Source organism: Burkholderia sp. 10_S31, from assembly GCF_056930375.1.
Window position 1 is genome coordinate 1,030,858 of record NZ_JBXOWK010000002.1, and the last position, 169,687, is coordinate 1,200,544.

Genomic DNA, 169,687 nt, shown 5'->3' on the forward strand with positions numbered 1-169,687 from the left:
CGTGCTGCTGTGCTTCGGCGTCACGCAGCGCGCGGACGATCGCGCGTCGCTCGCGCGCGCGATCGACTACGTGAAGCGCACGCAGCAGCCCGACGGCAGCTGGTGGGGCCGCTGGGGCACGAACTACCTGTACGGCACGTGGAGCGTGCTGGCGGGGCTCGCGCTCGCGGGCGAGGATCCGTCGCAGCCGTACATCGCCCGCGCGCTCGCATGGCTGCGCGCACGCCAGCACGCGGACGGCGGCTGGGGCGAGACGAACGACAGCTACAGCGACCCGGCGCTCGCCGGCACCAATGCGGGCGAAAGCACGTCGAACTGCACCGCGTGGGCACTGCTCGCGCAAATGGCGTTCGGCGACGGCGAATCGGACTCGGTCAAGCGCGGCATCGCATATCTGCAATCCGTGCAGCAGGACGACGGCTTCTGGTGGCACCGGTCGCACAATGCGCCGGGCTTTCCGCGCATCTTCTACCTGAAGTATCACGGCTATACCGCGTACTTCCCGCTGTGGGCGCTCGCGCGCTATCGGCGTCTGGCCGGCGCGGCGGCGGCATCGGGCAATCGCATGCCGTCGGCCGAGACAACGCTTCCCGCAATCGCGTAAGCGGTCAGGCGTCGGGCAGCAGCCTGCGTTCGAACGCGCTGCCGCCCGATGCTTCTTCTCGTCACACGAATCCCGCGTCGATCAGCATGCAGCCGCCCGCCCCCTGATCGATCCGGCACCTCACCGCTCGATCGGCACCCGTTGCAGAATGGGAGCATCGCCGCATGCATGCGGTCACGCAAGTTGCGCGGCACTGCTGCCCTCGTCCTGGCGAGCTCGTGCCACCAGCTTCTTGCCACCCTCCGCGCGCGCTCAAAACTTGTGCGTGATGCCGACAATGGTCGCGACCTGCGAGCGCGTGCTTGCGCTGGGCCCCAGATCGCCGATCGTGCCGCCGGCGGCCACGGTCGCCAAACCGTCGTCGCTGAACGTCGTACCGCTCGCATGCGAGTAACCCGCTTCGGCGTACAGGCTCGTACGCTTGCTCAGCGAATAGGTAAAGTTCACGCCTGCGTTGTTGTAGGTGGCCGACGAGGCTCCGCTCGAACGGGTATACACATAGTTGATCGAGCCGCTCAAGGCAGGCGTGATCTGATACTGAAGCGCCGCGCCGCCGATGTTGTACGTCTCGGTACGGTTGAACGCGCCGTAGTTTGCATATGGCTTGTACTGAGCGTTGCTGTAGCGGAGATTGGCCGTAAGATCGCCGATCGCATACTGCACGGCCGCCTGGATAATCTGGCGCGAGCCGTACATCGAGATGTCGCCGGACAGCGGCACAACCGAGTTGTTCTGGTTCAGGTCGGCCGCGCCGTTGCCACTGGCGTCGTTTCTGGCAAACAGATACCCCGCGGCAACCGTCAGCCCGCCGTTATTGTACGAGGCCGCGGCGCCATACATTTGTCCGCCGGCAGTATTGCCCGCGATGCCCCCGAAACCGTACATCAGCTCATACTGAAAGCCGCCGTAGATCGGGCTCGTGTACTTGATCGAATTGTTGACCCAGAACGAGTTGTCGTTGTTGTCGACATCACCCGGGGTCGTGAACAGCGCGCCGGCCATCGCATCGCCGGTAATCGGCTGGATCAGATCGACGGTGGGATCGTACTGGCGGCCCGCCGTGAGCGTGCCGAATGCATTGCTGGACAGACCGACGAAGGCGTTATGTGAAAACAGGCGCCTGGAGTCCGAAAGCTGCCCGTTCGTGACGTCGAAGCTGCTTTCCAATGTAAAGATCGTTTTCAGTCCGCCACCGAGCTCCTCGGCCCCCTTCAACCCCCAGTATGACGATTCGTTGTCGCCGCTTTGCATGGCGAACAGCGAACGGCCACCGGTGTTGTTGTAGTGGGCAAGAGCTGCGTCGATCGAACCGTAAAGCGTGACACTGCTCTGCGCATGCGCGGTGCCGGACGCGGCGACCGCCAAGGCGATGCACATTCCGGCTTTGCCGATCTTGAAATTCTGCAATTTTTTAAACATCGCAAATAATTAATAGTGCGAATCAATGATAATTTTCATCGCCCCCCCGATAAGGCAATCGGAAACTGGCGTGCGACTCTCTGTCGAATAGTCGTGAACGACAATCGAACGCTCACGCCATGAGCAATGTTGAAACCGGGAGAAGTAGCGCGATGAGTACGACCGGGCGCGGCAACTTCCCGAGGCGGCAATTGCATAGCGCGTGCAGACGTAGCCGCCGCACGCGCCGCCCGACATTCGCTTTAGTGCAACGTCTTCAACGCGTTGTCGACGAACGTATTGGTATAGGTCTGATCGACCTTCACGCCGTGATATGCCGGATTGGCCGCTGTCAGCACCTGCCACTCCTTTGTAGCGCCGTCGTCAGACATCCTTCCGTCGTTGGCAAACATCGGAATCTCCTCCTTCAACACCTTCAGGTATGCCGTGCGATCCTTGCCCACGATCTCCGGAGGCATCACTTCCATGATCTGCTCCGGCGTATGCGTATTGATGTAACGCAGCGTGCGCACGAATGCATTCGCCAGCTGCTGTGCGATCTCCGGATGCGCCTTCACTCGCGCACTCATCATGTACACCGTGCTTGAAGGAAACAGCGTGCCCAGTGCCGCCTTCGTGCCTTGCGGCGTCGTCAGATCGGCAAAGACTGTCCCGGCATCCTGCGACTCGTAAAGATCGCCCTCCGGCGTCGGCGCCACGACCAAATCAGCCCCGCCGCTACGCAACGTGTCGACGTTCTTCGCGTACTTCGTCGGGAGTCGCGTGTAGTCGCCGATGCCGTTGCCTCCGGCCAGCACGAGCGCGTTCGCGACCGTGGTCTTCGAGGATCCGGCGCCGCCGGAGATGATGCGTGCGCCCTTCAGGTCCGTCACGCGACGGTACTTTTCACGCACCTGGTTCGCGACATATACCTTGGCGCCAGGCGTCACGCCCAACGTGACGACTGCTTCGGTATCGATACCGTGCGACCGGTTGACGACGTTATGGTGATAGTAGGCCATCACTGCGTCGACCCGGCCATCTTTGAGCAGATCGACGCTCGGCACGTCGTCGCGCGTGTTCATGACGGTGACGACTGTCTTCCCGTCGCTCAGGTATCCGAGACGTTCGGCAAGCACCACCGGGAAATTGCGAACCTGCTTGATCTCATCGACCAGCAGTACGATGCGCTGCGGTGACGTGTCGGTCGCTCCGACAGTCAGCGGCGACGCGGCGCCGCTCTCCGCTGCCGCTGCAAGACCGCTCACCATGCAGGTGGCGACGAAGGCAATTGCGAGCTTCTTCATGAAAGGTCCCGTGGAGTAAAAGTTATCGGCCGGCAACGACGGGATCGGCAACCACGACTTGCCCTTCGGCTCGCACACGTTGCTTGCTATCGCTGATGGCTTTCCATTCGGGATTCGACTTCAGGCGCTCACGCACCCTGCTCACGATGGCTTCGCGATCGCTCAATGCGGTCTCGCTCTTGTATTGCAGGATCGCGATCACATCCCACTCGCGTGCGGCCGGGAACTGGCTCATGTAGATCGAGTAACCGGCCAGCACGCCCTCGTCCATCCATCCCTTGAACTGAGGAATGACGTAGGCATCCGCATATTTTCGGTAGTCACTGGCAGACACCTCCGTCTTGTACGGAATCGCTACATACACGGAGCCCGGCGCGGCGTCCGACGCGGCAACGTTCGAACGCCGAAGATCGACCGGCGCCGTACGGATCGAGGTCGTCACCGCCAGCGCCTTCGCGGAAAGCGCGCCGGGGTGCGTTTCCTCGACCTTGCGCCAGCGGTACAGATCGTCAGGCGTGGCGAACGTGAGAACAGCCATCGCGTCCCAGTTGCCGGAATCCGCGTAGCGGTTGAACAGCAGGTTGTACCGTGTGAGACGACCGTCGTGCTTCCACTGCGCGAGTTCGCGCGCAGTCGACAGCGCGAGTTCGCGCTGCAGCAAGGGCCGGTTTGCGGGCGTCGTCTGGTACGTGACGATCAGCGAAAGACCCTGATCGTCGGCCGGCAGCGCGGCCGACGCGGCGGCGGCAGTCCCCGCGGCCTCCGTAGCGCTCGCGATTCCTGCGTGCAGCAGGCCGGTGAGCGCCATCGTTACGGCAACGGCGCGACCAATGTTCGTCATGGAAGAGGATTTCATGGAAGTTGTTCAGAAAAACGTTGAAAGGATTGAGGCGTGCGTTCAGAAGTCCACCTTCGCGACAAACTTCACGCTGCGGTCCATGCCGATGCCGAGCGTGCCGGTCTGCACGGAGTTCCAGTAGCGCTTGTTGAACAGGTTGTCGATGGCCAGCTTGAAGTTCACGTGCTTGCCGTCGATCTTCGTCGAGTACCCCGCCCCCAGCGACCAGATCGTGTAACCGGGGAGGTTGCCCTGGTCCTGGGGATTCAGCGGACGTTGCGAGATGAACGATGCACGCGTGTTCAGCGAGAGGCCCGGGACCCAGCGCGGACGGTACGTCAGTCCGACGTTGCCCACCCATTTCGGTGTGTTTTCCGGCGTCAGTCCGGCGATCAGCTGATCAAACTCGGGATTCTGGATCGCATGCAGATACTCGATGCCTTCGGACAGCGACCATTCACGCGTGATGTCCTGAGTAAGCGCACCTTCCACGCCCTGATACTTGATCGTGCCGTCGTTCGCGAAGACGTTCGTGATCGGATCAGTAACCGCGTTCGCGCGCGTGATCTGGAATACCGATGCCGTGAAGCGCATCCACGGGAAATATTGTTCGCGAACGCCGATCTCGAGTTGCCGCGATACCGCCGGTGCAAGAACCTGATATGCGTTCGAGGCACTTTCCGGCGCCACGCCGCCGTCCTCGAGGCCCTGCATATAGCTCGCGAACAACTGGGTCTCCGGCAAGAATTCGTAGATGATGCCGGCCGCCGGCGACGGTACCCAGGTCGACGACGAATCGCTTCCGAAAGTCGCCGTGGAGCGACTTTCCCGGAACCCGAGCAGCACCTTCAGCTTCGGTCCGAAGCCGACACTGTCATACGCGTACAACCCCGTGTCCTCGTCCATTTGCAGCGGCAGCGTCGAATTCGGCTGCGTGTACACGGGCGCAGGCAACGGAACCGGGTCGAAGATGTTGATCTTCTGCGAAATCGTGGCCTTGTTCATCCAAAGCGTTTCGTCGATCCGCTGGCTGTTTGCCACCCCGAGAGTCAGATTGTGCGAAACCGGCCCGGTGTCAAATTTTCCGTTGATCTCCGCGCTCTTGTACTTGTTGATATAGAGCACGCCGATATTGCTGACCGTCGCGACGCCTCCAGCACCGGTAAACACGTTATAGCCGCCGATCCGGGTAGTCTGGCGCGAGCGGGTGCCGTCCGATTGGCCGATTTCGATGTGTCCCGTCCAATTCGGCGAAAAATCGTAATCGACGCGCCCCTGATAATTCTGGGAATGCGCACTGAACTGCGCCCACTTGCCGGACAGCAGGTTCCTCGGGTCCGGCACACGCGGGAGCGGCACCACGCCGTGGACGGCCTTCGGCAGGCTGATGCCGGCCTGCTCGACCACCTGCTTCTCGTAATCCTCGACGTCGAACTGAAAGCGCAGCCGGTCCGTGACGTTCCAGTCGAGCCCTACGCTGGCAAACCAGCCGCGGCCGTCCGCGTCCTTCACACCGTTCGAAAGGTGCGTTTCAGATGCGTTCGCACGTATGCCGAACTGCTTTTCACGGCCGAAACGATGACTCACATCGGCCTGAATACCGAGTTGACCGAATGAATTTCCGAGAACCGCCAGCGACGCGACGTCGTGATCGTAAGGCGCCCGCTTGGTTATCATGTCGATAATGCCCGCCGGGCTCGCAACCCCGTACATCAGGGCGTTCGCCCCCTTCAGCGTTTCGATGCTCTGCTTGTCCTCCGACGGCACCGACATGACGTTTGCGGTAGCGAGGCCGCCGTTGAGGCGATAGTTCGCAAACAGGTTGACCTTGATGCCCCGAATCTGCGCCGCATCGGCGGGGCTGCCCGACGAGTTCGTCGGCGACACACCCGCCTGGTTCTTGACGGCATCGGTCACGCCAGCCTGTGCGTCCTGCAGCGCGCCGGAATTCAATACCTGTTTGCTCATCGGCAACGCATTGTTGGCATCGGCCGAATCTCCAACGGCCTGCGCCGCTTTCGTCGCCTTGCTCAACGCCTCCTTATCGTTCGACGCCAACTTCGCCGAAGCCTGCGCCTTGCTCGATACATCCGGAGTCGAATTCTGCGCGATGCCGGACGTAGTCGCAGCCTGCATCGCTGCAGCTCCCGCTTCCGAGGCAGCCTGCGCATGCTGTGCGATGGAAATTACAGCCATCGCAATTATCGTTCTCCTAAACAAGATCTCCTCCATTTTTGCGTTATACACACTTGCCTGTCCTGCCGAGCATCCCGCCGCTCAGATATCCAGCACCAGACACTCGCCTTTAGCCCGCGAACAGCACGGCGTGAAATACCCGTTTTCCCGCTGCACCTCTGTCAACACCGAATCCAGATGCTCGACTTCGCCGGAAACCACCCGCGTCACACATGTCCCGCAAATTCCCTGCTCGCACGACATCGGAATCTCGATGTCATGTCCGGCCAATGCCGTCGTAATGCTCATGTGTTCCGCAACACGGTACATTTTCCCCGTGCTCAACACCCGAACGTCGAAGGCATGCGTCATTGCAGGTTGCTTCGCCTGTGCCGCGAACCGCTCGCTATGCAACCGTTCCTCGGTCCACCCGTGTCGCCGCGCAGCATCCAGCACGGCATCCGTAAAACGCTCCGGACCGCATACGTAGAGATGCGTACCGGCGGGCTGCCGCTCGACTACATGGTCGATGTCGAGCCGCGTCCCCGAGCACTCGTCGCTGAAGTGATAGGTCACCCGCTGCGCGAATGACGAGCGGGCAAGCCGTTCCAGGAATGCAGCGCGCGAGCGCGAACGCGCGCAGTAATGCATTTCGAAATCGGCGCCACGTTGCGCGAGCCGCTCCGCCATTCCGAGGATCGGCGTAATGCCGATCCCACCCGCGAGCAGCAGCGAGCCCGGCGCTGATTCGTCCAGTGCGAAGTGGTTTCGCGGCACCCCAATCTCCAGCAGGTCGCCTACCTCGACGCGTTCGTGCATTGCCACCGAAGCGCCACGCGATTCCGGCGCGCACAGCACTGCTATCAGATAGCGTTGCCGGTCTCGCGGATCGCCGCACAGTGAGTACTGGCGCACGAACCCGCCTACATACACGTCAATATGCGAGCCTGCCGTGAACGATGGCAGTTTCTCTCCCTTTTGTCCGACCAGTTCGAACGCGCACACGCCATCGGCTTCGACCGTCTTGGCCGCAACACGCACCTCCAGCCGGGCGTCGCTCGGCACCGGCCCGCGGGTGCGGCGCACGAAATTGCGGATACCCGTGTAGCCGAGCACCGGTACCGTCAACGCGCCGAGAAGCAGCAGCAGTTGGGCGAGCACGCCGCCATATTGGCCCGTATGCCAGGACAGCATCCAGAAGTACAACCGAAAGCCGACGCTGCTCTGCTCGTACGGCACGAAGCGCAGCACCTTGCCTGTGTATGCGTCGATGAACAACATCGTGCGTGCGTTCGGATGCGGCGCATCGCGGGCGATCAGATACATTTCGATTGGCTCGCGTGGCTTGTCCGGAATATGCAGCAACGCATCCTGCGGATCGGGCACCCGTTCCTGTGCCGTACGCCAGAACGTTTCGAGCGACAGGCGAGCGGCGCCATTCGCCGGCACCAAAGACTTCGGCTTCTTCGGTCTCGGCGACCCCGTGACCGTGTAGATGCCGTGTGCATACCAATCGAATGCCCATGGCAGCCCAGTGAAGACCTGCGCGAGCAGCACCGCGCTCGCGCACACGCCTGCAACCCGATGCAAACGGAAAGCCGACACCCTTGCAGGCCTGCCTGCCCGGAGCGCGAACGCGTAGCGCCAGCCGCTGCCGGTACGTGGCCACCAGAGCACGAGGCCGCCGATGACGAGCACGAGGCCGAAAAATATCGTGCTTGTGCCCGTAATCAGGCTGCCGTGCTTCATGAAGCGGAAGCGATGAATTTGCTCGATCGTGCCGAGCACGCCGCCGTAACGCGCCCGCTGTCCGACCACCTCTCCCGTGCACGGATTGAGGTATACGAAAACCTCGTCCGTGAAACGAACCATCGCCGCCGGCATGCGCAGTTCGCCCGGCTCGCCGGCAACGATGCGGACATAGTCGAGTTTTGCAGTCGGCCTCACGGCCGCTGCGTTCGCGGCAAGCACATCGAGCGGCACACGCGTCATGCAGGCCGGAACGGTCAGCAAATCGTGGTTCACCACGGGCTCGAGCGCCGGGCGAAACACGATGGCAGCCCCGGTTATCCCCATGAGGCAGATCACCAGGCCGACGGTCAGTCCCGACCAGCGATGGATCTGCAGCAACAAGGGACGGAAAGCGAATTTCATGAGTCGATCTATTGGAAGGCTAATCGTGTTGCACATGATCGACGACGAGGCTAAATGTAATCTGAATTCCGGTGGATCTTTAGGGTAAGTCCCGACGGTCCGGTCGCCATCAAAACAGCACGGCGTTCGGCAGCCCCGGTTGCGGCGCATCCGAATCGATCGCGAGCGTCCGACAAGGACGCATCGCACACATCGCTCGCGACAATCGGGAAAACCCGAGCGAAGCCCGGGGAACCTTGTCACGTCGATCCGTGTGCGTTAGCCTCGGCCCATCCTCGAAGCGGCTACATCATGAAGATTCTCATCCTGGAAGATCAACCCAAACTCGGTCATTTTCTGAAGCAGGCACTGAGCGAACATGCATACACGGTGGCGTGGGCAAAGACCTGCGCCGAGGCGCAGGAAATGTTGTGCGAATCAGGCTACGACGCGATCCTGCTCGATTTGGGCCTACCCGACGGCGACGGACTCGACCTGCTGCGCCAATGGCGCCGTGCAGGCTTCAACGAACCGGTACTCATTTTGAGCGCACGCGACGCAGTCGAAGATCGTGTAACGGGGCTGGATGTCGGTGCCGACGACTACCTGCCCAAGCCGTTCAGCCTCGAGGAATTGCTCGCGCGCCTGCGCTCGCTGCTCCGGCGCCATTCGACCGTCAAGGAAACGGTTTTGGAGCACCGGGGCATCAAGCTCGACCTGCGGGGCCATACCGTTCATGTGCAAGAGAAACCCATTGATCTGACCGGTCGAGAATTTGCGCTACTCGAGTTCTTCCTGCAAAACCCGGGGCGGGTTCTACCCCGCACGCTGATCGCCGAAAAAATCTGGAACTCCCATTACGACGTCGATACCAATCTGCTCGACGTCTACATGAGCCGCCTGCGCAACAAATTCGAAGCATTGCTCGGCGAACAACTGTTCAAGACCGTGCGCGGCGTCGGCTACCAACTCGTATGAAATCCATCGGTGCGCGCCTCGCGATTTGCTACGTCCTCGCGTCGACCATCACGTTTGCGGCGCTATATCAGGCAGGTCGACATTTCGTCGAGCATCAGGCAATCCACTCGCTGGATCTGCTCAATCAGGTGGAGTTCCAGCAGATTCGGGCCGCCACCCTTGCTCGCAACGGAGAATTGACTGAAGCGATGGTACGCCAGGGCGTACAGACGATGATAACCAATGGGCAAGGACTGTTCTTCATCGAGGTCCGCGACCGCGACGGAAAAATCGTATCGCGCTCGCACGCGCTTCACGAGCGCGACATGACGCCGCCGCCTGGCGCCGATATCTACAACGTCGGCGCCTTGGGCACGGCCCAATTGCGAGCAGGTCGTTTCGCACTCGGGCCATACACGGTATTGATCGCGACGCCCAAAGAATCCGTCAGGATCACGATGATCGCGTACAGGCGCACTTTCTATGGACTGCTGGTTGCGGCGATTGTGATCAGCAGCGTCATCGGGCTCGGCTTCGGCCGCATGGCCATGCGGCCGCTGCGCACGATCCAGGACACGGCTGACCGCATTCGCTCGGACAACCTGAGCGAACGCATTCCCGTATCGGGGGCGCGTGACGAAATTTCGAATCTCGCGCGCCTTCTCAACCAGATGTTCGACCGGCTCGAAACATCGTTCAACCTGATTCGCCGCTTTACGGCCGAGGCGTCACACGAACTGAAGACACCGCTGACGCTCGTGCGCCTGCAAGCCGAGAAGCTCATCGTCGACGGTCAATTGACGCCCGATCAGGAGCGGGCCGTACAGACTCAGATCACCGAACTCGAACAACTACACCGGATCATCGAGGATCTTCTGTTCCTTTCGCGCGCCGATGCGCACGCCGTCAAACTCGATCTGCAATCGAAGAACCCGGAACCGTTTCTGCAGAGTTTTGCGCAAGACGCGCAGGTTCTCGCCGAACACCACGATCAGCATTTCGAGCTGACCCACTCGGGAAACGGACAGGTCGAAATGGAATCCAGATGGATACGGCAAGTATTGTTGAATCTGCTCAGCAACGCGCTCGCCGCTTCGCCGCCGGGTAGCCACGTCGCGCTGCGTTCCACGCTGACGAACGAGCGCTGGCAGGTGCGCGTCGAAGACGATGGGCCGGGCGTGCCGGCCGAGCAGCGCGAACGCATTTTCGAACGATTCTTCCGCGTTCACAGGGCAGGTAGTGAGCACAAGGGCAATGGCCTCGGTCTCGCGATCTGCCGCAGCATCGTGGAGCTTCATGGCGGTCGTATCTTTACCGAAACCGGCCCCGGGGGGCGCGGCTTGTCGATGATCTTCGAGATTCCAACGAACGCGACGCATGCCTAGTTCGACATACGGCCCGGTGAAGCTTCGCCAGCCTCACCGGGAACAGGTCATAGCGACGCTTTCGTTTCAAGCACCTCGACCGGCACGGCATCGTCTCGACGCTCGAACCGCCGCGCAAACCGGTCGAAGGCGAGATAGACGACCGGTGTCGTGAATAGCGTCAACAACTGGGAGAGAATCAAGCCGCCGACGATCGCGATCCCCAAAGGCACACGCAGCTCAGCCCCCGCTCCGTGCCCGAGCGCGAGCGGCAACGCGCCAAACAAGGCGGCCAGCGTGGTCATCATGATCGGCCTGAAACGCAGCACGCAAGCCTGTCGTATTGCCGCGGCCGGTTCGAGATTTTGCTCGCGCTCGGCAACCACCGCAAAGTCGATCATCATGATCGCGTTTTTCTTGACAATGCCGATCAGCAGGATGATGCCGATCATTCCCATGATGGAAAGATCCTGCCCGCAAAGCACGAGCGCCAGCAATGCACCGACTCCCGCCGACGGTAGCGTGGAGATGATCGTCAATGGGTGAATGGGATTTTCATATAGCATCCCGAGCACGAGATACACGACGATCAGCGCAGCCAGAATCAGATATGGCTCGCTCGCGAGGGAATCCTGGAACGCATGGGCAGTCCCCTGGAACGTACCGATCAGCGCGTCGGGCTTGCCGGCCGCCGCTTCCGCCGCATGGATAGCCGTCACCGCGTCGCCTAGCGCGTAGCCGGGCGCAAGATTGAAGGAGATCGTCACCGACGGAAACAATCCCTGATGGTTCACCGAAATCGGCGACACGTTGTTCTGGATGCTCACCAGTACGTTCATGGGCACAAGTTCGTTCGTGAGCGGCGAGCGCACATAGAGATGGGCCAGCGCGTCGGTCGTCAACTGAAATTTTGGATCGACTTCCTCGACCACGTGATACTGATTCAGCGACGTAAACAGCGTGGCGATCTGACGCTGACCGAATGCGTCGTACAAGGTATCGTCGATGGCCTGAGCGGTGATGCCGAAGCGTGAAGCGGTATTGCGGTCTATCACGAGTGTCGCGCTCGTCGCCGACGCCTGCTGGTCCGAGCTCACGTCGATCAACTGCGGCAGCGTCGATAACCGCGTTGCCAGGCGTCGTGCCCACGTGTTCAGTTCGCGCACATCCGCATCCTGAAGCGTGTACTGATATTGAGACGCGCTGATTCTGCCGCCGATCTGGATATCCTGCCGTACCTGCATCGACAACGAAATCCCCGTCACCTTGGCGACTTGCGTCCGCAGCCTTGCCACGACCTGGCTCGCACTCGCGGTACGCTCGCCGAACGGCTTCAGGTTGATCATCATCCGGCCCTGGCTGATCGTCGGGCTCGGTCCGATCCAGTAGTAGACGTTGTCCACCGCGGGATCGGCCTCGATAATGTGGCCGAGCTGCTGCATTTTTTCGGCCATCGATCGCGGCGAGATATCGGGTGCAGCCTGCGAAACGCCAAGGATCAGCCCGGAATCTGCCAGCGGGAAAAAGCCTTTGGGAATGGCGACGAACAGTGCGGCCGTCAGGGCCACCGTCGCTACCGTCACGCCAAGCATCACGCGGCGATGCGAAAGGGCCCAATCGAGACCACGCTCGTAACGCGTTTCGAGCGCAACGAAAGCGATCTCCAGCCAGCGCTCCAGCACACGCAATCGCCCCGAATCGGAGCCGGGCGCACGAATCACCCAACCGCACAGCATCGGCGTAACGGTGAGCGAAACGAAAGCCGACATGACGATTGCGACGCTGACCGTCACCGCAAATTCCCGGAACAGTCGCCCAACGATTCCCCCCATCATCAGGATTGGAATGAAGACGGCAATCAGCGAAACCGTCATCGATACGATCGTGAAGCGCACCTCGCGCGCACCGAGCAGTGCGGCCTGCATCCTCGGCATGCCCTGCTCGATGTGGCGCATCACGTTCTCGATCACGACGATCGCGTCGTCGACGACGAATCCCACCGCGATCGTGAGCCCCATCAACGAAAGATTGTCGAGGCTATAGCCGAGCAGATACATCGCGCCGAACGTCGCGACGAGCGACAGCGGAATCGTCAGACTCGGGATCACGGTCGCCCACACGTTGCGCAGGAACGAGAAGATCACCATCACGACGAGCGCGATCGTCAGCATCAACGTGAACTGTACGTCGTGTACCGAAGCGTCGATGGTCTGGGTGCGATCGCCTACCACTCGTACATGCACAGCCGCGGGCAGCGACGCCTCTAGCTGTGGCAAGCGCGACGTGATGTTGCGGATCGTCTGCACGACGTTATAGCCGGGTTGCTTGTGCACATCGAGAATGATTGCTCGATCGTGCTGCAACCACGCCGCCTGCTGCGTGTCCTCGGCCGCTTCGACCACGGTCCCGAGATCGTCCAGCCGGATCGGCGCGCCGTTCTTGTAGGCCACGACCAGATTGCGGTATCCGTCCGACGACGTGATCTGGTCAGTCGCATTGAACACGACCGAGCGATCGAGACCGTTGAGACTACCCTTCGGAGCATTGACGGTCTGCACGCCGACGATGGAGCGCACGTCCTCAAGCGTGAGGCCACGGGCCGCAAGCTTGTCGGGATCGATTCGAATACGCACCGATGGCCGCTGCTGCCCGTGAAAATCGACGAGCCCTACGCCGGGCATTGCCGATATTTGCTGAGCGAGAAAATTTTCCGCGTAGCTGTCGAGCTGCGTAAGCGTGAGCGAAGGTGACGTCAACGCAATCGACAGCACGGTGAAATCGGCCGGGTTGACTTTCTCGTAGGTTGGCGGATTCGGGAGGTTCTTCGGCAGCATGCCGCCGGCCGCATTGATCGCGGTCTGCACATCCTGCGCTGCGCTGTTGATGTCGCGCGACAGATCGAACTGAAGCACGATCGCCGTCGTGCCGAGCGAACTCGACGACGTCATCTGCGTAATGCCGGAAATGTTCGACAGCTGGCGTTCGAGCGGTGTCGCGACGGAGGTCGCCATCGTGTCCGCGCTCGCGCCGGGTAGCTTCGCAATCACCTGAATCGTCGGGAAATCGACCTGCGGCAATGGCGCGACCGGCAGCATGAAATACGCCACGATGCCGACGAGCAGCACCGCGATCGCGAGGAACGACGTCGCGATACGACGCCGAATGAGCAATTCGAGCAGACTCATGATGATGCATCCAGGCTTGCGGTCGGTGCGGAAGTCGCGGCTTCGTCGCGTGCCCCGACCAGTTTCGTCGCGACCGGCACGCCGGCATTGAGGCGACTCTGGCCTTCGAACACGACGAGATCGTCTATGGCGATACCTTCGCGAATCTCCGTCATGCCGTCGGCTGCGACACCCGTCTTCACCGGGCGCATATGCGCATGACCTGACACATCGACCGCATAGATCTGCGGACCGGCCTGAGTATTCACGATCGCGCGACTTGGCACGGCCAGACGTTGTCGGTCGGTTCTCAGCAGCACGCTCGTACTGACAAGCTCGCCCGGCCACAATTTCCGCTCGGCATTCGCGAATGCGCCTTTCAGCTTGATTTGCCCTGTAGCGGGGTCGACCCGGCTGTCGATGAAACTCAAGAATCCCGTCTCGATCGGCGCGCCTCCCGTACGTGCGGTGACCGTGACAGGTAGCGGCGCGGCGGCCTGACCCGCAAGAAGATCCGGCAATGCGTCCTGCGACACCGAGAACTGCACGTCGATCGGCTCCATCTGCGTGACGGTCACGACGCCCGTTGCATCGCCAGGATGCACAATCGCGCCAATATCGGCTTCACGCGCGCCGACCCGTCCGGCGAATGGCGCAATCAGTGTCGTGAAGCCCAGTTGCAGGCGGTCGCTTGCCACGATCGCGGCGTCGGCGGCAACGGTCGCCGTCAAGGCCTTGACCTGCGTGCGAGCAGTGTCGACGCTTTGCGTCGTTGCCCCGCCAATACCGACCAGCTTCGAATATCGCTCGAGATCAAGCTTCGCGTTCTCGAGGCTCGCCTGATCCTTGTTGCTCATGGCTATCGCCTGATCGAGCTGCGCCGCAAGCGGCCCCTGGTCGAGCCGGGCGAGTACCTGACCGGCTTTCACGTCCTGCCCGTCGACGAAGAACACGCGCTGCAACTGACCATCCACGCGTACCTTCATGTCGACGGTATTACGCGCCGCCACGGTGCCGACCGCGACAGCCCGCACCGGAAAATCACTCATGACGGGATGGCCGGCAACGACCGGCACCGAGGGCGCAACACTGCGCGCAGCCTGTTTCGGCCATTGCCACCACGCCACGAGTACGACGACGCCGAGGCCCGCCGCCAGCACGGGAAGAAGGCGACGACCACGCGGCGCGGAAGGCGGCAAGGACGGGGGATGAAAATCGACAGAGTGATTCATCGCTCTAAGAAAAAAGTAGCAACTCAAGATGCATTGGGAGCGCCGGCGGCCGGCGGCACGGACGAATGCTCCGTCACCCCGAATCCGCCACCGAGCGCGCGGAACAGGCCGACGGAAGCCTGGAGACGAGCAAGATGCGCCTGCTCGAGCGCATCCTCTGACTGGGAAAGTGCGCGTTCGGTATCGAGTACGGTCAGAAAATCGACGGTACCGCTGCGATACTGCGCGTCGGCCAACTGCGCGGCCTTGCGGGCCGCATCGGCAGCTTCCCGGTCGGCAAGCTCGACCTGCTGCTGCTGCGACGCGGCACTCAACATATCCTCGACGTCCTGGAGCGCGGTAACGACGGCCTGTTTGTAGTCCGCAACGCTTTTCGCGGATGCGGCCTCGCTTTCGCGCAGTTGCCCGCGCAAGGCCCCGCCATCGAAGACCGGCGCAACCAGCGCGGCCGCGATACTGGAAAATGGGCTCGCCAGGAAACGCGACAGCGAGCTGCTGTTCGAACCGCCCTGAGCGGTCAGCGTGAGATTGGGAAAGAATGCGGCACGCGCCGCACCGATGTCGTAATTGGCGGCTTGCAGCCGTGCTTCCGCGGCCCGAATATCGGGCCGCGCGTCGAGCAGACTGACAGGCAGGTACGGCTTCGGCTGGGGAACCGGCACACTGCCGAGCGCAACCGTCTCGATGTCGAAGCCCTCCGGAGCAGCGCCCACCAGTGTCGCCAGCAGATGAAGGTTCTGGTCGCGCTGCTCGCGCAGCGCCGGAATCGCGGCTTCGAACGTCGCAAGTGCATTGCGCTGCTGCTGTACCTGCAGTTCGGTCGCAACACCCGCGGCCTGTTGCGCCGTCAACAGATCGAGCGTTCTCGCCGCATCCGCGACGATCGATTCGGCCAGCGCGACGCGCCGCCGCAAGCTCTGCACCTGCAACCACGAATCGACGATCGACGCGGTCAGCGTCAATGCAACCGTATCGCGATCGAAGCCCGCCGCCTGCGCGAGCATGCTCGCCGAATTGGCGGTGGCCGCATTGCGCCCCCAGAAGTCGATCTCGTAGCTCGCCTCGGCGAACAGGCTCTGGCCGTTGCTCGAACTACCGGAGCCCGACGAACTGCCAACGCTGCGGCGATTGAACGTGCCGTTCAGCGCCAGCGACGGATAGAGCGGCGCGCCTGCCTTCATCGCACCGGCACGCGCGACTTCGATGCTGGCAAATGCCGAAGCGAGCGAATGATTGGCATGCAGCCCGCGCTCGACGAGCGCGTCGAGTCGAGCGTCGCCATACGCATGCCACCAGCCACTCGCAACAGGCACCGTCCCGGCGAGTGACGCCTGTGCCGGGTCGCTCCATGCGACAGGCGCAGGTATCGCGGGACGGTGATAGTGCGGCACGAACGAGCAACCGGCCAGCATTGCCACAACGAACGTGATGGCGACGAAGCCACCGCACGGCACATTCCGTCTCCGTTGCCCGTACCGCATACCGCTCGTCCGGAACATGAAACGACTCCTCGCAATCTCGATGCGGGGAGCATAGCGATGCGCGCCTGTCCGGTCTTTCGCCTGGAGATGAACTTAATTTAATGTCGGCGGGCCTTTGCTTTCACTCGCGCCCGTTACCGCTGTCGCGCAGCACGTATCCCGCTCCCACCACCGTGTGGATCAGCGATTGCGGAAAATCACGGTCGACCTTGTTGCGCAATCGATGGACATGCATGTCGATCACGTTGCCCCGCGGTTCGAACTGGTAATCCCATGCTGCTTCGAGCAGCATGCTGCGCGTGACGACGTGCCCGGCGTGACGCATCAGGCATTCGAGCAACAGGTACTCGCGGTGCTGAAGCTGCAGGTCGCGCCCGCTCCGGCTCGCGCGGCGCGTGCGCCGGTCGAGCGTGAGATCGGCTACCTTCAGCACATCGCGCAGCCCGGCTCGGTCCCCACGGCGGGCAAGCGCCTCGACACGCGCGAGCAATTCCGAAAATGCATAAGGCTTCGCCAGATAGTCGTCGCTTCCCGCACGGATGCCTTCGACGCGATCGTTCAGGCTCGCGATCGCGGAAAGCATCATCACTGGCGTCGAACGATCCTTGCAACGCAGGCGCCGCACCAGCTCGATTCCGTCCAGCACCGGCAGCCGGCGATCCGTCACGATGACATCGTAAATCCCCTCGAGCGCAAGGGTAAGCCCCAATGCGCCGTCGTTCGCGGCATCTACGACGTGACCGCTTTCGGTCAATCCCCGTACAATGAACTGCGCACCTCGTGCATCGTCTTCGACAATCAATATCCGCATGCTGAACGTGGCTGGATTAAATTTATTTCATGTTGGAGCGAACCGGATGTCGGGAAAGCCGATGCACACTCCATGCATGGCAGTTTAACTTCGTTCGCTGCCGCGGGCCCATGCTCTCCCCTGCTGGAATCTGAATGCCGAACATTCTGGTCGTCGAAGACGATCGTCAAACCCTCGATGAAATCGTCAACGCACTTACCGATTATGGCTGGGCAGTCGAGTCCGCCCAGACCGGTCGTGACGGCCTCGTTCTCGCCGTCGGGAAACGCTATGACGCGATCGTGCTGGACCGGATGCTGGCTGGCGAGATCGAAGGTCTCGGCATGCTAGCGGCAATCCGGAGCGCCGGCGTGACGACACCGGTGCTGATCCTGAGCGCACTCACCGCTGTCGACGAACGCGTGCGCGGCCTGCGCGCGGGCGGGGACGATTATCTGACCAAGCCGTTCGAATTCATCGAACTGACCGCCCGCCTGGATGCGCTGATGCGACGTCGCGAAGCACCGGAACAGCCGGTACAGGAATATCACGTGGGTCCGCTGTCGCTCAACCTGCTCACCCGCGAAGCTGTCTGTGCCGGACGTCCCGTCGCGCTGTTGCCGCGCGAATACCGTCTGCTTGAATTTCTGATGCGGCACGCGAACCAGACCGTCAGTCGTACGATGCTGTTCGAAGCCGTCTGGGGCTATCAGCTCAACGAGCGAACCAACGTCATCGACGTTCACGTCAGCCGCCTGCGTAAAAAGCTCGATCCGGACGGTAATCTCGCCCTTATTCATACCGTACGCGGTTCAGGATATTCGCTTCGTGCGCCTGACTGACCTGCATCGCACCACCAGTTTCCGGCTCGCGACGCTATTCCTCGCGATGTTCGGCATCGTCTCGCTGGTGCTGTTTACCTACCTCTACGTCGAGATCACCGGTTTCGAGCAGGAACGCATCAACGATTGGCTGGTACGCGAGCAAACCAACATCATGCGAGAAGACTCGGCCGGGCTGCTCGCCCACATCGTGCATCAGAGTCAGCGCGATCCGGACCGGCAGCGCCCGTTCGGGCTCTTCGACGCACAAGGCAGGCATCTTGCGGGAGGCTACATCGGGAATCGTCCGCCGATACCCGCGTACAACCGGCCATTCCGGCTGCGACTCGCCACCACCAACGGTCACCCTGTACCCGGCCTCTGTATTGCCGGGCAGTTGGCAGACAACCACACCGTACTCCTGTGCCAGAGCATGCTCGAACTGCACCATTTCGACGAAGAGCTGCTGCACGTCCTGCTCACAGCCGGATTGGTGATGCTACTGGCCGGCGTTGTCGGCGCCGCGATCGTCGGCGTCGGCGCCGTACGCCGACTGGACGACGTCACTCACTCGATCAGGGAGATCGTGTCCGGAAATCTCGGTCGCCGTCTGCCCATGCAGACGAAACATGATGACGTCGGGCGGCTCGTGATGGTCGTCAACGGCATGCTCGACGAAATCGAACGCCTGATGCACGAAGTCAAGGGTGTGTGCGATGCAATCGCGCACGATCTGCGCACGCCGCTCACCCGCCTTCTCGCCGGGCTGGAGCGCGTGCAACGCCGAGCGCAGACTGAAGCCGACTATCGCGAGGCGATCGACGCCACGATTGCCGAAACGGGCAACATTCTTCACACGTTTAATTCGCTGCTACGTATCTCCGAGATCGAATCGCACGTACGCCAGCAGAATTTCGTCGCCGTGGATCTTGCCGCCATTACCGACGACGTCGCCGAATACTACGAACCGACCGCGGAAAACAAGGGCGTCACGCTCGATTACCGGCGCGTGCCCGATGGCCTTCCCGAGTTCCGGGGCGACCGCGACTTGCTGTTCGAAGCCCTCGCCAACCTGGTCGACAACGCAATCAAGTTTGCGCCGATCAACGGCCACGTATCGATCCGGCTGTTTCGCGACTCGACGGGCTTCGGTGTCACCATTGCCGATGACGGCCCCGGCATTCCGCCCCGAGAAAGACAGGCGGTATTGAGACGGTTCTATCGCGCCGAAGCGAGTCGCCATACACCCGGCAATGGCCTTGGCTTGAGCCTCGCGTCCGCCATTGCGGCGATGCATGGCATGCTATTGCGATTCGACGACACTCAAACCGGCTGCAGCGTAACGCTGCTGGCTCCTGCCATGCCCGTGTCCGCCGCACGCCCCTCTTGCCGGTAATCCATCCCGGTGCGGCATCCTGAAGATGGGTTCATGATGCTTTCAGCTTTCGTTCAGTCAACGCCCCTATGATCCTGGAGCAGGGCAGCTTGCCCTCTCATCGGACAAACCCATCAGGGAAGAACAGAATGATCAAGCATCACTCGCTGATTTCCGCTACCGCCGCAGCCGTCGCCCTCGCCCTTTCTTCCTCGGCATTCGCCTTCGACGGTTGGCACCAGCAGAAAGCCACCGTCATCCCCGGCAAGGCGGCCGGATGGGACTACGTGTCGGTCGACCCGGAAAGGCACCATGTTTTCCTGGGCCATCGAGAGGAAGGTTTGCAGGTGTTCGACACCACGCTTGGCAAGGTAGTCAAGGTAATCGGCAATACGGCGGCCAACAGTTCCGACGGCGCGGTGCTCGTCCCCGAATTCGACGTCGGCATCTCCAACAACGAAGACGGCACCATTACGCCCTTCAAGCTCTCGACCCTGGAGGCGAAGCCTCCGATCAAGGTCGGTGACGATCTCGACACCAGCCACTACGATCCCGTCAGCAAGCGTCTCGTGCTCAACATGGGCGCGAAATCGGACGGCACCGAGATCGTCATGCTCGATATGCCTTCGCTGAAAGAGGCCACTCGCCTCAAGGTGCCGAGCAAGAAGGTCGAGGGAGCGGATAGCGACGGCAAGGCATTCTTCTTCCTCGCGGCACAGGACATCGACAAGGTCTACAAGATCGACTCCCGCGCCGGCAAGGTCGTCGCCACCTACGACACGGCATCCGCGTGCGGTCGCCCGACCGCGATCGCGGTGAACGGAGCCGACGAGCGCGTGTACGTCAGTTGCCGCGGCCGCGATGCCATCAAACCCTCGCTCGTCGTGCTCAATGGCGAAAACGGCAAGATCGTCTACCGTGCCGAGATCGGCGCGGGCAACGACAGCATCATCTACGACGCGAGCCTCAAACGCATTTTCACGGCCAACGGCGTAAGCGCGAACCTCAACATATTCGAAGTCGACGGTCCGGATAGCTACAAGCCGCTCGAAACGCTGGGCACGCGCGCCGGCATGCGCACGATGGCCATGGATTCGAAAACCCACGTAATCTACGGCGTCGCCGCGGAGGGCAGCGCCGACACCGCCAAGCACATCTCGACCGTCGTTTCGCCGTTCTACGCGAACACGTTCTTCCCCAATACCTATACCGTGATGGCCTTCGGCAAGCAACGTTGACTACGGGAACGGCGGCATGGTCGACCAACCTGGAATGTCGACCTTGCCGAACATGTCCTGGTTGTTCGGTCAAACGAAACCCTCTTCGACCCGCATGCAGCCGTGCGCGGTGATCCCGGCAATGATGGAAATACCCGACCATCACAGGTATTTCCGCGCGGGCAGGCGCGACGCAGGTTACGGCTTGCCGTTCAGCGACTCGACGATCCGGTACGCAACCTTCACGCGATCCTCGATCGGAAAGCTGCGGTTCGCGAGCATCACGATCGCGATCCGCTTCGCGGGGACGAACGCGACATAGGTGCTGAAGCCGTTGGTCGAGCCGGTCTTGTTGATCCACGTGTCCTGGCGCGGCGCGAGCGGCGGCTCGAGCCTGGTCGCGGGCGTCGCGTCGCGGAGCATCGCCGGCCCGTTCCCTTCGAGCAGCGTCGGCAACGCGACCGGATACGGATACTGTTCCCAGATCAGGTCCTGCGTGAACGGCCCCGCACGGAAATAGCCGGTGTGCGTGCGCTCGAGCGCGCGCTGCAGCCGCGGCGCCGTTTCGACGAGCCCCATGTTCGCCTGCACGAAGCGCAGCAGGTCGGCCGCGGTCGTCCTGACGCCGTACGCCGGCTGCCACAGCATGCCGCCCGTCATCCGGATCGGCCGGCCGTCCTGCGTATAGCCCTGCGCATAGTCGGCCTGGCGTGCGGCGGGCACGTTGATGTACGTATGTGTCATCCCGAGCGCGGGGAACAGCCGCTGTTCCATCAGCACCGCGAAGTCGCGGTTCATCGCCTTCGCGGCGAGCTGCCCGAACATCCCGATCGCGACGTTCGAGTACGTGCGGCGCGTGCCCGGCGCATATGCGGGCCGCCACGCGTCGAGATAGCGCATCAGGTCCGCGTCGTCGCGGATGCTGTCGGGCACCTGCAGCGGCATGCCGCCCGGCGTGTGCGTGCCGAGCTCGAGCAGCGTCACGCCGCCGAACGGCTTGCCCTGCAGCGCGGGCAGGTACTTGGCCGCAGGATCCGACAGCGACAGCTCGCCGCCCTCCTGCGCGTCGGACGCGAGCGTCGCGGTCAGCGTCTTGCTGACCGAGCCGATCTCGAACAGCGTGTCGCCGGTCACGGGCTTGCCGGTTTGCGTCGACATCACGCCGTAGTCGAACACGTAGGGCTTGCCGTCGGCGACGATGCCGATCGCCATGCCGGGAACGGCGAACTGCTTCATCAACGGCGCGACGTTGCGGGTCACGGTGTCGTGAATCTCGGCGGGCGTGGCGGCGGCCGCGCGGCCGGCCGTGGCAGCAGCGCACGCGGCGACGAACAGGGTCGCGGCGATGCGTATCGCGTTGAATCGCATGGTTGCGGTTCCTTCGATTTTCAGATGGTTGTGTGAGCAACAGATCCGGCCGCGCCGCGCGGAAGCTGCGGCAGCCGGCCTGTCGAAGCAGGACTATCCGCTGCCGGCCGCCCGTCAACAATCGATGATATGTTGCGTGAGCCTAAAGAAAATCTTATGCGCTGCGTGAACCGTCCATGCGGACGTCAGTCCGGCGACCGTTCGAGAAAGGCCCGCATCGCGGCATTGAAGCGCGCCGGCCGCTGCAACGGCGCGAAGTGGCTCACGCCGGGCAGGATCGTCAGCGTCGCGCCCGGAATCGTGCGCGCGAGACACGCCGCATGCTCGGGGCGGATGAACTCGTCGTGCTCGTCGTGCACGATCGCGACCGGCACCGCGATCGCCGCGAGGTCGGCCGCGCTGTAATCCGGTTGCGTGCGCATCATGTCTGCGCGGCGGAAGTGAGATCGAACTGCATCGTGTCGAACCGTAATGAGTGTGCGACTCGGGTCGGTTGAAAAGGGGAACACCTTGCAACAGGTTTACAGAATTCGTCGGACGAAACTTTCGCCTCTACCTTCCGCGCGGCGCCGATGCGGCCGCGCAGCCGGCGCCGCACGCCATGTCGTACGCGCCATGCCGATTGTCGCGAAGGGGCCAGAATGACCGGCCTCCCACGCTGGTAAAATCGTCGGCCGGCCTGCTGCCGCAGCCCCCCAGGCTGCTTCCGGCAAGGCCTCGCGAGCTACCCGTCTCGGCACCCGCCCGGTCGGGCGCGACCCGCGATGCCGTCCGGCGCCGTCGCTACGCGAGCTTCGCGCCCGCAGCGACACGGCGACGCGACAACGCGGCGACTTCGGCACGCACGCCCTTCATCACGCATTTCGAGGAATTCACGATGGCCCGCATCGGTGCCTTCTGCCTGACCACGTGGCTCGCCGCCGCGATTCTCTATTTCGGCCAGCATTCGGTCGCGATGATTGCGCTCAGCGGCGTGGTCGTGTTTGGCGGGTTCGATCTGCTGCGTCCGTAGCGACGACGCGTTCGGGCCGAGCCGGCTGTTCCGGCTCAGCCTCGCCGCACGTCAGCGCGGCAACGTCCGCAACGACGACGGCCCGCCCGACAGTGCGATGCGCTTGCCCGTATCGCGTAGCTTGCCGCCTTCCACCGCATACAGCGCGAGCTGCCGCTCGACGTTGAACTGCACGATCACGTGCCGGCTGTCCGCGGTAAATACGATGCCCTGCGCGGCTTCGCCGCCCGGCACTTCGCTCGTCTGTACCGCACGGCCGTTGCGGATCTCGAACAGCACGACCTTGCCGAGCTTGTGACGGCCCGGGTTGTCGGGCGTCAGGTTCGAGCCGTCCATCGCCTGCACGGCGATCCACTTCCCGTTCGGCGAGATCGCGACGCCTTCCGGCAGCGACGGCACCGTGAGGTACTGGGCAGTACGGAACGGCGTGCGCGACACGTCGATCAGCGCGACCGAATCGGCATCGCCCGCGAGCGTGCCGGCATAGCCCGGCAGCCCCGCGAGCCCGACGTTGCTGACGACGGCCCAGTGATTGTCGCTCGACACGTCGATCGTGTAGGGCGCAACGCCCGTGCTCAGCCGCGTGCCGCTGTCGGTCACCTTGCCGTCGTCGACGTTCAGCACCGCGACGCCCTGCTCGTCGCGCAGCGACACGAGTGCATGCTTGCCGTCGTGCGTGAAGCTGACCCCGGCGAGCCGCTTCTTGCCGATCTTCAGGTTGCCGTCGAGCGTCACCTGCGCGCCGTCGATCCGCAGAATCGACACGCTGCCGTCGACGTTCGCCACCAGCGCGAGCCGGCCGGACCGGTCGATCGCGACTCCCTGCGGGTGCGTGCCGAGTTCGATGCGCGTGATCGCCGGCGGCGAAGCATCGAGGGCCACGACCTGCAGGAACGTGTCGTACATGAGCTGCTTCGCGTTCGGGTCGTAACGCGTCGGCGCGCCGACCAGCGCAAGCTTTGCGTCCGGCGTGATCGCGACGGCCTGCGGCGGCCCCTGGATGCCGTTCTCGACGTCGACCTGAAGCGCGACCTTCGGCGGGAACACGCTCGCATCGAGCAGCGTCAGCGTGTCGGCCGGCGGCGTTGCGAGAAAGGTATCGCGCCCTTCGACGCGCTGGTACTTGCCGTCGTTGCCGGACACGATCCAGTCGGCCGCGTGCGCGGCGACGGCGGTCGTGGCGAGCGTGAGCGCGGCGAGCAGGCGGGCGCGACGAAGGCGGAAGGGATTCGAATGCATGGCGGTCGGTTCTCCGGATCGGTTGCAGATGCAAGGACTGGCACGACCCTGCTGCTCGACGGGTCGATGCAACCGCATGATGCATGAAAGCGCGCGAAGCCGGCGTCTCGCGCCCGCCGCTCAGGCCGTGCGCGGGCCCGCGCTGTCCCACCGGTCCACATCGTCGAGCGGATACACGGGCCGCGAGAGCCGTTCGTAGCCGAACAGCCCGTAGTCCGACCCGGTCACGCCGCGACTGTCGCACTCGACGAGCGCGGCCGCGATCGGCACGAACACCGGCCTGCAATACATGCGCGACTTCAGCAGCAGGAATCGTGCACGGCGCGGATCGATGCCGACGCTCTCGAATACGCCGAGATCCCAAGGCTCCTGCGTGCGCTCGGTGACGACCAGCGTCGCCACGCCGATATCGAGCACCGCCGCGCGGCCCATGTACGCGCGCTGGCCCGTATACGTCGGCCCCGTAATCACGTATTCGCCGTCGGTCATCGCGCGCACGATGCCTGTCGCGCGAAACGGCGTGCGCCGCGCGCCACCATGCGACGGCATCCGGTTGCCGACCGGCACCGTGACGGTCGCGCCCACGCCCGCGTCGATCAGCACGGCGACCGCCTCCGGGTCGCACAGCGGCCCGCTGACGATCCCGTCGAGCCCCTGCGCGAGCGCGGCCTCGAGCAGGTCCATCGTGTCGCACGGCCCGCCCGACATGCAGTTGTCGCCGTGATCGAGCATCAGCACCGGGCGGTCCGCGCCGCGTGCCAGTGCCGCGGCCTGCGCGACCGATTCCGCGAGCGGCGCGCTGCGATACACGAATGCGTCGCGCGCGTCCCAGATCTGCCGGGCGATGCGTTCGGCCACCGCGTCGGCCGCCGCGCGATCGCCGTCGGCAACCACGACGACGCTGATGCACGGCGCGGGAATATCAGCAAGCGAGAAGCCGGGCAGCACCGACACCGCGAGCATCCCGTCGGCCTCGGCCGCGCGCGCGGCTTCCACCGCGCGCCGCATCGCGCCTTCGGCGCTCGCGCTGCGCAGCGTCGACGTCATCAGCGGCGGCTGCCGCCACGCGAGCACGGGCCGCGCGCGGCCGTGCAGCCGGTCGAGCAGCACGCGCGCCGCGTGCTCGCCCGTCTCGTACATGTCGACGTGCGGATAGGTCTTGAAGCTGACGATCACGTCCGCATGGTCGATCATCTTCTGCGTGACGTTCGCATGCAGGTCGAGCGCGACCGCGATCGGCGCAGCGGGCAGTGCCGCGCGCACGCGCGCAAGCAGGTCGCCCTCGCCGTCCGCGCTCTGCTCGGCGACCATCGCGCCGTGCAGATCGAGCATCACCGCATCGCAGCCGGGCGCGGCCGCGACGATCGCATCGCAGATCGCCGCATACGCGTCGGCCGCGACCGGCCCGCTCGGATTCGCGGCCGCCGACACCGGCGTGACGATCGCCGCACCCTCGCGCGCCGCCGCATCGATGAACGCGGCCATCGCGGTGCGCATCCCGTGATTCGCGCGATACGCGTCGTCGCCCCAGTCGGGGCCGTTGCGGCCGAACGCGGCGAGCGGCGTCGGCACCGGCGAGAACGTATTCGTCTCGTGGTTCATCCGGGCGATCAGGATTTTCATCGCGTGCCGCCTTCCGCAATGCCCGCCGCGCCGAGCATCGCATGCAACAGCACGTTGCAGCCCGCTTCGAGGTGGGCGGGATCGGCGTCCTCGATTTCGTTATGGCTGATCCCGTCCTTGCACGGCACGAAGATCATCGCGGTGGGCGCAACGCGTGCGAGATACACCGCGTCGTGGCCCGCACCGCTGATCACGTTCATCGAAGAAAGCCCGAGTGCATTCGCGCCCGCGCGCACCTGCTCGACGAGTGCCACGTCGAACGGCTGAGGCGGGAAATACACGACCTGCTCGACGTCGATCGGCATGCCGGCAGCAGCACCCAGATCAGCGCATGCTGCGCGTAGTTCCGCATCCATCGCCACAAGCGTCGCATCGTCGGCCGCGCGCAAGTCGACGGTCAGCGTCACGCGGCCTGGAATCACGTTGCGCGAATTCGGGTGTACGTCGACCCAGCCGACCGTGCCGCGTCCGTGCGGTGGATGCGCGCACGCGATGCCGTTTACCGCGCGCACGAGATCGGCCGCAACCAGCAGCGCATCGCGCCGCAGCGCCATCGGCGTCGGGCCTGCGTGTGCCTCCATCCCGTGTACGGTGACGTCATACCAGCGCTGCCCGAGCGCGCCCTCGACCACGCCGATCGTCGTGGCGTGCGCCTCCAGTACCGGCCCCTGTTCGATATGCGCTTCGAAGTACGCGCCGACCGGATGCGCGTCGCACACCTCGCCCGCATAGCCGATCGCCGCCAGCGCATCGCTCACCGGTACGCCGTCGCGATCGCGTTGCGCGAGCGCATGGTCGAGCGTGAACGCCCCCGCGAAAACGCCGGAACCCATCATCACGGGCACGAAGCGCGAACCTTCCTCGTTGGTCCACACGGCGACCTCGAGCGGCGCACGCGTGCGCACACCCGCATCGTCGAGCGTGCGCAGCACTTCGAGGCCCGCGAGCACGCCGTAGTTGCCGTCGAACTTGCCGCCTGTCGGCTGCGTGTCGATATGGCTGCCCGTCGTCACGGGCGGCAGGTCGTCGCGTTCGCCTGCCCGTCGCGCGAAGATATTGCCGATCGCATCGATGCGTACCGTGCAGCCGATTTCTTTCGCCCATGCGGCGAACAGGTTGCGTGCGTCACGATCGCGTTCCGTGAGTGCGAGGCGGCACACGCCCCCCTTGTCGGTCGCGCCGATTCGCGCGAGACGCATCAGGCTGTCCCACAGCCGTGCGCCGTCGACGCGCAAGCCGGACGCCGCGACGCCCGGTGTCGAATCCTGAACTTGCATCGGTGGAATTCCTCGCAATGAAAGGGAACGGCGCTCACGCAACGCCGACACCCAGGTAACGGTCCTTCACCTCGTGATCGGCAGCGAACGCCGCGTTGCTGCCTTCGTAGACGATCACGCCCTGTTCGATCACGAAGTGGCGGTCCGCAAGCCGCGTGCACACTTCGAGGTTCTGCTCGACGAGCAGGATCGCGACGCCGGCCGCCTTGATCTGCTTCAGCTGCTCGACGATCTCCTCGACGATCACCGGTGCGAGCCCTTCGACAGGTTCGTCGAGCATCAGCAGCCGCGGGTGGTTCATCAGCGCGCGGCCGATCGCGAGCATCTGCTGCTCGCCGCCCGACAGCTGCGCGCCACCGTTGCGGCGGCGCTCCTTCAGGCGCGGAAAGATGCGGTAGATATCGTCGAGCTGCCACGGCGAATCGCGGCGCGCGCCGAGCCGCAGGTTTTCCTCGACCGACAGCAGCCGGAAAATCCCGCGATGCTCGGGCACGAAGCACAGGCCGCGCGCAGCGATCCGGTGCGCGGGCTGCCCGGACACCGGCCGGCCCGCGAACGTCACCGTGCCGCCGGTCGGCGCGACGACACCCGCGATCGTCTTGAGCGTCGTCGACTTGCCCGCGCCGTTGCGGCCGAGCAGCGTCACCGTCTCGCCTTCGTTCACGTTCAGTGAAATACCCTGCAGGACGTGGCTCTTGCCGTAGCAGGCGTGAACCTCCTTCACATCGAGCATCATGCGCGGCCTCCGGTGATCATGTTGCCGAGATACGCGCTGCGCACGCGCTCGTCGCCGCGAATCGCATCGGGCTTGCCTTCGACCAGCACGCGCCCCTGCTGCATCACCGTGATCGTGTCCGAGATGTCCATCACGATTCCCATGTTGTGTTCGATCAGCACGACCGTGTAGTCGTCGCGCAAGCCACGGATCAGCGTCTTCATGTCGTCGAGGTCGTCGATCCCCATGCCCGACGTGGGTTCGTCGAGGAAGATCGCGCGCGGTCGCGCCGCGAGCGCCATCCCGACTTCGAGCCTGCGCTGCTGGCCGTGCGACAGCACGCCGGCCGCCGTGTCGGCGAAGCGCTGCAGGCCGAGCCGCTCGAGCACGTCGTCGACGATGCCGTCGTGCGCGAGCGCGCCGCGCGGCGGCGTCCACGGATTCAACGCGCGCCGCGATTCGACACCTTGCGCGGCGACGCGCAGGTTCTCGCGCACGCTCAGGTTCGGAAACAGGCTCGTCACCTGGAACGAGCGTGCGATACCGCGCCGCACGCGCTTGTGATCGGGCTCGCGCGACACGTCGTGACCGTCGAACAGGATCGAGCCCGACGTGATCGGCAGTGTGCCCGTCAGCGTATGGAACAGCGTCGTCTTGCCCGCACCGTTCGGGCCGATCACCGAATGCACGGTGCGCGGCATGATCCGCAGATCGACGCCGCCCAGCGCCGTGAACTTGCCGTAGCGCTTGACGATGCCGCGCGCTTCGAGAATCGCTTCGCTCATTGCTGCTCCCTGGCCGCGGCCGCAGTACGATCGGTGCGCCGCAGCGATGCCGCGACGCGTTCGCCGAGTCCCCACAACCCCCGCTGCATGAACAGGCTGACCGCGATCAGCACGAGGCCGAGCAACAGCAGCCAGCGCGGCCACAGCGTCGACAGCCAGTCCGCAAACAGCACGTAGAACGCCGCGCCGAGAACCGACGCGAACAGGTTGCCCGTGCCGCCGATCACCGTCATCACGAGAATCATCTCGCTCGTGTGATAGTCGATGTTCGACAGCGGCGCGATGCCCGTCATCAATGCGTGCAGCGCACCCGCGAGACCCGTGACCGCACCCGAGATCACGAACGCCGCCAGCTTGAAGCGCTGCACGTCGTAGCCGGCCGCCGCCGCGCGCGCCTCGTTGTCGCGGATCGCGAGCAGCGTACGGCCGAATACCGAGCGCGACACGCGCAACAGCAGCCAGAACACGGCAACGAACAGCACGGCGACGAAACCGTAGTAGCGCCACGGCGAATCGAGTGAAACGAGCGGATGCCCGAACGCGGACAGCGCGGGACGCGGGATATCGAGCAGCCCATTGTCGCCGCCCGTGACATCCGGCGTCGTATACGCGAGGAAGTAGAACAGCTGCCCGAACGCGAGCGTCAGCATCACGAAGTAGGTGCCGCGCTGCCGGATCGAGAACCAGCCGACCAGCGCGGCCGCGACGGCGCCGAGCACGGCGGCCGCGGCGAGCGCGGCGGTCACCGATGCGACGCCGTGCGTCAGCACCAGCCCCGCCGCGTAGCTGCCGAGCCCGAAGAAGATGCCCTGCCCGAACGACAGCAGCCCCGTAAGCCCGAGCAGCAGGTTGCAGCCGAGCGCGGCGAGCGCGAACACCAGCACTTCGGTCGCGAGCGAGCCCGAGCTCAGCGCGACCGGCAGCGCGCACACGACGGCCACCGCGAGCCAGCCTTCCGGCCGCTGCAGCGCGCCGCGCCACGACCGCGCGAGCCGCGAGGCCGCCGCACCCGGCGGCAGCGATTTCGACGATTCGATCATGCAGCCCTCCCCAGCAAACCGTTCGGACGCAGCAGCAGCACGGCGGCCATCGCGACATAGATCATCAGTCGCGCGCCTTCCGGCCACAGCGTGCTCATCAGGCTTTGCACGATGCCGACCAGCAGCCCGCCGACCAGCGCCCCGAGAAAATTCCCCATTCCGCCGACGACGACCACGACGAACGCGACACCGAGCGCCTCGATCCCCATGAACGGATCGACGCCGCGAATCGGCGCGGCCAGCACGCCCGCGAGCGCGGCCGTCGCCGCGCCGAGCGCGAACACGAGGCTGAACACGCGCGTCACGTTGATGCCGAGCAGCGACACCATTTCCGACGATTCGCTGCCCGCACGCACCGTGCTGCCGAGCCGCGTGCCTTCGAGCACCCACCACAGCAGTGCGGCCAGCACGGCCGTGAAACCGATCACGAACAGCCGGTATTTCGGATAGACGAAACCGCCCCAGATCACGACGCCGCTCAGTGCATCGGGCGGCGGCACGTTGTCGCCGAGCGGGCCCCACGCGAGAATCGCGCACTCCTGCAGTACGAGTGCGAGACCGACCGTCGCGAGGATGTGGAACTCGTGCTGCTGTGCATAGACATGACGCAGCACGAGCTTTTCGACGATCCACGCGAACGCGCCGACGACGAACGGCACGATGGCGAGTGCGACCCAGAAATTCGCCGACCATTGCAGCGCCTGGTAGCACAGGTACGCGCCGAGCAGGTAAAACGCGCCGTGTGCGAAATTCACGAAGCGCAGCAGGCCGAACACGATCGACAGGCCGACGGCGAGAAGGAAGTACAGCATGCCCACGCCGATGCCGTTGACGATCTGCAGCAGATAGACGTTCATGGCTTCCGTATCGGAAAGGAGGGAAACGGACGTCCGCCGCGCATCGGCCGCGGACGCGCCCATCGCGTTACGCGAGCTTGCACCCCGTCTTCTCGACGGGCAGGAACGATTGCCCCGAGCTGACGATGTCCGCGTAGTCGTCCGCGTTCTTCATCCGACTTTTCGGCTTGCCCTTCAGCAGGTAGTAGTTCTTCAGCACCTGGTGGTCACCCTTGCGGATTTCCTCGGAGCCGGTGAGCCCGTCGTACTTCATCCCTTCCATCGCGGCAACGACCTTCTTCGGGTCCGCGGTGCCGGCCTTCACCATCGCATCCAGCAGGATCTTCGAGCAGATGTACGAACCCGCGAGGCTGTAGTTCGGGTTCGCCTTGAACGTGGCGTTCGCGCGCTTCACGAGGTCGCGGTTCAGCGGCGAATCGATGCCGTGCCAGTACTGCGCGCCGAAATACACGCCGTCGCAGATGTCGGGCCCGAGCGCCTCGAACTGTTCGAGGCCCGATGCCCACGCGAGCAGGATCGTGCAGTTGCGCTTCATCCCGAAGCTCACGGCCTGGCGCAGCGTGTCCGACGACTGCGAACCGAAGTTCAGGATCAGCAGCACGTCGGGCTGCGCGGCGACCGCATTGGTCAGATAGCCGCTGAATTCCTTCTCGGCGAGCGAGTGATAGCTGTTGCCGACGTGCTCGATGCCCTTTTCCTTGAAGATCGCCTTCGCGGCCGACAGCAGCCCGTCGCCGAACACGTACTGCGGCGTGATCGTGTACCAGCGCTTCGCCTTCGGCAGCATGCCGATCAGCGGCCGCACCGTCTGCTCGATCGCGCCGAAGGTCGGCACCGACCAGCGGAACGTCGCGTCGTTGCAGTCCTTGCCGGTGATCTCGTCGGCGCCGGCCGTCGTGATGAACACGCCGCCCGCCTTTTGCACTTCCTTGCCCATCGCGAGCGATTCGGACGACAAGATGCCGCCCGCGAAGAAACGCACGCCCTTCTGCTGCGCAATCTCCTGCACGCGCCGCACGGCCGTCGCGGGCTTGCCCTCGGTGTCGAGCGCCGTATACGCGAGCGGCGCGCCGAGCACCTTGCCGTATTGCTTGACGACGAGCTGCATGCCGAGATCGGCGTACTTGCCGTTGGCAGCGAACGGCCCGGACATCGGCACCGGGCACGCCAGCTGGATGGATGAACCCTGCGCGAACGCGGCACGGGACGACATGCTGCCGAGCGCGCCCGGCACGGCCGACAGCGCGGCCAGTTTCAACAGTTCTCGGCGATTCAAGTTGACGCTCCTGATAAAGGGGACACACGCGATGCGACCGACTGCCAAACCGTGCCCACGCCCTGCAGGATGCGCGCCGCCGGTTGATCCTATTTATCATGATAAATAGAATGAACCTGATGCTAGAGTTGATCAAAATTGGTGTCAATCAGGCAAAATTCCGTACCCTGCGCCGGAACGGATCGTCGACGATGACGGGGCGCGCAGTCAGACAAAGGAGTCTTCAAGATGGTCATGGACCGAGCCAGGGCGGGCGTCGCGGTCGAAATCAAGCAGCCGAAGCGGGCCGACCTCGTCGCCGAGGAGATCAAGCGGCTGATCACCGAGAAGGATCTGAAGCCGGGCGACCGCCTGCCGCGCGAAGCCGAGCTGCAGCAGCTCTATGCGGTGAGCAAGAGCACGATCCGCGAGGCGCTGAAGTCGCTCGAGGTGCAGGGGCTCATCAAGGTCACGACGGGGCCGTCGGGCGGCGGGATGGTGGTCGAGGTGCCGCTCGACCGCACGCTGCAGTTGCTGCAGAACTACCTGTTCTTCAAGGACGTGACGATCGACGACATCTATACGGTGCGCAAGCTCCTCGAACCCGAGCTGGCGGCGGGTGCCGTGCCGCACCTGACCGAGCGCGATTTCACCGCGCTCGAGGCGAACATTGCGTGCTGCGACGGCGCGTCGGGCGTGCACGATCGCGGCCACATGCTGCGCCAGCGGCAGGAAGACACGACGTTCCACGACATCCTCGCGGCCGCGAACCCGAACCCCTTCCTGCGATTCAGTTGCGAGTTGATCAACGAGATGATCCGGCAGTTGATCGAGTTCAGGAACGACACGCCGCTCGTCGAGCACAAGCGCTTCGGCGAAGCGAACGTATCGATCCACAAGGCGATCCTGCAAGCCGCACGCGAGCGCGATGCCGAGCGCGTACGTGCGCTGATGGTCGAGCACATGACCGAGGCGCCCAAGCACGTGAAACGGATGAAAGGCAAGCTGCGCGGGCGCTTGATCCTCGACTCCGAAATCCGCAGGCGCGCCGCGGCGCCCGTTGCGGGTGCGGACGCAGCCGCGGCGGATTCCGAAGAGGATTGAAAGTCGTCGCTCAAGCGTACCCCGTCGCGCCGTGCGTCTCCAGGTATTCGACGAGGCCGAACTCCGCATGCTCGCGCCCGTTGCCCGAACGCTTGTAGCCGCCGAACGGCACGCCCGGCTCAGGCGTCCAGCAGTTCGAAACGCAACCCGGCATGCCGCACGAGGCGCTCGACGAAGCGCGCGTCGAACATCGTCGCGGGCGTCCAGAAGCCGCCGCCGCGGCCGGTCTTCATGCCGTCGCGGGCGCAATCCAGCGCGAGGCCGAGCGCGGCTTGGCCGAGCATCTTGCCGGTCGAGCCGTAACCGGGATCGCGGTCGCCGGTGACTCTCACGCGCAGCGTCCGCCCGTCGTCGGCGCGCCCGAAGAAGCGCAGGTCGTAGCGGCCGGCCAGTTGCGCGGCGACGCTCGGCCCCTCGCCGGGCTTCGGCAGCAGGAAGCGCTCCATCAGGCTGCGCACCGGCGTGACGAGCACGCCCACCATGAACGCAGCGAGGCCGGCCACCATCGTCAGCGCGGCGACGCGGCCCTTGAGTCCCGTGCCCGTGATGACCGCTTCGTCATAGGCGAACCGGCTGCCATACGCGTCGTCCGCAAGCGCGTTGGAGCGATGCACGACGCGCTCGTTGACGGCCGCCATCACGAACGGCGCGATCCACGTGCCGCCGTCGCGATCGAATTCCGCCGACCGGACCGCGTGCTGCCGCACCGTGAAGCCGTGATCCTTCGGGCATAGCGCATACGGATCGAGCAGTTCGCGGCGCAACGCGGGATCGGCCGCGGCTTCGCGCACGACGTTGATCACGCTCGCGACCGTGCCGCCCGACGCGCCGCCCTTCAGCGTCTTCACGCGCATCTTCACCTGCGTGGCCGGCACGCCCCACTGCCGCCGTGCGTGCTGCTGCAGGAACAGCACACCGATGTCGGACGGCACCGAATCGAACCCGCAGCAATGCACGATGCGCGCGCCCGATTGCCGGGCCGCCGGCTCGTACCGTTCGATCATCCGCTTGATCCACTGCGTCTCGCCGGTGAGATCGCAGTAGTCCGTGCCGGTTTGCGCGCAGACCTTGACCAGCGGCTCGCCATAAAGCGCGTACGGGCCGACGGTCGACACGACGACGCGCGTGCGCGCGCACAACACCCGCAATTGCGCTTCGTCGGCCGCATCGGCCACGATGATCGGCAGCGCCTGCCCCGCGGCGCCCAGCGTATCCCTGACCTGCCGGAGCTTCGCTTCGGAGCGGCCGGCGATCGCCCAGCGCAGCACTTCACCGCTGCCCGACAGGTATTCGGACAGGTAGCGCGTCAGGATCTGCCCGACGAAGCTGGTGGCACCGAATACGACGAGATCGAGATCATGGGTCGGCTGGGTCATCGACGCTTCCTTTCAGACAGGTTGGCTCCGGACGCCCGGGTTTATCGAGCGGGCTCATCGAACACCTTCAACGGCGTCGGCAGATTCAGCACCAGCTGCGCATCCTTGACCACGTCGAACCGCACGAGCGTGGCGATGCCCAGCCCGTCGAGCAGCCGGCTCAGCGGACCGCCGTGCCGCACCAGCTCGACGCCGCGCGGCAGCACGCGCTGCGCGAACGACAGCGTATTGGTCTGCACCGCGCTCCGATGCCACACGCCGTCGACGAGATTGATCATGGTATTCGTGCCCATCCGCGACTGGGAAGGCACCTGGGTCAGTGCAGGCGACGGCGCGTTCAGCGTCAGGTCCGCTCGACCGTCCGGCCCGGCAATCCGCGCGCTGACGCGTGCGCCGATGGTCATGTCGATATTCGCAAGCCATTTCGGCAGCTGATAGCCGTGCACGCCGCGCACCCGCGCGATTTCCGTGGTGACGGGCAGCGCCAGCACATGCGCGAAGAAGCTCCGGCGCCGCATCGCATCGACGAGCTCGAGCGCATGCGAGCCGCGCGCGCCCGGCCGGCGAATCACCACCGCGACGGACACCTCGTCATACGGATCGTTGTCGCAGACCGAATACGAGAAGAAGGTCAGCGCGACCAGCCCGTATCGGGGAACCGCCCGCAGCGGCTCGAGCGGCACCGGCAGCATCGTGCGCAGGCGCTCGAGCGGCGCGAGAAACAGCAGCTGGATGCTGCTGGAACGATAGTAGAAGTTCGGCGTCCAGGTCGGCCCCACGCGCGACGCGACCTGACGTTTCGGAATCCGACGAAAAAAATCGATGTTCCCCGCGGCGGGATCGCGCGCGACCTCGTCGAGGTCCGGATTCATGCGAAACCGGTCGTAGTACCCGCCTTCGGGCACGTCGACCTTGTGCGGCCCGAATTCGACCTGTGTAAAGCGCCTGTCCATGTGCGTTGCCTCTCGTCGAAGATGAGTCGTGGCAGGCAACGTGCGCGGCCTGCCGATTCATGACCGTCAGCAGGCACTCTAAGGTTCAACTCAACTTCAAGGTCAAGGCCTCGACTAGAGGAACGGGTCGGAATGGGCGGCCGCCGCGCATCCGGCGGTCGAGCGGCGCCCGTTGCCGCGGATCGACACCATGCCGCGATCGCGCAGGCACGCCATCGCCCGGCACAGCCCGGATACGAAACGTCAGTGCGCCGGAATGCGTATGTCGCCGTCCACGCGCAACGTGCGCTTGCCGCGCGCGACATCGTATTCGACCGTCTGCGCCGGCGTCACCGAACCGTAGGACACGCCATTCACGTAGACGGTGCCGGCCTTCAGTTCGATCCGGTCCCCGTCGACCGTCGCGGTGCCATGTTCGCCCTGCAGGATCGCACCCGCGCATCCCGGGTTGGAAAAGCTGCGGACCGTCGAGCCGGACACGCCGGCGGTCTCGCCCTGCCCCGGCAACGCAAACGACGGGATCGCGGGCATCGGCGCGCTTTGTGCGGTCGCCGCACGACACGGCGCTGCGCCGTTGCCATCGGCGGCATAAGCGGATCCCGAGCCGATACCGCAGGCCGCCAGCCATGCGATCGTCATCGGCAACAGTGTGCGCATGATGCTCTCTCCCTGAACGAACCCGAAATACGAATGCATCGCCGTCGCCGATCCGCGCGATATGCGATGCGATCGGCCCGCCCGGCAACGCGGGCAAGCCGATGCGAGCCGATACACGCGTTTCGGCTTGCATGAATGTGGTTATAGTCGATCGCCGCGGGAAATCTCCATCCGACTACGACGCGCTGCTGCCGTTCGACTGGAAGCACGTGCTCGACCGGCTGGACGAACCGCTGCCGTCGGAACCAGCACGCGGCGCCTGACGCACGGCCACGGCGGCCCTATCGCCCCGCGTGCGCCGCATCCGGCAACACCGGCGCGAATGCCGCTTCGACAAACCGGATCACATCGTCGAGCGACGACGTGCACGTCGCGCCCGCGGCAAGCTCCCGAAATGCACCGTCCGGCCCGAGGCAGATGAGCGGCTTGCGCCAGCGCCGCGCAAGCGCGATCTCCTCGGCCGTCCCGTGCCCGCCGGGCAGCGCGACGATCAGGTCGCTGCTCAGCACGTTCACGTAGTTCCGGTTGATCGTGTGCGGATCGGCGCCCGGTTCGCGGCGCGGCAGCGGCGTGAGGATCGGGATCTCGACGAACGGATGCGGATAGCCGTCGAGCGGCACGAAGCCCGCGTGCGGATCGGCCTGCGTCGGCAGGATGCCGATCGATCGGCCGGCCCGCCCCGGCACACCGGCGAACGCGCGCGCGACCGCCAGCATCACGCCCTGGCCGCCGCCCGTCAGCAGGTTGAAGCCGGCCTGCGCGAGCCATGCGCCGAGCGGTTCCGAAAACGCGAGCCACGGCTCCTTGCCCGAGCCCATCACGCCGATCGTCCGGTTGTTGCGTTGCATCGTGAATTCCGGTGATGAATCGTTGAGTCGCGCTGCGGCATGACATCGGATTGCGGCACCCGGCCGCGTGCCGCGCATCGTCATTCGAGTTCGACGCCCTTGAGTTCGGGGATCAGGAACAGCGTCGCGACCATATCGAGCACATAGAGGCCAGCGAGCAGCGCGATCGCCGTCTGGAACGAGTAGCGCGCGGCCAGCGCGCCGACCGCCACCGGCCCGAAGCCGCCGACCGCGCGGCCGATATTCCACAGCACGTTCTGCGCGGTCGCGCGCGCGGCGGTCGGATAGCCCTCGGACATCAGCGTCCCGTAGCCGCCGACCATCCCGTTGACGAACATTCCCATCAGCGCGCCGGCCCACAGCATCGCCGTCGGGTCCGACAGCCGCGCATACGCGATGACCGTCACGACCGAGCCGAGCTGGTACAGCAGGAATGTCGGCTTGCGGCCGATGCGATCGGCGAGCTGCCCGAACGTCCAGACGCCGATCATCATCCCGACGACGGTGGCCGCCGTCCACAGTCCCGACTTCGTCAGCGAGAAGCCCATCTGTTTCGACAGGAAGGTCGGCAGCCAGATCATGATCCCGTAGTAGCCGAAGTTCTGGACCGAGCAGAGGATCGCGATGCCGAGACTCGTGCGCGCGGTGCGGGCGTCGGCGACGAGCATCCGGAACGCGTTGGCGCGCGGCTGCGTCGCGCGCTGCACGAAGACTTCCGGTTCGTGCAGCCGGTTGCGTAGCACCCACGCGAGCAGCGCCGGCAGCACGCCGACCACGAACATCCCGCGCCAGCCGATATGGAGCAGCAGCAGCGGCGTCAGCAGCGCGGCCAGCAGCACGCCGGCCTGCCAGCCGAGCGCGACGTAGCACGACACGCGCGCCCGCTTGCTCGCCGGCCAGGCTTCCGCCGCGAGCGCCATGCCGATCCCGAACTCGCCGCCGAGGCCGATGCCCGCGATGGTCCGGTACACGAGCAGATCGCGGAAGCCTTGCGCGAACGCGCACAGGCCGGTGAAGACCGCGAACAGCATGATCGTCCAGGTGAGCACGCGCACGCGGCCGTAGCGGTCGCTCAGCGCGCCGAACAGAATGCCGCCCGCGACGGCGCCGATCAGCGTCCACGTGACGAGCGCGCCGCCCTGCCCGGGCGTCAGCTGCAGCGCGGCCGTGATCGCGGGCAGCATGAAGCCGAGGATCAGCAGGTCGAAGCCGTCCATCGCGTAGCCGATCGCCGAGCCGGCCAGCGCCTTCCACGCGTACGGCCCGACCTGTTCGGTGCGCGGCGCCGCCGGATCGCCGAGCGCCGAAGATTTCATGTTTGCTGCCATGGTGTCCTGCCGGGAATATCCGGGCGACATTTTAAAGCCTGAAACCATGCACGACGGGCCGGCCCACATGCGCACGCAGAAAGTGCCGCGCGCCCGCTTCCGGGAACGGAAACGGGCAGCGGCGGGTAATGAATTTGAAAGATTTCGAAGGCGGGGCCTCGCGAGCAGGCGGGACACCGAAAGAAGGGGATGAAGCGAGTGTTGCGTGGCGGGCGCGGGTCGAATGGCGCCGGAGCGATGCCGTGCGGTGCGGCGTCAGCCCTGATCGTCCCCGGGCCACCAGGTCTTGGCCTCGCGGTCGACGAGCAGCGTGTCGAGATCCTTGCCTTCGAGCCATTTGGGCCGCGGGCCGCGACCCGACCATGAACGGCCGGTCGTCGGATCGTAATACTTCGCAGGCGCCTTGCGTTTTCGCTGGACGATGTAGCCGAGGGCGCTCAGCACTTCCTGCTGCGAGATGCCCAACAGCTCGACCTGCTCCCTGAATGCCGCGAGTGCGGCTTGCTTCTCCTTCTGCTTGGCTTCCGACAACTTGATGTTCAGGTCCCGAAGTTGTGCTTCGAGGTCCTGCAGAGCCTGGGTCATGTATTCATCCTCTTTGGGTATGTTTTTGTTCAAAAAACCTCCGATGGCAGAACCTATCACGAAGTTCCGCCAATCGGTGTTGCGATGTGTGAATCGTTTGCCTGGACCTGCGAGGCTTTAGCAGTGTGCCGCAGGCAACGCAATCGTCGAAAGCCGGATGGCATCGACACGCAACACGTAGCGCGCCGCACCCGAACGCGTGGCGAACCGTCGATGGCGACCGCCTCGCCATCGAGCGCCGCATCGTGGTCGGGCGCGGCATGGCGCGAATGATAGCAGCGCGCATCCATCGTGTTCGAGGACTTTTGTGATCCGGCGCACCTCCGGCGCCGCGCGGAGCCCGCGAGCATCGACGCCGGCGCGACGATTTACGCGCTGCAACGGCACCCGTCCCACGCGATCCGAGCGAACAGCGCGTGCAGCTTTGCGCCCCGTGCGGCGTTCAGCGCGCATGCATGGGCGACGCGTCCGGCCAGGTGTGCGCGGAAATCCGGGTGCGCGGCGCGATTCTGCGACGCCGGTCCGTGGCGGATGCAATTGGTCAGGATGGCCTTCAGGACATCGAACTCGTCGCGCGCCAGGTTCGGATGGCGATTGACGACCACGCCGGCCAGTTGCTGCCGCACGCCGCGCCGCATCACGCGCGTCTTGCGCAACTGCAGCGCGAAACCTTCGTCGAGCGCGATCGCGGCGACTCTCGCCTGCAGCCGCCCGGCCTCGCGCGCCAGCGTGGCGCCGCCCGAGAACGCGAGATCGTCCGCGTAGCGCGTATAGCTCGCGTCGAGCGAACGCGCGAGCGCGGCGAGCCGCATGTCGAGCCGGAACGCGCACAGGTTCGCCAGCGCCGGCGAGGTCGGCGCGCCCTGCGGCAAGTGGCGGTTGCGGTAGCGCTGGCGGCTTGCCCAGTCGAACCGGTCGCGCAGGTCGGGGGCGAGCAGCCGTGCCGACGGCACGCGGTTGGTGCACAGCGCGGTCAGCGTTCGCGCGACTTCCGCCGGATAGCCGAGCGTCGTGAACAACGCATGAACCCGCGCCGCGCGCACCGACACGAAGAAATCCGCGAGATCGAAGCGGACGACGACGTCGCGATCCGCATGCGGCGCGGCGAACGACACGATCCCGCGTCCCCGGCGAAAGCCGTGTGCCGCGTCGTGCGGCGCGATGCGATCGAGCAGGCCGTGCAGGATGCGGCGCTGCGCTTCGCGCAGCCGGCCCTTCGGGATCTCGATCAGGCGGCAGCCGCCGCGGCGCTTGTCGTAGCCCGCGTACGTGTAGTGATGCAGCGGCGAGCCGCTGCCGCGCGCGTCGACGCGCCAGCGGTCGGCCAGCCAGTCGAGCTCGGGCGCGCTCACGCCGAGCCAGCTTGCAAGGTCGCCGCACGTCGGCCATTGCGGCACGTCGACGCCCGCGAGCCGCGGCGGCAGCGGCCGCTGCACCGGCGGCCGGGGAATGATGCGCACCACGACCGGCCGATGATGGCCGTACCACGCGATCATGAACGCCGACGTATCGGCCAGCGCGCTTGCGAGCAGATCGGTATCGACGTCGGTCCAGTGCGTGCCGAAGTGCGTGATCGCGTGATCCACGAGCGCGTGCACCCACGACGGCGCGGCGCCGAGTACGGTTGCGATGCGCTCGAGCATGCCGCCGCGTTCGGGCGGGCCGGCCAGCATCGCATCGGCAATCAAGCGGGCTGTATCGAACCGGGATACGTGCATGGCGAAGAATGGGCGGGACGATGAGTCAACGTGACAGGTGCTGCGAGAGCAGTCGTTGCGCAACGCGCAACCTGCGCTCTTGCGACGCATCGGGGTGTCGGTTTCATCCACGGGGTAGCCCCGTAGTCTCGGAACATCGGCTGCCTGTTCCGGGGGTGTGCTTGACCCACCGCCCCGCGACGCGACTTTAATGGCCGGGCGCGCGGGGTGTCAAATGACGGGTCGCGCGACGCTCATGCCCGTCGCGCAAAAAGCGCGCTGAACGCGATCGGCGACACGCCGACGCCGGCCATGTTGTTCAGCATCGTCGCCCAGGTCGCGTTGGCAACGCTGACCGGAAACGATCGCACGCGGTTCGCAAGCAGCCAGTAGGTGCGCGTCATGCCGTCGCTCATCGCGACTTCGCAGCCGCTGCCGGTCGTCCAGTAGCCGACGCTCGGCAGCGTGACCGGCTCAAGGCGGCCGGCCCGGAATGCGGCGGGAGCCGTCGCATACTTGCTGTCGAGCGGCATCGCCGAACGCGGTACGCAGTCCTGCGCATCCGGTCGCGGAAAAGCCGGGCTCGTGCCGAGCCACAGCGCGTAGAACGTATCGGCATCGATATGGACGACGTAACGGTCCGCTTCGCCGGGCGACGCGGCCAGAAAGCAGTCGGCCTGACCGGGAACGGGCACGCGCCAGGTCGCGCGCCGTGTGCTCGGGTCGACCAGTTCGCACGCCCGCGCGCGCGGCCGGGTGGAAGACCGTTGCCCGGCATCGCGCCGGTCGCGCGCACGATCGAGCCCGATACGAAGACGTGTCGGCATGGGCTCTCTCTTGCTCTCGTGATTTGTTCGTATGCGTCACGGCATCGGCGAAGCGGACGCCCCGCCCCGCGGCCCCGACATTTCCCGGCAATCGGGAATGTTGCGCTGTGTTGCGTCTCGCGATGCACTAACGATGACCGCTGCCGCGCGTTGCGGCATCGCGGCGCGCGCCGTCCTTACGGCAGCGGCGGCGCGTCGCGCAACACGGCTTGCAGCCCGGCCGCGAACGGCGTCGCGTGATCGATCCCGAGTGCGCGCACGCTCGCCGCATCCAGATGGCAGTCGTACGGACGCGGCGTCGCATCGGCCGGCGTGTCGATCCGCGCGAGCGCCGCGTCGACGCCGAGCGCGGCCGCGATCCGCTGCGCGATGTCGTACTTCGTCATCGGTTCCTCGCCCGACCAATGCCGAATGCCGGTGACGGGCGAGCCCGCGAGATGGCGCAGCGTCAGGTCACGGATGACCGCCGCGACGTCGGGCGTCCAGGTCGGATAGCGGATCGCCCATGCGTCCATGCCGACCGCATCCGCGCCCGGTCGCGCGGACGCGACGATCGCCGGCACGAGGCTCGTGACGGCCGACTCGCGCCAGTCGACGATCGGGCCATAGAGCAACGGCAGGCGCAGCACGCACGCAAGCGGCGATGCGGCGAGCAACGCGGCCTCGCCTTCCAGCTTGGTCCGGCCGTAGATGTTCAGCGGGTTCGGCACGGCATCTTCGCGGTACGGCGCGGCCGTGCCGTCGAACACGTAGTCGGTGGAAATGCCGAGCGTCCACGCGCCATAGCGCGCGGCGAGTGCGCCGATACGGGCCGGTGCGTCGACGTTGATCGCACGCGCGGCCGCGGGATCGCGTTCGCAGACGTCCGGGCGGCGTTCGGCGGCGCAGACGATCACGGCAGCCGGCCGGCGGGTGTCGAACAGGTGTTCGAGCGCCGGCTGGTCGAGAACGTCGAGCCGGGCGACGTTTTCCGGCGGCAGCGCGAGGCGCCGTGCGCCCGCGGTGTCCGGGTTCCGGATGGTGGCGAGCAGCGTCAGCGACGATTCGTGGGACAGCGATGCGGCGACCGCACGGCCGAGCAGGCCGGACGCACCGATGAGGAGAATGGTCGGGGGCGACACGATAGCGAACCGTGAAAGGGGGTGAGGGCCCCCAATCTATACGAGAACCGGCAACCGATGTCGATTTCGGTCGCACGTCGACGACGTGCGACCAGTGGAAATGGAACAAGGCCCGGTGCGCGATTGCGCGCACTGGGCCCGTCGTGCAGCGCGACGTCTCGCGCTCGCGGGTTACTTCCGGTCGAACGAATACCGGCCCGGCCCCGTGACCGCGAGCAACAGCAGCCCGCCGATGATGCTGATGTTCTTGTAGAAGTTGATCATCGCGAGGTACTGGTCCATGCCCTGCAGCGCCCAGTAGCGGTGCCCGATCAACGCGGTCGCAAGCGTATAGACCGCGAACACCAGTGCGAGCGGACGCGTATAGAACCCGACCGCGATCAGCGCGCCGCCGACCAGCTCGACCGCCACCGCGATCACGGCAGACAGCTCGGGCGACGGCGCCCCCGTCGACGCCATGTACGCGACCGTGCCCGAGAAGCCGTTCAGCTTCTGCCAGCCGAACAGCACGAACAGGATCATCATCAGCACGCGAGCGGCCAGCAGCAGCTCGTCCTTCTTCGACTCCAGCGAAATGTAACGCATAGCGATCACCTTGAATTGACGGTTTGACGCATTCGGTGCCGACGTCCGCCGGACGGCGAACCACGGATCGACAACGAACCCTCCTCGCACGATCGAACCGCGGGCCGGTCAGCCCGCCGCCGAAGAATCCGTCCGGTCGCGCCGTCGTGGCACGCTGCGGAGCGGTTCTGGCGAAGCACGGGTGCCAGTCTACTGTCTCACCGTAAATCATCAATCCGTCAAAACAAGATTGGCTGTCTCCATCCAGTGGACAATTGTCACGTAACAAACGCGCCATGCGTGGCCGGCACGCCGGTCGGCGCACCGCCCGGCCGGATCACATCACGTCGATCGGAAGCGTCTTGTCGAGATTGTCGTGCCACGCGCGAATGGTCTTCGGCACGGTCTTTTTCCACGCCGGCACGGTCGTGTAGTAGCGCATCCGCACCTGGTCGTGCGCATCGAATACGAGCAGCCCGATCCACAGCTCGGTGCCCCGGTGCATCACGATCGCGGCGTTCGTCGTCGCGATGCCGCGCACCCAGTAAGACCTCGCGCTGGCGTTCAGGCCGTCGAGATCCTTCTCGTCCGCGCTGTAGTTGATCATGTCGACGAGCGTCTGATAGTCGGCGCCGAGCAGCTTGTGTGCGATCGCGTTCTGCCGCGCATCGTCGAGCACCTTCAGGGTCACGAGATCAGCCGGCGGGCTTGCCTGAGCCTTCGACGCCGTCACGTAGTCGCCCGAATACACGACGCCCGCACCGGCGCCGCAATCGCCATCGCTGCCCTGCTGCGCGACCTGCATGCGCCCACCCTTGCGGCTGAAATCGAGCCGGCACTGGTCCTGACGAAACGTGCCGCGGTCGCCGTGCAGTTCGATATCGCCGCTGAGTCCGCCAGTATTCGCGCCGTTGTTGCCGCTCAGTTCGAAGTGAAGACGCGGTGCCGTGCCGGTGAACGTCAGCACGCCGCCGAACGACGGGTTGTCGCTGTCGCGATACCACGTCTGCTGCCATCGGTCGGCTGCAAGCGGCGTGCCGTTCAGGCTCGCGAGCCGCTCGCGATAGCGATCGCCGACGCACGCGGCGTCGCCGCCGCACTGGTCGCGCTGCTTGAGCCATTTCCGTTGCGCGGCTTTCAACGCAACCGCATCGCCGCCTTTGGCCAGCGCCCTCTTCCATGCCACCGCCAACTGGCCGTCGAGCGACGACAGGCCGGCGTCCGCGCAGATCGCCTTCTCGGTCGGCGAAGCGGCTTTCGCGCAGTCGAAGCCGGCGGCATGCGCGGCCGGCGGCGCAATCGTCAGGACTGCAAATATCACGGCGGATGGCAAGGTCGCGTTCCGCACCTGCCGGCCGCGAAGCGCGGCTTGCCCTCGCTCGCCGGCGCGAGCATTCGATCGGTTCTGGATTGTCATGGCCTGGATCGTCGCTGGGTCGCGGACCTGTAAAAACGTCGTGTCCGCAACGTTCGAGGTAAAAGTACCCGACGCGGCATGCGCGGCATGTCACGCCCGCCGAAGCGTAACCCGAACCGGCCGCGCCATCCACACCGATCACGCACACGACGACGGCGACGCTCGCGAAGGCCGGCAGCGCCGTGTCTTGCGAGCGTTTCGCGAGGGCGCCCCACTTGCCTGGTCGTCAGCTTCCCTCCGCAGCCGTCGAGCCGGCCATTCATGACCTTGACCTGACGTGCATTCATCGCGACGCCGGCACATCGCGACCAGAAGCGCACCTTGACCCAAACCGCATCGAGCGTCGTGTGCGCATGATCGACGGATCGCCGCTCACGATGCGAAGATGACCCGACCGATTCCCCGCGTCGCTCGACAATCTCCGCAGATCCTGCGGAGATTACGCCCCTGTTCGCCGCACGCCTGTTCCGCGACCGTCGCCGGCCCGCACCGCCCCTGTGGCCGGCTATCCGCGCATGCCCAGCCGTTCCGCCAGAAACCCGATGAACGTGCGCAGCGTGACGAACCCTTCCCGATGCTGCGGGAACACCGCGTTCAGCGTGATCGGCGATGGCGCGTACGCGTCGAGCACCGGCATGAGCGCACCGCTGTCGAGCGCCGCGCCGACGATGAAATGCGGCAGCAGTGCGATGCCGAGCCCGGCGATCGCCGCGTCGCGCACGACTTCGCCGTTGTTCGCGACGAGCGGCCCCTGCACGTCGAACGTGCGCGCCACGCCGTCGATCCGGAATTCCCAGCCGACGCGCCGCTCGCGGCCGTACATCAGGCATGTATGCCCGGCGAGATCGGCCGGCGTCCCGGGCGTGCCCTGCCGCTTCAGGTAAGCGGGGCTCGCGCACGCGATCATCTTCCATGCACCCAGCGCTCGCGCGATCAGCGTGGAATCCTCGAGCGCGCCGATCCGCAGCACGAGGTCGAAACCCTCGCCGATCAGGTCGACGCGCCGGTCGGTCAGGTCGAGGTTCAACCGCACGGCCGGATGCGCGGACAGGAATTCGGCGATCAGCGGCGACACGTGCGTGATCCCGAACGACAGCGGCGCGCTGATCTTCAGCGAGCCGTGCAGCTCGGTGCTGCGCACCGACATCGCCTGCTCGGCGTCGGCAACCTCCGCGAGGATCCGCTGCGCACGCGCATAGAACTCCTGCCCCGATTCCGTAACCGCGAGATTGCGCGTGTTGCGATGCAGGAGACGCACGCCGAGCGACGCCTCCAGCGCCATCGTGCGCCGGCTCACGAACTGCTTGGACAGCATCAGTTGATCGGCCGCCGCCGTGAAGCTGCCCGCGTCGACGGTCGCGACGAAGATCCTCAGATCGTTGAGTTCCATATTGTCCACTCCGAAGTGACAGTCATTATCTCTACAGCCATTTATTTGTCAAATCGATTGACCTAAGATTCACCTCAACGAACGGCCGGGCCCACTTCCGAGGTCCGGCGGACATCCAGGAAAAAATCATGATCGAGACTCGTGCAGCAAACCAACGTGGCCGTGCCGAGCATGGCTGGCTCAGCTCCCGTCACACGTTTTCTTTCGCGAATTACTACGATCCGAAGCAAGTCGGTTTCTCCGACCTGCTGGTGATCAACGACGACCGCGTCGCGCCGGGCCGCGGCTTCGGCACGCACCCGCACCGCGACATGGAAATCCTGTCGTACGTGCTCGACGGCGCGCTGGAACACAAGGATTCGATGGGCACCGGGTCGGTGATCGTGCCGGGCGACGTCCAGTTGATGAGCGCGGGGACCGGCGTGCGTCACAGCGAGTTCAATCACTCGCACGAGACGCCCGTCCACTTCCTGCAGATCTGGGTCGGGCCGTCCGAGAAGGGTGCCGAGCCGCGCTATCAGCAGACGAATGTCGCGGCGGCCGACAAGCGCGGCAAGCTCACGCCGATCGTATCGCCCGACGGTAACGGCGGTTCGCTGACGATCCGCCAGGACACGCGGATCTACGCGGGCCTGTTCGACGGCGACGAGCGCGCCACGCTCGAACTGGCAGCGGACCGCTTCGCCTATGTGCACGTTGCACGCGGCAGCGTGACGGTCAACGGCGTGACGCTCGGCGAAGGCGACGGCGCGCGCATCCGCGGCGAACAGGCGCTGACGTTCGCCGACGGCAAGGATGCCGAGGTGCTGGTATTCGACCTGCGCCCGGTCGAAGTGACGGCCGAGTGGGCATGACGCCCGTTCGGAAAACCAGGCCCCGCTGACTGCGGGGCCTTCTTAATCGGAGATTCGCAACATGGCCAAGGTACTCGTTCTTTACTACTCGTCCTACGGGCACGTCGAAACGATGGCGCAGCACGTCGCGGAAGGCGCGAAATCGGTGCCCGGCGTCGAGGTCACGCTCAAGCGCGTGCCGGAAACCATCCCCGCCGACCAGGCGCAGGCCATCGGCGTCAAGGTCGACCAGGCCGCGCCCGTCGCGACGGTGGACGAGCTCGCGAACTACGACGCGATCATCTTCGGCACGCCGACCCGCTTCGGCAACATGGCCGGCCAGATGCGCACATTCCTCGACCAGACCGGCGGCCTGTGGATGAAGGGCGCGCTCGTCGGCAAGATCGGCAGCGTGTTCGCGTCGACCGGCACGCAGCACGGCGGCCAGGAAACGACCATCACGTCGTTCCACACGACGCTGCTGCACCACGGGATGGTGATCGTCGGCGTGCCATACGCATGCAGCGGGCTCGTCAACATGAACGAGATCACGGGCGGCACGCCGTACGGCGCGACCACGCTCGCGGGCGCGGACGGCAGCCGTCAGCCGAGCGCGAACGAGCTCGACATCGCGCGCTACCAGGGCAAGCACGTCGCGGAACTGGCCGCCAAGCTCGCGTCGTAACGCGGGTTGACGGGTTGCCGTGCGTCCCGGGAAGCCCGGGACCGCGGCGCGTGCCGCCTGTGCGGGACGCACGCGAACGAACGGCGCCGGTCGACCCGGCGCCGTTTTTCGTTGCGCGAACGCCGGCCGTTACTGGCCCGATGCCGGCGCGGCCGGAGCAGGTGCCGGTGCCGCCTTCGTCGCGGGCGCCTTTTCCACCGCGTTCTGCGGATAGTTGCTCTGGTCGTTGGTCAGCCGGTAGCCGCTGCCCGTGCCGATCGCCTTCAGGTCCTTCGCGTGGCGCGCGCGTGCCGCCTTGCGGGCGGCCTTCTTCTGCGCCTTGTCGAGCTGCTTCTGCGTCGGTGCGGACGCCGGATCCTGCGCGTATGCCGCCGGCGCGGCGGTCAACAGCAGACCGAACGACGCCGTTACTGCCACTGCCACCGAAACCACGCGAGACTTCGTCATGGCCGGATCTCCTTGTCGATTGTTGGTTGTGGGTCGAACGCCGGTACGCACGTGACGGACGTCGGCGTGCGACGACGGCGCCGATGCAACGTTAGCCGATCGCTGCGCAAATGTCCGTGCCGGTTCCTGAATTCTCCCGATAACGGCAACGATACGTGCGCAGCGGGCGCCCGGCCAGCCGGCGCGGCGCACGCGGCCATCAGGGAAACCGATAGCATCGCGCGCCGCCGACGCTCGGCACCGCTCAGATCCAGCGCGACAGCACCGGCAGCAGGATCGGCACGATGAATGCGGTCAGCACGCCGTTCAGCCCCATGCCGAGCCCGGCGAACGCGCCGGCCTCCTCGCTGACCTGGAACGCGCGCGCGGTGCCGATCCCGTGCGATGCGACGCCGAGCGCGAAACCGCGCACGGCCGGCTCCTCGATGCGCAGCGCGTTCAGGATCCCGCGTGCGCACACGGCGCCGAAGATTCCCGTCGAGATCACCAGCACGGCGGTCAGCGACGGAATCCCGCCGATCTCCTGCGCGACGGCCATCGCGATCGGCGTGGTCGCGGATTTCGGCGCGAGCGACGCGATCGTCTGGTGCGACGCGCCGAACAGCGCGGCGATGCCGACCGCCGATACGATCGCGGTCAGCGAACCCGCCAGCAGCCCGACGAGCAGCGGCACCGCGGTACGCCGCAGCTTCGACCACTGGCGATACAGCGGCAGCGCCAGCGCGACGGTTGCCGGGCCGAGCAGGAAGTGAACGAACTGCGCCCCCTCGAAATACGTCGGATACGGCGTGTGCGTGATCGTCAGCAGCACGACGATCAGCGCGACCGCGATCAGCACCGGGTTCGCGAGCGGGTTGAAGCGCGCGCGTGCATAGACGGCCTGTGCGATCAGGTACGCGATCAGCGTGATCGTCAGGCCGAGCAGCGGGGTCGCGGCGAGATAGACCCAGATCGCGCCGAGTTTCGGGAAAGCCGTCATTGGGTGCCCTCCGCCGTGCCGTCCGCGCGCCGCTGGCGGCGCAGCAACGCGCGCGTGACGAGCGCGGTCACGGCGATCGCGAGCGACGTGCTCACCGCGAGCGCGACGACAACCGCAACCGCATCGCCGCGCACGCGGTCGGCCGACACCATGATGCCGACGCCGGCCGGCACGAACAGCAGCGACAGATGGCGCAGCAGCTCGAGCGCGGTCGGTTCGATCGCGTCGGCCACCTGCGGGCGCAGCATCACGAAGCCGAACAGCAGCAGCATGCCGATCACGGGGCCCGGCACCGGCAGGCCGAACAGATAGGACACCCCTTCCCCGAGACACTGGAAGGTCAGCAAGACCGCGAACGCCTGCAGCATGAACCGCTTCTCCCGAACGTGGCCGCGCTACCGTGCAGCCGGCGGCCGATGGGCCGGCGGCATGCGACGCCGGCGTGGACGATACGCGCGATCGTACCAACAATGGCGGCAGCCGGTCGCGAACGTGCCATCGCACGATCGCGATTCGAGCGGCCGAGCCGGGCGGGCGGTGTCGCGTTTCGTCGCGCCTGTCGTTCGCATGCAAAACGGCGGGCACAAGCCCGCCGCTTCGTCGTTCGCCTTCGAGCGCGTTCGAATGCGACCCGCAGACTTACTTCAGCCGCGTCGCGATTTCGTTCGCCATCGCCTTCATCGCGGCCTTCGTCGGCGCGTCCTCGGCCAGCGCGTTCAACAGACCGAAATCATGAATCGTGCCGTCATAACGCGTGGTCGTTGCATCGACGCCTGCCGCGTCGAGCTTGCGGCCGTACGCTTCGCCTTCGTCGCGCAACACGTCGAACTGCGCGACCTGGATCAGCGCGGGCGGCAATCCCTTCAACTGCGCGGTGGTAGCACGCAGCGGCGACGCGTAGATCTCGTTGCGTTGCGCTTCGTTCTTCGTATAGGCGTCCCAGAACCACTTCATCATCGGCCGTGTCAGGAAGTGCCCCTGCTGAAATGCGTTGTACGAGCCCGTGTTGAAGTTGTGGTCCGTGACCGGCCACAAGAGGCCCTGGAAGCGAATCGCGGGGCCGCCCTTGTCTTTCGCCATCAGCGCCACAACCGCCGCCATGTTCCCGCCGACGCTGTTGCCGACCACCGCGAGGCGGCTGCCGTCGACACCGATTTCCGCACCATGCGCGGCGACCCACTTCGTCGCCGCATAGGCCTGGTTGATCGCGACCGGGTAATGCGCTTCCGGCGACGGCGTGTAGTTCACGAACACCGCGACGGCACCCGACTGCACGACGAGATCGCGCACGAGACGTTCATGCGTCGGGAAGTCGCCGAGAATCCAGCCGCCTCCGTGGAAGAACATGAACACCGGCAACGTTCCCGTCGCGCCCTGCGGGCGGACGATCGTGACCGGCACCGACAAGCCGTCCTGTTCGATCGTGCGGTTCGACACCTCGATACCGGACAAATCGACCTTCGCACCGTTCTGCGCGTCGACCAGCACCTGGCGCGCCTTCGCGGGGCTCAGCGTTTCGAGGCCGGGACCCTTCTGACCGTTCAGCGCGGCGAGGAACCCGCTCGTCGCCGCATCGGGCCGAACGGCTTCGGCACCGGCGGCAAATGCGGCGGACGCGGTGGACAACGCGGCGGCGACGGCGGCGACGACCAACAGCGGCTTGACGATCTTCATGATGCAACTCCTTGGCTTGAACGTTGAATGGCGATGAATGGCTGCGGTGCGTGCGATCAGACGAGCGTCAGCGTGACGTCGATGTTGCCGCGCGTCGCGTTCGAGTACGGGCAGACGATGTGCGCGCGGTCGATCAGCGTTTGCGCGATATCGCGGTCGAGGCCCGGCAGCGATATCTTCAGTTCGACTTCGATGCCGAAGCCGTTCGGGATCGCGCCGATGCCGACGCTGCCTTCGATCGCGGCGTCCGCAGGGATCGCGATCTTGTCGCGGGCCGCGACGAACTTCATCGCGCCGATGAAGCACGCGCTGTAGCCGGCCGCGAACAGTTGCTCGGGGTTCGCGCCGGCACCGCCCGCGCCGCCGAGTTCGCGCGGCGTGGTCAGCTTCAGTTCGAGACCGCTTTCGGGCACCGTGGCACGGCCGTCACGGCCACCCGTGGCTTTTGCATGAGCGCGGTACAGCACTTTTTCGATCGACATGACAGACTCCTTTTCAACGATGAGTGAGTGAAACAGCTTTCCAATCGGGGATCGCGCACTGACGGATTTGCCGCGGCCGTCACGCTTGTTTATCTACTCATAGATAGATAAACATCCCCAAAAAAACGCGGTGGTCAAATCCATCCGCTCCAGTCATCTATCTACCCTCAGATAGATGGCGAATTCCAACAAAAGGCGGCGAACCGCCTGACCGCCTGCCGCGCCCCTCAGGAGCGGGTTTTCCAGACGGCCTCGACATCCTCGAGACGCGCCCGCGTGTGAAACAGCCGACTCGCCAGCACGCTGCCCTGGAACGCCGCGTACAACGTGCGCGCGGCCGTTTCGGGCTTGCCGCTGAACTGCAGCGTGCCTTCCTTCGCACCCTGCGCCAGCAATTCGGCGAGCCAGTTCTCGTTGGCCTTGAAGAACCCCTGCACGGCCTGCCGCACGTTCTCCGGCAACGATTCGATATCGGCCGCCAGCATTCCGCACAGGCAGATCTGGTTGCCGTCGCCGAGCGTTCGGCCGAACAGCTTCGTGTACAGGCTCAACTTCACGTCCGCCGGCAACGCCGGATCGATCGCCCGCATGGCCGCGAGGACGTCGTCGCTGTAAGCCGCTACGGCTTCCAGCACGAGGTCGTCCTTCGACGGGAAGTAGTAGTGGATGCTCGACGTCTTCACGCCCACCAGGTCGGACAGGTCTCGATAGCTGAAGCCGTTGTAACCGCGCAGCATCATCAGCGTGATCGCGTGGTCGAGAATCTGTTCGCGGACGGTCGGTTTCGTTTCCATGGATCGAACTTTATCTACTAGTAGGTAGATAGTCAAGATATTTTTATGGCGCGCGATGACAGCTCGGGCAACCCCAGGTGTCGCCACCGCTTACAACCGGCCTGCAGCCCAAACGGATCAATGCGACACTCGCAGCCGGGCGACGCGACCGCAACGCGATCGCCATCCGAGCATCTGATCGGATCGCACAAGGAGAAAGATCAATGTTTTCGTGGTTTGAACGGCGTTTGCCGACATTCCCGCTCGAGGATCCCGTCACGCCGCCGAAGGGATTCTTCACGTTCGTCTGGGCGTGCACGAAGGGCGCGCGCAGCTGGATCCTGCTGATCGCGCTGACATCGGCCGCGCTCGCCGCGTATGAGGCCGCGCTGTTCGCGATGATGGGGCGCGTGGTCGACTGGCTGTCGTCGGCGACGCCGGCCGACTTCGGCGGCCGCCATTTCGGCACGCTTGCCGGCTTCGCGGCGATCCTCGCGGGCAGCGCGCTGCTGATCGGGCTGCATACGATGGTCAAGCACCAGGTGCTCGCGATCAACTTCCCGATGCGGCTGCGCTGGCTGTTTCACCGGCTGATGCTCGACCAGAGCCTGTCGTTCTACGCGAACGAGTTCGCGGGCCGCGTGACGACCAAGATCATGCAGACCGCGCTCGCGGTGCGCGACGCGCTGTTCATGTCGGTCGACGTCGTGATCGGCGTCGCCGCGTACCTGATCGGCATTCTCGCGCTGGCGGCCAGCTTCGATTGGCGGCTGATGATTCCGCTCGTGCTGTGGGCGCTCGGCTACGGGGCCGCCTGTGCGTTCTTCGTGCCGCGCCTGGGGCGCGTCGGCAGCCAGCAGGCGGACGCCCGCGCGCTGATGACGGGCCGCATCACCGACGCCTATTCGAACATCACGACCGTGAAGCTGTTCTCGCACACGCGCCGGGAAGCCGATCACGCACGGCGCGCGATGGAGGCGTTCAAGGCGACCGGCGATGCGCAGATGCGGCTCGTCAGCGCGTTCGAGATCGTCAACCACCTGCTGTCGACGCTGCTGCTGGTCGGCTCGACCGGCCTCGCGCTCTACCTGTGGATGCACGGCGAGGCGAGCGCGGGCGTGGTCGCAGCCGTGATCGCGATGGCGTTGCGCCTGTCGAGTTATTCGCACTGGATCATGTGGGAGATGACCGAGCTGTTCGAGAACGTCGGCACGATCCAGGACGGCATCAACACGCTGACGAAGGTGCGCAGCGTGACTGACGCGCCCGACGCGAACGCGCTCGCCGTGCAACGCGGCGGCATCGTGTTCGACAACGTGCGTTTCGCGCACGAGGACAACGACACGCCGGTGTTCGACGGGCTGAACCTGACGATCCGGCCGGGCGAGCGGATCGGCCTGATCGGCCGCTCGGGCGCCGGCAAGTCGACGCTCGTGAACCTGCTGCTGCGCTTCTACGACGTCGACGGCGGCGCGGTCCGGATCGACGGGCAGGACATCGCGCACGTGACGCAGGACAGCCTGCGCGCCGCGATCGGGATGGTCACGCAGGATACGTCGCTGCTGCACCGGACAATGCGCGAAAACATCCTGTACGGCCGCCCCGACGCGACCGAGCGCGAGATGCACGATGCGGCCGTGCGCGCTGAAGCGTCCGACTTCATCGACCGGCTGCGCGACCGGCACGGGCGCAGCGGCTACGACGTCGAGGTCGGCGAGCGCGGCGTGAAGCTGTCGGGCGGCCAGCGGCAGCGCGTCGCGATCGCGCGCGTGATGCTCAAGGACGCGCCGATCCTCGTGCTCGACGAGGCGACCAGTGCGCTCGACTCCGAGGTCGAAGTGGCGATCCAGCGCAGCCTCGACAGCCTGATGAGCGGCAAGACGGTGATCGCGATCGCGCACCGACTGTCGACGATCGCGGCGATGGACCGGCTGATCGTGCTCGACGAAGGGCGCATCGTCGAGGAAGGCACGCACGCCGAATTACTGCAGGCAGGTGGCATCTATGCGGCGCTGTGGGCGCACCAGAGCGGCGGGTTCCTCGGCGAGACGGCGGATGCCGAGGGCGCGGCGCAGTAACGGACGCCAAGGTTTCTGGCATTCGCTCGCGCGGATGCCCGACGCTGCTTCTCGTCACGCCGGTTGCTTGCGCAACGATACGGCAGTCGCCTCATAACGATTCGCCCGACTGGAAACCGGCACGCTGGAGGAACTGGAAATTCCTATAGTTATCCCATCCTTTCCAACGACGGATGAAATTGTTCTACATCACGAATCGGCCGGAAAAGCTCCGTTGCGCCCGGAATCGTGAAAATTGCACGACCGAATCGATTCGGAATGCTCGTAGACCGCACCAAGCATCGAACGGCCGGCCTTCGACACCGCGCCAAGCGACTTCGTCGGTCTCCGACACGATGACGCGCGCCGATTCGATCGCAACGCGGCGAATCTCGGCCGAGTCGGCCCGCATGCCCCGCGCGCGATGCACGGCGCGACATTCGACGATTTCATCGCCGGCAACGCCACCATCGCGCCCTCGAATCCGCACCGGCTGGCGATCGGCTGCGCGCGGCGCGCCGAACTCGAGAGCTCAACATTCGACGAGCGCCTTCACGACGGTCTGCCCCGCCTCCAGCAGACGTGGAAACGCGTCCGGCACGTCCTCGAGCCGCATCCGGTGCGTGTTCAGCGCGCGGTCGGGAATGCGCCCGGCGCGCATGGCGTCGAGCACCGTCGCGAAATCCTCGGCCGTGGCATTGCGGCTCGCGAGCAACGTGGTTTCCCGCTTGTGGAATTCGGGATCCGAAAACGCGACGTGCCCGCGCACGATCGAGATCAACGTGTATTTGCCGCCGTGCGCGACGAATTCGAAACCGCGATTCATTGCATCGAGGTTGCCCGTCGCGTCGAACACCGCATCGAAATACTCGCCGTTCGTCAACGACGAGAGGCGCGCCGCGTCGTCCGCCCCCGCCTCCACCGCCGCATCGACAGCGAGATGATGCCGGCAAAACGCCAGACGGTCGGCCCGCGTGTCGAGGCATGTGACGTCGGCGCCGCGCAGCTTCGCGAAGATCATCGTGGCCATGCCGATCGGCCCGGCGCCGACGACCAGCGCCCGCTGCCCGGCACGGACGTCCGCGCGCCGCACCGCGTGCGCGCCGATCGCGAGGAATTCCAGCATCGCCGCCTGGTCGAGCGAAATGCCGTCGGCCTTGTACACGAACCGCGCAGGCACGCTGAGGTATTCGGCCAGCGCGCCGTCGCGATGCACGCCGAGCACCTTGATGTTCACGCAGCAGTTCGTGTTGCCGTGGCGGCATGCCACGCAGTGTCCGCACGACAGATACGGCATCACGTACACCGCGTCTCCGGCGCCGAGCCCCGACCCGGGCTCCGCCTCGACCACGACGGCGGACAGTTCATGACCCATCACGCGCGGATAGTCGAGATATGGCTGGTTGCCGGTGAAGATGTGCAGGTCGGTGCCGCAGATGCCGACGCGTTGGACGCGCAACAATACTTCGCCGCTGCCGCGCACGGGCACGTCGCGCTGCTGCACGCGCAGCACGCCGGGGGATTCGCAAATCACGCTGAGCATGTCGGATTCCTTTCGATCGGGTCATTCGTCGTTGCGCGCGGCGTCGATCCGGTAGAAGCGGCGTGCGTTGCCGCCGAAGACGTCGGCAAGCGCCGCGGAGCCGAGGAACTGCGTGCAGTCGTCCTCGCACGCGGCGAGCCATTCGACGTAGCCGCCGCAGGCCGACGCAACACGCAGCACGGGCCAGTCGCTACCCCACATCAATCGCGTCGGGCCGAACAGCTCGGCCAGTGCACGAACATAAGGCCGCGTGCGCATGCGCACGGTGTCCGCGCCGGCCGACAGCCCGGCCTCGGTCCACAAGCCGGACAGCTTGCAGTGAAGGTTCGGCAGGCTCGCGAGCCGGCGCATCGCCGCTAGCCACGGCTGCAGCTCGCCGCGCTCGATGAACGGCTTCGCGCCGTGATCGATCACGATCGGCAGATCCGGATGGCGTCGCGCGAACGCATACAGCGGATCGAGATGGCGCGGCATCACCAGCGCATCGAAACGCAGCGCATGCTCGAGCATCGCGGCGACCGCGCGATCCAGCAGCGGATCGTCGATCCACGCGTCGTCGGACAGATCCTGCAGCATCGGCCGCAACCCGCGCGCCTTCGGCGCGGACGCAAACGCCGCGATTCGTGCCGGCGCATCGTCGGCCTTCAAGTCGACCCAGCCGACCACGGCGCAGGCTGTCGGGGTTGCGTCCGCGAGATCGAGCAGGAAGCGCGTATCGGCTTCGCTCGGCAGCGATTGCACGAGTACGGTGCCGTCGATGCGTGCCGCGTCGAGCAGCGGCGTCAGATCGGCGGGGCCGAAGTCACGGTGAATCGCATCGAGTTCGGCCGGCGGCCAGCAGCCGGCTCGCGCGCCGATCCGCCAGTAATGCTGATGAGCGTCGATGCGTGCCGTCATGCGTGCGCTCCGGGAACGGGCGCATGCGCCGCGATCAGACCTTCATCGCGCAGCCCATCCCACAGCTCGGCCGGCACCGGACGCTCGAACCATTCGATGTTCTGTTTCAGCTGGGCCACGCCGCGCGCGCCGATCACACACGACACGACCGCCGGATGGCCGAACGGGAACTGCAACGCGGCGGCGGGAAGCGGCACGTCGAAGCGTTTGCACAGCGCGCCGAGCCGCGTCGCCTTGTCGATCACGTCGGCACTCGCGTCCGAATAGTTGAACTTGCCGTTGCCGGCGAGCACGCCGGAGTTGAACACGCCGCCGATCACGATGCCCGTCTGCGCACGGACGCACGCGTCGAGCAGCGGTTCGAGCGCCGTCTGTTCGAGCAGCGTGTAGCGGCCGGCCAGCAGCACGGCATCGAGCGCCGCTTCGTTCAGTGCATCGGCTGCCACTTGCCATTCGTTCACGCCGAGACCGAACGCACCGATCTCGCCGCCCGCACGCAGCGCATCCAGTGCGCGAAAGCCGCCGCCGCGGGTCAGCTGTTCCCAATAGTGCGCGTGGCGATCGCCGTGCGTCATCGCGCCGATGTCGTGCACGTACAGGATGTCGATTCGCGCGAGCCCGAGCCGCTGCCGGCTGTCGTCGTGCGACCGCATGATGCCGTCGTAGCTGTAGTCGTAGACCGGGCGGAACGGCAGCGGCTCGGCCCAGCCGTCGTCGCCCGGGCGCACGCTCGCGTCGGCGCGCATCAACCGCCCGACCTTCGTGCTGAGCGTGAACGCGCCGCGCTCGCGCGGGGCGAGCCCCGCGCCCACGCGCCGCTCGGACAGCGTGTAGCCGTAGTACGGCGCAGTGTCGAAGTAGCGCAGGCCGGCAGCCCAGGCGGCGTCGACGAGCGCGTCGGCATCGGCGGCGGACATCGGACGATAAAGGCCGCCGAGCTGCGAGCAGCCGAGGCCGAGCGCGGACACCGTCAGTCCGCCGCGCGGCAACGCGCGTGTATCGTTTGCGTTCATGAATGGCGACTGGATGCGGAAAGGAAGGTACGACCGGCGATCGCCGCCCGCGCGCGGGCGACTTGCGCGGCCGGTCAGTACAGCACGTTCCTGGCCGCTTCCGAATCGAGGTTCTGCTTGTCGACCATCACGACGCCGGTGTCGATCAGCTTCGGCGCCGACTTGCGTTCGACGACCTCGAGCGCCGTGCGCACGCCCTGGTTCCCCATTTGCCACGAACCCTGCACGGCGATCGCCTGCACCGTACCGTCGCGCACGAAGCCCTGCAGGTCTTCGTTGCCGTCGAACCCGACCGCTACCACCTTGCCTGCCTTGCCCGACTGCTTCAGCGCACGGCCCATCCCGACCGCGGTCGGCTCGTTCGCGCCGAAGATGCCCTTCAGGTCGGGGTGCGCCGACAGCACGTCGGTCGTCTGGTTCAGCGCGGTCGCCATTTGTGATTGCGAGTAGTACGGCCCGACGATCTGCAGCTTCGAATGGCTCGCGATGTACTTGCGGAACCCGCCGACACGGCTGACCTCCGACCCCGCGCCCGGCACGTACGACATGATCGCGATCTTGCCGGACTGCCCGACACGGTCGATCAGCGCCTTGGCGCAAAGCGCACCCGCCTTCTCGTTGTCGGTCGACAGGAACGACTGGTAATACGGCTTGCCGGCGTCCGAAATCGCCGAATCGATCAGCACGACGGGAATGTGCGCTTCCCACGCCTTCTTGATCGCGGGCACGAGCGCATCGGGATCGGACGGCGCGAGCACGATGCCCGCCACATGACGCGTGACCGCGTTGTCGACCATGTTGACCTGCCCGCTGATGTCGGATTCGGCCGCGGGGCCCTGGAACGTCATCGTGTAGCCCTTGGCCCCGTCGAGCGCCGCCTTCGCGCCTTTCTGCACGTTCTGCCAGTAGTTCGAATTGACCGTCTTGACGATCACGGCGATCTCGCCGCCCGCTGCATACGCGCCGCTGTTGCACGCCGCGTACAGGCACGCCGATGCCGCCAGCAGGATGGATTTGTTCATGTCTCGCTCCGCTTCTCGTTGGTAGGGACTGCTTGCTGCCGGTCAGGGCCGGCGATTGCGCAACTGGTCGATCCAGACCGTGCCCAGGATCACGATGCCGATGATGATCTGCTGGATGAAGCTCGATACGCCGTTCATGTTCAGGCCGTTGCGCAGCACGCCGATCACGAACGCGCCGATCGCCGTGCCGGAAATCGTCCCGACGCCGCCCATCAGCGACGTGCCGCCGATGACCGAGCTGGCGATGGCGTCCAGCTCGTACATGACGCCCTCGTTCGGCTGCCCGGTGACGAGCCGCGACATCAGCACGCAGCCGGTCACGCCCGCGAGCGCGCCGGACAACACATAGGTGAAGAGCTTCACGCCCTGTACGTTCACGCCCGACAGCCGCGCGGCTTCCGCGTTCGAGCCGACCGCGTAGATATGGCGGCCGAGCGACGTCCTCGACAGCAGCACGGACACCACCACGAACAGCACGACCATGATCACGACCGGATACGGAATGCCGGGAAATGTCGTGTCGGGGAACCCGTCCGCGCCGATGCGCGAGATGCGCAGCAGCGCGCCGTTGCCCAGCGCGCCGAACGCGTCGCCGAGATCGGATACCGGCCGCGCGCCCGTGATCTGGAGCGCGATGCCCCGCGCGACGAGCATCATGCCGAGCGTCGCGATGAACGGCGGCAGGCCCATGCGCGTCACGCAGATGCCGTTGACGAACCCGCACAGCGCGCCGACCAGGACCCCGGCCGCCATGGCCGCGGGCACCGGCACGCCAGCCTTGACCAGCAGCGCGGCGCAGACGCCGGCCAGCGCGAGCACCGAACCGACCGACAGGTCGATGCCCCCCGTGATGATCACGCAGGTCGCGGCCACGCCCAGGTAGGCGATGGAGGTCACCTGCAGGCCGACGGTCATCAGGTTGTCGACCGAGAAGAACGCCGCGCTCGATACCGAAAACGCGAACACGAGCACGACCAGACTGCCCAGCGCGGCGAACTTCTGGATCAGGTCGCGCCGCCGCTGTCGCGCCGCCCGCTCGTCGGCCGGACTCCGCCCGGATGTCATTTCAAGCATGGGAACGCCCCGACGCATAGTGCATGATCTCCTCCTGACTGGTGTGTTTCGTGTCGAGAAATGCGGTCAATCGACCTTCGTGAAAGACGCCGATCCGGTCGGTCATGCCGAGCAGTTCCGGCAGTTCCGAACTGATCAGCACCACGCCGACGCCGTCGGCGGCGAGCCGGTCCATCAATCCGTAGATCGCGAATTTCGCGCCGACGTCGATGCCGCGCGTCGGCTCGTCGAAGAACAGGATCTTCGAGCCCCGGTAGAGCCATTTGCCGATGACGACCTTCTGCTGGTTGCCGCCGGACAGGTTGCGCACGCGCTGGTGTACCGACGGCGTGCGAATCGCGAGGTCCTGCACGTAGCGGCGCGCCACGTCGAGCTCGTCGTCGAAGCGCAGGAAGCCCAAGCGCGATGCGATGCCGCGCACGTTCGCGAGCGTGAGGTTCGCCGCGACGGGCATCGGCAGCGCGAGCCCCTCCTTCTTGCGGTCCTCCGACAGATACGCGATGCCGTGGTGGATCGCCTCGCGCGGCGAGCGGATCGTCACCGGCCGGCCATGCAGCTCGATCGTGCCGCCGTCCGGGCGGTCCGCGCCGAAGATCGCTCGCGCGACTTCGGTGCGCCCGGCGCCCATCAGCCCGGCGAAGCCCAGGATCTCGCCGCGGCGCAGCGAGAACGACACCGGCCCGAACACGCCGTCGCGGCGCAGCTCCCGCACGTCGAGCAGCACGTCCTCGGACGGCGTCGATTGCCGCGGCGGAAACGCGTCGTCGAGCGTGCGCCCGACCATGCGCGCGACGATGTCGTCGATGCTCACGTCGGCGAAATCGTCCGTCGAGATGTGGCGCCCGTCGCGCAGCACGGTCACGCGATCGACGATCTGCGCCATTTCGTCGAGCCGGTGCGAGATGTATAGAATCGCGACGCCGTCGGCGCGCAGCTCCTCGATGATGCGAAAGAGCTGCACGGTTTCCGATTCCGTCAGCGACGACGTGGGCTCGTCCATGATCAGCACGCGCGCGTCGTGCGACAGCGCCTTCGCGATTTCGACCATCTGCTGCTGCGCGATGGACAGCACGCCGACCTTGGTCGTCGGCGCGACGTTCAGGCCGATCCGCGCGACGCAGCGCGCGGCATCCGCATTGAGGCGCTTCGTGTCGACGAACGGCCCGCGTCGCGGCTCCCGCGCGAGATACAGGTTCTCCGCCACGCTCAGGTGCGGCACGAGATTGAGTTCCTGATGGATGATCGCGATGCCGGCCGCCTGCGCTTCGGATGCCGAACGAAACCGCACCGGAGCGCCGCAATAATGCACGACGCCCTCGTCGGGCAGGTACTGGCCGCTGATGATCTTCATCAGCGTGGATTTGCCTGCGCCGTTTTCGCCGCAGACCGCATGCACCTCGCCGCGGCGCAGGTCAAGACGAATCCCGTCGAGCGCGAGGACGCCCGGGAAGCGCTTGCGAATTCCCTCCAGGCGCAGGATCTCCCGGTCCGCTTCGACCTGTGCGGCCTGACCGGGCAGATTGCGAGGCATTGCCATTGCGTCTATATGAACGCGTCCCGTTTGCAACAGCTTTCTTGCGTTTCTGACAGACAGGATGGGCTGCGTCTCTATATCCGGCCTTATTGCAGCCGGTCCTGCCGCTGCGGGCCCCTATGAAATCCGCTGACTCACACCTCATTCTCCTAACGAGCTCGAAGCTCGTTACGCAATTCAGGTTTAGTGAGTCCCGGTCCTACCTGGCTTGTCATCACACTCGATTGCTGTGCAACCTTTCGACGTTCACCCTGTGTTAAACGTTGATCTTCTACCGTGCGTAAACCGTTCAGGCCGGTTTCATGCTCACGTAGTCCTTCCGGTACGGCCGATCATGCGCGAGCACCGCCCAGATCGTCCGCGCCATCTTGTTGGCCAGCGCGACGATCACGACATTCGTTGGTCGCCGCTTCTTCATCTGTTCGACCCACGGACCGGGTTCCTTCGCATGCGTCAATACCGCACGCGCACCGTGAATCAGCAGCGTGCGCAGATACATGTCGCCTCTCTTGCTGATCCCGTGCAGGTTCACCTTGCCGCCTGAGCCGGTCTGCTTTGGCACCAGGCCCGCCCACGCGGCAAACTCACGTCCCGACCGGAATGCCTTCGGGTCACCCATCATTGCCACCGCGGCAGTTGCCGTCAGCAACCCCACACCGGGAATCTCGCTAATCATCTTCACGGCCCGGTCTTCCTTCTTCCATTCGCGCATCCGGCGCTCGATCTCGGTTATCTGCTCGTCCAGCTTTGCCAACCCGTTCCACTGCTCGCGCAACGTATCGATCAGCGCCGCCGGCAGGCGCTCGGCGATGCGGCTAAGTACGGCTGGTATTTCCTTGTCCAGCTTCGCCCGTCCCTTGCTCATCACCTCGCCGTATTCCGTCAGTAACCCGCGCAGCCCGTTGCTCTGCATCGTCCGAAACTTCACCAACTGCTCGCGCATCCGGTGCAGCGCCAACATCGCCTGCTGCATCTCGGTCTTCACCGCCACCGGCTTGCCCGGCTGCTGCACCGCCAGCCAGATCGCCCGCGCGTCTGCCGCGTCGTTCTTGTTGCGGATGTTGAACGCCTTCACGAACTCCGCCGGCATCAGCCTGACCTCGTGACCCATCCGCGTCAGTTCTCGCGCCCAGTGGTGCGCACCGCCGCATGCTTCCATTCCGATCAGGCACCATGCACGGTGCGCGAAGTGCTCGAGAAACTTCGCCCGCTTGATCGGCTTGTTCACGATCTCTCCGGTTTCCCGGTCAACGTAATGCACCTGGAAAACCTGCTTGGCGATGTCGACGCCCATTGCGATACTGTTCATCGTGGATCCTCCGGTTGCCGGGAAATGCGTGCATTTTCCACCTGGGCACTTCGATGCCGTTGGCCCGCGAGGATCCACCTCCTGCTTCTGCTCTCACGTTCACGGGTGGGACGCGTTCATTTCAATTCTCCTTGCGAAGGGCCGACGTCGATTCCGTCTGGTCAGTCCAATTCAGAAGAAACCCATCGATTCACCCATCATTGGTCAAGCCAATTTATATATTCACATCCGATCTTACCAATGGTGAAAACCCGGACATCTGCATGGACAGGCTGCCGTCCGAGGCGATACGGCGCCCGTGATAGACTCGACCACGCGCGCCTGCGCGGAAAGCGTATTGACAAAGATCCATCGAATGAAATCGACAGAACCAAAGCGGCTTTACCAATCGGTCGCGGCCCAGATCGTCGCGTTGATTCGTCAGGGCGAATTCGTCGTCGGCGAGCGCCTGCCGCCCGAGCGCGAACTGGCGCTGACGCTCGGCGTCTCGCGCCCGTCGCTGCGCGAAGCGTTGATCGCACTGGAAATCGGCGGCCAGATCGAGATCCGGATGGGCTCCGGCGTCTATGTCCGCGATACGGCGGCCGACGATGTCGGCCCGATGGCCACGCTGGGCGACAGTCCGTCGGAACTGATGCAGGCGCGCGCGGCCATCGAAGGCAGCGTCGCCGCGCTGGCCGCGGCGCGGATGACGGCCGCGATGCTCGACCGGCTGCGCCGCACGGTCCAGCGCATGAAGCGGCTCGCGGAGGCCGGCAAATCGCCCGTCGAGGCCGATCGGCAGTTCCACATGCTGATTGCGGAAGCCGCCGGTAATTCGGTGCTGACCCGCTTCGTCGGCGAACTGTTCGACAGCCGCCACGACCCGATCGCGGCGGCCATGCGCGGACACGCCGAGAATCCGCAGACCTGGACTGCCGCCGTGCAGGAGCACGAGGACGTGCTCCACGCGTTGCAGGCCGGCGACCCGATCGCGGCCCAGACGGCCATCCGCGCCCATCTGCGCGCGTCCGAAGCGCGATGGATCGACGGCGGCCTGAAATCCGACCCGGATTGACCCGCACACGGCTGCCTGCACGCGTTCGCGCCCTTTGCAGCGCGTCACACGGCACCGTGTGTAAACCCGATCTCAAAAATTAAATCAAATCCCCTATAATGGGATTTATATAATTTATTTCACGTTTATAAGCGGACTACAATCTGAATTGTCCCGCATTTCGGATTTTTATTTCATTCTCCTTGCAGCCGCCCGTTGCCATCCGCGACGCAACGCCTGCAGGTGACGCGGCCAGCGGCAGGCGCCGGCCAACGCGTCCACCCGACGTTTTATTTCTGGATATGATCGTCGGCACCGATCGGGTTGCACGATCCCGGCCGGGAGACGACAGACGGACCGCGCGTTGCGCAACCGTGCTGCTCGCGCCCGGGCAGCATGAGCCGGCTTCGGCTGGCATCGAATTTGAGAAGAGACGCACTGGCCATACCATGAACCTGCACGCTGAAACACTGCGCTTCTCGGATGTGTTCCTCCATTCCCAGGCGATCGTGAACTGGTCGCAGCACTACGACCAGATCAGTCCCGGCACCGCCACGACCACGCTGCGCCAGGTCGCCGGCCAGCGCTTTCACGTCTTTCGCGAACGCATCAACCAGCGCGTGATGCAGCACGGCCTGGCGCCGCGCGACCGCCTCTGCTTCGCGTTGCCGATCGCCAGTACCGTCGCGCCGGTGGTGCAGGGGCGCACCGTCGAGCGTCCGAGCCTGCTGACCTTGCGCGGCGGCGAGGAGTTCGTCGCGCATCTTCCGTGCGACACCGAAGTGCTCGCCTTCACGATCGATCGCACGCTCACGGCCGATCGCGGGCTCGACGAACTCGCGAACCTGCCGGCGCGCATCCTGAAGCAGCCGGTGCTCCCGATCTCGCCGGCGCGCTACGGCAATGCGCTGGACGGCCTCGAGCGCGTGCTCTGCCAGGCGCTCGACAGCGGCTCGCTCACGACTCGCGATGCGTTCGACGAACGCGTGCTCGCGCATAGCGTCGTCGGCATCCTGCTCGACCTCGTGCAGTCCGACGACCCGGATGCCGGTGCGCTGCCGTCGGCATCGACGCAAAGCTACATCGTTCGCCGCAGCCAGGAAATCGCGCTGGAAAGCGACGACGTACCGACCGTCATCGATCTCTGCCATCACCTTCGCATCAGCCGCCGCACGCTGCAATACAGCTTCCAGAACGTCGTCGGCACCACGCCGACGGCCTACCTGCGCTCGATCCGGCTGAACGCCGTCCGACGCTTCCTGATGACGACACCCGAAACGATGCGGATCGGCGATGCGGCAGCGCAATTCGGCTTTTGCCACTTCGGACGCTTTTCCTCCTACTACCAGCAACATTTCCACGAGCTACCGTCGCACACGCCCCGCCTGAGCTGAGGCCGCGCCTATGCGGCGCCCCGCATCCGGGTAATCCCCTGCCGCCCGATGCATGCGGATTGCCGATAGCGGACAACGTCCGGTATTTCGGCACCGTAAATTTTGTCGTCGGCTCGCTCGCGCGCTGCGCGCGCCTCACCGGGCGGCCGTCGAAGCGCATACCTGTGTCGCCGGCAAACGGCAGCCATCGCTGCCGGATCGTCAGGATCGGCCCGCGACGCAGGGACTTTGATCAGGCATGCCGCGGTCGATTCCTGACGGACGACCCGGTCAGCGGGACTACTCATGAACGAACTGTCATCCCGGTCCGAAGCGGGGCTCAGCAAAAACGCCGTCGGACTTTCACACATCGTCTTCTTCGTCGTCGCCGCGGCCGCGCCGCTCACCGCGATGGTCGGCGCAACGCCCGCCGCGTTCTCGCTCGGCAACGGTCCCGGCGTGCCCGGCGTATTCGTGCTGGCGGGCATCATGTACCTGATCTTCAGCATCGGCTACGCGGCGATGAGCCGGCACATCTCCAATGCGGGCGCCTTCTACGCGTATATCGCGAACGGGCTCGGACGTCCCGCCGGCGTGGGCGGCGCGTTCGTCGCGATCGTCGCGTACAACGCGGTACAGATCGCGATCTACTGCATGTTCGGCTTCTTCCTGAACGACAGCATCCAGCGGCACTACGGCGTCGACGTGCCGTGGTGGGCGTTCGCGCTCGCCTGCGTCGCCGCGGTCCACTTCTGCGGCGCGCGACGCATCGAGTTCAGCGGCCGGCTGCTCGGCATGCTGATGATCGGCGAGATCGCGATCGTGATGCTGCTCGATCTCGCGATCGTCGCGCACGGCGCGAGCGCCGGCGGCTTCAGCGCGAAGCCGTTCAGCCCCGCGATGGTGTTTGCCCCCGGGCTCGGCACCGCGCTCGTGTTCGTCCTCGGCTCGTACATGGGCTTCGAGGCAACGGCCATCTTCTCCGAGGAGGCCCGCGACCCGAAGCGCACGATCCCGCGCGCCACGTACCTGGCCGTGATCCTCATCATGGTGTTCTACGCGCTGTCGTCGTGGGCGATCGTCGAGGCGTGGGGCGAGGGCCAGATTGCCGCGCAGGCGGCCCGCGATCCGGCCAATCTGTGGTTTGCGGTGAGCGGCCGGCTGCTCGGCGGCATCGCGACGGACGCGATGAACGTGCTGCTCGTCACGAGCCTCTTCGCGGCCATCCTGTCGTTCCACAACACGATCACGCGCTATTTCTACGCGATGGGCCGTGAACGCGTGCTGTGGCGCAAGCTCGGCCATACGTGCCCCGTGCATCGCTGCCCCGACGTCGCCGGCAAAGTGCAGACGCTGATCGCACTCGCGGCCATCGTCGGCTCGGCCGCCTTCCGCCTCGATCCGTTCGCCGTCGTGTTCTCGTGGATGAGCGCGCTGGCCACGATCGGCATCATTGCGGTGCAGATCCTCGTGGCAGCCTCGGTCATCGCGTTCTTCGCGCGCGACCATCGGGATGCGAGCGTGGTGCACCGCCTGATCGCGCCGCTCGTCAGCGTGATCGCACTCGGCGCGTGCCTCGTGCTGGTCGTGCGCAACCTGTCCGTGCTGAGCGGATCGGATTCGACCTTCGTCGCGATGTTTCCGTATTTCCTGCTCGCGATCGGCGCGCTCGGTATCCGTGCCGCATTGCGATTGAAGCGCAGCGATCCCGACCTGTATCGCGAGCTCGGACGCGCCACGCCGTAACCTCCGCCTGGCCGGTGCCGCACACGGCACCGGCATCGCCTTGCCCCACCCCTGACACTGTCTCGCCGTCGGCGTGCGATCCATCGCGTCGGCACTGCCCCTGCGCGGGTATTCCCTATCCCGGTCGTGCGGCAACGATTGCCGATAGCGGACAAGGCCGGCCATTTCATCGACATACAGTGGATCCGACGTTGAAGCCGTGCCGTGGCAGCCCTCATCGCCTCGACCGGCACGGCCCGACGACTCGCCCCTGTGAAATACGGACACCATGATGAAAATTCAGAACCTGATCGGCGGCCGGCATTGCGACGCATCTGCCGGCCGCACCTTCGAAAAGCTGGCGCCGGCGACCGGCGACTACGTCGCCGCCGTGCCGGCGTCGAGCGCCGAAGACGTCGACCGTGCCGTGCGTGCCGCACACGATGCGCTGCACGACGACGCATGGGCACGCGCGGGCGGCTCGGCCCGGGCGCGCTGGCTGCTTCGGCTGGCCGACCTGATCGAGCGCGACCGTGACACGCTGGCGGAATGCCTGGCCGTCGAACAAGGACGTCCGCTTGCCGAAATGCGCATGATGGACATCCCGATGAGCATCGACACGCTGCGCTACTTCGCCGGCTGGGCCGACAAGCTCGAGGGCCGCACGATTCCGACCGACGGCTTCATGGGCCGCCCGACACTGAACTACACGCGGCGTGCGCCGGTCGGCGTCGCCGGGCAGATCATCCCGTGGAATGCGCCGCTCATGATCGCCGTGTGGAAACTCGCACCGGCGCTCGCGGCCGGCTGCCCGGTGGTCATCAAACCGTCGGAGGACACGCCGCTTGCCCTGTCCCGGCTCGGCGAACTCGTTTGCGAAGCCGGCCTTCCCGCCGGGGTCGTCAACATCGTCCACGGCGTCGGTTCGGAAGTCGGCGCCGCGCTGGTCGCGCACCCGCTCGTAAGCAAGATCAGTTTCACGGGCAGCACCGAAGTCGGCCGTGCGATCGCCGCCGAAGCGGCCAGGACCTTCAAGCGCGTCACGCTCGAGCTCGGCGGCAAGGCAGCGCAAATCGTCTTCGCGGATGCCGATCTCGACCGCGCCATTCCGTCGCTGATGGCCGGCATGTTCGCGAATCAGGGGCAGACGTGCGCGGCCGGCTCGCGCGTGCTCGCGCACCGCTCGATCGCGCACGCGCTCGAAGAACGCCTCGCAGACGCCGCCCGCGCGATCCGCGTCGGCCCGCCGTCGGAACCCGGCGTGCAGATGGGCGCGCTCATCAACCCGCGTCACCTCGCACGCGTGCGAGCGCACGTCGACAGCGCGCTCGCCGAAGGCGCGGTCATGCTCGCGGGCGACGAACAGGTGCCGCCGCGCGGCTGCTTCATGCGCCCGACGATTCTGGGCGGCGTGCATCCGGACATGCGGATCGCCCGCGACGAAGTGTTCGGCCCGGTCGGCATGGTCATGCCGTTCGACACCGAGGACGAAGCCGTTCGCATCGCCAACGACACGCCGTTCGGCCTGTCCGCGTCGGTCTGGACGCAGGACATCGGCACCGCGCACCGTGTCGCCGAGCGGCTCGACGTCGGCGCGGTCGCCATCAATGCATGGAGCCCGATCGACGCGCGCCTGCCGTGGGGCGGCACCAAGCAGAGCGGGATCGGACGCGACCTGTCGAAGGCCGCGCTCGACTCGTACCTCGAGGAAAAGATCATCAGCGCAGCCCTGTGATCCCGCGGCGCACGCTGCGCCGCACTGTGTTCAAGCACTTCGTGAGAGAAAGACCATGGACTATCAAAAGCGACAAAAGCGATTCTGGCATCCGATGAGCTCGGCAGCCGCCGGGCACACGACCCCCACCGTGATCATCGAGCGCGGCGACGGCAATTACGTATACGACGTCGAGGGTCACCGCATGCTCGACGGCGTCGGCGGACTCTGGAACGTCAACGTCGGCCACAACCGACCGGAAGTGAAGGCCGCGATCGCTCGCCAGATGGACGAGCTGTCCTACTACCAGACCTTCGACGGCGTCGCCCATCCGCGCGTGTACGACCTGGCCGACCGCCTGTGCGCGATGTTCGCGCAGGAGGACATGCAGCGGGTGATGTTCGGCAGCGGCGGTTCCGACGCGGTCGAGACCGCGCTCAAGATGGCGCGCCAGTACTGGGTCGCCGCAGGCGAGCCGTCGCGCACGAAGTTCCTGTCGCTGCGCAACGGCTATCACGGCGTGCACGTCGGCGGCACGTCGATCGGCGGCAACGGCGTCTACCATTACAATCACGGTCCGCTGCTGCCCGGCTGCGTGCTGCTCGACACGCCGTGGCTCTATCGCAACCCGTGGAACTGCGACGATCCGCAGCAACTCGTCGAGCATTGCATCCGGCAACTCGAGGAAACGATCGCGTTCCACGGCCCGCAGACCATCGCCGCGTTCGTCGCGGAGCCGGTGCAGGGCGCGGGCGGCCTGATCGTCCCGCCCGCCGACTACTGGGCGCGCGTGCGCGCTGTGTGCGACCGGAACGGCATCCTGCTGATCGCCGACGAGGTGGTTACCGGTTTCGGCCGCACCGGCAGCATGCTCGGCAGCCGTGGATGGGGTGTCGCAGCCGATATCCTGTGCGTCGCCAAGGGCATTTCCGCCGGCTACGTACCGCTCGGCGCGACGCTGTACAACGGGCGCATCGCGCAGGCGATCGAACATGGCGCGGGCTTCTCGCACGTGATCATGCACGGCTATACGTACAGCGGGCATCCGCTCGCGTGCGCCGCATCGCTCGCGGTGCTCGACATCGTCGAAGCCGAGGATCTGCCGGGCAATGCGGCACGGGTCGGCCAGCGCCTGCTCGAGCAACTGCTGCCGCTGAAAGCCGACTTCGAGACCGTCGGCGACGTCCGCGGCAAGGGGCTGATGCTGGCGCTCGATCTCGTGACCGACAAGGCCAGCCGCACGCCGCTCGATCCGGGCAAGGGGTTCGCGGCGCGCGTGGCCGATGCCGCGCGCAGGCGCGGGGTCCTGGTCCGGGCGATCGCCAACAAGGTCGTGATGTCGCCGCCGTTGACGCTGCAGCAGGACGAGGCCGACTTCATCGCGGTAACGCTGCGCGAGGCGCTGCAGGAGTGCTGCGCGGATTCGCGATCGATCGCCTGACCGCTGGGACAGCCGGGCGCACGGATCTTTCGTCGAAGGTTCGTGCGCATCGCGATCCGGCTCGGGTTCGACGAAGATCGCCACGGGACGTCGAAATGACGATCGGCGTCCCGCCCGTAGCAATTTCGCTTTCAAGGAAGACTAGCCAAATGGAAAACCAGGCCATTGCATTCACGGTCGAGAAATATCCGCTCGCGCTTCGGCTGCTGCACTGGGCCAGGGCGATCCTGATCGGCGCGCAGCTCTGGACCGGATGGACGATGGTCCGGCTCGACGACAACCTGCCGGCCAAGTTCGACTGGTACTACCCGACCCACAAGGAGTTCGGCGTGCTCACGCTGCTGGTGGTCCTGACGCAACTGGCGATTCGCTCGATGAAGCCGTTGCCGCCGCTGCCGGCGAGCCTGCCGAAGCTGGACCGCAAGCTCGCCAAGATCGCGCACTACCTGCTGTATGCGCTCGCGATCATCGTGCCGCTGATGGGCTATTCGATGTCCAGCACGTATACGCAGAGCGACGGCGTGCCGTTCTTCTTCTTCCGCGTGCCCGAGCTGCTGCCGAAGAACGACCACTGGTTCGAGGCATTCCAGTGGCTGCACCGGACACTGGCCTACACGCTGCTCGTGCTCGTCGTGCTGCATATTCTCGCCGCGCTGAAACACCGGTTCTTCGACTCGAATCGCGAGAACGACGTACTGCGCCGCATGCTGTAACACCGCTCCACTGCGTTGCCGCGATCCCGGCAACGTTCGACGTTCGGGCCGCTCGACGACAGCGACCCGATCTCTTTGATTTCATACATTTCGTTTTACTAACTACAAGCGGACCGTTTCGATCGTCCGGCGTACCCGCACGTCATCGAAAACAGCACCGCACGGCCCTACCGGCCCTCAACTGGAGATCGACGATGAAGAAGATGATTGTGGTCGTTTCGACCGCCGGCGCCATGGGATTCAGCCTCACGGCATACGCGCAGAGCACCGTGACGCTCTATGGATTGATCGACGAAGGCATCAATTTCACGAGCAACGCGGGCGGCAGCAAGGCCTACCAGATGGTCAGCGGCGATACCGTCGGCAGCAACTGGGGGCTGAAAGGCACGGAAGACCTCGGCGGCGGACTGAGGGCGCTCTTCCAGCTCGAGAACGGCTTCAACGCGAGCACGGGGGCGCTCGGCGTCACGTCCCGGATGTTCGGCAGGCAGGCTTACGTCGGGCTCGATTCCGACCGGTTCGGCACGCTCACGCTCGGCCGCCAGTACGATCCCACGCTCGATATGTGGAGCTCCTTTACGTCCACCGGCAACTGGCTCGGCGACTTCGGCGCCCACCCGTACGACAACGACAATGCCGACTGGGACTACCGCATCCAGAACAGCGTCAAGTACGTGTCGCCCGCGTACGCCGGCTTCAAGGGCGAGGTGCTCTACGGCCTCTCGAACCAGGCGGGCGGCTTTGCCAGGAACCGTGTTTACAGCGCCGCGGTGCAGTACCAGATGGGCGCGTTCTCCGCAGCAGTCGCGTATCTGAAGGCCAACAACGGCGGCGCGAGCGCAGGCGGCGCATTGTCGAGCGACGATACGGTCTTCAGCGGCCGCTCGCAGCAGAACATCGATGCCGGCGCGTCGTACAAGTTCAGCGACAAGCTGACGCTGTCCGCCGCGTATTCGCACGTCGACGTGTACAACCCCGAGTCGAATCTGTACTTCGCGAACCAGCCGGCGACGGGCTCGCAGAACGCGTGGAAATTCGACAACTTCGAGGTCAACGGCCAGTATTTCTTCCGGCCGGACTTCTGGTTCGGCGCGGCGTATACCTATACGCACGCACATGTCACGACGGCGGCGGGCGACGCATCGCCGAGCTGGCACCAGCTGTCGATGATGCTCGACTACGACCTCAGCAAGCGGACCTCGACGTACATTCAGGGCGCGTACCAGCATGCAACCGGCAACACCGGCACCGACTTCGACTACGCGCACGTGCTCGGCACCGCCGGGCAGTCGTCGGGCCGCAATCAGCTGGCCTTGCGCGTCGGGATGATGCATCGCTTCTGAACCCGTCAGGCAACGCACGGGCTCGCGCGCGGCGTGCGCGGCAGCCCGTGTTTTCCCGTGCCGTCAGAACTGATGCCGCACCCCGACACGCACCGCGGTCTGCGTCGAGCCGGCCGCCGCGCCGCCGAGCGCGGCCTCGACCTGGGCGCCATAGGCGCTGTCGTGCCCGCGTGCGAACACCGCGTACAGGCCGGTACGCTTCGACAGCGAATAATCGGCGCTCAACGTGACCTGATTGGCCGAGCCGACGTCGCCGCCGCGCTGCTGGAACTGGAAGCCGCCGCCCAGCTGCAACGACGGCGTGAGCGCATAGGTCAGCCCGGCGTCGTAGGTGGTTGCCCGCAGCGGCGCGGCGGCGCTGATCCGAACGTCGGACACCATGCCGAAGACGCGAAGCCGGTCGAAGTTGTAGCCGGCCCCGCCCGAGAAGTTGCGAAGATTGCCGCCGCCGGTGACGTCGTGCTGGTCGAAATAAGCGAGCGCGGCGCTGAATGCGCCCTGCGTGTAGGACAGCATCGCACTTTGCACGCTGCTGCGCGCGACCGAGCCGGGCACGTTGCCGAAGCCCCACATGCCGCCGAACGCGATACCGCCGAACGTCGGACTCACGTACTTCACGGCGTTGTTCACCTGAACGCCCCACACGCGGTTGTCGAGCGCACCGCCCGCCGACGCATTCGTCGGCAACCCCCACGCGAGTAGGCCAGCCGGCGTGTTCGCAGCGACCGCGAAGGCCGGCATGAGATCGCCGACGAAATCGAACTGGCGCCCGAGCGTCACGGTGCCCCAATCGCCGCCGAGCCCGACGTACGCCTGCGAGCTGAACGCGGAGCCCGGCACGGTCAGCGTGCCGTCCGACGTCTGGAACTGGCTTTCGAGCCGGAACACGGCGAAGTTGGCACTGCCGAGATCCTCCCTGCCCGTCAGGCCCCACACGTCGTTGCGCGACACGCCCGCCTGCAACGCGAGCTGACGCCCGCCGCGCGGGGCAGACGCCACGTCGCTCGTATAGGTCACGCCCGTGTCCAGCGAACCGTAGAGCGTCACGCTCGATTGGGCGAACGCCGGTGCAGCCGCACCGCAACCGCACAACGCCACCATCCGGAACCACGCTTTCATCTTCTTCTCCTCATCGAATTTTCCCGGTCGATGCGCCCGTGAACCGACCGGCACGGCAACGGCATTGATCCGGCATGATTTTCACGATTAAAATAGGATTCCCTATCAATAGACGGCGAGGCGATCCAATTCACCGCATCCGGACCGCTTCCCGAACTTCGCTCATGCGGTTCAGGTTGCCGCCCGCGCGACATAAGTTAGACTACGGCCCTGTCGCCCCCGGTGCCGCACGCCGTGCCGCAGCCCGGCAGCCCGAACCGAATTCGTCCTTCCCGTTTCATTGCCGCAAGCCGTCTGAATCCCGGATCACGTCATGTCGAGCCTCACCAAAATGCTGTCCATCCTCGACGTCTTCTCTTCGTCCGCGACGTCGATGACGGCCGAGGAAATCGCCGAACACATGGGCTTTTCGCGAACCACGTGCTACCGCTACGTGAAGGAACTGGCCTCCGTCGGCCTGCTCGTCGGCAGCAACGGCCGCTATACGCTGGGCCCGCGCATCATCCATCTCGACTACAACATGCGGCAGTCGGACCCGACGCTCACCGCCGCGAAACCCGTCATCCAGAAGCTGGTTCAGGTCACCGGCGGCGACGCGCTCGTGTCGACGCTGTTCGACGAGCAGATCATCAACGTCATGCACGAAACCGGCGCGGAGAACCTGCAATTGGGCTTCGGCCGCGGCCGCATCATGCCGCTGTTCCAGGGTGCGTCGTCGAAGGTGATCGTGGCCGCGATGTCGCGCGCGCGCCTGAAGCGCCTGCACGAACGGCACAACGCCGAGCTCGGCGAGTTCGCGGCCGACTGGACGCAATTCTGGCGCGCCTGCCAGCAGATCGTCGACACGGGCTACTGGATCTCGCGCGGCGAGCTCGACGAAGGGTTCGTCGGCATCGCCGCGCCGATTCGCACCGCCAGCAGCGGCGAAATCAACAGCAGCCTGTCGCTGGTCTTTCGCGCCGAACACTTCGCGCTGTTCGACGAGCATGTGCTCGGCAAACTCCTGATCGACGCCACCGCACGGATCGGCGCGGCCACCTGAGCATTCGCGCGGCATCGCGCGCGACGCCACCCGTGATCGTCGGCGTGCGCGCCGTCAGTTCATCTGCGTGATGAATTTGGTGACCAGGTAGCCGTCGAACGTCTCCGTTCCTCCTTCGCTGCCGAAGCCGCTGTCCTTCACGCCGCCGAACGGGATCTCCGCCGGCCCCATCCCGAAGTGATTGATGTTGACCATGCCGGCCTCGAGCGAGCGGCTGATCCGGTGCGCGTTGCGCGCCGACGCCGTGAACGCATACGACGCGAGTCCGAACGGCAAGCGGTTGGCCTCGGCGAGCGCATCGTCGAGCGCGTCGAACGGCACGATCCCGACGATCGGGCCGAACGGCTCCTCGTTCATCAGGCGCGTGTCGCGCGCCGGACCCAGCACGACCGTCGGCGCGAAGTAGTGCCCCGGCCCCGGCAAGACCGTTCCGCCCGCGGCAATATCGGCCCCTTTCGCCCTTGCGTCGGCGACGAAGGCGTCGATCTCGGATACGCGTCGCGCATGCGCGAGCGGCCCCATCGTGGTCGCCTCTTCCAGCCCGTAGCCGACGCGAATCCGGCCGACCGCGTCGAGATACGTGGCGACGAACCGTTCGAACACCGGGCGTTGCACGAAAAACCGCGTCGGCGATACGCACACCTGCCCGGCGTTGCGAAACTTGTACGCGGCCAGCATCGTCGCGGCGCGCTCGATGTCCGCATCCGCGCAGACGAGCACCGGCGCATGCCCGCCCAGCTCCATGGTCATGCGCTTCATGTGCGACGCGGCAAGCGCGGCCAGCTGCTTGCCGACCGGCACCGAGCCGGTGAACGAGATCTTGCGCACCAGCGGCGACTCGATCAGCTGCTTCGACACGTCGCCCGGCACGCCCCAGACGATGTTCAGGCAACCCGCGGGCAATCCGGCATCGTGAAAGATGTGCGCGAGCGCGACGATCGCGCTCGGCGATTCCTCGGGCCCTTTCAGCACCAGCGTGCACCCTGACGCAAGCGCGGCCGCGATCTTGTGCATCGCCTGGCTGAACGGGAAATTCCACGGCGAGAACGCCGCGCACACGCCGATCGGTTCCCGCAAAACCGTCTGCGCGACGTCGGGAGAACGCGACGGCACGACGCGGCCGTAGGTGCGGCGCCCCTCTTCCGCATGCCATTCGAGCTGTTCGGCGGACGACATGACCTCGGCGATCGCCTCGCGAAGCGGCTTGCCCTGGTCCATCGTGATATGACGGCCGATCGATTCGGCACGCTCGCGCACGAGCGCAGCGGCGCGGCGCAGGATGTCCGAGCGCGCAAGCGGCGATTCGCGCCGCCACGCCGCGAACGCGCGATGCGCGGCGCGCGCCGCGGCGTCGATATCGTCCGGCGTCGCATGCGGCAGTTCGCCGAGCACGCGGCCGGTTCCCGGATCGAGAACGGGCTGCGTGCGCCGGCCGTCGGCCTGCAGGAACCGGCCATCGACATACAGATGGAGCGGAGCGTAATCGCGTTGCGCGTCAGGCGTCATGCGCGATGTCAGCGGTGTAAATGGAATCAAGACGGATACCTCGGTAGAGACTGCACGATGGGCGCGGACGGTGCGGCGATCGCATCACGCGGCCGGGCTCGGCGCACGCAACAGGCCGCCGATTTCCTGCCGGAGAATCTGGTTTTCCTGCCTGACGAGCAGATGCCGGACCTTGCCGCGAAACGTCCTGAACTCGGGATCGGCCATCAGCGCGGCGCGACGCCGCGCACGATCGTCCAGCGAATCGAATGCCCACAGATAGACAAGCTGGTTCAGCGGCCCGACTTCGGTCGCAAAACAGCCGACCATCGTGCCGAGCGCCTGCTCCTGCGCCGTGCGCCCGCATTCCGCGTACACGCGCAGATATTCGGCGACGCCGCCCGGCACCAGCGTATAGGTGCGTTGCTCAACAAACATGTGCTTCCTCTCGTTGTCGCGGCGCGAACGCCTGAAAGGCTTCGGTCACGCGAGCCATCCCCACCGCATCCGTCTGCGCGGCCACATAGCGATCCGGGCGCACCACCACGAGCGGGCCCGCATGCCGGTCGAACCAGTCGGCCAGTGCGTTATCGACGTCTTCGACGCACGTGCTGCCGTGGCCGCTGGCCAGCCGCCCCGCGCGGCCGGTGCCGCTGCGCGAGCGGTTGACCTGGACGAAGGTCGCGCCCAGCGCCGCCCAGTACGCCCGATCGTCGTCGCTCAGGCAGGCCTGCGGATCGCATTGCCAGCCGACGATCGAGAACCACGGGCCCAGCACGTCATCGAGCTTGCGGCGCACGCCGTCGGCCGTCTCGACGTCCGGCTGCGCGATCATCCTGCCGACTGCGGTGTCCGGCGCGCCCGGCAGCACGACGCCGCGCGTATAGCTCGGCATCGGCTTGAAACGCATCTGCAGGATGTAATCCTTCAGGCCCGGTGCGTAACGCGTAAGCCCGAGGAAACGATCGCGCAGGAATGCGACGAGCCGGTTGGTCGGCATCAGCATCGCGCCGAACGTGTCCGCCAGGTCGATCATCGCCTTCGCGTGATCGCGCCGCTCCGATTCGTACGTGTGGATCACGCCGGGATGCAATGCGCCGTTGACCACGCCCGCTAGCTTCCACGCGAGATTGCCCACGTCGCGCAACCCGGCGTTCAGGCCCTGGCCGATCCACGGCGGCGTCAGGTGCGCCGCATCGCCGATGAGCGCCACGCGGCCGACGACGAACCTTTCGGCCACGCGCGAATGGTGCGTGTATGTCCGGGCGCGCACGATCTCGAGGCGGTCGACATCGTCGACGTAAGGCGCGATCAGCGCGCGTATCGATTCCGGTTTCGCGATCGCCTCTTCGTCCTCGTGCGGGAACACGAGAAACTCCCAGCGCCGGAAATTGAACGGCAGATAGATGCAGACGTTCGGGCGGCGCGGGTCGCAGTTCAGCGCCGTGCACGGCTGGTCGAGCCCGGCATTCTTCACGTCGACCACGACCCATTTCATCGGATGGGTGGTGCCGGCCAGCTTGACGCCCAGCCATTCGCGCATCGGGCTGCGGCCGCCGTCGGCCGCCACCACGTAGTCGGCCTCGAGCGCGTAGTGCTGGCCGTCGGCGCGGCGCACCTGCAGCGTGACACCTTCGTCATCCTGATCGATGCCGACCACTTCTTCGCCGGTGCGCAGCGACACGTGCGGATAGCGCGCCAGCCCGTCGCGCAGCGTTCGCTCGGCCAGTTGCTGCATGAAGATGTTGCGCCGCCACCAGCCGAACTCGCGCATCGACGGACGGATGTCGGCAAAGCATTCGCCGTTCGCCTTGAACATGCGCAGCGGCACGTTCTGGATGATGTCACGGCTCAGTTCGTCGGCGAGGCCCGCGGTCTGGAACAGCCGCAGCGCCTCGTCGTCGATACCGACCGCACGCGGAAACTCGACGATCTGCGGCGCCTTCTCGATGATCACCGTCGCGATGCCATAGAGGCCGAGCAGGTTCGCCATCGCCGCACCGTTCGGCCCCGCGCCGACGATCGCGACCGACGTCCGGTTCGCATGGTTCATGTTCATTCGTCAGACTCCCGCCCGCCACGCCGGATCGTCCAGGCGATCGAGCCAGGTGCGCAATGCGTGATTGAACGCGGCCGGCTGATCGTCATGGACGTAATGCGTCGCACCGGGAATATCGATCCGCTCGATTCCCGTATTGGCGGCCGTCATTTCGGCCGCCACGTCCGCGGACAGGAAATCCGATTCGCCGCCGCGCAGCAACAGGGTCGGCACGTGCAGGTTGAGGATCAGCGGCCACAGATGGACGAGTTGCTCCGGCGTTGCGGTGAGCCGCGCCGCCGCAATCCCGTCGGCGTCGTGACGCCATACGATCCGCCCTTGCCCGGCCTCTTTCAGCGAGTGCGCGATGCGCGAATCGAGCGCGGATTCCGTGATGTTCGGCCGCTGGCGCCGCCAGAACGCACGCGCCTCGTCCCACGACGCGAACGCGTCCGGCGTTTCCTTCAGCTCGCGCTTGATGCGCTCCGAGCCCTGCGAACCGGCCGACGCGCCCGGGCCCATGTCCTCGATCGCGAGGCCGGCGAGCCGTTCCGGTTGCGCCGCGGCATAGACGAACGCATTGGCGCCACCCATCGAATGCCCGACCAGCACGAATCGTTTCAGGTTCAGCGCGCGCACCAACGCGTCGAGATCACGCACGTAGGCCGCTGCGTAATAGTCACGCTGCGGATCCCAGTCGCTCCGTCCGCGTCCGCGCTGATCGAGCGCGACGACCCGGTAGCGGTCGACCAGCGCGTCGGCGACGGGCGCCCACGTATGTGCGTAACTGCGCAAGCCGTGCAGCATCACCACGGCCGGCGCATCGTCGCGCCCCCAGCTCACGTAGTGCAGCCGCAGCCCATCGCTGTCGACCCACCCATCCTTGACGGATGCCGTATTCATCATGTGCTCCCCGGCCTGCATCCGTGATCAGACCAGGCCGTCGCGGCCGACGATCTCGCTCGCCTTCAGCCCGCCGAGCCGTGCATGCAGGCGGCCGCGCGTCGCGAATGCGAAGATCACCAGCACTTCGTCGTCGTTGGGCGCATCGGGGAACAGGCACGTCACCGTGTCGTAGTGCGAGCGCACGTAGAGCGCATCCTTGTGCGCGAGCGGTACGTCGATCACCGTGTTGATCGGGCCGCGCTTGCCGCTCGACGGCACCCACGACTTCCCGCCGCCCAGCGCCGCGCGGATCGGCTCCGCGAAGATCGACGTCAGGAACGCGTTGCCGTGTTCGTACTCGCCGGCCGAGCCGACCAGGCAAGCCTTGCCGTAGCTCTCGATCGCACGGCCCGCCGCGAGCGACTCGATGCGCCGCGCGAACTCCTTGCCGAGCGCGGGCGACGGGCGCACGAGGTCGTCGAGGTTTTCGCTGAACCGCCCCGCATACGGGTTGTGAACGGCCGCGGCGATCACGATCTTGCGCAGCGGCTCGCCGTCCGCGAGCTGGCCGGTTTCGTTCGCGAGCGAATCCTCGATCTGCGTGTACCACTTGCGGATATGAAAGCCTTCGAAATTTGTGATCTTGCTCATCAGGAATCCTCTATTCAATGTCGGTTATGCGGAAATGAAAGGCCGGTGCATCAGTCGAACAGCGGCTCGAGTTGCACGGGGTCGCTCGGCGCGTTGTACCGGTGCAGCACGCGCTTGCCCTCTTCGTCGTCGGTGACGGTCTCGCAGAAAAATTCGAGGCGGTTGCCGTCCGGGTCCGCGAAATACACGCCGATCCCGACCTTGTGGTCGGTGATCTTGACGATCGGCACGTTGCGGCGGATCAGCATGCCGTACAGGCGACGCAGCTCGGTCAACCCGCCGGCGATCTCGAGCCCGTAGTGCTGCAGGCCGATCGTGCCGAGCTCCGCGTCGGACGCCGCGCGAATCAGCGCGATGTCATGGTGCTTCTGGCCGAAGGACATGAACACCCACTGCTCGCCGCGCGCGGTTTCCGTCATGCCGAGCACCTCGGCATACCAGGTGCTCGAGCGCACGGGGTCGCGCACGAACAGCGACAGGTGGGTGCGCTGCACGCGCGGCGTCGGCAGCGGCAGCCCGCTCGCGTTCGCGCGCTCGGCGTGTTGCTGGATGTCGGACGGTGTCATCGTTCGCTCCGCTCAATTCAATTGATCGACTGCGCGTGGGCAACGAGCGGCGCTTCGAACGGCGTCCACGCGACGGCCGTGATCTCGCTGAAGTCGCGCCATTCCTTGGTCCAGTTCCGGCCGCCGTCGCGCGAACGGAACAGGTGCCCGTACTTGGTGCCCGCATAGACGAGCGCCGGCCGGGCCGCATGGACGCCGAATGCCCAGAACGTGGAATTCGGCGGCGTTTGCAGATCCGCTTCGTGCCACGCGTAGCCGCGATCGGTCGAGCGGTAGATGCGGCTGCGGGTGCCCGGCGTGCCGTCGCCGATCGCCATCAGCAGGTCGCCTTCCGGCTCCGGCAGTTGCACGACCGTACGCGTGTAATAGAGCCCGTCGAAGCGGTCGCGCGACGCCTTGGCGTCCCAGGTCTGCCCGTCGTCCTCGCTCACGTACACCGCGTTGACCGTCAGCAGCACGGTGGTTTTGGGCCGGTCCGCCGTGGCGGACAGCACGGCGATCGCATGAATGTCGCTGTTGCGGATCGCCGTGCCGGGGCCGTCCACGCGCGTCCAGCTCGCGCCGGCATCGCGGCTGCGCCACGCACCGCCCTCCTCCACGCCATACCAGACGTTGCGGCCGTCGTCCGGATCCACGCAAATCGTCAGCAGCCGTGGGCGATTGACGCCCGCGCAAAACTCGGGGAACTCGGGCGCCGTTCGCTCCCACGTCAGGCCCGCGTCGCTCGACTTGTACAGCGCGGCGCGTGACGGCGCGCCGGTGCCCGCATAGAGCACCGCGGGGTTCGCCGGATCGATCGCGATGGACCAGACAGTCTGTCCGTTCAGCACGTTCTCGGGCCGAAACCAGTGCGCGCCGCCATCCTGGCTGATGCACAGCCCCGCATCAGCGCCCGCATAGACGCGCGACGGCGTCGCGGAATCCACCGCGAGCGCGCGCACGATGCCGTCGAATTCGATCGGTTCGGCGAGCCCGAGGCGATGCCAGGTCTTGCCATCGTCGTTCGAGCGCAGGATGCCTTGCCCGGCCGTGGCGACCAGTACGGTTGCGGTCATGAAATGCTCCTTGTGTCAGAGAAAAATGCCGCGCGTGAGCCCGCCGTCGCAGCCGATCGACTCGCCGGTGATCGACCCGGATTTCGGCGATGCGAGAAACGCGACGATCCACCCCATTTCTTCCGGCTGCAGCACGCGCCGGATCGGCGTGACCTTCACGTAGTTCGCCTCGACCTCCGCGGCCGTGAGCCCCTGCTTCTGCGCCTCTTTCTCGTAGAGTTCGTGGATGTGCGGCGTCTCGACCACACCCGGGTGAATCGTGTTGACCGTGATGCCGAACGGGCCGAGCTGGTCGGACAGCGTCTTGGTGAGGTGCACGATCGCCACGTTGCGCATGCCGGACAGCTGCTTGCTGCCACGGCCCGTGAGGCCGCCGATGTTGACGATCCGGCCAAAGCCGTTGCGCCGCATGTAGGGCGCGGCCGCCTTCGCGCAACGCAGGTAGCCGACCACCTTGATGTCGATGTCCTGGAGCAGCCCCTGCGGGTCGGCGTTTTCCAGCTCCGCCCGCACGAGGCCGCCCGGATGCGCGGCGCCGTTCAGCAGGATGTCGAGCCGGCCGAAGCGCTCGACGCTCGCGGCCATCGCCGCCTCGACGGACGCCATGTCGGTCGTGTCCACCGTGACGGGCAGGATCGCCCCCGCCGTGTCGCCCAGCGGCGCGAGTTCCGCGCGAATGTCGGCGGCGGCCGCTTCGAGGTGTTCCATGCGCCGCGCGGCGATGGTGACGTTGACGCCTTCGCGGGCCAGCTCGAGCGCGACTGCCTTGCCGATGCCCATGCTGCCGCCGGTGATGAACGCGGCTTTTCCGTGGAGTTGCAGATCCATAGCGATGAAAGGTGAGAGTCGGGATTGAAGGGAAAAGCGAGTGGCGCGATCAGGACAGGCACATTTCGATGAGCCTCGGCCCGTCGGTATGGGCGAGTGCGTCGTCGAGCGCCTGCGCGAGCGCTTGCGTCGTGCTCGCGCGCTCGGCCGGCACGCCGTAGCCGCGCGACAGCGCGAGCCAGTCGATCGGCGGATCGTCCAGTAGCGTCAGGCGGCTGGCGTGCGGCGTGTCGGCCGGCAGGCCACTGCGCGCGAGTTCGGTCTGCAGGATGCCGTAGCGCCGGTTCGACGCGATCAGCATCACGATCGGCAAACGCTCGCGTGCCATCGTCCACAGCGCCTGGATCGTGTACTGCGCACTGCCGTCGGACTGCAGCGCGAACACACGGCGTTCCGGACACGCGACGGCGGCGCCGAGCGCGACCGGCAAACCCTGGCCGATCGCGCCGCCCGTGTTCGTGAGGATCGTGTGACGACGGGCGCGTGCCGATGCGGTCACGAACGGATAGCCGCACGTGCCGCCCTCGATCGACACGATCGCCTCGTCGGGCAATGCGTTCGCCAGCACGCGGCCGACGGCCTGCGGCGTCAGCGGCCCCTCTTCCACCTGCCAGCGCTCGACCGGCACGCCGTCGGCGTTCTCCGGTGCGCCGATGCGGTCCGCCAGCGCTTCGAGCGCGTCGTCGGCCGCGTCGCCCGCTGCGGCGAGCGTCACGATGTCCTCGGGCCGCGCGAGTTCACCCGGAATGCCTTCGTAGCCGAAGTAGGTGACGGGCGGAAGCGCGCCCGCCAGCACCACGCGCCGGCAAGCCAGCGCGGCCAGCGCCGGCTCGGGGAAATAAGGCAGCCGGTCGATGTCCGGCAGGCCGCCGCCGCGCTCGGCGCGCGCCGGGAAGGTCTCGCTGAAGCAGGTCGTGCCGGTCGCCGCCGCGATGCGCGCCGCCGCGCGCTGCCCGCGAGCCGACAGTGCACGGCCGCCCATCAACAGCACGGCGCGATGGCCGCTGAGCAGCAGATCCGCGACCCGCTCGACCTGCGCAGGGTCGAACGACACCTCGGCCGGGCGAACGACGGCGGGTGACACCGCATCGCGCACCTTGGCCGACTGGAGATCGACCGGCAGCACGAGGGTCGCGACGCCGCGCTGCGCGCCCATCGCGGCCGAGATCGCATCGGCCGTATCCGTCGCGAGATCCGTGTCGCGCGCGACGCTGCGGTACCACACCGACACGGGGCGGGCGAGCGACTCGATGTCCGACGTGAGCGGTGCGTCGTACTTCAGATGGTCGCGCGTGTGATCGCCGACGATGTTCAGGATCGGCGTGCGGGCGCGGCGCGCGTTGTGCAGGTTGGCGATGCCGTTTGCGTGGCCCGGCCCGAGATGCAGCAGCGTCATCGCCGGCTTGCCGGCCATGCGGCCATAGCCGTCCGCCGCGCCCGTGCAGACGCCCTCGAACAGCCCGAGGATCGAACGCACGCCCGCCACGGTGTCGAGCGCGCCGACGAACGGCATCTCGGTGGTGCCGGGATTGGCAAAACAGACGTCGACGCCGGCATCGCGCGCCGTCTCGAGCACGACGCTCGCTCCGCTTCGTGTTTCGGTATCGATGTCCAACTGTGGGATGTTCATGCGGCAGCTCGACGGTTTGAATGGGATGGATTTGACTTTAATCCCGAAATACGGGATTTGTCAAACATCAAAAGCGTCGCCGCCGCGGCAACACGATCCACGTTAACCCGATCTGCGTCGCGTATTTACGGGGAAATTCACCAGCCCCCGGCTCTCCACACATCGCTAAGGGTTAACAAAATTCCCGCCATTCGGAATTTAGCGACAAGAGCGATCGAGCAAACGCCCGCGACCGCCGTCCCGTTGCCGGTTGCTTCGCATTGCACGCCTGGATCCAAGCTTACGATTGCAAATGCCTCTCATTTGCATTAAATTTCCGCGCGAATGTACTGTTTGGAACACGGACGTCGGCGCGAGGTCATCGGCCATGCCCGAACGCAGATCACATCAAAGGACGGGGTATGAGCAGGAAGAACTGGGCGGCCGCACCGATGGCCATCGTCGTCGGCACGGCCGGCCTGAGCGCAGCCGATGCGCAGGAGTTGTCGCTGCCCGCCATCGAGGTCTCGGGGCAACGCGCGAGCGCGCCGTTTCGCGCGCCCGAATCGACGAGCGCGACACGCACCGAGACGGACGTGATGGAGATCCCGTTCGCGGTCAGCAGCGTCGATACGAAACTGATCAAGACAGTGGCCGCGACGCGCGGCGAAGACCTGTACGACTGGGTCGCGGGCGTCGCGCGGCAAAACAACTTCGGCGGCCTGTGGGACAACTACGCGGTACGCGGCTTCGCCGGCGACGGCAACACCTCGGGCACCGACTACCTCGTCAACGGCTTCTCATGGAATCGCGGGATCAGCGTCCCGCGCGACACCGCCACCCTCGAGCGCATGGAAGTGCTCAAGGGGCCCGCGTCCGCGCTGTACGGACGCGGCGATCCGGGCGGGCTCATCAGCTACACGACGAAACAGCCGCAGTTCGCGCGCTCGAACACCATCGGCGTGTCGGCCGGCAGCTACGGCGCGCTGCGCCAGACGCTCGATTCGACCGGGCCCGTCACGAAATCGCTCGCGTACCGCTTCGTCGCGATGAACGAGAACAACGGCAGCTTCCGCGATACGGTGTCGAGCAAACGCTACCTGTTCGCCCCCTCGTTCACGTGGGACATCGGCACGGACACGACGCTCCACTACGAGTTCGAAAGCATGCGCCAGCGCGCGCCGCTCGATCGCGGCGTGGTGGCGGTAAACGGCCAGCTCGGCGTGATCCCGGCGTCGCGCTTTCTCGGCGAGCCGCGCGACGGCGACTACGACGTGCGCAACACGGGCCACCAGTTCACGCTCGAGCATCGCATCGATGCCCGTTGGTCGATCAACGCCGGCTTCGCACAGCGCGACACCGACCTGTCCGGACGCTCGTCCGAGGCATTCTCGCTGCAGCCGGACGGCCGCACGCTATGGCGCCGCTATCGGCAGGTCGCGTTTCACTCGAACGACCTGCAAGGCCGGCTCGAAACGACCGGCAAGTTCCGCACCGGCGGCATCGGCCACACGCTCGTGATGGGTGTCGATGCGTATCGCTTCAACTACGACCAGTTCGTTGCGCGCTCGACGCCGACCGCCGCCGCGCCGTATGCGATCGACATCTTCGATCCGGTCTACGGCCAGCCGGCGCCCGCGCTGCGCACCGCGACCAACCTGCTCGAGCGCGACGACGGGCAAGGCGTCTACGCGCAGGACACGCTGGCGTTCGGGCCGCACTGGAAAATCCTCGCCGGGCTGCGCTGGGATCGCTTCCACCAGTCGGTCGAGAACCGCCTGAAAGGCGTGACGACCAGCCAGTTGCAGACCGCGCTGAGCCCGCGCATCGGCGTCGTGTACGAAATGAGCCCCGCGCTGTCGCTGTATGCGAACACGGCGTACTCGTTCCGGCCGAACAACGGCGCCGATGCCGACGGCCGCGCGTTCGATCCCGAGAAAGGGCATGGTTACGAAGCCGGCGCGAAATGGGCCGGCACGCGCTGGCTCGCAACCGTCGCGGCGTTCCATGTCAACAAGCGCAACGTGCTGACCGCCGATCCGGCGAATGCCGGCTTTTCGCGCGCGGCCGGCGAAGTGCGCAGCCGCGGCGTCGAATTCGAATGGAACGGCGACCTGGGCCACGGCCTGCGCGGCATCGTCAACCTCGCGTATGTCGATGCCGAAGTCACGCGCGATACGGTGCTGACGCCCGGCGCGCGGCTCGTCGACATACCGCGCCTGAGCGGCAGCGCGCTGCTCATGTACGAAACCGCGCTGCCGTTCGCGGAGAAGGCGGGGGTCGGCACGGGCGTGATCTATGTCGGGCGCCGCGCCGGCAACACCGCGAACACGCAGGACGGCTTCGCGCTGCCCGCCTACGCGACCGTGCAGCTCAACGGCTACGTGCAGCTCGACAAGCATCTGCGTGCGTCGGTCGTGCTGAACAACCTGTTCAATCGCACGACCTACGTCAGCTCGTACAACAGCTTGTGGGTCACGCCGGGCGCGCCGCGCAGCCTGTTCGCGTCGCTCGCTTACTCGTTCTAGGTCGAATCGGGCGCGTGGCGTGCGTGGCGTGCGTGATGCATCACGCGCCGAGCGCGAGCCGCGTCACCAGCGCGATCAGCAACGCCGGCAACATCACGCACGCGCCGACCGCGAGAAATTCTCCGAAGCCGACCCGCTGCCCTTCGCGGCGAATCGCCGCGAGCCACAGAATCGTCGCGAGCGATCCGGTGATGGACAGGTTCGGGCCCAGGTCGACGCCGATGAGAATCGCGTCGATCACCGATTGCGGACTGTGCGCGGCGCCGATCGTCGAACTCGCGATCAGTCCGGCGGGCAGGTTGTTGACCAGGTTCGACGCCAGCGCGATCGCGATGCCCGATGCGGCTGCGGCCACCTGCTCGCCGCTTGCCGTCCACTCGCGCAGCAGCCCGGCCAGCGCGCGCACCGCGCCGGTCCGGTCGAGCGCTTCGACGAGCACGAACAAACCCGCGACGAGCGGCAGCACGCTCCATGAAATTTCTCGAACGATCGGCACGCACGCCGCGCGATCGCGATACAGGACGCACGCGACGGTGACGATTCCCGCGATCGCGGTCGGCAGCCCGAGCGGGCGATCCTTCATCGACACCGCCATCAGCGCGACGGCCGTGACCGCGATGCCGGCCAGCGCAATGCGCCCGCCTGCGGTGAGCGGCCGCACCGGCAAACCCGACGCGCAATGGCCGCGAAGCGCATGTCGCTGAGTGATCCGAAGCATCAGGAACGTGCACGCGATCGATGCGACGGACGGCAGCGCGAAATGCGCCAGCCATACGCCGAGCGCGGGCATGCGCGAACCGTACAGCACGAGATTCGCCGGGTTCGAGATCGGCAGCACGAAGCTCGCCGCGTTGGCGACGAACGCGCAGATGTACAGCAGCGGCATCGGGTCGGCCTTCGCTCGGCGCGCGGCCGCGAACACGGCCGGCGTCAGCACGACCGCGGTCGCATCGTTCGACAGAAAGATCGTCGTCACGGTGCCGACCAGGTAGACGAGTGCGAACAAGCGCCGGGGCGAACCCTGCGCGAGATTGACGACGTGCGTCGCGACCCAGTCGAACAATCCTTCACGACGCGCGACCTCGGACAGCAGCATCATGCCGGTCAGGAACAGATACACGTCGCCCCCCTTCGCCACGGCGTCGAGCGCCGGATGCACGGGCAACAGGCCGAACACGACCAGCAGCAGCGCGCCGCTCACGGCCCAGGTCGCTTCGGGCCAGCCGAAGGGTCGCGCGATGACGCCCGCGGTGGCGAGCGCGGAAATCAGCCATGCAAGCGAGGCAGGATTCATTGGCAGGGAAGGAACGGCAGAAGGTTCGAAATGATCTTCAGGACGAAGCGGCGGGCAGATCGGCCGGCTTGCCGCATACGCCGCTCAGCGATCGCGCATGGCCGAGCCAGAGCGCGAGCGAGCCCGTCGACACGGCACCCAGCACCATGAACGCAGCCGGATAACCGAAGTGCTGCGCGAGGACACCGCCCAGCGCGGGGCTGAGCGCCGCGCCGACACCCTGCGCAGTCGCGACGGCGCCCTGCCCGACGTTCACACGGCCGGAGCCGTGCAGCAGGCGCACGACGAGCGCCGGTACGACGACGCTTTGCAGGCCGGCGCCGATGCCATCGAGAATCTGCACCGGCCACACGCCCGCTTCGCTCATCAACGCCGCAGCGAGCGCACCGCGCACCGGCAACGACAGAAACGAAATCAGCAACACCCGCCAATAGCCGTACGCACGAATCAGGCGAGGCGCGAACCAGGCCGCCGCGACCATCACGAGCTGCGCGATGACGATGGTTTGCGCGGTGAACGCGCTCGCGTTGCTGCGGTGCGTGGCGACCACGCCCATCCCGTATAGCGGCAGCATCGCGGCGTTGCCCAGATGAAACAGCGCAAGCGACGCGCCGAGCAGCACCAGCGGCCGGTTCTCGAATAGCGTACGCAACCCGCCGACGCGAGGCGTCGGCGCGCCGTCGAATGCCTGGCCGTGTGGACCGGCGCTTTGCGCGTCGAGACCGCGCGCGCATGCGTGATCGATGGCACGCCCCGGAATCGCCAACGTACTCGCGATGGCGAACATCGTGAAGACGACGACGAGCGCGAACACGGCGTCGAATCCCGCATGCCAGCCGAGCCAGCCCGCGAGCGCCGCACCGACGACGTTGCCCGCGTGGTTCGCCATCTGGTTGCGGCCGAACTGCCGATCGAAGCCTGGCCGACGCGCGATGCCGAGCGTCACGCCCGCGACGGCCGGCGCAAGCGCCGCGCCGCTGACGGCAGCCAGGATCTGCGAAGCGGCCACCGCCGGATAGCTGTCGACGAACATCAGCGCCAGCGACGCCAGCGCGGTCGCCGCGGTCGCCGCGACGATCAGCGCCCGCTTCGCTCGCAACGCATCGACGAGCGCACCGGCCGGCGGCGTCGCGGCCATCGCGGCGAGCCCGGCCAGTGTCATGACCGAGCCGATCGCGTCGGCACTCCAGCCGCGCGACAGCAGGATGACGCCGACGAACGGGCCAATGCCGGCCTGCACGTCGGCCAGGAAGAAATTGAGCGCTTCGAGCGCGCGTGCCGGGTGCATGGTCACCGACGCACCGTCACTCATCAGGCGCATCGACGAGCTCGGCAATCTCGTGCACGTCGAGCGTCGTGCCGTGCGGCGTCGCGATGCCATGCCCCCACACCTGTACATGGGTGCCCGCGCGAAGATAATCGCGCAGCTCGGCCGCCGCATGCGGCGGCATCCGCAATGCGACACCGCTCGTCAGCAATGCGCCGTTCAGCTCGCCTTTCGGGCCGTGCAGCGCAAGCGCGACTTCGCCCCGGAGCTCCATCGGCTTGCGGGCGGGTCGCGATGGTTTCGGCGCGTCGTGCACGGGCCCGTCGTCGACGATGTCGACGCCGCCGCGCCCGGTCAGCTGTACGGCGGCGATCATCCCGGCGCCGCGCGCCTTGACGCCGCGCACGCGGATGCGATCGCCGACCGCGACATGCCGGGTCAGCTTGCGGCCAAGATGCGGCGGCACGTGAACCTGCAGGTCGCCGTTCAGGATCAGGCCGTCGATTTCTCCGTGCGGGTTGAGCAGGAATTGCGTGACGCGGCCGCGCGTTTCGGGCAGGCAGGCGGGATCGATCCAGTGCATGCAGGACTCCTTTTCAAGGGATATTGGAACGGCGTCGCGCCCTCAGCGCGCGACATCGTCATAGAGATTCACGACATGGCCCGGCGAGCCGAATGCCGTCGCCTGCAGCGCTTCGCCGTAGGCATTGCGCGTGCCGTAGCCGACCACGGCAACGCGCGCACCGGGTACGAGCAGCCCGCCGAACTGCTGGGCGGCGGGCACGGTCAGCTTGACGATCGCGCCGTTGTCGAGCATCACGCCATCCGGCTCGCCGCGCGGCGCGCGCGTCACGCGACGCACGACGCCGGACACGCTGAGGCGGGCGAGATTGACGCCGCGCAACGCGGGAGGCATCGGTGCGGAAAGCGGTGGCGGCTGGTCGGAAAGCGACGCGCCGGTGCCGTCGTTGCGGACCACGCGCGCGTGGATGTCATCGCCGAAGCGGCGAATGCCTGCCACCGTCACGCGCTCGCCGGGCCGCGCGAATGCGATCAGCTGCGTGCCGAGATGCGGCGGAAGATGGACGAGCGTCCCGTCGGCCAGCACGAAGCCGTCGACCGCGCCCTCCGGGTTGATCGTCAGGCGCGACAGCGTGCCGGACACGAGCGCATCCGGTGCGACGTCACCCCCGGGCGCAACGGGCGAAAGCGCGGGAGCCGGAGGGGGAGGCGGCGCGACACCCGCCGGGTCCGCCGCCGCGCGCGGCGCCGGCGGCATCTGAGCCGCACTGGCCGTCGCCGCGGCAATCAGCACGACAGCGGAAAACGCTCGATAGGTCCGGCGCACGGCGGTGCCGCATGGCGACGGCAATCGAATGGCAAACGGATGCGACATCATGGCGGGCTTCGGCGAAGGATTGCGATGCCATCCCTTACGCAACCCCTGTGCCAGCCCTCGAACGCCCGCGTGGCGGTGCGTCGAACGGTGAAGCGCGCCGAAGGTGTCCGGTTTCCCGACACCTCTCCCCGCCGAGTGTCGAGAATCCGACCGTGGAGGCCGCGGGCTAGTCGCCGCGGTCGATACCCAGATTCGCCATGCGCGCGTAGAGCGACTGGCGGCCGATGCCGAGTTGCCGCGCCGCCTCCGCCCGATTGCCGTTCGAACGCTCGAGCGCGCGCAGGATCGCGGCACGCTCGAGCGCCGCGAGCGCATCGGGCAACGGCATGTCGAGCAGGTGCGCCGGAAGCCCGTCCGGCCCCGACGGCAACGCCGGCGCGGCGACGAGCCCGAGATCGGCCTCGGTGACGGCCGGCCCCGGCGCGAGCGCGGCCGCCCGCTCCATCACGTTACGCAGTTCCCGAACGTTGCCCGGCCAGCGATGATCGAGCAATGCCCGCTGCGCGCCGTTGGTCAGGTGCAACGGGCGCGTGCCTGCCGCGCACGCGAGGAAATGAGCCGCGAGCGGCAAGATGTCGGCCACGCGATCCGCGAGCGGCGGCAGGTGCACCGGAACGACGTTCAGACGGTAGAACAGGTCTTCGCGAAACGTCCCGTCCGCCACCGCCGCGGCGAGATCGCGGTGCGTCGCGGCCACCACGCGAATGTCGATCGCGGTGGGGCGATCCGCACCGAGCGGCGTCACCTGGCGCTCCTGCAGCGCGCGCAGCAGCTTGGCCTGCATGGCGGCGGGCATGTCGCCGATCTCGTCGAGGAACAGCGTCCCGCCGTCGGCCTCGACGAGCCGTCCCGCGCGATCGGCGTGCGCGCCCGTAAACGCCCCGCGGCGATGTCCGAACAATTCGCTTTCGAGCAGATCGGCGGGAATGGCCGCGCAGTTGACCGCGACGAACGGCTGCGCGTGCCGCATCGACGCGGCGTGCAGCGCGCGGGCCGCTACCTCCTTGCCCGTGCCCGTCTCGCCGGTGACGAGCACGGTCGCGTCGCTCGTCGCGGCGCGGCCGACCTGCTTCTGCACGTCACGCATCGCGGCACTCACGCCCAGCAGCCGGGGGCGGTCCGAGCCCGACTCGCGCGCAAACCCGCCGCCCTGCGGTTCTGCCGCCGCCGGCTGGTTCGCGGTCACGATGCGCTCGAGCAGCTGCGCGACGTCGCGACGCCCGATCGGTTTCGTCAGGTGATCGAACGCGCCGAGCCGCATCGCGTCGATCGTGTTGTCGCTGGTCGCGTGCGCGGTGAGCATCACGACCGGAATCGCGGCCAGTGCCGGATCCTCCCGCAACTGCGCGAGCACGGCGAGCCCGTCCAGATCCGGCAGGCGGAAATCCAGGAACATGCATTCGACGCGCTCGCCGTCGCGCAGCGCGCTCAGCGCCGCGCGTCCGGACGCGGCCTCGACGACCCGATGACCGAGATCGGCCAGCGTCTCGGCAAGGCCGTCGCGAAATGCCGCGTCGTCGTCGACTATGAGGATGGTTGCCATGGAATCTCGATCACGAATGAGGCACCCCGCGGGGTATCGTCGAGCCAGGCCTGCCCGCCATGCGCCGCCGCCACTTCGCGGACGACGGCCAGGCCGAGGCCCGTTCCGTCCGCGCGCCCCGTCACGAACGGTTCGAAAATTCGCTCGCGCTGCGCGGCGGGAACGCCCGGACCACTGTCCGACACGGTGATTCTGAGCCAGTGGCGATCGGCGGACGTGCGACGCGCGGCTGCGAGCGTCACCGCGCCGCCGTCGCCCGCATGGCGCAGCGCGTTGAGCAGCAGGTTATCGAGCGCACGCTGCATCTGGTCGGGATCGAATACCGGGAAATCGGACGGCAGCGCGAGTCGCTCGCCATGCGCGCCGCGTGACAGCGCGAGATCGATCGTTTGCCGCTGCGCCAGCTCGCGGTGCGATTCGACGACCTGCGCAAGCCACGCGTCGACATCGACGCGCGTCGCATGCGGGCTGACCGGCTGCGTCAGCGCAAGCAAGCCCGACAATTGCGCATCGATACGCTCGATCTGCGCCAGAATCACGCGCAGCGCATCCTGCTGCCGTCGGCCGTCACCGGCCAGCGCATTTTCGGCCTTCAGCCGCATCGCCCCCATCGGATTGCGAATCTCGTGCGCAACCTGCGCGGCCAGTTTGCCGAGCATGCCGAAACGCTCGGCCTCGGTCAGCCGCGTGCGGAGTTCGGCGGTCTGCTGTTGCAGTTGTTCGGCACGTCGTGCGCGCGCGTTGAACGCATCGATGATCCGATCGAGATCCGGCTCGCCGACGTACGGCAGGTGCCGTTCGCGGCCATCGGGCACCAACCCGGCTTCGATCCGCGCGAGATTGCGCCTCCAGCGACGCAGTGCAACGGCCAGCGCCGCCGCAAGCGCGAGAATCACCGCGAGCACGGCGGCGAGGCCCGTCACCAGCAGTTCCCCGTGCCGTCCGAGCGGCGGACGGGCACGCGTCATCGTCCAGACGAACAGGCCCGACCCGGTGCGCACCGGACATGCCGCCGCAACGACCGCGTCCTGCGCGCCCTCGACGACGTTCGAGGTCGCGCCGTGCGTCGCGGCGGCGGCCCGCAGCGTCCGGAGGATCAGCGGTATTTCCGCTTCCGGGACGTCGCGCTTGATGCCGCTGCCCTGATAAGTGGGAAAGGAATACGCGAGAAAACCATCTGCGGCAGGCGCGCCGGCGGGCATCCAGAACCCGCCTTCCAGGTCCGGCGTGCGGGCCAGAACGATATCGAGGACCGCATGCATCAGCGCCAGATCGGGCCCGGCGCCGGCCGATGCAGCGGAAGCGTCGTAGCGCGACGCGACCGCTTCGCAGGCCGCCCCGCCCGCTGCCCTGGCGCCGGCGATCTGCTGGCTCTCGGCGGAATTTGCCATGACCCAGACGACCGCGACGAGCGTCGCACAGAGCGCCGCGACGAGTGCCCAGAGCATGACGAGTTGAGTGGAAAACGGCGGACGCTTCATCGGATCGGCCAGGCAATTGGGGCGACAGGATAACGTAAAGCATACGACGGCGGGAAAATGCGCGCGTCGTCGCTGCGATCCCTTTCGTTTGACCTGCTCCCCCGTCGCTGCGTGGTCGATCCCTCGGATTGCGGTGTTGCCCGCAGCAGGCCCCATTCGATTCGGATAACGAATTCATTGAAGCGGCATCGGCACTGCGTTCTTCGGGACGCACACGACGCGCCCGCGCGGTGCCTGAACAGGCAGATCAGCTCGCTCGCGACGTGTGCGGCGGCGAGCGCAGTAATGTCCGCATGATCGTAGGCGGGCGCGACCTCGACCACGTCCGCGCCGACCATGTCGATCCGACGTGAGCCCGCGGATGATCGACAGCGCCGGCGTCGTAGCGTCCGTGACAGCGGATACTGCGCAGCGGCGCCGACAGCAGCGCGGACCGCATCGACACGACCAGCAGGCCGGTCGCGGTGCGCACGATCGAATCGTTTTCGCCCCACACGCGAATGATCAGCGGCACCGGCGAGCGGCCGGGCGATCCACGCGAGGCCGCTGTGGTTGATCACGCCCGCAAGCAATGTCGCGCCTCAACGCGGGCCGAGCCGATTCCATCAGGCATGCCCGCAATCAGGTCGATCGCCGGCACGGTGGTGCGCCTTGCAATTTCATTACGCAAAAATTCCTCATTACGGAATTTATGAGACATTTCGTCTAGATATTCACCCAATAACATTTACGAAAATTCCAAATTACGGGATGTAGTGGAAACCACCGAGAGCGCGATGCCGCATCGGCAACCTAGAATTCGCCGCAGGATCGAGCGTGATGACAGCAACCCGTACGGGCTTGCGTGCCTCGGTCCAAGCGACCATTTCTGTCGTGCCGGCGTCCGCCGCTGCGGTCGACGACATTGACGGACGTGTGCCCCGAGATTCGCTCACCGTGCCAACCGGCGCGCACACGGCAAGGATCGAGTCGTTATCCAGCCCTGACGAAGAGGAGTGCCAATGTCCCTGTTTCGGTCCTCACGGCTCTACCAGAAGATCGCGCTGCGTATCTTGCCGTTCTTGTTTCTGTGTTATGTCCTGAACTTCGTCGACCGGGTGAACATCAGTTTCGCCAAGCTGCAGTTCCTGACGGATCTCGGTTTGAGCGAGACTGTCTTTGGTGTCGCGACAGGCGTGTTCTACGTGAGCTATGCCGCGTTCGAGTTGCCGAGCAACCTGTTGCTCGCACGCATTGGCGCGAAGCGGACGCTGCTGCGGATCATGGTGCTCTGGGGCCTGTGTACGGTTGCGCAGATGTTCGTGAGCGGTGCTGCGTCGCTTTACTTCGTGCGCTTCTTGCTGGGAGCGGCAGAGGCCGGATTTTTTCCGGGCCTGATGTTGTATCTCTCGTACTGGTTTCCCGATGCGGTGCGGGCGCGCGTCAACAGCATCCTTCTGCTCGCCGTGCCGATCGCCGGTATCACGGGCGGCCCGCTATCGGGCTGGATCATGAACCAGATGCAAGGCGGCTGGGGGCTGCGCGGATGGCAGTGGCTGTTCCTGCTCGAAGGCCTGCCGGCCATTGCACTCGGGATACTCGCGCCGTTCCTGTTGAGCGATCGTCCCGAAAGCGTGACCTGGCTTTCCAGTACGGAACGAGACATGCTCGCGCGCGATCTCCAGGCCGCGCAAGACAACGCGATGGTTTCAGCGGGCCGGGCAACGTTGCTTTCGATCCTGTTCGACCGGCGCGTGATCGGATTGACCGTCGTCTACTTCAGCGTTCATCTGGGCCTGAGCACCGTCACGTTCTGGACGCCCACGATCCTGAAGGCGGCGGGCGTCTCCAGTATTGCGACCATCGGCTCGCTGTCCGGCCTGATTTCCGTCTTCACCATGGTGGGCAACGTCGTGATTGCGTACAGCTCCGATCGCTACCTGGAGCGACGCTGGCATCTGGCCGGCTGCTTCCTTGCCACCGCGCTATGCCTGTTGCTGCTGCGGATCACGGTGGGTGATATCCGTGCCACGGTCGTGCTGGTCTGCATTGCACAGCTCGCCATGTTCACGGTGCCGATCCTGTTCTGGACGATTCCGACCGCGCAACTCGACAAGCGCAGTGCGCCAGCCGGCATCGCCATGATCAGCGCGTTGGGATCGCTCGGTGGCGCGTTCGGCTCGGGACTGATGGGCATGCTCACGAGCCGCTACGGCACGCCGTATGTCGCCCTCTCGGTGGTGGCGAGCCTGCTGCTGCTGGGGATGCTTCTCCTGATTCGCCTGGTACCCGCGCGAGTCGCCACGGTATCGGCCAGTCATGCCATCTAGCTTTGCCCTCCCGATGTGATCGCGAGCGGCGGCTCAATGCCGCCGCATGCCGCCGAACCCGTGGCCACCGCCGACGAACGCCGGCTCACGGTGAAAGCCCCCGCCCATCGGAACGCCGACCCGGCCGCGCACGCCCCCGTCGAAGTGACCGACGCGACCGAAGTGGTCGAAGTGATGGCGATGATGGAAGCGGTCGATGAAGACGAAACTCACGCCCGTGCCGACGAACACCGCCGGCCCCCAGTACCACGGGTCGGTGTACGGATAGGCGGTGTCCGGATACCACACGATGCTGCCGTCCGGGCTTTGCTCCATCTGCCAGGTGCCGTCGCCTTGCCGGCACGCACGCCCGACGATCTGCTGCTCCGTGCCGTCGATTTCCGCTTGCGCGACGACCGCACGGCAACGGACGCCTTCGTCCGGCGAGTCGTCGTACGTTTGCGCAAGGACGCACACCGAACACCCGAGACAGACGATGCCCATCCCGAATCGAAACAAGTTGCACATGATCGGCTCCTGCATGGTTGCCCCCGACCACTCGACCCCTGGCGTCACGCACGGCGCCCGCCTTCGTATAGGGTCACCCGACCATTAAACGATAGGGCACGCCGGGTTATTCCAGGGGTCGTGATGCGAAAGTGCGACGCGGCGAGCGCCGACGATCATGCGCGCGGCGAACGCCGGACGATGCAGTAGACGCCCGCCGCGCTCACGCCGAAGACCAGATGAGCGACCAGCGTGATCGCGCCGCGCACCGGAACGAACCACGGAAAAATCGCGGTGAACGCGTACAGGTTGACGCCGTAGAGAACGAGTCCGAACGCGCCGCCCGCAAACAGCGCGGCGCCGGGCGACAGGTTGCGGACCAGTTTCGCCAGCACGGCCGCATAGGCAAGCGACAGCGCGGCATGCACCAGCGTCGCCACGCCCATGATCGCGGGATCGAACCCCGCGGACGCGCCGAGCACGGAGCGCCCCATCACGATGGCGGCCGTCAGGCGTGCGTCGCGCAGCAGGTTGTGAAGCGCGTCTTCGCCGGCGATCGGCCAGAGCATCAGCTCGATGACGGTCGAGCCCAGCGCCGCACCGAACGCCGCGCAAAGAATCGGGACCGGACCGTTCCGTTTCATTTGCCCTCCGCGATCGCGGCGCGCCGTGCGGGCTTACAGAGGCCGTTCGCAGTCCGTCCAGTACGCGAACGGATCGCGATGCTTCGGATAGTGCTCGTCGAGCCATTTCAGCAACGTCGCACGCGCGTTGTCCAGATCGGCCTTCGACGACGACGTCGTCAGCTCGTGCACTTCGACGGACTTTTCCCGATCCATCACGTAGCAGTTCCAGTCGGGACCGTCGAGATCCGGATCGTCGGACGCCTTCGACGACTTGCGCCAGCCGAAGCCCTTGCGCGCGTCGATGTAGTAGCGCGGATGCACTTTCAGGTACGACATCTCGCCGCCCTGCAGGCTGCTTTCCGCGCGCAATACGTCGCGTTCGTCGACGATCTGCGTGACTTCCGGAAGCCGGCGCGAGCGCCAGCCGGCCGGCAGCGTGGCCGTTGCACGCACGGCGTCGTACGGGCCCCATGTGAGGCCCCAGGCTTCGGCCATGCGCTTCATGAACGCATCCGCGCCCGGATAGCCGCGCAGCTGGATTCGCGTCGACAACGTGACTTCGACCCGTCCGTCGGCGCCGGCGGGGTCGCCTGCCGCTTCGAACGGATTGCCCGGACGCGACGCGCGCTGCTGCGCGTCCGCGGGCGCCATGCCCGAAAACAGCTGGTCGAGCGCCTCACGCGCTTTCGACGACTTGTCTGGTCTATTCATTACTTACTCTCTCCCTCTGCATCCACATGTCTGCTGAAACTCTCGATTTTCGTTCATTTTCGGGATCTCGCGGATTTTCGCGGTCGCATTGTCGGCGATCCGGCATCCCGAGTCGAGCAGCAGCGACGTCGACACACGCTTCGTTGCGCACGCCGACACGCTGCCGCCAACGCTAGCGCCGCCCGCATCCGCGCCATCAGCGCGAGCCCTTCAAGCCGGGCCCCGTCATCTGCGAAGCGAATGACATGCGCTGCTCGTGTGGGTCGACGCCAATTTGTCAACGCCGCCGGGATTGACCGTTAGTTGCATCAATCAAGTGACGGCCTCGGCGCTGCATTGCGCTGCGCGCGATTGCGCATTCCCGCGCAGCGCCAAAAAGTGTGCAGACAAATCGACCGAACAGTTCGCGATTGATTGCATCGCACTGTCCATGGCCATCGATATCGGCCAAGCCGAATAATCGGAACAATCGACGGCGCGAGACGGCGAGACGGCCACACCCTCGCACGACGGGCCGGCAGACAGCCGCGCGATCGCCTCACATTTGCGCAGGATTGCGCAATTCGCCGAAGCGAGCGCACATGCGTTCGGATATATTCAGCCCCATTGCATATCGTCAGATGAATTCGCCCGCTCGCTCGGGCACTGCATGGCGCCAGCGTCGTTCGTCGACATCGACTGCCTGGCGGCATGCAAACCAAACCCGTCACGGGTCGTGAAGATTCGTCCGGCACGCCGATCGCCTCACAAGGGCGCACGGACGGCCGGACGGCGATAGAACTATCAATCAACGGAGATGGCAGATGGAACGAAGCACTGTCGGCATGCGCTGCAAACCCCTGATCACCGTCGCACTGGCAGCCGCCGCATTCGCGGCCGCGTCGGGCGCGATGGCCGACCAGGTCGTGAAGATCGGCAGCGTCGAACCGACGACGGGCGGCATTTCGCACCTGGGCAAGGACAACGAGAACGGTGCGCGCCTCGCGGTCGAGGAAATCAATGCGAAGGGCCTGACGATCGGCGGCAAGAAGATCACGCTGCAGCTCGACGCGCAGGATGACGCGGCCGACCCGCGACAGGCGACGCAAGTCGCGCAGAAGCTCGTCGACGACAAGGTCGTCGCCGTCATCGGCCACCTGAACTCGGGCACGTCGATCCCGGCGTCGAAAATCTACAGCGACGCGGGCATCGTGCAAATCTCGCCGTCGGCCACGAACCCAACCTATACGCAGCAGGGCTTCAAGACGACCTACCGCGTGGTCGCGACCGACGCGCAGCAGGGCCCGGCACTCGCGAGCTACGCGCAGTCGAAGGGCGTGAAGAGCGTCGCCGTGATCGACGATTCGACCGCGTATGGCCAGGGTCTCGCGAACGAATTCGAGAAGAAGGCGAAGGCGCTCGGCCTGAAGGTGCTGTCGCACGATGCGACCAACGACAAGGCCGTCGACTTCCGCGCGATTCTCACGAAGGTCAAGGGCGAGAACCCCGACGCGATCATGTACGGCGGCATGGACGCCACCGGCGGCCCGCTCGCGAAGCAGGCGAAACAGCTCGGCCTGCGCGCGAAGATCCTGTCCGGCGACGGCGTGTGCACCGACTCGCTGGCCGAGCTGGCCGGCCCGGCGGCCGACAACGTGCTGTGCTCGCAGGCGGGCGCGGCGCTCGAGAAGATGCCGGGCGGCGCGGCGTTCCTCGCGAAGTACCAGAAGCGCTTCAACCAGGGCATCAAGTTCGATGCGCCGTTCGCGTACGACGCGGTCTACATCGCCGTCGACGCGATGAAGCGCGCGAATTCGACGGACCCGGCGAAGATCCTCGCCGTGATGCCGTCGACGAAGTACGAAGGCGTGATCGGCACGACGACGTTCGACGCGAAGGGCGACCTGACGCACGGAATCATCTCGATCTACGGCTACAAGAGCGGCAAGAAGACCTTCCTCGACCAGGTGAAGATGTAACACCGCGCAACGCCGGCACGACGGGAACGCCACCCGTCGACGCCGGCGCCGCGCGGAGCCGATTCAAGTCTCGCGGAGATGAAGCGACATGTGTGCAATGGCGTATGCGGAATTTCAACAGGAGTTGAAGAAAGCGCAGTTGACGGCGCGCGAATTCGCCCGTCTGATCCGGATGAACGAAAGTTCCATCACGAACTATTCGAGCAAGGGCACCGTCCCTTCCCACCTGGCGGTCATCGCGACCCTCATCGGCGCGCTCGCCGCGCACGAGATCGATTTCCGGCACGTGATCGGCAAGACGGCCATCGAACCGAAACGGCCGCGCGGCGTCGGCGCATTTCCGGCGGCGGCCAAGCCGCGTGCCGGAAAGCGCCGAAACGACGATTCATGAACTGCCGCGGCCGATCGGCCGCTGCTTCACGCCGAACTGCGCGCCCACCGCGCGCCGCGCGAATCTGCCCGCATGACGCACGACGGCGAGCCCGGCCCGACAGTCGGCCGTGCGCGCCGCCGATGAACGTCAGGCGATCGCGGCCGATCGCATCGGCATCCGGTATGTCTGCAGCAACCGCTCCCGCTTGTGCTCCGCTGCCGCCATGTTGCGCGCCTTCACGTGGCCGAAGCCGCGAATGTCGTCGGGAAGGTTGGCGAGTTGCAGCGCGACCGGAAGGCGCTCGGCATCGAGCGTCGCGCAAAACTCGTCGACGAGCGCGATGTAGTCGGCAATCAGCCGGCGCTCGTCGCGCCGTTCGGCGGTGCGACCGAATATGTCGAACGGCGTGCCGCGCAGCCCCTTCAGTGTCGCCAGCATACGGAAGACCGGCAGGACCCACGGGCCGAAGCGCTTCTTCTGCAGGTGCCCGTGTTCATCGCGCTTCGCAAGCAGCGGCGGCGCAAGATAAAAGTTCAGCGTGTAGTCCCGCCCCGGGACACCGTCGAACTGCTGACGCAGTTTCTCCAGATAAGCCGGATCGGCATACAGACGCGCGACCTCGTATTCGTCCTTGTACGCCATGAGCTTCGCCAGGTTCGCCGCAACGGCGCGCGTAAGCGGCAGTACCGAAGCGCCGGTGATCGCCGCCTCCTTTGCCCGGATGCGGTCGATCACGTCGCGATAGCGCCGCGCATACGCGTCGTTCTGGTACGCGCTCAGCAACGCCACGCGCGTGCCGATCAGCGTGTCGAGCGACTCGGGCATCCGCACCACGGTTTGCCGCGGCGCGGCCACGGGCTCGATGATCGGCTGCATCGCGGCAGCACCGTGATGCCCGATATAGCGTCCGAGTTTGAACGCGTGCTGGTTCTTCTCGACCGACACGCCATTGAGCTCGATCGCGCGCAGCAAGCTCGCCAGTTCCAGCGGCAGCCAGCCTTTCTGCCACGCGAAGCCGAGCAGCAGCGGATTGCTGTAGATCGAATCGCCGAGCAGCGCGAGGGCGAGCTTGTTCGCGTCGATGAACGCGCACCCGTCCCCGATGCTCTCGCGCAGTTCGGCCTCGGTCTGCGTACCCGGGAACACCCATTTCGGATTCTTGACGAATTCCGCGGTCGGGGTCGCGGCGCTGTTGATCGCGGCAACCGTCACCCCATGCCGCGTGCGCGACAGCACGTCGTTCGATGCCGACACGATCGCATCGCACCCGATGACGAGCCGTGCTTCGCCGGTCGCGATGCGCGTCGCGTGCAGCGCGTCGGGCGTCGCCGCGATCTGCACATGGCTGAGAACCGCGCCGCCCTTCTGCGCGAGACCGGCCATGTCGAGCACCGTCACACCCTTGCGTTCGATATGGGCGGCCATGCCGATCAGTCCGCCGATCGTCACGACGCCCGTGCCGCCGACGCCCGTCACGAGAATCCCGTATGCGCCCGCGAGGGTCGGCAACGACGGCATCGGCAACGCATCGAAGTCGAAAGCGTCCGCGCTGCCGCCGCTTGCCGCCGCAGGCTTGCGCAGCTGCGCACCCTCGGCCATCACGAAGCTCGGGCAAAAGCCCTTCACGCAGGAGAAATCCTTGTTGCACGACGACTGGTTGATCTTGCGTTTCGTGCCGAGCGGCGTCTCGAGCGGCTCGACGGACAGGCAATTCGACTGCACCGAACAGTCGCCGCACCCTTCGCACACGGCATCGTTGATGAACGCGCGGCGCGCAGGATCGGGATAGGCGCCGCGCTTGCGGCGCCGCCGCTTCTCGGTCGCGCAGGTCTGGTCGTAGATCAGCACCGTCGTGCCCGCGATGTCGCGCAGCATGCGCTGAACCGAATCCAGCCGGTCGCGATGATGCACGTCGACGCCGGCGGGCAGCGCGACACCGGCGTCGTACTTCTCCGGCTCGTCCGTCACGATCACGATGCGCTTCGCGCCTTCCGCGCTCACCTGGTGCGCGATCTGCCGCACCGTCAGCACGCCGTCGACCGGCTGGCCGCCCGTCATCGCGACCGCGTCGTTGTAGAGAATCTTGTACGTGATGTTCGCGTTCGACGCGATGGCCGCGCGAATCGCGAGGAGGCCCGAATGGAAGTAGGTGCCGTCGCCGAGATTCACGAACACATGCTTGTCGCCGGAAAAGTGCATCTGGCCCAGCCACGCAACGCCCTCTCCGCCCATCTGGCTGAACGTTTCCGTCTTGCGGTCCATCCACATCGACATGTAGTGGCAGCCGATCCCCGCTAGCGCGCGCGAGCCTTCCGGCACGTTCGTCGACGTATTGTGCGGACAGCCCGAGCAGAACCACGGCTTGCGCTCGACGGACACGCGCGGCTTCGCCGCGTCGCGCTCCTTCGCATCGATGATCGCGACGCGCGCGAGCATGCGTGCGCGCACCTCGTCGGGCAGCTCCGCACGCGACAGGCGCCGCGCAATCGCCTTCGCGATGAGTGCCGGCGACAGCTCGTAGTGCGCGGGCAGCAGCCAGTCGCCGCGTGGCACCGACCATTCGCCGCCTTCGTTGTCGCGTTCGTCGAATTTTCCGTAGATCTTCGGACGCACATCCTCGCGCCAGTTGTACAGCTCTTCCTTCAGCGCGTATTCGAGAATCTGGCGCTTTTCCTCGACGACGAGGATCTCCTCCAGGCCCGTGGCGAATGCACGCGCGTCCTGCGCATCGAGCGGCCACACGCAGCCGACCTTGAGCACGCGCAGGCCGATCTTCGCGCAGGTTTCGTCGTCGAGGCCGAGATCGCTCAGCGCCTGGCGCACGTCGAGATACGCCTTGCCCGCGGTGATGATGCCGATGCGCGGCGTCGGCGAATCGATCACGATGCGGTTCAGCCGGTTCGCGCGAACATAGGCGAGCGCCGCATACCACTTCTCGTCGAGCAGCCGCGCTTCCTGCGCGAGCGGCGCATCGGGCCAGCGGATATTGAGGCCGCCTTCCGGCACCGTGTAGTCGGTCGGCGTGACGATCTCCACGCGGTCCGGATCGAGGTCGATCGATGCGGTGGATTCGATCACGTCGGTCACGCACTTCATCGCCACCCACAGGCCGGAGTAGCGGCTCATCGCCCAGCCGTGCAGCCCGTAGTCCAGATATTCCTGCACGTTGGCCGGATAGAGCACCGGAATGCCCGCCGCGATGAACGCGTGCTCCGACTGGTGCGCGACCGACGACGACTTCGCCGCGTGGTCGTCGCCCGCGAGCACCAGCACGCCGCCGTGCGCATCGCTGCCGGCGGAGTTCGCGTGCTTGAACACGTCGCCGGTACGATCGACGCCGGGGCCCTTGCCGTACCACATGCCGAACACGCCGTCGCGCGTCGCGCCCGGCCACAGGTTGATCTGCTGCGTGCCCCAGACGGCGGTTGCCGCAAGGTCCTCGTTCACGCCCGGCTGGAACACGATGTCGTTCGCCTGCAGGTGACGTTTCGCCTTCCATAGCGATTGATCGAGCGCGCCGAGCGGCGAGCCGCGATAGCCGGACACGAAGCCGGCCGTGTTCAACCCGGCCTTCAGGTCGCGCGCCTTCTGGAGCATCGGCAGCCGCACCAGCGCCTGCGTGCCGCTGATGTAGACGCGGCCCTTTTCGAGCGTGTACTTGTCGTCGAGCGAAACGGAAGGGTCGGGCGCGGCGGACGTGGCGGCCGTTTCGGCCGGCTGGAGCGACACAACGGCGGGATCTGGCGCGTTCATGGCAGGGCTGTCTCCGGGGGAACTGGTGATTTTTCAGCGCAGTATAGGAAGCCGAATTGGTATCGTAAAATCACAAATAGACAATCCTGGTATCCGAAAATCAGATGGCATTCGATCTCACGCTCCGGCAGTTGCGCTACTTCGCGGCGGCCGCCCAGACCGGCCAGTTTTCGATGGCGGCGGCGAATGAACATGTGTCGCAATCGGCGATCACCAATGCGGTGCTGGCGCTGGAACACGGTCTCGGCACACGGCTCTTCGAGCGGCTGCCGCAAGGCGTCGCGCTCACGCCCGACGGCCAGGATTTCTACAACCATGCGCGCCGCGTGCTCGACGCCGCGCGCGATGCGGTGCACAAGCCGCCGTTCCGCTCGCACGACATGCGCGGCACCGTGCGCATCGCCGCGTCCTACACGGTGCTCGGCTATTTCCTGCCGGAACTGCTCGCCCGCTTTCGCGCGACCTATCCGTTCATCGAATTCGACCTGCGCGACATGGAGCGGGCCGATAGCGAACGGGCGGTGCTCGACGGCGACGTCGACATCGGCGTGGTGCTGCTGTCGAACGTCGACAAGCTGAGCCGGTTCGGCAGCCAGGTCCTGATCCGCTCGCGGCGGCAGCTGTGGGTCGCGCCGACCCATCCGCTCGCGCAGCTCGACGCGCCGTCGCTGAAGGACATCGCCGCGCATCCATACATCCTGATCACGGTGGACGAGGGCGAGCAGTCGACGCTGCGCTACTGGAAAAAGAAAGGGATCGTGCCGAACATCGCGTTTCGCACCAGCTCGATGGAAGCGCTGCGCGGACTGGTCGCGCACGGCTTCGGCGTGACCGTGCTGTCCGACATGGTGTTCCGGCCGTGGTCGCTCGAAGGCAAGCGGATCGAAGCGCGGCCGATTCTGGACGCCGTGCCGCAAATGGACGCCGGCATGATCTGGGCGAAGGGCGCGCAGCTGAGCGCGCCGGCCGCCGCGCTGCAGCAGTTCCTGATTCATGCGTGCGGCACGTGAACCGCATCGCGCGCGGCGGCCCGCGACATCGGCCGCTGCGCACGCGGTTTGCCGCTCAGTGCGAAATGCGTTCGAGCGACTGGCCGAGCGTTCTCGGGCCCATCAGTCCGATCGCGAGCATGACGAGCGCCATCGCGCCGGCAATGAATACGAATACCCCCGTGACGCCGAATTCCTTCAGCGTGAACGCGATGACGAACGAGCTGAACACCGCCGACAGGCGGCTCCACGAATAGACGAAGCCGACCGCACGCGCACGAATGGCCGTCGGATAAAGCTCCTGCTGGTACGCGTGATACGTAAACGAGATGATGTTGCCGGCCAGCGTCAGCAGCACGCCCAGCGTCACGATCGCCACCGCCGCTGACGCCTGGCTGAACAGCAACCCGCTCACGATGTTGAGCGCGGCCATGCACACGATCACGTGCTTGCGCTCGAAGCGGTCGGCGATCCAGTAGCCGAGCAACGGCCCGAGCGGCGCGGCAAGGCCGATGATCGTCGTGTACAGCAGGCTCGACGTCACGGTGATGCCCTGCTTGACGAGCAGCGTCGGCACCCAGTTCGCGAAACCGTAGAAACCGACGGTCTGGAAGATGTGGAAGATCACGAGCATCAGCGTGCGTTTCCGGTACGGCGGCCTCAGCATGTCGGCGAATCCCGCGTTGCGCGGAACGGGGTCGGCCGGGCCGGGCTCGGGCAGCGGCCGCCCGTACTGCCGCGCGACCTGTTCTTCCAGGCGCGAGAGCACTTCGTCGGCGTCCCGGATGCGGCCCTTGCCCGCGAGCCAGCGCGGGCTTTCCGGCAGATTGCGACGGAAGTACCAGACGAACAATGCGCTGATCCCGCCGAGCAGCACGACCCATCTCCAGCCGTCGACGCCGAACGGTGCCGCGGGCACCAGCAGATAGGACAGGAACGCGACGACGGGCACGGCCGAGAAGCCGATCGTCTGGCAGATCGCGAACGCGCGACCGCGCAGATGCTTGGGCGCGAGTTCCGACATGTACGTGCCGATGGTGACCAGCTCGACGCCGATGCCCATCCCCGACACGAAGCGCCAGAAGTTCAGGCCGCTCGCGGTGTCCTGGAACGCCATCACCGTGTTGGCCGCGACGTACCATAGCAACGACCACGTGAAGATCGACCGCCGGCCGAAGCGGTCGGCGAGGAAGCCGCAGGCAGCCGTGCCGAGAAACAGCCCGCAGAACAGCGCGGCGATGAAACTCGCCACGCCCGACGTGCCGAACAGGCCGGCCGTCGTCGGCGTGAGAATGTGGCTCTTCACAAGACCGGGTGCGATGTAGCCGGTAAAGAGCAGATCGTAGAGCTCGAAAAAGAAGCCGAGGCTGAGCAGCAGAATCAGTTTCCAGACCGCACGCGTCGCGGGAAGCCTGTCGAGGCGTGCCGAAATCGCGCCCATGTCGGCCGCCGACGCGGCCGATGCGGCCGCCGCGGCTCCTGTGTGTTCGGCGACGCGCAGGTTCGATGCGCGCTCCAGAATGGCCATGTCTGTCTCCTTGTCTCTTGATTGGAATGTGCGAACGCGCGCGTGCGGCACCGCGCCGCCTACGGGTACTGCGCCTGCAATTCGGCAAAGGAAGCGATGCGGCCCGCCAGTGCGCTCGCGACGACGGTCGGCGGGCTCGCGAGCCACACCTGGCCCGGCCCGGAGCGGCCCGGAAAGTTCCGGTTGATCGCGCTGATCGTCACGTGCTCCGCAGCCGTCGACGCACCCGGCCCGCAGTTCGCGCACGCGCCGCACGACGGTTGCAGCAGGATCGCGCCGACCCGTTCGAAGGTGTCGAGGTAGCCGCGCCGCGCGCAGTAGTCGCGCACGTCCGACGTGCCAAACTGCAGATAGAGGCTGACGCCGGCCGGCACGCGCAGCCCGCGCGCCGCCGCCCACGCCAGCACTTCGTGATAGCGGTCGAAGTCATCGCGCTTGCCTGCCGTGCACGAGCCACCGTACGCAATGTCGATATGCGGACGCTCCGCGAGGTCGCGCAGCGCGACGCCGTTACCCGGATCGCCGGGTGCCGCGAGCATCGGCGTGATATGCGCGCAGTCGATTTCGATCACGTCCGCGTAGGGTGCGCCGGCGTCGCTGCGCATCCAAGGCTCGATCACGAAGTCGATGCCGCGCCGCTCCTTGAGGAAGCGCACCGTTTCCGCATCGGGCGCGACGATGCCCGTGAAGCCGCCGAGTTCGGCCGTCATGTTCGTGAGTGTCGTGCGCTCGTCGGTCGTCAGTTGCGCGATGGCGGTGCCGGCGAACTCGAACACCTTGCCGACCCCTGCGCCGGCGCGGATCTTCGGATCGGCAAGCAGATGTAGCACGAGATCCTTCGCCGTCACGCCGCGCGAAAGCGCCCCGTTGTATTCGATCCGCAGCGATGGCGGCGCGGTCATGCGCACCGCACCCGTGACGAACGCGTTCGCCATGTCCGTGGTCCCGACGCCGAACGCGATGCAGCCGAGGGCGCCGCTGTGCGGCGTGTGCGAATCGGTGCCGACGACGACCTGGCCCGGCAACGCATAGCGCTCGGCCATCATCGCGTGCGAAATGCCTTCGGATCCCTCAATGATGCTGCTGCTGCCGGTGCCGGTTTCGGCCAGGTAACCGTGATTCGTCAGCCCATAGTCCTCCGCGAATCGCCGGTGCGCGTCCGACAGTTCGCGCACATCGGGAAGCAGCCCGTTGCGCACGTGCAGCTCGCTGCGATGCGCATACGACAGGTGATCCTCGAACGCGAGAATGGTCCCGGGTTCATGCAGCGACAGCGGCTTGCCGAATGCGGCATGCAGCATGTGCGTGGCCATGCCCGTGTAGTACTCGTGGATGAAGCGCCAGTCGGCGCGAACGAACGCGCCCTCGCCGGGTGCGAGCGACGTTCCGGTTCCTCCGACGCGCAGCGCGTGGCGCGCGAGAATTTTCTGTGCGAGCGTGCGCGGCGCGGCATCCGCCGTATCCGCTGCGTCGGCCGTCTCGCCCGCGATCCCGATCTCGCGCATATGTTGCGCACCGTAGTGCAGCAGGCCGCCGCTGCGCAGGATCGACGCGGCCAGGCTATCGCGCGATGCGACGAGTTCCTCGATGTCGATGGGTTCGCCGCGCCGGATGCGTTCGATCAATCCGAAATCCGTCGATGTGAACAGCCCGAGGTTGTCCGCGTTCTGCCGGTAGATCCGCTCGAAGCTCTTCGCGATCACGAGCCGGATGCCTGCGCGATATTCCGCGAGCGGACTGTGCTCGCGCGACGAACCCTTGCCGTAACGATTCCCCGCGACCGTCACACAAAAGCCGCCGGCGAGCACGGCCCCGGGCCCGACCGGGTTGCGGCCGCCGGCTCGAAAGCCGAGATACGGAAAGCGGCCAAGGCGCTCGTCGAAGCGCGTCAGCACGCTCATCGGCGTGATTTCATCGGTCGATACGTCGTCCCGCAGCGGCCCCGCCGCGGCCTCCGTCAGGTCGGCGCCGCCGAGTTGCCGTTCGACCCGCTCGGGATCGTCGCAAAGAAACAATATCCGGCCCGCCATATCTACTGTCGCCATCTGATTTCTCCTTGAACGGAAATCTAGACGGCTGCGATAGCGGAAACGAAGTGCTCGATCGGCAAGCGGGGCATCGCAAATCGCGATGTCCGCGTAAACCCGCGGCGTCAGGCGCCCGCGAGCGCGTCGATCAACGCCTGGACGGCCTTCAGGCGCGGCGATTTGCGGAGCGCGTGGACATGCAGCGCACGCTCGCGCGCCCACGGCTCGTCGAGCGGCCGGCGCACGAAACCCTTCGACCCGGCGAACGCCGACGCCGCGCTGGTCGGCACGATGCCGATGCCGAGCCCGGCTTCGACCATTCGGCATTGCGCGTCGAAACTGTTGACCGTCACCGACAGGTTCAGCGGCATGCGCATCGCATCGGCGCGTTCCTTCAGGGTCTGGTCGAGCGAGCCGCCGGCCTGCAACGCAACGAGCGGAAAGCGAAGCACGTCGCCGAACGTCGGCGCGGGGAATGCGGCGAGCTCATGATCGAGCGGCAGCACGACCATCAACGGATCGTCGGCGAAGTGCCACGACTCCAGCCCGCCCGGCATCTTGGCGCACGCCGAGATGCCGACGTCGGCACGATCGTCCACGCACGCGCGAACCACCTCATCGCTGATCTTTTCAGTCAACGCGATCTGCACGAGCGGGTAGCGCGCCTGAAACGCCTTCAGCCGCTCCGGCAGGAAGCCGACGATCGCCGACGCGTTCGCATGGAGCCGCACGACGCCGGCGACCTGACCGCTCAGCGACTGGACCTCGCGTGCGAGCGACTGCAACTGATCGTGAACCGACACGGCACGGGAAAACGCGTGACGACCGGCCTCGGTCAGCTCGACACCTGAGGGCGAGCGGATCAGCAGCGGCACGCCCATCGCCGCTTCGAGATCGGCGATACGCCGACTGAGCGCCGACGGCGCGATATGGTTGCGGCTGGCGGCCCGAGCGATGGAACCTTCCTGAACGACGGAAATGAACAGTTCCAGGCTGTACGGATCGATACGCATGCGGCGGGATCCTTGGGAGACTTGCGTGCTTGTCGTGTGGACACATGCGGACGAGCAAGGCCGTCCGTCTCCAGCCATATTAGCAGCGAGAATGCGTCACGCTGCCCGATGCGGCCCGCGCGGACATTGCGGTGCCGATGCGATCATCCGGCAGCGCCATCACAACAGGCCGGGCGCGACCTACCCATGCCACGCCGGGCCAATCGCGTCACCCCGCCGCACGCACATGCTCGAGCAGCGCCTGCAGCGGATGACGCACCTGCCGCGCGGACATGCGCTTCACCTGGCTGCGGCACGAATACCCGGTCGCGAGCGCTTCGCCCTGCTCTTGCGGCGCATCGACATGCGCGGCCCACGATTGCGCATAGATCGTCTTCGACATCCGCAGGTTGCGCGCCTCGTGCCCGTAGGTCCCCGACATCCCGCAGCAGCCGGCCGCCTGAACCGCCAGGCGCAGCCCGCGACGCGCGAACACCTGCGCCCACTGCTTGCCGCTGTCCGGCGCGTTGGTCTTCTCCGTGCAATGCGGCAGCAACCGGTACGCTGCCGACACATCACCCGCGCCCACGCCCGCCCCGGCCGCCGGCATCGCATCCAGCAGCCACTCCTGCGGCAGCGCGACCTTCGGCACGTCGGCCAGCCCCGTCACCTTCAGGTATTCCTGCCGATACGTGAGCGTCATGGCCGGATCGAGGCCGACGAGCGCGACACCCGAGCGCGCAAGTGCGGCCAGTTGCGTCGCGTTGCGAATCGCCGCGTTCTCGAACGCGCGCAGAAAACCCTGCACATGGAGTGCCTTGCCGTTCGGCGCGAGCGGCGCCAGCCACACCTGGAAGCCGATGCGCGCGGCCAGCTCGATCAGCGTCGCCAGCTGCTCGGTGTCGAAATAGCGCGTGAAGGTGTCCTGCACGATGACGACGCTGCGCGCGCGCTGCGCATCGCTCAGCGCGGCGAGCGCCTGCGGATCGGCCGGCCGCACGTTCCACTGCCGGATCACCGCTGCGAGGTCGAAGCGGCTCAAGAGCGGGCTATCGACCATCCCGACGTGCCGCTCGAGCAGCGTGCGCACCCAGCCGGCACGCATCAGCCCGTTGTACAGCGCCGGCACGCGCGCCATCCACGGCATCGTGAATTCGAGCGAGCCGATCAGGTAGTCGCGCACCGGCCGCAGATAGCGCTGGTGATACAGCTCGAGAAAGCGCGAGCGGAACTCGGGCACGTTGACCTTGACCGGGCACTGTCCCGCGCACGATTTGCACGCGAGGCAGCCGGCCATCGCGTCGTACACCTCGTGCGAGAAGTCGGCTTCACCGTTGCGCGCGGCGCGGCTGTTGCGCCAGCGCGCCACGAGACCGCGCAGGAACGGCTGCCGCGCGCGCGCCGCCGCGACGACGTCGACGCCGGCCTGTCCTTGCAGGCGCAACCATTCGCGCATCAGCGACGCGCGCCCCTTCGGCGACTGCACGCGTTCGCGCGTCGCCTTCCACGACGGGCACATCGCGTCATCCGGATCGAAGTTGTAGCACGCACCGTTGCCGTTGCAGTGCATCGCCGTGCCGTAGCTCTGCCACACGCGCTCGTCGATCTGCCGGTCGTGGTCGCCGCGCGTGGGTACTTCGTCGATCTTCAGCAGCCGCAGCGTGTGGTCCGGCGGCGTCGCGATCTTGCCCGGGTTGAACTGGTTGTGCGGATCGAACGCGGCCTTCAGCTGCTGCAGCGACGCATACAGCTCGCCGAAAAACGCCGGCGCATATTCGGAGCGCACGCCCTTGCCGTGCTCTCCCCATAACAGGCCACCATGCCGCTGCGTGAGCTCGGCCACCGCGTCCGACACCGGCCGCACCAGCGCGGCCTGCTTCGGGTCCTTCATGTCGAGCGCCGGGCGCACGTGCAGCACGCCCGCGTCGACGTGGCCGAACATCCCGTACTGCAGCCCGTGGCCGTCCAGCAGCGCGCGGAATTCGGCGATGTACGCGGCCAGGTTCTCGGGCGGCACCGCGGTGTCCTCGACGAACGGCTGCGGGCGCGCCTCGCCCTGCACGTTGCCGAGCAGGCCGACCGCGCGCTTGCGCATCGCATACACGCGCTTCACCGCATCGTCGCCGGTCGCGAGCGTATGGCCCAGCCGCTCGACGCTCGTGTCGGTGCGCAGGTGGTCGACGAACGCGCGCACGCGCGCATCCACGTCCTGCGCATCGTCGCCGCTGAATTCGATCAGGTTGATGCCGAGCGTCGGACGCGCGTCGTCCTGCGGGAAATACTCGGCCACGCTGCTCCACACGAAATCCTTCATCGCGAGCATCAGCACCTTCGAGTCGACCGTCTCGATCGACAGCGGCTTGAGCGCGAGCAGCGCGCGCGCATCGCGCAGCGCGTCCATGAAGCCGGCGTAGCGCACGTTGACCAGCACCGAATACGTCGGGATCGGCAGCACGTTCAGCTTCGCTTCGACGACGAAGCCGAGCGAGCCTTCGGCGCCGCACAGCACGCTGTTCAGGTTGAAGCGGCCGTCCGGTTCGCGCAGGTGCGCGAGATCGTAGCCGGTCAGGCAGCGATTGAGCTTCGGAAACTTCGCGTCGATCAGCGCGGCCTTTTCGTCGCTGATGCGGCGCGCGGTGCGATAGGCCTTGCCGACCCGGTCCTGCCGCGCGCAGCGGCGTTCCAGTTCGTCGTCCGCGAGCGCGTCGCTGTGCAACGGCTCGCCGCCCATCAGCACGAAGTCGAGCGCGAGCACGTGGTCGCGCGTCTTGCCGTACGTGCAGCTGCCCTGCCCGCTCGCATCGGTGTTGATCATCCCGCCGACCGTCGCGCGGTTCGACGTCGACAGCTCCGGCGCGAAAAAGAGACCGTGCGGCTTGAGCGCGGCATTGAGCTGGTCCTTGACGACGCCCGCCTGCACGCGCACCCAGCGCTCGCCGGCGTTGATCTCCAGGATCCGGTTCATGTTGCGCGACAGGTCCACGACCACGCCGTCGGTCAGCGACTGCCCGTTGGTGCCGGTGCCGCCGCCGCGCGCCGCCACCGCGACGTCGCGGTGCGCCGGTTCGGCCAGCAGCCGCGCGACGAGCCGCACGTCGTCCGCATGCGCGGGACAGATCACCGCCTGCGGCAGACGCTGGTAGATCGAGTTGTCGGTCGCCTGCACGGTCCGGTTCGCATGGTCCGCGCGGATTTCGCCGGCGAATCCGGCGGCCTGGAGCGCGGCGAGAAAGTCGCGGTAACGGCCCTCGGGCGGGCTGACGGGACGGGGCAACGAAGCGATCGACATGGGATGAAAGCGCGAGGTGGGTGGGGCGGGTGCGCGGCCTCGGTCAGAAACATGAGTTTTGAGCAAGATTCCACGCAACCCGGAAATCCAGTATCTTGCGAATCAGCACCAGAAACAAACGAATTCTCCCCCGGCAAAACTTGCATAAAACTCATGAATTACCGCCGCCTGACCCCGTCCATGTCGCTGCTGCTGGTGTTCGAGGCCGCCGCGCGGCATGAAAGCTACACGCGCGCGGCCGACGAGCTGTCGCTGAGCCAGAGCGCGATCAGCCGGCAGGTCCAGACGCTGGAGGACCAGCTCGGCGTGCCGCTGTTCCGGCGCGAGGGCCGCTCCGTGAAGCTGACGGAAGTCGGGCGGCGCTACTTCGTCGAGCTGAGCGGCGCGCTCGGGCGCATCCGCGGCGCGACGCTGCAGGCGATGTCGCACCAGGCCGGCGCCGGCACGCTGCGGCTCGCGACCTTGCCGACTTTCGGCTCAAAATGGCTGCTGCCGCACCTGCACGACTTCTATGCCGCGCATCCGGGCGTGACCGTGCACCTGCATTCGCGAATCGGCGGCATCGACTTCCATACCGACGATCTCGACGCGGCCATTACCGTCGGCGCGGGCGACTGGCCCGGCCTGCACGCGCACCGGCTGTACAACGAGTTCCTGATCGCGATCGCGAGCCCCGACGCGGCCGGGCGCCGCAAGGCCGGGGTGCGCGCGCCGGCATGGGCGGCCGGCCAGACGCTGCTGGGCGTAACGAGCAATCAGCATGCGTGGGCGGAATGGTTCTCGCATTTCGGGCTCGATCATCGCGAGATGCGGATCGGCCCGAGCTTCGAGCTGACGTCGCACCTGATCCAGGCCGTGCGGGCCGGGATGGGGATCGGCCTCGTGCCGAAGGTGCTGGTGGAAGACGAGCTGAGCCGCAACGAGCTCGTATCGATCGGCGACGCGATCACCAGCCAGCGCAGCTACTACCTCGTGTACCCGCCGGAAAACGACACGCTGCCGTCGCTCGTGGCGTTTCGGGAATGGCTGCTGAAATCGTGCTGACGTTCGGGCGGACGGACAGCGCGATCACGCACGCCATTCATCGAGAATCTGTTCGGCAAGATAGTCGCATGGCGGGCGCGCCGACTGCGCGCTGCGCGCCAGCACGACCTCGATCTCGCCCAACGGCGGCAACCCTTCGTTCGGCGACAGCTGCACGAGGTGCGCGGGGATGCTGCAGCGCGCGAGCGGCGCCACCGCGAGGCCGGCCTCGACCACGCTGAGCAGCCCGAGGAAGCTCGGGCTTTCATACGACATCCGGAACGGAATCTTCTGCCGCTTCAGCGCCTTGATCGCGTGATCGCGCGCCATGCTGCCGTGCGCGAACAACGCGACCGGCAGCGGACGCTCTTCCCACACGTTGCGCTTCGCCGATCCCGTCCACACGATCGGCTCGCGCCGCACCAGCTCGCCGGTCACGCCCTTGACCCGGGTGAGGCAAGCGAGGTCGACGGCGTTGTCCTTCAACATCGGCACCAGCGCACTGCTCGGCTGGCCGATCACGCGCACTTCGACGCGCGGATGCATCGCGGCGAACTTGCCGAGCACCTGCGGCAGCAGCGACGAGATGTAGTCGTCGGGCACGCCGATCGTCACGCGGCCGCGAATCTCCGGCCGCACGACCGACGCCCACGCCTCGTCGCGCATCGCCAGCATCCGGCGGCCGTATTCGGCGAGCATGCGGCCGTCGTCGGTGGCCGTGACGTTGCGCGTGTCGCGGATGAACAGCGGCTTGCCGAGCGCATCCTCCAGCGCCTTGATCTGCATGCTCACCGCCGACGGCGAACGATGCACCGCCTGCGCGCCCTGCGCGAACGAGCCGGACTCCGTCACGGCCACCACCATCGCCAGCACGTCGAGATCGAGCTTTTTCATTTCATTCAGAAAATCTGATCAATCGATTCAGTTTATCCCGTTTTACTGTCTTTCTCCACGGCCGGACAATGGATGCCATCGACGTTCATTGCAGGAAGCAGCCATCATGCAAACCTCCAGCTCGCTCTATGGATTCCTGGTCATCGGCGGCATGCTCGCGGTCACGCCGGGGCCGAACATGGTCTACGTGATGTCGCGCTCGATCGCGCAAGGGCGCACCGCCGGGCTGATTTCGCTGGCAGGCGTGATGGTCGGCTATCTGTTCTACATGTTCGGCGCCGCGTTCGGGATCACGACGCTGTTCCTGAGCGTGCCGTATGCGGGCACCGTGCTCGGCGTCGTGGGCGCCGCGTATCTGCTCTACCTCGCGTGGCAGGCGGTGCGGCCCGGCGGCCGCTCGCCGTTCGAGGTGCAGGCGCTGCCGAACGAGCAGCCGCTGCGGCTGCTCGCGATGGGTGCGACGACCAGCGTGCTGAATCCGAAGCTCGCGATGCTGTTCGTGTCGCTGCTGCCGCAGTTCATCGATTACCGGCAGGGCAGCGTGTTCGGCCAGTCACTGTTTCTCGGTTCATTGCTGATCGCGGCGTTCGCGTCGGCGAACGGGCTGGTCGCGATCTGCTCGAGCGGCATCGCGAAGTTCCTGCACGGGCGTCCGACGCTGCTGCTCGCGCAGCGCTGGGCGATGGGCGCGGTGCTCGGCAGCCTCGGCGTGCAGATGCTCGTCGAGGCGTCGAGAATGGCTGGTGCGGCGTGATGACGGCAGGTCGCGGATCGGTGAGGCACCGACCCGCCCGCGCCGCCCGTCGTGAAGCCGCGATCCTTGATGCCCAGTGACACGCCTCGCCGGCCATCACATTCAGACGATCGCGCCGTCCCTGGCGATCGCGGCCGGCTGCCGCACACCCGCGCGCATCACACCGCAATCGCCTGCCGCTGCGCTTCGCGCTCGCGCACGAGCGGCAGCACGCGTTGGCCGAAGTACTCGCCCCCCTCGATGAAACGCAGGAACCCGGCGAGCACGAGATCGACGCCGATCGCCTTCAACGCGGCGATCCGCTCGACGATCTGCTGTGGCGCGCCGATCGGGTTCGTGCGGAAGCCGTCGTTGGCAAGCCCGCTCACCGCACCATGCGCAACTACTTCCCGACGCCGCCGAGCACGCCACCAAGCAGCGACGTCACCGGCGCCAGCGGATTCGCCGCGGAACCCGCGCTCGATCCCGCGCCGCCCGCCACGCTCCCAAGTGTGCCGGTGACCGTCGAAACGAGACTCTTCACCGGTGCCAGCGGACTTGCCGCCCCGGCGCCGGTCCCGCCGCCGGGCCCGCCGTTCAGCGAATCGAGCGGTGTCGATCCGAGCCCCGACAGCAAGCCGCCGAGCGGCCCCGCTCCACCCGACCCGCTCGTCGGCCCGTTCTGCACGGTCGTGACCGAAGCACCGGCGAGGCTCACGATGAGGCCCGCAATCGGCGCGATGCCGTTCGGGCCATCGTCATTGACGAGCCCGCCTGCATTCGTCACGGTATTGCCGATTGCGCCGACGAGCCCGCCCGCCGCGCCGACGATCTGACTCGTCGGGCCGGCGGCCGGCTGCGTCGGGATCCCCAGCCGCCAGCCCACCGTCGACACCGCGCCGCCGGCCTGCCCGAGCACCCCGGCCACCGGTTGCCCGAGACCCGTCGTCGCGCCGATCTGCTGCGTGGCCTGGCCGGCCGTGATCACGAGCGGCGTGACGGCGGAGCTGAGCGGTTGCGTGACCTGTCGCACGGCGCCCGACGCGAGCGTCGCGCCGATCGTGCTGCCCGCCGCGCCGAGGCCGCCCGCCACGGTATCGAGCACCGCGCTGGCGGGTGTCGTCAACGGCGCGAGCGGTGCCAGCGGCCCCGAACCGAGCGCGCGGGCCGTCTGCGCGAGGCCCGCCACCGGATTGCCCGTCGTGGCGACGACTTCGCCCAGCCCGGCGATCGTCGTGCCGACCGGGTCGGCAGTCGAGCCAATCCGCCCGAGGCCGTCGCTCAACGCATTGCTCGCCGCGCGAGTGATCGTGCTGACGCTCGAAATCGTGTCGCCGGCGCTGCGCGTCGCGTTGTTGCCGAGTACCGGCAATGACGTGCCGGCGACAGTGTTGCCGACGGCGATGGCGAGCTGACCGGCCGTGCTGACGGCGCCGTTCGTGCCCGGCGCGCCGCTGGTTCCCCAGCCGCCATCGGTCACGTTACCGTGGTGGGTGTCGGTGACGGTCGTACCGCTGGTGCCGGCGGCTGCACTCGACGGCGCGGCAACGTCGTTGCCGCCACAGGCGGTCAATACGCCGGCGGCGGCCAGCACCGCAGCGGACGTGAACATGCGGGTTCGATACATGGTGGTCTCCTCGCGGTCCGGGCGATGGAATGTTCGAATAAGGACCGGGGAACACTCAGCATTTTCCATGCCATTGGCGCGGGCGAACGGGTGGCGCGGCGGCCAGGCCAGCATCCGCACGGCGTACGCGCCGAGCGCCCCCGATCGCGAACGACGCATTCCGGGCCCATGAGCGGCGCCGTTTTCGTTACATTCGTGCTACGAATGCTTCGATGTTACGTAACGCGGACCATCCGGTGCACCGTTTTCCGATCGCGCCGCCTACGATCACAGTACGTCGCCCGACCTGCGCCGCATGCGTGCCGCCGTCCCACCGTCAGGAAACCATCGCCATGAAAAAGCTCGTGAACCGCCCGTCCGATGTCGTGCGCGAAATGCTCGAAGGCATCGCGCGGCAGTCGCCGCATGTCGCGATCCTCGGCGACGAGCATGTGCTCGTGCGCCAGCCGCTGCCCGAGCCGCCGCAGCGCCCCGTCGCGATCCTGTCCGGCGGCGGCAGCGGCCACGAGCCCGCGCACGGCGGCTATGTCGGCGAAGGGATGCTGAGCGCGGCCGTCTGCGGCGAAGTGTTCACGTCGCCGTCGACCGATGCCGTGCTCGCCGCGATTCGCGCGAGCGCCGGCCCGAACGGCGCGCTGCTCGTCGTGAAGAACTACACCGGCGACCGACTCAACTTCGGGCTGGCCGCCGAACTCGCACGCGCCGAGGGCATTCCGGTCGAGACGGTGATCGTCGCCGACGACGTGTCGCTGCGCGGCCGCGTCGAGCGCGGGCAGCGGCGCGGGATCGCGGGCACCGTGCTGATCCACAAGCTGGCCGGCGCGGCCGCCGCGCGCGGGCTGCCGCTTGCCCGCGTCGCGAAAATCGCGCGCGATGCGGCGGCCGAGCTCGGCACGATGGGCGTCGCGCTCGACGGCTGCACGCTCCCCGGCGCCGACAAGTCCGGGTTCAGCCTCGCCGATCACGAGATCGAGCTCGGCCTCGGCATCCACGGCGAGAAAGGCGTCGAACGCACCGCACCGCTGCCGGCCGACGCGCTCGTCGAGACGCTGCTGTCGAGCATCGTCGCCGACCTCGTGCTCGATCGCGGCGAACGCGTCGCGCTGTTCGTCAACGGTCTCGGCGCGACGCCGGACATGGAGCTCGCGATCGTGCTGCGCGCCGCTTACGACAACCTGAGCCGGCGCGGCATCATGGTCGCGCGCGCATGGGCCGGCACGTTCCTGTCCGCGCTGAACATGCCCGGCTGCTCGATCTCGCTGCTGCGTCTGAACGACGAACGCGCCGCGCTGCTCGACGCGCCGACGCAGGCACGCGCATGGCCCGGCGGCGGCACCGTCAACGCGCAGATTCGCGTGGCCGCGGCGGCCGCGCACGATGAGCCGCTGCCGCCCCTCGATGCGGCCGGCCGCGCGTGGGCCGCGCGGCTGCAACCGGCGCTGCGTGCGGTCGCGCAAGCGTTGATCGACAACGAAGCGACACTGACCGAACTCGACACGGCCGCCGGCGACGGCGATCTCGGCGCGAGCATGTACCGCGCCGCGCAGGCGATCCTCGCGTTGCCGGAAACTGCCTACGGCACGCCGGCCGGTACACTCGCGGCGCTGGGCGCCGCATTGCGCCGCGCGATCGCGGGCAGCTCGGGACCGTTTTATGCGACCGCGCTGCTGCGCGCGTCGCGGCGCCTCGGCGACGCTGCCGAACCGTCGGCGCGCGACTGGGCAGCGGCTTTCCACAGTGCGGTGGATGCGATCGGCGAACTGGGCGGCGCACGTGCCGGCGACCGGACGATGCTCGACGCGCTGATACCGGCCGCCGATGCGTTCGACCACGCGCTCGATCATGATCGCGACCCCGCGAGCGCATGGGCGGCCGCCGCGCAAGCCGCGGAACACGGTGCGCAGCAAACGGCCGGCATGACGCCGCGCGCGGGACGGGCGAGCTATCTCGGCGAGCGCGCGATCGGCACGCCGGATGGCGGCGCCGTGGCCGTTGCGTACTGGCTGCGCGCGTTGCTGCCGCACGTGCGCTAAGCGGCGAGCCGGGCGATGCGCCGGCCTCGCGAGCCGGCGTTCTCAGTCACTCGCGCGAGAGATTCGACGCATTCCATTCGGAGACCTTATCGCGGCATCGCACGATCGCGTAACCGAACGCTGGCGAATATCCCGAATCGATCGACGACGACGACGCAATACAGGACGATCACGCGCGTGGTGCATCGCGAACCGGTGCGCGAACACGCCCGCGCACCGGCCTGCCGAGCCGCCGCGCTGTTTCCCGGCAGCACCGCCAGCGCGACGCTGTTCGCGACCATTTCCGCGATGTTCCCGGCGATGTTCCCGACCCATGTGCGCTATGCGGGCATGGCGATCGCGTACAACGTGTCGACCTCGCTGTTCGGCGGCACCGCGCCGATCGTCAACGACTGGCTGATCGGCAAGACCGGCAATACGATGATTCCCGCGTACTACATGATGGCGGCCTGCGCGATCGGGCTCGTCGCGCTGGCGGACGTGATCGAGACGCGCGGGTGCTCGCTGCGCGGGGAGACGGTGCCGGGACAACCGGGTTGATATTCGATCGATCGGTTACTGCCTCCCATAACCGGCAACCTTCGCATCGCTCGCCGTCCGGTAATGGACGGCGGGCGATGTGCGTTTCGGGGGCAGCGATGTCGGAACCGTGTGTGCGCGTTGCCGGATGGCATCTCTTTCGGCCGCTCGCCCAGGCTACGGCGTGATCACCGTCATCCTGAAATTAGGTGATTGAGTAAAGCTACTGCACCGTGGCTGGTGCATTGAAGGCGGCAGGGAATCACGGGCAGAGCAGATACCGAGTCAATCCACTTTCTGTTTCGGCGCGTCACTGCGGACGGCAATTTCACCCGTCCGCCAGTTCAACTCTCGGACCGTTTCAGCCTCATGGAAACGGAAAATCGTTCGGCCGGGTGAATGCTGATCGAGATTTCGAACGCAACGCCCGTCGAATCGAGATAGCGCCGCACGATTTCGAGCGCGGCCGTTCCCGCCGGGATCTGCAGTCGCGCAGCCATTTCCGGCGAGACGTTTACCGCCTGCACGTTCTGCTGGATCTCCGCAACGCATCGCCCGTAACGCGTCTCGATCAATGAACTGATCAACGTATCCGGCTCGTGGCGAGCCGTCTCCGCGATTTCCACATAACCCGGATCGATATAGACGTCCGTCCAGCCGATTGGCGGACGCGTCGTGTCGCGTTCCACGCGCAGGCTCGAAATGCGCAGCCAGCGTGCGCCTTCTTCGCACTTCAGAACCTTCGCGAGCTTGCCCTGCGCCGCAAGCGCCTCGATCGACTGCACCACGCGCAGGTTCTCCGAACCGAACTGGACGAGATCCTCGATCGAAGCGAGCGACGGCCGGAAGTCGTTTTTCGGTTGCGCCGATTCGACACGCGTTCCCGCGTTCTTGCGCCGAGACACGAAGCCAAGTTGCTGCAGCTCGTGCAGCGCCGCGCGGATCGTGTGCCGGCTCGTCTTGTACAGATCGCGCAATTCAAGCTCGGTCGGCAAGTACGAGCCGACCGGAAAGCGGCCAGACGCGATGCCTTCGGTCAGGTCGCGCGCGATCTCGGCGAAATGGGGTCTGTTCATTTTCTCTGCGTATCGATCATCGCCGACAGTTTAAGGGTAAACATCGCTTGAGCGATATGTCCGGACATAATAGCCTTCTATATGTCCGGACATATCGACGCATTCGGTTTCAAGGTCCGATGCCTTTTCCCCGTTTTCCGTTTTCAGAGGTCGCCATGCCAAGCCGCACCATCCCTGTCTCCAGCACCGTCGTCGATTCGATTCTGTTTCGAGATGCCTTCGGCACCGCGAAGATGCGCGCGCTGTTCTCCGATTACGCGCTCGTGCAGCGCTACATCGACGTCGAAGTCGCGCTCGCGAAGGCCGAAGCACGCGCCGGTGTGATTCCAGCCGAAGCGGCCGACGTGATTGCACAGGAAGCGAGCATCGAGCGCATCGATTTCGATCACATGCGCGAGGAGACGGACATCGTCGGCTATCCGATCCTGCCGCTCGTGCACCAGCTCGTCGCAATGTGTGGCGACGCGGGCCGCTATGTGCATTGGGGTGCAACGACGCAGGACATCATGGACACCGCCGTGTCGCTGCAAGTGCGCGATGCGCTCGATTCGATCGACGGCGACATCCGCGAGCTGCGCGGCATCCTTGCCGATCTCGCGATCAAGCATCGCGATACCGCGATGGCGGGTCGCACGCATCTGCAGCAGGCGCTGCCGGTCACGTTCGGATACAAGGCCGCAATCTGGCTCGCGATGTTCGACCGGCATCAGCAGCGGCTCGCGGAACTGCGCTCGCGCGTCGCGGTCGTCGAGTTCGCGGGCGCGGCTGGCACGCTGGCGTCGCTCGGCGACAAGGGTTTCGAAGTCCAGAAGGCGCTTGCGGAAGAACTGAAGCTCGGTGTGCCCGCGACGACGTGGCACGTCGCGCGCGACGGCTTCGCCGAAGCGGTCAACCTGCTCGCGCTGATCACCGGCTCGCTCGGCAAGATCGCGATCGACATCATGATCATGGCGTCGACCGAGTTCGCGGAAGTGTACGAACCGTTCGTCAAGGGACGCGGCGCGAGTAGCACGATGCCGCAGAAGCGCAATCCGATTTCGAGCGAACTGATGCTCGCAGCCGCGAAGGCGGTGCGCCAGCACGCGGGCCTGATGGTCGACGCGATGATCCAGGATTTCGAGCGCGCGACAGGTCCGTGGCATGCGGAATGGATCGCGATTCCCGAGAGCTTCATCCTGACATCGGGGGCGCTGCATCAGGCCAAGTTCGCGCTCGGCGGGCTGATCGTCGATGCGCAACGGATGAAGCAGAACCTCGGCATCAGCAAGGGGCTGATCGTCGCCGAAGCCGCGATGATGCAGATGGCGCCGTTTACCGGGCGCCAGCAGGCGCACGACATCGTGTATGACGCGTGCCGCACGGTCAACGAGATGGGCGGCACGCTCGCCGAAGCGCTGGCCGCACTGCCCGAGGTGACGCGGCACTTCGATCGCGACGCGATCGAACGCATGACGGATCCGGTCAACTACCTGGGCCTCGCGCCGCAGATGGTCGATCGGGCAATCGCACTGTCCCGCGAAATCTGAGCGGACGTCGTGGAGGAGACACCATCATGAATCACGCACAGACCTCGCGCGACGAACCGGTCGCCCCGGCGCCGAAGCGCCCGTGGTATCGCAAGCTCGGCATGCAGGTGCTCGCGTCGCTAGTGCTCGGCATCGTCGCCGGGCTGCTGTTTCCGAAATTCGGCACGCAGCTGAAGATCCTCGGCGACGTCTTTCTCGCGCTGATCAAGGCCGGCGTCGCGCCGCTCGTGTTCCTGACGATCGTGCATGGCATCGCTTCCGCCGGCGACGTGAAGAGCGCGGGGCGAGTCGGCTGGCGGGCGATCGTCTACTTTGAAGTCGTGTCGACGATCGCGCTGGCGTTCGGCCTGTTCGCCGGCAATCTGCTGCAGACCGGCCAGGGCATGACATCCGTGGCGGTCGGCAAGGTGCCGGTCGCCGCGGCAAAGGCGGCGCCACAAGGGTTCACCGAATTCGTGATGCATCTCGTGCCGGACAACTTCATCGGCGCGTTCGCGAAGGGCGAGCTGCTGCAGGTGGTCGTGCTCGCGGTGATGGTCGGCATCGGCATTCTTGCGATTCCCGAAGGGCGGCGCGCGCGAATCAACGACGGGCTCGACCAGATTTCGGAGGTCCTGTTCTCGTTCATCAATCTCGTGATGAAACTTGCCCCGCTCGGCACCTTCGGCGCGATCGCGTTCGCGGTTGGCAGCAACGGGACAGCCGTGCTGGTCGCGCTCGCGCAACTCGTACTCAGTTTCTACGCGGTCGTGGTGCTGTTCATCGTCGTCGTGATGGGCATCGTCGCGAAGCTGGCCGGCTTCAGCATGTGGCGCTTCATGCGCTACATCAAGGACGAGATCCTGATCGTGCTCGGCACCGCGTCATCGGAAAGCGCGTTGCCGCGCCTCCTGATCAAGCTCGAGCGACTCGGCTGCGCGAAGCAGACGGTCGGTCTCGTGCTGCCGACCGGCTATGCGTTCAATCTCGACGGGACGTCGATCTTCATGGCGATGGGCGTGATGTTCATCGCGCACGCGTACAACGTGCCGCTCACGTTCGAGCATCAGATGGGGATCCTGCTGCTGATGCTGTTGACGTCGAAAGGTGCCGCGACGGTATCGGGCGGATCGTTCGTCGTGTTCGCGGCAACGGTGACATCGACGGGGCTGCTGCCGGTAGAAGGACTCGCACTGATCTTCGGCGTCTACCGCTTCATGTCGATGGCGATCGCAACGTGCAATACGATCGGCAACAGCCTGGCCACGGTCGTCGTTGCGAAATGGTCTGGCACGTTCGACGAGACGGTCGCCCGACGCCACCTTTACCCCGAACGCTATCCCGCAACAGCGCGTGCCGATGCGAAGCTCGACGATGGCAACCTGCTTCCCGAAGATTCTGACGACGTGAATCCGCATCCGCAGGGAATCCCGCTCAAGCGCGGCGGTCTGTAGCATCGATTTTGGGCGGAAGAGCGCATCGGTTCTACACTTTTGTGATCAAGTCGATGTTCTCGCCGGATGCCGCGTTTGACATCACTATCCATATTGATTGGACGGTTCGCTTTTCCTCGCGATGACCGAATCCGGAACTGAAACGGTCGTTTGAGAATTATCGGCGGCTATCCGTCTTGGGTCGGCAAGCGACGCCCATCGAAATCTGCGAGACACCCCAAAATGACGCGCCGCAATACTCCCATGCGACGGCGTCACCTCGCGCGTCGCTCGCCAACAACTGGCCGATCGGCAAGACCGGCAAGACGATGGCTCCCACGTACGACATGATGGCCGCCTGCGAGATCGGGGGGCGTGGCGCCGTCCGGCGTGATCGCGACGCGCAGGTGCTCCCTGCAGCGAGGCACCGTCCTCGGCAAAGCCCTCCGACGCTTCGACAGCATCGACTGCTTCGATGACATCGACCGCATCGCCCGCCGCGCGGCAACGGACGGCAACGGACGGCAGGCGATATACGTTCCGGCGGTCGGCAACGCCGGTACCGGATTGTTGCCTCTCGAACAACATGGTGTGCGCACGCGCGGGGCTACTGGCATCCGCCGCCCTTTCCTACAATCGCTCACACGCTCGATCGCAATACGAGCGCAACGAAGTGCGCGACATTCACGGTCGTGCTCTCGAACCGCGCCGCGCAGTGCGGATTACCCCTCGATCAACAGGACAACTGACCATGAGCAAATTAATTCGCAACGTGCAACCGGTTACCGCCCATCTGGGCAACGAAGGTTCGGGTGAACTCGTTTCTTCCCGCTACGGCGTACGCATCGGCGACATCGATGTCGTGCTGATCAGCGACGGCATTCTGCCGCTGCCGACCTCCACGATGTCGACCAACGTGAGCGAAGCGGACCGCAACGAATGGTTCGACGGCCGCTTCCTGCAACGCGACATGTTCGACTGGGCGCTGAACATCGCGCTCGTGCGCAGCGGCGATCGACTGATCCTGATCGACTCCGGCGTGGGCGACGGTTTCGAATACTTCACGCGCGCCGGACGGTCGGTCATGCGCCTGGAATCGGCCGGCATCGACCTGGCTGCAATCACCGATATCGTGATCACGCACATGCACATGGACCACGTCGGCGGCCTGAACGTCGAAGGCGTCAAGGCCAAGCTGAACCCGGAGGTGCGCATTCACGTATCAGCCGCGGAAGTGGCGTTCTGGAAGAATCCGGACTTCAGCAAGACGGTGATGCCGGAAACCGTTCCGCCCGCGCTGCGCAAGGCGGCTGCCCGGTTCGTCGAACTCTACGGCGAAAACATCGTGCAGTTCGATCAGACCGTGCAGGTCGCGGCGGGCGTATCGGCGCGCGTGACGGGCGGGCACACGCCGGGACACTGCGTGGTGGACATCGCATCGAACGGCGAAAAGCTGACGTTCGTCGGCGACGCGGTCTTCGAAGTCAACTTCGACAATCCCGATTGGCAAAACGGCTTCGAACACGATCCCGAAGGGGCGGTCGACGTTCGTATCGCACTGTTCAACGAAGCCGCCGAAACCGGCGCGATGCTGGCCGCGGCGCACGTCGCATTCCCGTCCATCGGGCATATCGCAAAGAACGGCAACGGGTTCCGCTTCGTTCCCGTGACGTGGGATTACTAAGTTAGCCTGGACGGCGAACGCCGTTTTCTCTCACGGCACGCGTCATGAAAAAAGCCGTCGCACGGAAGTGCGACGGCGTCTCCGCGCGCACCGACGCGCGCGTCATTACTTCAAGAAGCTCATGCGATGGTCGACATGTTTCGCTCCGCGACCTCGTCCACCGCTTCCTTCACGATACCGACGATCTCGTCCGCTTCCGCACGCGTCATCACGAGCGGCGGCGCAAACCCGAGAATGTCCCCATGCGGCATCGCGCGCGCGATCACGCCGCGCTGCAGCGCCGCGGCCGACACCTGCGCGCCGATCTTCCGTGCGGGATCGAACGGCGTGCGCGCGTCCTTGTCGGCCATGAATGCGAGCGCAGCCAGCATCCCGACGCTGCGCACCTCACCGACGAGCGGATGCGCATCGAACGCGTCGCGCAGCTTCGCGCCGAAATACGCGCCCACTTCCGCGGCGTTGCCGACCAGGTTCTCGCGCTCGAGAATCGCGAGGTTCGCGAGTGCGGCGGCCGCGCGACGAAGACCCGGTTCGCCGCGCAACAGTCCTGCCCGGAGGTCTGGAACTTCGCACTGACGGCGATCCACACCGCCTGGTCGAGATCCGCATCCCCGGTCACGATGAACGGCGCGTTGCCGCCCAGTTCGAGCGCGATCTTGCGAATGCTGGCCTTCGCCGCGGTTTCGGTCACGCGCCGCTCAACGCGCGTCGATCCGGTGAAGCTCATCGCACGCACGCGCGCATCGCCGACGAGCGTTTCCATCGTCATCTGCGGTTCGCCGAGCACGACGCTGAACACGCCGGCCGGGAACCCGGCCTCGTCGGCGAGCTGCACGAGCGCCGAGAACGGCGTCTCGTGCGCGGGCTTCACCACCACCGCGCAACCGGCCGCGATCGCGGCGGCGGCCTTGCGCGCGATCATCGCGACCGGGAAATTCCACGGCGTGATCAGCGCCGCGACACCGACCGGCTCCATCACCGTGCCGAGATGCGCGCCGTCGATATGCGTCGGGATCGTGCTCCGGCGAGTGCACGATGCACGATCGAGAAGTCGACCAGCTCGCGCTCGGCCGTATCGAGCATGTAGTTCGACATCGATTCGGTCACACGCGCGGTCACGAAGCTGCCGAGCCCGGCGTCGCAGCGGGCTTGCAACGCCCCGACACGCCGGGCACGGATCGGCCAATCGCCAAGGGGCATGTCGATCGCCCCGGTCCGACCGGTCTGGTCTGATCCGATCCACCGGATCGCACGCGCTGCCTCGCGATCCACCGCGCGCTCACAACCTTACAGCTTGACCGGCCCCTGCCCGCCGCCTAAATTGCTCGTTGCAGGTTGGCACCCCGGCGAGCGTCAATGACACCCGGGTGACGAAAACGATAGTTTGCTATCGAATGTTTTTGCCCCTATCATCCCGCCCATGACCAATCTGCACGATCTTCGCCTCGCCGTCAGCAGCCTGCTGGTGCTCACCGCGCGCAAGTGGCGCCGCACGAGCGACGCCGTGCTGACCGCGTACAACGTGTCCGAAGCCTGCGCGACGCCGCTGCTGATCGCCGGCCGCCTCGGCGAAGGCGTGCGCCAGGGCACGCTCGCCGAATACGTCGGCATCGAGGGGCCGTCGCTCGTGCGCCTGCTCGACCAGCTGTGCGCGGCTGGCCTCGCACGCCGCGACGAGGATCCGCACGACCGCCGCGCGAAAACGATTTCGCTGACGGCCGCCGGCCGCGCGGTCACCGCGAAGATGGAAGAAGACCTGCGCGTGCTGCGCGCCCAGGTGCTCAAGGGCGTCACGCGCGCCGATCTCGAAGCGACGCTGCGCGTCCTGAACGCATTCAACGCGGCCGATGCGCCTCATCCGGCGTCGCGCCCGTCCCACCCCGCCGATTCCGCGTCATGACCTATCCGAGCCTTCGCGACTGGCTGTTCTCGGGCAAGACGTTCGCCGCGTCGATGCTGGCGCTGTACCTCGGCCTGTATTTCCAGCTGCCGCGTCCGTACTGGGCGATGGCGAGCGTGTACATCGTGTCGAACCCGTTCGTCGGCGCGACGCGCTCGAAGGCGCTGTATCGCGCGCTCGGCACCGCACTCGGCGCGGCCGCCGCGATCCTGTTCGTGCCGCCGTTCGTCGAGACGCCGATCCTCTTCAGCGTCATCGTCGCGACGTGGTGCGGCACGCTGCTCTACCTCGCGATCTCCGACCGCACCGCACGCAGCTACGTGTTCATGCTCGCCGGCTACACGATGCCGTTGGTCGCGCTGCCGACCGTCGCCGATCCGTCGACGATCTTCGACGTCGCGATCGCGCGGACCGAGGAGATCGTGCTCGGCATCGTGTGCGCGAGCGTGGTCGGCAGCGCCGTGTTCCCGAACCGGCTCGCGCCGACACTGATCGAGCGCACCGACGCGTGGTTCAAGGACGCCGCGTTCTACGGCCGCGAGACCCTGTCCGGGCACCTTGCCGGCAAGGCACTGTCCGCGTGCCGGCAACGCCTCGCCGCGACCATCACCGGCCTCGAATTCCTGCTGAGCCAGCTGAGCTACGACCATGCGCACCCGCGCGTGCTTGCCCGCGCGCAGGCGCTCGCGGGCCGCATGCAGCTGTTCCTGCCGCTGATGTCGTCGCTCGCCGATCCGCTGATCGCGCTGATGCGCGACCTGCACGTGCGCCCGCCCGCGCTCGACGCGCTGCTCGCCGACGCCGCGAAGTGGTTCGACGCGCCGCTGCCGGCCGTGAAGGCCGGCACCGACGGCAAGATGGCCGACGATCCGGTCGCCGACAACCTGCGCGAGCGCATCGCGTCGCTGCAGCCGCCCGACAGCGCGCTGACGAGCTGGGACGGCGCGCTGCTGTCGAACGCGCTGTGGCGGCTGCACCAGGTCATCGACATCTGGCAGGACTGCCGCTCGCTGCGCGCGCTGATCGCGAACGAGTCGGGCGTCTGGCAGCCGCGTTACCGGCACTGGCGGCTCGGCGGCACCGAGCGCTTCTTCGATCGCGGGATGATGCTGTTCTCGACGCTGACCGTGGTCGGCGCGATCGTGTTCGCGTGCTGGCTGTGGATCCAGTCCGGCTGGCACGACGGCGCCGGCGCCGTCACGCTCGTCGCCGTCGCGTGCAGCTTCTTCGCCGCGCTCGACGAACCTGCGCCGCTGGTGTTCAAGTTCTTCCTGGCAACCACCGCGAGCGTCGTGTTCGCGGGCCTGTACCTGTTCGTCGTGCTGCCGCATGTGCACGACTTCGCGATGCTCGTGCTGATGTTCGCCGGCCCGTTCATCCTGATCGGCACGCTGCTGCCACGCCCGCAGTTCAACATGGTGACGATGCTCGTCGCGGTGAACACCGCGACCTTCGTCAGCATCCAGAGCGCGTACGAGGCCGACTTCTTCGTGTTCCTGAACAGCAACCTCGCGGGCGTCGCCGGGCTGCTGTTCGCCTACGTATGGACGCGGGCGACGCGGCCGTTCGGCGCGGAACTCGCGGTGCGGCGCCTGCTGCGCTCGGGCTGGGAGGACGTCGCCCGCTCCGCTTCGACGCAGCCGCTCGACGACCAGCGCAACCATGCATCGCGCATGCTCGATCGCGTCACGCAGCTGCTGCCGCGCCTCGGCGCGTCCGATGACCACCGCCATCCGTCGATCGAGAGTTTCCGCGACCTGCGCATCGCGCTGAACGCGCTCGACCTGCGCCGCTCGCGCCGCAAGCTGTCGGGCGACGTGCCCGACGCGATCGATCGCGTGCTCGCCGGCGTCACCGATCACTACACCCGCTGCGCGGCCGCGAACGCGCGCCAGCCCGCGCCGCCGGCGCTGCTCGCGTCAATCGACGATGCGCTGCAGCGCGTGGCCGGCCGCAACCTGCCGGGCGCGCCGGCCGCATCGGCCGCATCGGCCGCATCGGCCGACGACGGCACGACGCCCACGGCGCCGGCCACGCCCGCGACGCACCGCCGGCTGCGCGACACGCTGCACGCGCTCGTCGGCCTGCGGTTGTCGCTGTATCCGGCCGCGGCTGCGCAACCGCCGCAGGCCGCACCGGACGGAGCACGCGCATGATCCCGCTTTCCAACCAGTCCTTCCGACCGCGACCATGATCGGCGAAATCGACATCTTCGGCGTATTCGTGCCGGCTCCGCTCGTGCTGATGCTGATCGCCTATCTGATCAACGTCGTCGTGCGCGCGCTGCTCGAGCGCGTCGGCTTTTACCGCCTCGTCTGGCACCGTTCGATCTTCGACCTCGGCATCTACGTGTTCGTGTTTGCCGCCGTCGTCATCGTGTCTCACCATCTCGTGGCTAGCTAACCGTGAAAAAAACCTGGCTCTCGGCAGGGCAGATCCTGCTCACCCTGATCGTCGTCGTCGTGGCTGCCCTCGTGCTGTGGCGGATCATCAATTACTACATGTTCTCGCCGTGGACGCGCGACGGGCACGTGCGCGCCGACGTGATCCAGGTCGCGCCCGACGTGTCGGGGCTCATCACCGCGGTGCAGGTCGCCGACAACCAGGAGGTCAGGCGCGGCCAGGTGCTGTTCGTGATCGACCAGGCCCGCTACACGCTCGCGCAACGGCTGGCGGAGGCGACGCTCGCGCAGCGCCGCGCGACGCTCGCTCAGGCGAAGCGCGAATATGCGCGCAACCTGCAGCTCGGCAACCTGGTCGCTAGCGAACAGGTCGAGGAAAGCCGCACGCGCGTCGAGCAGGGCGAAGCCGCCGTCGCCGATGCGCAGGTGTCGCTCGACACCGCGAAGCTGAACCTGCAGCGCACGACGATCGTGAGCCCCGTCGACGGCTACCTGAACGACCGCGCGCCGCGCGCCGGCGAATACGTGCCGGCCGGCCGCGCGGTGCTGTCGGTCGTCGACCGCAATTCGTTTCGCGTCGACGGCTACTTCGAGGAAACCAAGCTGCGCGGCATTCATATCGGCCAGCCGGTCGATATCGTCGTGATGGGCGAGCCGCATCCGCTGCGCGGCCACGTGCAGAGCATCGTCGCCGCGATCGAGGATCGCGACCGCACGCAGGGTGCGAACCTGCTGCCGAACGTGAACCCGGCATTCAGCTGGGTGCGCCTCGCGCAGCGCGTGCCGGTGCGCGTCGTGCTCGACGAGGTGCCCGACGACTTCCGGATGATTGCCGGCCGCACCGCGACCGTTGCCATGCGCTCGCCCGATGCGCGCCGTGACGACAAGGCGAAGCCGGCTGACGGCGCGTCGATGGCGGCCGCGGCGTCAGCCGTGCCCGCAGCCGCCAGCGCGACGGGAGCATCGCAATGAAGCGGCATGGCCTGCGCCTCGCGGCGGCACTCGCGCCGCTCGCGCTCGCACTCGGCGCGTGCAAGTCCGTCGGCCCCGACTACACGCTGCCGCAGCAGGCGTACGTGAATGCGCCGCTCGCGAACCATGCGCTCGACGACGCGAACGGCACGCTCGTGTCGCGCGACGCGGTGCCCGGCAACTGGTGGCAGCTGTACGACGATCCCGTGCTCGACGAGCTCGTGCGCAGCGCGCTGAAATCGAACACCGACCTGCGCGTTGCCGCGGCCAACCTCGCGCGCTCGCGCGCCGCGCTGGAAGTCGCGAACGAACAGGGCGGCTTCTCCGGCAGCGCGGAAGCAGCCGTGCAGCGTGCGCAGGAATCGGCCGAGCAATTTCTGCTCGAGAACAAGCTGCCGGTCGTGAACGAAGGCACGGTCGGGATCAGCGTGTCATATGAACTCGACCTGTTCGGCAAGTTGCGGCGTGGCGTCGAAGCCGCGCGTGCGGACAGCGAAGCCGTGCAGGCGGCCGCCGACCTGGCGCGCATCACCGTCGTCGCCGATGTGGTGCGGGCGTACGTCGAATCGTGCTCCGCCGGCGACGAGCTCGCGATCGCGAAGCAGTCGCTCGCGCTGCAGCAGCAGCGCGTGAAGCTGTCGCAGCGGCTGCGCGATGCGGGGCGCGGCAACCAGACCGACGTGACGCGCGGCGTCACGCAGGTGCGCACGCTGTCGGCTGACATTCCGCGTTTCGAAGGCCGCCGCAAGATCGCGCAATACCAGCTCGCCGCGCTGCTCGCGCGCTCGCCGGCCGACCTGCCGAAGGCGGTCGCCGAATGCGAGCGGCTGCCGAAGCTGCGCCAGCCGATTCCGATCGGCGACGGCGCCGCGCTGCTGCGTCGCCGCCCCGATGTTCGCGAGGCCGAGCGTCGGCTCGCCGCCGCGACCGCGCGGATCGGCGTCGCGACCGCCGCGCTGTATCCATCGATCAGCATCGGTGCGTCGGCCGGTTCGGTCGGCATCGCCGCCGACCTGTTCTCGTCCACCACGAATCGCTGGTCGTTCGGACCGCTGATCAGCTGGTCGTTCCCGGTCAACGGCCAGCGCGCACGCGTGCGCGAAGCCGAAGCCGCGACCGGCGGCGCACTCGCGCACTTCGACGGCGTCGTGCTGAACGCACTGCGCGAAACGCAGTCGAGCCTCGCGACCTATGCGGCCGACGTGCAGCGCACCGATGCGCTACGCACGGCCTACGAATCGGCGCGCAATTCCGCCGACGAAACGCACCGGCTCTATGCGGCCGGCCGCGAGTCGTTCATCTCCGATCTCGATGCGACGCGCACGCTGACGAGCGTGCGCGCGCAGGTCGCCGCGGCCGAAGGTCAGGTCGCCGCCGACCAGGTGAAGCTGTTCCTCGCGCTCGGCGGCGGATGGGAAGGCAATGCGGCGCCCGCTGCATCGCAGCAGACGTCGGCGGCCGGCGCACCGGCTGCCGCGTCGGCCGCGGCCAGATAGAACGCGCGCGGGGCGGCTCGGCGCGCGTGACACGCCTGCTGTCCCGCACCATCGTGCGCGGTCTCGCATGTCCGATATGTCGATACCGGCGTCGCGCGTTACCTGCATTGCCGGTAAACTCGTGCGCAGTTCCCGTCATTCGCTCGCCGTCTGCCGGGCGGCCCCTTTCCCGGAGAGTCATCATGCGCACCAGCGCCCGTAACCAGTTCGCCGGCCAGATCGATGCCGTCAAGCCCGGTGCCGTCAACGACGAAATCACGCTGCGTACCCAGGACGGCCTCGACATCGTCGCCGTGATCACGCACGGCAGCGCCGCATCGCTCGGTCTCGCGGCCGGCACGAACGCATTCGCGCTCGTCAAGGCATCGTCGGTGATCGTGATGGTCGACGTCGACAGCAGCAAGGTGTCGGCCCGCAACTGCGTCGCGGGTACCGTGTCGTCGATCGCGAAGGGCGCGGTCAATTCCGAAGTCGTGATCAAGGCCGCGGGCGGCGCGGAAATCGTCGCGATCGTCACCAACGACAGCGTCGAGCGTCTCGGTCTCGCGAGCGGCAAGGCCGCGTCCGCGATCTTCAAGGCGTCGAGCGTGATCGTCGGGGTCGAGTGATCGCCCGATCATCCGATCGATTGCAATGACGACCCGTCGTTCGCCGCGCCCGCAAGCGGCGCGCAAGCGCGCACGATGACATCCGCGCTCGAGCACGCGCATCAACGCACATTGCAATCGCTGCTGTCCGGGGCGGCCGACGCTGCTTCCCCGGATGCCTATCTGTTCGGCACACTCGTTGCGGCACGCGCATACCGCAACGAGCTCGCGCTGCTCGGCCTGTCCCCCGTCCGATTGAGCGGTCTGCTTGCCCGCCAGTTTCCCCATCTGCGTACCACCGATGCCGTCGCACTCGTGTCGACCGTCGCCATCGCGCCGCTGCCGGTCGCGCATGCGCAATTCGTTGCGACGCTGCACGCGCTGCTGATGCGGGATGCACATCCCGCTGTCGCGCGCGACGATGCCGACTGTGTCGCGGCAATCATCGCGCATGCGTGCCTCCGCCCCGATCACCTGTGGCGCGATCTCGGCCTCGACGGGCGCGATGCGGTAACCGCGATGCTCGACCGCTATTTCCCTGCGCTCGCCGCGCGCAACGTCGCGCAGTTGCGCTGGAAGAAATTTCTCGCACAGGAAGTGGCCGGATCGCTCGGCCTGCCGCCCGGGCCCGCGCCCGGATGTCCGGGCTGCGAGGATTTCGGATGCTGCTTTCCCGCGGAACGATAGCCGACAATGCAGCCCGCGCGGCTTGCCGGTACGCATCGTTTGACCGATCGTGCGCGGCATCTGTCTGCGCGCTGTCCGCGCCTTCGTTCGATTGCGAACGCTCACCGGAGAAACAACCGTGACCGACGTTGCGAGTCCCAATCTGCCGTCGCGCGATTTCGAAGCCACGTCGCTGTTCTACGCGAAGCTCGGCTTCGACGAAACCTGGCGCGATGACGGCTGGATGATCCTGAGACGCGGCGACCTGCTGCTGGAATTCTTCCCGCATCCCGGCCTCGACCCGGCCACGAGCTGGTTCAGCTGCTGTTTCCGGCTCGCCGACGTCGGCGCGTTTTTCGACGAAGTGCTCGCGGCCGGCATTCCGGAGCAGGCGACGGGCTGGCCGCGCGCGCATCGACCGAAACGCGAGGCATGGGGCGGCACCGTCGGCGCGCTGATCGACCCGGACGGTTCGTTGATTCGACTGATTCAGACGGACAACTGAATCGATCGGTGTCGGCGGGGGCAGAGGGCACGAAACGACACCCCATAAACGGTTACCTTGCGATACGCATTGCGCGCGGCGCGCATCGTTCTCCTTGCGCCACGCGGTCAGTGTCGATGGCGGTGATGAATGTCCGGGAAATGCGCGTGACTGTGCGTGATCGGCAGATGCACGTGCGGATGTGTGTGCGGCTCGTTGCCGTCGTACGGAAAGTCGTGCGTGTGCTGATGATGTTCGTCATGCCGATGCCGGTGCGTATGCTCGAGCCGCTCGTGCGCATGTTCGTGTTCGTGCCGTTCGCGCACGTGCAGCCAGATGCCGAGCGCCATCAGCGCGGCCGCGATCCAGAACGTGGCGGACGGCAGCGCCGGCCAGATCAGCAGCGACAGCACGACGCCGAATAGCGGTGCCACGGAAAAATACGCGCCCGTGCGCGCACTGCCGAGATGACGCAGCGCGACGACGAATAACACGAGACTGATCCCATAGCCGCCGAGGCCGGTCAGCATCGCGGCGGCCGTCGCCGGAACGGCGGGCAGCGACGCGCCGGCCGCGAGTGCGATGCCGATATTCACGGGCCCGGCGACCAGCCCTTTCACGCACGCGATGACCATCGCATCGTTCGCGGCGACCTTGCGAGTCAGGTTGTTGTCGATTGCCCAGCACAGGCATGCGCCGGCGATCAGCAGCGCGCCGACCGGCACGCCCGCGCGCCCCGGCACCCACGACAGCAGCGTGCCGCCGGCGACGATCGCGACCATGCCGAGAAACACCTGGAGATCCACGTTCTCGCGAAACACGACCCACGCGATGACCGCCGTCAGCACGCCTTCGAGATTGAGCAGCAGCGCACTCGTCGCGGCCGGGGTGCTCGACAGCCCGAGCATCAGCAGCGCCGGGCCCGCGACGCCGCCGGCCGCGATCGCGCCGGCGAGCCACGGCAGGTCCGCGCGTTGCAGCGGCGCGGCATCCTCGGCCTGCGCGCGCTTGCTGCGCAACTCGCGCAGCAGAATCCCGATCGCAAGGCCGATCCCGCTGCCGAGATAGAACAGGCCCGCGACCATGAACGGCGACATCGCGCCAATCAGTGCCTTGGCGATCGGCGTTGCGGCGCCGAACAGCGCGGCGGCGGCGAGCGCGACGAGAATCGCGGAGTGTCTCGGGTTCATGATGCGATCTTTGCGCAGGGCGTTGGGCGTATGGAGTGGGTGAGCTTCATGCGATGCCGTGGCCTGTACGGTTTGCCGATGGCGTTCAATTTCGGGGAATGCAGGGCGCGTCACGTCGGCTTTCAGGCACCTGTCGCGTCATGCGTCGTCGGCAATGTATGGCGGCCGACGGTCCCGGCCAGGAGATTATCGCGTTTGTGTCGCGGGTCGCCAACTGGTGGCTGGGTGGCCCCGCAGCAGTGGCGGCCAGCCCTGATACCGCACGTCGGTCTCGTGACCATGTCAGTCCTTCGCGCCTGACAACGGCGCATGCGAGACAGAAAGGCGTGGGAGTGAATGCAACGCTTCCTCTGCAATTCCATTACATTAGGAAAACGAATTATTTGAATGAAAAGGGAATAGGTTCGTGATGCACACTGCCTCGTTCGATTTCGGTCGCCATGCTCGGTCGGCACAAGCGATGCATTGCGCAAGTCGTGTCGGCCGACGCGCTTTCATCGCCGATTCGATCGACAGTTCAATGCAGGCTGGATGATGACAGACTGGCGATGTCGCCAGCGGAGGCAGTCCCGACCCGCCCCGAGCGGGGACAGGTCGGTCTGTCACGTGATGCGCTGCACGCGTGGTGCAGGCAGGCCGTCACCGCACGGTCGCGCGGCGACGCATCGCGCGTTACTCGCTCGCGGCCGTTTGCTGCTCGGCCTGCGGTGCTGCATCGGCCGGTGCTTCCGCGGTTGCCGGCTGCGGCGCGGCGGCGGCGGCCTGCGCTTGCGCCTTCGGCTGCTGCGGTGCACCCTTCGCCGCTTGCGCGCCGCCCTTGCCGCCCGGACGGCGCGACTTCAGCCGGCGCGCACGCGCCGCGTCGTCGTGCGTCACGCGCCCGGCTTCGTTACCTTGCAGGTCGACCCGCACCGCGTCTTCGACGAGACACGACCAGTAACGATTGCCGCGACACCACGTGGACATCGCCTCGCGCAGTTCGGCCTCGCTCAGGCCGACCGCCTGCGCTTCGCGGGCGAGGTCGTCCCAGATACCGACCTTCAGCGGCACCTTCGGGGCCGGATTCTTCGGGAACGCGCTCGGGAACCGGCGCTGCAGTTTCCCGATCGCGACGATGACTGGATCGACCGGCGTCGACGGCTTCGACGGCTTCGCCGCAGCGGGCTTGGCACCGGACGGCGCTTTGGCCGCGGCACCCGATTTGGCCCCACGAGCGGGACGATCGCCGGACTTCGGCTTCGCGCCGGCGTCCGGTTGAGCAGCCGGTCGCTTCGCGTTGCGCTCCTGCTTGGCCTTGGCTGCGAGCTGCGCCCGCAATTCGGCAAGTTGTTCAAAACCCATAAATTCAATCCACCAGGAATATAAGGTGTGGTTCGTGCAAGCCATTCCGCACGTCGGCGTTTCGCCGCATCGCCTGCGGCGTGCTGCACCGATGCGTAATATTGCGGGGCCGCATCGCCACAACCGCTGTTTCAGGCACCCGGCCACGATGCCGGACAAAGGCAGGAGTGGAAGTATACCGGTACATGCGGCAGTCGGTTGACTCACCGGTTCGCATTTGACGGATCCGGAGCGCGGGCGATGCATCCGCGCGGTCGCGTTGCGCATTATGGCGACGTTTTCGAAAGGTTTCGACACACGCGTTACGTAGTGTCGCTTTCGGCACATTCGGTTTGGGTGCGCGGGTCACGCATTGCATCGGTTATTCCACAGTACGGAATGACAAGCGATGGTGCAGGCAGCGAAGACACCGACGCTTGCGGACTCGCACCGCCCGACAGACCGGGCCTTCGCGTACGATCCGTGCGGCGTGGTGGCGTGCGCATCGATCGCTACCGGTATTCAATTAGTTGCGTCCGCACCGATCACCGATCGTACGGCTGCGCCGGAAAATGCGTAGTATGGCCGGATCGATATCGTCGGCAGTCTGTCGCGGCCGGTTTCACGCCGCGCGGGTCGGCCGATGATCGCTGTTGAATGCAAAGAGACCCCGGTTGTACGAAACGGAGCGGATATATGAATCCCCGGCACGACCTCCCGCGCGACGGCATTACGCGCGAAGAGATTCACCATAGGCAGATCGACATGCGCGGCTATCGGCGCAGCGACGGCCTGTTCGAAGTCACGGCCTGTCTCGCGGACCGCAAGACGAGCGATTTCACCCCGCCGGGCGGCACACGCACGGTCGCGGCGCTGGCTCCGATTCACGATCTCGGCGTGACGCTGGTCTTCGACGCCGACATGATCGTGCGCGCGGTATCCACGTTCATCAAGTCGCATCCTTATGCACAGTGTCCGGGCGGCGGCGACACGCTGCAGGCCCTCGTCGGACTGCGTATCGGTGCCGGCTGGAACAGCGAGGTCCGCAAGCGCCTGCCATCTTGCGACACGTGCACCCATCTGAAGGAAATTCTCGGTCCGGTCGCGACAGCGGCCTATCAAACGATGGTCGGCATGCGTCCGCCGTCGCTGAATGACCGCGACGGCGACGGAAAGCCGCTCAAGATCGACAGCTGCTATGCGTATGGCGCTTCGCGCGATCTCGTGAAAAGCCTGTGGCCTGAATACCATCAGCCGATGGTGTCGGCCAAGGGTGGCTAGGACATCGATACCCGACCGGTGCCGCTGCTGCGCAAGGCGATGCGGGCTAGCGGCGATGTTGCGCGAGAGGTGCGTGTCGCCCGGACTTGGTGCGATTGGAGACCGCTCGGCAAGCGTCGCACTCCGGTCCTTGCGTGCGGCCGTGGCCCCGCTTCGACCGCGTTGATCGCCGATAATCAGAACACGCCGAGCGCGAGCCCCGCAGCAAGACCGGCACCGATTTCCGCGCAGCGCGCGAGATCGTCGCTGTCGATCGTCTTCGGCGCGAGGATGCGCTCCGGCGTCTGCGCATGGGTACAGACGATCAGGCCGGGCGCCACATTCCTCAGCCGCCAGCCGGTCGCGATCCGGTCGATCTGGCGCAGCGCGTTCTGTCCGTCGCTGCCCGCGCAGATCATCACCGCATACGGGCGGCCGTTCACGCGATCGAGCACCGCGTAGTAGCAGCGATCGAAGAAATCCTTCATCAACCCGGACATCGCGGCGAGATTTTCCGGCGTCGCAAACAAGTAGGCGTCGGCGGCGAGCACGTCGTCCGCGCTCGTCGCATCCGCACGCTGCAACCTGACGTCGACGCCGGATTGCTCGCGTGCGGCAGCGGCGGCCGCTTCGGCCATCTGTTGCGTGCCTCCGGTCATCGTGTGATAGACGATCAACAGCGTCTTCATCGGTGTTCACTCACGTTCGGTTTCATATGCGCCCGTCACACGGGTCGGTACGGCTCAAACAGGCTCATGTCGACGTGTGTGCCGGCCCTGCGTCGCCCATAGGCACCAGGCGCTTTCTTCCAGGCGGCAGATGCATCACGCACGCGCAAATCGGCGCGCCCGTTCCGCGTCGCGCTTCGCACGACGCGCGGTCAGCCCTGCCCGGCACCTGACGCACCGGTGTGGTCCGGACGCGCGTAGTACGCAAGAAACATGTCGGCCGCCGTTTCCGCGACCTTCTGCTGTTCCTGCGCGCCCAGCGGCGGCTGGCCCATCGTCACCTGCGGCCAGAACGCGAATGCTTTCACGATCCCGTGCAGCTGATGTGCGGCGAATGCGGGATCCGTCGCCGACAGCCGGCCGGCCGCCGCTGCCGCACGAATCCAGACCGTCACGTCTTCTTCGCGCTCGCCCATGCGTTCGACCATGTCGCGCGCGCGCTCCGGTGAGTGGATGGCCGCGCCGATCGCGACGCGTGCGAGCGCGAGAAACGCTTCGTCGTTCAGCAGCCGCAGTTTGCGGCTCAACAGCGCGAGCAATTGATCGCGCAACGGCACGTCGGCGCAGTAGGCCGGCGCGCCGGCGGTCAGTGTCGCGTCCCACAACTGATGCAGGATCGCTGCGAACAATGCTTCCTTGCCGGGGAAGTGATTGTAGACAGTGCGCTTCGACACGTCGGCGCGAGCGGCGATGCGATCCATGCTGGTCGCGTCGTAGCCGGCCGCGCGAAATTCCTGGATCGCGGCGGCGAGAATCGCCGCGCGCTTCCGATCGGTCAGGCGCTGGGGGGAAGAGCTCGTATCCATTAAAAAATTTTACACCGGCGAGTTTACTTTTCCCAGGGATAAACTACACTGCTTAGTGTACTTTTATTTCCGGACGAATCGACATGGCTTCGCCTCTCGTTTTTCTTCATCGTGTATTGGGTTTCGCCGCCGCCAGGCGTGGCCGCACGCTATCCGGCGAGTCGCCGCAGCACAACGGCGAACGTTTCAGCAATGTCGCGCCGCGACCGGCCGAAGGCTTCGCCAAGATGCTCGGCATTGCATGGAACATGCTGGTCAACAAGCCACGCAACACGATGCCGACAGGCGCATTGCCGATCGATTCGCTGACGCGCGAGCAACTCGACGCGGCCCCCGACCGCAGCCTGTATCGGCTCGGGCATTCGACGCTGCTGTTGAAGCTGCGCGGTGAGTTCTGGCTGACCGATCCGGTATTTGCCAAACGCGCATCGCCGTTTCGACGCGTCGGCCCCAAGCGCTTCCATGCGCCGCCGATTGCGCTCGAGGATCTCCCGCCGTTGCGCGGCGTAATCCTGTCGCACGATCATTACGACCACCTCGACCGTGACACGGTACTCGCGCTTGCGGCCACGACTGGCGTGTTCGTCACGACGCTGGGCGTCGGCGACCGTCTGATCGAATGGGGTATCGACGCCAGGAAGGTGCGTCAGCTCGACTGGTGGCAGAGTGTCGACGTCGACGGACTGACCCTGACCGCGACACCGGCGCAGCACTTCTCCGGGCGCAGCCTGTTTGACGGCAACAGCACGCTGTGGGCGTCGTGGGTCATCGTCGACGACGATCTGCGGGTGTTCTTCAGCGGCGACACCGGTTACTTCGACGGCTTCCGGACAATCGGCGAACGCCTTGGTCCCTTTGACGTGACGCTAATCGAGACCGGAGCATACGACCCGCAATGGCCGTACGTACACATGCAGCCGGAGGAAACCATGCAGGCGCATCTCGACCTGCGCGGTCGCACGCTGATACCGATTCACAATGGCACGTTCGATCTCGCGATGCATCGTTGGCAGGAACCGTTCGAGCGCGTCACCGCGTTGGCAATGGTGCGAGGTGTCGATCTGTCGACGCCCAGGATGGGCGAACGGCTCGATCTGAATGAGCCACATCGCGGCGAACGGTGGTGGCGAACCGTCGATGACGCAGAAAAGATACGCGCAGCGAAAGTCAGTCGGTGGCAACCTTGCGCATCGCAAGCAGCGGAGTAAGGTCGCCGGTCGCCCGCGCTTCTGGTTGGAAGCGGGGCGACGGCTTTTTCCTCACGGCACGGGGGTTCGGCGACAAACTAACCGATTGATGATCGGTGACGCCAATCGTCAGCCCGGAAAGCAGATGTTCGGCGTCGGCCGAATGCTCGGGCCGACGACGGTGATGCCTTACTCCTCTCGACGCAGATTCCGAATTCGTCCACGCCTCGATCGTCCCCTGAGGCTGCGGCGGCGATCATCTCAGGCTGTCTACGGAGTTGTCTTTCGCTCAACGCCGTCCTTGGATGCCCTGTAGATTCAATATAGCCAGGCACAAGCCTCGACCTCTCCCGACATCTGTCAATTTCGCCATCCGGCAAGCGCGTTGTCACGTGACAACTGGAGAGGAACCATATCTAGCGAACTCCTCTGGCCTGGTCAGCGTGATGTACCAAGTCGCTGGTGCGTCGGCCAGGCTGCGTGCTTCGGAGCATCTGGAACGTATTATTTACTACAAAATACGTTATCAATGACACATTTTGGCGTCGGGCATCGTTGCCTTGAACCGATTTCCCGCGCGAGCTTCATGCGCCCCCATTTTGCATGTTGATCACGTTCATTTTGCGTGAAACAACATGAAGAAAGTGGCACAACCTATTGCTGGACAAGGGTTTACGAAGACACCCCATTTTTCTGAAATGTTTCACGCCCCGCGGATTCGTGTCGTCGTGGATCACCAAACATGTGAATTCGCCTTGGATAGAGGAATCGCACGACGATGCTGGGTAGATCCGATGCCGGTGCCGACCTCCATCACTCGTTGATACAACAAGCTCCGAATATCCGCCCCTCCCCTGCCCTCATTGCCGTTGCAACGGCAGACGTCCGTTCGCGGAATTTAATGGGGCCATATCATTAATCCGGAATCCCAACCGGCAGCCGTATTGAGGTTGTGCGCTCGCACCGATCAGAAACGCCTATCGGGAAAGCACCAGCCAGTCTGACCAGTTGGTGGGAATTCAGCTTGCGCACACATCTCGGCTCGAGAACGGGGGCCTACGCCGATATCCCACTGGTCATTTCGGCGTGACACCGCAGTGGTTGTCACGTGACAACCACTCAGCCTGCATGGCGCATACACCAGCGACGTGACGCAACTACAACCACGTGGATATCCCCGGATTCCTTCATGTTAGTAATCTCTACAGTGGCCCCGCTGAGGCAGAGGATGTCCGTCCACTATCGCCCGATGAGGTTGTCACGTAACAACCCGCAGTCGCAGTCGCAGTCGCAGTCGCAGTCGCAGTCGCAGTCGCAGTCGCAGTCGCAGTCGCAGTCGCAGTCGCACGAGCACGAGCACGAGCACGAGCACGAGCACGAGCACGAGCACGAGCACGAGCACGAGCACGAGCACGAGCACGAGCACGAGCACGAGCACGAGCACGAGCACGAGCACGAGCACGAGCACGAGCACGAGCACGAGCACGAGCACGAGCACGAGCACCAGCACGAGCACGAGCACGAGCACGAGCACGAGCACGAGCACGAGCACGAGCACGAGCACCAGCACCAGCACCAGCACCAGCACCAGCACCAGCACCAGCACCAGCACCAGCAGTTACATTTGGACTCAGACTGCAGCAACTAGGAAACAGGATCTGACGGAATCACAACCACATGTCGAATCTGCATGATTCCGTCGATACAGATTTACTGTCCCTGGTCAGCCTTGTCGACTTGTCACGTGACAACCGCAGATTCCGATGCCGTTCAGGCTAGCCAAGTCGTTAGCAAACGGCACCAGCGATTTCAGAAGAAGAACGAAACCGTGCTTCGAATCTCCACTGCGATTCCTGGTCGCTTCTCAACGCAGAGCACTCTATTTAGCGTCTTCTATATCGAATGATATTTTCGTCAGTTTTTATTTTTCATTCTATTTCAAGCAACAAATAACCTGTTGACCACTTGGTCGGCTTGTCACGTGACAATTGCATCAATCAGCAAACTCATTTCGTCATCTAATACTTTTCTGGACTTTCGAGCAATAACTGCATATATTATGCAAAACTCCTTGGAGGAATTTAATGGCTTTCAAGATCGCCGTCAGCAATCAAAAAGGTGGTACTGGAAAGACGACCATCTCTGTCAATATCGCAGCGGCCTTCGAGGCCGGCGGCAACAAGGTCGCGTTGATCGATGCCGACCCTCAAGGCACGTCAGTCAGATGGGTGACGAGCGGCGAAAATACGCTCCCGATGACAGTGCTGTCGTTGGCCCCCGCCGGTCGCGGAATTGGCGGCGAGATCAAGAAGCAAGACTCGAATTTCGATGTGATCGTCGTTGACTGCCCAGGCAACCTCGAAGATCCGCGCATCGCGTCCGTGCTCGAAGTCGCCGATTTCTGTCTCGTGCCGCTGTCTCCGTCGCCGGCCGACCTGTACAGCACCGTCGCGATGATTCGCATGATCGAGTCGATGCGTGCCGTTCGTAACCCGAATTTATCTTCCGCGCTGATGCTGAATAGCGTCAATGGAAAAACTAAAATGCGTGAAGAAATTTTAAAAATTCTAAGAGCTGAAGAAATAGGGGAGCATCTGCTCGACAGCCAGATCGCGCAGCGCGAGGTCTATCGGCAGACATTCGCTCTCGGCACCACGATCCATCATCACAATCGATACCTGAAGGGACTGAAGGAAGCCCGCGCGGAAATCGAGAGACTGGTCACCGAAATGGCCCAATACATCGCGTCGACGCGCGCTACCGGAGCCGCTCATGGCTAAGGACACCTCGAAAGACAAGAAGCCGACCGGCAACCTGCATCTCGCCGCCGGCCTGCTGCGCGGGCTCGCGCAGGAAAATGCGGCGCTGGAAACACGCCTGCCCGAGCCGGCGCCCGCATCGAATCCCGCTGCCGAAGCGGCCGCCCCCGTCGGGCCGAGCGCGGCCACGCCCGCCGATGCGCCGGATCTCGGCGCGCCGCAGAAGGTCGCGGTCAAGGATTGCATCCCGAACCCGTTCAACCCGCGCGTGTTCTATTCGGAGTCGAGCCTGCACGAGCTCGCGCTGACGCTGAAGCGGGAAGGGCAGATCGAGCCGATCAAGGTCACGCGGCTTCCGGAATTTCCCGGCAAGCTCGTCGTGATCGACGGACAACGCCGCTTGCGCGCGACGAGCATCAACGGCGACGAGACGATCAACGCGACGTTCCGCACGGACCACACACCCGAGCAGCTCTATACGATCGCGTATCGCGCCAACCACGACCACGAACGCCAGACGATCTTCGACGATGCAGTCGCGTGGAAGCGTCTTCTTGACGAAAAGGTCTTCCCCGACCAGAACACGCTCGCGGAGAAGATCGGCAAGGACAAGGCATCGATCAGCAAGACACTGTCGCTGAACGCACTGCCAAATACACTGCTCGAGCGGATGGCCAGCGCGAACGACGTGGTCGGCCTCCAGGCGGCGTACTTCCTGAAACTGATCTTCGAGCGCTTGGGCGAACCGGCTGCCGACCGTCTGCTCACGGCGGTGATCGACCGGAAAAAGTCGGTACGCGACCTCGAGAATTTCCTGCGCGCGCAGAGCGACGGCAACAAGAAGACGGGGCGCACGCGCTACAGTGTGCGTCACGATTTCGCGCTCGAATCGCGCGCGATCGGTCAGCTGAAGACCTATCCGGACGGACGCCTGGATCTGCAGCTGAAGGGCGTCGATGCGTCCCACCAGGAATCGCTCGCCGACCGGCTCAAGACAGTGATCGACGCGTACGTCGCTGAACTCGCGGTAGCCGCGCAAAAGTAAGCGCCCAAAGCAAAGGCCTCGCACCTGCACGACACCGCGCAGCCGGATAAAGTCCGGTGCACGACGCATGCCCGGCTGCGAGGCCTTGATCAGTTGGTCGCGAGACTGCTTTTCAGCAGGAATTCCAGCAAGTCGTCCGAGGTCGGTTCGCCCCAGGTATCGAGCGCCAGCCACCGGAAGAAACTGGTTTGCGCCAGCTTGCTCGCCTTCTTCTTCGGCGACAGCGTGAGATCCTTCGAACCGGCCACCGTCTCGTTGTAGCGCTCGATCAGCTTGGTCTGGTCGTCGATCTCCAGCTCGCGGAAATACGCACCCGCTTCGTCGACCTTCGCGGCCAGATATTTGTCGCGAATCTGTTCCTGCTTGCTCTGCGCGGATTCCTTCGCCGGCGCGGCCGTTTCGGTCCCCTGCCCCTCGGCCAGCGTATAGCCGTGCGTCAGCGCCTTGCGGAAATATGCGGCCACGTTGTCGACCGGCGCCGCGTTCTTCTTCGTAGTCCGATTGAGCGTATAGGCGATCGCCGCCTTGATGCGCTGCACGCCGTACTGCGTGATCAACCGGCGTGCTTCCGAACGCGGGATGCCGAACTTGGCGACTTCGTCGACAAGCGCTTCGTTCTTGACGTCGCCTTCCTCGACCATATCCGCGCTTTGCTTGCGCGTCACCTTGAACTGCACGGCCTCCACGCTGCGACCTGACTTGTGCTCGATCAGCTCGAGCGTGTGGTCGGAAACTTCGTTTACCTCCTGAATACACGGCACCAGGACCTTGCTCTTGAAGAGCTTGTACTCCTTGTACGACTGAGATGCCTTGTCCTGACCGAGAATGAGATCGCGAAATTTCGGCAGCGGAATCTTCGCCGTGATGCCGATCCCCTCGTAGCGCACCGTATTTTCCCAAAGGGCGAGCGAGTGCGAGCGCCGAAACTCGCGCGCGATCCGCATATCGATAAGTGCGTAGATCTCCGGATTGAGCAGCTCGCTGCGAATCTGGTCGGAGAAGCTGTACTTCAGCACCGATTGCTCGAGCTCGGCCCCGGCGAGGAGGCCGGACGCCTTCCACACCGTCGAGCGGTCTGCGGCAAGGTAGTCCCAGTTGACGACAGTACTGATCAGCGAGTTGACCGTATCCTTCACGTACTTCGTATTGTTGCTGTTCAACCCGCTCTCGTGCGAGAGCGCCGCGATCGAGATCGAGAAGCTCGTCCGGCCGGGCTCGAACGCTTCCTGACGAAGGGCGTTCTTGATCAGCGAGCTGAACATCTTGCGCTGCTGCAGGCCGATCTTTCCGGACTTCGGAGCGATATGAATGGCCTGGACCGCCTTGCGCAGCAGATCGGGAGGCTCGGGCGTCTGAAATAGCGAAACCTGCTTGTCGGAGCCTTTGATTGCGGGCTTACGCGGCATCGTGATGTCCGGAGAAGGTGACCGTGTTGATGGCGGACTTTATACCTTTTCGGTCCCACGAGCAACGCCTCTTTCTAAAGCATTACATTCGATATCGCCGCTAACCTCTCGTCACAAAAGGGAAATTCCTTGTTTTCGCGACTGTGCAATGCCCCATATCCATATACCTTTCGGCCAAAAATAGCTCCCAAATCCTGCTACCTGAGCGGTTCGCAACGAAGAACCGGCACGAGACTTGCCCTACAGAAGGTACCCATTCATGGGAAACAATCGACCGGAACGGGATTTTGCGAACCTGATTCGTGATGCCCTGCAACACGATCCGCATGCTCCCATAACAGGCTACCTTCAACGCTCCCCATGGATGGGTACCTGTCGAAATCCGCAGCCTTGCCGTTTTGTCTTCATACGTACCCGGCAAACGAAAAGAACCACCATAAACGACTACCTTCAGATTCCCCCACAGAAGGCAACCTTTCCTCCACCCCGATCCTGTTTATGGGACTCCACTCTTCGAGGGCAGATCAATATGAGATCATCTGGTCTGTGCAGGCACCCATAAACGACTACCTGAAATCCATCCCATAACCGGCAACCCGACATGAAATGCTGTGCTGGGCGCCCCGGACGGATCCGCAAGAGCGCACCATAAATGGCTACCAATAGATTTCCCCATAGAGGACTACCTGAAGCGTTTTTGGTCTGAAATCCCATAACAGACTACGCGTGCCCCATATCCACACCCCGGGTTTCCCACAACACGGTACCCAATTCCCCAAATCCACAGACCTGAAACCCCATACTCTTCCGCCTGTGCCCCCATAAATGGGTACCGAACACCTGTCAAACCCTTACCAGACAAGGCTGTGAGCCCTCTAAAAGTAGTTAAAGAAGTAAACGTCGTTTACCAAAGATGTAAACACACGTGTGTCTGTGCAGAAAAACAACCCCCATAAACCGCTACCAAAGCACGTCTGCAGCGCTCGATAGGCACAGCAATCCGGTTCCTCGACCTGTGGAAGTCTCGAGATTTGTCCTTATTCTGCAAGCCTCCCCAAGCCTGATAAGGCTCTCCGAGGAGGTGAGTACCTACTCACAAGTACTCAAACGTAGAAACTTATGGGAGAAAACATCCGCTTTGAGGAGATAGGTACCCGCCTATGGGACCAAAAAATGTCCACTGAGGCCCACCTTCCGTCCAGGATTACCCGCAAGCGATGGGCGCTGCTCGCTGCCCGCATATATCGCCGGCTTCCCTCACAACAGTGGGAAATCATCGAGATCCGCCCGCAAGCGGATTTTTTGGCATCTGTGCCAGGGCTTCCGTGGATAAGTCTTCGGCTATCGCATGTCGGTCTGTCCGGCACTTTTTCAATCGCGGCCCTGTGCACGGACGAAATTACCAGGCGTCGCTCCGGTTATTCGACCTCACGGTTTTCTACCTTTGGACAGGTATCGGAATCGGTACTGTGTCGCGATCGGCGAGGCACGGCCGGGGGCGGCCCAATCGCGACAACTCCAGGATTGCCCCGAACGTGAGGGGGCACCGTCAACGAAGCTCACCCTCGTCGGAACCGTGCTTGGATCCCGAACATCCTCACCGTCGAAAGGCGCTGAGTCCTGTAAAGGCTCACCGACAAGATGCTCTTCGGATTGGCAAACCGCGTGCGTGACGCCGCCGCACCACATGCCCCCAACCGATGGAAAAGCTGTGACGCATATGCATAGCCACCGCACGTGCCGGCATCCTCGTCTCACAGGCGCAAGACTCTTTGCGACGCCGGTGCGATAACGGACCTCGCGCATTCGCACATACAAGCGCATCGTGCGACGCTTGCATGCAATCGTGAGCGAATGCCGATCGAAGCGTTCACCATGTGCGGCGATGATGTCTGTGTCTGCGAACGTCAATCCCACAAGTGGTAACGAAACGTGCCGAACAGGTAGCCATGCATGCAGCGAGCGGTTACCCGATCGTTCGCGCCGCATCGTGTGGACGTGCAGGGATCGCGCCGGACTCGGCACAGAATGAATCGTGGTCGTTTATGGGATGAACTGCCGTTCGCGCAGCCGCGAATCACAACCTGGGACACCGGTCTGCGATTCCGTCGGTGATCCCGTTCATGAAGCGAAGATCACGTTGCGCGAGCGGCGGATTCCACGGGTGAAACAGTCGGCGTCATGCGAGTGCACGACATACCGAAACGGATCTCATCTCCATCTGCAACCAGCATCGTATTGACGCAAGAATCCGGTTCGTCACACGGTTGCCGCGATCATGCACGCCGCGTGATCGTCGCGCGATGCATCGTTGCAATCCGGCGACACCGGGACCGGATGAGCATCGAGTACACATCACGGCACGACGTATCCCATACATGTATCCCCACGAATGTGCTCACGATGACGCCACGTTTTTCACAACGCGGTTATGATGCAAAAGCCCTGATCGGAACATGAAGACCGACCAGGGGCAGGGGCGGTATCTCGATGTACTTTCACTCCGTGACCAATCAGAAAAGAGAGTTCAGCGATGCGAATCCAGATCAGAAAACTCACGCTGGCTGCTACGGCAGCCGCTTTCCTCTTCGGCTCGGCAGCTCCGGTGTTCGCGCAGACCGACGCCAGCGCACCGGCCGCCCAGGATGCGAAGGCTGCGAAGCGTGAAGCACGCAAGGCAGCGCGAGCAAAACGCAAAGCCGAACACAAGGCAGCGCGCGCGAAGAACACCGCCGAGCTGAAGAAACTCGAAGACGCCGGTTACAAGCCGGCGGCCAACGATCCGAACTATCCGCAGAACCTGCAGAACGCGCAGAAGAAGGCGGGCGAAGCCGCTGGCGCAAGCCAATAAGCGTCCTCCGCGACAAAGCCCCCCGGCTTCATCCGGGGGCTTTGTCGTTTGTGCCGCGTAAACACGATGCGCATCCGGGCACCATGCACGCATCGCATACGTGTTGATTTATTCGACATCCTTTGTTTGTTGGATGTGCACGGCGACATTCATTGAACCTTCCTGCGGATTCGTGAAAGAATCCGGCATCCGTCATGCTCTATCTCATAGGATTCCTATGGAATATGAATGTCGTCGGATGAATCGCGAGACGATAAACGTTCGTGCTCGAGCAACACGGGCCGGCGCAACGATACTCGAAACCCGCACCAGTTGACCGGCTGCAGCCGCCATAGTCAGCGCCGTGCGTCTGCTGCCGCGTTACCCGTTGCTTTCAGCCAGTCCTTGAATGCCCGCACGGCTTCGTCCCCCGCGCGCGCGGCTGCCACGTAAGTGAAATAGCGCCACGGCGGCAGTGCCGGTTCGCTGAACGGCTGCACCAGCCGGCCTTCGGCAATGTCGTCCGCGACGAGCGCGATCGGCCCCATCGCGACACCGAGGCCGTCGAGCGCGCCTTGCAGCGTCAGATAGAAATGCTCAAGCGTGAGCGAGTGCCGCGGCACCAGGCTCGCGTGGCCGGCCGCGGCGAGCCATTCGGGCCACATGCCGGGATAAGTCGCCGCATGCAACAGTGTGAAGCCGGCGAGATCGGCCGGTGTGCGCAACGGCCGGCCCTCGAGCAGCTTCGGCGCGCATACGGGCAACCGGACTTCGGACAGGAATTCCTCCGCAACGTACCCGTCGATTGCCTGTGGGCCGCCGCGGATGATCAGGTCGACCTTGTCGCGCAACTTTTCGATCGGCTCGTTCGACGTCGACAGTCGCACCTCGATGGCCGGATGGGCAACCTGGAACGACGACAGCTTCGGCACGAGCCAGCGCAGCGAAAACGTCGCGGGCGCGCTGACGCGCAGCACGCGCTGTTGCCCCTGGCCGAAATGCTGCGCGGTGGCGAGCGCGATGCGGTCGAACGATGCGCCGACCTCGGCGAGGTATGCGCGCCCCGTCTCGGTCAGCTCGACCCTCCGGTTGTGCCGTTCGAACAGCGGCCGACCGAGCCATGCCTCCAGTTGCTGCACATGCCGGCTGATCGCACCATGCGTCACGCACAGCTCGTCGGCGGCGAGCGTGAAACTGCCGAGCCGGGCCGCGGCTTCGAACGCGCGTAGCGAATTCAATGGAGGGAGTCGTCGGGCCATGCGTTGTTTCGCGTGAATTTTACTCACGCGAATGCTTAGGTTTAATCGTTTGATCGGGCGGTCTTGCTCAGCCAATATGGCACACAAACGGCCGATACGGCCGGAATATGTGTCTGGATTTCTCACATGGAGTATGGAGCATGCCGAACGTGGTGGTGGTGGGCGCCCAATGGGGCGACGAGGGCAAGGGGCGCGTCGTGGACTGGCTGGCTGCGCAGGCCGATCTCGTCGCCCGCTACAACGGTGGCCACAACGCGGGCCATACGCTCGTCGTCGGCGACAAGACGTACAAGCTCGCGCTGCTGCCGAGCGGCATCGTGCGCGGCAAGCGCGGCGTGATCGGCAACGGCGTGGCGCTCGATCCGGAGGCGCTGCTCGCCGAGATCGGGCGGATGGCCGAGCTCGGACTGTCGGTGACGCCGGACAACCTGTCGATCGCGGAGAACGCCACGCTGGTCCTGCCGATTCATCGGGCGATCGACCAGGCGCAGGAGCGTCTGCGTCGCGAACCCATCGGCACCACGTTGCGCGGGATCGGGCCCGCCTACGAGGACAAGGTCGGGCGCCGCGGGCTGCGGGTCGCCGATCTGGCGGAACCGGGCCGGCTTGCCGACAAGCTCGACGTGCTGGTCGATCACCATAATGCATGGTTTCGCGGGCTGGGGCTCGAGCCATGTTCGCGCGACGCGATGCTGGCAATGCTGGTTGACATCGCGCCGAAGATCCTGCCGTTCGTGAGTCCCGTGTGGGCCGACCTCAACGACGCGACCGACCGCGGCGAGCGCATCCTGTTCGAGGGCTCGCAGGCCGTGATGCTCGACATCGACTGGGGCACGTATCCGTTCGTGACGTCCTCGGGCACCGTTGCATCGGCCGCGGCGGCCGGCACGGGTCTCGGCGCGTCGAAACTCGGCCACGTGCTGGGCGTGACCAAGGCGTACGCGACGCGTGTCGGCGGCGGTCCGTTCCTCACCGAACTGACCGACGCCACCGGCGAAACGCTGCGCGCGCGCGGGCAGGAGTTCGGCGTCAACACCGGCCGGCCGCGCCGCTGCGGATGGCTGGATGCCGCGCAGTTGCGGCAGGCCGTGCGGATCTCGGGGATCGATTCGCTCGCGCTCACCAAGCTCGACGTGCTCGACGGCTTCGCGTCGATCGAGCTGTGTGTCGGCTACGAACTCGACGGTGCACGCGTCGGCCATCTGCCCGCGAGCCTCGATGCGCAGGCGCGTGCGACGCCCGTCTACGAAACGTTCGCCGGGTGGGACGGCACCGTGAAGGGCGTGCGCGAGCGCGCGGCGTTGCCGCGTGCCGCGCAGGATTTCATTGCGCGCGTCGAGGCCGTCGCGGGCGTGCCCGTGTCGATGATCACGACCGGCGCCGAGCGCGACGACACGATCGTGCTGAGCAACCCCTTCGACCGGGACTGAGCGCGACGCGGCACGCGCAATGCGTGCCCGGCAGGTCGCCGCCGTGCGGCCGGCGCCGATCCGGTGCCGGTCGTCCCTGGGCATGGGTGGTCGCGTGAACGAGGGTTCGCAGCTGCGGCCCGCGGCAAACTGGACACGCGTGCATCGCTGCGGTACTGTTCCGCACCATTCGCGCCAGACCGGGCCGTGCCGGGGCGGGCGCCGCTGCAAAGCGATTTCAATCCCGGGGACATGTCGATGGACACGTTACAGATGATGCGCATTTTCGTCCGGGTGGCGGAGGAGGGCAGCTTCACGAGCGCGGCCCAGCGCCTGGACATCACCACCGCCTACGCATCGCGTTCGGTTGCGCAACTCGAAACGCACCTGCGCACGCGTCTGCTCAACCGGAGCACGCGCCGCATCGCATTGACCGATGCCGGACAGCGCTATCTCGACCGATGCCAGCGTATCCTCGGCTATATCGACGAAGCGGAAGCCGAGGCGGCCGACGCGCAGGCGAAGCCGTCGGGCCGGCTGCATGTGCACGCGACGACCAGCTTCGGTCAGGCCTACCTGGTGCCTGCGGTCGTGCGATACCGGCAGCGCTACCCGTCGGTGGCGGTCGAGATCACGCTGTCACAGCACGTGCCCGACATCATCGACGAAGGCTACGACGTGTCGCTGCAGCTGAGTGCGGCAGAGCTTCCCGATTCGGGGCTGGTGTCGCAGCGGCTCGGCGATGTGCACAGCGTGCTGTGCGCGTCGCCCGCGTACCTGAAGGAGCGCGGCACGCCGCGCACCGTGCGCGATCTCGAAGCGCATTCGTGCCTGCAGATCGTCACGCCGATATTTCCGCGCGATCGCTGGCATCTTGACGGCCCGGACGGTCGCGAGACGTTCGAACTGCCGCTGCCGGATTTCCAGGTCAACATCGCCGACGCGCTCGGTGCCGCGCTGCGCGCCGGTCTGGGAATCGGCTCCCTGCCGATGTCGACCGCCGTGCCCGCACTGGCGAGTGGTGCGCTCGTTCGCGTATTGCCCGAGTATCGGTTGCAGAAACTGACGGTCTACACGCTGTATGCGTCGCGCCAGTACCTCGACGCGAAGATCCGGACGTTCGTCGATTTCCTGCGGGAATGCGTGCCCGAAATGCTGGCCGCCGACGAGGCGGCGCTGCGCGGTTCCTGCGAGTCCTGAGCGAAGGTGGACGACGTGTGCCGGGTCGCATGACGCGGTACACGTTACGTCATCCATGAATCGACGTTGGTTCGTGTCAAATAATTCGCATACCGAAATGGATGACGAAGGCGATTCGGCGCGACGTTTCCAATCGGTTGCATCGCTCGATGCCTGTCTTTATGAAAACGCCTGCTTTCGATATCGGACATCGTTGGTTCGGTGCGAAGCGTCGACCCCCTAGAATCGATTCGACTCGCGCTCGCGCCTCCACGCGACAGTTTCCATGTCGCGACCGGATACGCGCAACCCGCTCCTCCGCTTCCTTCCCATCGAACACAGGACACCATGGCAGACCGACTATCCAGATCCCGCCGCCGGCTCATCCAGGCCGGTCTGGTGCTCGCGGCGGGCGCTGCCGCCCGGCCGCGCTTCGCGCTCGCCGACGCGGCCGGCGCACGCACGTTGCGCATCGGCTACCAGAAAGGGCCGCTCAGCCTGCTGAAGGCGCGAGGCACGCTGCAGGGCAAGCTCGCGCCGCTCGGCGTGAACGTGACATGGACCGAGTTCCCGTCGGGGCCGCCGCAGCTCGAGGCGCTCAACGCGGGGTCGATCGACTTCGGCGATGTCGGCGAGGCGCCGCCGATCTTCGCGCTCGCGGCGGGTGCGCCGCTCGTCTATTATGCGCAGACGCCGGCAGGACCCGCGACCGAGGCCGTGGTCGTTGCGAAGGATTCGCCGGTCAGGGTCTTCGCGGATCTGCGCGGCAAGCGCATCGCGCTGGTGAAGGGATCCAACACGCACTTCCTGCTGGTCCGCTTGCTGCAGGCCGCGAAGCTCGACTATGCGGACGTGAAGCCGGTCTGGCTGTCACCGTCCGACGCGCGTGCCGCGTTCGAGAACCGTTCGGTCGACGCGTGGATCATCTGGGATCCGTTTCTTGCCGTCGTCCAGCAGGCTTTGGGCGCACGCATCGTCGCGGATGGCACGGGGCTCGTCGAGAATCGCAGTTACTACTTCGCGTCGCGCACCTATGCGCAGCGCAATGCCGACGTGCTGGGCGTGGCCGTGTCCGAGCTGACGACGGTCCAGCGATGGCTCGATGCGAATCGCGCGCAGGGGGCGGCCGAGTTCTCGAAACTGTGGGGTATTCCAGAGCCCGCCGTGGCGCTCGCATTCCGGCGTGCGCGCTTCGGCGTCGAACCCGTGACGCGCGAGACGCTCGCGTACCAGCAGCGCATCGCGGACGTGTTCCATCAGGCGGGCATCCTGCCGAAACGCGTCGACGTCAGCCAGGCGGCGCCGCCGGCGCTCGCGTAACGGATTCGTACCCGCAAACGACAACGCCACGGATGCAGGTCCGTGGCGTTTCGCTTTACGTGCATCGCTGCATGGCAGCGGCGGTGCCGCTGCGGTATTACTGCTGCTTGTCCCAGAGCGTGCGCCCGAAGAACGTGAGCGTGCGATCCCATGCGATCTGCGACCACACCGGATCGTATTGCGTGCCGCCGATGCGGCCGGGGCCGACGGCCGTTTCGTTCGCGAACGCGTGATGCGCAAGATAGCGGTGGAATTCGACGTCGACCTTCGCATCGGTCAGCTTCTTCTCCAGCGCATCGACCTGGTCGATCGCGAAGAACGCATCCTGCGTACCCCAGTGCCCCATCAGCGGCACCTTGAGCTTGGACGGATCGAGGTAGTCGAGCGGAGGGAAGCCGTACCACGTGACGCCGGCATCCGCATCGGCGAACTGCAGCGACAGCAGCGTGAGTGCGCCGCCCATGCAGAAGCCGGTGACCGCCACGCGCGACGCGCGCGTCTTCAGGTATTGCACTGCGCCGGGAATGTCCTGCGATGCGGCGTCGCCGAAATCGAGGCCGGTCATCAGGTGATGCGCTTCTTCCTCCTCGACCGTCGACTTGCCGCGATACAGGTCGGGCACGAGCGCGAAGTAGCCGCAGCGCGCGAGGCGATCGGCGACGCCGCGGATCTGGTCATTCAGGCCCCACCACTCCTGGATGACGACGACCGCGGGTGCACCCTCGGTCTTTTCCGGCGTGGCGAGGTAGCCCTGCAGTTCCTGGCCGTCAGGGCGGCGAAACGTGATCATGGAACCGGATGTTTGAGACATGAAACCGCTCCTTTTCGAAAAATGCGATGAGTGCGGCATCGGGTCGGCCAGCGAATGCGGTATGTCCGGTGACTCGAGGTTTCGCTCGCGTTCGCTTCGGCCGGCGCCGACCACGCGGCCATTCTATGCGCAAACGCCGGCCGTCTGCGTGAGCGGCGCGGCGCCCGATCCGCGCTCGCGCATCGATCGCGCTTCGCACCGCGCATGTCCGATGCACCGAAAACGCAACACCCCGCCCCGATGAACGGGAGCGGGGTGTTGCGTCGGCTGTGCGCGTATCGAGGTACGCGCCGCGTGCGTCCGTCTTACTGACCGAAATAGATCGAGTCGCGAGTGTCCTGCTTGACCGCGATCGCGCGGCCGGCACGCACGCCGGCGGCGGCCTGCGCGCCGTAACCCGTTGCGTCGCTGTTCGTCACGCGTGCCTGCGCGGTCTGCAGCGCGTTCGGGTAGTGGGCGTCGGACACTTCCGGCTTGTAACCGGCCTGCTCGAGCTGGACGAGTTCCGCGCGGACTTGGGCGCGCGTCAGTTCGCCCGACGGGTTCGACTGGGCGAATGCGCCAAAGGATGCGGACAGGGCGGTGGCAGCGGCGACTGCGTAGATGAACGACTTCATGGTGACCTCCGGTTTTCGTAGATTTCGCGCTTCGCTCGTTGCGTTCAGCGGTTGATTGCATCGTAACGATCGCGTTACCGGTCGGAAATAGGCGTTCCAGCGAATCATTATTGCAGCTGGGTAAACGATCCACGGGAAAAATGGTGTTTTGTCTGATGATATTTGATGGTGTGCCGGAGTGCAGTCATGGGGCGGGGGATTGGCGGCGCTCGGTCGTCGGGGGATTGGGCGATGCGCGTGGCATGCCGGCGTTGAATCACGGGCCGGTGTGACCCGAGACAGTGGCGTATTGCGACCGCACGCCTGCCTTGACCGGTAGAAGGATCAATTGAATCGGATACCGAAGCATTGACGGCGGGCACGGGAATGCGTTCGCCCCATCGCTTTGCCATTCGGACCTGCCGTATCTTCACGCATCGACGTAATTTCCACGCCGCATCGTCGCGCGTATCGCGTCACTCCTCGACGACCGCCTGTCGTTTCCGGTATTCGGCAGGCGTGATCCCGACATGCCGGACGAACGACCGTCTGAGCGTATCGACATTCGCGAAGCCGCATTTTGCGGCGACCTGTTTCGGCGTGTCATGTCCGTCTTCGAGCAACTGACGCGCTGCTGAAACACGGGTCGCTTCGACCCACGCGGCTGGCGTCATGCCGACCTCCGCGCGAAAGAGCCGTGCGAAGTGCCGCGGGCTCATGCCCGCGTGCTTCGCGAGTTCTGCCACCGAGTGTTCGAGTTCCGGATGGCCGGCGATCCAGCGCTGGACTTCCTGCAGCACGGAGCGCCCGGTCGGCCGTGCCTCGCCGCTGCGGCTGAACTGGAGTTGTCCGCCTGGCCGCTTGAAGAACATGACCAGTTGCGCGGCGACGCGCCGCGCGATGTCCCGGCCGAGATCTTCCTCGACCAGCGCGAGCGCGAGATCGAGGCCGGCCGTGACGCCCGCCCCCGTGCGCAGCTTGCCGTCGCGTACGTACAGCGCATCCGCTTCGACCGTGAGTGATGGATACGCGTCGGCGAGCGCGTCCGCGGCGGCCCAGTGCGTCGTCAGGCGTCGTCCTTTCAGCAGGCCGGTTGCCGCGAGGACGAACGCGCCGGTGCAGATCGAGCCGTACCGTTTGCTTTGCACGGCGGCCGAGCGCAGCCACGCGAGAACGTCGGTCGGCAGCGCAATGCGGCCGGCACCCGGCGCACCGGCGACGAGCAGCGTGTCGAGGCGATCGGGAATGTCGGGAGCGATCCAGTCCGCCAGCAATTGCGCGCCCGATGACGTACGGATCGGGCCGGACTCGCTCGCGATGATCCGCAGCACGTAGAACGGTTTGCCGCATTCGGCGTTGGCCTGGGCGAATACGTCGAGCGGCGCGGAGACGTCGAGCAGTTGTACGCCCGGTACCGCGAAAATACCCACGACCTTCGGCATGTTCGGTTGCGTGTTGTGTCGATGTGTCGAACGTGACGCGTAGCAGTATAGACGCGCAGTGCGATGCGGCGAGCAGGGCATCCGCGCATTTCGCGGACACGATTCGATGGTTCCGGCGGCGATGGCCGTCGATCGAGTGAAATGGCAGAATTTGGCGTAATACGTCGATTGATGCCAAATATCGGTCTCCGGAGAATGGGTCTGTCTTCAACGGAGGTCGATCATGACTGTGAATGTCGCCGGCATCACCCTTCCCGATAGCCAACTCGCTCGCGAGATCACCGAACTCGTCCGGGATACCGAGTCGGAGCTGCTGTTTCATCATTCCAGCCGCGTCTACTACTTTGGCGCGCTTGCGGGGCAGCGCCGCGGGCTCGACTACGATCCCGAACTGCTCTATTGCGGCTGCATGTTTCATGACATGGGGCTCACGCATCGGCACAGCAGCGCGTGCGAACGATTCGAAGTGGACGGCGCCAATGCCGCACGCGATTTCCTGAAGAGCAAGGGCATTTCGCAGCAGGACATCGACGTCGTGTGGACCGCGATCGCGCTGCACACCACGCCCGGCATTGCGCAGCACATGCATCCGGTCGTCGCGCTCGTTACCGCGGGTGTCGAGATGGACGTGCTGGGTCTTACGTATCCGGAGTACAGCGACGTCGAGCGGGAAGCCGTCGTCCGCGCACATCCGCGCACGCGGCATTTCAAGGAAGACATCATCCAGGCGTTCTACGACGGCATCCGGCACAAGCCGGAAACGACGTTCGGGAACGTGAAGGCCGATGTGCTGGCCGACAAGGATCCGCATTTCCATGCAGGCAACTTCTGCAGCGTGATCCGATCGTCGGCGTGGGCCGGCTGATTGATGTCGACGCCCGGGGGGAAGGCATCCTGGGTGTCGCGCGAGACGCCCCAACCAGGCGCACGCGACCTGCCGGTCGTTATTTATTAGAAAAATTGTTACGTGACAACTGCATGACGCCGGCGAGCAAGTTCATCTGCTGAATTCCGCTGCCCCCGTTCCAGGGAGCGAATCGTCGATTCGCGCTATCCCCGCCAACGCGTTGCGCGGCCCGGGACGGGCAGGCGCGCGGAAAACCCGGCTCGCTGACACCCGTAACGGCGCGTCATCGATCCGCTGAAGACCGCCTTCGCTCATTTTTGGCAAAACGCCTATAATGGTTGGGCAAATTGCCGGAGAAGAGTCATGAGCACGATCGCGTTCCACCCTTCGGGCGTCGCGCACCCGCGTCAGGCCGAATTCACGATACTCGAGCAACTGCTCGCGATTCGCGTGCGCTCGAGCGCCGATCTCGCCGAGCTGGCGAGCGCGCGTGTCGATGTCGCGGTGATCGATCGGCTGTCGGAGCGCGGCCTGAAGTCGGACGAACTCGCGTTCATCATTCCGCGGCGCACGTTGAGCCATCGTCGTCAGGCGCATGAGCGCCTGTCGCCGGAGGAGTCCGACAAGGCGATCCGGCTGGCGCGTATCGTCGCGCAGGCGACGGCCACGTTCGGCGACCAGGACAAGGCGATGGCGTGGCTGCGTAACGGGCTCCAGCGCTTCGGCGGCCGCACGTCGCTCGACATGTCGAGCACCGAGCATGGCGCGCGCCTCGTCGAAGAGGCCCTCACGCAGATCGACGAGGGGTACTTCGCTTGACGACGCTGTGGCGGATCAGCAATTACGCGGACCTGAAAGGCATCGGCGGATTGCGGGCCGGCGGGCGCTGGCATTTCGCCGGGCAGCCCGTCGTCTACCTCGCCGAGCATCCGGCGCTCGCGCTGCTCGAGACGCTCGTGCATTTCGAAATCGCCACCGTTGCGCAATTGCCGAGCGGATACCAGTTGCTGCGCGTCGAGGTGCCTGAATCGGTGGACGTTGCCGAAATCGCGGAAGGCGATGCGCCGGCCGACTGGCGAGAGAACGTCGACTGGACCCGCAGCGCCGGCACCGAGTGGCTGCACACGCAGCCGAGCGCACTGCTGCGCGTGCCGAGCGTCGTCGTGCCGCACGCGCACAACTTCCTGCTGAATCCGCTGCACCCGGCCGCATCGGACATCCGCATCGCGGAAGTCATGCAGTCACCGTACGACAGCCGGATTCTGCGGCTGATCCAGTCGAACAAGAGCGAACAAGCATAAGGCTTGTCGCGCGTCGTCGCGTGCCCGAAGCCGATCAGCGCATCTCGTCGTTCTCGTCGATCCCGTCGTTTTGCATCGTCAGATAGACGAGCACGAGCAGCAGCGTGATGAAGAAGCGAAACGCGTCCGGCACCCCGTTCCACTGTTTCGACATCCACATGCCGAACCATTCGCCCCCGACCGACATGAATCCGACCTGCCACGTGAGGAAGCCGAGCGTGAGCCCCGCGATCGCGCACGACTTGGCCGCGCGGAACGCCGCGTCGTCCGCGAGCCGTGCGCGCAGCAACCGGATGCCGCCGATCCAGCACAGAACGGCTGTCAGCGTTTCCATCGCGATGATCGAGAGGTAGCCGGCATGGTGGATCCATGGTGTCATGATCGCGCGATACATGATGCCGTTGCCGGGAAAGGTCGTGTCCATCAGGAACACGTGATGCACGAACGCAAAATTCGTCGCGTAGTCGGTCAGGTTGCCGAATGCGACGAGCGATGCGAAGCATGCCATGGCGATCACCATGGCCGCCTTGGAAAGACGAATCATCATATTGGACTCCAAAATGAACGGGCAGGCGCATGCGCGAGCGTGCGGTGCCGAACCGGCGTTCGGGGCGATACCTGCGAAAGTGTTTCCGGATGGGCCGGAAGGCTTGCGTGCGCGAGCACGGCGGCGCGGAGATCGGGACTGGAAGACCTGAAGCCGGTGCGGCGCCGAGGAGACGCGCGTGCCGGCTGGATCGAGTGCCCGCGCCAGGAGGGTGCGGCGATTGTCGGCGTAACCGCCCGTGCCGTCAAGCAAGCCCCTGTGTTCTGTGTCGCCGAATCGGACTGCGAGCGCGTCCCGACACGCCGAAGGGCGCCGGTCGCATGGCCTGAAATCGCTCGTCTTACCGGAAATGGCGCGTCGAGATGGCGCGATCGCGAACCGGGTCAGTGACGTTGCGCACACAACCGCCGGCCACATTGCATCAATTCCTTGTTGCGCAAAAAAATCCGTTCGTGGGACTATGGATTGCGTTGCCCGCCCGCCGAGGGAGCGCGGGCAGCATGACGAACATCGCAACGATCTACAAGAATCCCGAGAGATAATGAACAGAACAGCGATTTTCCCGTACGCGTCCGCATTGATCGCGGCCGTCCTGATGACGGCGTGCGGCGGTGGCGATATCGAAAACAACGCAGGTGCCACTTCGCCGCCCGTATCGGATGCGAGCTGCCTCGCGATCGACAACAGCGGCTCGACGGTCGTCGTGGGCTCGAACCAGCCGGGCGATCCGTCGCTGCCGGAGGCATCGTCCGGCTATCGCACCGGCATGAAGCCCGTCTACGCGAAGACGTATCTCGTGGCGACCTCGAACGCGTATGCAAGCGCGGCCGGTTGCGCGGTACTGAAGCGGGGCGGCACGGCCGCCGATGCGGCAGTCGCCGTGCAGGCCGTGCTCGGCCTGACGGTGCCCGAGGCGACCGGCCTCGGCTCGGGCGGCGTGCTGCTCTATTACGATGCGCGCGGCAAGACGCTGCAGGCGTACGACGGACGGGAAACGGCACCGGCCGCGGCAACGGAGAACTACCTGCGCTACGTCGACGACCGGAACGACCAGTCGGCACCGCAACCGAGCGCGCGCGCAAGCGGCCGTTCGATCGGCACGATCGGCGTACCGAGGCTCATCGAGGCGCTGCAGCAGGATCACGGCAAGCTGCCGTGGCAGGGGCTGTTCGGCGATGCGATCACGCTCGCGACCAACGGCTTCCCGATCGGTGGCCGCCTGGCCGATGCGATCGCGTCGAACGCCGCGAACCTGAAGCGCGATCCCGAAGCTGCCGCGTATTTCCTGAATACGGACGGCACGCCGAAAACGCTCGGCACCGTGTTGAAGAACCCGGCTTATGCGCACACGCTGACGCTGATGGCGCAGTCCGGCGCGAACGCGCTGTACACGGGGCAGATCGCGCAGGATATCGTCGCGAAGATCGCGACGACGCAGGGCGCCGACGGCTCGACGATCACGCCGGGCAAGACGACCGTCGCCGACCTGGCCGCGTACCAGGCGAAGCGTCGCGAACCCGTGTGCACGACCTATCGCAGCTACTGGGTATGCGGGATGCCGCCACCGTCGTCGGGCGGTATCGCGGTCGCGTCGGCGCTCGGCATTCTCGAGAACTTCGACCTGAAGCCGCTGAAGCCGACTGCAATCGATCTCGAAGGCGGCAAGCCGACCGTCGCCGGCGTGCACCTGATCACCGAAGCCGAGCGTCTCGCGTATGCCGATCGCGACAAGTACGTGGCCGATACGGATTTCGTGCCGCTGCCGGGCGGCACGTGGGACACGCTGCTGAACAAGCCGTACCTGCAGTCGCGTGCCGCATTGATCGATGCGAGCCGCAGCATGGGCACCGCGCAGCCCGGCAATCTCGGTGCCGTGCCGCTCGGCGTCGACACGACGCTGATCGAACACGGCACGAACCAGTTCACGATTGTCGATGGCGACGGCAGCGTGCTGAGCGCGACGACGACCGTCGAGTCGAGCATGGGCTCGTTCCACATGACCAACGGCTTCCTGCTGAACAACCAGCTGACCGATTTCTCGGCGAACCCGCTCGACAGTGCCGGCAATCCGGTGGCGAACCGCGTGCAGCCGGGCAAGCGGCCGCGCAGCTCGATGGCGCCGACGATCGTGTTCGGCAAGGCCGCGGACGGCTCGCGCGGCGATTTCGTGATGGCTACCGGTTCGCCGGGTGGCGGTACGATTCCGCAATACGTGGTGAAGACGCTCGTCGGCGCGCTCGACTGGGGGCTCGATGCGCAGCAGTCCGCGGGCCTCGTCGACTTCGGCGCGAGCAACAGCCCAACGACGAACATCGGCGGCGAGCATCCGAACGTCGACGCGTCGAACAACGGTGCGAACGATCCGCTGATCGCGGGCCTCGCCGCGCTCGGGCACAAGGTATCGACGTCGGCGCAGGCGAGCGGCGTCAACTCCGTGATGCGCGTGACGGTCGGACAGTCGCCCGCGCTGCAGGGCGGTACCGATCCGCGTCGCGAAGGCGTCGTGCTCGGCGATACGTTCAGGCCGTAAGCGGGCGGTATCGGAGGGATGGCGTGCAACTCCGGTCTGCCGGTAGCGGCGGATACGCGGTTGCGCGTCGCCGGTGCGGAACGTGAAGCGGCGCATGGCGGCCACGATCGATGAACAGAACGGCCACGCATCGTGGCAAGGGGCCGCCGTGACGAACGCGCATCTGCTTGAAATGGACGCAATCCTGTCGGGGCCGGGATTTTTCGATTTCCTCGGCGACCTCGATTGCGATTGCGCGCTGGCCAGTCGCGACGCGGAGCCGTTCGACGCATGCTGGATGACGGCGTTCGATGAAGTCGACGGCGATCCGGGTGCCGCGCTCGGCAAGCCGGCGGTGGATGCGCTCAGGGAAAAAGCGTTCAGGCTCGCATTCCGGGCATCGGGGAATGCGGGCGTCGCGGCGTGCGTGTCCGACGACATCGAGCTGATCGCGAGAAGCTGTTTGTCGGGCCGCATCGACGGTTGGCCGACCCACGTTCTTTGGGAGGCCTACAGAAACGGTCGGTTTCCCTGCTAGCCGACGCGTTGTGCCGGGGCCGCCGATGCATGCCATCGGGCGACCCCAATCACGAGCCGGCCGCGATCATTGTCAAACAGTGTGAGTCAATCGTCAGCATTTGCAACGGAAGTAACAGTCCCCGCAATTCGATGGTTTTGGACGTCGGCGCCGCTACATTAGCTCCACCTGCCGCACGTCGCGGCGAGGCATGCGACAAGCCGCACGAACGCGGCCCGCAGCAACAACGTCTTTGGGGAGAATGACCATGAACAAGATTCGCACGATTCTGCTTGGTGCCGCGCTGACGGCGATCGCATCGGCTGCTTTCGCACAAACGGCGCAGACGGGCGCAGAGGGTTCCGCAGGCGTCGGCGCGCAAGTCCAGACGCCGTTGCTCGGCGGTGGCGTGGGCGTGCAGGCCGGCGCGGACGCGAATGCCGCGGGCTCGGGTTCGGGCGCAGGCAACCTCGTCGGCGGTGCGCTGCACGGCGTCGGCAAGACGGTCGGCGGCGTTGGCTCGGCAGCCGGTAACGCGGTCGGTGGCGCGACGCAGGCAGTCGGCTCGGCTGCCGGTTCGGCAAAGGATGCGGCAGCATCGGCCGTGCACGCGACGAAGTCGCACGTGAAGCACGTCGCGCGCTCGGCGAAGAGCCACGCGCAAGGCGCGGTGTCGACGGCGGGCGATGTCGCCGGCGGCGCGAAGGCGGAGGCCGGCGAAGCGCTCGAGGGTGCGACGAACTCGGTCCAAGGCGGCGCATCGGTCGGCGTGAAGGGATCGGCGTCGACACAAGGCGGCGCGCTCTAAGCGATACGCTTCCCGCGAAAGCCCGGCCCGCTGCGATGCGGGCCGGGCTTTTTTTTATTGACGCTCCGCGCATCGTGACCGGATGCGTGTGCCTCGGACCGAAACAGGCCGCCCGCGCACCCTCTGCCCATTGCCTGTCCGCCATGCTTAAATAGCGGTGCTCCCGGTCGCCGGGCCGCCCACATGGCGGCACCAGTCCAGGCCAGCATGTCCGATCGGCATCATGACGACAGACGATACCAAAGTGCCGCTCCGGCTCGCCCGGCGTGGTCCGATAACATTCCGACGCATCACGATCATGACCATCCTGTTCCGTCTTCTCGCGCTCGCTTGCGTGCTGTGGCTCGCGGCATGCGCGTCACCGCCTGCGCCGTCCGCGAGCACGGCGGCGCCGGCCGCTTCGTCGACCAGCCGGGAAGCCGGCGAACGCCGTGGGCTTGGCACCGCATGGGGCGAGTCGGTGCGTTCCGAAACCCGCAACGTCGATTTCGAACGCGCGGACCCGGCGACGCAGACGGATCTCGCGTCGGTCTACTACAACGATGCGCTGCCCGGGCATCCGCCCGCGTCGCGGATTCGCCGGTTGCCGACGCGCGTCGCGCTTGCGAATGGCGACATCGCGCTGTCGTTCACGGACGAGAAAGGTGTGCCGCTGCGGCTCGCGCGCAGCAACGGCCGCTGGCACATGGCAGGCGTCGAAGGGGCGCGCTATATGATCGTGCTGCGTAACCAGGGGCGCCGTACGTTCGAGGTCGTGTCGTCGGTCGACGGGCTCGACGTGCTGTCGGGGCGGCCAGGCAGCTATACGAATGGCGGCTATGTGCTGTATCCGGGCCGCACGCTGACGATCGAGGGCTTCCGCAAGAGTCGCGACGAAGTCGCCGCGTTCCGCTTCGCATCGGTGCCCGACAGCTACGTCGCGAATTCGAAGTACGGCGATACGGCGAACGTCGGTGTGGTCGGCGTCGCGCTGTTCGCGCAGAAGGAGAGTGACGAGGAGGCGCTGCGTCGCAATGCGAATCCGTTCCCGGGCAACGACGACGGTTTTGCACCGCCGCCCGTGCCGCGCGGCGAGTGACACGCCTGGGCGAACATGGCGGGCGCCAGGCCATGTGCATTCGCGGCGCCCGCTTTCAGGTACCATCGCGACCCGCGACGGGCGGCATCATCGGTTCGTGCGAGCGCCGCGTCGCGACGATGCACCCGGCGGCGCTCCGGATCGCGACCGGCCACATCGCCCCTTCGTCATGAAACCGAGGAATCTTCGTGAAGTTCATCCACGCGGCAGACATTCATCTTGACAGCCCGTTGCACGGCCTGAGCGCATATCCCGACGCGCCTGCCGCGCAGTTGCGCAATGCGTCGCGCGAGGCACTGCGGCAACTCGTGGATCGTGCGATCGAAGAGGAGGTTGCGTTCCTCGTGATCGCCGGCGACCTGTACGACGGCGACTGGAAGGACCACAACACCGGCATTTTCTTCGGCCAGCAAATGGGCCGCCTGCGCAAGGCCGGCATTCGCGCATTCGTGCTCGGCGGCAATCACGATGCCGAAAGCGAGATGACGAAGAAGCTGACCCTGCCCGACAACGTCACCGTGTTCGGCCACCGCAAGCCGGAAACGTACAGGCTGCCGGAATTCGACGTGGCGCTGCACGGGCAGAGCTTCAAGGACAAGGCCGTCGTCGACAATCTCGCGATCGGTTATCCGGACCCCGTGCCGGGCTGCTACAACATCGGCGTGCTGCACACCGCGCTCGAAGGCTATGCGGCGCATGCGAACTATGCGCCGTGCACGCTGGCGGAACTGCATGCGAAAGGCTACGACTACTGGGCGCTCGGCCACGTGCACGAGTTCCAGCAATGGTCGGGGCCGTCGACCGTCGTGTTTCCCGGCAACCTGCAGGGCCGCCATATCCGCGAGACGGGCCGTCGCGGCGCAGTGCTCGTGACGGTCGAGCCGGGTCGCACGCACGTCGAACGTCTGTACCTCGACGTGCTGCGGTGGGAGGCCATGTCGGTCGACGCGTCCGACTGCTTCACGGTCGCGGATCTGTCGAGAAAGATCGGCCAGTCGCTGGAGGCGCTGCTGAGCGTCGATGGTCACGTGCCGCGCGCGGTGCGCGTGACGGTCACGGGGCGCACGCCCGCGCACGGCCTCTTTTTCGGCCGCGCGCCGCAACTGCGTGCGGAAGTGTTGAACCAGATCGGCATCATCGGCAACGAGCGGCTGTGGCTGGAGAAGGTCAGGCTCGCGACATCCGCGCCCGAGCAACCGCAAGGCGAGAGCGAGCAGCTCGAGGCGCTCGAGGACCTGAAGCAGATACTGGCCGATGCCGCGCACGATCCGGACTTCCTCGCGCTGCTCGAGCGCGACCTGAAGCCGTTCGTCGGCAAGGTGCGCAGCGACGTGAAGGAGGAAGTGCCGCTGCTGACGATGGCGCGCGCCGGCGAACTCACGGCGCTGGTCGAGCAGGTTGGTCCCGCGTTGCTCGCGCGGCTGGCGAGGGGGGAATAAGCGATGCGCATCAGCCAGCTCGATCTGATCAAGTACGGCAAGTTCACCGACGAGACGCTGCGCTTTCCGTCGGCGGGCCAGGATTTCCACGTGATCGTGGGGCCGAACGAGGCCGGCAAGTCGACGATCCGGACGGCCGTGTCGGAACTGCTGTTCGGGATGAAGCTGCAGACGCCGCTCGATTTCCTGCACGCAACGCCCGAACTGCGGATCGGCGGCGTGCTGGAGAGCGGCACCGGCGCGCTCGCATTTCATCGCGCCCGCGGGCGCACCCCGCTGCGCACGCCCGCCGACGACAAGCTGCCGGACGACTATCTGAACGCCATCCTCGACGGCGCGACGCGCGAATTCTTCGAGCAGATGTTCGGGCTCGACCACGGGCGGCTCGTCGACGGCGGCCGGAGCATTCTCGACGCGTCAGACAAGCTCGGTCAGGTGCTGTTCGAATCGGCGGCGGGCGTCGGCACGCTCGGGCCCGTGCGCGAGGAACTCGACGCGCGCTCGGGCGAGCTGTGGGCGCCGCGACGCAGCGGCAGCGCATTCGCGCAGGCGGAAGCGTCGTTCAACGAAGCGGTCGGCGAACTGAAGGCGGTTCAGGTACGTACGCGCGACTGGGTTGATCGCAAGGAGGCGCGCGATGCGGTCGAGCAGGAGATCGAGCAGGCGCGCGCGGAGCAGCGTCGCCTCGAAGCGCTGCGCTCGAAGCTCGAGCGCGTGCGGCGGCTGGCACCGTACCTGAAGGAATTGACGATCAAGGAAGCGGCCCTTGCCGAACTGGGCGCTGTCGTCGAATTGCCGCCGACCGCGTACGCGGACCTGCTGAAAGCGCAAGGCGATCTCGCGGCCGAACAGAAGGTGCTCGAGGAGCGCCGTGCGGACCTGCTCGCGAAACGGCAGGCGCGCGATGCGATCGATCCGGATGCCGACGCGCTGGCGCTCGAAGGCGACATCGAAGCGCTTGACCGGTTGCGCGGCGCATGCATGAATCACGCGCAGGATCTGCTGTTGCTGGGCGCGGACGTCGAGCGGCATCTGTCCGCCGCCGGTTCCGCTGCGGCGCAGCTCGGCTGGCCGACCGACGAGGCGTCGCTGCGCGCGGCACTGCCGAGCGCGCTGTCGCTGAAAACGATCGCGAACCTGTTGCGTGACCATGGCGCGCTGCATCAGGCGCTGGCCGGTGCGCGCGAATCGCTCGACGAGCGCATGCAGGAACTCGCGCAGGCGCAGGAACAACTGGCGCGCCTGTCGACGGTCGATGTGCCGGAAGTGCTTCGCGCGGCGCTTGCCGAGGCACAGGGTTTTCGCGGCAGTGGCCAGCGCGAACAGGCGCTCGAACGCGACATCGCCGCCGCGGAGCGCACGCTTGCCGGCGCGCTCGATGCGCTCGGCCAGTGGCGCAAGCCGGTCGACGCGCTGCGTGTGCTCGATGTACCGTCGGCGGCGCGGCTCGGGGCGCTGCTCAACGAAGCAAGCGAGCGCGCGAGTGCTGCGGTCGCCGCTCGCGATGCGCGGGACGGCGCGCAGGAAGAACACGAGCGGCTCGAACTGCAGGAGAAGCATTTCGCGGAGACCCACAAGGTCGTCACGACCGCCGAGGTGCTGGCGGCGCGCGCACGCCGCGACGGTGCGTGGGGCGACGTTCGCAGCGGCGCGGTCGATCTTGCAACGGGTGCGCCTGCCGTCGACGATGCGATTCGCCTCGCCGACGAACTCGTCGATGCGCAGCTCGGCGCCACGCAAGCGGCGGCGACGTTGCAATCGCTGCGTCAGCAGGTCGAATCCGCCCGCGCCGTATTGACGCGCCGGCAGGCGGCGGTGGACGAGCGTGAGCGCGAGCTGGCCGCGCATCGCGACGCATGGTCGGAACTGGCGACGACGGTCGGCCTGCCCGGCATGCCGCTCGCGGCGATGGGCGACTGGCTCGCGAAGCGCGACACGGTGTTTGCCGCGCAGCTCGAGCTTGAGCGCCAGCGCCGCGAATTCGCGACGATCCGCGATGCGCGGGCCGACGCGGAAGCCGCGTTGCGTTCGGCGCTGCGCCTGGTATCGCGCGGCAGCGACGCCGACGGGCTGGCGGCACTCATCGCGATCGCCGAGACGTTCGTGCAATCGGCCGAGAAGACGCTCGCGCAGAAGGACAGCCTGGAGGACCGTGCGCGCGAAGCCGAACGCGGATGCGCGACCGCCCGTTCACGCGCCGGCCAGGCCCAGACCGCCTACGATGCGTGGCAAGCGCAATGGCACGACGCGCTCGCCGACGCGAAGCTCTCCGCGAATGCGGTGACGCTGGCTGCGGCGGAAGGGGCGCTCGGGCTCGCGAATGCAGTGACGGCCGAACTGGCCGACGCCGATGCGCCGCGCAACCGGATGGCCGCGATCCGTGCGGAGCTGGCTGCGCTCGAGGCCGGCGCACGGCGGCTCGCCGAAGCGCTCGAGCCCGCATGGCTCGCGAGCGGCGACTGGCTGGACGTGGCGCGCCGATTGACGATGCGCGTTGCGGCCGCGCGGGAAACCGCGCGCGCGATCGGGCGCGCCGACGACGCGCTGCGGCAGGCCGACGGCAAGGTCGCTGATGCGTCCGCCGCGGTCGCGGGTGCGGATGCGCGCATTCAGCCGTTGCTGCAACTGGCCGGCGTCGTGTCGATCGATGCGGCGCTGCCGCTGGCCGAACGATCGGATCGGCAGCGCCAGCTTCGGCAGGCCGTCGATGCCGCGAAGGAGGCACTGGTGCGTGACGGCGACGGGTTGTCCCAGGTGGCCGTCGAGGCCGAGGTCGCGGAACAGGACATCGCCGACGTGCCCGCGCATCTCGAAGCGGTGAAGCAGTCGCTCGGCGACGTCGGCAAGCGCCTGAACGCGCTCGCGCAGCAACAGGTCGTCGCCCAACAGGCATTCGGCGCGATCGACGGCCAGGCGAACGCGGCCGTGGCCGAGGCGAAGCGGCAGGAAGCGCTGGCCGCGATGGGCGACGCGGCGGAACAGTATCTGGAAGCGGCGACCGCGAGCCGTCTGCTGAAGTGGGCGACCGATCGCTATCGCGACCAGAAGCAGGGGCCGATGCTGCGCCGGGCGGGCGAGATTTTCGCGGGGCTCACGCTCGGCGAATTCGCGCGGTTGACCGTCGACACCGAGCGGACGCCGCCCGCGCTGTACGCCCGGCGCACGAAGGGCACGTCGGTCGAGGTCGTCGGCCTGAGCGAAGGGACGCGCGATCAGCTGTTCCTCGCGTTGCGGATCGCGGCGCTCGAACTGCAGCTCGCCAGCCGGACCGGGTTGCCGTTCGTTGCCGACGATCTGTTCATCAACTTCGACGATGCGCGTGCGAAGGCGGGGCTCGAGGCGCTGCGCGATCTGTCGACGCGGACCCAGGTGCTGTTCCTGACGCATCACGATCACCTGCTGCCGCTCGTGCGGGACGTGTTCGGCGCGCAGGTCAACGTGGTCGCGCTGCAGCGCGAGGCGCCCGGCGCATGACGCCAGGCGGCTCGATATTCCAATATATGGGAATGGTCATCGCGTACAGGTAGTATGTGCGGTTCCGAAACGCACGCGACCGGCTCTGCCGGTCGAGGTCAGGCCACACGAGGGGTCAACAATGAACAAGCTGGTAGCTGCCATCGCGTTCGCGGCGGACAAGCATCGCAATCAGCGGCGCAAGGACGACGAGGCGTCGCCGTACATCAACCATCCGATCGCGCTGGCGGATGTGCTGGCCAATGAAGCCGGCATCGAGGACGAGCGCGTGATCGTCGCGGCGGTGTTGCACGACACGATCGAGGACACGGAGACCACCGAGCAGGAACTGCTGCGGCTGTTCGGCAAGGACGTCGCGGACATCGTGATGGAAGTCACCGACGACAAGTCGCTGCCGAAGGACGAACGCAAGCGCCTGCAGGTCGAGCATGCGGCGAGCATCAGCCGGCGCGCCAAGCTCGTGAAGCTGGCCGACAAGATCTGCAACCTGCGCGACATCGCGCGGCATCCGCCCGCGGACTGGCCGCTCGAGCGCAAGCAGGCGTACTTCGACTGGGCGAAGTCGGTCGTCGACCGGATGCGCGGCGTGCATCCGGGCCTGGAAGGGATCTTCGATGCCGCGTACGACGCGCGGCCGGTGGACTGACGCGCAGCCATGCAGGCGGCCCGATCCCGATCCGTCGCGCGATCATTGCCTGCGGTGGCGGGCGTCGACGTGGGCGGCGACAGGAAGCAATGCGATCTCGTGATCCTGCGCGGCTCGACGATCGTCTGCCGCGAGGCGCGGATCGCGCCCGAAGTGCTGCCTTCGCTGTGTATCGAGCATGACGTGGTGGCCGTCGGCATCGATGCGCCGAGCCTGTGGTGGACGGGAAGCGGGCGCCGCGCGGCCGAGCAGGCGCTCGCGTGTGAACGGATCTCGTGCTTTCCGACGCCGTCGCGCGAGCAGGCCGTGGCGAGCACGTCGGGCTTCTTCGACTGGATGTTCATGGGCGAGCGCGTCTATCGCGCGCTGGCGGATGCCTATCCGCTGCTCACCGACGCGCGGTATGCCGGCGGGCGCGTGAGCTTCGAGACTTATCCGTACGCGATTACCTGCGCGATGCTAGGCAAGGCGATCGCGTCGGCGAAGCAGAAACGCAACCAGCGCCGGCAGTTGCTGGCGCAACTCGGAATCGACGTGTCGGCTCTGCGCTCGGTCGACGCGCGCGATGCCACGCTGTGTGCACTGACCGCGCAATACGTGATCGATGGAAACGCGCACGCGTATGGCGATGCGGAGGGCGGGTATATCCGTGTGCCGATCGTCGGCGAGACGATCGTGCTCGATACGCTCCCGTCAGGGGCCGCGGCTGGCCGGTGCCCGTGAACCCGTGACAACAGGGTGAGCTTTTTCGGGAGAGGGTATCGGTCTGTCGACGTCGGGGTGTCGAGCAGTGGCAGCCGGTCGGCATGTGCAAGGCCGGTGGCGTGCGCAACATATGGAGTCGTTGCGCCGTACGTTTCCCGGCCGTGATGCTCAGTCCTCGAGAATGGACTTCGGCACGCTCGAGAGATCGCAAGCATCCGCTTGTTCGAAATAGGCGTGCGCATCGTCGATCATCACGACCGCGACGTCGATCAGTTCGTCGAGTCGCTGCAGTAGCGATTCGCGCCACTCGATGTCCTCGTCGCGCTCGGGGGTCTTGTCGAGCTGCTCGATGATCGAATCGGCCGTCTGCAGGAACGGGATCGCCTGCTGATAGTTTTCGATCGAGACCATCGCCGCGTTGCGCGCGCCGACGAGCCGTTCGCGATGCTCGTCCGCCAGCTCGGACTCGCCGCTGATGCGCGGCAGGACATCCGAGATGCGTTGCAAAAGCGGCGGAACCTGTTCTTCCAGCATGACGGCGCGCTCGCGCAGTGCCGCATATTCGTCGCGAAGATCGGCGTCGCCGGATTGAGTGGTGCTGTCCATCGTCGGTATGAGTGCGTTGTTCGATCGCGGCATGATACTCGACGGCACGTACCCTTACGTTTGTTCCGCCGCCTGGTGACTGGCGTGAGGTGAATACGGGAAGCTGTCGACCTCCTATATAGGCGGAAAGAAGGACGCGTATTGGATCCTTCGCAAGCGCCTCGCGCTGCAGTAGGTAGAGCGCTGTGTGCCGAGCCCCCGTGCGCGGCAGCGCACGGGGGCTTTTTCAAAATATTT

The 169,687-nt window shown here is 65.9% G+C and carries 142 protein-coding genes and 8 pseudogenes (1 of these 150 cut by a window edge); 60 read left to right on the top strand and 90 right to left on the bottom strand.

Annotated features, from left to right (window positions below; genetic code table 11):
• Window positions 1-604, top strand: partial view of a squalene--hopene cyclase gene (shc, locus tag AC1Z3W_RS19155; protein ID WP_483508256.1) — the final stretch only. It extends 1,442 nt beyond the left edge of the window; the window shows 604 of its 2,046 coding nt (coding positions 1,443-2,046); its start codon lies off the left edge, out of view; its stop codon occupies window positions 602-604.
• Between the two features lie 252 nt (window positions 605-856).
• On the opposite strand, the gene AC1Z3W_RS19160 is transcribed toward shc, so the two are convergent.
• From AC1Z3W_RS19160 to AC1Z3W_RS19180, 5 genes are all read right to left on the bottom strand, one after another.
• Window positions 857-2,023 (bottom strand): porin, encoded by a 1,167-nt coding sequence (locus AC1Z3W_RS19160; protein WP_483508257.1) that lies wholly within the window; start codon window positions 2,021-2,023, stop codon window positions 857-859.
• Between the two features lie 242 nt (window positions 2,024-2,265).
• On the bottom strand, window positions 2,266-3,309 hold the full coding sequence (locus AC1Z3W_RS19165; protein ID WP_124835012.1) for an ABC transporter substrate-binding protein: 1,044 nt from the start codon (window positions 3,307-3,309) through the stop codon (window positions 2,266-2,268).
• Window positions 3,310-3,331: 22 nt separating this feature from the next.
• On the bottom strand, window positions 3,332-4,150 hold the full coding sequence (locus AC1Z3W_RS19170; protein ID WP_483508258.1) for a hypothetical protein: 819 nt from the start codon (window positions 4,148-4,150) through the stop codon (window positions 3,332-3,334).
• 57 nt (window positions 4,151-4,207) lie between these two features.
• Window positions 4,208-6,343 carry a TonB-dependent receptor gene (locus tag AC1Z3W_RS19175; RefSeq protein WP_244104955.1) on the bottom strand — a complete coding sequence of 712 codons (2,136 nt, stop codon included), beginning with the start codon at window positions 6,341-6,343 and terminating at the stop codon, window positions 4,208-4,210.
• A gap of 81 nt (window positions 6,344-6,424) precedes the next feature.
• Window positions 6,425-8,476 (bottom strand): PepSY domain-containing protein, encoded by a 2,052-nt coding sequence (locus AC1Z3W_RS19180; RefSeq protein ID WP_483508260.1) that lies wholly within the window; start codon window positions 8,474-8,476, stop codon window positions 6,425-6,427.
• 291 nt (window positions 8,477-8,767) lie between these two features.
• On the opposite strand from AC1Z3W_RS19180, the gene AC1Z3W_RS19185 reads away from it, so the two are divergent.
• Both AC1Z3W_RS19185 and AC1Z3W_RS19190 read left to right on the top strand, forming a co-directional pair.
• Window positions 8,768-9,433, top strand: a complete 666-nt coding sequence (locus tag AC1Z3W_RS19185) for a response regulator (protein WP_057929080.1) — start codon at window positions 8,768-8,770, stop codon at window positions 9,431-9,433.
• Entirely contained in the window at window positions 9,430-10,797 is a 1,368-nt protein-coding gene (locus AC1Z3W_RS19190) for an ATP-binding protein (RefSeq protein WP_175827014.1), read from the top strand. Before AC1Z3W_RS19185 ends, AC1Z3W_RS19190 begins: the two co-directional genes overlap by 4 nt.
• A gap of 47 nt (window positions 10,798-10,844) precedes the next feature.
• On the opposite strand, the gene AC1Z3W_RS19195 is transcribed toward AC1Z3W_RS19190, so the two are convergent.
• The 4 genes from AC1Z3W_RS19195 to AC1Z3W_RS19210 form a co-directional block, all read right to left on the bottom strand.
• Window positions 10,845-13,961, bottom strand: coding sequence for an efflux RND transporter permease subunit (locus AC1Z3W_RS19195; RefSeq protein ID WP_483508341.1), 3,117 nt, complete (start codon window positions 13,959-13,961; stop codon window positions 10,845-10,847).
• On the bottom strand, window positions 13,958-15,172 hold the full coding sequence (locus AC1Z3W_RS19200; RefSeq protein WP_483508262.1) for an efflux RND transporter periplasmic adaptor subunit: 1,215 nt from the start codon (window positions 15,170-15,172) through the stop codon (window positions 13,958-13,960). The genes AC1Z3W_RS19195 and AC1Z3W_RS19200 overlap by 4 nt, the downstream gene beginning before the upstream one ends.
• Window positions 15,173-15,195: 23 nt before the next feature.
• Window positions 15,196-16,671, bottom strand: coding sequence for an efflux transporter outer membrane subunit (locus AC1Z3W_RS19205; protein ID WP_483508263.1), 1,476 nt, complete (start codon window positions 16,669-16,671; stop codon window positions 15,196-15,198).
• 103 nt (window positions 16,672-16,774) lie between these two features.
• Window positions 16,775-17,464 (bottom strand): response regulator, encoded by a 690-nt coding sequence (locus tag AC1Z3W_RS19210; RefSeq protein WP_483508264.1) that lies wholly within the window; start codon window positions 17,462-17,464, stop codon window positions 16,775-16,777.
• Window positions 17,465-17,598: 134 nt separating this feature from the next.
• On the opposite strand from AC1Z3W_RS19210, the gene AC1Z3W_RS19215 reads away from it, so the two are divergent.
• The 3 genes from AC1Z3W_RS19215 to AC1Z3W_RS19225 all read left to right on the top strand — a co-directional run bounded on the left by AC1Z3W_RS19215 (window position 17,599) and on the right by AC1Z3W_RS19225 (window position 20,877).
• Window positions 17,599-18,285, top strand: a complete 687-nt coding sequence (locus AC1Z3W_RS19215) for a response regulator transcription factor (RefSeq protein ID WP_057929086.1) — start codon at window positions 17,599-17,601, stop codon at window positions 18,283-18,285.
• A complete protein-coding gene (locus AC1Z3W_RS19220; RefSeq protein ID WP_175827011.1) occupies window positions 18,272-19,660 on the top strand; it encodes an ATP-binding protein in 1,389 nt (462 codons plus the stop codon). Before AC1Z3W_RS19215 ends, AC1Z3W_RS19220 begins: the two co-directional genes overlap by 14 nt.
• 128 nt (window positions 19,661-19,788) lie before the next feature.
• A complete protein-coding gene (locus tag AC1Z3W_RS19225; protein ID WP_483508266.1) occupies window positions 19,789-20,877 on the top strand; it encodes a YncE family protein in 1,089 nt (362 codons plus the stop codon).
• A gap of 177 nt (window positions 20,878-21,054) precedes the next feature.
• Here the strand turns inward: AC1Z3W_RS19225 and ampC are convergent, their stop codons facing one another.
• Both ampC and AC1Z3W_RS19235 read right to left on the bottom strand, forming a co-directional pair.
• A complete protein-coding gene (ampC, locus tag AC1Z3W_RS19230) occupies window positions 21,055-22,224 on the bottom strand; it encodes a class C beta-lactamase (protein WP_483508267.1) in 1,170 nt (389 codons plus the stop codon).
• Window positions 22,225-22,409: 185 nt separating this feature from the next.
• A pseudogene (locus AC1Z3W_RS19235) lies at window positions 22,410-22,655 on the bottom strand (alpha/beta fold hydrolase); the annotation flags it as partial.
• A 446-nt stretch (window positions 22,656-23,101) separates the two neighbouring features.
• Here AC1Z3W_RS19235 and AC1Z3W_RS19240 point away from each other — a divergent pair.
• Window positions 23,102-23,236 (top strand): hypothetical protein, encoded by a 135-nt coding sequence (locus AC1Z3W_RS19240; RefSeq protein ID WP_006750603.1) that lies wholly within the window; start codon window positions 23,102-23,104, stop codon window positions 23,234-23,236.
• Window positions 23,237-23,287: 51 nt separating this feature from the next.
• Here the strand turns inward: AC1Z3W_RS19240 and AC1Z3W_RS19245 are convergent, their stop codons facing one another.
• The 8 genes from AC1Z3W_RS19245 to AC1Z3W_RS19280 form a co-directional block, all read right to left on the bottom strand.
• Complete coding sequence (locus tag AC1Z3W_RS19245) at window positions 23,288-24,475, bottom strand: YncE family protein (protein WP_483508268.1); 1,188 nt, start codon at window positions 24,473-24,475, stop codon at window positions 23,288-23,290.
• Window positions 24,476-24,595: 120 nt separating this feature from the next.
• Window positions 24,596-26,098, bottom strand: coding sequence for a M81 family metallopeptidase (locus AC1Z3W_RS19250; protein WP_175827008.1), 1,503 nt, complete (start codon window positions 26,096-26,098; stop codon window positions 24,596-24,598).
• Window positions 26,095-27,375, bottom strand: a complete 1,281-nt coding sequence (locus AC1Z3W_RS19255; RefSeq protein ID WP_483508269.1) for a Zn-dependent hydrolase — start codon at window positions 27,373-27,375, stop codon at window positions 26,095-26,097. Before AC1Z3W_RS19255 ends, AC1Z3W_RS19250 begins: the two co-directional genes overlap by 4 nt.
• Window positions 27,376-27,409: 34 nt before the next feature.
• Window positions 27,410-28,111, bottom strand: a complete 702-nt coding sequence (locus AC1Z3W_RS19260; RefSeq protein WP_483508270.1) for an ABC transporter ATP-binding protein — start codon at window positions 28,109-28,111, stop codon at window positions 27,410-27,412.
• Window positions 28,108-28,875, bottom strand: a complete 768-nt coding sequence (locus AC1Z3W_RS19265) for an ABC transporter ATP-binding protein (protein ID WP_057929095.1) — start codon at window positions 28,873-28,875, stop codon at window positions 28,108-28,110. Before AC1Z3W_RS19265 ends, AC1Z3W_RS19260 begins: the two co-directional genes overlap by 4 nt.
• Window positions 28,872-29,915, bottom strand: a complete 1,044-nt coding sequence (locus AC1Z3W_RS19270; protein WP_057929096.1) for a branched-chain amino acid ABC transporter permease — start codon at window positions 29,913-29,915, stop codon at window positions 28,872-28,874. The genes AC1Z3W_RS19265 and AC1Z3W_RS19270 overlap by 4 nt, the downstream gene beginning before the upstream one ends.
• Window positions 29,912-30,772 (bottom strand): branched-chain amino acid ABC transporter permease, encoded by an 861-nt coding sequence (locus tag AC1Z3W_RS19275; protein ID WP_124835001.1) that lies wholly within the window; start codon window positions 30,770-30,772, stop codon window positions 29,912-29,914. The genes AC1Z3W_RS19270 and AC1Z3W_RS19275 overlap by 4 nt, the downstream gene beginning before the upstream one ends.
• Window positions 30,773-30,839: 67 nt before the next feature.
• Window positions 30,840-32,048 (bottom strand): ABC transporter substrate-binding protein, encoded by a 1,209-nt coding sequence (locus AC1Z3W_RS19280; RefSeq protein ID WP_057929098.1) that lies wholly within the window; start codon window positions 32,046-32,048, stop codon window positions 30,840-30,842.
• A gap of 228 nt (window positions 32,049-32,276) precedes the next feature.
• On the opposite strand from AC1Z3W_RS19280, the gene AC1Z3W_RS19285 reads away from it, so the two are divergent.
• Window positions 32,277-33,131, top strand: coding sequence for a FadR/GntR family transcriptional regulator (locus tag AC1Z3W_RS19285; protein WP_057929099.1), 855 nt, complete (start codon window positions 32,277-32,279; stop codon window positions 33,129-33,131).
• Window positions 33,132-33,141: 10 nt separating this feature from the next.
• Here AC1Z3W_RS19285 and AC1Z3W_RS19290 read toward each other — a convergent pair.
• The 4 genes and pseudogenes from AC1Z3W_RS19290 to AC1Z3W_RS19305 form a co-directional block, all read right to left on the bottom strand.
• Window positions 33,142-33,258: pseudogene (locus tag AC1Z3W_RS19290) on the bottom strand (hypothetical protein); the annotation flags it as partial.
• On the bottom strand, window positions 33,251-34,507 hold the full coding sequence (locus AC1Z3W_RS19295; protein WP_057929100.1) for a saccharopine dehydrogenase family protein: 1,257 nt from the start codon (window positions 34,505-34,507) through the stop codon (window positions 33,251-33,253). The pseudogene AC1Z3W_RS19290 and the gene AC1Z3W_RS19295, both read right to left, overlap by 8 nt.
• Window positions 34,508-34,548: 41 nt before the next feature.
• A complete protein-coding gene (locus AC1Z3W_RS19300) occupies window positions 34,549-35,460 on the bottom strand; it encodes an acetoacetate decarboxylase family protein (RefSeq protein ID WP_483508271.1) in 912 nt (303 codons plus the stop codon).
• Window positions 35,461-35,703: 243 nt separating this feature from the next.
• Complete coding sequence (locus AC1Z3W_RS19305; RefSeq protein ID WP_185734566.1) at window positions 35,704-36,117, bottom strand: sugar ABC transporter ATPase; 414 nt, start codon at window positions 36,115-36,117, stop codon at window positions 35,704-35,706.
• 131 nt (window positions 36,118-36,248) lie between these two features.
• Between AC1Z3W_RS19305 and AC1Z3W_RS19310 the strand changes: the two genes are divergently transcribed.
• Complete coding sequence (locus AC1Z3W_RS19310) at window positions 36,249-36,380, top strand: hypothetical protein (protein ID WP_483508272.1); 132 nt, start codon at window positions 36,249-36,251, stop codon at window positions 36,378-36,380.
• An 18-nt stretch (window positions 36,381-36,398) separates the two neighbouring features.
• Here the strand turns inward: AC1Z3W_RS19310 and AC1Z3W_RS19315 are convergent, their stop codons facing one another.
• From AC1Z3W_RS19315 to AC1Z3W_RS19360, 10 genes and pseudogenes are all read right to left on the bottom strand, one after another.
• Window positions 36,399-36,965 carry an SLOG cluster 4 domain-containing protein gene (locus AC1Z3W_RS19315; protein ID WP_124834997.1) on the bottom strand — a complete coding sequence of 189 codons (567 nt, stop codon included), beginning with the start codon at window positions 36,963-36,965 and terminating at the stop codon, window positions 36,399-36,401.
• Between the two features lie 80 nt (window positions 36,966-37,045).
• Window positions 37,046-38,293: an MFS transporter gene (locus tag AC1Z3W_RS19320; RefSeq protein WP_057929102.1), complete on the bottom strand. Its 1,248-nt coding sequence runs from the start codon at window positions 38,291-38,293 to the stop codon at window positions 37,046-37,048.
• 255 nt (window positions 38,294-38,548) lie between these two features.
• Window positions 38,549-38,878, bottom strand: coding sequence for an H-NS histone family protein (locus tag AC1Z3W_RS19325; RefSeq protein ID WP_057929103.1), 330 nt, complete (start codon window positions 38,876-38,878; stop codon window positions 38,549-38,551).
• Window positions 38,879-39,246: 368 nt separating this feature from the next.
• On the bottom strand, window positions 39,247-40,596 hold the full coding sequence (locus AC1Z3W_RS19330; RefSeq protein WP_057929104.1) for a reverse transcriptase family protein: 1,350 nt from the start codon (window positions 40,594-40,596) through the stop codon (window positions 39,247-39,249).
• Window positions 40,597-40,829: 233 nt separating this feature from the next.
• Window positions 40,830-41,402 carry a plasmid fertility inhibition factor family protein gene (locus AC1Z3W_RS19335; RefSeq protein WP_483508273.1) on the bottom strand — a complete coding sequence of 191 codons (573 nt, stop codon included), beginning with the start codon at window positions 41,400-41,402 and terminating at the stop codon, window positions 40,830-40,832.
• A gap of 176 nt (window positions 41,403-41,578) precedes the next feature.
• Entirely contained in the window at window positions 41,579-42,523 is a 945-nt protein-coding gene (locus AC1Z3W_RS19340) for a dTDP-4-dehydrorhamnose reductase family protein (protein WP_175827001.1), read from the bottom strand.
• A 171-nt stretch (window positions 42,524-42,694) separates the two neighbouring features.
• Window positions 42,695-43,108 (bottom strand): DoxX family protein, encoded by a 414-nt coding sequence (locus AC1Z3W_RS19345; RefSeq protein WP_057929107.1) that lies wholly within the window; start codon window positions 43,106-43,108, stop codon window positions 42,695-42,697.
• Window positions 43,109-43,424: 316 nt separating this feature from the next.
• Window positions 43,425-44,504: a lysozyme inhibitor LprI family protein gene (locus tag AC1Z3W_RS19350; RefSeq protein ID WP_175827000.1), complete on the bottom strand. Its 1,080-nt coding sequence runs from the start codon at window positions 44,502-44,504 to the stop codon at window positions 43,425-43,427.
• Window positions 44,505-44,679: 175 nt separating this feature from the next.
• Window positions 44,680-44,872: pseudogene (locus AC1Z3W_RS19355) on the bottom strand (DUF4172 domain-containing protein); the annotation flags it as partial.
• A gap of 137 nt (window positions 44,873-45,009) precedes the next feature.
• Window positions 45,010-45,894 carry a LysR family transcriptional regulator gene (locus AC1Z3W_RS19360; protein WP_483508274.1) on the bottom strand — a complete coding sequence of 295 codons (885 nt, stop codon included), beginning with the start codon at window positions 45,892-45,894 and terminating at the stop codon, window positions 45,010-45,012.
• Between the two features lie 128 nt (window positions 45,895-46,022).
• Here AC1Z3W_RS19360 and AC1Z3W_RS19365 point away from each other — a divergent pair, with 128 nt between their 5' ends.
• Together AC1Z3W_RS19365 and wrbA are read left to right on the top strand one after the other, a co-directional pair.
• Window positions 46,023-46,748, top strand: coding sequence for a pirin family protein (locus AC1Z3W_RS19365; RefSeq protein ID WP_057929110.1), 726 nt, complete (start codon window positions 46,023-46,025; stop codon window positions 46,746-46,748).
• Between the two features lie 61 nt (window positions 46,749-46,809).
• Window positions 46,810-47,412 carry an NAD(P)H:quinone oxidoreductase gene (gene wrbA / locus AC1Z3W_RS19370; protein ID WP_124834993.1) on the top strand — a complete coding sequence of 201 codons (603 nt, stop codon included), beginning with the start codon at window positions 46,810-46,812 and terminating at the stop codon, window positions 47,410-47,412.
• Window positions 47,413-47,541: 129 nt separating this feature from the next.
• Here the strand turns inward: wrbA and AC1Z3W_RS19375 are convergent, their stop codons facing one another.
• The 6 genes from AC1Z3W_RS19375 to AC1Z3W_RS19400 all read right to left on the bottom strand — a co-directional run bounded on the left by AC1Z3W_RS19375 (window position 47,542) and on the right by AC1Z3W_RS19400 (window position 51,788).
• Entirely contained in the window at window positions 47,542-47,859 is a 318-nt protein-coding gene (locus tag AC1Z3W_RS19375; RefSeq protein ID WP_124834992.1) for a hypothetical protein, read from the bottom strand.
• Between the two features lie 244 nt (window positions 47,860-48,103).
• Window positions 48,104-48,838 (bottom strand): LrgB family protein, encoded by a 735-nt coding sequence (locus AC1Z3W_RS19380; RefSeq protein ID WP_057929113.1) that lies wholly within the window; start codon window positions 48,836-48,838, stop codon window positions 48,104-48,106.
• Window positions 48,835-49,206: a CidA/LrgA family protein gene (locus AC1Z3W_RS19385; protein WP_057929114.1), complete on the bottom strand. Its 372-nt coding sequence runs from the start codon at window positions 49,204-49,206 to the stop codon at window positions 48,835-48,837. The genes AC1Z3W_RS19380 and AC1Z3W_RS19385 overlap by 4 nt, the downstream gene beginning before the upstream one ends.
• A 271-nt stretch (window positions 49,207-49,477) precedes the next feature.
• Window positions 49,478-50,512, bottom strand: coding sequence for an alpha/beta hydrolase (locus tag AC1Z3W_RS19390; protein ID WP_483508275.1), 1,035 nt, complete (start codon window positions 50,510-50,512; stop codon window positions 49,478-49,480).
• 56 nt (window positions 50,513-50,568) lie between these two features.
• Window positions 50,569-50,994, bottom strand: coding sequence for an organic hydroperoxide resistance protein (locus AC1Z3W_RS19395; RefSeq protein WP_057929116.1), 426 nt, complete (start codon window positions 50,992-50,994; stop codon window positions 50,569-50,571).
• A 227-nt stretch (window positions 50,995-51,221) separates the two neighbouring features.
• The gene (locus AC1Z3W_RS19400) at window positions 51,222-51,788 is read right to left on the bottom strand and encodes a TetR/AcrR family transcriptional regulator (protein ID WP_057929117.1); all 567 of its coding nucleotides are present in this window, start codon (window positions 51,786-51,788) and stop codon (window positions 51,222-51,224) included.
• Window positions 51,789-51,991: 203 nt separating this feature from the next.
• Between AC1Z3W_RS19400 and AC1Z3W_RS19405 the strand changes: the two genes are divergently transcribed.
• On the top strand, window positions 51,992-53,845 hold the full coding sequence (locus tag AC1Z3W_RS19405; protein WP_124834989.1) for an ABC transporter ATP-binding protein: 1,854 nt from the start codon (window positions 51,992-51,994) through the stop codon (window positions 53,843-53,845).
• 511 nt (window positions 53,846-54,356) lie between these two features.
• Here the strand turns inward: AC1Z3W_RS19405 and AC1Z3W_RS19410 are convergent.
• The 7 genes from AC1Z3W_RS19410 to AC1Z3W_RS19440 form a co-directional block, all read right to left on the bottom strand.
• Window positions 54,357-55,367 carry a zinc-binding alcohol dehydrogenase family protein gene (locus AC1Z3W_RS19410; protein ID WP_175826998.1) on the bottom strand — a complete coding sequence of 337 codons (1,011 nt, stop codon included), beginning with the start codon at window positions 55,365-55,367 and terminating at the stop codon, window positions 54,357-54,359.
• A 21-nt stretch (window positions 55,368-55,388) separates the two neighbouring features.
• Window positions 55,389-56,264, bottom strand: a complete 876-nt coding sequence (locus AC1Z3W_RS19415) for an amidohydrolase family protein (protein ID WP_057929120.1) — start codon at window positions 56,262-56,264, stop codon at window positions 55,389-55,391.
• On the bottom strand, window positions 56,261-57,277 hold the full coding sequence (locus AC1Z3W_RS19420; protein WP_483508276.1) for an aldo/keto reductase: 1,017 nt from the start codon (window positions 57,275-57,277) through the stop codon (window positions 56,261-56,263). The genes AC1Z3W_RS19415 and AC1Z3W_RS19420 overlap by 4 nt, the downstream gene beginning before the upstream one ends.
• 74 nt (window positions 57,278-57,351) lie before the next feature.
• The gene (locus tag AC1Z3W_RS19425; RefSeq protein WP_057929122.1) at window positions 57,352-58,299 is read right to left on the bottom strand and encodes an ABC transporter substrate-binding protein; all 948 of its coding nucleotides are present in this window, start codon (window positions 58,297-58,299) and stop codon (window positions 57,352-57,354) included.
• A 42-nt stretch (window positions 58,300-58,341) separates the two neighbouring features.
• Window positions 58,342-59,373: an ABC transporter permease gene (locus tag AC1Z3W_RS19430; RefSeq protein ID WP_483508277.1), complete on the bottom strand. Its 1,032-nt coding sequence runs from the start codon at window positions 59,371-59,373 to the stop codon at window positions 58,342-58,344.
• Entirely contained in the window at window positions 59,366-60,910 is a 1,545-nt protein-coding gene (locus tag AC1Z3W_RS19435) for a sugar ABC transporter ATP-binding protein (RefSeq protein ID WP_483508278.1), read from the bottom strand. Before AC1Z3W_RS19435 ends, AC1Z3W_RS19430 begins: the two co-directional genes overlap by 8 nt.
• A gap of 286 nt (window positions 60,911-61,196) precedes the next feature.
• Window positions 61,197-62,216 carry an IS110 family RNA-guided transposase gene (locus AC1Z3W_RS19440; protein ID WP_483508279.1) on the bottom strand — a complete coding sequence of 340 codons (1,020 nt, stop codon included), beginning with the start codon at window positions 62,214-62,216 and terminating at the stop codon, window positions 61,197-61,199.
• Window positions 62,217-62,571: 355 nt separating this feature from the next.
• Here AC1Z3W_RS19440 and AC1Z3W_RS19445 point away from each other — a divergent pair, with 355 nt between their 5' ends.
• The 7 genes from AC1Z3W_RS19445 to AC1Z3W_RS19475 all read left to right on the top strand — a co-directional run bounded on the left by AC1Z3W_RS19445 (window position 62,572) and on the right by AC1Z3W_RS19475 (window position 71,561).
• Complete coding sequence (locus AC1Z3W_RS19445) at window positions 62,572-63,273, top strand: FadR/GntR family transcriptional regulator (RefSeq protein WP_124834775.1); 702 nt, start codon at window positions 62,572-62,574, stop codon at window positions 63,271-63,273.
• 428 nt (window positions 63,274-63,701) lie between these two features.
• Entirely contained in the window at window positions 63,702-64,646 is a 945-nt protein-coding gene (locus AC1Z3W_RS19450; protein WP_057928804.1) for a helix-turn-helix domain-containing protein, read from the top strand.
• 285 nt (window positions 64,647-64,931) lie between these two features.
• The gene (locus AC1Z3W_RS19455) at window positions 64,932-66,371 is read left to right on the top strand and encodes an APC family permease (protein WP_057928803.1); all 1,440 of its coding nucleotides are present in this window, start codon (window positions 64,932-64,934) and stop codon (window positions 66,369-66,371) included.
• 268 nt (window positions 66,372-66,639) lie between these two features.
• Window positions 66,640-68,085 carry an aldehyde dehydrogenase family protein gene (locus tag AC1Z3W_RS19460; RefSeq protein WP_175826808.1) on the top strand — a complete coding sequence of 482 codons (1,446 nt, stop codon included), beginning with the start codon at window positions 66,640-66,642 and terminating at the stop codon, window positions 68,083-68,085.
• A 55-nt stretch (window positions 68,086-68,140) separates the two neighbouring features.
• Complete coding sequence (locus AC1Z3W_RS19465) at window positions 68,141-69,505, top strand: aspartate aminotransferase family protein (RefSeq protein ID WP_057928801.1); 1,365 nt, start codon at window positions 68,141-68,143, stop codon at window positions 69,503-69,505.
• A 149-nt stretch (window positions 69,506-69,654) separates the two neighbouring features.
• Window positions 69,655-70,218 (top strand): cytochrome b, encoded by a 564-nt coding sequence (locus AC1Z3W_RS19470; RefSeq protein WP_057928800.1) that lies wholly within the window; start codon window positions 69,655-69,657, stop codon window positions 70,216-70,218.
• Between the two features lie 194 nt (window positions 70,219-70,412).
• Window positions 70,413-71,561, top strand: a complete 1,149-nt coding sequence (locus tag AC1Z3W_RS19475; RefSeq protein WP_057928799.1) for a porin — start codon at window positions 70,413-70,415, stop codon at window positions 71,559-71,561.
• Between the two features lie 63 nt (window positions 71,562-71,624).
• Here the strand turns inward: AC1Z3W_RS19475 and AC1Z3W_RS19480 are convergent, their stop codons facing one another.
• Complete coding sequence (locus AC1Z3W_RS19480) at window positions 71,625-72,680, bottom strand: porin (protein ID WP_483508280.1); 1,056 nt, start codon at window positions 72,678-72,680, stop codon at window positions 71,625-71,627.
• 313 nt (window positions 72,681-72,993) lie between these two features.
• Here AC1Z3W_RS19480 and AC1Z3W_RS19485 point away from each other — a divergent pair, with 313 nt between their 5' ends.
• Window positions 72,994-73,722, top strand: a complete 729-nt coding sequence (locus AC1Z3W_RS19485; protein ID WP_057928797.1) for an IclR family transcriptional regulator — start codon at window positions 72,994-72,996, stop codon at window positions 73,720-73,722.
• A 54-nt stretch (window positions 73,723-73,776) separates the two neighbouring features.
• Here AC1Z3W_RS19485 and AC1Z3W_RS19490 read toward each other — a convergent pair whose 3' ends face one another.
• The 9 genes from AC1Z3W_RS19490 to AC1Z3W_RS19530 all read right to left on the bottom strand — a co-directional run bounded on the left by AC1Z3W_RS19490 (window position 73,777) and on the right by AC1Z3W_RS19530 (window position 82,860).
• The gene (locus AC1Z3W_RS19490) at window positions 73,777-75,228 is read right to left on the bottom strand and encodes an NAD-dependent succinate-semialdehyde dehydrogenase (protein ID WP_483508281.1); all 1,452 of its coding nucleotides are present in this window, start codon (window positions 75,226-75,228) and stop codon (window positions 73,777-73,779) included.
• Window positions 75,229-75,312: 84 nt separating this feature from the next.
• A complete protein-coding gene (locus AC1Z3W_RS19495; protein WP_057928795.1) occupies window positions 75,313-75,645 on the bottom strand; it encodes an NIPSNAP family protein in 333 nt (110 codons plus the stop codon).
• Window positions 75,635-77,266 carry a bifunctional 3-(3-hydroxy-phenyl)propionate/3-hydroxycinnamic acid hydroxylase gene (locus AC1Z3W_RS19500; protein ID WP_057928794.1) on the bottom strand — a complete coding sequence of 544 codons (1,632 nt, stop codon included), beginning with the start codon at window positions 77,264-77,266 and terminating at the stop codon, window positions 75,635-75,637. Before AC1Z3W_RS19500 ends, AC1Z3W_RS19495 begins: the two co-directional genes overlap by 11 nt.
• A gap of 3 nt (window positions 77,267-77,269) precedes the next feature.
• A complete protein-coding gene (locus AC1Z3W_RS19505) occupies window positions 77,270-78,148 on the bottom strand; it encodes an alpha/beta fold hydrolase (RefSeq protein WP_173938511.1) in 879 nt (292 codons plus the stop codon).
• A gap of 27 nt (window positions 78,149-78,175) precedes the next feature.
• Window positions 78,176-78,781, bottom strand: coding sequence for an amino acid synthesis family protein (locus AC1Z3W_RS19510; protein ID WP_124834782.1), 606 nt, complete (start codon window positions 78,779-78,781; stop codon window positions 78,176-78,178).
• A 50-nt stretch (window positions 78,782-78,831) separates the two neighbouring features.
• On the bottom strand, window positions 78,832-79,347 hold the full coding sequence (locus tag AC1Z3W_RS19515; RefSeq protein ID WP_057928791.1) for a VOC family protein: 516 nt from the start codon (window positions 79,345-79,347) through the stop codon (window positions 78,832-78,834).
• A 17-nt stretch (window positions 79,348-79,364) separates the two neighbouring features.
• Window positions 79,365-80,402, bottom strand: a complete 1,038-nt coding sequence (locus AC1Z3W_RS19520) for a WD40/YVTN/BNR-like repeat-containing protein (protein ID WP_483508282.1) — start codon at window positions 80,400-80,402, stop codon at window positions 79,365-79,367.
• A 15-nt stretch (window positions 80,403-80,417) separates the two neighbouring features.
• Window positions 80,418-81,230, bottom strand: a complete 813-nt coding sequence (locus tag AC1Z3W_RS19525) for an SDR family NAD(P)-dependent oxidoreductase (RefSeq protein ID WP_124834784.1) — start codon at window positions 81,228-81,230, stop codon at window positions 80,418-80,420.
• 49 nt (window positions 81,231-81,279) lie between these two features.
• Entirely contained in the window at window positions 81,280-82,860 is a 1,581-nt protein-coding gene (locus tag AC1Z3W_RS19530) for an acetolactate synthase large subunit (RefSeq protein WP_057928788.1), read from the bottom strand.
• Window positions 82,861-83,261: 401 nt separating this feature from the next.
• On the opposite strand from AC1Z3W_RS19530, the gene AC1Z3W_RS19535 reads away from it, so the two are divergent.
• Window positions 83,262-85,367 (top strand): TonB-dependent siderophore receptor, encoded by a 2,106-nt coding sequence (locus AC1Z3W_RS19535; RefSeq protein ID WP_483508284.1) that lies wholly within the window; start codon window positions 83,262-83,264, stop codon window positions 85,365-85,367.
• A gap of 40 nt (window positions 85,368-85,407) precedes the next feature.
• Here the strand turns inward: AC1Z3W_RS19535 and AC1Z3W_RS19540 are convergent, their stop codons facing one another.
• The 8 genes and pseudogenes from AC1Z3W_RS19540 to AC1Z3W_RS19575 all read right to left on the bottom strand — a co-directional run bounded on the left by AC1Z3W_RS19540 (window position 85,408) and on the right by AC1Z3W_RS19575 (window position 93,078).
• Complete coding sequence (locus AC1Z3W_RS19540; RefSeq protein WP_057928786.1) at window positions 85,408-86,661, bottom strand: arsenic transporter; 1,254 nt, start codon at window positions 86,659-86,661, stop codon at window positions 85,408-85,410.
• Between the two features lie 37 nt (window positions 86,662-86,698).
• Entirely contained in the window at window positions 86,699-87,949 is a 1,251-nt protein-coding gene (locus AC1Z3W_RS19545; protein WP_483508342.1) for an MFS transporter, read from the bottom strand.
• 16 nt (window positions 87,950-87,965) lie between these two features.
• Window positions 87,966-88,511: a hypothetical protein gene (locus tag AC1Z3W_RS19550; protein ID WP_057928785.1), complete on the bottom strand. Its 546-nt coding sequence runs from the start codon at window positions 88,509-88,511 to the stop codon at window positions 87,966-87,968.
• Between the two features lie 42 nt (window positions 88,512-88,553).
• Window positions 88,554-89,327, bottom strand: a complete 774-nt coding sequence (locus AC1Z3W_RS19555) for a hypothetical protein (protein WP_483508285.1) — start codon at window positions 89,325-89,327, stop codon at window positions 88,554-88,556.
• Window positions 89,328-89,493: 166 nt separating this feature from the next.
• A complete protein-coding gene (locus tag AC1Z3W_RS19560) occupies window positions 89,494-90,870 on the bottom strand; it encodes a sigma-54-dependent transcriptional regulator (protein WP_483508286.1) in 1,377 nt (458 codons plus the stop codon).
• Window positions 90,852-92,351 (bottom strand): ATP-binding protein, encoded by a 1,500-nt coding sequence (locus tag AC1Z3W_RS19565; protein WP_483508287.1) that lies wholly within the window; start codon window positions 92,349-92,351, stop codon window positions 90,852-90,854. Before AC1Z3W_RS19565 ends, AC1Z3W_RS19560 begins: the two co-directional genes overlap by 19 nt.
• 227 nt (window positions 92,352-92,578) lie before the next feature.
• Window positions 92,579-92,738: pseudogene (locus AC1Z3W_RS19570) on the bottom strand (arginase family protein); the annotation flags it as partial.
• 169 nt (window positions 92,739-92,907) lie between these two features.
• On the bottom strand, window positions 92,908-93,078 hold the full coding sequence (locus AC1Z3W_RS19575) for a hypothetical protein (protein ID WP_483508288.1): 171 nt from the start codon (window positions 93,076-93,078) through the stop codon (window positions 92,908-92,910).
• Between the two features lie 274 nt (window positions 93,079-93,352).
• Between AC1Z3W_RS19575 and AC1Z3W_RS19580 the strand changes: the two genes are divergently transcribed.
• Window positions 93,353-94,660 carry an MFS transporter gene (locus AC1Z3W_RS19580; protein WP_483508289.1) on the top strand — a complete coding sequence of 436 codons (1,308 nt, stop codon included), beginning with the start codon at window positions 93,353-93,355 and terminating at the stop codon, window positions 94,658-94,660.
• A gap of 33 nt (window positions 94,661-94,693) precedes the next feature.
• On the opposite strand, the gene AC1Z3W_RS19585 is transcribed toward AC1Z3W_RS19580, so the two are convergent.
• From AC1Z3W_RS19585 to AC1Z3W_RS19595, 3 genes are all read right to left on the bottom strand, one after another.
• Complete coding sequence (locus tag AC1Z3W_RS19585; RefSeq protein WP_124834789.1) at window positions 94,694-95,167, bottom strand: hypothetical protein; 474 nt, start codon at window positions 95,165-95,167, stop codon at window positions 94,694-94,696.
• 155 nt (window positions 95,168-95,322) lie between these two features.
• A complete protein-coding gene (locus AC1Z3W_RS19590; RefSeq protein WP_124834790.1) occupies window positions 95,323-95,790 on the bottom strand; it encodes a sodium:proline symporter in 468 nt (155 codons plus the stop codon).
• Between the two features lie 33 nt (window positions 95,791-95,823).
• A complete protein-coding gene (locus AC1Z3W_RS19595) occupies window positions 95,824-96,483 on the bottom strand; it encodes a hypothetical protein (protein ID WP_057928778.1) in 660 nt (219 codons plus the stop codon).
• Window positions 96,484-96,739: 256 nt separating this feature from the next.
• Here AC1Z3W_RS19595 and AC1Z3W_RS19600 point away from each other — a divergent pair, with 256 nt between their 5' ends.
• From AC1Z3W_RS19600 to AC1Z3W_RS19610, 3 genes are all read left to right on the top strand, one after another.
• Complete coding sequence (locus tag AC1Z3W_RS19600; protein WP_124834791.1) at window positions 96,740-96,943, top strand: hypothetical protein; 204 nt, start codon at window positions 96,740-96,742, stop codon at window positions 96,941-96,943.
• Between the two features lie 343 nt (window positions 96,944-97,286).
• Window positions 97,287-98,441: a branched-chain amino acid ABC transporter substrate-binding protein gene (locus tag AC1Z3W_RS19605; protein WP_124834792.1), complete on the top strand. Its 1,155-nt coding sequence runs from the start codon at window positions 97,287-97,289 to the stop codon at window positions 98,439-98,441.
• Between the two features lie 88 nt (window positions 98,442-98,529).
• Window positions 98,530-98,832, top strand: coding sequence for a hypothetical protein (locus tag AC1Z3W_RS19610; protein ID WP_057928773.1), 303 nt, complete (start codon window positions 98,530-98,532; stop codon window positions 98,830-98,832).
• A gap of 129 nt (window positions 98,833-98,961) precedes the next feature.
• On the opposite strand, the gene AC1Z3W_RS19615 is transcribed toward AC1Z3W_RS19610, so the two are convergent.
• Window positions 98,962-102,567, bottom strand: a complete 3,606-nt coding sequence (locus tag AC1Z3W_RS19615) for an indolepyruvate ferredoxin oxidoreductase family protein (protein ID WP_483508290.1) — start codon at window positions 102,565-102,567, stop codon at window positions 98,962-98,964.
• A 104-nt stretch (window positions 102,568-102,671) separates the two neighbouring features.
• Here AC1Z3W_RS19615 and AC1Z3W_RS19620 point away from each other — a divergent pair, with 104 nt between their 5' ends.
• Complete coding sequence (locus AC1Z3W_RS19620) at window positions 102,672-103,577, top strand: LysR family transcriptional regulator (RefSeq protein ID WP_057928771.1); 906 nt, start codon at window positions 102,672-102,674, stop codon at window positions 103,575-103,577.
• A gap of 55 nt (window positions 103,578-103,632) precedes the next feature.
• Here the strand turns inward: AC1Z3W_RS19620 and AC1Z3W_RS19625 are convergent, their stop codons facing one another.
• From AC1Z3W_RS19625 to ydiJ, 4 genes are all read right to left on the bottom strand, one after another.
• Complete coding sequence (locus AC1Z3W_RS19625; RefSeq protein WP_057928770.1) at window positions 103,633-105,084, bottom strand: MFS transporter; 1,452 nt, start codon at window positions 105,082-105,084, stop codon at window positions 103,633-103,635.
• A gap of 59 nt (window positions 105,085-105,143) precedes the next feature.
• Window positions 105,144-107,129 (bottom strand): aconitase family protein, encoded by a 1,986-nt coding sequence (locus AC1Z3W_RS19630; protein ID WP_483508291.1) that lies wholly within the window; start codon window positions 107,127-107,129, stop codon window positions 105,144-105,146.
• A gap of 107 nt (window positions 107,130-107,236) precedes the next feature.
• Complete coding sequence (locus tag AC1Z3W_RS19635) at window positions 107,237-108,124, bottom strand: LysR family transcriptional regulator (RefSeq protein ID WP_483508292.1); 888 nt, start codon at window positions 108,122-108,124, stop codon at window positions 107,237-107,239.
• A gap of 208 nt (window positions 108,125-108,332) precedes the next feature.
• Window positions 108,333-111,392, bottom strand: coding sequence for a D-2-hydroxyglutarate dehydrogenase YdiJ (gene ydiJ / locus AC1Z3W_RS19640; RefSeq protein WP_483508293.1), 3,060 nt, complete (start codon window positions 111,390-111,392; stop codon window positions 108,333-108,335).
• 153 nt (window positions 111,393-111,545) lie between these two features.
• On the opposite strand from ydiJ, the gene AC1Z3W_RS19645 reads away from it, so the two are divergent.
• The gene (locus tag AC1Z3W_RS19645) at window positions 111,546-112,436 is read left to right on the top strand and encodes a LysR substrate-binding domain-containing protein (protein WP_057928766.1); all 891 of its coding nucleotides are present in this window, start codon (window positions 111,546-111,548) and stop codon (window positions 112,434-112,436) included.
• A 24-nt stretch (window positions 112,437-112,460) separates the two neighbouring features.
• On the opposite strand, the gene AC1Z3W_RS19650 is transcribed toward AC1Z3W_RS19645, so the two are convergent.
• Window positions 112,461-113,309, bottom strand: a complete 849-nt coding sequence (locus AC1Z3W_RS19650) for a LysR substrate-binding domain-containing protein (protein ID WP_057928765.1) — start codon at window positions 113,307-113,309, stop codon at window positions 112,461-112,463.
• 106 nt (window positions 113,310-113,415) lie between these two features.
• On the opposite strand from AC1Z3W_RS19650, the gene AC1Z3W_RS19655 reads away from it, so the two are divergent.
• Entirely contained in the window at window positions 113,416-114,063 is a 648-nt protein-coding gene (locus AC1Z3W_RS19655; RefSeq protein ID WP_057928764.1) for a LysE family translocator, read from the top strand.
• Between the two features lie 158 nt (window positions 114,064-114,221).
• Here the strand turns inward: AC1Z3W_RS19655 and AC1Z3W_RS19660 are convergent.
• Window positions 114,222-114,416: pseudogene (locus AC1Z3W_RS19660) on the bottom strand (dimethylsulfone monooxygenase SfnG); the annotation flags it as partial.
• Between the two features lie 29 nt (window positions 114,417-114,445).
• Window positions 114,446-115,669, bottom strand: coding sequence for a collagen-like triple helix repeat-containing protein (locus tag AC1Z3W_RS19665; protein WP_483508294.1), 1,224 nt, complete (start codon window positions 115,667-115,669; stop codon window positions 114,446-114,448).
• 332 nt (window positions 115,670-116,001) lie between these two features.
• On the opposite strand from AC1Z3W_RS19665, the gene AC1Z3W_RS19670 reads away from it, so the two are divergent.
• Entirely contained in the window at window positions 116,002-117,702 is a 1,701-nt protein-coding gene (locus AC1Z3W_RS19670; RefSeq protein WP_124834797.1) for a dihydroxyacetone kinase family protein, read from the top strand.
• 273 nt (window positions 117,703-117,975) lie between these two features.
• A pseudogene (locus AC1Z3W_RS19675) lies at window positions 117,976-118,242 on the top strand (MFS transporter); the annotation flags it as partial.
• 323 nt (window positions 118,243-118,565) lie between these two features.
• Here the strand turns inward: AC1Z3W_RS19675 and AC1Z3W_RS19680 are convergent.
• Complete coding sequence (locus AC1Z3W_RS19680) at window positions 118,566-119,297, bottom strand: GntR family transcriptional regulator (RefSeq protein WP_124834798.1); 732 nt, start codon at window positions 119,295-119,297, stop codon at window positions 118,566-118,568.
• 155 nt (window positions 119,298-119,452) lie between these two features.
• On the opposite strand from AC1Z3W_RS19680, the gene AC1Z3W_RS19685 reads away from it, so the two are divergent.
• From AC1Z3W_RS19685 to AC1Z3W_RS19695, 3 genes are all read left to right on the top strand, one after another.
• A complete protein-coding gene (locus tag AC1Z3W_RS19685) occupies window positions 119,453-120,823 on the top strand; it encodes a class-II fumarase/aspartase family protein (RefSeq protein ID WP_483508295.1) in 1,371 nt (456 codons plus the stop codon).
• 26 nt (window positions 120,824-120,849) lie between these two features.
• Window positions 120,850-122,256: a cation:dicarboxylate symporter family transporter gene (locus AC1Z3W_RS19690; protein WP_057928757.1), complete on the top strand. Its 1,407-nt coding sequence runs from the start codon at window positions 120,850-120,852 to the stop codon at window positions 122,254-122,256.
• A 730-nt stretch (window positions 122,257-122,986) separates the two neighbouring features.
• Window positions 122,987-123,919 (top strand): MBL fold metallo-hydrolase, encoded by a 933-nt coding sequence (locus tag AC1Z3W_RS19695; protein WP_124834800.1) that lies wholly within the window; start codon window positions 122,987-122,989, stop codon window positions 123,917-123,919.
• 119 nt (window positions 123,920-124,038) lie between these two features.
• Here AC1Z3W_RS19695 and AC1Z3W_RS19700 read toward each other — a convergent pair.
• Together AC1Z3W_RS19700 and AC1Z3W_RS19705 are read right to left on the bottom strand one after the other, a co-directional pair.
• Window positions 124,039-124,434: pseudogene (locus tag AC1Z3W_RS19700) on the bottom strand (aminotransferase class III-fold pyridoxal phosphate-dependent enzyme); the annotation flags it as partial.
• Window positions 124,395-124,940 (bottom strand): annotated as a pseudogene (locus tag AC1Z3W_RS19705) (aldehyde dehydrogenase family protein); the annotation flags it as partial. The pseudogenes AC1Z3W_RS19705 and AC1Z3W_RS19700, both read right to left, overlap by 40 nt.
• Before the next feature lie 399 nt (window positions 124,941-125,339).
• Here AC1Z3W_RS19705 and AC1Z3W_RS19710 point away from each other — a divergent pair.
• The 8 genes from AC1Z3W_RS19710 (at window position 125,340) to AC1Z3W_RS19745 (ending at window position 132,447) form a co-directional block, all read left to right on the top strand.
• On the top strand, window positions 125,340-125,819 hold the full coding sequence (locus AC1Z3W_RS19710; protein WP_057928755.1) for a MarR family winged helix-turn-helix transcriptional regulator: 480 nt from the start codon (window positions 125,340-125,342) through the stop codon (window positions 125,817-125,819).
• The gene (locus AC1Z3W_RS19715) at window positions 125,816-127,975 is read left to right on the top strand and encodes an FUSC family protein (protein ID WP_483508296.1); all 2,160 of its coding nucleotides are present in this window, start codon (window positions 125,816-125,818) and stop codon (window positions 127,973-127,975) included. Before AC1Z3W_RS19710 ends, AC1Z3W_RS19715 begins: the two co-directional genes overlap by 4 nt.
• Window positions 127,976-128,009: 34 nt before the next feature.
• On the top strand, window positions 128,010-128,222 hold the full coding sequence (locus tag AC1Z3W_RS19720; RefSeq protein ID WP_057928753.1) for a DUF1656 domain-containing protein: 213 nt from the start codon (window positions 128,010-128,012) through the stop codon (window positions 128,220-128,222).
• 2 nt (window positions 128,223-128,224) lie between these two features.
• Window positions 128,225-129,193: an efflux RND transporter periplasmic adaptor subunit gene (locus AC1Z3W_RS19725; protein ID WP_057928752.1), complete on the top strand. Its 969-nt coding sequence runs from the start codon at window positions 128,225-128,227 to the stop codon at window positions 129,191-129,193.
• The gene (locus tag AC1Z3W_RS19730) at window positions 129,190-130,689 is read left to right on the top strand and encodes an efflux transporter outer membrane subunit (RefSeq protein ID WP_057928751.1); all 1,500 of its coding nucleotides are present in this window, start codon (window positions 129,190-129,192) and stop codon (window positions 130,687-130,689) included. Before AC1Z3W_RS19725 ends, AC1Z3W_RS19730 begins: the two co-directional genes overlap by 4 nt.
• A 182-nt stretch (window positions 130,690-130,871) precedes the next feature.
• Window positions 130,872-131,297 (top strand): TOBE domain-containing protein, encoded by a 426-nt coding sequence (locus AC1Z3W_RS19735; protein WP_057928750.1) that lies wholly within the window; start codon window positions 130,872-130,874, stop codon window positions 131,295-131,297.
• A 75-nt stretch (window positions 131,298-131,372) separates the two neighbouring features.
• Window positions 131,373-131,963, top strand: coding sequence for a nitrogen fixation protein NifQ (locus AC1Z3W_RS19740; RefSeq protein ID WP_057928749.1), 591 nt, complete (start codon window positions 131,373-131,375; stop codon window positions 131,961-131,963).
• A 118-nt stretch (window positions 131,964-132,081) separates the two neighbouring features.
• Complete coding sequence (locus tag AC1Z3W_RS19745) at window positions 132,082-132,447, top strand: bleomycin resistance protein (RefSeq protein WP_057928748.1); 366 nt, start codon at window positions 132,082-132,084, stop codon at window positions 132,445-132,447.
• A gap of 107 nt (window positions 132,448-132,554) precedes the next feature.
• Here AC1Z3W_RS19745 and AC1Z3W_RS19750 read toward each other — a convergent pair whose 3' ends face one another.
• Together AC1Z3W_RS19750 and AC1Z3W_RS19755 are read right to left on the bottom strand one after the other, a co-directional pair.
• The gene (locus AC1Z3W_RS19750; RefSeq protein ID WP_124834804.1) at window positions 132,555-133,616 is read right to left on the bottom strand and encodes a DMT family transporter; all 1,062 of its coding nucleotides are present in this window, start codon (window positions 133,614-133,616) and stop codon (window positions 132,555-132,557) included.
• A 672-nt stretch (window positions 133,617-134,288) separates the two neighbouring features.
• On the bottom strand, window positions 134,289-134,957 hold the full coding sequence (locus AC1Z3W_RS19755; RefSeq protein ID WP_124834805.1) for a ProQ/FinO family protein: 669 nt from the start codon (window positions 134,955-134,957) through the stop codon (window positions 134,289-134,291).
• 675 nt (window positions 134,958-135,632) lie between these two features.
• On the opposite strand from AC1Z3W_RS19755, the gene AC1Z3W_RS19760 reads away from it, so the two are divergent.
• Window positions 135,633-136,217 (top strand): DUF2889 domain-containing protein, encoded by a 585-nt coding sequence (locus AC1Z3W_RS19760; protein WP_057928745.1) that lies wholly within the window; start codon window positions 135,633-135,635, stop codon window positions 136,215-136,217.
• A 176-nt stretch (window positions 136,218-136,393) separates the two neighbouring features.
• Here the strand turns inward: AC1Z3W_RS19760 and AC1Z3W_RS19765 are convergent, their stop codons facing one another.
• Window positions 136,394-136,885: a flavodoxin family protein gene (locus AC1Z3W_RS19765; RefSeq protein ID WP_057928744.1), complete on the bottom strand. Its 492-nt coding sequence runs from the start codon at window positions 136,883-136,885 to the stop codon at window positions 136,394-136,396.
• A 191-nt stretch (window positions 136,886-137,076) separates the two neighbouring features.
• Window positions 137,077-137,730 carry a TetR/AcrR family transcriptional regulator gene (locus AC1Z3W_RS19770; protein WP_057928743.1) on the bottom strand — a complete coding sequence of 218 codons (654 nt, stop codon included), beginning with the start codon at window positions 137,728-137,730 and terminating at the stop codon, window positions 137,077-137,079.
• 83 nt (window positions 137,731-137,813) lie between these two features.
• Between AC1Z3W_RS19770 and AC1Z3W_RS19775 the strand changes: the two genes are divergently transcribed.
• A complete protein-coding gene (locus AC1Z3W_RS19775) occupies window positions 137,814-138,938 on the top strand; it encodes an MBL fold metallo-hydrolase (protein WP_483508299.1) in 1,125 nt (374 codons plus the stop codon).
• 1,237 nt (window positions 138,939-140,175) lie between these two features.
• Here AC1Z3W_RS19775 and AC1Z3W_RS19780 read toward each other — a convergent pair.
• Window positions 140,176-140,529, bottom strand: coding sequence for a hypothetical protein (locus tag AC1Z3W_RS19780; RefSeq protein ID WP_483508300.1), 354 nt, complete (start codon window positions 140,527-140,529; stop codon window positions 140,176-140,178).
• Between the two features lie 472 nt (window positions 140,530-141,001).
• On the opposite strand from AC1Z3W_RS19780, the gene AC1Z3W_RS19785 reads away from it, so the two are divergent.
• Both AC1Z3W_RS19785 and AC1Z3W_RS19790 read left to right on the top strand, forming a co-directional pair.
• A complete protein-coding gene (locus AC1Z3W_RS19785; protein ID WP_057928740.1) occupies window positions 141,002-141,697 on the top strand; it encodes a ParA family protein in 696 nt (231 codons plus the stop codon).
• Window positions 141,690-142,721 carry a ParB/RepB/Spo0J family partition protein gene (locus AC1Z3W_RS19790; RefSeq protein ID WP_057928739.1) on the top strand — a complete coding sequence of 344 codons (1,032 nt, stop codon included), beginning with the start codon at window positions 141,690-141,692 and terminating at the stop codon, window positions 142,719-142,721. Before AC1Z3W_RS19785 ends, AC1Z3W_RS19790 begins: the two co-directional genes overlap by 8 nt.
• Window positions 142,722-142,810: 89 nt before the next feature.
• Here the strand turns inward: AC1Z3W_RS19790 and AC1Z3W_RS19795 are convergent, their stop codons facing one another.
• On the bottom strand, window positions 142,811-144,127 hold the full coding sequence (locus AC1Z3W_RS19795; protein ID WP_057928738.1) for a replication initiation protein: 1,317 nt from the start codon (window positions 144,125-144,127) through the stop codon (window positions 142,811-142,813).
• Between the two features lie 2,533 nt (window positions 144,128-146,660).
• Between AC1Z3W_RS19795 and AC1Z3W_RS19800 the strand changes: the two genes are divergently transcribed.
• Window positions 146,661-146,978 (top strand): hypothetical protein, encoded by a 318-nt coding sequence (locus AC1Z3W_RS19800; protein ID WP_057928737.1) that lies wholly within the window; start codon window positions 146,661-146,663, stop codon window positions 146,976-146,978.
• A 335-nt stretch (window positions 146,979-147,313) separates the two neighbouring features.
• On the opposite strand, the gene gcvA is transcribed toward AC1Z3W_RS19800, so the two are convergent.
• Entirely contained in the window at window positions 147,314-148,216 is a 903-nt protein-coding gene (gene gcvA / locus AC1Z3W_RS19805; RefSeq protein ID WP_057928736.1) for a transcriptional regulator GcvA, read from the bottom strand.
• Window positions 148,217-148,356: 140 nt separating this feature from the next.
• On the opposite strand from gcvA, the gene AC1Z3W_RS19810 reads away from it, so the two are divergent.
• The 3 genes from AC1Z3W_RS19810 (at window position 148,357) to AC1Z3W_RS19820 (ending at window position 152,124) form a co-directional block, all read left to right on the top strand.
• Entirely contained in the window at window positions 148,357-149,646 is a 1,290-nt protein-coding gene (locus AC1Z3W_RS19810; RefSeq protein WP_483508301.1) for an adenylosuccinate synthase, read from the top strand.
• Between the two features lie 237 nt (window positions 149,647-149,883).
• The gene (locus AC1Z3W_RS19815; RefSeq protein WP_175826783.1) at window positions 149,884-150,825 is read left to right on the top strand and encodes a LysR family transcriptional regulator; all 942 of its coding nucleotides are present in this window, start codon (window positions 149,884-149,886) and stop codon (window positions 150,823-150,825) included.
• Between the two features lie 327 nt (window positions 150,826-151,152).
• Complete coding sequence (locus tag AC1Z3W_RS19820) at window positions 151,153-152,124, top strand: aliphatic sulfonate ABC transporter substrate-binding protein (RefSeq protein WP_483508302.1); 972 nt, start codon at window positions 151,153-151,155, stop codon at window positions 152,122-152,124.
• A gap of 97 nt (window positions 152,125-152,221) precedes the next feature.
• On the opposite strand, the gene AC1Z3W_RS19825 is transcribed toward AC1Z3W_RS19820, so the two are convergent.
• The 3 genes from AC1Z3W_RS19825 to AC1Z3W_RS19835 form a co-directional block, all read right to left on the bottom strand.
• A complete protein-coding gene (locus AC1Z3W_RS19825; protein WP_057928733.1) occupies window positions 152,222-152,935 on the bottom strand; it encodes a dienelactone hydrolase family protein in 714 nt (237 codons plus the stop codon).
• 305 nt (window positions 152,936-153,240) lie between these two features.
• The gene (locus tag AC1Z3W_RS19830) at window positions 153,241-153,552 is read right to left on the bottom strand and encodes a DUF4148 domain-containing protein (RefSeq protein ID WP_057928732.1); all 312 of its coding nucleotides are present in this window, start codon (window positions 153,550-153,552) and stop codon (window positions 153,241-153,243) included.
• Window positions 153,553-154,007: 455 nt separating this feature from the next.
• Complete coding sequence (locus AC1Z3W_RS19835) at window positions 154,008-154,973, bottom strand: GlxA family transcriptional regulator (RefSeq protein WP_124834810.1); 966 nt, start codon at window positions 154,971-154,973, stop codon at window positions 154,008-154,010.
• 223 nt (window positions 154,974-155,196) lie between these two features.
• Between AC1Z3W_RS19835 and AC1Z3W_RS19840 the strand changes: the two genes are divergently transcribed.
• From AC1Z3W_RS19840 to AC1Z3W_RS19850, 3 genes are all read left to right on the top strand, one after another.
• A complete protein-coding gene (locus AC1Z3W_RS19840; protein ID WP_057928730.1) occupies window positions 155,197-155,838 on the top strand; it encodes an HD domain-containing protein in 642 nt (213 codons plus the stop codon).
• A gap of 345 nt (window positions 155,839-156,183) precedes the next feature.
• The gene (gene parS, locus AC1Z3W_RS19845; protein ID WP_124834812.1) at window positions 156,184-156,639 is read left to right on the top strand and encodes a type II RES/Xre toxin-antitoxin system antitoxin; all 456 of its coding nucleotides are present in this window, start codon (window positions 156,184-156,186) and stop codon (window positions 156,637-156,639) included.
• A complete protein-coding gene (locus AC1Z3W_RS19850) occupies window positions 156,636-157,121 on the top strand; it encodes an RES family NAD+ phosphorylase (RefSeq protein WP_057928729.1) in 486 nt (161 codons plus the stop codon). Before parS ends, AC1Z3W_RS19850 begins: the two co-directional genes overlap by 4 nt.
• Before the next feature lie 34 nt (window positions 157,122-157,155).
• Here the strand turns inward: AC1Z3W_RS19850 and AC1Z3W_RS19855 are convergent, their stop codons facing one another.
• A complete protein-coding gene (locus AC1Z3W_RS19855; protein WP_483508303.1) occupies window positions 157,156-157,668 on the bottom strand; it encodes a DUF2165 family protein in 513 nt (170 codons plus the stop codon).
• Between the two features lie 541 nt (window positions 157,669-158,209).
• Between AC1Z3W_RS19855 and AC1Z3W_RS19860 the strand changes: the two genes are divergently transcribed.
• The 8 genes from AC1Z3W_RS19860 (at window position 158,210) to AC1Z3W_RS19895 (ending at window position 168,862) form a co-directional block, all read left to right on the top strand.
• Window positions 158,210-160,198, top strand: coding sequence for a gamma-glutamyltransferase family protein (locus AC1Z3W_RS19860; RefSeq protein ID WP_483508305.1), 1,989 nt, complete (start codon window positions 158,210-158,212; stop codon window positions 160,196-160,198).
• Window positions 160,199-160,292: 94 nt separating this feature from the next.
• Window positions 160,293-160,715, top strand: a complete 423-nt coding sequence (locus AC1Z3W_RS19865; RefSeq protein WP_057928726.1) for a hypothetical protein — start codon at window positions 160,293-160,295, stop codon at window positions 160,713-160,715.
• A gap of 247 nt (window positions 160,716-160,962) precedes the next feature.
• The gene (locus AC1Z3W_RS19870) at window positions 160,963-161,502 is read left to right on the top strand and encodes a hypothetical protein (protein ID WP_483508306.1); all 540 of its coding nucleotides are present in this window, start codon (window positions 160,963-160,965) and stop codon (window positions 161,500-161,502) included.
• 298 nt (window positions 161,503-161,800) lie between these two features.
• The gene (locus tag AC1Z3W_RS19875) at window positions 161,801-162,580 is read left to right on the top strand and encodes a hypothetical protein (RefSeq protein ID WP_483508307.1); all 780 of its coding nucleotides are present in this window, start codon (window positions 161,801-161,803) and stop codon (window positions 162,578-162,580) included.
• 188 nt (window positions 162,581-162,768) lie between these two features.
• Window positions 162,769-164,019 carry a metallophosphoesterase family protein gene (locus tag AC1Z3W_RS19880; protein ID WP_124834815.1) on the top strand — a complete coding sequence of 417 codons (1,251 nt, stop codon included), beginning with the start codon at window positions 162,769-162,771 and terminating at the stop codon, window positions 164,017-164,019.
• Window positions 164,020-164,022: 3 nt separating this feature from the next.
• A complete protein-coding gene (locus AC1Z3W_RS19885; protein ID WP_483508308.1) occupies window positions 164,023-167,493 on the top strand; it encodes an ATP-binding protein in 3,471 nt (1,156 codons plus the stop codon).
• A 121-nt stretch (window positions 167,494-167,614) separates the two neighbouring features.
• Entirely contained in the window at window positions 167,615-168,139 is a 525-nt protein-coding gene (locus tag AC1Z3W_RS19890) for an HD domain-containing protein (RefSeq protein ID WP_057930254.1), read from the top strand.
• Between the two features lie 9 nt (window positions 168,140-168,148).
• A complete protein-coding gene (locus AC1Z3W_RS19895) occupies window positions 168,149-168,862 on the top strand; it encodes a DUF429 domain-containing protein (protein WP_483508309.1) in 714 nt (237 codons plus the stop codon).
• Between the two features lie 150 nt (window positions 168,863-169,012).
• Here AC1Z3W_RS19895 and AC1Z3W_RS19900 read toward each other — a convergent pair whose 3' ends face one another.
• Window positions 169,013-169,450, bottom strand: coding sequence for an ATPase (locus AC1Z3W_RS19900; protein WP_162840581.1), 438 nt, complete (start codon window positions 169,448-169,450; stop codon window positions 169,013-169,015).
• Window positions 169,451-169,687 lie beyond the last annotated feature (237 nt).

Excerpts from the sequence above, each read along its gene's own strand:
- AC1Z3W_RS19160 (WP_483508257.1), bottom strand. The coding sequence starts at position 2,023 with ATGTTTAAAAAATTGCAGAATTTCAAGATCGGCAAAGCCGGAATGTGC.
- AC1Z3W_RS19165 (WP_124835012.1), bottom strand. The coding sequence starts at position 3,309 with ATGAAGAAGCTCGCAATTGCCTTCGTCGCCACCTGCATGGTGAGCGGT.
- AC1Z3W_RS19170 (WP_483508258.1), bottom strand. The coding sequence starts at position 4,150 with ATGACGAACATTGGTCGCGCCGTTGCCGTAACGATGGCGCTCACCGGC.
- AC1Z3W_RS19175 (WP_244104955.1), bottom strand. The coding sequence starts at position 6,343 with ATGGCTGTAATTTCCATCGCACAGCATGCGCAGGCTGCCTCGGAAGCG.
- AC1Z3W_RS19180 (WP_483508260.1), bottom strand. The coding sequence starts at position 8,476 with ATGAAATTCGCTTTCCGTCCCTTGTTGCTGCAGATCCATCGCTGGTCG.
- AC1Z3W_RS19185 (WP_057929080.1), top strand. The coding sequence starts at position 8,768 with ATGAAGATTCTCATCCTGGAAGATCAACCCAAACTCGGTCATTTTCTG.
- AC1Z3W_RS19190 (WP_175827014.1), top strand. The coding sequence starts at position 9,430 with ATGAAATCCATCGGTGCGCGCCTCGCGATTTGCTACGTCCTCGCGTCG.
- AC1Z3W_RS19195 (WP_483508341.1), bottom strand. The coding sequence starts at position 13,961 with ATGAGTCTGCTCGAATTGCTCATTCGGCGTCGTATCGCGACGTCGTTC.
- AC1Z3W_RS19200 (WP_483508262.1), bottom strand. The coding sequence starts at position 15,172 with ATGAATCACTCTGTCGATTTTCATCCCCCGTCCTTGCCGCCTTCCGCG.
- AC1Z3W_RS19205 (WP_483508263.1), bottom strand. The coding sequence starts at position 16,671 with ATGTTCCGGACGAGCGGTATGCGGTACGGGCAACGGAGACGGAATGTG.
- AC1Z3W_RS19210 (WP_483508264.1), bottom strand. The coding sequence starts at position 17,464 with ATGCGGATATTGATTGTCGAAGACGATGCACGAGGTGCGCAGTTCATT.
- AC1Z3W_RS19215 (WP_057929086.1), top strand. The coding sequence starts at position 17,599 with ATGCCGAACATTCTGGTCGTCGAAGACGATCGTCAAACCCTCGATGAA.
- AC1Z3W_RS19225 (WP_483508266.1), top strand. The coding sequence starts at position 19,789 with ATGATCAAGCATCACTCGCTGATTTCCGCTACCGCCGCAGCCGTCGCC.
- ampC (WP_483508267.1), bottom strand. The coding sequence starts at position 22,224 with ATGCGATTCAACGCGATACGCATCGCCGCGACCCTGTTCGTCGCCGCG.
- AC1Z3W_RS19240 (WP_006750603.1), top strand. The coding sequence starts at position 23,102 with ATGGCCCGCATCGGTGCCTTCTGCCTGACCACGTGGCTCGCCGCCGCG.
- AC1Z3W_RS19245 (WP_483508268.1), bottom strand. The coding sequence starts at position 24,475 with ATGCATTCGAATCCCTTCCGCCTTCGTCGCGCCCGCCTGCTCGCCGCG.
- AC1Z3W_RS19250 (WP_175827008.1), bottom strand. The coding sequence starts at position 26,098 with ATGAAAATCCTGATCGCCCGGATGAACCACGAGACGAATACGTTCTCG.
- AC1Z3W_RS19255 (WP_483508269.1), bottom strand. The coding sequence starts at position 27,375 with ATGCAAGTTCAGGATTCGACACCGGGCGTCGCGGCGTCCGGCTTGCGC.
- AC1Z3W_RS19260 (WP_483508270.1), bottom strand. The coding sequence starts at position 28,111 with ATGATGCTCGATGTGAAGGAGGTTCACGCCTGCTACGGCAAGAGCCAC.
- AC1Z3W_RS19265 (WP_057929095.1), bottom strand. The coding sequence starts at position 28,875 with ATGAGCGAAGCGATTCTCGAAGCGCGCGGCATCGTCAAGCGCTACGGC.
- AC1Z3W_RS19270 (WP_057929096.1), bottom strand. The coding sequence starts at position 29,915 with ATGATCGAATCGTCGAAATCGCTGCCGCCGGGTGCGGCGGCCTCGCGG.
- AC1Z3W_RS19275 (WP_124835001.1), bottom strand. The coding sequence starts at position 30,772 with ATGAACGTCTATCTGCTGCAGATCGTCAACGGCATCGGCGTGGGCATG.
- AC1Z3W_RS19285 (WP_057929099.1), top strand. The coding sequence starts at position 32,277 with ATGGTCATGGACCGAGCCAGGGCGGGCGTCGCGGTCGAAATCAAGCAG.
- AC1Z3W_RS19295 (WP_057929100.1), bottom strand. The coding sequence starts at position 34,507 with ATGACCCAGCCGACCCATGATCTCGATCTCGTCGTATTCGGTGCCACC.
- AC1Z3W_RS19300 (WP_483508271.1), bottom strand. The coding sequence starts at position 35,460 with ATGGACAGGCGCTTTACACAGGTCGAATTCGGGCCGCACAAGGTCGAC.
- AC1Z3W_RS19305 (WP_185734566.1), bottom strand. The coding sequence starts at position 36,117 with ATGCGCACACTGTTGCCGATGACGATCGCATGGCTGGCGGCCTGCGGT.
- AC1Z3W_RS19310 (WP_483508272.1), top strand. The coding sequence starts at position 36,249 with ATGAATGTGGTTATAGTCGATCGCCGCGGGAAATCTCCATCCGACTAC.
- AC1Z3W_RS19315 (WP_124834997.1), bottom strand. The coding sequence starts at position 36,965 with ATGCAACGCAACAACCGGACGATCGGCGTGATGGGCTCGGGCAAGGAG.
- AC1Z3W_RS19320 (WP_057929102.1), bottom strand. The coding sequence starts at position 38,293 with ATGGCAGCAAACATGAAATCTTCGGCGCTCGGCGATCCGGCGGCGCCG.
- AC1Z3W_RS19325 (WP_057929103.1), bottom strand. The coding sequence starts at position 38,878 with ATGACCCAGGCTCTGCAGGACCTCGAAGCACAACTTCGGGACCTGAAC.
- AC1Z3W_RS19330 (WP_057929104.1), bottom strand. The coding sequence starts at position 40,596 with ATGCACGTATCCCGGTTCGATACAGCCCGCTTGATTGCCGATGCGATG.
- AC1Z3W_RS19335 (WP_483508273.1), bottom strand. The coding sequence starts at position 41,402 with ATGCCGACACGTCTTCGTATCGGGCTCGATCGTGCGCGCGACCGGCGC.
- AC1Z3W_RS19345 (WP_057929107.1), bottom strand. The coding sequence starts at position 43,108 with ATGCGTTACATTTCGCTGGAGTCGAAGAAGGACGAGCTGCTGCTGGCC.
- AC1Z3W_RS19350 (WP_175827000.1), bottom strand. The coding sequence starts at position 44,504 with ATGACAATCCAGAACCGATCGAATGCTCGCGCCGGCGAGCGAGGGCAA.
- AC1Z3W_RS19360 (WP_483508274.1), bottom strand. The coding sequence starts at position 45,894 with ATGGAACTCAACGATCTGAGGATCTTCGTCGCGACCGTCGACGCGGGC.
- AC1Z3W_RS19365 (WP_057929110.1), top strand. The coding sequence starts at position 46,023 with ATGATCGAGACTCGTGCAGCAAACCAACGTGGCCGTGCCGAGCATGGC.
- wrbA (WP_124834993.1), top strand. The coding sequence starts at position 46,810 with ATGGCCAAGGTACTCGTTCTTTACTACTCGTCCTACGGGCACGTCGAA.
- AC1Z3W_RS19375 (WP_124834992.1), bottom strand. The coding sequence starts at position 47,859 with ATGACGAAGTCTCGCGTGGTTTCGGTGGCAGTGGCAGTAACGGCGTCG.
- AC1Z3W_RS19380 (WP_057929113.1), bottom strand. The coding sequence starts at position 48,838 with ATGACGGCTTTCCCGAAACTCGGCGCGATCTGGGTCTATCTCGCCGCG.
- AC1Z3W_RS19385 (WP_057929114.1), bottom strand. The coding sequence starts at position 49,206 with ATGCTGCAGGCGTTCGCGGTCTTGCTGACCTTCCAGTGTCTCGGGGAA.
- AC1Z3W_RS19390 (WP_483508275.1), bottom strand. The coding sequence starts at position 50,512 with ATGAAGATCGTCAAGCCGCTGTTGGTCGTCGCCGCCGTCGCCGCCGCG.
- AC1Z3W_RS19395 (WP_057929116.1), bottom strand. The coding sequence starts at position 50,994 with ATGTCGATCGAAAAAGTGCTGTACCGCGCTCATGCAAAAGCCACGGGT.
- AC1Z3W_RS19400 (WP_057929117.1), bottom strand. The coding sequence starts at position 51,788 with ATGGAAACGAAACCGACCGTCCGCGAACAGATTCTCGACCACGCGATC.
- AC1Z3W_RS19405 (WP_124834989.1), top strand. The coding sequence starts at position 51,992 with ATGTTTTCGTGGTTTGAACGGCGTTTGCCGACATTCCCGCTCGAGGAT.
- AC1Z3W_RS19410 (WP_175826998.1), bottom strand. The coding sequence starts at position 55,367 with ATGCTCAGCGTGATTTGCGAATCCCCCGGCGTGCTGCGCGTGCAGCAG.
- AC1Z3W_RS19415 (WP_057929120.1), bottom strand. The coding sequence starts at position 56,264 with ATGACGGCACGCATCGACGCTCATCAGCATTACTGGCGGATCGGCGCG.
- AC1Z3W_RS19420 (WP_483508276.1), bottom strand. The coding sequence starts at position 57,277 with ATGAACGCAAACGATACACGCGCGTTGCCGCGCGGCGGACTGACGGTG.
- AC1Z3W_RS19425 (WP_057929122.1), bottom strand. The coding sequence starts at position 58,299 with ATGAACAAATCCATCCTGCTGGCGGCATCGGCGTGCCTGTACGCGGCG.
- AC1Z3W_RS19430 (WP_483508277.1), bottom strand. The coding sequence starts at position 59,373 with ATGCTTGAAATGACATCCGGGCGGAGTCCGGCCGACGAGCGGGCGGCG.
- AC1Z3W_RS19435 (WP_483508278.1), bottom strand. The coding sequence starts at position 60,910 with ATGGCAATGCCTCGCAATCTGCCCGGTCAGGCCGCACAGGTCGAAGCG.
- AC1Z3W_RS19440 (WP_483508279.1), bottom strand. The coding sequence starts at position 62,216 with ATGAACAGTATCGCAATGGGCGTCGACATCGCCAAGCAGGTTTTCCAG.
- AC1Z3W_RS19445 (WP_124834775.1), top strand. The coding sequence starts at position 62,572 with ATGAAATCGACAGAACCAAAGCGGCTTTACCAATCGGTCGCGGCCCAG.
- AC1Z3W_RS19450 (WP_057928804.1), top strand. The coding sequence starts at position 63,702 with ATGAACCTGCACGCTGAAACACTGCGCTTCTCGGATGTGTTCCTCCAT.
- AC1Z3W_RS19455 (WP_057928803.1), top strand. The coding sequence starts at position 64,932 with ATGAACGAACTGTCATCCCGGTCCGAAGCGGGGCTCAGCAAAAACGCC.
- AC1Z3W_RS19460 (WP_175826808.1), top strand. The coding sequence starts at position 66,640 with ATGATGAAAATTCAGAACCTGATCGGCGGCCGGCATTGCGACGCATCT.
- AC1Z3W_RS19465 (WP_057928801.1), top strand. The coding sequence starts at position 68,141 with ATGGACTATCAAAAGCGACAAAAGCGATTCTGGCATCCGATGAGCTCG.
- AC1Z3W_RS19470 (WP_057928800.1), top strand. The coding sequence starts at position 69,655 with ATGGAAAACCAGGCCATTGCATTCACGGTCGAGAAATATCCGCTCGCG.
- AC1Z3W_RS19475 (WP_057928799.1), top strand. The coding sequence starts at position 70,413 with ATGAAGAAGATGATTGTGGTCGTTTCGACCGCCGGCGCCATGGGATTC.
- AC1Z3W_RS19480 (WP_483508280.1), bottom strand. The coding sequence starts at position 72,680 with ATGAAAGCGTGGTTCCGGATGGTGGCGTTGTGCGGTTGCGGTGCGGCT.
- AC1Z3W_RS19485 (WP_057928797.1), top strand. The coding sequence starts at position 72,994 with ATGTCGAGCCTCACCAAAATGCTGTCCATCCTCGACGTCTTCTCTTCG.
- AC1Z3W_RS19490 (WP_483508281.1), bottom strand. The coding sequence starts at position 75,228 with ATGACGCCTGACGCGCAACGCGATTACGCTCCGCTCCATCTGTATGTC.
- AC1Z3W_RS19495 (WP_057928795.1), bottom strand. The coding sequence starts at position 75,645 with ATGTTTGTTGAGCAACGCACCTATACGCTGGTGCCGGGCGGCGTCGCC.
- AC1Z3W_RS19500 (WP_057928794.1), bottom strand. The coding sequence starts at position 77,266 with ATGAACATGAACCATGCGAACCGGACGTCGGTCGCGATCGTCGGCGCG.
- AC1Z3W_RS19505 (WP_173938511.1), bottom strand. The coding sequence starts at position 78,148 with ATGAATACGGCATCCGTCAAGGATGGGTGGGTCGACAGCGATGGGCTG.
- AC1Z3W_RS19510 (WP_124834782.1), bottom strand. The coding sequence starts at position 78,781 with ATGAGCAAGATCACAAATTTCGAAGGCTTTCATATCCGCAAGTGGTAC.
- AC1Z3W_RS19515 (WP_057928791.1), bottom strand. The coding sequence starts at position 79,347 with ATGACACCGTCCGACATCCAGCAACACGCCGAGCGCGCGAACGCGAGC.
- AC1Z3W_RS19520 (WP_483508282.1), bottom strand. The coding sequence starts at position 80,402 with ATGACCGCAACCGTACTGGTCGCCACGGCCGGGCAAGGCATCCTGCGC.
- AC1Z3W_RS19525 (WP_124834784.1), bottom strand. The coding sequence starts at position 81,230 with ATGGATCTGCAACTCCACGGAAAAGCCGCGTTCATCACCGGCGGCAGC.
- AC1Z3W_RS19530 (WP_057928788.1), bottom strand. The coding sequence starts at position 82,860 with ATGAACATCCCACAGTTGGACATCGATACCGAAACACGAAGCGGAGCG.
- AC1Z3W_RS19535 (WP_483508284.1), top strand. The coding sequence starts at position 83,262 with ATGAGCAGGAAGAACTGGGCGGCCGCACCGATGGCCATCGTCGTCGGC.
- AC1Z3W_RS19540 (WP_057928786.1), bottom strand. The coding sequence starts at position 86,661 with ATGAATCCTGCCTCGCTTGCATGGCTGATTTCCGCGCTCGCCACCGCG.
- AC1Z3W_RS19545 (WP_483508342.1), bottom strand. The coding sequence starts at position 87,949 with ATGCACCCGGCACGCGCGCTCGAAGCGCTCAATTTCTTCCTGGCCGAC.
- AC1Z3W_RS19550 (WP_057928785.1), bottom strand. The coding sequence starts at position 88,511 with ATGCACTGGATCGATCCCGCCTGCCTGCCCGAAACGCGCGGCCGCGTC.
- AC1Z3W_RS19555 (WP_483508285.1), bottom strand. The coding sequence starts at position 89,327 with ATGATGTCGCATCCGTTTGCCATTCGATTGCCGTCGCCATGCGGCACC.
- AC1Z3W_RS19560 (WP_483508286.1), bottom strand. The coding sequence starts at position 90,870 with ATGGCAACCATCCTCATAGTCGACGACGACGCGGCATTTCGCGACGGC.
- AC1Z3W_RS19565 (WP_483508287.1), bottom strand. The coding sequence starts at position 92,351 with ATGAAGCGTCCGCCGTTTTCCACTCAACTCGTCATGCTCTGGGCACTC.
- AC1Z3W_RS19575 (WP_483508288.1), bottom strand. The coding sequence starts at position 93,078 with ATGTTATTGGGTGAATATCTAGACGAAATGTCTCATAAATTCCGTAAT.
- AC1Z3W_RS19580 (WP_483508289.1), top strand. The coding sequence starts at position 93,353 with ATGTCCCTGTTTCGGTCCTCACGGCTCTACCAGAAGATCGCGCTGCGT.
- AC1Z3W_RS19585 (WP_124834789.1), bottom strand. The coding sequence starts at position 95,167 with ATGTGCAACTTGTTTCGATTCGGGATGGGCATCGTCTGTCTCGGGTGT.
- AC1Z3W_RS19590 (WP_124834790.1), bottom strand. The coding sequence starts at position 95,790 with ATGAAACGGAACGGTCCGGTCCCGATTCTTTGCGCGGCGTTCGGTGCG.
- AC1Z3W_RS19595 (WP_057928778.1), bottom strand. The coding sequence starts at position 96,483 with ATGAATAGACCAGACAAGTCGTCGAAAGCGCGTGAGGCGCTCGACCAG.
- AC1Z3W_RS19605 (WP_124834792.1), top strand. The coding sequence starts at position 97,287 with ATGGAACGAAGCACTGTCGGCATGCGCTGCAAACCCCTGATCACCGTC.
- AC1Z3W_RS19610 (WP_057928773.1), top strand. The coding sequence starts at position 98,530 with ATGTGTGCAATGGCGTATGCGGAATTTCAACAGGAGTTGAAGAAAGCG.
- AC1Z3W_RS19615 (WP_483508290.1), bottom strand. The coding sequence starts at position 102,567 with ATGAACGCGCCAGATCCCGCCGTTGTGTCGCTCCAGCCGGCCGAAACG.
- AC1Z3W_RS19620 (WP_057928771.1), top strand. The coding sequence starts at position 102,672 with ATGGCATTCGATCTCACGCTCCGGCAGTTGCGCTACTTCGCGGCGGCC.
- AC1Z3W_RS19625 (WP_057928770.1), bottom strand. The coding sequence starts at position 105,084 with ATGGCCATTCTGGAGCGCGCATCGAACCTGCGCGTCGCCGAACACACA.
- AC1Z3W_RS19630 (WP_483508291.1), bottom strand. The coding sequence starts at position 107,129 with ATGGCGACAGTAGATATGGCGGGCCGGATATTGTTTCTTTGCGACGAT.
- AC1Z3W_RS19635 (WP_483508292.1), bottom strand. The coding sequence starts at position 108,124 with ATGCGTATCGATCCGTACAGCCTGGAACTGTTCATTTCCGTCGTTCAG.
- ydiJ (WP_483508293.1), bottom strand. The coding sequence starts at position 111,392 with ATGTCGATCGCTTCGTTGCCCCGTCCCGTCAGCCCGCCCGAGGGCCGT.
- AC1Z3W_RS19645 (WP_057928766.1), top strand. The coding sequence starts at position 111,546 with ATGAATTACCGCCGCCTGACCCCGTCCATGTCGCTGCTGCTGGTGTTC.
- AC1Z3W_RS19650 (WP_057928765.1), bottom strand. The coding sequence starts at position 113,309 with ATGAAAAAGCTCGATCTCGACGTGCTGGCGATGGTGGTGGCCGTGACG.
- AC1Z3W_RS19655 (WP_057928764.1), top strand. The coding sequence starts at position 113,416 with ATGCAAACCTCCAGCTCGCTCTATGGATTCCTGGTCATCGGCGGCATG.
- AC1Z3W_RS19665 (WP_483508294.1), bottom strand. The coding sequence starts at position 115,669 with ATGTATCGAACCCGCATGTTCACGTCCGCTGCGGTGCTGGCCGCCGCC.
- AC1Z3W_RS19670 (WP_124834797.1), top strand. The coding sequence starts at position 116,002 with ATGAAAAAGCTCGTGAACCGCCCGTCCGATGTCGTGCGCGAAATGCTC.
- AC1Z3W_RS19680 (WP_124834798.1), bottom strand. The coding sequence starts at position 119,297 with ATGAACAGACCCCATTTCGCCGAGATCGCGCGCGACCTGACCGAAGGC.
- AC1Z3W_RS19685 (WP_483508295.1), top strand. The coding sequence starts at position 119,453 with ATGCCAAGCCGCACCATCCCTGTCTCCAGCACCGTCGTCGATTCGATT.
- AC1Z3W_RS19690 (WP_057928757.1), top strand. The coding sequence starts at position 120,850 with ATGAATCACGCACAGACCTCGCGCGACGAACCGGTCGCCCCGGCGCCG.
- AC1Z3W_RS19695 (WP_124834800.1), top strand. The coding sequence starts at position 122,987 with ATGAGCAAATTAATTCGCAACGTGCAACCGGTTACCGCCCATCTGGGC.
- AC1Z3W_RS19710 (WP_057928755.1), top strand. The coding sequence starts at position 125,340 with ATGACCAATCTGCACGATCTTCGCCTCGCCGTCAGCAGCCTGCTGGTG.
- AC1Z3W_RS19715 (WP_483508296.1), top strand. The coding sequence starts at position 125,816 with ATGACCTATCCGAGCCTTCGCGACTGGCTGTTCTCGGGCAAGACGTTC.
- AC1Z3W_RS19720 (WP_057928753.1), top strand. The coding sequence starts at position 128,010 with ATGATCGGCGAAATCGACATCTTCGGCGTATTCGTGCCGGCTCCGCTC.
- AC1Z3W_RS19730 (WP_057928751.1), top strand. The coding sequence starts at position 129,190 with ATGAAGCGGCATGGCCTGCGCCTCGCGGCGGCACTCGCGCCGCTCGCG.
- AC1Z3W_RS19735 (WP_057928750.1), top strand. The coding sequence starts at position 130,872 with ATGCGCACCAGCGCCCGTAACCAGTTCGCCGGCCAGATCGATGCCGTC.
- AC1Z3W_RS19740 (WP_057928749.1), top strand. The coding sequence starts at position 131,373 with ATGACATCCGCGCTCGAGCACGCGCATCAACGCACATTGCAATCGCTG.
- AC1Z3W_RS19750 (WP_124834804.1), bottom strand. The coding sequence starts at position 133,616 with ATGAACCCGAGACACTCCGCGATTCTCGTCGCGCTCGCCGCCGCCGCG.
- AC1Z3W_RS19755 (WP_124834805.1), bottom strand. The coding sequence starts at position 134,957 with ATGGGTTTTGAACAACTTGCCGAATTGCGGGCGCAGCTCGCAGCCAAG.
- AC1Z3W_RS19760 (WP_057928745.1), top strand. The coding sequence starts at position 135,633 with ATGAATCCCCGGCACGACCTCCCGCGCGACGGCATTACGCGCGAAGAG.
- AC1Z3W_RS19765 (WP_057928744.1), bottom strand. The coding sequence starts at position 136,885 with ATGAAGACGCTGTTGATCGTCTATCACACGATGACCGGAGGCACGCAA.
- AC1Z3W_RS19770 (WP_057928743.1), bottom strand. The coding sequence starts at position 137,730 with ATGGATACGAGCTCTTCCCCCCAGCGCCTGACCGATCGGAAGCGCGCG.
- AC1Z3W_RS19775 (WP_483508299.1), top strand. The coding sequence starts at position 137,814 with ATGGCTTCGCCTCTCGTTTTTCTTCATCGTGTATTGGGTTTCGCCGCC.
- AC1Z3W_RS19785 (WP_057928740.1), top strand. The coding sequence starts at position 141,002 with ATGGCTTTCAAGATCGCCGTCAGCAATCAAAAAGGTGGTACTGGAAAG.
- AC1Z3W_RS19790 (WP_057928739.1), top strand. The coding sequence starts at position 141,690 with ATGGCTAAGGACACCTCGAAAGACAAGAAGCCGACCGGCAACCTGCAT.
- AC1Z3W_RS19795 (WP_057928738.1), bottom strand. The coding sequence starts at position 144,127 with ATGCCGCGTAAGCCCGCAATCAAAGGCTCCGACAAGCAGGTTTCGCTA.
- AC1Z3W_RS19800 (WP_057928737.1), top strand. The coding sequence starts at position 146,661 with ATGCGAATCCAGATCAGAAAACTCACGCTGGCTGCTACGGCAGCCGCT.
- gcvA (WP_057928736.1), bottom strand. The coding sequence starts at position 148,216 with ATGGCCCGACGACTCCCTCCATTGAATTCGCTACGCGCGTTCGAAGCC.
- AC1Z3W_RS19810 (WP_483508301.1), top strand. The coding sequence starts at position 148,357 with ATGCCGAACGTGGTGGTGGTGGGCGCCCAATGGGGCGACGAGGGCAAG.
- AC1Z3W_RS19815 (WP_175826783.1), top strand. The coding sequence starts at position 149,884 with ATGGACACGTTACAGATGATGCGCATTTTCGTCCGGGTGGCGGAGGAG.
- AC1Z3W_RS19820 (WP_483508302.1), top strand. The coding sequence starts at position 151,153 with ATGGCAGACCGACTATCCAGATCCCGCCGCCGGCTCATCCAGGCCGGT.
- AC1Z3W_RS19825 (WP_057928733.1), bottom strand. The coding sequence starts at position 152,935 with ATGTCTCAAACATCCGGTTCCATGATCACGTTTCGCCGCCCTGACGGC.
- AC1Z3W_RS19830 (WP_057928732.1), bottom strand. The coding sequence starts at position 153,552 with ATGAAGTCGTTCATCTACGCAGTCGCCGCTGCCACCGCCCTGTCCGCA.
- AC1Z3W_RS19835 (WP_124834810.1), bottom strand. The coding sequence starts at position 154,973 with ATGCCGAAGGTCGTGGGTATTTTCGCGGTACCGGGCGTACAACTGCTC.
- AC1Z3W_RS19840 (WP_057928730.1), top strand. The coding sequence starts at position 155,197 with ATGACTGTGAATGTCGCCGGCATCACCCTTCCCGATAGCCAACTCGCT.
- parS (WP_124834812.1), top strand. The coding sequence starts at position 156,184 with ATGAGCACGATCGCGTTCCACCCTTCGGGCGTCGCGCACCCGCGTCAG.
- AC1Z3W_RS19855 (WP_483508303.1), bottom strand. The coding sequence starts at position 157,668 with ATGATGATTCGTCTTTCCAAGGCGGCCATGGTGATCGCCATGGCATGC.
- AC1Z3W_RS19860 (WP_483508305.1), top strand. The coding sequence starts at position 158,210 with ATGAACAGAACAGCGATTTTCCCGTACGCGTCCGCATTGATCGCGGCC.
- AC1Z3W_RS19865 (WP_057928726.1), top strand. The coding sequence starts at position 160,293 with ATGGCGGCCACGATCGATGAACAGAACGGCCACGCATCGTGGCAAGGG.
- AC1Z3W_RS19870 (WP_483508306.1), top strand. The coding sequence starts at position 160,963 with ATGAACAAGATTCGCACGATTCTGCTTGGTGCCGCGCTGACGGCGATC.
- AC1Z3W_RS19875 (WP_483508307.1), top strand. The coding sequence starts at position 161,801 with ATGACCATCCTGTTCCGTCTTCTCGCGCTCGCTTGCGTGCTGTGGCTC.
- AC1Z3W_RS19885 (WP_483508308.1), top strand. The coding sequence starts at position 164,023 with ATGCGCATCAGCCAGCTCGATCTGATCAAGTACGGCAAGTTCACCGAC.
- AC1Z3W_RS19890 (WP_057930254.1), top strand. The coding sequence starts at position 167,615 with ATGAACAAGCTGGTAGCTGCCATCGCGTTCGCGGCGGACAAGCATCGC.
- AC1Z3W_RS19895 (WP_483508309.1), top strand. The coding sequence starts at position 168,149 with ATGCAGGCGGCCCGATCCCGATCCGTCGCGCGATCATTGCCTGCGGTG.
- AC1Z3W_RS19900 (WP_162840581.1), bottom strand. The coding sequence starts at position 169,450 with ATGGACAGCACCACTCAATCCGGCGACGCCGATCTTCGCGACGAATAT.